Consider the following 230,686-nt stretch of genomic DNA (forward strand, 5'->3'; position numbering starts at 1 on the left):
TCTACGCTTTAGCCGTAGCGAGTTGCAACAAGAATGGAGTCAGGTCAGCTATCAAATCGCGCGTCGCCGTGACAACCCAGCTTGCGTGCAACAAGAGTATGACTTGATTGCTGATGCGAGCCATCAAGGTCTTATCGCTGCACCAAACTTTGACCTCAATCAGAAAGTTGAAGAACCGTATCTAAACAGCCGTGAAAACAAACCAAGAGTCGCTATCCTGCGTGAGCAAGGCGTCAACGGTCAGTCAGAGATGGCAGCAGGCTTTACGCAAGCTGGCTTTGAAGCAGTTGACGTGCACATGAGCGATTTGCTTGAAGGTCGCATCAATCTACGTGACTTCGACGGTCTGGTCGCTTGTGGTGGCTTTAGCTACGGTGACGTACTGGGCGCAGGCTCTGGCTGGGCGAACTCTATTTTGTTCCATGACGAGTTGCGCATGCAGTTTGTGCGCTTCTTTGCCCGTCCTGACACCTTCTCACTCGGTGTCTGTAACGGTTGTCAGATGATGGCGCAATTAAAGGACCTCATCCCAGGCGCGGACAACTTCCCACGCTTTATCGCCAATCAGTCGGCTCGTTTTGAAGCGCGCACGGTCAACGTAAAAGTCGAGCGTACCAAGTCCATCCTGTTCAAAGGCATGCAAGACAGTATCTTGCCGATTGCAGTGGCGCACGGTGAAGGCTATGCCACGCTGGACAACACCGAGATCGACGGTATGGCAAAACACGGTCAGCTCGCCATGCGTTATGTCGATAGCCAAGGTCATCCAACCGAGACTTATCCGCTCAATCCAAACGGTTCGCTCGGCGGTGTCACGGGTCTGTGTAGCACCGACGGTCGCGTCACCATCATGATGCCGCACCCTGAGCGTACGCTACGTGCCTACAATCACAGCTGGAAACCAGAAGAATGGGACGAGGACGGCGCGTGGATGCGTATGTTCCGTAATGCGCGGGCTTGGATTCGTTAAGATATAGGTTAAGCTGTTTTAAATCATTGTTTTAAACATAAAAAAAGGTGGGCTTAGGCTCACCTTTTTTGTGTTTGGGATTTGGGTGTTTCAAATATTGACTTAACTTTGATATCAAGTGATGCGGAGTAGGTTGGTGTGGAGCTTGCGACACCCAACGATTTGATGGAGCCAATCCTGCTTTTCGCTACTATCTTGGCTAGCACAGGGGCAGTCGCTAAGGCTATGGTCGTTCCTGACTCAGCGATAACGCCCCTAACCAAGCGTCTGCAACCCTGTGCTGCACCAAGTATATCCGCTTCAATCAGGGCTAAACCGTGTCTCAATGCAACTAGTATATTTTTCCAAAAGTTATAGGTACTCAATTTTCTTTTTCAATGAAGCTAAATTTAGTCTATGAGGTAGATTAAAGTCACTTATAGTCTTCTTACATATAAGATATAGCTTTTTGGACAAAATCTGTCTCAATATCTGTTAAAAAATATAATGAACTATTATTAATCTTAGTTAGTTTCTCTATAACTGAGTCGATGTTTTCAACATCCTCAAATTCAATATTACTTAATAGCTTCTTGGATATTTGGCTAGGAATACCAAATTCTTCTAACGAGTTTATAGCTGAAGGTTGGTAGAAGTTTTCTAGTTTCGATGCGAAAAGCTTATAGTCTCCAAACTTAAATCCATATCTTTTAAAAACTTCTTCCTGTATATCACTAATTGCATATATAATTTTAGGTAAATTATAATTAACTACATTTTTTTTAAAGTTAAATATCCGATGTACAGAATCGTCAGCAGGATAATCTGGATTACGGCTATACCAGTATTTAAAATCTGAATGAATTAAATCTTTATCACTTTCCTGATGAATAATTTGATTTAATTTTACATGTAACTGTTCTTTAGATACAACACTCCCTCCTCCCATTCTTGATATAGTAAAATACTCAAAAAGTATTTTTACTAAATGTCTTAATTCAGGGCTTGAAGGGTATGCACCATCCCACTTCATTATAGGATTCCACTTTAGTCTATTTATAACTAAGTCTTTAGCAAATTCTATTAGTTTATTGGGATCTATACCTTGGTGCTTCATTATCAAAGTAGTTGAAATAGTATCTTGATCATAAAACTTTTTAACCCTAGCCTTATTCATTTCATTTATTTCATCACCCATGTGAAGTAAGAGTGATTCTGAAGCATTCTCGCTTTGAGTGATCACTGGTATATCAACTAAAGGTAACTCTTCCTGAGGGCTTCCTCCTAATATGAATACTTCACCAACAAAGTGTTCAAACATTCTCCCTGAACGACCAGCGATATTATTAAAGGTAAACATATCTAATTTTGTTCTACCTGTAATACAATCATCGTATATGATTATATTCTTAGCATTCGTATTAACGCCTTCAATTAGCGTCGAAGTGCAGACTAATATATTAATTTTAGATTTATTAAAAAGTTCAATAATCTTGGCACCTATAGCTCTTGGTATTTGTCCATGATGATAAGCTATGCCATGTTTTAAACCGTCCACTAATGACCATTCAGAATGAAAGTTTTCAGATAACCAAGTAGATAGACTATCGTTACTATGAATACGAGATAATAAACTTGAATCTAATAATTTACGCATTAGTAGACTTGTTCTTTTAGGTGACTTACAGTAAATAACTGTTTGTTCATTAGGATCTAATGACTCTATTATTTTATATAAAATAGCATCTCTTTCAACATCTTTAACTGTGTCATTTCCACTCAAAGTTAAAGGATAGTACCTCTTATTAGTTGCAACAGTTATATAAGAGTCAAATTTTAAGAAACTACACCTTAGCTCATCTACTATTCCTGAAGTTAAGTCATTAATGTTTGGTCCAAGCATATAGAATCTATTACATTTTGAATATAACTTTTTTAAAGCTAGGTTCAACCGATCACAACGCTCATCGTTATTACTATTTGGTGCTAGCTTATAAAACTCATCAATAATAAAGAAGTCAACCGATAGGTCTTCTGCATACTCTAAAACTCGTTCTTGTGTGAATATATAAATATTTCTTTCATTAGAACTCTGGTTGACTTGAGTAATTATTTTATAGAAATCATTATATTTAAATAGTTTTTTCTTTAACTCATCTATTAAGGCTATTGTAGGCACGACAATAACTATATTATTGAAAACCTTACTAGAAACTAAGGCTTCAATAATTAAGCTTTTCCCAAAACTAGTAGGAGCACTTAGAATAATATTTTCACCATTCATTATTCTATGAAAAACTTCTGCTTGGCGAATATGAAAAACCATATCTTCATCTTGAGGAGTAGTAAATATGACACGTCTTAATTTATCTTTAGAACTTAGGTCAGTTGTAATATATGGAAATAATCCTAGTTCACCAAGTAAATGATCTAAAATAAAATCCTTGCTTATTTCATCTCTTCTTTCCAGTGCACGGATCACAATGTCTTGAACTAAAGGATTATTGGTATGACTATTAAATTTATCTATTAATGATACTAAGAAAGTATCCCAATCTTTAAAGTGCTGGTCACTGACTTGCCTAGTAGCATTTTTATACCAAGTATTACCAAGCTCTTCATGTGTCATATTCCCATAACTCATGAGTATAGTTCCTCTAGTAAAGCGCTATTTAGCTCTTCGATATCAGAGACTGGAAAGTAAAATACACGTAGGTTAACAAATTCAACTGAACCATCTTTGAGGTCTGTTTTTAGAAGTTCCCTGCATGATTGAGCATGTTCGTTGAATAGTTTCATAAAATTTTCTTTATCATAACTCGATATTAATTCGCTATTATGCATAATAAAAATTGGAATTATGATTTTATCAAATCTTTTGTCTAAATCTAAAGTTGAATTAGATAATCTTTCTAACTTATCCTTGTGAGGCCATGATTTATCAATTTCTGAATTGAGCATAAAAAGTCTATTCTTCAGTGACTGTATTTCATTAATGTAGCGAATGCTTGTAATAGCTGACTGAATTCCTTCTTCTAAGCTTACACTAACTGAAGATGCTCCAATCCATAACTCCAAACTATCAAAATTCAATACTGCATGTGTGCATGAGAATGTCTTATTATTCATATCGAATACTTTGTTAATTATAGGTATAGTTTTATAAGACTCTCGAATAGCCATATGTAGACATAGATCACCCAGTGCATCTAAATTATTATCAGGATAGTTTGATCTAGCATACTTAAAAAGACTTCTTGGACCACCTTTAAAGTTTGCTTGTTCTTTTTGTGTAAGACAGTAATCAATAATCCAATCATGCACTGTTTCTGTGAAAGAACCAATATTCCATTGTTGGAATGCGAATCCAATATCAATACCTTTTATACTTGGATGCTCTGCATGACAACTTAAACAGTATTTGAATGGTGATTTTGGATGTTTTGGAGGTTGGTAATCGATACCTTCTTGAATGTTTACAATAATTTGGTTTTTTTGAAAAATATTGATCAGTACAGGATCACTTAATAAATCTTTTATAGATATTGCGTACAAAGTATTTTTGCCCTGTTGTATTCTTAGTACTCCGATACAGTTGTTATTATAGATTATTGGAGATCCAGACATCCCAGCATACTTACTGATAGTGTTTGATTGTGATATTTCAAAACTATACTCTCGACTATTAATTCTTTCAAAATTATTAGTTACTTTTGCATTCATTGGTGCATGATAATGTTGTTTTTCGACAGGATAACCACATACCTGAACATCACTATCTAAACCTACACTCGTAGAATAAAGTGTTATGAAATTATCTAAGCGTTCATCTAATATCTCTAAAATAGCTATATCATATTCTTCATTAAAATATATGCAGTTAGCAATAATGTGTTCCTCATCTATATAGGAGTCACTGGATAGGTATATCCTTAAGTCATTTGAACCTTTTATCACATGATATGCCGTAAGCAATAATTTCTTAGAAATCGAAAAGCAAGTACCTCTTTTACTTGCCGTGCTTTCATCTTCAAAAAAGGATTCTATGATATGTATAGAGTCGAGTTTGTATTCTTCATCCAGCTGCAGTTCAATCACAGTTCAACCTCATCGACATTCATACATAGATTAATGTTTTTATAATTTTTGCAAAGTTCATCTGTAAACCAAGTTGGTATGTTTTTCAAATCGTAATTAAAATAGATATTAGTTTTAGCATCTTGATTAATTAAAGCAATTCTCGCAAGTGTTTCTAGATGGGGATGACCATGAGATTTGCCGTTTGTACTAATAAGATATTTCTGGCAGTCAATTCTTTCTAATAACTCTAAACTAGTATTATTTTTACTACCATGATGGGATACTTTAACGGCATCAACTTTTATCTTCTGTACTCCGTTCCCATCAAGCCAAGATACAACTGTTTCGGCATGGCAGTCCCCAAGATAAAGTATTTTCTTATGATTATGTTCAATTAAAAAAGAGAAACTACTTTTATTAGTTAAAGAGCTATCAGGTATAAAATTTTCATTAGCCAACGATTCAATACTCTTAGTACTGTTCGAAGATATGAGGGTTATATCTGCTGTTAAGTTTTCAAAACTTTGAATATATGCTTCAAAGCTATTAGCGAAGGATTTATTTATAATTTTAGGTTTTATACCTCTCTCGTCAAGCTTATACTGCCATTTATTCTTGAGTTCAGACAATGTTGCCGAGTCTGGGCCGATAACCTCAAACTTTAGAGCACCAATATCAAATTTCTTAGTGTTTTCTATAAATATAGCTTGGCCTGAAACAAGTTCGTTGCATCTTAGTAATTGCTTATTAAGAATGTATGACAATGAAGTACCTTCGGAATAACCTATATCTTCTTTATCATTTGAAGGTATACATTCACTAGCTAGAGCATTGAGCTTTGTATCGATACGCCTATCAGATTTATTCGCATCATCTAAGTTACTAAATAGTTGTTCAACCCCATTAAAATATACTTGTTTGATTTCAGGGCGTCCTTCTGCGTTAAGTAACTTAATAATCCCATTAGTATGATCATTATCGATATGTGTGATGATTAGCAAGTCGATCTTTTCAAGTTGACCAACAAGTTTGTATTTCCAGCTCTCAAAGGATTGAGCTGTGCCACCATCAATTAGGATAAAATCTGTTTTTGTTTGAATTGAAATGCAATCACCGTTTCCAGCGTTGTACATTGTTATCTTGAACATGTTTATACACAAAATAAAAGGTTAACTAATGTTAACACCAATCCTTTATTAAGGTATTGATATTATTAAGTACGCTACTATTTCTATTTTACAAACTTACTCATCCTCTAAACCCTTTTTACCTTCCTTCTGCGCCTCAGCAATCAACTCATGAATTCTAGCGCTTTCTTTTAGTACACAAGCTTCATACGCAGAGAGCTGCTCAGGTTCTTGTTCTTTCTGCTTTTCCTGCTCCTGCTCCTGTTTGGCTTTTTCTTCTAGATATTTCTGTAGCTCATCTTGCTCGTTGTATTGTGAGTTACTCATGGCTTATGTCTCCTAATATTTTTATCACTTAATAAAAGTCATCACGACCAGCATACTTCTTATTGAGTGCCTTTAAAATAGCATAAGTTTCTATATCTAGCTCACCCGTTGGACGCTGCGGTCTGAAATGCAATTGAAACGCATAAACTACATCACGACTGGCTTTATCCCATTCATCGCTATCATTGATTTGATAGCCGTAATCGCGAAAGGCTTGCTTAATCTCAGGTATCGTTGCCGCTGCAAACTCGTCTGGATGCATAAAGAATTGCTTATCAAATTCATCATACCAAGCACCAATGCCGTAATCGACATACAGTCGCTCCCAAGGGAACTTGGCACCGGGGTCGATTTTGCGTGACGGCGCTATATCAGAGTGACCAACAATGTTTTTTGGAGAGATGTCGTATCTTTTTACCAAATCTTGCACCAGCTGCGCGACCTTTTTAATCTGCAACTCATCAAATTCCACGTAGTGCTCATAAGGACGGTATTCTAGCTCGCTATTCCTGAGCGCGTCTCGATATTCAGGTTTAATGCCAGCATTGACAATTTCGATGCCGATAGAGGTGTCGTTGAGGATGGTTCTACCTGCAAACCCACTGTTACCCGCATGCCAAGCGCGTTCGCTTTCTGGCACCAAGTTATAAATCTTATCGTCGTCGTTGGATAAGATTAGGTAGTGCGAGCTGACCTGACCAGTGGTTAATGTTTTTATCGATCGGTCATTATCTGAGACCGTATAGTGCAGGACAATGGTTTTGATGCGCTCACTTTTGCCTTGGGCTTGATAAGTTTCACTGTCGATAATATAACGCGGTTCTGAGGTGGCGACGCAGCCGATTAATGGCAATGTCATGAACGATGTTAATACTGATGCTAATGCTAAAGGGGTAATATTTTTTGCCATGAAATGCTCTGTATTGAAGGGAGTACTATTAAATAAATGGGAAAAATTATAACAGTCGTGCGTTTTAATCTTTATATCTGTTTAATTTTAAACCGCCTATATTATTACTCATAACGGCCGCTATTTTTAACCAAGACTGACGCTACTAATAGGAATTATCCTCTTATAACCAATCGCACCTAAAACGATAAACACCGCCAATAATATATAAGCATTCAACGATAAAGCAGCAGGCGAGAAGGGTAGCAGTAGCAGCGATATAAAGATGATGCTGACTAAGACTGAGAGATAATTTAACAGACCAGCCTGATTTTTTCTGCGCTCATTAATCAAATCTGCGGACGTCACATAAGCGAAGCCGACGGTAATACCCAGCGATGCCATACTGACGATATCAAGTAGATAGTTTCTGCCCAGCCAAGGAGAAAACAGGCAAACCAAACATATTAATATGACGGTTTTTTTCTTACTAAAGAGATGGTGTTCATCGGTAAAAATACTGGGTAATAAAGACGAGTCGCCCATAGATTCTAACAGTTTGACTGAGGATAATATAAAGCCATTGATACCGCTAAGGATGGAGCCAATCATAGCGATGGACAGTAACCAAATGCCAATGCTACCAATACGATTATCTATCCCCTCACCAGTAGCCCAATTGCTATCTTTGATCGCTTGATAATCAAAATTCATATTTAAGGCAGTAAAATAATTGATCAAAAAATAGAATAAAACACCAGCGATAAGCGAGATTAAGATGATGCTTTTGGTCTTGGTTTTCGAATCACTAATAGATTTGGAAATCTGCGGCGTGGTCTCGAATCCGACGTATGCCCAAGGCATGACGGCAAGAATAGGTAACCATGCCAAACTGGTGATGGAGCTACTTTGCATATCAGTGGGCAAAAAGGTTTGGGTCGCCGGAGTCGCCCAAAGCGAGCCGAAAAACAGCGCGGTAACTGACACAATCATAAACAGGGCAATATACAATTGGATTTTGGCGCCGACCTGTACCCCGCGCAAATTGATATAGCTAAATAAAATGATGGCAGCACTACATAAGAACACTTCACTGGCGTAGACCTCCCAACCAGCAATCGTGTACAGATAGCCTATCTGTAAGCTACTGGGCAATAAATACCTTAGTAGCAATGCGACGGCTGATATGTTGAGCGCCACGATAGAGATATAACCTATCGCCACGCCCCAACCATAAATATATGCGTGTTTTCTACTGATGTATTTTTCAATCCAATAGATACCGCCTGATTCGTTTTCTGGCGTTTGGGTCAATAAATTAATATAGGCTTGCGCGACCATATAGATGGCTAAAGTACCAATAATGATGGCGACAGAAGAGCCTAATAGCTGCGACTGCGGCAAAAATAAATCGCCAGGCATCACATAAGCACCCCATCCTATAATCGCCCCTACGCTAATCGCTATCGCTTGCAGGTAGCTGATGCTCTCAGTTTTTTCGCTCATACAATCCTCTTTGAGAGCCAAATATTTAATGCGCAAACATACTCACTATGCAGTCAGTTTTACGCAAAAAAGACTTTTAACTATTGTTATAACTTATTTGAAATCACTATTATAAATGTTAAGAGATTAATCAAATTTTTAGCTTTAATTTGGGAAATGATATTAAAGGTTTCTTCTCAGAAAATCTGTTTAATCCTTCCGGATCTTTTTAGCCAAAACGGTTTTCCAACTATCCTCCAAACACTCAATCGCTAACCAAGGTTCAATGACCTCGAGAGCAAATTTTTCTTTTGAGTTTGACAGTTGCCACAGCTTTTCAAGGGTAGCAAACGGATAGGGACGCTCGATTAAATACACCGGCAAGTCGGTGTCAATCATGCCATCACTCACTACCTGAAAGTACCAACCAGCGATACCTTGTTTACTCACCCATGCAGCGATATTTGGGACTTTGGTGAACTGTCCGATTTGGTCATTAATTTTATAGCAGGGGCGACGCGGTTGCACGATGCGTAATTGCACATTATTATTTTTATCATCGTTACTACCATTGACTTCATCTTCACCGTACTGCTTACCGTATTCAAAGACATCACCAATACAAACGGTGGACTCGTCCATCTCTGGTAAACCATTCACCGCTTCGGTAGTGAGATTCTCGCCGAGTGTGCCGATGCGCACCTTTAAGCCAAATTCTGCATTAATCTTTTCATAAGTAGCAGGTGGCAGTTGATGTACAGCTTTTAGCGGGCCACCATGATGACGTCGATCAGCTTGTTCGTCGGTGGTCAAACCCATAAAGTTGACAGCGACAGGGGCTTTAATCGGCGCTTTATCAATAGCGCTCATCTGCTCACGCGCGAATGGCATGGCTTTGCCAGCACGCACGCAGGTTAAGTTGGCGATATGTAGGGGCAGATCTTGGTTAAAGTCAGCTTTGTTGTTTTGGGTAGAAGATTCTATCGATTGTATGCTCATGAATTTTCCTAATCTATAGGGAGTTATTAGGCGAGTGGTTATGTCATTGCTGTCATTAATGCTGGGTATTATCTTAGCTTAATCATTTATCTGATTATACGGTCTTAGCATTTTAAAATTTATCAACATCTTAAAATTTAAACAAAAAAAGACCAGAATAGATATCTGGTCTTTTTAATAGTAGTTTTTTCAATGTTTGACGATTATCGCCATTAACAATCTTATTTATTTTTATTGCGGCGACCGGCTGTTTTCTTCTCACGTGGGGTAGCGACCAGTTCAGCCAATTGCTCAGGTGATGACCATAGACCTTCTAGGTCATAGAACTCACGCGCTTGCGGGGTCATCATGTGTACGACGACAGAGCCCAGATCAATCAAAGTCCAGTCAGAGTCCGTACCGCCTTCACGACCAAGTGGCATAAAGTCGGCTTGCTTAGCTTCAGCACCGACGCTATCAGCCATCGCGCGGACATGACGCTTAGACGTACCTTCAGCGATCACGATGCGTTCCATTACGTCAGTCAACTCTTCTACATTCATTACGGTGATGTTCTTAGCTTTCATATCTTCTAAAGCGCTTTCGACAACGGTTAAGCACTCTTTTAAGCGTTCATCAGTCATGGTGTTGATCATAAATTTTAATCTCTTGAATCGTAAATATTAAAAATAAAGTGGTAAATCGTCAGTTTGCAGCCGCTAACTGGTCATATATAGCCAGTCGTAAATAGAGATAGGATATGCAAAATGACAAAGATAAGATGATTTTAACGGAATTGAGCAGCAGAATATAGCTGATGGGCGATAATATATTGATAAACAGCAGGATTTAGCCATTTAGCTAATGGATTGGATTCAGTATTGCTCATGATATCATTTATTGGCTGTACAGATGTGATTTGCGTTTCGGCTATGGGCATTATATTTAATCGATTTTTCGTGTTTTGTAATTTCTGGTGCGGTAGTTGCTGGCGAATTTGCGTGCTCGATACTGCCGCTACAGGGCGCGGGTCTATGTAAATGCGTCCTTGATTGCTGTTTTTCAAGACAGCGTTATTCGAAAGTGTTTGCGCAGTTGGCATTATTAATTCAGCAGGTGAATTGGTGATTAAATCTTGAAGTTGAGAGGGGAGTTGGGCCACTAGCTGAGATTGTAGGACAGTGGCGTTCTGCGCTATTGAATTTTTATCAATGAGATTTTCATTTTCGTCAGTGCTGTTTGTTTCAGCAATGCTAAAACGGTTAAAAATCCAAAGGTTTACATAATCTGTCAGTTGTAAACCATCTTTCCATTTATCCAAACTACGCGCGCTGTCCATACCCATGATAAATATCAAGCAGTCATTGGGGTAGCGCTCACGTAATGTCTGCACACTATTGATTGTATAGACGGGCGGCGTTTGCCATAGCTCAAGCTCACTAATCTTTAGCGGTGTATTTTGCGTAGCCAGTTTTAACATGGTTAAGCGATGCTCAGGATTAGTGCTTTCGTCTTTAAAAGGCGAGCGCGCATTGGGTAGCAATGATACATGCAGTTTGCGCTGTTGCTCCTCAGCTATCGGTAATAAATCCTGATAGACATGCATCGCCATTTGCAAATGACCCTCATGTACCGGATCAAATGAGCCACCCAGATAAGCACGAATAGCAGATGCGGCCTCTTTATCAGCTGAGCTAACATCATTTTTTAAATCAGAGTTTATATAAGTGGCTTGAGCTGAGTGCGGCATAATAATTGAGACTGCTACCTGTAGATAAGTTTGTATTGATTCAGCATATTAAAGCACGATTGTAATGGGCAGGTGCGTACTTGTCATTAAAAGCAATAAAAAAACCGACCATCATGACGATAGTCGGTTGAATAAAAATAGTCGGTTGAATAAAATAAGGCTTTTAAGCGTGTGTTTAGATAATTAAATCAGGTCGCTATGTGCTTGAATAGCGGTCAGAGCGATGGTGTAGACGATATCATCGATCAGCGCGCCACGGGATAGATCGTTGACAGGCTTGTTTAGACCTTGGAGCATCGGACCCACACTAATGACATTGGCGCTACGTTGTACCGCTTTATAAGTAGTGTTGCCTGTATTTAAGTCTGGGAAGATAAACACGTTAGCTTGTCCAGCGACTGGCGAGTCTGGGGCTTTTTGCTTACCAACGCTCATGACCGAAGCAGCGTCATATTGCAATGGGCCATCAACAGCGAGATTGGGGGCGCGTTCGCGAACGATCTCCGTGGCGCGAGTGACTTTTTCAACATCAGCACCCGTACCCGATGCACCGGTTGAATAGCTAATCATAGCAACTTTTGGCTCGATACCGAATGCTGCGGCAGATTGCGCAGACTGGATAGCAATCTCAGCCAATTCCTCAGCGGTTGGGTCTGGGTTAATGGCACAGTCACCATAGACAACGACTTGCTCAGGCAATAGCATAAAGAAGATCGACGATACTAATGAGTACTGCGGTGCCGTCTTAATCAGCTGAAATGCAGGGCGTACCGTGTTGGCAGTAGTATGAATCGCACCAGAGACTAGACCATCGACTTCATCCATCTGCAGCATGATCGTGCCTAAATAAACTGTATCTTGCAGATATTCAGCAGCCACGTCTGCGGTGGTTTTACCTTTACGGCGTTCAACGACCGCCGCGATATATTTACTCATATCGAGCGTATTAGGATCGATAATTTCAAGCCCTTCTGGCAAGATTAAATTTCGATTTTTGGCAACTTGTTCGACATCTTCGCGCTTAGCCAATAGCACACAGTTTGCGATACCGCGGCTTTGGCAGATACATGCTGCCTCTACGGTACGTGGTTCCGAGCCTTCTGGCAGTACCACACGCTTTTTAGCATTTTGTGCTTTTAAGACAACTTGATGACGGAAAGCTGCTGGCGATAAACGCGGTTTGTGATCACCACTGAACTGCTCTTTAATCCAGCTTAAGTCCAAATGCGCCGCTACATAACGGGTAACGTCTAACGCGCGCTCGGTATCATCACTTGGAATCTCAGCGCTCATATGCATGAGGTTCTGTACTGTCTCGTAGCTATCCGTCTCGACACTCATAACTGGAATGCCCGTCTTGAGTGCAGATTGCCATAATTCAGTGACGGTCTCGTTCGGCATGACGCCGCCCGTTAATACTAGACCTGCTAATGGAACGCCATTAATACAGGCCAAAGCCGCCGCCAATAATAAGTCATCACGGTCGCCTGGTACGACAATCAAAGTGCCACGATTGAAGACTTCATCGATACGTGCAATCGAGCGAGCCGTTAAACTAATATGATTAATTCGGCGCGATTTTGCTTCGCCAACGTTCAACCAAGTGGCATCAAGCTCAGCGGCGATATCCCAAGTACGAGGGACGGATAGCGAATCGCTAAATGGCACGACGCCAATTAAGCGAAATTGCTTAGTATCAAAATGCGGTGACAAACGCTGCACTTCTTGAATGAAGCTCTTATCAAGGGTAAAGACAGCTTCACCAGGAGCAACTGGTTGGTTCTCAAAGGTGTTCGGCACATCGACGCGCATCAAGATACACCCTAAGGTACGCTCGCTTGCGATACCGCCAAACTCACGCGCATGCATATCAAGCTTATCAGCAAGATGGACAGGGTTTTTGGTATCAGCCGTACTGACGAAGATGATTTTGGCATCAAGTGCATGGGCGATAGCACGGTTAATTTGCGCGGCATAAGAGGCTTCAGTCGTCGAGACCAAGCCTTCGCAGATGACAACATCCTGATCACCGCCAATAGTGTGATAATTAATGACCACTTCTTCCATCAAGTCATCAAGGTTACCATCACCAATCATACGCTCAACGCGCTGACGGTTGATAGACTTAGGCGGGGTTAGGCCAAACGCATGCATGGTCAATGCGCTTGAGCTGTCCAAGCTATTTTGTTTATCGAGCGTATCATCTTGCAAAAAAGGCTTCATAAAGCCAGCTTTGATACCGTTATAATCTAATGCGCGGATCAGGCCTAGTGCCGCTGATGTCACACCGATACCGCGACTGATAGGAACAAGTAATATGGTTTGCATAGCGTATCCTACTATTTATTTATTATATCCTTAAGGAGGTTTATTAAATCCTTTAGGAAGTCATAAAAAGCGCTTACTTCTCGTAGAAGCAGTCTCCTTTTTAAGCAAGGCCTAGCGCTAGGCGGGTCTCTTGCGCAATACGGCACTCTTCATCGGTTGGCACAACCCAAAGCTCAATGCTGCTATCATCGCTATGGAAGCTACCTTCGCTACCACCGACTAGGCTTGCGTTTTTGTCGGCATCAAACTTAATACCGAAATGACGCATGACATCTAAGATGCGTGCACGAGTAGTTTTTGAGTTTTCACCAATACCACCAGTGAAGACAATACCAGTAAAGTCAGGTAGCGCACAGCTTAGGCTGGCTAGATATTTACCAACGCGATAACAGAACATCTCAATGGCAAGCTGCGCATCTTTATGGCCTTCGTTGGCCGCTTCCTCGATGGTACGTAAGTCATTAGATAATCCTGAGATACCGAGCAGACCACTTTCGCTGTTGAGCATCTTATCAATCTCTTCTAAGCTCAAACCAAGCTGACGCTTTAGATGAATATGTAAGCTTGGATCAACATCACCGCTACGCGTACCCATCATCAGGCCTTCAAGCGGTGTTAGTCCCATACTGGTATCCAAGCTTTTGCCATCATAGACGGCGGTCGCAGAGCAACCATTGCCTAAGTGTGCGGTTAACCAACCATGAGGGCCTTTGGCATCTGTAATCTGGCTTGCACGTTCTGAGACGTAAGCATGCGAAGTACCATGGAAGCCATAACGACGAATTTTGTGGTCTTCATATAATGATTTCGGCAGCGGATAACGGAAGGCAACTGGCGGCATAGTTTGGTGAAAGGCGGTGTCAAATACGACGACTTGTGGAATTTCAGGATAGATAGCTTGCACAGCTTCAATGCCAAGCGCGTTGGCAGGATTATGTAGCGGTGCTAATACTTTTAGGCGTTTTACTTCTGATAGCACATGCTCGTTCACACGAACAGCTTCTGAATATTCACGGCCACCATGAACCACGCGATGACCGACTGCAATGAAGTGATACTGCTCAAGTAGCTCAAGGATTTTTTGTAAGGCTAATTCATGACGACCACCTGCAATGGCAATTTCAAGCTTTTTGCCATCTAACGTATTGTGTTTAATACGGGCAGTATCCAGACCTAGGTTTTCGGCCAGACCAGTGATACGGGTTGATTCATCTTCGCTGATTAATGCATATTTGATAGAAGACGAACCACAGTTAAGTACCAAGGTGGGGTTAGTCAATGTTGATGTCGTAGTGTTTTCATCGTTAAAAGCGGGATTAATGGCGCTGTCGCTCATGCTCTATCCTTAGATTATTTTTAATGAGGAGGTGTTGCTATGTTTACCAAGCAAGTAGTGAATCAATAAGATTACCACTCGTTAAATAAACACAAACTAGCTACACCTATGTTGACACCTGTCAAACAAGAAGGTCGCTGATTTGCTGATCATCTTGGGCTATAATTTTCTGTGTTTCGCATGCTAGCGTATCTGTGAGCTACACGCTAAAGCATTATTACAGCCATACGGTCTGAATATAATGTAACACATTCTTAGTACTACACCACGATAACTATAAGGTTAAAGATTGGCGCTCGTCAAGGCACTACAACAACTGTTCACCGAGTACAGTTATAGGGCTTCAGTTGCTATAGCAAGTGCTATAAAGGCAGGTTTAGTAGTAATCAAAATTGTAAGAAAGTTTGTCAACGCAACTCTAAACGTCTCTTTTAACCACTTTTTAAATATTAAAGCTGAGAATAACTAACGTGGTACAAACTAGAAATAATCGAAAAAATAGATGTAAATTAAGCTTATATTTTAGGTTGATTTGGACAAAAAATAGATAAAATTGTCAGTCAATAAAACTCAAGGCGAGCACAGCTTTACTGAATAATGCTATGATTGGAGCGTGCTGAATTTCAACGAATTTTAGTCATCAGTAGTTAGCCGCTTTTTACTTATAATTCTTCGTTTATAACGAGTCACTTATAGCTATCCTTTGTATAGCATCTTCACCGTTGCAAGGTCATCTGCCATATGTTTACTATACGCCGCTCTTTAAATATTAAACGCATTCAAAATTTATCTACCAACTCTAGTCGTCATGTTATCTGGACTTTGATGATTGGCAGCGCTGTTATGCTTGGATTGTCGGGTTGCGGACAAAAAGGGGATCTTTATATAGCAGCGCCGAGTAGTCAGACGGTTGCAGGCAATGCAGAGTTGCCAACCTCAGATCAACTAGATAGCACCAGCCACCCACAAGATGCTGCCTTTGCTACTATCGATGATGACAACTATGACAAGAGTCGTTATTTAGAGCAGCAGCAAGTGCTGCCCGCTGCCAGTGACGATCCCAACGATTACTAGTTTTATTTTTTCCAATGACTCATTTTCCAATGACGACTTTAATAGTGAAGTTCTATTCCTTTTGAACTTAAGTCTTTTGAAATTAACACTTTTAAGCTTAAATCTTTTAAATTAATGCTTTCAAAATTGATAACCTGATTAGATTAGAGAACCCGATATGAGCGATTCTGAATTACAAGCCGACTGCGTAACTATCCATACTGAGCAAGGAATGTATGTTGATCCTACTGCCTTAACCGTCCATCTACCTGAACTGCACTATAACCAAGATGAGTTATGGATGGAGAAGGTAAGTATTAATGAGTTGGTAGAGCGCTACGATACGCCATGCTACGTATACTCACAGCAGGCAATACTTGATGTGTATCAGGCCTATAGCGACAGCTTTGCGGCGATTGATCATCAGATTTGCTATGCGGTAAAAGCAAACTCAAACCTTGCGGTGTTAGGTGTGCTCGCGGCAGCAGGCGCGGGATTTGATATTGTCTCGCGTGGTGAGCTTATGCGCGTGTTGGCAGCAGGCGGACAAGCCAGCAAAGTCGTGTTTTCAGGAGTGGGCAAAACGAAAAGCGATATTGAATATGCATTAACCCAAGGTATTGGCTGCTTCAACGTTGAGTCTATTAGTGAATTAACATTAATTAATGAGGTAGCGCAGCAACTTGATAAGCGTGCACCGATATCGCTACGGGTCAATCCTGATGTCGATGCCAAGACCCATCCTTATATTTCAACCGGTCTAAAAGACAATAAGTTTGGCATTGCCCATGAGCAAGCGGTAGCGGTGTATGAGCAGGCTACTGGTTTATCGCATATCGATATCGTTGGAATTGACTGCCATATTGGCTCACAATTAACGGAAGTCGAACCCTTTATTGCTGCTTTAGATAAAGTCATTGAGCTGGTTCATAGCTTGCGCGAAAAAGGTATTGAGCTGCGTCATATTGATTTGGGCGGTGGCTTAGGAGTGCGTTATATTGATGAATCGCCAGTTTCTATCCATGACTTTGCACAAGCCTTATTACCAAAACTAATTGAGCTTGGCAAGACAGTGTTCTTTGAGCCGGGTCGCAGTATGGTTGCCAATGCGGGTATTTTGCTTACCCGTGTTGATGTGCTAAAGCCTACGGAGCATAAGAACTTTGCCATTGTTGATGCCGCGATGAATGATTTGATTCGTCCAGCGCTGTATCAAGCTGAAATGGCCGTCATTCCCAACGTATTACCTAATAAAGGTATCGATACGGATGGCACCCAGCCTTGGGATATCGTGGGTGCAATTTGTGAGACTGGAGATTTCTTAGCAAAAGACCGTCTACTGTCACTCGCAACTGGCGACATTTTAGCAATTACGGGGGTAGGGGCTTATGGCTTTACCATGAGCAGCAACTATAATTCACGTCCGCGTGCAAGTGAAGTCATGGTTGCAGGGGATAGCCATCAGCTGATTCGCAAACGTGAAACTGCTGAGGCACTATATGCAGATGAAATGCTTTGGCAAAATGAACAATAATATAAATGCGCTTTAAAAAGAATATCCTACTGCTGGAACCAATTTTTTGAAGCAATAGAACTGGTTTAATGGAACTGGCTTTTTGCATAGGTAATACTGACTGTTAAATAACAACCCATTGTTGTCATGACAATGGGTTTTTTATGGCAATAGTTATAGTGACTATTATAGTAATTATTATAGGAGCTATTAGATTGATTATCATAGTATGGTCAGTCCTAAATAAAAGAAGTACATAAATTATAATGCACTACTGGAATAAATTTTCCTTGCTTGCTGTGCCTACGCAGACAGAGGCTGCGCAAAATTTATCTCAGTAGTGCTGTATTTATTTTATAGTGGATCTACTATAGTCGCCATAGTATCTATAATTAACGGTTTTAGTAGGATTCATACAGTCTCTGGCTCGCTGATAGTTATCATTGTATCTGACAGCATGCTAATATAACGGATACATAAAAATAGAATAGGACACAAGGATATGCTAATAGAATTTACCAAGATGCATGGTCTGGGCAATGATTTTATGGTCATCGATTTGGTGACCCAGCGCTTAGAGTTGACCAAAGAATTGGTACAGTTATTGGGTGACCGTCATTTAGGTATCGGCTTTGATCAGTTGCTTGTCGTCGAGCCGCCGATGCGTCCGGATGTTGATTTTAGCTATCGTATTTTTAATACCGATGGTACAGAGGTTGAGCAGTGCGGTAATGGAGCGCGCTGTTTTGCCCGTTTTGTCCAAGCGCGTAAGCTATCATTTAAGCAGCGCCTGCGGGTCGAGACAGCCAGTGGTATTATTTCTTTGACGACGGACCGTTATGGCTGGGTAGAAGTCGATATGGGTAAGCCCAAGTTTGCGCCGGATGAGATTCCATTTACCCCTAGAGCGACGACCAAGATTCAAAATGCCTATCATTTAGATGTAAATGGTACGCCTGTGCAGCTTTACGTGGCCAATATGGGCAACCCGCATGCTGTCATCAAAGTCGACGATGTACTTGACGCTGAAGTCGAAACCTTAGGCAAGGCCATTGAATCGCATCCGGCATTCCCAGATAGAGTCAATGTAGGCTTTATGCAAATCATGAATCAGCGTCATATTCGCTTGCGTGTCTATGAGCGCGGCGTCGGTGAGACCCAAGCATGTGGCACTGGAGCGTGTGCAGCGGTGGCGATTGGCATACGCGAAGGCTGGCTTGATGAAGGCGAAGATGTGCGCGCGCAGCTATATGGCGGTAGCATGATTATCCGCTGGCAGCCCGGTTACTCAGTCATGATGACGGGTCCAACCGCCTTTGTTTATGAGGGCGTATTTAGTCCAGATGGCTTAATGGCGCAAGCAGGTATCAAGCCCAGCCCTGCCAATTAAACAAGCTGTATTTTTAGCGTTAAGGGCAACGCATGTCTCGCATGGATAGTCATACTTATAAGCAGGCGCAGTCTATAGAGTTGGATGAACCATTACGTGAGCTGTTGTCACCTGTCCACCGATGGCTAAATACTTTGGCTGTGCGCAATCACTCTGTGCATACCTTGACGGCTTATTTTGCTGGATTAAATCAGTTGGCGTTATTCTTACGTGGTAAGAAGCTGACGTGGACACGTTGCGACAAACGCCAGTTGGCTCAGCATATTAGTCAACGTCTTGATGAAGACAAGCTTGCGCTTGCTAGCGTGCAGCAAGAGCTATCTGCTATTCGGCATTTTTATGGCTGGATGATTGAAGAGGATTTGGCACGTATCAATCCAACCACTGGCTATCAATTAAAGCGCAGTCCTAGACCATTGCCATCTATTGCTGATGTGGATTTACTTACCCAATTGCTCGATCAAGAGATGCCTGATACACCTGAGCAGGCACGCCTGTGGTTGCGTGATAAAGCGATGTTTGAATTGCTATACAGCAGTGGGCTGCGGGTAGGTGAGTTGGTGGCGCTTGATGTCACCAACGTAGATTTGTCCGATTTGCGTGTGCGTGTGACGGGTAAAGGTAATAAAACACGCATAGTGCCGATAGGCGCTAAAGCTGCTGCTGCTATCAATCGTTATTTGCCGCATCGAAATCTGTGGGTGGAGCACCAAGACAGCGCTCTATTTATCAGTGAGAAACTGGGCACTCGACTATCAACGCGTGCCGTACAGCAGCGTCTAAAAGTAGCAGCAACGCGGGCTGGCATCGCCCAAAATCTGTATCCGCATCTATTACGCCATTGTTTTGCTTCACATATGCTCTCAGGTAGTGGCGACTTGCGCGCCGTACAAGAGATGCTAGGCCATAGTGATATCAGTACCACGCAGATCTATACACATGTGGATTTTGCTAAGTTAACCCAAGTCTATGACCGTGCCCATCCGCGCGCCACACACAGTCAAAATGAGAAAGATTAGCAGTGGTGTTAAGCCAGACGTTAACTTATGCTAAACGATGACGTTAATTATGCTAAGCGATGGCACTGAAAAATAGGTAGTTTTTGCCGTGCTTGCTCTTGAACATGCTTGTCTAAGTCAGCGAATACTAACGCATAGTTTTTATCTTGGGTTTGAGTAGTTAGATTGCTGTCATCATAGCTATCCTTGACGGTACCATCAAAAGCAGCAATGGCTGCATGTCCCCACGTCTGGCGGATACTACCATTTTTATAAGTATGATCACCGCCTTGCGCCGCTCCAACCACCATACATTGACTGTCCAAGGCGCGAGCTTGCAACAGTAGCGACCAATGCGCTTGTCCCGTTAAATACGTAAAAGCAGAAGGAGCGCTTAATATATCTGCTCCAGCTTGACGCAGACGCTGAGCTAGCGCTGGAAAACGTAAATCAAAACATACCATCATTCCTAGTTGATAAACCGAATTATCTGCTTCAATTGGAGCGACTACCGTCTGTGTCCCTGGCTCAAATGTCGCTGCTTCATTATAGCTGCCTTGCTTATCGGCGACGGTTGCGGTAAACAGGTGAATCTTGTCATAGCGTGCGACCTGCGTCCCATCAGGGCCAAACAGCTGACTGACTTGGCGCAAACGTCCATCAGGTACGATAACCCCATCTGGACGATAAGAGCAGGGTAGAGAGCCTGCTAGTAAGTGGACATTATTTGCACGCGCATAATCTGCTAAGGTGGCAGATAGGGACTCAAAGCGCTCAGCGGTTGCAAACTGCTGCCCCATGCTACAGCAGTTCTCAGGTAACACCACAAGCTGTGCTCCTTGCGCACTGGCGTCACTAATAGCAAATTTTATAGTAGCAAGGTTGGCATCGATGTCTTGCTGGCTATTCATTTGTACGCCAGCGACGGTAAGTTTATGATTTTGTGTGCTGTTATTCATATATTTATTCTCAGTTATTGTTTTAAGGTATAAATTATCATAGCAAAATTGCTGCAAAAAATGCTATCGTCATTATTCAAGTAGTTGTACTGCAAGTTACTACGAACAAGAAAGATAATTTAATCTTATTCAACTCGCTCAGATTAATGCTCTTAGTGCTTGTATTTGTTTTGCCAGCTATTTTAATTTTTGCAAATAGTATAAGCTTATAGAAACACTACTAGTTCTCAGTGAACAGTTAACCCATATAACCAAAGCAATATCATTGGAGTGTAATACACCAGCTATGAGTATGTCGTTTGGATTGGCGACCGCGCTAACTACCTCACAAAAGCTAACCCCGCAGATGCAGCAAGCTATCAAATTGTTGCAGCTCTCTAGTCTTGAGCTTGCACAAGAGGTTCAGGCTAAGCTGGATAGTAATCCATTACTCGAGCGCGTCGAGGAAGATGAGTATGGAGATAGTGGTGATGAACTCGCCGACGATCTAGATGAACCTTTAACGCTTGAGATGTGGAACGGCGATAGCGAAATTGGTGTATCTACTGATCTATCTGATTCATCAGCTACCGATGATGCTTTTGATTATGACACTGCCGAATATGACGACACATTCAACGATAGCTTAGATAAATTGCAACAGGCAAATATTGATGGCAGTGCTATGGATAATACTGCGATAGACAATGACTATCAAAGCAATGATTATCAAGGTACAGATAGCGATGAAAGCTATAGCAGCTATGATCTTGGTAGCTTTAGTGGCAGTAGCGCAGCAGTAAGCGCAGATTATGATGAACTTGACGATTATCAAGGGAGCACCAGTACTAGTATTCAAGACTATGTACGCTGGCAGCTTAATTTTAAACGTCTTTCAGAGACAGATACCTTGATCGCAGAGTATCTCATGGATTCAATGGATGACATGGGTTTTGTGCAGTTAGATATCGACGAGTTGCTAAAAAGTCTAGAGACAATGGCAAGTTTTTATCAATGGGATGACCATATAGAGCGCGATGAGATAGAAGTGGTACTGCGCATTATCCAATCTTGTGATCCATTAGGCGTAGGCGCACGTAATTTAAGCGAATGTCTCGCTATTCAATTGGCTAAGCTTGACCCTGACACTGCATACCTCCAGCATGCACAAGCCTTGCTGTCTGCTAGCGAGCATTTGGTTAGCAATAATATTAAAGCATTAACCGATACTACTGGCTTGTTATCTGCACACATTACCCCCGCACTTAGCCTATTACGCACATTAAACCCTGCGCCAGGCCTATCATTTCAAAGCAGTCAGCCTGATTACACTCAGCCGCCTGCAAGCTACGATATCCCTGATGTATTAGTAACCCCAATACGTCGCACCTCTAACGGTAAAACACCAGATGGTGGCTGGCATGTACGTCTCAATCCAGCTACATTGCCGAAACTACGAGTTAACCAAGAGTATGCAAACTTAGTCAAGCGTGGCGATGATAGCTCCGACAATCAGTATTTACGTGAAAACCTTACAGACGCACGACTATTTATTCGTAGTATCGAGGAGCGTAATCAAAACCTGCTTAAAGTTGCGACCAGTATCGTACGCCGTCAAGATGAGTTTTTGCAATATGGTGCTACAGCTATGCAACCTTTAATACTAAAGGATGTCGCTGCTGAAGTTGACCTACACGAATCTACAGTGTCGCGTTTGACCACCAGTAAGACGATTCTAACTCCGCAGGGACTGTTTTCGCTCAAGCATTTCTTTTCGTCACACGTTAGCAGTAGTGATGGGGATATTTCTTCGACCGCTATCAGTGCCATGATTAAGCAGCTTATCAATGACGAGAATCCAAAAAAGCCTCTGTCCGATAGCCGTATCCAAACCCAGCTACTCACTGACGGTATAGATATCGCGCGACGTACCGTTGCCAAATATCGAGAAGCGATGAATATTAGCTCCTCCACGCAGCGCAAGCAAAAATACTAGCCGCTAATACTAGGGTATGTCCTCAATCTGCACGAGTGAAGCTCTAATGGGCTAAAAATGGCTATATTTTCGTCACTCTTTGAAAATTTCTAGACAATATGTTCATATTCTCTGCAAAACTTCCTTTGATTGACAAAAATTTATCTCATTTTTATTACCATTATCAAAATGAGGACACGCCCTAAAAGTCGTAATATTACACATTACAATACTAACAATCACCATGCCCAAGACCATTTAAAATTTACAGATAGTCTTTGCTGAAATTGTGGCCAGATTCTGTCGCCCAAGCTTTATATAATACTAATTAGCCAAAAATACCAGCAGCCTGTAGAAACAATTGGCATCTACTAGAAAGATAACTATATTCGTTTATATAAATAAAAAATAAAAAGTCCCAATTATATATAATTAAGAAAAGAACAACAGCTATGATTACATTTAGTTACAATATAGTGTCTTGCTACTCATCAGCTTTCATGACAAATTAGAGGTATATCAATAATAAATATTAAGAGGTTTATCTATATTATTAATATGTGGTGACAAACGGATATGCCACAGAATATATGAAGAATCAATTGGTGTTATTGATGAGGCAAGGTGGCAAAGGCAGGAGTGCCGACCCATCTGTTGACTATAAGTAATAAATATAAGGATCAGCATATGAATATTTCTATCAGTGGTCACCATATCAGCGTAACCGATGCAATGAACACAGCTGTACGCGATAAGCTTGAGAAAGTAGAGCGTCACTTCGATCAGATCCAAAGTATTCAAGTGATACTGTCACTAGATAATAGTGGAGCGAACGATGGTGGTAAAAAGAGCCATAAGGCTGAAGCCATCATACGTGTATCAGGGAAAGAGATGTTTGTTCAAGCTTGCGATGATGATATGTATAAAGCCATTAATGAGATGGCAGACAAGCTCGATAGACAAGTGCGTAAATATAAAACTCGTCAAGAAGCTAAGAAGACTCAAGGCGCTGGGCGTGATGGACGTTATGAAGACATACTAGGGGCTGAAGCTGCTCCAGCTATTTAGAAAAACTGGTATTCAACAAAGAAAATATAAATAAAACGTTAATAATAAAAAGACCTCAACATGTTATGTGTTGAGGTCTTTTTAGGTTTGAGATATTTGATATAAAAGTTAGCCACCACCGACTGCTTGTACTACTTCAATACTCATACCTTCAACAATACGTAACTGTCCAAGTTCACTTTTTGGGATTAGCTCACCATCGACTTCAACTGCATAGCGACCAGTACTCAATCCCAGTTCATTAACGACTAACTGTACGGTCTGATGAGTAGTTTGTAAAGTTCTGCCATTAACATGAATAGTGCTCATAACATTTGCTCCCTCAAAAATGATGATTTGTATCAATAGCTATTCAGCTTATCGTTTTAAGACAATGCTTTAGAGCTAAGCTTCAAGACTAGGTTTTAAGAAAGTAACGTTGTTTTAAGAAAGTATCGCTATTTGTCCATGCGAAACGCAGTCACTGCCAGCCATAACCAACCCGCTATCAATAATACGCCACCAATAGGCGTAATAGCGCCAAACCAGCGCGGTGCCCCTAGAGTCATCGCAAACAAGCTACCAGCAAAAATAACAATACCAATTTGCAGTAACCAAGCGGTGGTTTGAGTCGCATAATTCAAGCGAATCAGGAGTCCAACGAGTAATAGACCTAGTGCATGAATAAATAGATACAACGTTGCCGTATGCCACCATGCCAGCTCTTGAGCATTGACCATATTTTTGATGGCATGAGCTCCAAAAGCACCTAAGGCGACAGCGATAGCAAGGTTAATCGCTGCAATACCTATCCAGTTTAACATTACACAACTCTTATTATAGATTATCTATCAATGTTGCTAATGGCACGTCCGGCTATTTACTGAACATCATCAGGCAAAATTACACTCTCAATAGTCATTGCATCGCGGATTTTATCCATTGCATTTTTCTCAATTTGGCGCACTCGTTCTGCTGAAATAGAGTAGACAGCTGCTAATTCGTGCAAGGTAGACTTCTGTTCTGTCAACCAGCGCTGCTCGACGATATCACGTGAGCGATCATCTAAGGTATCCATCGCCGCAATCAGTGCTGATGAGTTGTTCTCTTCCCAATCAGATTCTTCTACCATCTCGGCAGGGTCGATACCATCTTCTAAGAATAACTGCGGAGCATAGCGTCCATCATCATCGTCACTCGATTGAGTCTCAAACGATGCATCGTATGAAGTCAGTCGTGACTCCATCTCCAAGACCTGCTTACGCGTGACATTCAGATCATTGGCGATAGCATCTGCTTCTTCTAACGTTAGCTGGTTATTGGTCTTTTTTAGACTACGCAAATTAAAGAACAATTTACGATGGGCTTTAGTCGTCGCAACTTTGACAATACGCCAGTTACGAATCACAAATTCATGAATCTCAGCTTTTATCCAATGGACAGCAAAGGATACCAAACGTACGCCTTTATTTGGGTCGAAGCGCTTAACTGCTTTCATCAACCCCAAGTTACCTTCTTGAATTAAATCAGCCTGTGGTAACCCATAACCCGAATAGCTACGGGCAATATGAATGACAAAACGTAGGTGCGACATAACGAGCAAGCGTGCAGCCTCGACATCACCTTCATCATAATAGCGATGGGCAAGCTCTTGCTCTTGAGTAGGCGTCAAAATTGGAATTTGATGTACAGTATTAATATACGCACCCAAATTCACTCCAGGTGCAGACAGGTGAGTGGGCATCGCGGGTACTAAATCACGTGTGCTGGTATCTTCTAAGGCACTAGCATCGTAAGGAGGGCGCTGTGCGGCAGCATTAAGTGCTGCTTCACGTGCGGCGTTTTTTTCAGTACCAGCACTGTTTTGCGTCTTTTTCGTTGTCGACGATTCAGTAGAAGGAGTAGCCATATTCTTGACCTTGATTAAATAGGTAAGCAAATATTAAATGAGCAAATATTCAGATAAAAATCTTTATTGTCTTAATTGTAAAGGATAGCGACGCTTAGTTGCTATCGGTTTTGGTAATGATGAAGTGAAATATTGTATCGGACGGCTCTGATAAGGTGTTGTCAGCAGTTTGCGGCTTGGTCATCTGGTTAATTGTCAACAGTAACTGATTATCGCCATCCATTTGGTGAGTTTGCTGACAGAAAGCAGTAATATCTGCTTGAGAGTTAGGATCAGTTGCCACAACATACAATGACTCACCACTCGCCACATTACGCAGTGCTACTTTAGTTTTTAGTAGCGGCATTGGACAAGCAAGACCGCGTCCATCTACCATGTTTTTTATCCTAACAATCGGTTGAACATCGTCTATAACATCTGTCATCTGAATGTCACTAATACAGTCCGTCGGTAATAAACGTAGTAAGGACGCAATCGTATGCTGCTCAGTATTAGATAAGGTTTGCTGTAAATATACATGATAAGGTGTATACAAATGGCTTTCAGCGGACATAGACGAAACCCTTAAACTCTTAGTTATTGATAGTTAGGTTTTAAGACTTAACGTATAAAGATGACGTGAGATCATGGATATATTATAACAAATAGCTGCTTAGCAAATGCAGTTGAATATAGTCATCGTCATGATTGGCCTACTAGAATTACCATGATGGATTCATTAGAGTGACATAATCATGTTGCACAATGGTGACGCTCGCCTAGATATTGGTAGCCAATACCACGCTAGAATTGACGTTATGCAGACAACCTCGTATAGTCAAAAAACAATGATATGGCCGATAGCATAGGATGCGCATTTGAACTATTTACATAGCTCTTTGATCACTGACTTCCCAACAACCAACTATGCAAATAACAAACAGCATACTAGGGTTTGGCCTCAATCACATCAGCGTTCAACGTTTCGATATGTAGGTCTGTTTGTACTGTTAGCAATTGCCAGTAACCATAGCTATGCTGCGCCTACTGCTATGCAACAATCGGCAACACCATTGGCATTGGTGACTAATCCGGTCTATGGCTCATGGCAGACTTCAAAATCTGATGAACTAGAGTTGCCAAACTTGCAAGGTCAGGGGTTAAGCTTTGCAGATCAATATCAAAATAAAATAATAGGTGAGTGGTCACTTCAGAATATCAATGGCCGCGTCAAGATGGAGCATGATCCTTGGATTCAAGAAACCGTCAAAAACATGACATGGCGGCTCAATGCACAAGCGCGGCAGCAAGCACCATTAGCCTTAGTCATTATTGATAATCCTAGCATCAACGCCTTTGCTGCACCCGGCGGAGTCATTGGCTTGAACACAGGTACTATCTTGGCGGCAAGTAGTATGGATGAGCTAGCAAGCGTAGTGGCTCATGAAGTCGCCCATGTTAGCCAAAGGCATTATGAAAATAGTGCAGATGAGAAGAGAAAAGCCATGCTGATGCAGATAGGTGGCATGTTAGCAGCCATTGCTGCTTCAACTGCTGATGGTGATGCGGCGGCCGCTGTAATGATGGGTAGTCAGACCGCTGCTATGAATAGCAGCATGGCTTTTAGTCGTAATAATGAACGCGAAGCTGATCGGGTAGGGATGCAAATTATGACCCAAGCTGGCTATGACCCACGAGCGATGCCAAGATTCTTCGGTACGATGAATCAGCAAAGCCAGCTCAATCAAGTTGCCAATCGCTTCTTACCAAGCTTTGTACGCTCACATCCACTTAGTAACGAACGTCTAAGTGAGTCGCAAAGTCGTGCTCAGCGTTATCCCTCGTTATCATTAACTCAGCAGCAGCGCCATCAAGCACTATTTGATCTCCTTTACTGGCGAGTAAAAACCACTGGTAAGCATGCCTCTGAGACAGAGTTAACGACTGCTGCTAAGAACAGCGTGGGAGCAAAATTGGCTTTAATGCATTGGTACGGCGAACATCAGCGTTTTGATGAGGCTAATGACATAATGGCGCAGCTTACGGCATTACCCGCAGACCAGCGGCAAACGTTGGAGCCCTTATTGTCTATTACTCATAGCCAAGTGCTCACTGAGCAGAATAAATGGGCGCAGGCAGCTGAAGTACTGGCAGCTCAGCAACGTCTCTATCCTGAGCGCCGCGATTTGCGTCTATATTTAGCAGAAGCGCTAACCAATAGTAATCAGCCGACCCAAGCACAAGCGCTACTCAAACCTCTTACCCAGCAGCAGCCAAGTGATCGCTATGCATGGCAAAGTTTACAACTGGCCAATGAAAAGCTAGCCAAAACCACTGCATCACCGCAGGTTGCACGTATAGCCACGATTAATGCACTGCGTTATCGCAGTCATGACCAGCTGTGGAATGGGCGTTACGACTCAGCGCTCACTTCATTAACGCAGGCGAAACAGCTAACCAAGCAGCTGCAAGCTAGTGCACAAAGCAGTAGTACTCGTCCATTACTAGCAAGTATCGAGCAGGAAATTAAAAACGTAAAAACCGCCAAAGACTATAAGCCTTAGGCGGTATGTTTATACGTTTTGAGCGTTGCAGTTTTTGATATGAAATCTACTACGATGCTTTAGTTGCGATCCTCTAGTTACGATGCTTTAATTGCAATATTTTAACTGGCAATTAACCTTGTAGCGCATCTTTTACTAGCTTTGAGATGAGTGCAGGATCAGCACGGCCAGCAGTTTTATTCTTAAGTACGCCCATTACACTACCCATATCGCGCATAGATGTTGCACCTTGTGCCGCGATTTCTGCATTCACTAAGGCAGCAAGTTCGGCATCATCCATCTGCTTAGGCATGAATTCATTAATAATATCAATCTCGAACTGCTCTTTGGTAGCTAGGTCATCACGGTTATTTTCAGTAAAAATAGTCAATGACTCTTGGCGCTGTTTTAATTGCTTTTGTAATACTTCTAGAACGCCTGCATCATCAAGCTCAGTCTGACGATCAATCTCGATTTGCTTGATAACTGCTTGTACGTTACGTAAGACTTTAACGCGCTCAATCTCACGCGCTTTCATTGATGTTTTAATATCGTCTGATAAAGTCTGTTTAAGTTGGCTCATTGTTATTATTCCTTGTTCGTTAAATTTTAGGCTGATGAGATTTTTACTTCAAGTCTGTATCGTTAGCAGCAATAACAAAAATTGTAGCATAAAAAACGCCACTGATATCAATGGATAACAGTGGCGTTAGTGTAGCGCTGGTACTTAACTAATCGTATTATTGATTAGTACATACGAGTGGTACGAATAGTTTCGCGTTGTAACTTTTTCTTATAACGCTTTACAGCAGCAGCTTTTTTGCGCTTGCGTACTTGCGTTGGTTTTTCATAAAACTCACGCTTACGTACGTCTGACAATACACCAGCTTTTTCACAAGCGCGCTTGAAACGACGGATAGCGATATCAACTGGTTCGTTTTCTTTAACCTTAACTGCAGGCATGAAGACTCCTTGATTAGGATGAGATATAAAGGCATTAGTTTGGCTGTATATTAGTATTTAGCCGTAATATCTCAAGATTACAGGCATCAGCTCAAACTAGGATAATCTTGCGCATTAACACAAGGGCAGGTATTTTAATAAAAAATGGCTGTAAAGTCAATGCTTTTAGTGCATCTGCGTATGTCTATTATTAGGCGAGATAAGCCATGAATGCAGCTTCTATACGTGTTTTACATCCTCATAAATGTGTTTAGAGCTGAATAAACATATAGAAAGTAAATGAATAAAAACCCCTACTGTCTATAACGGTTTGGTTTGAGTTTATGCTATGATAATTTCCATATAGTAGTAAGCATATTCAAGTCGATGTGTCCATTTTATTAAGGGTGTTGGAATGAAGAAAACAGTACTAAATACAGCTTTAAGCACAGCATTTATTGTCACTCTTGGGTTTGGCATTACTGCCTGTAGTAGTGATAAAGAAGGTGAGTCACATGAAGTGATGGCAGTAGATCGCGTTGATGAAGCCGCTGAGCTTGCGCGCAAAAATGCTCCTGAAGCTGAAGATATGGAATTTCCAGAAACAGCTCCAATGCCAGTAACTGGAGTAGATGGTGCGGAAACAGAAGGCGCTGCAACTGCTGAAGCAGCAACGACTGATACTGCTATGGCAGAGACTACGGCTACTGACAGTGCTAATACAGATGCGGCAGTCGCTGATAGTGCAGGTATGCCAGCTGCTGATACGACTGCAACCACTACCCCAGCCGAACCAGCTACGAATTAATAGCGGTTAAGCTTCCCATCAGTCTGAAGTTTATGCGCTGTAATTGGCAGCCACTAACCTGAAATATCGAGTAGAGGTGTGATCATGATTAATAAAAAACAGCGTATGAATAAATTAGCCTTATCTGCAATCAGTTTGAGTGCGTTACTGACACTTAGCGCTTGTAGCGGTGATAATACGCCTACCAAAGAGCCTGCTGCTGTCAATGAACCTGCCGATACAACCGTAGTGGTAGATGAAGCGCCTATAGTAGAGCCTGAAGTGATTACGCCTGAACCTGTTGTAGAGCCTACCGATACAGTAGTTGAAGAAGTCGCACAAGAGGTTGCTGCAGAGCCTGAGGTGTTGGCTGCTGATGCAGGTGCTAAGTTATATGAGACCAATTGCAAAGTCTGTCATGAGAGCGGCTTACTTGATGCGCCCAAATATGGCGATAAGGCTGCATGGGCACCGCGTCTTACTAAAGGTACAGAGACGCTACACATGCACTCAGCCAAAGGCTTTAATAAAATGCCAGCTCAAGCCACTGATAAGGTGAGCGAAGCCCAAGTCTATGCGGCTGTTGATTATATGATCGCAGCAGTGAGCTGATATTGGTTATTAGAATATATTAGCTATTGAAATTTGCTAAACTGACCGTCATTGTGACTGACAATGGCGGTTTTTTTATGCATATTTTTTCTAGATGCTAAATAATAAAAAGCATCGCAAAAAACGATATGAAGACAAAAGTATAAAGGCAAAAGTATGAAGGTATTGGGTTTAGAGACTTCTTGTGATGAGACGGGTCTGGCGATTTTTGATAGTGAGCAGATGGATAGTGACAATCAAGGTCTGGTCGGACAAGTATTGTATTCACAGATAGAGCTGCATGCACTCTATGGCGGCGTGGTGCCTGAGCTTGCCAGTCGCGATCATATTCGCAAGCTGGTACCTTTGCTTAATGAGCTCTTAGAGCAGTGCGACGTCAAGAAAAGCGAGATTGACGCTATTGCCTATACCAAAGGTCCAGGACTGATTGGCGCTTTGATGACCGGTGCATTATTTGGGCGCAGTTTGGCGTACGGCTTAGACATTCCAGCGATTGGTATTCATCATATGGAAGGGCACTTATTAGCACCATTAATGGGCGCAAATCCGCCAGCGTTTCCTTTTGTATCATTATTAGTGTCCGGCGGTCATACTTTACTGATTGCCGCACATGGTATTGGGCAGTATGAGATATTGGGTGAATCGATAGATGATGCAGCGGGTGAGTGCTTTGATAAAGCCGCCAAGATGCTAGGCTTGCCTTATCCTGGTGGTCCTAATATTGCTAAATTGGCTGAAACAGGTGATCAAAATGCTTACAGTCTACCAAGACCGATGTTACATCGCGGTTTAGATTTTTCTTTTAGCGGTATGAAAACAGCAGTGCATAACCTTATCAAAGACACAGATGGCTCAGGTCATGGATCAGAAAATGGCTCTAATAGCGACCCACAAGTTCGCGCTGACATTGCCGCAACCTTTCAACATGCCATGGTTGATACGTTGGTGAAGAAGAGCGTTAAAGCACTTAAGCAAGCAGATATGAGCCGTTTAGTGATTGCAGGCGGCGTCAGTGCCAATACTCATTTACGTGAAACGTTAGAGGCTGAGTTGGCTAAAATAAATGCGACCGTCCATTATGCCCCGCCTGCGTTATGTACAGATAACGGGGCAATGATTGCTTATGCCGGTTACGAGCGCTTGCAAGCAGGGCAGTCCGATGATTTAGCGGTGAGCTGTGTGCCACGTTGGCCGATGACAGAATTGCCTGCGGTATGAGGTTTAAAAGCCATACAAATTAAGGATAACATATGCAGTGGCTCGCCATTGGTTTAGGAGCAGCGCTTGGAGCTTGCTTGCGGGCGTGGTTAACACGTTTTAATCTGCTGCACAGCTGGATACCTTTGGGCACATTAGGCGCAAATGTCTTAGGCGGGCTGCTGATTGGTCTGGCATTGGTATGGTTTGAGCGGATGGGTAGCGGACTGTCAGATAATGTCCGAGTGTTTGTCATGACTGGTTTTTTGGGCGGGCTGACCACCTTTAGCACTTTTAGCGCTGAGGTATTTAGTTTTATGCATGATGGACGGCTGCTGGCAGGTCTAGCACTGATAGGTCTGCACGTCGGACTGACATTACTGGCAACTGCGTTGGGATTTTACTTTTTTAAGTTGGTTTTATAACCGTTGATAGATATTACTCGTTTAATGGTCAGATATAAGTAGTTCCTTTATTGCAGTCTGTTTTAGGTGGTCTATTAATATGTTTAAAGGGTGAAATAGTCGGTTCTGTTGGGGTATACTTTAGATATTATGATTTCTGATATAGCTGAGACTTTTATTGCTTATTTTAACGAGTTGAATACAAAGTCTATTCTTTATTCATGATTAAGCTCAAGATGATTTGGCCATGGCAAATCGCCCCTGCCGTATTCCCAGCCTTGGCTAGCATAATAAACAAGGCATCTATTGTGAGGTAAAAGAACTTCAAAGGTATCTTCTTCTTCGCTACAAGCTAAAAACTCTATGCGAATGTCATTATCAAGTATCATAGCTATATTAAGAGTATTTATGACTGTGACTTCTATCAATCTCCCAAAAGCAATTTGCTGCAGTATGCTATCTGTCTCTTCGTAATTGACAAAGTCATTCTGACCTTCAAGAATTATTTTATTACCTTTCAAAATCCGCCACAGTTTATGATAGCAACTAAAACTCCATTCACCATAGAAAGGATCTGCCATTTTGGATTTATTATGAGATACTTTATTTCCAAAATCTATACTCACGCTATTACCAAAACGTACTCGCTTTCGACAACATACTTCTCCAAAACTCTTTTCAATCAAAGGTAGTATTTCTTCAAATTTATACATGACCAAAACCTTTATTATGAAACTCTGTCTATTTAAGCCAACTAGGTAAGGGGACGCCCTTTCTGTCGTATGGATCACGAGCATACTCTCTGAGCTCCTCTTTGGTTCTATTTTCTCTTAGCTTTAAACAGTCTTAAATCAATCAATATGTACACCATGAAGTACACTGTGACTATCTCATCCATTTAACACTTTGATACCATTAGCCTACAGCCAAGGTTTCAAGTCCTCACTAGGGGACCATGCTTATTCCCATAACAGTGATTATGGTAAATAAAACCTACAACGGCTTCACAATCCCTTCCAACAAACTCGCAAACCCCTGCATATACGCGGTATCTTGACTTGAGGTACGCGTCGCTGCATACAACTGACAATGCACGCCACTACCTAGCGGACGCGAGACAACCCAGCCTTTTTTCTCATATTCTGCAACCACCCAGTCAGGTAATGCCGCTACGCCGCGCTCACTGGCGACCAACTGAATAAGCATTGCCGTCAGCTCTGTGGTACGAATGCTCGCAAAGCTCACTTCTGCAGGCGTCATAAAGTTGGCAATAATATCAAGGCGCTTGGCTTCCACCGGATACGCGATTAAAGTCTCGTCAGTCAAATCACTGGGCTCAATAAACTCTTGCGCGGCCAAATCATGCGTTGGTGAAAGGACTAGGCGACTCTCATACTCGAATAGGGGCTGATAGCTGATACCATCTATCGGTAAATCACTGGTAGTAATGAGCAAATCAATATCACCTTCCATCAACAGATGATGCGGTTCAGGCTCAAAGCCAGTTGCAAAGTCCAGCTCCACATCTGACCATTCACGACGGTAATGATTGAGTATCGGCATCAGCCAATCAAAGCAACTATGACATTCAGAGGCTAGGCGTAACCTGCCTGCTTGACCATGTGCTAAGCGTTTAAGGTTAGATTTGGTGCGAGTCACTTGCGGCATGATGCTGTCTGCTAATGCCAGTACTGCTTTGCCCGCAGGCGTAAAAGTGAGCGGGCGAGTGCGACGATTGACCAAGCTGATATCGTAGTAATTCTCTAGCTCTTTTAGCTGATGCGAGACCGCAGACGCTGTGACATGCAGCTCATCAGCAGCCGCAGCCAATGAGCCATGCGCTCGTAATGCCGTTAAAGTATTGAGATGACGAAGCTCTAACATAAGACAACCTGATCGCTGAGGTGAGAAAAATTCATTATAACTAATGTAGCAATGAATTCCACTCAAATACTATTATTAAATTTTTCTTACCTAGAGATAGTTAATAACTAGCGCCGACGTAACAACAGCTGCGAGATAATGACTAAGATAAGCGAGGCGGCTAATAGCAATGTACCAATGGCGTTGACTTCCGGCTTAAGTCCTACGCGCACCATAGAATAAATACGTAGCGGTAAAATCTCATAGCTAGGCCCTGTGACAAAGGTTGAAACCACTACGTCATCTAGCGACAGGGTAAAGGCGAGCAACCAACCTGCCATTACTGCGGGCAGAATCACGGGAATCAGTACTGTACGCACCATCGTTGATTCATTAGCGCCCAAGTCACGTGCGGCTTCCATCAAACGCTCATCCAAGCTGCTTAAGCGCGCAAACACAGTGATGACTACAAACGGCAGACAAAAGGTAATGTGCGCGAGTAACAGCGATACAAAACCTAATTGCAGACCAATCAATAAAAACAATGCGAGCAATGAGATAGCCAATACAATCTCAGGCGACATCATCAGTACAAACAACAGCCCATTTAGTAAGCCTTTGCCGCGAAAGTTGTAGCGATGTAAGGCAAGGGCAGTCAGTGTACCTATCAAGGTTGAGACGGTCGCAGCGACCAAACCCAAAACGATAGAATGCCAAAAAGCATCGAGCATCGCCTGATTATTAAACAGTGACTCATACCACTTTAAGCTAAAGCCGCCCCAGTTATAGCCAATCTTCGACTTATTAAATGACATCACCACCAAGACGATGATGGGCAAATACAGTAGGGCATAAATCAGGCCAAGATAGCCTTTAGCCGCTATGCTGCCGATGCTAGGTTGCTTGATGTGACGTTTGTTCTTAACGGGTGAGTTGTTTAATGAGCGATTAGACATTAAGCCACCTCATTAAAGTCGGTCTTGCCAATGCGGCGGCTACTGGCACGATAGGCGAGTAATAGTACGGCCATCGCAAGGGTCAATAATACGCTGGCTGCTGCACCGAATGGCCAATCACGCGCATCCAAAAATTGGTTTTTGATGATATTACCAACCAATAAATTGCGCGAGCCACCCAAAATATCTGCCACATAGAACATGCCCATCGCTGGCAATAACACTAATAGCACCCCTGAGATAATCCCAGGTGTGGTCAATGGTAGTACCACGTGCCAAAAGGTCTGTGTCTTAGAAGCGCCCAAATCCTGCGAAGCAAGTAGCATGTCATTGCGTAAATCAGTAAATACCGCATATAACGGTAATACCATAAACGGGAATAACAAATAAGTTAAACCGGCTATTACTGCACCTTGCGTGTACAAAATATCGATAGGGGTATCGATCACGCCTATCGCTAGTAGTGATTTATTGATCAAACCGTTATTGGCAAATAGCAATTTGAGCGCATAAGTCCGCACTAAAGAGTTGGTCCAAAACGGCAATATCAATAACATCATCAGCAAGGGCTGCCAGCGTACTTTCGCTTTAGATATCAGCCATGCAAAAGGGTAACCAAGCAATAAGCAGATGACCGTTGTAATGCCTGCCATCCATAAAGAATGGACAAACACCTCAAAATACAACGGGTCAATTATGCGTATATAGCTGTCGATACTGACAGGTAGGCTAATAAAAGCGCTGCTATCGCGGGTCAAAAAACTAACAGCAATGACCAAGATATTTGGTAATAACGCAAATATCAGTAGCCAACCCCAGATCAGCCATAGCGTTGCGGTACGAAAAGGACTTTTGCTGCCCAAATTGAAACGGCTATTACCTGCCATCAGCTGCCATCCTTTTGTGCAATTTCATTTTGCGCCAATACGTTTTGCCCAGCTTCATTTTGTTCAGGTGCATTCCGCTCCGTCAGATGGTCTTCTGGCAATACCCATTCCCAACCGTCCACCCATGAGACTTTAACGCCTTCATTAAGCTTATAATCAAAGCTGGGATCATCTTCATCAAAGAATTCAGAGGCTTTAATAATATGGCCGTTTGCTAACTCAATAATCGAATCTAAGGTGCTACCTTTATAGTTACTCTCAATGACACGGCCGAGTAGTCCAGCTTGCATACTATCATTAGGGTCATAAATCCGTAGATCTTCAGGTCGGAGTAGTAAATTTACGATATCACCCACTTGCACGTCATTAGCAAAATCAGGACGACGCAGGTTACGTAACGCTGTCGGTCCATCTTGCACTTGCGCTTCACAAACCTCGACTTCGATGCGTCCATTGGTTACTTGTCCATCACGATCTGGCTGGTCAGGATAGACACCTTTGACCTCTGCTTTAAATAGATTGGTCTCACCGATGAATTTGGCCGTAAATAAGTTGGCAGGGGTTTCATAAATCTCAATCGGCGTACCAATTTGTTGAAACGTGCCGTCTTTCATCACTGCAATACGGTCTGACATTGACAGCGCTTCTTCTTGATCATGGGTAACAAAAACAAAGGTAATGCCAAGCTCTCTTTGCAGGCGCTTAAGCTCAGATTGCATTTGCAAACGCAGCTTGTGATCGAGCGCAGATAGCGGTTCATCAAGTAATAATAGTTTAGGGCGATTAATCACCGCGCGTGCAATGGCAACGCGTTGCTGCTGACCACCAGATAAATCTTGCGGTTTACGGTTAGCTAAATGATCGAGTTGTACCATGGTTAGTATCTCGCGCACGCGCGTTTGAATCTCATCTTTGGGCACTTTTTTGAGCTTAAGCCCATAAGCGACATTTTGGGCGACAGTCATATGTGGAAATAATGCATACTGCTGAAACACGGTATTGACCGGACGCTTATCGGCTGGCAAGCCTGCCATCTGCACACCATCTAAATATATTGCCCCAGCATTAGGTTGTTCAAAACCAGCAATTAAGCGCAGCAGGGTCGTCTTGCCGCAGCCCGATGGGCCAAGCAAGGTTAAAAATTCACCATGCTTGATATCGAGGTTTATATCTTTTAATACTTCCGTTTGATCATAGGTTTTTTTTAGACCAGTCAGTTGCAGCAGTACAGTGTCAGGTGACGCCGAGGTTTTATGCGTGTTTGAAGTCGATTCGGTCATAAGATTTGTTCCTAAGCGTCCAACGTGTCAGTACAGCTATTAATATAAGACACTGTAAACAAGATGGTTTGGCATGAGCGTAAGCATAGTCGTCTGGTTGCTGCGTATTATAACAAACCCTTGATATAAATCATTGCAAGTTCGTTATAAGTGACGCGCGTTATATGGGCATAGTGATAAAAGCTTCTTTCATCTATTCTCTCGAGTGTTTTACTATTGTATTTCTATAAGATTTGAGTGGTTGTTAATCCTCTTAATATTAAGTGTCTTAAACACTCGCAACAGCTACCGTCTTAATAAAACGCCACTAGCGCAAATTTTTTATCATTTTTTTCGCTTTATTCCTATACAATCATTTGATGGCTGAAAAATATAATGAGCCTCGTAGCTTGATAATTATTAACCAACCATTGAGCTAATTAATATCTAAAAAAATAAATTTAAAGTAATCCGCAATTCTAATAGTGATTAATAATCAAGGACCACTTATGCCCAACGATACACGCCCACAGACAGGTCAAGAAGCACTTGAGCTTTTAAAAGAAGGTAACGCCCGCTATGTTGATAGCCTTACCAGCACGGATCCATGTATGCAACGCCGTCCAGAGCTAGTCAGTGATCAAGACCCTCTAGCTATTATTTTGGGTTGCTCAGATGCACGTGTACCGGTTGAGATTGTGTTTGATCAAGGTTTAGGTGATTTATTTGTCATTCGCGTGGCAGGTAACGTGGTTGCCCCTTCACAGATTGGCTCAGTTGAATTCGCTGCCGAAAAGTTCGGTACCAAGCTGGTTGTGGTGCTGGGACATTCACATTGCGGTGCGGTCACAGCCTGCGTAGAAGCGCTTATCAATCCTGAACAGAACTATTCGCCTAACTTGCAATCTATCGTCGACCGTATTCGTCCAAGCGTTTATAACTTGCATGAACTTGCGACTGCCAACGGTCAAGATGTAGATGCGGACGAGCTAGTCGATCGCTCTATAAGTGCCAACGTGCGTATGTCGGTCAGTCAGCTCAAGCATGGTTCGCGAGCGTTAGAGGACTTAGCTAACAGTAATCAATTACTTATCGTTGGTGCAGAGTATGATTTAGAAACAGGGAAGGTGCGGTTTTTAGACAGCTAATCAATATGCTTGATTGAGCATATTAAAGGTATGCTCTTACAAAACCCTATCAATAATTCCGCCGTTTTTTATTATGATGAGATGGTCATGCAAGTTATTGTCACAGTGATTTGCTATCTTTTAGATTTTACATTTTGTTAAATATTAGGATAATTATGTCTACTCTAGCGTCTACTTCATCTGTTAACTCAGCAACTGATAATAATGCATCAACCGTCGCTCAGCCAGCTAGCAGCGTAACTACAGCTGGCGTTCAGCCTATCTCCGCGCAGACTTCAGGCTTTACTTTTAACCATACTATGCTGCGGGTAAAAGACCCTGCTAAGTCGTTAGCGTTTTATACTGGCGTACTCGGTATGACTTTGCTGGCGGTAAAGAAATTCCCTGATATGGGATTTGATTTATATTTCTTAGCCAAGCTTACCGATAGCGAGCGTGAGAATTTGCCTGCTGGTAATGATTTGGAAATCTTTGCGTTCCGTCAGCGCGGTATTTTAGAGTTGACCCATAACTACGGTACCGAAACGAAAGCTGACTTTAGTTATCACGATGGCAATGGTGAGCCACAAGGTTTTGGACATATTTGCTTTAGCGTGCCTAGTCTTGATGAAGCGGTAGCTTGGTTTGATAAAAATAATGTCGAATTTAAAAAACGCCCAGAAGATGGCAGTATGAAAAATATCGCCTTTATCAAAGACGTTGACGGCTATTGGATTGAGATTGTACAAGCCGATTTGATGGGCTAGATTTCAGACATGTGAAAAATACATATGAAAAATAAAGGTGCTGATGGATATAAAGGTACTGATGAACATAAAAGTTAAATAACTTAAGGAGTGACACCTGAATGCCTACTTCTGAGGCAGACCCTACGTTGAGTGCTGAGGCTGCTGCTACAACGGCTGATGCGCTGACGTATCAAAGCATTATCGATTCCGCAAATGGCATCCTGATTGGCTTTGTTGAGCGTATACCGTATTTTGTGGCTTCGATTATCGTTATCCTAATTTTTTGGTTTCTATCGATTGTCTTCAAAAAAATCGTCTATAAATTATTAGGAAGTCGTAGTCGCCATCAGAACTTAGTTAAAGTGTTTCAGCGGGTAGGCGGTGCACTGATTATTTTCATTGGTTTAATGATTGCGATGGTTATAGCTGTGCCAGGATTTACGCCTACCAAGCTGATTGGTGCACTCGGTATTGGTTCGGTCGCCATTGGTTTTGCTTTTAAAGATATTTTTCAAAACTTACTATCTGGTATTTTGCTGCTCATCTCAGAGCCATTTCGTATCGGCGATCAGATTGTCTCAGGCGATTATGAAGGCACAGTTGAAGATATCAAAATCCGCGCAACTACCATTAAGACTTATGATGGTCGGCAAGTGGTCATTCCAAACTCGGATTTGTATACTTCAGCATTGACTGTCAATACTGCCTATAAGCAGCGTCGTTTACAGCTTGCGGTAGGGATAGGATATGCAGATGATATCAATGAAGCCAAAGCTGAGATTATGCAAGCATTGAGCCGAGCTGATACGGTGTCCAAAGAGGCGACACCAACTATTATCGCAGTCAACTTAGGCGATTCAACTATTGATCTAATTGTGCGCTGGTTCATTGATGATGGCACTCAAGCTAATAAAGTGTCCTCAATAGACCAAGTTTTAATTGAAGTCAAGACCGCACTAGATGCAGCTGGTATCGATATGCCGTTCCCTGTACGTACTTTGGATATGAGTGATCCATCGGTAAAAGCAATGGTAAAATCGCTGAATAAGCAGAATGATGCAAGTAAAGATCAAACCGAGACTACAAGCCTTATTACGGAATAGCTGGCCTCACAGATTTCAAATTTAAGCCAATAAAAAACCACCATTATCATCGTGATATGGTGGTTTTTTTATTTCTCTACTAATCAAGAAGATGATTAATCTTCTTTCACTCTAAAGTCTGTATGACAGGATTTGCAGCTGTCGCCAACTTGTCCAATGGCAGGCATCACATCCTCGACACTAGTCGCTGTTTGTGCGGCAGCACTTAATTCAGAGGTTACTTGTTGAAAGTTGTCTGCTTCAGCACGAAAACCATCAACGTCGCTCCAAACGGCTTCAGTTGCGTTACCAGCGGCTTCTGCATTTGCAAAATGGCTCCAAGGGTTTTTAGCTTCCTCTGCTAAGAAGGTAGCTTGCTCTTTAAATACGTCAGCATCAAAAGTGTCTGGTTCTTTAGCCATACCACCTATGACTTTCATTGAATCGCCATAGTTTTTCATAATATCTTGGCGTGCTTTAACATCAGGGTCAGCTGGCGTGCTACAGGCTGTTAGACCGAGGGCAGCTGCCATCAATGTAATGCCGAAGATAGATTTTAATGATTTGTTAGTATGAACCTGTGCCATGTAAATTACTCCTTTAAAATTGGCTAATAAAACAGATAGGCGCGTTAGCAAACGCTGACCTCGAATTGAAATGGTACTTTGTAATTTATAAGCTCAACTGCTGCCTATGAGCAGTCGTTTATGAAATGCAAATCTTGATATTGTTTTAGTTCCCAATATCTTAATTTTCAATATCAGTATTTATTGTTACCTTACTCTCTCAATGTAACCGTGATAAGAGAAAGCCTTGTAGGTTACTTCAGTGCAATTTTGTAAACACATGTAACTCTAAGACTAGGCTCATTATAGCTGATAAGCCAGCGAGTAAAAATTATAAGTGATAAACAATGCTTAAAATGCTTGAATAGGAAAGACTTAAACAATAAAGGCCAGCTATAAAAGCTGACCTGTTTTAATATTAGAAAAGACTAGGAAGTTAACCAATCTCGTGGTTTTAAGTAAAACTCAGTCAATTCAAACTCAGGAGTACCTTCCATCGGCTCGAAGCGGTAATGCCAGCTAGCAAGCGGTGGCATACTAACTAAGATAGACTCAATGCGCCCATTACTTTGTAGACCGAACAGCGTACCGCGATCGTAGACCAGATTGTACTCGACATAGCGTCCACGGCGATACAGCTGGAATTCACGTTGTTCGTCAGTATAGGGTGTTTCTTTACGCTGCTCAAAAATAGGCATAATACCGTCAAGATAGCCGTTGCCTACGGCCTTCATAAAGTCAAAGCAGGTCTCAAAGTCCCAGCCACGGCTCTCTGTATTGACATCATCATAAAACAAACCGCCGATGCCGCGTTGTTCATCGCGGTGACGCAGATGGAAGTACTCATCACACCATTGTTTAAAGTCAGGATAGACGCTATCACCAAAAGGCGCGCATAAGTCATGACAGACTTGATGCCAATGGACGCAGTCGGCCAGTACAGGATAGAACGGCGTTAAATCAAAGCCACCACCAAACCACCAAATAGGGTCTTCGCCCTCGGCTTCGGCGACAAACAGACGCACGTTAGCATGGCTGGTCGGGACGTTTGGGTTTTTGGGATGTACGACCAGTGACACGCCCATGGCTTGAGCTTTACGACCAGCAATATCAGGATGACGGGCAGTGGCTGAAGCTGGCAGGTTATGGACGTGAATATGACTAAACATCACGCCAGCTTTTTCGATGACTTTGCCATCTGCTAAGACGCACGAGCGCCCGCCACCACCTTCAGGGCGCTCCCAATCATCAGGGACAAAAGTCGCATCACCACCGCCGTCACGCTCTTGCGCTTCTAATGCTTGGCAGATACGCGCTTGCAAATCGACTAAAAACTCACGTACGCACGTGATGTCACTAGTAGATGGAAAGATTTGACTGTCTTTAGCGTCAGTTGTCGTTGTACTATTTATACTAGGAATGCTCATAAAAACATCTATAATTGTGGGGTGTGTTGGTAACTCTCAGTATGTTTCTTAAGGATTTTTGCTGTTAGTAATTTTATCTATGCTGATAGTAAATTTATCCATTCAGGGGCAGTTTATTCAGATTTATGCAATCTACTCAGGTATATCTTATTTATTGAGATGAGCCTCAGTATAGAATTCTTTATCAAAAAGATGACCCATGCGGTCACGTTTGGTCGCTAGATAGTCAGCATTGCTATCATTAACGCCAACGACCAACGGTACACGTTCGACCACATTGACACCATTTTCGCTTAGATAGGCCACCTTATCAGGGTTATTGGTGATAAGGCGAACCTCATCAACCCCTACATGGGCAAGCATAGGACTACACATATCATAGATACGGGCATCGGCGGGTAGACCTAACATGAGATTGGCATCTAGGGTATCATGGCCTTGATCTTGTAAGGCATATGCGCGGATTTTATTGGTTAGACCAATACCGCGACCTTCTTGACGCAGATATAAGATAGCACCGCAGCCAGTTGCTTGTATTGCTTGCATGGCGGTATTGAGCTGTGCACCGCAGTCGCATTTTAACGAGCCAAAAGCATCGCCTGTCAAGCACTCAGAGTGAATACGGACTAACGGGATGGGATGATCTGCTAATTTATGCTGCTCATTTGTAGGAGTTGTTGGCGCGGCGTTCTCTTCTAACAATGGGTTTACCACTGGTAGGCCGACGGTAAGCATTACATGCTCTTGACCGTCTTCATTTTCAAATACATGAAGATCAAACTCGCCATGACGAGTAGGTAGTTTTGCGCTGGTAATAAATTGATATGACATTGATGTCCTGCATAGGCCGATCATCGTGGCGGTAGATAGTGTAGTGGTCATAGCCATGTCGTAATGACTATGTTGTAATAACTATATCCTAATAAATATATCGTAATAACTACGTTTTTCAAAAACTATGTGCTGTAGCAACTTGATGTTTGATTAGGTGTATTGATAATTAGATGCTTAATCACTAAGTAAATAATCTATGTGTTTGTAACATCTATGTTCATGATAACCATCTGGTTATCGTTTTATAAGGCTAACAATGATAGCATCCTAATCGCGTTTATAAGAAAAACACACAAAGTTCACAGACTACGCACGATGATTAAAGCGACAGTTTAAAAAAAATGCTATTATGCCATACTATTTTAACGGATACAGTGACAAGTCTTTGCCCTTACATTACTGTATCGTCACTCCTACATAGTAGGCAGTACATTATTATTAACATGGTCATTAGAGTTACTATTATATAGCGCCTCTAATAACGGTGTATTTAACAAAGCATGTAAATACTTTCATGCAAATACTAATAAACAGTGGCGACGCGCTAAGCATATCGTAATCTATAACCAATGCCAGCACATATTGTTTTGCTGTTAGCGTTGTAGATGGTTTCATAATACCGTATTAATATGATGACGGTGTATGGCGATATAGTAAGATAGCGCCTTGTCAGCAGATTGGTAGGTATCGTACGATTTATGCAGCAGTCACCTTATTTTTCACAGTCTCAGTCAGCATCTGTGTCACCCCATACGTCGCTATCTACGCCATTAGCTACTGACTCTGCTGCACACCTATCAGGCTTGCAACAGACGTTCACGCAGATACCGCGTATGCGTCCTAATACACCGTTGCTTGATGCCATTGATGCACCTTCAGATATTAAGAAACTCACTACTGAGCAATTAATAGTGCTGGCTGATGAGCTGCGCTTGTTTTTATTATATTCAGCTGGTCAAAGTGGTGGACATTTTGGGGCAAATTTAGGCGTGGTTGAGTTGACCATTGCATTGCATTATCTGTTAGATACGCCTCAAGATCAGATCGTTTGGGATGTAGGGCATCAAGCTTATGCCCATAAAGTACTTACTGGTCGCCGCGATAAGCTAAGTAGTATTCGCTCTAAAGACGGCTTGACTGCTTTTCCTGAACGCGCAGAATCTGTCTATGATACCTTTGGTGTTGGCCACTCATCTACCTCTATCTCAGCAGGTTTAGGCATGAGTTTGGCGCTGCGCTATCAAGGTCGTCCGCAGACGGTCGCTTGTGTGATTGGTGATGGGGCGATGACTGGCGGCATGGCTTTTGAGGCTATGAATGATGCAGTACAGCAAGACGCTGATTTACTAGTCATTCTAAATGATAATGACATGTCAATATCATGCTCTATTGGCGGATTTTCACGGCATTTAGCGATGCTATGGGAGTCGGGCTATCAAGTTGATATCTCAGATTCAGGTGTGCCTGTATTACGTCATCGTCCAAATATGCAGGCATTTGACCGACGTAAGCGTCACAGCGAACAGCGTGATGTGCCGCAGCTAGAAGATAATCTATTTAAAGCGATTGGTTTTACTTATTTTGGGCCATTTGATGGTCATAATATTCCTGAGCTACTGCGTGTGTTGTCACTTGCTAAGCAGGTAAAGGGCCCAGTATTAGTACATATCTATACGACTAAAGGTAAAGGCTTTGCACCTGCTGAGGCCGACCCAGTCGGTTATCATGCAATTAGCAAACTACCTGCTGAAGATATCATTGCCTGTGACTTTGATAAAGATAAAGCTCCTGTTAAAAGCAAAGCTTCTGAGAGTAAGGTTCCTGGGTTAAAATACTCGCAGGTATTTGGCCAGTTCTTATGTGATAAAGCAGCACAAGATGATAAATTATTAGCGATTACCCCAGCCATGGAAGAAGGCTCAGGGATGATTGACTTTGCTCGTCAGTTCCCAAAGCGTTTCTTTGATGTGGCAATTGCTGAGCAGCATGCAGTCACCTTAGCGGGCGGCATGGCAACCCAAGGCGTCAAGCCAATAGTCGCTATATACTCAACCTTTTTGCAACGTGGTTATGATCAGCTTATTCATGATATTGCCTTACAAAATCTTGATGTAACGTTTGCGATTGATCGGGCTGGTCTTGTTGGTGAAGATGGCGCAACGCATGCTGGCGTGTTTGACTTGGCTTTTTTGCGCTGTGTCCCTCACATGCTTATTGCCGCGCCAAAAGATGAAAACGAGTGCTATCATTTGCTGAATACTTGTTATGAGTATCAAGGCAGCACGGCGGTACGCTATCCACGCGGAACCGGAACTGGCGTGATGATAAGTCGTCCAGCGCAGAATTATAAGATAGGTCAAGCCATTGTAGAGTCAGTATTAGGCGCTAGTAATGCCCCTAAAAAGCTCGCGTTATTGGCCTTCGGTACGATGGTTGCCACTGCTGAGCAAGCTGCCAAGATACTAACGTCTGACAGTGCTAATAGCGATTGCCAAGTACAAGTCGTTAATATGCGTTGGGTAAAGCCATTAGATACCAATTTGCTTGAGACCTTAATTGAGCAAGGCGTGACTCATATTGCGACACTAGAAGAGCATATGATTATGGGCGGTGCAGGCAGTGCCGTAAATGAATACTTGCTCAATGCTTCTGCTGCGTTTGCCACTAAGCGTCCAGCTATCTGCAATATTGGTATTCCTGATCGCTTTATCGCCCATGGTTCCCAAGCAGAGCAATTAGCTGATTGTGGTTTGGATACAGATGGTGTGGTTATGCAGTTACAGCGTTTATTGTCTTAAGCGAAAGTAAAAAACTCTGGATTAATTCTTTAAGAGATGTACATTAAGAAATATTGAAACTGAAGTAACGCCTACTTGCCGTAGGTGCTCATTGTTTTACAGCTTGCGTAATTTGTGATGGCAGCCATTAAAGATGGTAAGCTTCGTATTTATGGTCGTTTTTATTTTTTTATAACGCTTTTAGTATGATACGGTCAGTCTTTTTAAGGTCGTATAGGTGTAGCGTAATATGGCAGACAATTGGTGTGCCGTTTACGTATGTAAGTGCAATATTAGTAGTATCTAGTAGTAGTATTCATTCATTTTATTCATTCATCAAGTAGATAGGTTATTTATGGAACCCATGGTTGTCATCGCAGCGCGTACTGCCGAAAAAGTTGGTGCAGAAATTTTATACGCGCACCAAAACCGCCACAAAGTCGAATTCGAGACTGAGTCAAAAGGTCTCGATGGCTTGGTGACACGCATCGACCGCTATAGTGAAGAGCTGACCATTGCGACGCTAAAGAACAGCTATCCGAATCATTCGTTCTTGGGTGAAGAGTTTGGTATGCAAGAAGGTCGCGGTGAAGATGCTGATTGGTGCTGGATTATTGATCCGCTAGATGGCACCAAGAATTTTGTGCACGGTATACCGCAGTTTTGCGTATCGATTGCTGTACAGCATAAAGGTGTCACCCAACATGGTGTGGTCTATGATCCTGTCCGTGATGAGATGTTCTCTGCCAGTCGTGGTAAAGGTGCGCGTTTAAACCAGCGCCGTATCAGTGTTAGTGAACGCAAAACCATCGATGGTGGTTTATTTGCAATTGGTCATCCTCTTGAGCGTAAGCGTAATGGTGAAGTCATCTCTTATGCCAAAGAGCACTTTGAAAGCCTACAAAAAGTATCTGAAGCAGGCGGTCAAGTGCGCCGTTTAGGTTCAGCAGCGCTTGACTTGTGTTATGTGGCTGCAGGCCGTTTCGATGGTTACTTTGAGATGTCTATCAAGCCATGGGATATCGCAGCGGGTGAATTGATTGTATCAGAGGCACGCGGTGTAGTGGTTGATCATACAGGCGCACATAACTCTATGAAGTCAGGATCTATCTTTGCTTGTAACATAAAACTATTAAAACCATTGATGCAAGTAGTCGTGCCATCATGGGGTGATGCAGTATAGTTTTTTTGAGCGTTGATGTTTAAGTATTTTGATATTAAAAAGCTGATTCCATAAATGGAGTCAGCTTTTTTATTGCTTCTTAATAAGAAGGCAATGCTAACTTTATTCGCGCAAGCCTAAGTGTTTCTCTTTGCTAATGTTTTCTAATACATCGATTTCTTCTTCAATCAAGCATAGCATATCTTGTACATGTGGTAGCAGCTTGCTACAGGCGGTAATACAAAACTCTACTTTATCTAAATAGCTGGCAAGGGTGATATTCATAGCCTGACCATCTAATATAATAGATGCTGGATACAACGCTTTGAGCGGTGCTCCATTCCAGTACAAGGGCTTTTTGGCACCAGGTACGTTAGAAATAATAAGATTAAAGGCTTGTTTTTTGGGGAATAACCCTGTCAATAGATTAATACCTTCCCACGCATAGGCGATCGCGCTGTAGTTAATTACCTGCGCCTGATTCATACGTCGAAACCGACGTTTACCACTGTTCATACTACCGTGAATCAACTGCAACCTACGTACAGGGTTGTCTAAATGAGTTCCTAGGTTCGCCAATACAAACGAAATTTGATTGCCCGTTGCACTATCATCACTGCGTAGTGACATCGGCACAAAAGCAATCAGTGGTTTGCTGGGTAGGGCATCGAGTTTTAATAGATAACGTCGAATTGCGCCAGAGCAGACGGCAAGAATGACATCGTTCATACTGACATCGAGCTTATCAGCAATATCGTCAAAGCGCTGCATGTCATAAGATTGTGCCGCTATTCGCCGCGATGCAGAGATACGCTGGTTCAAAATACTCATCGGAGCATCAAAGGTACCAACGTAATCATCTTTGCCATGATGTTTAAAATTGTCCATCAGTTCGGTAAATACTGGCTTAATAGTAGACAGCTGCTCCTTTATAATGCGAGTTGCAGAGCGACCAGCTGGTATCAGAGCGTCAACTTGATTACGATGGCGCGCCATCAATGACCATACTGGTAACGTCATTGGTTCAGTAGGTGACTGCGAAAGCGACTTTTGAACAAGGCGCATAGCAGCAATGCCGTCAACCAACGAATGATGAATCTTAAAATATAGTGCAAAGCGCTCAGGACTGTTTTCAGTCTCTGGTTGAATACCTTCGATAACATGGCATTCCCACAACGGCATAGCGCGATCTAGCAAACGCCCATGTTCTTTTGAGACATACATAAGTAGCTCACGGACGCGTGCAGGTCTTGGCAAGGCGACATGGCGAAAGTGATGTTCAACATCGAAATCCTCATCTTGCTTCCAAAATAATAAACGCTCAAGTACCTGATTAAATGGAAAGCTTGGTGGTACTTTTGATGTTTGCATTTGTTGTACCAGCTGATACACAAAATCGCTATCTGCACCTTGGGTATCGGCTGGTAATTCAAACAAAAATAAGCCACCCACGTGCATGGGCTGCTTACGTGACTCCAGAAGCAAAAATAATTGATCAACTGCTGTTAACAATCGCATGGCGTGTCCTCTAAGGTCAATGGGCTGCGTGTTATAAGTGGCCTGACGGCGCATCGATATGAACAGCGGTTAAATTAGATATAGAGCCAATTATATTTTAAAACACTTTATTAAAAAGCACCTTATTGAATAACGTTTTACTAAAAGGCATCTTACTGAAAAAAGTACCCAGTTTGCGGTGAGCTGGCAGTCGCCATCTTACGCATCGGCATCCTTCCTGCTAAAAATGCCTCGCGACCTGCCCAAACTGCATGTTTCATGGCGTGTGCCATCATGACTGGATTCTGTGCATTAGCAATCGCTGAATTCATTAAGACTCCATCACAACCAAGCTCCATCGCGATAGCTGCATCAGAGGCAGTACCAACGCCAGCATCGACTAATACGGGCACTTTAGCGTTTTCGATAATTAGGCTGAGTGTATGGCGATTAAGTAGCCCAAGACCAGAACCAATAAGGCTACCAAGCGGCATAATCGCCACACAGCCCATACTTTCTAACTCTTGCGCGACGATAGGGTCGTCTGATGTGTATACCATTACTTCAAAGCCATCATCAATCAGTACTTTTGCCGCTTTTAAAGTTTCCATAATATTAGGGTATAAGCTATTTTCATCACCTAATACTTCAAGCTTTACTAGATTATGACCACCTAATAGCTCACGAGCAAGCTTACAAGTACGAATCGCGGTTTCAGCATCAAAGCAACCGGCAGTATTGGGTAAAATTGTATATTTATCAGGCGAAATCACATCGAGTAAGTTAGGCTCGTTACTGTTTTGGCCAATATTAGTACGGCGAATAGCGACAGTAACAATTTCAGCCGCTGATGCTGCAATAGCTATCCCTGTCTCATTCATATCTTTATATTTGCCAGTACCTACCAGCAGCCGTGACGAAAACGTACGACTACCAACGGTAAAAGTATCTTGAACAAGGGCTGGGTTTTCAATAGCAGTTTGAGTCGTAGCTTGGGACATATCTGAAATCCTAATAACAGGCGGACTATAAAAGATGAAAAACGTAGGTAACAATAATAACAATAAGGTGAGCAGTACAAAGTTAGCACGCAGAGACGATGATAATATATGCTCATCGAATTGTGACACAGCGTAAAAGCTTTGTTAATGATATAAAACAAAGTGTTATTATAACAAAATCATAAGCGCTTACTGACAATCTTTACCCAGATTGCTCATTTAGGTGCCAGACATTTATGTTAAACATTCGCTACTTATTGTAGATGCTTATGTTTAGTTTAAACGTTGATCCTTACTTAAGACACTAGGCGCTTATTATTTGTTTATCACATAGATTATCAAATTTTTTACCACTCATTCTATCTTTATCAGGTCGTTTTTATGATGCAACTGCCATACAGTTTTGCGAAACGCCATCAGCTCTTAGTTATTTTAGCTATTGACCCTGAGCTGCCACCGACGCTGGTATTAACCAAGGCCACACCACTATCTGCTATCAATGAAGCAGTGCGGTTTTTGCAGCAGCAAGGGGTGCGCGGTGTGCCAGCTTATGACAGTGTTAGCGCGGATGAATTTGAAAAACGTATGAATGTCGCCTACGCTGGTAATACAGGCGAATCACAACATATCGCTGCTGGCCTCGAGGATCATCCTGATCTAGACAGTTTAGCAGATAGTGTTCCTGAGACCGAAGATTTGATGGATCAGCAAGACGATGCACCTATTATTCGTCTGATTAATGCGCTGTTGTCTGAAGCTATCCGTCTCAATGCCTCAGATATCCATATCGAAACTTTTGAGAAGCGTTTGGTCGTGCGCTTTCGTGTCGATGGTGAGCTCAAAGAAATCATCACGCCTAAACGTCAATTAGCGCCACTACTGGTTTCACGTATTAAAGTAATGGCCAAACTCGATATTGCTGAAAAACGCGTGCCGCAAGATGGACGTATTAGCTTGCGATTGGCAGGACGCGAAGTCGATGTGCGGGTATCCACGTTGCCTTCAAGCTTTGGCGAACGAGTCGTGATGCGACTGTTGGATAAACAAGCAGGTCGTCTGAATATGACTTATTTAGGGCTTTCGGATAACGACTATACCGAGCTCAAGCGCTTAATTCATCGTCCGCATGGCATTATTTTGGTGACGGGTCCTACGGGTTCGGGTAAAACGACCACCCTTTATGCCGCATTGACTGATTTGAATGATCAAACTCGTAATATCTTAACTGCTGAGGATCCAATTGAATTTCAGCTTGATGGCATTGGGCAGACGCAAGTTAATAATAAAGTCGATATGACCTTTGCCAAAAGCTTACGGGCGATGTTACGTCAAGATCCAGACGTGGTAATGGTAGGGGAAATACGAGACATTGAAACCGCTGAGATTGCCGTACAAGCATCACTGACAGGGCATTTGGTACTATCAACCTTGCATACCAATACCGCTATCGGCGCAGTGACACGTTTGCAAGATATGGGAGTAGAGCCGTTCTTATTATCGTCCTCGCTCATTGGCGTAGTCGCGCAGCGCTTAGTGCGTACGCTTTGCGCGCATTGTCATACGTGGCAGCTGGCTGATTCTGAACAAGCCAAATTATTTACAGAAATTGGTATTGAGATAGATTCTAAAACGTCGGTAGAGACAGCGATTAAATTACCCAAACCAGTAGGTTGTGATAAGTGTAATCAGTCTGGGTTTAAAGGGAGGACAGCGATATATGAAGTCGTACCGGTGGATGATACTTTGAGACGGATGATTCATAGTAATACTGCAGAATATGAGCTGGAGTCCTATGCACGGCAAAAGACTCCATCGATTCGTGCTGATGGATTACGTAAAGTTATAGCGGGGCAGACGACATTAGAGGAAGTATTGCGCGTAACCAAAGAAAGCGCCCTAACAGATGACGCTATCTTGATTTAAATTGTCGGTTAAATTGCCAGCTTAACCTTTGGTTTCATGGTCGGCTGACAATATTTTGTGAAACATTAACTGTTAAATATAGGTTGCTCAAGTGAACCGGCTAAAGTAATTAGCTTAGTTGCTTGTTTATTTGTTTATATAAGCATTGATATTATTTAGCTGCCATACATTCTACTTCAACACTAGCGCCGGCGGCCAAGTCTTTGACACCAAAGGCTGAGCGTACAGGATAAGGCTTGGCAAGCTCAGTTTTATAGACTTCATTAAACGCGCCAAAATCATTCATATCGGTCAGCATCGCCATACATTTGACAATATCTGACTTCTGGTAGCCGTATTTTAGTAATACTTCGTTGATATTATCTAATGTTTGCTTGGTTTCTGCTTTGATACCGCCTTCAACCAACTTGCCATCTTTAAAGCCAATTTGTCCTGACATATATAAAGTGTCACCAACACGTACTGCGCTAGAGAAAGGGTAATCGCCGCCATCACCCAAAAAAACAGGTTTGGATTTGGTCATAGTAGCTGTGCTAGTAGACGTGGCTGGAGCAGCGTTTGCGGTGACAGTCAGTCCAAGTGCACAGGCTACCACTAGTAAAGACTTAGATAGGTTAACAGTAAATTTATTGCTGAATTTAGACATTTTTTTCTCCTTGTTATTGACCAATTAACTATTAAATACACTGTACAAAGTTTATTAAGGTAAATAGCGCATTATAAAGTTATAGAGCTGTTATTTACTTCATTATTGATGGTTAGCAGTTTCAGTCTCGTTTTCAGTTTTATCTTCAGTAACAGTCACTTTTTTTTGCGACTTACCTTGGCGGCGTGCTTCTAATTCAGATTTCGGTACCCATGCCCATGTCATCTCAACGGTGATAGGCTCACGTACGCTATCAGACTCGCGATCATTGATGACGCATGGTATAACCATCTCACCTTTGGGCGTATTTATAATATCTAAGCGTTGTTCATCACTTAAAGTAGCAATCGCAGCAATTTGACCTTTTTTGAGCGGGCGATAAAAATTTACAGAGTAAGACTTAATCAGTAACACCCGATCAGCAGGTAGGTTTAATCCCAAAATAAAACCGGTGGCAGTCTCGGCAAGTAGAGTGACGGCAACCGCATGGATTGAGCCAATATGGTTCTGTACAGCTTTGTTGTTATTTAAACTCACAATCACTTGATTGGGTTCTACAGTTTCGTAGTAGACACCCGTTGTGCCCACATAAGGTACGACTTTGCCAAAGGCTTTAGATAGAATGGTCGAGCGTGCGCCAGCAGGTAAATACTTGGTAATAGCTAAAAGCTTAGTAAACTGATTGCTTATAGGTTTGAGTTTACTAGGATTCATCGGGACATTTGCTTGAGGGGTTAAGGCATCGGATATCTTTTCAGGTAACTTAGCTGGTATCTTGGTCGGTAGTTTAATAGGTAGCTTATTTAATAATCCTGACATACAAAGTTCCTCAAATTAATCTGTTTGGGCATTTTTGAATAATGGATAAAGCAGGGCAAGCATAATCATAACAATAGTATAAACTTGCATCTGGCTATCATTAGTACCATAAACGACCACGCTCACAAAATAGTAGTAACGTAACCAATGGAGCGTTGTACACCTTACCTATCTGGTTCTTTATCAATCGCTTTGAACGCTGAGTTAAGCTATGAATGACGTATCAATTAACAGCCCTACCAATATTATATACACCGGTGTAGCAGGCACAGGGAAGACTTATCGATTGCTACAAATCGCCAAACAGTATACTTATCATTTGCCGATGATAGACAGCAACGAGCTATTGTCGCAATTATTATATGAGCTTAGTTGGCGTGATGTGGTGTGCTTAATCTTTTTAAACTTTAAGACTCAGCACAAAGATTTAGTAAAGGTACCTGAAATCGTCAATCACGAGTTTTTTATTGCAAAAGCCGCGCAAAATGAGCGTGAAAAAAACTTAAGCAATACCGCATGGTCGGTGCTGCAAATGCATAGTCCAGCCAGCTCAAAGACAGTCACTTATAAAAACCGCGCAAATCAAGCGTACTTCGATAAAGACGAAAGCGGGGCATGGCATTTACTACCAGACAGCGTGTCGCTATTAATAGGATTATCACAGCAGCTGGCCGAGTTTCGACAGGCACAACGAGAAAATCAGGCTGTACAAAAGCAGTGCTATAGCATGGTCAGCTTTCATCAAGCATATGGCTATGAAGAGTTTGTCGAAGGTATTCGCCCAGTTATTAGCGCCAATGAATACAGTGGGCAGGGTGCTCAAAACAGCCATCAAGAAGTTAGTAACCAAATGCGTTACGAAATCCAAGACGGCGCTTTCTTAAAGCTTTGTCAACGCGCCGCCAATGATCCTGAACATCGTTATGCGATGCTGATTGATGAGATTAACCGCGCCAACGTGTCGCGAGTATTTGGGGAATTACTTAGCCTGATTGAGGCGGATAAACGCAATGGACAAGCGAACGCGATGCAAGTCAATCTAGCGTATTCTGGAAGGTCGTTTAGTGTGCCTGCCAATGTTGATATTTATGCAACGATGAATACGCAAGACCACTCTTTAGCACCGCTCGATATGGCGTTACGTCGGCGCTTTCGCTTTATAGACTGTTCCCCACAGCCTGAGTTATTACAAGTTATCAATGTTTCTAACCACAGCTCTAAAAGTTTAGAAGATGATAAGTCATCAGAAACGATAGATTTAGCTAAGCTGTTGTCGGGCTTAAACTATCGTATCATTCAAACGTTGGGACAAGAGGTGCAGTTGGGTCACGCATTTTTATTTTCGGTAAGTAATTTGGCACAGCTGCAAACAGTATTGGTGGAGCAAATCATCCCGCAATTGGCTCAAGCGACTGGCGGACAAGTAGCTTTATTGCAATATTTGTTTAATGATGAGCAACAGCCAACTACCGTACAATTTATTCATGATAGTCGAAGCAATCTATATCCACAGCCAGATATGGCTAATCAAAGCTCTATGTTTGCTGGTCAAAATGCATTTGTAGGCTCAACGATGGGAAATGCTGGCTATATCATAAACCCAGATCTTCTCGCACAGACTGGCGAGTTTGCTAAGCCCCATGTCTATCAGCGTTTGTATTGATTTTAATGAACAGTATCCTAATGAACAATAACGGCAACAGAGCTGTTTATTCCACCTCAAAATCGTTTCCTGACTTAAAAACGTCGGGTAACGCTATTATGAGCGTGTTCGAACATCAGCGTTTAGTTTCAGCAGACTTTTTTGTGGTAGCTGATTTTGCTTGGCTATTGGCGCAAGAGTTTACGGTATTTACTATTCAGCGTCAGCGTGGACAATGGCAGCTTAAAATAGGTCACTATATTGGCGTCATTATGCTACCAAGTGGCATCACGCTTGAGATATTGCCCAAAGCGGTTGCAGGAGCGCGGGAAAATAATCTCACGCAAAACGATGAAGTCATGCAGGCACGTCAGTGGGTACAACTGATGTTGTCTGACTTGACCGCTGGATCTAACACAAATAATAAATTGCCGCACACAAAAAACTTAGGACAACTGAGCCACCATCTCGCTCCCTTATCTACACAAACGCCGCCGCTATCGCAATGGTTAGTCACGCAGTTTTTACAGTTACTGTCCGATTATCAGCCTACCAAGCATTATCAGACCCAAATTCATAATCAAACAATGCTACAGGGTAAGCTGCTCATCAAAGAACAGCTCAAGCGTAATAGCCATCAACCTCATAAGTTTGCCTGTGAAGTAAATCATTTAAGTACGGATATGCTCGCCAATCGCCTAATCAAAAGCGCTTTGGTTTTTCTTAAGCAGCTGGCAGGCTCACGTCAGGGTTATAATTCGCAATCAATATCGCTGTCTGCGATACTAATGTCTAAGTTGGTGTCTTGGCGACAGATCACTGCGTTTAGTGATTATGAGCTACAAAGGTTGGATTCTCTATATCAGATGGCAAAGCAGCAGATAAGGTTACAGCCGTTGACTAGGTTGCAGCTGCAGTCTGCGCATAAACTATTAGATTTAGCTTATTGGCTACTCCAGATGCAGCATTCAAGCATGCCCGCAGGCAATGGCATCAGCCATCAAAGCAGCCAATTGCAATTATGTTTATTGATTAATATGAATCAAGCGTTTGAGCAGTGGGCAGGCCAGCGCGTTGCTGAACTGTTTAATCAGTCTGGTGGTATTAACCAACCTCTGTATCAGACATTTCATCAGCAAAGAGGGGTTTGGCTTAGTGACCCTACAGGACAGACTTGTCTGTCTATGCAGCCGGATTTACTGGTTTATGACATGTCCGCCCATCAGAGTAGTGAAAAAATACATCTGAGTAAAGATGACAACGCACGTTGTTGTAGTCATGTCATCGATATTAAATGGAAGCATCTATCTCATACACGCGACATCAGTGCCAACGATGCTTATCAGCTGACCAGCTATGCGCAAGCTTACCAAGCAGAGCAGGTTTGGCTCGTCTATCCGGTCACAGATGATGCTCGGCAACCAGTCGTACTGCGGCAGTCTGCAAATTCTATAGACTTAGAGCAGGCGACATTATGGCTGATGCCCTTTAATGTCACTACTGGCTCGCTTAATAGCGGGCCTGTATAAAGTTACTCAAAATTTACTTAAAGAGGTATAAACAATAAAAACAAGTATTTAGCTAAAATTATGCAGATTTATTAAAATAACTAGAAATAGGTGTTGACACAAAGGTCTATAAGCCTTAATATGTGCACCTCGATAGCGAGGAACATTAACCAGTTAGTGGCATTGCCAATAACGAGTTAACTAACAAAACTATCGTGATAATAGAGAGTTTCGGAGTGTGGCGCAGTTTGGTAGCGCATCTGGTTTGGGACCAGAGGGTCGTAGGTTCGAATCCTATCACTCCGACCATCTATTTTAAGAGCCTTACAGGCTTTTTTTTATGTATAATGGTTTAGTTTCTGATATTATAAATTTACCAAAATATGTAAAAGTCCTCTAAGAGCGCCTGTAGCTCAGCTGGATAGAGCATCTCCCTTCTAAGGAGGTGGCCGCAGGTTCGAATCCTGCCAGGCGCACCATTTAGCCTGCAAATTTTGCCTTTTTGGCAATAGTTATGGCGGTTGTAGCTCAGTTGGTAGAGCCCCGGGTTGTGATCTCGGTTGTCGTGGGTTCGAGTCCCATCAGTCGCCCCAATTTTTATTTGATACCCTTCTGTTTATATCTTTTCTTACAAACTAATTGCCCTCGTTGGCATTTTTTTTCGTCTGCGTTTTTTGTATCTTTACATTCCCTTCTATTTTTGGGCTATTTTTTGATAGCTTAATGATATTATTTCGCCTATTGTTTGATGATAATCCTCATTTTTTTCTTAAGGCAGTTAACTGTTTATCAACGCTTAATTTCTTCTTAGATTTTTTCTTAATATGCTCGTTGAATAGTATTCATCGAGAACTGTTGAGTATTTAAACTAATTTAAAATTTATTTAGCTGTATATATCTATTTTTTTTCATGTAAGCTATTAATTATTAAGTATTTATAAATAATATATTAGGTTTTCTTTGATAGTTTTTAATAAGATGATGTTGATTCCATAATTGCATTATTAATTTGGATTGGATGAATGCGATTAATGCCGCCAATATTGGATATATCTATAGTTCATATGAAGCAGATTGTTTGACCAATCTAAGTTCAAGATGTGCTTAGCGTACGTATAACTTTAATGACAGTCCACGATAAGCGATTTTTCTTGTGTAAAGTCTCTTATGTGGTTTATTTTGCAGAGTTCGGCTCAACTGCCGTAAATTGCCATATATTATTGAGGAAGTTGTTAATGGACGCACTTAGTATGTTATTACAGAACGTGCATTTGTCTGAGACAAAATATTATCGTTTGAATGGTAAGGGTAATTGGTCTTATTCAATCGATAGAAAAGATACGATTTTATTTTATTTAGTATTATCCGGCAGCTTTTGTATCAATGTAGGGAGTGAGATACGAGAAGCAAATGCTGGCGATACAATTATGATCTCGAATGCCTATAAGCATGTCAGCTATGCACTTAACCATAATGGTGATGATGCCAAACCTTTAGATGGGCTGCTTAATAATTCTGAAGATCATGTTGTTGATCTTAACGGTGATGGTGAAATCAATGCGTGTTTGATACTAATCGAATGTCAATACGAGAAAGAGATGATGCAGCCGCTATTATCGGTGCTACCATCGGTATTGCCTGAGCTCACTGAAGCATCTGATGGGCGATTTGGTGTTATTGATGTAGAGGTTAAGCTGCTAACCTTGGAGTCTGAGCACGAGCGTATGGGTAAGACTGCCGTCATTAACCATTGGGCAGGTATTATGATGATTGAGTGTTTGCGCACTTACATTGAAGGTTTACCGGAGGCGACAGACAGCTGGTTACAAGCTTTACGAGACCCTTATTTAACCAAAGCATTAGTCGCGATGCATTATACTCCGAGCCGAGACTGGACAATTCATAAGCTTGCTGAAGTAGCAGGTATGTCACGCTCAAGCTTTGCACAGCGGTTTAAAGATATCGTTGGCATGCCGCCATTAACTTATTTAATCGATTATCGGTTACGTTTGGCAGCACGTTATTTACGCTTGCAGCAGAATAGCATCAGTCGGATTAGTGAGCTGGTGGGTTATGCATCAGACTCCACTTTTAGCCAAGCGTTCAAGCGCGTTTATGGCATATCACCAAAAGCGTATCGTCAGCAGTATCAAAGTAAGTTGATGGCATAAATAGATTTATGGTAAAGCATTAAGGTCGATAATCGGGCTTTAGTGCTTTTTTTGTAATGGTATTTTATAAACACCGATATGATTAAAGACTAGATAGAGGGATGTAGTAAAACTGACAATCAAAGTGCGTTCAGGTACTATATAATAGTAAGTTGTCTAAGCGCAATCACCATAATATTTGGCTATGTGTTGTATTTAGTCATGACATTTAGATGAATAGCTTTAATATGTGGTTGCAATGCCTGAGACAACGTTTATTTTTTGCTGGTGATGGTACTTTATGACCCAACCGATTTTTGAGAGCAGCTTTCAATCTGCCACTATAAATGGCGATAATAGCGCTAACGATGACAAAAGCACCTATAAGCAGGTAGCGTCGACGCAAAACTCGTTAGCGATTGATAAAGCCGCTTTGCTTGCACTCTTTACTACGCCGCCCTCTGAAGCAAACTCTATTCAAACCATTCAAAATGCTGACACATCAGAGTCTAGCGTTGCTGAACAGCGTGTGGCACTTTATCAGGCACAGCATGAGCGTACACGTCTGCTCTATTTGGCACCTGCGAGCACGCGTCCTACGTATTTGGTACAGACCCTAAAGCCGCAGTTTGCAGAATATCAGCAGTATAAGCTTGCGCAGCAGCTCGATAAGCGTGGCCTACTTGATATTGATACGATTGAGCGCTTATGGCAGCAACTGCACGTGGTTGACGATATCATCGCTGACATTGTGCGTCATATGCCAGCCCAGCAACCTGCTGGGTGGCAACTAACGGCTCAAGACGGTCATAATCCGCTAAGACTTGCGACCGTCGGTAAGCTTAAACATCCCAAACCTATTAGCGATCAAGCCAGCCTAAATAGCTATGTACTTGGTCATTTTGGGGTGAGTAGCTTTACTTATGATCGTGGCTATTATATTGGTCATGTGATTGGTTATTTGTTCAGCTGTTATTTTTGTGCGCATTTATCTATTAGCTATGGGGTCACGGCACTTGGCGAGCAGGTCATTGAAGATTATGACTATGCTAGCCTTGAGACGCCTTATATGGTGCGCTTGCTACAAGGCTTAGACAGTTATTGTAAAAAGCGTATCTATCAGCTCGCCGTCATCTGCGCACGACTCAGCGTCTATGCATCTGATAAACGTATTGAAAAAATGCTTATCGCTGAGGTTAATGATTTTGATAAAAAACTTCAGCAACAGCATTTAGATGTTTTATTATTACAAGGAATGATGCCTGAGAGTAACGACTCTACACCGCTCTTTTAAATATATTATCGACTTCTTTTGTAATCCATGACCCTAGGATATTCGCTGCTATGCCTGCTTATCATTATAAAGCGCTTGATGACCAAGGCGGTGTCCAAAAGGGGCTACTCGAAGGTGATTCTGCACGGCAAATACGCCAGCAACTCCGCGATAAGCAATGGACGCCAGTAGAAGTCAATGCAGTCAACGACCAACAAGGGCGACAGCGTAGTCGCTACAAAAAACCCTCTGCTTACGAGCTGGCATTATTGACTCGCCAGCTTTCCGTACTCCTTGCAGCAGGTATTCCGCTCGAAGAAACACTGGCAGCCGTCGCCAAGCAATCACCCAAAACTCATATCAAGTCTCTGATGTTGGCAGTACGCTCGCATGTCTTAGAAGGTTTAAGCTTTGCCCGTGCACTACAGCAAGCAGCTAGCTTCCCACCGTTATATATTGCTACTATCGCTGCTGGTGAAAAGTCCGGTCACCTTGATCTTATTCTTAATCAGCTGGCCGATTACACTGAAAACCGCTTTGCCTTACAAAAGAAAATCCAAGGCGCGATGGTATATCCCATTGTATTGATGGTCATGGCAATCAGCGTCATTATGGGCCTGATGAGCTTTGTCGTACCCAAAATTGTCAAAGTGTTTGAGCAGTCTGAGCAGGCACTACCACTGATTACTCAAGTGGTGCTTGCGATGTCCAATGCCATTACCCAATGGTGGTGGCTGATGTTACTGGTATTAGTGGGTACAGCACTGTTGTTTTATCGGTTTGCACAAACGCAGGCAGGTAAGCTTACTATTGATAGTATCGTGCTTAGATTGCCGATATTGGCGCGGCTCTCTAAAGGTCTGAATGCTGCACGCTTTGCCAGTACGCTTGCAATCTTGGTACGTTCGGGTGTACCACTAATTGAAGCGCTGCATATTGGCGCTGCGGTCACCACCAATCTACATATTAAACAAACCATTATTACCGCTGCAGATCGGGTAACAGAAGGCGCCAGTCTGTCAAGCCAGCTTGAAAGAACGCCTTATTTTCCACCGATGATGGTACAGATGATCAAAAGTGGTGAAAACTCAGGCGAGCTTGAAAGTATGCTTAGCCGTGCTGCCACTATGCAAGAGGCGGAAGCGACTAACTTTATTAGTACTTTGCTATCGTTATTAGAGCCGCTAATGCTAGTACTGATGGGAGTTGTAGTGATGATTATTGTGATGGCGGTCATGCTACCAATTGTAAATATGAATGATTTAGCTGGTTAGCACTGGCTGTTTTCTGTGCTCTTATGTTCGTTTGTTTCTGCTTTATACCACTTTTTATTCCTAATTTTTATTCTTTTGATTTATATCAACCTTACTGTAGGTTTCTTAAATTTTTCTTACTGTTGTATATTGATGAATGGAAGAGAAATGTACTGTCGTCCATCAAATAGTTGGGCTATAGTGGCTCTCATAAATACAAGTAGCTCTTGTAATCATTAGCGTAGCTGCTTTGGCTACAAGTAACTATAGTAATAATCTAAATGCGATGGTAGATAAATATAAAATCATAGTTTATAGTGATAATCGTCTTGATATTTGTGTATAACCGTAATAATAAAAGCGATGACTATGATTGATAAAACCCAAACAAATGCGACAAAGCAGTATTTTATGAAAAGCATACAATCCCATTTAAATACCAACGACTCCACTATTGTTAATTCAAATGCTATTAGCAGTCGAGCAAGAGTGCGCCACCGTCAGGTTGGCTTTAGCCAGTCAGGCTTTACGCTTATCGAGATTATGGTTGTGATTGTTATCCTAGCTATTTTGGCAGGATTGGTTGTACCAAAAGTGGTAGGACAAAGCGATAAAGCGCGTGTTAAAACGACAGAAACGGCACTGTCGACCGTGTCCAATACGCTTGATATGTATAAGGTAGATAACTCACGCTATCCAACGACAGCACAAGGTTTAGAGGCGTTAAGTACGCCACCTGCCGAGGCGAAGAATTATCCTGAAGGTGGTTATATCAAAGGTGGTTATCCGACCGATGGTTGGGAAAATGAGCTACAGTACGTCTCTCCAGGTAGCGAAGGTCGTCCTTATGATTTATTTTCTTTAGGAGCTGATGGGCAACAAGGTGGCGAAGGTCAAGATGCTGATATCTATGCAAAGCTATAGGTATAGTCATAAACATACTGAGTAACAAGCTACTGAGTCATAAGCTACTACTAGTAACGGATAACTAGGTCGTAACCAATATCAACCAATAAGGCATTATTGGTTGATATTTTTTATCAACACGAAAATCAGCCCTTCGTATATAGGATGTCATAGTAAACGTTTTGGCATTAAAGCCCTTTTCGTTTGATGTTTGATGTTTGATGTTTGATGATAATACTATCGTCAGAATGGTTAGGTTTTCACTATCAGTTATTTAAAGCAGCAATCAAAGGTAATTATTCATGTCAATTAAAACGCCAATAACAAAAACAGTCGCAATGCACAAGCGTACTTCTAAAAAGTCTAATGCGCTTGCACTTGCCATCATAAGCACCTCGTTGATGATGAGTTTATCGATGGTTTCTATGAGCGCTCAGGCTGCAGGTCTGGGCGAGCTGTTTGGTAACAATAGTGCTGCAAAATCAAAATTTTTGCCAGTTGATAAAGCCTTTCAAGTTGACAGCATTACCAATGCGACCTCTAAGGGCACGCGTTTATCCATTACCTTTGATATCACGCCAGGTCATTACGTCTATAAAAATCAGCTTACTTTAAGTTTCCCTAAGGGTGTGAGTGCAACCCCGTTTACTTTTAGTCAGACCCCAGTCTCAATTGATGATCCAACCTTTGGTAAAGTGCCCGTATTTACGCAAAAAAATGTGATAGCAACCACGACGCTGACGACCAATAATGGTAAAGGGGCAAAGAATGCACCGCTCGTGATTGGTTGGCAAGGCTGTGCCAAAGCTGGGTTATGTTATCCGCCAGAGAAAATCAAAACCACAGTTGATATCGCAGCAAAACGTAAGTAAATATCGATTAAGTCGATTTAAGTATTAGTAATAAATAGGCAGTCCTTTATGTCCATTAAGACACCAGAAAAACCTCCATCGCTCACTGCAAATCGTTGTTCCAAAAAGTCTTATCTGTTGGCATTTGCTTTAACCAGTAGCTCATTGCTGACTGGATTGGTCGCTACTGGACTGACCGCCACATCCATGACAGCTCAGGCTGCTAGTTTGGGTGATTTATTTGGTAGTAATAAAAGCTCATCGAAGCCAAAATTTTTGCCAGTCGATCAAGCGTTTCAGGTTGGTAGTGTCAGTAAGCCTGTCGATACAGGGACGCAGTTGTCGATTAACTTTGATATCACTCCTGAACACTATGTCTATAAAAACCAAATAAAATTAACCTTGCCTGCTGGTGTGACTGCTGCGCCATTTACTTTTAGTCAGACGCCGTACTTAATTGATGATCCAACCTTTGGTCGTGTGCCAGTATTTGATCAAGCTAACTTGGTTGCGACTACGGTATTAAGCAGTACGAGTGGCAAAAGTGTAGATAATGCAGCCGTGGTTATTGGCTGGCAAGGTTGTGCTAAAGCAGGGCTTTGTTACCCACCCGAAAAGATTAATACTACTGTCAATATCGCTGCGACTTCGCAACAAACTGCGGCAAGTAGTGCTGGTACTTCTGCCCAAAACCTTACAACTAAAACCTCGACAACGAACGATAATCTTACCGATAATTCTCAGTTGGCTGCGAGTACCACAACGACAGCAGAAGCGATAAATGTAGCTGGTGCCGACAGTCTTACGTCTACAGCAGAGCAAGCGGAGACAGACGACGAGGTTATTGATTATGCTTTGCTAGATGACAGTTCTTTAGATGAAGAGCTTGCAGCTACCAATACTATTTCTGGCGCAGATACTAACGTCATAGGCAGTGATACGGTCAACAGCAATGATATAAATGCTAATAGCTTAGTTGATGGTGACCCATTTGGGCTAGCATCGCATCCCTGGTTGGCATTAGGTTTATTGTTTTTAGCAGGTTTAGGCTTAGCGCTAACCCCGTGCGTACTGCCAATGCTGCCTATTGTTGCCAATATTGTGGCGCGTCAAAAGAACCCCACAGTCAAAAAAGGCGTGATTTTGACCACCAGTTATGCCATTGGAGTCGCTACAGCCTATGGTATTTTGGGCGCAGTAATCGCAGTATTTGGTGAGTCATTAGGAATTATTGGCTGGCTACAAAACCCAATTATCTTGATTAGCTTTGCTATTATCTTTGTATTGCTCGCACTATATATGCTGGGCTTATTTACTATTCGTCTGCCACGAGCAGTCAGTAGTAAAATGCAAAGCTTGAGTCAAGCGGGCGATAGTAAGCTTGGTAGTACGGGAGGCAGCTGGGTTGCTGGGTTTTTATCAGCATTGGTCGTATCGCCTTGTGTGTCCGCGCCACTATTTGGCGCATTGCTGGCAGTTTCGACCATCGGTAGTCCGCTGCTTGGTTTTGTCGCCTTATTCATGCTTGGTTTTGGTCTATCAGCGCCGCTGATTTTGATTGGTGCAACTCAAGGTAAAATCATACCAAAGGCTGGCGAGTGGATGAACTGGGTCAAGCAAGGTTTTGCTTTATTGTTATTTGCAGTAGCGTTGCTATTAGTTGAGCGCGTGTTTGTATCCCCTGTAATGCTATTAGTATGGGCATTATGGTTCATGGTAGTGGCGACATGGGCATGGAGCTGGCTGGGTCGTGGTCGAATGCTTACTCAAGCACTTGGTTTAGTGACTGGTATTTGGGCAGCTTGTTTGATTATTGGCGCGGCACTAGGTAATGATGATAGTTTACATCCGTTAGCGTCACTGAGCGCTGCACCGATGATGCTACAGTCGGCTAATGGTCAAGCGGTTGGTAATAGTAGTGCGAATGATGAGCACGTTACGACGCTTGCGCAATTAGATGCAATTATTGCCGCAAATCCCAAGGTCATCGTTGATGTGACTGCTGATTGGTGTATCGAATGCCGAATTATGGATAAAAATTTATTCCGTAGTCGTCCAGCACAGATGCAAGATTGGCAACTGGTCAGACTTGATATCACTGAAACCTCGGCAGACTCCAAAGCAATCTTAGCACGCTACAAGTTATTTGGGCCGCCAGCATTATTATATTATCAAGATAGCCAATTAGTGAATCAGCAAGTTGGTGAAATTGGACGTTCAGAGTTTGAAGAGACATTAACTATGCTCAATAAGTAACGCAGCACCAGTAACACTTAGCATCATATATGAGTCAGCATACTGTTATTACACAGTTGCTGGCTCTTTTTTTAGCTGTCAAATACCTGAATATATATTGCAGAAATGTCACATGGTACGTTACCAATACTAAGCAATGTAGGCTGGTAAATTGTAGAGGTGAGCTTGTTAATGAGTAGTGTCATGATTGAACGGTATATCATTCAGACAGCTTGATTGATAAGAATGGCTTAAATTATCAATAAGTTAGAACGATGGTTTTTTTACTTTAAAGTAGGTTTGGGAATCTAATAAAGAGCAATGTTAGCAATTTAAGATTGTACTAAGTACGGATAATTCTAGTATAATGCGCGTATCTTTATTACACTAAAGCAACAATACTAAAGTTGTACTAGCAAAACGTAGTGACTGTAATCTATATATTATGCTTGTTCTTTAGTTTTAGTAACTTTTGCTCTTTAGTTTCAGTAACTTTAATAATTTGAGTAACTTCAGATAATCTGTCGGCGATAATGCCAATTAAGACCAAGGACACCTATGTTTGTTCATACTATCTCGCAGCGTCAGGCCGTAAGCCCTATTACTGTTTACCAAGCTACCGCTTATGTAGGGTCTAAAACCCGTTTGAGTCTCGCCGTCGGTATAGCACTAACTTGCTTCACCATGCAGGTACATGCTGCAGATAGCAGTCCGGTCTATAATGAAATATTTGTAAAAGATGCAGCTGTTGAATATGAGGATAGGAATGCGTCACAAGCTATCTACAAGCAAGCCGAGAATTCAAATAAGCCTGTTAATGCATCTGTCAAAGAAAGTACTTATAAAGAAAGTGATTATAAAAATAGCGACTATGTTGCAAGGCAATCAGAGCTATTTATTGAATGTACGCAAGTACAGACTAGTGCAGCACGCTTGGCCTGCTTTGATAAGGTAGCAGAAATAGGACAAGTCCCTAGCTATACAATGACTAAACAACCGCTAGATCTGGCAAAGACTTTTAGAACGACCATAACAGGTAATCCGCAAGTAGTATTTGCAGAAGAAGAAACCGCTACCAACGGTAATAACGGAGAGCTTAATAGTCAGTCAACCTCTAACGAAAGCCTAGATACGGTCGGACTGACGAGAGGAGAAGCACAAATCCTAGAGGACGCAGGCGTCACTCAAACAGATATTGAGAGATATACACCATTAAGTCTAGCCTATGATCTTGATAAAAACAGTGAGCGCGGTACGTGGACGGCAAGACCACATAATCCTAACTATGTACTGCCTATATTTTATACCGCTGATCCTAATCTTAACCCAACGTCAAGTAATGTAGAAGAACCAGGAAAAGAGTACTCTTCTAACGATATACGTAATACAGAATTGAAGTTTCAGTTATCTCTAAAAACCAAAGTGGCTGAAGATTTGTTCGATACTAGCGCTGACTTATGGTTTGGCTATACTCAGCAGTCGCATTGGCAGGTTTATAACGAAGACGATTCAAGAGCATTTCGTGCGACCGATTATCAGCCAGAGATTTTCTTGACCCAACCAGTGACAGCCAACCTACCATTTGGTGGACGCTTGCGCATGTTAGGGGTAGGGGCTGTGCATCATTCAAATGGTCAGTCTGATCCTATATCACGCTCATGGAACCGCGCTTATCTAATAGGTGCTGCTGAATGGGGCAAGCTCTCAGTTATTCCGCGTATATGGGCGCGAGTAAATAACGAAGATGATGATAGCGACGATAATCCAGATATCACAGATTATATGGGTCATGGTGATTTAACTTTGTTATATGACTTGCCTAATCAGCAAAGTATCAGTACTACTTTACGCTATAACACTGATACTAATAAAGGCGCTGCGCAGATTGACTACGTTTATCCATTAACAAAAGACGTAAATGGCTTTGTGCAGCTGTTCCAAGGTTATGGCGAATCAATTATTGATTATAACCATGAAAACACGTCTGTTGGTGTTGGGATAGTGCTCAACGATTGGAAAGGGTTTTAATAAAAACCAATCTAATGATGCAGCGCTTAGCTCCATATCAAATTGGCCTATGGCTGGCAGAGTATATCAATCTACGCTGTCAGTTATGTCATATCCATCGTAGCGCATCGCAAGTATCTAGCGTTACCGCGCCCTCACATCATAATCATATATATCAGCGATTGAGCACAGGTCTTTTGTGCCCCCTCTGCCAAGACAATATAGCGTGGCTACCTGCAGTCTTTAATGTGGATATTGCCGCAAGCATCTCTTTGCCCGTCCAAGCAGCGACTTATTACGACTATCCAATTCGACAAGCCATTCGCGCTTTTAAACATCATGAAGACATGACCAAATTACCTCTATTGGTACATGTATTACGCCAGCTACCAAGACCAATGGGCTGTCATAGCAGTAATAGCGTAATCTTACCGATGCCTACCACACCCAGTCGCCTAGCTGAGCGCGGTTTTGATCCAGTGACCATCCTGTCTGCCTATTTATCCAAACATTGGGATATTCCCATTTGGCGCGGTGTTCAGCGTATCGATCACACTCTCAGTCAGCAAGGCTTGACGCGTGCAGAACGCCTAACCAACTTGAACGATGCTTTTTTGCTTAATGAGCTACCACCTGTCAAACGCGTATTACTATTCGATGACGTAGCGACTACCGGTGCAAGTCTACAAGCATTAGCTCGGACGCTATATGGCGAATCCTCCTTTCATGATCAAAACTCCCTTCATAACAAAATCAGTGCTCCTGCCTCTTATCCTTATCATCTATCTGCCTATGCACTTGCACATGGTAGCAATAACAAATAACCATTGATGTTAATGAATAATCTACGATAAATATTTTTATGTAAAATAATGATACTGTATTGTTTCTATGTTACATTAACTTTTCTCAATTCTCATGTTTTATATATTTTATCCCATTAAAAACTCCCTACAAGACGTATCGTCTATAGGGACACGCTGAATATTGTTTAATAAATGCAATGGAATGAATATTGCAACAAATCTCTGAAGAATCAGCAAAAGATGAGATACATTTATGCTCGTTTCTTATGCCTTGATAAATTTTTAGCTGTTATTAATAGGATATTGATGTGAACGCATCTTTGTATAGCTCATCATGCCAACGACCAGCAACCAGCGCAGGGTTTACTCTGATTGAGCTAATGGTGACTATCGCTGTGCTTGCCATTATCGTCAGTATCGCTGCCCCTAACATCAGTAATCAGTTAGCCAACCAACGGGTGAAGTCGACAGCTTCAACGATAGAAAATGCGTTAAAAGAAGCGAAAGCTGAAAGTATCATACGTCGTCAAAATATTACCGTTCTATATAACGCTAATGCCAACCCTAAGACAGTTACTGTATTGGATGGTAGTAATCCTCTTTCTACTTATAACGTTCATAGTCAAAGTATTGTCAATCAAATCATTGTGCCTGCTAGTGTCACTGCTGTTACCTTTCAACCCAACAAAGTAATGTTCGGCGGTGCCAATGTTACCTATACCATTTGTGACAGCGCTTCTACTAATGAAACTCCTAGACAGGTAAGTCTTAGTAGTATCGCTAATATCAATACTACAAATACTGGGAGTTGTTGATGAAAACACAAGTGTCTCAGAAAGGTGTTGGATTAATCGAAGTTATGGTGGCGTTGTTGTTATTGACAGTGGCTGTACTAGGATTCAGTGCTATGCAAATGAATGCCATAAAAGCTACTGATGAAAGCCTTATGCGTACTCGATCAATATCTACAATGAAAGCTTTATCGGAAAGTATGCGGATATTACCCAATAGCGGTCCGATTTATAGAGAGCAAGTAAACAAGGTTTATAAGGTTAGTAAAAAAGCTGATAGTGATTATGTTATAAGCGCCTACTGCGAAGATGTTAAAGCTTATAGTGCTGCCGCACCCGATTGCAATGCAGGCAACTGTAGTATAGATGAAGCGGTCAACCACAATGTTGGGATGATTCTTAACTCAGCTTGTGAAAAAGATATTGCGTTGAATATGGAGGTCTGTACAGACACCAGCGATATGAATGAACGTCAGTGTATCATTGCTGCGTGGAGTCAGACTAAACCAACTATGAATGACGAGAAATACTCCTGTACAGATGCCAATGGAACTTATAAACCAGGTGCCTCATGTTTTATCATGGAGGCTTATTAATGTTTATTTTACATGGCCCCTCATCTCAAAAGCCTATTAAACGGCTACTCATGACACAACAAGGTTTTACCTTGATAGAGTTGATGATCTCATTAGTTTTGGGATTATTAATATCAGCAGCAGTGATGCAAGTCTATATAGCTAACGTCAGATCAGTAACGCTGCAAGAAGCAGGTTCAAGCATTATAGATTCCAATGTATTTGGCATACCTGTATTAGAAGATCATGTTCGACTTGCAAATTTGGGTCTTGCAGACACTATTAATGATACCAACGAGGGAGCAGGAATAGTTTTGACTCAAACAGGTAATTTAAAGAATATAAAATTGAATGGCAATAAAGATATCCCTCTTGCATTACTGACTAATACAGGTGATGTGACAACGAACAGGGGTGCAGGTAATCAATGGTCAGCTATGACAGCGACAAACCAACCAAGCGGACAGTTGACTATACAGTTCAGAGCACCGCAGGACATGTTTGACTGCGAAGGTAATCCGGCTTTGGGTCCAAGACAGGTAAATATTAACAAAGTCAAAAAAATCATTGGCGGTCAAATTATTATAGAGCGTTACTATTTAAATGCTCAAAACACCTCTAAACCCAATCAGCTATCCCTATATTGCGATGCTGGCAGATATATCACTGAAGATATGGATGATTATGTAGAGCAAGGTAAAGCGGACAAGCCCTCTACAGTACTAACAGCTAAGAACCTGATAAGAGACTTTGGAGAAAAAGGTGGAGTAGTGATTCAAAATATGGACTACTTTGATGTTTTGCTAGGAACAAACGAGGCTGACGAAATTCGTTATTACACTGTCAAGCAATACACTGAATCGGTAGACAAACCTGATGTTATCTCAGTAAAGGTGGGTGGAATCATACGTTCTAATAACATAGTTCAGACATCAGAGCTGTCTAATGAGTTTTCTGTTTTGGATAAAGACATCGAACTTAAAACTGATGCAACAGATGTAGAAAAAAAGTACTTACGCTTCGTTTTCCAAAATGAAATTGCTTTACGAAATGCAAGACAAAAAAACTCATAACAAGGTGGAATATTATGAAAAATCTCTCATCTATGCCCACCGGACAGCAAGGCGCTGCCTTGATCGTCGTGTTGTTATTTTTAGTCTTAATTATTTCAGCAGGCTCAATAGCGGTTAGAAACAGTACTACAGACTTAAAACTTGCGACGAGTGAACAAGCAGAAACTTTACTGCTTACTACAGCAGATAATACCAATAAAAGTATTGAGCAGCTTGTCAATATAGACATAACCGACAATGAGGCAGTGATCCAAAAGAATCTTGCGCTTAGCTCAGCTGGTATGTTTGGCTATTTTATGAATATAGGTGCAGAGGAAAATCGCGGTGATCAAATTGTTTTTTGCTATCGTCCACGTGCCTCCTATTTTTTTAGAATGAATGAAGCCACTGTAATTGACCCAAGTGGCGGTAGCAAGCTGACAACAGGTGCTTCAAGCTCAGGAGGCTTCTGTCGTGTCAGTAAAGCGGAAGATTTTAGTAGTGCTCGCAACAATGTCATGACTCAAGTGGCTATTACTAGGCCTAGTAGCGGCATGGTAACGGCACAACCTTTCGAATTTGTACCGTTAGAGGTATCAATACAAACTAATAACACCAACAGTAGTTCACCTAATTTTCGTCTATTTAGTACCTCGTTTTTGCCAGGACTGACTCAAGCAAAAGAAAGCGAAATCTTGAAGTGTCTGAAAAAACCGAATCAAAACGCTGCTGACTTCGGCTACGCGGCAAAAGATGAAGACGATAACGATATTATAAAATATTATGATGAGACATTAAACCAGTGCTTAGCACGTATCGGCGCCCCTGCAACAACACTAGTAGAAGATGTGAAGCTCGAGAATATATTGACATCCGAAAAATGCTTAGACTATGGCAAAGGTGCTGCTAGCAACGCATTCAGCACAGCTTGTCAAAAAATGTTGAGCGTGACAGCATCTGGCGCACCTAAAGCAGCCAGCGCATCAAGTTCAAAAGATTGAGTAGATTAAACATAATGCTGTCTTGTATTAATATTTACACTCCAAGGAGTACAACATGAAAAAGCTTAACTTATTATTAGTGCAGCAATGTACTCCTCAGGCAATGTTCAAAGTCTCTACGCTAGCGCTCGCATTATCTGCAATTAGTATGTCAGTCACGACTACTACTGATGCAGCGGTTAGTTACGATACCAGAGGTGTTGCAAGTTATAACACCTTGGGAGATTTATCAATCTATCAGCCGCCTACTGGTGAGATTCAGCCCACGGTTATGCTAATGCTAGATAAGTCGGGTAGTATGGGTAACTTTACCCAAGGCAGAACACGTATTGATAGCTTGTGGGAGGATTATGGTAGCCTTGATTATAAACGAGGGAATTACGTTGTAGTAGAAAATAGAGAAGTAACAAGGACAGAGGTTGTTTGTACTAGATACAACAACAAGGGTAAATGTACTAAAGAGGAAGAGGTCAAAACTACTGTCATTGAGCCCACGAACGTAACTTATTCCTACCATACGCCTAATCTAACGGGCAAAAACGGTAAGGCTTGTTATTATAGTAATGACAGCAAAGATACTGTACAAAGTGCACTAAATAGAGGGTCTTACCCTACAGATTTTAAAGAGAATTTTATTAGTCAGACCCGTCTTGACGATGGTGAAAGATATGATATTACTTATTGTATAGACACCAGCGTTCTAGATGCTCGTACGGTGCTTGAAACCGCTGCAGGCGATGTGCCAACCAACTGGCGACTAGATAGAATGAGTGCGCTAAAAGCCGCTGTATTTAAACTGCTACGCAACCCAAAAATGGGTGACAATATCAGTGCTGGCGCGGGATCTTATGGTCATAATAATGGGAGGTATGGAAAGATCGGTGTCGCTGCCAAACCTTTAAAAGATGGGCAAAAAGACAATATAAGAAAGTATGTTGCTGGTTTAGACCCCTATGGGGGCACACCTATTGCGAGAGCTCTTGCAGAAGCTGGCGCTTATGTATTGGGTAGCTCTACAGCTGCTGGCACTTCAACTTATAGTGGTTTTTTAGATACTGCCAATGATGGCGTTATCCGTAATGATACCAACTATATCAAGCCTGAAAGCTCACAATGTGCCGGCACTGGTATATACATGTTAACAGATGGTGAGCCTAACAATGGCGCATCTTACACCCAGTATATAATGCAATCAACACTAAATGATAACAGCTTTCAATGTAGTGGTTTAATGAACAATACAGATACTGCTAGTGGGGGTGAGGCAAGGTGGGACTGTATTGGGGATTATGCCAAGAAATTAGATACTAAAGGTATCAAAACCGCTATGGTAGGTTTTGGTAGTAGTTTCAATGTCTTTAACAATGCTAGTAACTATCAATCAATACAATCAACCTTATCCGATGGTACACCTTATGAGAAAAAGTACTATCGCTGTGACCTACTAACGAATAAAGACGCACAGAACTCATGTAATCTAGGTATGGAGTCAAGTGACGATAAGACAGGTTTTGCAGGATATCCTGGCGTAGGCGGTTTTGGTGAGGGCGGCTTTTATTATGCCAAAGACTCCAAAGATATTGTCAATAGCGTGTTGTCTTTCGTTACCAAACTTGACAACGAGTTAGCCAGTATACCTTCTGGGACGATTACCATTCCTCAAGATCCACTAAGCACGCAAAATATCCAACCCTATGCTTATTTACCGATGCTTGAGCCAAAAGTAGGGAGTAATTCGCTAGTATGGCCTGGTAATTTAAAAAAGTACGAGGTCAATCAAGGTACACTGTACGGTAAGTCAGCGACAGGAACCACTGCTAACACGCGCTTATACGTCAATATTGATCAAAATAAAAAGAATAAAGAAAATAGGGATAAAGATGGTATAGATACGACAGGAAAGAGATTTCCTACAGATCTAAACCCAAACGTTCGAGATCTATGGAGTACTAAAAACTATCAAGGCGTTGATGAAAATGGTAACACGATTAATATCAATAATCGTATTACCGCAGGTGGCTTTTATGCGCGTCTTAAGTCACCAACAGCAGCTAGTAATACCACTCGTGCCGTCTATGTCGAGAATAACGCTGGTTTAAAGAAAGTAGCGGTGACCGCTGGTAAGTTAGTAGGATTTGAAGACTTAGATAGCAGTTATGGTGCTGAAGAAAAATTATATCTATTAAGCTTTTTAGGCTACGATATAAATATCGACGCAAACCTAATTAAGAAAGTAAAGGATGCAAGTGACCAAGAAGTTGAGCTTGCAAAACTTATCACTACTCCCAGTGGTGATGTCAAAGTATTGGGCGGTGTACTGCATTCACAACCTACCCTAGTGAGCTATGGGGGCGATATTAACTCACCTGAAAAAGACTCTGACGGTGATGGCACTATAGACGCTGATGCTGGTCAAATCTCCACCGACGCTAGTGACCGTGATGATTATGTCATGTTTGGCTCTATGGAAGGCGCATTGCATTTAGCAAAATCCGAAACAGGTGAAGAGGACCTTGCTTTTGTCCCAAAAGCTCTGATAAAAAGCCAAGCAAAAGCCCTCAAAGATGCGGCTGTAAATACGGATGCGACGATACGGCCACCAGTATTTGGTGTTGATGCACCGTGGACATCTGCAGGCGAGTACAAATATACGTTTGCTACTGATGGTAGTGGTGAAGTATCAGCAAGTAGCATGAAAGTATATGGCGGATTGAGCAAAGGTGGGGTAGGTCTATACGGATTGGACGTGAGTACTATCACTGATCCAACAAAACTATTTACCATTAATGAGACAACAAGTGGTTATAGCCGTATAGGTATGACGATGGCAAAGCCTGTCGTCGGTAAGATTAAAGTCGGCACTGGTAGCGATGCGATCAAAAACGTCATTATCTTTGGTGGTGGTTATGATAAGTGCTATGAAGACCCTACCTTTAGACTGAATTCAACCATAAACAATATCAGTGGCTGTAGCAGTATTGCTCAAGCAAAAGGCAACGCGGTATATATTGCCGATGCGGATACAGGAGTGCTGATTGCCTCTATTTCAGGAGCAACTGCAGGCGGCAAAAACGTCAGTGTGTCATCCATGAAGCATAGTATCGTAAGTGAGATTACGACGCTAGATCGTGACAACGATGGATTAATTGACCATTTATATTTTGGTGATTTAGGTGGACAAGTGTACCGCGTAGACTTGCAGAATGGTCAAAGCTTGAGCTCAACCGCAGGTCTCAATACCTTTGTGCGCCGCGTTACTAGAGTGCTCAATACTAGCGGAGATAGTACCAGTGACGCTACATCAAAGCTTTTGGCTACCAAAGGCTTGCAGTATCGATTCTATGTTCAACCTTCAGTGAGCTTCTTTCAGCCTGATGGTACTAATGGACAGCGAATCGCCGTTGTAAATATCGCCTCAGGTGATCGTAGCAGTCCATTATCACGACATCGCAATAGCTTATTAGAAGCTAACCGAGTCTTTGGCATTTTAGACAGAGATATCGTCGATCAAAACTTGTATGGCGACAAGATTACCTTAGTAGCGAATGAGTTGACGCTAGATAAATTAGCGTCACTACCTTTTGACAAGGTAACAACACCTATTGGTGTGACTCCAGGAGTAGCAAAGACTAAGTCTGGCGTGATAGCAGCAATGCAAAGTGGGGTGTTTCAAGGATGGAGCTACCCATTGACCTATTTTGACGGTTATTCAAATATCAAGCATGTCAAAAGTATGGGTACAGGCTTAGCAATGGGTGGTGTCTACTATATGACCGCTTATAGCCCTGAGATGCAGTATGACACTACCGTCAATACCTGTTCTGCTCAAGTAGTCGGCGGCTCAGAGCGTCAACTGTATTGTCTCCCGTGGGGGATCTGTGAGGCAGATACCTCTAAAAACGGTACAGGTGGGTTTGTACGGGCCGGTAAAGGGATACAAGAGCTGTCGTTGGGCGCTTTTAGTAAAGACTTTACCAATGTTCAAGTGCTAATAGGCAACCAGACATTCTCAGAACAGGTTGTTGATCAAAACCGTAGTGGCTACGGTGATAGAAGTTTTATAGATACAGTACCTGACGTTTTACCTCATAGTGTCAATGGAAGTGGCAGACCTTCTGATACAGGTGGTATGGGATCGGCAGGCATATTTGGTAATACAAGTGGCTATGTACTAGATACTCAGAGTTGGTATCGAAAGTCTTCTGACTAGGATAAAACGATTATGAATAATAAGTATATCCTACCTGTTGATAGTCGCACTCGCAGCTCTCATAATCAAGGCTTTACGCTGATTGAGTTGATGATAGTCGTGATGATTATTGCTATATTAGCAGCGATTGCCATGCCCTCTTATCGTCAATATGTCATACGCAATGCAGAGCTAGAAGCGCAGTCTCAAATGAAGCGGCTAGAGATAGAGCTTAGCCGCTGGCGAGCCTCCGCTCTGACCTATAAAGGCTTTGTACCCAAAAAAAGCGTAAATAAGGATGGAGATATGACATATGGGTTTGATGAAACTGACAACACAACCATTTATCTGCCAAAGAATAGTAATGCCAGCAACTATCGTTACAAGATTAGTCTAGTTGATGGAACAGATACCACCAAAAGTCTTGTGAATGTAGAGACTGGTGGTAACGTGAGTAATGTCGTTGGTCGATCTTGGAAAATGATGGCAGTGCCTAGTAGTAACTACGCTACCGCCAGCAAAATATTATTAAGTAGCAGTGGCTTGCAATGTAAAACCAAGAATAGCGATACTAGCGTGAAGTTAGCATCTAGCAGTTGTGGCTCCTATTCGGAGAGCTGGTAATGCAAAGTAAAATGAAACGCGATAAAGGCTTTACCCTTATGGAGCTGATGGTCGTCGTCGCTATCATCGGTATATTGGCTGCTATTGCTTATCCTAGCTATCAGCAATATGTAATAAAGACCAAGCGTGTGGATATGATGACTGAAATGCAAAATATTGCTTCACAGATTGAAAGTCGTAAGCTGGCACAAGGCAAGTATAGTAATACCTTGACAGCAGGTTTAGGCGGTAGTTATCCTATCCAGGGTGCTCTGTATACAGTTACTTTTACACCTAATCCGCTCACTGAAAAATGGACTATTACAGCAACGCCGATGGCAGGTCAACAAATGGTAAGCGATGGCGTACTTACTCTCAATCATCAAGGGGTCAAATGTCGAGCAACAACATGTGGCATTGGCAAAGAATGGAACTAGAGCTTAATTGCATTGTCTAAGCCATTCTCGCAACACCCCTTCAAACAATGCTGACGAAAAATGTCAGCCTTCAAAATCAGCAATTTCTACGCTTTATTTAGAGTGACAATTTTCAGTAATAATGTAGCAACAATAGCGTTATGACGAAAATTGTTATCGTTAGTTAATTGCTATAAATCAACCATTCATACTTCACATCGGCATACCATTTATTTTTTTAAAATTACTTCTTGTTTATATTTCATCCAATTTAGAAATAAAATGAATGGTTTATACCGTTCATCTGCTAAATATAACCGTTCGTTATGTATGTAGATATGACAAATCTAAGACACTCAATTTAATAATCTATTCCTTTAAAAAGTTGGCACAGTACCTGCAACAATCTTATCAAGACGATAAGCGCTATATCCTAGCGTTCATTTTGTATCACTAACGGCAGGTATCTACGCCTAACTAAGAATTGGCTTTGCTGTCATTATATTATCTAAAGGAGTTCTTATGAACGCTACTACACAGAAAGGTTTTACCCTAATCGAGCTAATGATCGTTGTTGCAATCATCGGTATTCTAGCAGCGATTGCTATTCCTCAGTATCAGAATTATGTAGGCCGTTCAAACGTAGCAGCGGCAGTAGCAACTATATCATCAAACAAAACTGGTTTAGAAGATTATGTTTTAAGTAATGGTGCATTTCCAGATGGTACAACTGAAGAAGATCTAGATGCAGATCCAGTAGTTGCTGGTCAAACTCCAGCAGATTTAGGTATTGTAACTTCTACTATTGGTACAACTAAAATTGCAAAAGATGCTACTGATGCTGGTGCTGGTAAGATACAGCTTAAGTTTGCTAATGGTAACCCAGGTATTAAGGACAAGATAGTACAATTATCACGTGATGCTGATGGTACTTGGACATGTTTAACAGATGCAGAAGCTAAGTTTGTAGGAAAAGCTTGTTCAATAAGTACTACAGCAATAACTGCAATTTCATAAAACATTATATGAGTAAGCTGATTCAGCTTGACTCATAATAAAAAAAGCCAAACGTCATGTTTGGCTTTTTTTATTCCCAAAAGTCTTAATGATATGAAGTATGCATTAGTAGCCTATTATATGAAGGTCTTACTACCAATATGCTGTCGAATCCAAATCGAAATGTTACTACCCAATCTGGATTTACTCTAATAGAGTTAGTGTTCGTCATTGCTATAATTGGTATTTTGACAGCGATAGCTACTACTGGCTATCAGATAAGAGTTAGACAAACACAACTAATCTCTATCTATCAGGAGCTGAGTCATTTCAAGCTACCATACCAGATATTATTGAATGAAGGCGCAGGAGTAACAGGCTTTTCTCCAAGCGGTCTTAACATGCCAGCACAAACTAAGTATTGTCAGTTTGGCGTGACAGCACCAAACATAAACGCAACTACGCCTAACGCAGTCATTTGCCATATTCAAAATCTAAACTATTTATCTAATCAGAGCCTTAGTCTTGATCGTAGTGCTGATGGTTCGTGGCAATGCACGCCATCAGCAGGGATACCTAAAGCTTATTTACCACAGGCCTGTCAGTGAATTCAGACAATAAGAAACCACCTAATAGCATATTGCCATTAAGCGGTTTTTCGTTAGATAATACAAAATTCTTTTAGTCAGTTACTTCTCTAAATACTGAATCTTACCTTCTACACCATCCCACTTTTTAGCGTCTGGTAACGGGCCTTTCATCTCAGTGATGTTCGGCCATTTTTGTGACAGATCTTCATTTAGCGGCGTGAAAATCTCTTGCCCCTTTGGTACTTCATCTTCCGAGAAGATTGCATTGGCAGGGCATTCAGGCTCGCATAGTGCGCAGTCAATGCACTCATCGGGATCGATGACGAGGAAGTTTGGCCCTTCGTAGAAGCAGTCTACAGGGCAGACCTCCACACAGTCGGTGTATTTACAAAGAATGCAATTATCTGTAACGACAAAGGTCATATTGAGATCTACCTGTGATTAGAAGGCTGATAAATGGTGCGCGGGGCGCACTCTATAACGGCAGAAATTGAAACAATAAAAAACCATCTAACCGTATGATACCGTTAAATGGTTTTAAGTGTTTACTATCCTAATAAAGCCTACTAAATATCAGCAAAAGCCAATTTTTCTACTACGTGTGGCATATAAGCCGTCAATACGGGTTGATCTTTCAGCCCAAGTAGCTCATAAACCTGCCCGCCGATACCGGGTATAACTTCTCCTGTATTATCGCGCTTTTCGTCTATAGCAAAACATATAAACTTAAATTTCTGAGATATGCTCAAAGGAAATTCAGCTCTTAGCTTTTCTTCTGATTGTTGATGAGCAACAGGTGCCAATATAAATATATTATCGATATTTTGTATATTGTCTAACATCTCAATCAAATTAGTACGCACCACACAACTACCTGACATGATGGATTTAACAATGATGATGTCCGTCGCAGACTCATATCCTGATTGAATGAATTTATGGACAATTGGCGCCACACTAGAATGATCTGTAAGCTGGTAATGATGGTTCCAAAATACCGCAAGCTTACTGCTCAACCCTCGATTGTATAACTCTTTGGAAACACCACACTGCAAAAAGTCAGCATCTTCAGCGGTAGAGATAATAAGAGTATCAGCATTATCCTTTTGAGACAGTGAAAGGGTAACAGTAGCTGCCAACAGTTTACCCAACGCTACCATATGCTCGCGGTAAGCAGTAGTGTCATTAACGCTATCCAGCAAACCTTGCAAATGACGTTTGGCCTGTGGCGTCGCTAAGCTAGTATACGTACGATTATTTAGAGTCATCTTATACCTCTCCACCATTAGAAGAGCTTAATTTTTTTTCAAGGTCTTGAGCAGCAATAGTCATAAATAGCCTTACCAAATCTTGCACACTTTTTATTTTACCTGCTTGCTCAAGGGATACTTCGTTGATTGAATCAATATTAACACTGACAACAAAATCATGTCTTAACGTTATCGTCAGTTTGTTATATTCTAAACGATACGCGAGATGATGAGAAGAATTTGTTAGAATTTGTTGTAGCCATAGCGGAATACTATCTATCTTAGGCGCAGAGCGAAATTTAATAAATGGATTTGGGTAAGCATCTGACTGAGCTTGAGAAAATATATCTGCTACAGATTTATATTTATTGGCTTGCAAGACACCTAAGATCAGTTTTGCAGCGTAGTCTACATCGGAGTTACTATTGCTATTGATAAGCTTTTTTATGTAACCTGACAACGGAGTCTTAAGAATAAGCTCAACTAGTGTCATATGGTATTCAAAATAATAACAAGTATCTAAATCTTTCAAATCATCAGGTATCTTTTTTAAGTTTTCTATTACTTTATTTTCTTTAGAGACAAGTAAGTAATTTTTAGTTTTTTTGATTTTAAAGCAATTGTAATCAATTAATCTCTGCTTCCTACATCGGTCACTGAAATCCACAGTCCAGTCAGCAGCAGAGCCGGATGAGTTTTTGGCTTGATAGTTATATTTAACTTGTTGATTAGCATCAATATGGCAAATATCATCAACAAAGCCAATGACTTGCATACCTAGTATTTGCTTATCGAAATCGCAGTCATCAAGAGCAGCTATTTCAAAAGCTTTATGGAGCTGAAAATAGTTTTCATAATCACGACCTTTAGTATTATTTAAACCACCTTGGTGAATATTCTGCAAAGTTTTACTGTCAGCTATGCTAAATTCAACTGAGACATAATCAATAATATGCTGCTTATCGACAAGTTGCATTTAATTACTCACTTAAAAGCTTTTAAATAATAAATAAAAAGGCTGGGCAAAAAGCCACAGCCTCTATTATCGTTAAGAGTAATTATCTAGTAAAGCGATTTACTTCTCTAAATACTGAATCTTACCTTCTACACCATCCCACTTTTCAGCGTCTGGCAAACTGTCTTTCATCTCAGTAATGTTGGGCCATTTTTGTGCCAGCTCTTCATTCAGCTGCGTGAAAATCTCTTGCCCTTTCGGTACTTCATCTTCAGAGAAGATCGCATTGGCAGGGCATTCAGGCTCACATAGCGCGCAGTCAATGCATTCATCGGGATCGATGACGAGGAAGTTTGGCCCTTCGTAGAAGCAGTCCACAGGGCAGACTTCCACACAGTCGGTGTGTTTGCAAAGGATGCAGTTATCTGTAACGACAAAGGTCATAGTGCTGTCTACCTGTTTATGGCTAAATAGAATAAGTGAAAAATAAGGCGTATTTTAACGCTTTTAGGCTTATTTAACAATTCCCTTTAACAACTAATGAGTTGTTTAAGATTATAGAGCAAATCGTGTGCTTGCTTGGGTGTTAGACTGTCAGGATCAATATTCATAAGTTTATCATGTAAGCTAAGCATTTGTTTTTGTTGTGTATTATCGGTTGAGTAGCTTGCTTGAGCATTGGCTTTTACATTCGTCTCCGTTATATGACTGCTATCGACTGGCTGGCCTTTATCGTTTGCCGACTTAGCTAATTCATTTTTGTCATCAATGGTTTTTGTCTGCTCAGTGGTTAAATTGTCAATAAGATAGCGTTTGGCATCGTTAAGCACTTGGGTTGGAATGCCTGCCATTTTGGCAACGTGCAGTCCAAAGCTAGAGCTTGCTGCACCTTCGCGTATTTGATGTAGCAATAGCAGTTGCCCATCGACATCGCTTGCCGCGACATGGACGTTACGAATACCATTCTGTTTATTTTGGCGTTTTCTATCATAGTTGTCCGCTAACTGGTTATTTGCTAGCTGAGTCAGCTCAAAATAATGAGTGGCAAATAAAGTCAGGCAGCCAATCTCTAGCAGTCGATTGACACAGGCGTGCGCAATAGCAAGTCCATCCGTGGTAGCTGTACCGCGTCCAACTTCATCCATGAGCACTAAGGATTTATTGGTAGCCAAGTTCAAAATATTGGCGGTCTCAATCATCTCCACCATAAAGGTTGATTTACCACCAGCCAAATCATCGGCTGAGCCAATACGGGTAAAAATACGGTCGATATCACCGATATAGGCGTGTTCAGCTGGCACAAAGCTACCGCAATGAGCAAGTAGAACAATCAACGCAGTCTGGCGCATATAGGTAGATTTGCCACCCATATTAGGGCCAGTAATGATTAATAATCGTTCAGGATGCTCAGAGCTGCCAAGCTCGCAGTTATTGGCAACGAAGTGGCTAAGATGCTCAGTATTAACGTTTCTGTTATTACTATGACTGTTACTATTTCTATTATTAGCATTGACCGGATTTAAGGCAGCTTCAACAACGACATGACGACCTTTTTTGATATCAATACTGGTCTGGTTTTGCGCTTGATTTGACAGTTGGCTTTGAGGCTGGTTTTCAGAGTAGCTTTGAACAGGGCTTTCAAAATTAAGTTGATTCTGCTGGACGTCATTATTTTTTCCCCCATCTGTATTATTTATATCGTTATTTGCTAAGCCATTATGCATGACTGGACGTTGCCAATGATGCGTAACGGCTAGCTGTGCCCAATTGCTAAGGACATCTATTTGGGCGATAGCCGCACTCAACTGTTGTAGCGCAGTCAAGTGAGTTCCGAGAGTGGTAAGTAATTGCTGATAAAGCTGCTTTTCTCGTGCCAGTGCTAACGTTTGCGCGCTAAGATATTCGGTTTCGACTTCTTTTAATTCATCAGTGATAAAGCGCTCAGCATTTTTGAGCGTTTGGCGACGGATAAAGTGACTGGGCGCATTTTTAGCCTGCATCTTAGGAAGCTCAAAATAGAAACCACTGACTTTATTAAAGCCGACTTTTAAACTTGGCAGTTGATGCGCTTGCCGCGTACGCTCCGCCATCTCGTCAAGCGTCGCTTGGATATTGTCATGCAGATGGGTTAAGCGATCGAGGTCTTCATCATAACCAGCGGCGAGCATACCACCGTCACGGATATGGGCAGGAGGCTCTAAGATAATGGCGCGCTCAATAAGGTCGGCGACCGCTTGTACCGCCGGTAACTGGGCAGGCAAGTGCTGCATAAGCATCGGTAGTAAACCAGCGTGCTCAGAATTGATACCAGACTCGGTCAATAGGGTAGTCAACTGATTGCTACTAGCAATACCGTCAGCAAGCTTGCGCAAGTCACGAGGCTTGGCGCTCATCAGCCCGATACGACTACTAATACGCTCAATATCACCAATGGCGTTTAGAGTGTCACGTAAATGGGTGATGAAGGTAGCGTGTATATCAGATGAATTGTTTTGTTCCTTATTTACCGCTAGCAGACTAGCTATCGCATCCAAACGCTGATTGATACGCACATGCTGGCGTAATGGACGCTTCATTTGCTGTACTAATAAGCGTCGACCCATTGGGGTTTTGCAATGATTAAGGACCGATATCAGTGACGTTCCATTAGCACTAACAGGGCTAAATAGCTCTAGATTCTGCTGGCTATTAGCATCTATAATTAGATAGTCGTCACTGTATTCAACGATAAGTTGGTTAACTTGTGGCACATGACGTTGCTGCGTCTGCCTTGCGTAATGAATCAGCGCCGCACAGCTAGACTGACTCAGTGGCGCATCGCTGATACCCAAACCGTCAAGGCGTTGTACTTCAAACTGCTGGCAAAGGGTTGCAGCTGCATGCTCACGGTGAAAGTCATTGGCCGCTACTTCTATAATAGGGCAGTCCAGATGGCGACGTAACCATAGTAGCCAATCCTCACTGATAGCTTCACTGACGATACATTCACTAGGCGCAAAGCGTGCCAAAACGGTCAGCATTTGCGCTTGCAAGTTTTCTACATCGCTATTTGTACTCTCAGAGCTTTTATTTTCAGAGCTTATACTGCTATCTACGTTTAGCGTTTGTGTGGTAAGTGTACCTGCCGCTAAGTCCATTTGACTAACTGCCGCTTGTAACGGCTGCTTGCTGTTGTTTTTCGCTCTTGAGGTGGGAATAGCGATGTCGATAGCGACAACAGTAGGCGTATGATTGGGCGCGATTAATGCATCATCGGTTATCGTCCCAGCGGTCAGGGTCTTAACCACTTCGCGGCGCATGATAGTGGGCGGCTTAGCTTTAGTACCTGTTTTAGTATTGGTTTTACTAATGCCTTTAGCGCTACCTTGCAGCGAGTGATCTTTTTTACTTTTTTCACCGATGCTTGGATAATTATTACTATCGGCTGATTCATCAATTTGTTCACAAACCACTACCGTTTGCCCAGTCGCAATCAGCCGTGCCATATAGCTATCAGCGGCATGAAACGGTACGCCTGCCATCGCAATAGTATTGCCTGCTTTATCGTTACCACGGCGGGTAAGGGTAATATCCAATATCTGCGCCGCCCGCTTGGCATCATCAAAAAACAGCTCATAAAAGTCGCCCATCCGATATAGCAATAATGCGTTTGGATAGCGTGCCTTCATGGTCAGGTATTGCACCATCATCGGCGTATGATGGGCCAAATCGTAGACAGCGTCGCCTATGGTCAAGATTTCAGTAGAAGCGTGGTTTACATCAGACGGTTTAACAGTCATGCATGATCTCTTATATGGTTTGGCTTAAATATTGCTGATAAAACTAACAGATATGTTTTCATAGCATTTGGGTAAAGAACGCTAGACTCTATTTTTACAACTTTTCAAATCTAGTCTTTGATGTTTATACAAAATTGAGAATAGTAATTCACTATATATAGCTTTGAGTTCATCATAAGTGTAGTAGATTCAACTTAAAAAAAGCGCAGTGCTGCTGGAATGCTTGCTTTCAAAATATAGGTTACGAAGCCTATGTCTGGCAAAGCGCACAGCAAGCGAGGAAAATTGATACCAGCAGTATAGATACCTCTTTTATTTTGCACTGACTATAGTATCTAAATAGCGAGAGGTGATGGAAAATAAACCCTATTTTAACATGACCTGTCGCGTTTCGGCGTAGGCAAATATCTGCCTATTGCCCTTGTATCCATCAGCGTCATAACCATATATAATGACGACACACTTTATTGGGTGATACTTAGTTAGGGAGTGATGTCAGGTGATGATAGGGCTCAGGCTGGGCTTTAACTCTCCGTGCTATCCGTGCTAATTATCGAATATTTCCATAGGTTAAAAAATTATGTTATCAAAGATTGTAGGCAGTGTAGTTGGCACCAAAAACGACCGTGAACTTAAGCGTATGCGCAAAGTGGTCACCAAGATTAATGCCCAAGAGGCTGGCGTGCAAGCCCTGTCTGATGAACAACTACAACAAAAAACAGAAGAGTTCAAAGCGCGCTTTCAAAAAGGCGAAAGCTTAGAGGCGCTATTGCCAGAAGCGTTTGCCGTCTGCCGCGAAGCCTCCTTACGTATCACAGGCATGCGTCACTATGATGTGCAGCTAATCGGTGGTATCACCTTGCACGAAGGCAAAATCGCTGAGATGAAGACCGGCGAGGGTAAAACCTTGATGGCGACCTTGGCTATTTATCTGAATGCGGTTAGCAGTAAAGGCGTCCACGTGGTCACGGTCAACGATTATTTGGCCGCTCGTGATGCGGACTTAAACCGTCCACTATTTAACTTCTTGGGATTGACGGTTGGGGTGATTTACTCGCAGCAGCCAGCACAAGAAAAAGTTGATGCTTATCAAGCGGATATTACCTACGGTACCAACAACGAATACGGCTTTGATTATCTACGCGATAACATGGTCTTTAGCCTAGCTGAAAAAAAGCAGCGTCCGCTAAACTTCTGTATTATTGATGAAATTGACTCTATTTTAATCGATGAGGCACGTACGCCATTGATCATTTCGGGTCAAGCCGAAGATTCATCGCGGATGTATGCACTGATTAATACCATTATTCCAGTGCTAATACGCTCAAAAGATGAAGAAGCCAATAAGAATAACGAAGAAGAAGATTTTTGGATTGATGAGAAAAACCGTCAAATCGAAATCAGTGAAAAAGGCTACGAGAAAATCGAAAGCTTCTTAATTGAAGTAGGCGAGCTTGGTGAAAATGAAAGCCTATATAGCCCAAGTCGTTTGCCATTATTAGCTCACGTACAAGCGGCTATTCGTGCCCACCATATTTTTGTCAAAAACGTTCATTATATCGTCGATGATGGCGAAGTGGTCATCGTTGATGAAAATACGGGTCGTACGATGCCAGGTCGTCGTTGGTCAGAAGGCTTGCATCAAGCGGTAGAAGCCAAAGAAAACGTTGAGATTCAAGCAGAAAACCAAACGCTTGCGACCACCACTTTCCAGAACTTCTTCCGTCTGTACGATAAGCTGTCAGGTATGACTGGTACTGCTGATACTGAAGCGGCAGAGTTTAAGTCGACTTACGATTTAGATGTGATTGTGATTCCGACCCATAAGCCCATTGCACGGGTTGATATGGATGATCAGATTTTCTTAACCAAATTAGGCAAATATAAAGGCATTATTCGCGAAATTAAAGAGATTCAAGAAAAAGGCGCTCCAGTTCTAGTGGGTACCGCGACGATTGAAGCTAGTGAAGAATTGTCTTATTTGCTGGATCAAGAAGGTGTTAAGCATAACGTCCTAAACGCTAAGCAGCATGAGCGTGAAGCCGAAATCATCGCGCAGGCGGGTAGTCCAAAAGCCGTTACTATCGCGACGAACATGGCAGGCCGTGGTACCGATATTATCTTGGGCGGTAACTGGCAGTCATTTATTGAAGATATTGACTCGGTTAGTCCGGAAGAAATGCAGCGTCTAAAAGCGCAATGGCAAGTCAAGCACGATCAAGTGGTGGCGGCTGGTGGTTTGCATATCGTTGGCTCTGAGCGCCATGAATCCCGCCGTATTGATAACCAGCTCCGTGGTCGTGCAGGTCGTCAAGGTGACCCTGGGATGTCGCGCTTTTTCTTATCGCTCGAAGATGATCTTATGCGTATTTTCGCAGGTGATCGCGTGGTTAATATGATGCGCGCTATGGGTCTTAAAGAAGACGAAGCTATCGAGCACAAGATGGTATCAAAATCGATTGAAAACGCGCAAGGTAAAGTTGAGAGTCGCGATTTTGATGCTCGTAAAAACCTGCTGAAGTATGATGACGTGGCCAATGAGCAGCGTAAAGTTATCTATGGTCAGCGTGATGATTTACTTGCTGATATGGACTTGTTAGAGGCCATCGAAGTGATGCATCATGAAGTCTATAATGCCATGATTAGTCAGTTTATCCCGCCAGGTTCTGTTGATGATCAATGGAATATTGATGGGTTAGAAGATGAGCTCGAAGAAGAGTTCAAGCTCTATATGCCACTCAATGATTGGCTCGATGAAGACCGTCGCCTTGATGAAGAAGGCTTACGTGCAAAAATTATTGAGACTGCGCTTGCGCATTATCATGGTCGCCGTGAGCAGATGGGCGAGCAAAGCGCCGCGCAGCTTGAACGTCATTTTATGCTCCAAAGTCTCGATAAGCATTGGAAAGAGCATTTAACACAGATGGATCAGCTACGTAAAGGTATTCATTTGCGCGGCTATGCACAGAAGAACCCTGAGCAAGAATATAAGCGTGAGTCGTTTGAATTATTCCAAATGATGCTAGGTGCTATTAAGTCAGAGACAGTACAAGATTTATCGCGCGTGCATATCCCGACCAAAGAAGAGTTAGAGGCCCTAGAAGCACAGCAACGTGCAGATGCTGAACGTATGCAAATGCAGTTCGAGCATAGTGATGTCGATAACTTGTCAGGTGAGCCACAACCAGCACCGCGTCCTCAAAATCAAAGCGAACGCAGCAGTAATAACCAGAGTCAGATGCGTGTGAATCTTGGTAGTGGCGTAGCGGCTGCAGGCGCTAATGTGAGTGTTAATGGCGATGATAATACTGCTATTGATGCTGAGCCGAACCCTTATGCAGGTATGAATATCAGTCGTAATGCGCCTTGTCCTTGTGGTTCTAGTTTAAAATACAAACAATGTCACGGTAAAATCTAACACTTATATTTTTTAGGTGAATGATTACCTCAAATACCTATAGCTGTTAGCAGCTATAGGTATTTTTACGAATATTGATTGGCTACATAGCTAAAACTTTAGTATTTTGCCGTTATTGTTTACAAATTCAGCATAGGCGCGCATATACGGACACGGTATAGTATTTAACATATAAATCTGGGAGATAATAATGAATCTAGGACAATTAAAACAATTGCGTACTACCGCATTTATGACTGGTTTACTTGCCAGTGCCATTACTATCAGTGCTTGCCAGCAGCAGCAAGAGCCAGAGCCGAGCCTAGAGGACAGTATCAATGCTGAAGAGTCAGTGCCGATGTCAGCTGATCCAGCTGATCCTAGTGATACCGTGGTAGAAACTGATGATGCATCGCTCAATGAAGTAGAGGATGATACGGTTGCCAATGTTAATACTGGTTTGACGCAGATGACTTACTTATGCTCACCTGAGCTAAAAGTCGAAGCGACTTATAAAGACGAAACTAACCAAGTAGTCATTGGTACAGATAAGGGTACAGTCACATTGGCGCAAACCAATGAAGGCAGCAACCCTGAAGTATTCGAAGTCGCCTCAGCTATGGATGGTGGTGAAGGCTTTACCCAGTGGCGCGTCGCTCATGAAGAGCGTGAAACAGGTGTAATACGTACAGCAGGCGCGGACGAATCTAAGGTGAACACTTACGAGTGTAAGACGAATAAATAAATGAGATTAAATAGGTTAAGATTGATACCAAGTCATTTCTTCAGCCACAAAAAAAGCAACGTTCGCGTTGCTTTTTTTGTGGCTATCTTTTGCTAAAAACGAGCTTATTTCTTATGGACACGTGATGCTTCATGTTCCAAAAACCCTTCTTCTATTACGTCTAGCTCTTCATGTTTTAACTCAACCTGAATGCTATCTGTATGCGTATGCGTGGTTTTATTGACTTCAATTTCTTGAATAGCATAAGTATCTTTAGTAATAGTCGCAACTTGGCGTGACAAAACGATTTCAACAGGCTCATCGCCCACTTCTATTTGCTTACCATTAATAGTGACTACTGCTTTACTGTCTAATGATGGCTCAACATGACGTAAGATGTCTTTCTCATCGTAACTACCTGAGAGCAGATCTTGGCTTTCTGCGTCATTATATTCGGTACGAATAGTGACGTACTCTTCTACTAGCTCAATTGGTACTTCAATCGTCTTAGTACGAGTATGCTTAGTCACTGTTACTTTACCAACATCCAAGCGTTCCTTATTAACGACAGGACGCTCTTCTAGCAGCTCTAGATGATGATTAACGGCATTTTGGTTGTTAATATCTAAGTTATTAGCATTTAGGTTATCAGTATCTAGGTGATTAGTATCTAAGTTATTAATAGAATTATCTGAAGTAGCATTTAGCATGGTAACGCTATCTACTGAGTCATGAGGTGCTGGTAATTTATTTTCAGCAGCATGGTCTTCTATTTTTGCTGTAGTTGCTGATGGCGATGCTGCATCCAGCTTTTGACTGGCATTCTCATTCATACTATCTATATTGTAGCCCGCTTTATTGTAGTCAGCATTCATAGTTATCTCCCTTATTATTTAAAATCGTTTTGTTGAGTAGAATGAAGCTATTGATAACTAATGTACAACTTGTAGCTAATGTAGAACAGAATATCTGTCTTACATTATCTTTATCATAGCCTTTTCAATAACTAAATCTATAAATTTATCTTAAATAGGATTTATATCAAGATAATCTTTTGACGTAAAAAGCAAAAAAGGCCAGAGACAAACTCTGACCTTAATCTGCTAAGTTTTTACCCTTAGCTATGCTATATATTCACGCTACCTTATCGTAGCTATCCTATATCATATTAAGATAAACGATAGAGCAGAATATTACATGCCACGTGCGCTACGTACGTCTTCAGCAGTGATACCATCACGGTCTACGATATTGCCTTCACGGTCAACCACGTTGCCATCGTTGTCAATATCTAGCTCTTCACGTTGGATAGTCTCAACGATAGTTTCAGTACGATGTTGAGTCGTTTTACCCACGTTTACTTCCTCTGTAACGTAAGTTTCTTTACTGACGCGAGCACGTTCAGCTTCTAGCTCAACTTCGATAGTTTCATTACCGTTGACATCACCGATACGGCGTTCTGTTGGACGATCCACGTTGGTACGTTGGATATTGGCGTGTTCTTCTTCGAGATCTACTTCAACGTTACGCTCTTCAGTCACAACATGCTTACCGACTCTTACTAGACCTGCGACGATACGGTCTTTATTTACCGATAGACGCTCTTCTAGTAGCTCTAAAGTATTCGGTGCGTTGTAAGCGTGATCGGCAACTTCCATACGCTCTTCAGCAGGAATGGAGTCAGCGACAAATGCTTGACGATCTCTTTCATACTGCTCTTTGTAGCTATACTGATAGTCATGGTCATACTCTTCCATGGCATCAACTTGTGACTTAGTTAGACTATCAAAGAAAACGTCATCACCAACGATACGCGCTAAACCTGCTGGTACTAAAACTTCTTTTGAGCTAAACCAGCCGCCTGCATCGACTATTAGATAACGGATACGACCAGTAGTATCTTCTACTAATGCACCGTCAATTTTACCGATTTTTTCTTCGTTGACGCCATAGGCAGTTTTGCCTGTTGGGTCATAATAGTCATCACCAATAAGGTCACGGTGAGTAGCTTGGATGTCTTGTAAGCGAATTAGTTGGCTCATTATTGTCTTCCTTTTTTATGAGTAAATAGTTATTTGTAATTAGAATAAAATATAAAACAATGGCGTTAACAAATAACGCCGATTATAAATCTGTCGTTGAAGTATTAATAATGAACTGGCTTTTACCTTGTTTCATTATTTGCAGCAAATTACTGTAAGGAGGCAATGATTTTCTATTGCGCAGTTGCTCAATCAACTTGTAATTATCGTAACACCGTGATTTTCTTTGAGATATATGAACAAGGTAGCAAAGTGTTCGACTGACGTAATTGCGTGTAATAGGCTGTAAGTGCCATAACATCGATTGGGTATAAGTTAACGCGTTTTTACACTGATAAGTATTTGCTACACGTTTGCTAGTTTTTAGGCACAAAAAAACCGCACTGTGCGCTGACAATGCGGTGATTTGGACGTTAAAGCTAAAATATATAACTTATATAAGTTGTTAAAGTTATTTATTAAAATTATCTGACATTTCTAATTTAAACTCTCTAACAATCTTATGAGTTGAGCGACTAACGATTTAAGCTAATGACTAAGCCAATTCGATAGCTACAGCTACTGCTTCACCGCCACCGATACATAAGGTTGCAATGCCTTTCTTGCCGCCAGTACGCTGTAACGAGTTGATAAGCGTTACTAAAATACGCGCGCCTGAACACCCTACAGGGTGACCTAGTGCACAAGCACCACCTTCGATATTGACTTTAGCATGATCGATATTTAACGCATCCATAGTCGCCATCGTGACCATAGCAAAAGCTTCGTTGATTTCCCAAAGATCGACATCTTCTACTGTCCAATCTGCATTAGCCAATACTTTTTCGATAGCACCAATCGGGGCAATCGTAAATTCACTTGGATGACGTGAGTTAGAAGCAGTAGCAATGATACGAGCTTGGTAATCTAAACCTTCAGACTTCGCTTGTGACTCTTTCATCATAACGACTGCAGCTGCACCGTCTGAGATTGAGCTGGCATTAGCGGCAGTGATAGTACCTTCTTTAGCAAAGGCAGGACGTAACGTAGGAATACGCTCAGCGTTTGCAAGACCTGGTTCTTCGTCATTCTCAACCGTCTGTTCGCCTTTACGAGTCTCAAAAGTGACCGGCTCAATCTCGTTTTTGAAATGCCCGTCTTTGATAGCAGTCAATGCACGGTTTAGTGATTCGATAGCAAACTCGTCCATTTGCTCACGCGTATAGCCTTTTTCGTCAGCCATTTCTTGTGCAAACTGACCCATTAGGCGACCAGTTTCTGCATCTTCTAAGCCGTCTAAAAACATATGGTCTTTAACTTCTTTGTGACCCATACGGTATCCGCCACGTGATCCTGGCATGATATAAGGTGCATTGGTCATCGACTCCATACCACCAGCGACAGCGACATTGAAGCTGCCAGCTTTAATACCATCATGCGCTTGCATAACGGCTTTTAGACCTGAACCACAAAGCTTATTAATTGTGACTGCACCAGTCGCATCAGGCAAGCCTGCTTTACGCATCGCTTGACGAGCAGGGCCTTGACCTAAACCAGCGGTCAAGATACAACCCATAATGACTTCGTCAACACTATCAGTGCTCACGCCTGAACGCTCAACAGCCGCTTTGATTGCAGCAGCGCCTAAATCTGTAGCACTAACGTCTTTTAGAGCGCCTTGAAAGCTACCCATTGGCGTACGAGCACCGTTGATAATTACAATTGCATCGTTAGACATCGTTATTCTACCTTGTTTGCTTATTTTGAATTAAAACTCAGCGTTTTAGATTAACACTGTGCCTCACTAATTGTTAATGAAGAATCATTGTTATAATGCGTACTAATAAATCAAAATTCAAGTGGTGGCTTTAATTAACAATCAACTATACAGGTTTATTGTGCCAGTTCATCTAAACGAATACGCACAACCTTGTCAGTGACCGCAGCAAGCTTTTCAATCTTGGCAATGGCTAGATTCATTTGGCTTTCAACTACTGGTAGCGTCAAGATAATGACAGGTACTTGGCCGAGTTTGTGCGCAGGCTTTTGTAAAATAGCATCAATGTTGATACCAGCATCACTCAAGATACGTGTGATATCTGCTAACACGCCTGGATTATCATAAGCATGCACACGCAAATAGTAGCCAGTCGTCATCTGTTCTGCACGTAATATTGGCGTGTCAGAGAGTTGCTCAGGCATAAAGGCTAAGTGTGGTACATGATGACTACGTTGGCTATGATCGTTTGTACCCAACACGCGTACAAGATCCATAACATCTGCCATCACTGCTGAGGCAGTTGCGCCTGCACCTGCGCCATCACCGCAATAAAGCGTTTGCCCAAGTGGATGCGAATTAACCAATACAGCGTTCTTTACGCCATTGACATTGGCAAGTAAAGCGTCTTGCGGGATAAGCGTCGGATGTACACGCAGCTCAATACCAGCACTGCCTTGTTGCCCATCTTCATTATTTCTACGAACGGCAAAGCCTAAATGCTTGATACGATAACCTAGCTCTTCAGCATAGTTTACGTCTTGTAAGGTGATACCAGTAATACCTTCACAATATACCTTGTCAAACTGTAGCGGAATACCAAAAGCGATAGAGGCGAGTAGTGCAAGCTTGTGCGCAGCATCAATACCTTCGACATCAAATGTCGGGTCAGCTTCTGCATAACCAAGCTCTTGTGCTTCTACTAAGACGTCTTCAAATGGACGGCCTTTATCACGCATTTCAGTCATGATAAAGTTGCCCGTACCATTAATAATGCCAGCCAGCCAATCGATTTTATTGGCTGCAAGCGCTTCACGCATGACTTTAATAATAGGAATACCACCTGCCACTGCTGCTTCATAAGCCACATGCACATCATGTGCTTCGGCTAAAGCGAATATCTCATTACCATGTTCAGCAAGTAAGGCTTTATTGGCGGTCACTACATGCTTACCATTTTTGATAGCATGCATAATAATGTCTTTGGCCAAAGTTGTGCCACCAATCACTTCGATGACAATATCAACGTTATCACTAGCCGCTATCGCCATTAAGTCGTCATTTTGGATAATGCTAGGATCAATATCATCACGCTGACGTCGCGTACCGACTTCAGTAATAATAATTTCGCGTCCGCTGCGACGCTTAAGCTCGGCTAAATTGTCATTAATTAGATTGACCACGCCAGTACCGACGGTACCTAGGCCAAGTATCGCTAGTTTGATGGATTTACTCACAGTATCCTCAGAAAATTAGATGATTGAATAGAAAATAGATGTCGTTTCGCTGGTGTTAGCTTTAGTGATATCGCCATATGTATGTGGCGCTTCACCGTATCATACCGACAAGCAGTTGCTGCGTCTACCCAAACTGACTGCCACCAAAGTCAACAATATCAGGGCAAACGACTAGCTTGCATCAATCGCTGTTTGTGCCAATTGCGCGGCTGGTAAATAACCACCGATTTGTTGTCCAGACTCGGTAAAGATGGCAGGCGTACCGCGTACGCCAAGACGTGCCCCAAGTGCTATTTGCTCTTGTACTGGACTGTCACAGCTAGGGCCTGATAAATTGGCGCCTGACTTAGCCTGATTCATCGCGGCAACACGATCTTCGCTACACCAGATTGCTTCCATTTTTGGAATACTTCCTTCACTACGAGGCCATGCTAAATAGCGTACTTCAATCCCTAAGGCATTAATCTCGTCCATTTCTGAATGTAGCTTGGTGCAATAAGGGCAGTCAGCATCGGTAAAGGAGTAGACAATTGATTTAGTTTCGCCTTTCGCAGGATAAATAATCATGTCTTTTTTATCGACAGCTTTAAGAGCATCTTGCGCTGTGCGAGCAACTAATGTGCCACTAATATCAACAGGCTCTCCTTGGCCAACAGAGATGATTTGCCCTTGGATAATGTGCTTGCCTGATTTATCAGTAAAAAATGCTGGCAATCCTTCAGCGGTCACCCAGTAAATACCCTCCATATCTGTCGCTACTGCTGAGATAATTTTTTCTTCAATACCAGACGCTTTTAGGTTTGCTTGTAATGATTTGACGACCGACTGGTCACTATTGGCATCAGCAGCAGGTTTAGAAGAGCTGGTAGCACTACTTGCTTTGGTACTACTTACCGCAGTAGTTTTGCTAGTTGCATCAGCAGTGTTGTTTGAGCAACCTGTCGCGACAACTACCAATAGTGCACTTATTATGGCTTGTGACAGCTTGTGACGAGCAAGAGTATTCGCAGGTTTTGCAATGGTAGATATAAAGGGTAAGGACATACGGCATTTCCTATAGGCAGGCGCGCTTAATCACGATTTGAGCATTAAAGTTTATATTAAAAAGGGCGTTATGAGATGTTTAATACATGAGAAATTAAGTATATAACCTCTAAGATATAACACGCTAATCATTACAATGGATTATTATCATTTTGATTATAAAGTAAAAATAAGTCATAACATCAATAGTAATAAAGTGCCATATACTAACATATTTTTATAAATGACAGCCAAAACCAAAATTCAGCTAACTAATAATTTGGTTAGAGATAAACAAAAAAGTAATATAAGCTACATTCCTACTATTTCATATATCGCAGTAGCTAAGTAGGCTACAGTAAATATTATTAACTAATATTAGCAATTACCTTAGTTGCTACTTATCATTGTTATTTATCACTTATTTATTAGTGTTGATGACTATTATAAGAAGCAACTTTCATACCCATTCAATATTTAAGCGATTTTACGCTAAGGAGAGAGCATGGCAGGTGCCAGTTTATTAACCCTACTCGATGATATCAGTGTGATATTAGATGATGTTTCAGTTATGACCAAGGTGGCAGCCAAAAAAACTGCTGGCGTGTTGGGTGATGACCTCGCGCTTAACGCTGAACAAGTCACAGGTGTCAAAGCAAATCGAGAACTACCAGTCGTTTGGGCAGTAGCGAAAGGTTCATTTGTTAATAAACTTATTTTAGTACCAGCTGCGCTACTTATTAGTGCTGTCTATCCGCCGTTAATCACATTTCTATTGATGTGTGGCGGGTTATTTTTGGTTTATGAAGGTGCTGAGAAAGTTATACATCGGTTTTGGCCGCATGCCTTGCCGCATGATGAGGAACAGAATGCGCGCCGGCAGGCCAATGCTGATGAAACAGTGGATTTGGTAGCGTTTGAAAAAGAAAAAATCAAAGGCGCTATACGTACTGATTTTATTTTGTCAGCAGAGATTATTGTGATTGCACTAGGCTCGACGGCGAGCGCCACACTATTAGAACGTAGTCTTGTGCTTTCTATTCTAGCGATTGGTATTACCGTCGGTATTTACGGCTTAGTTGCTGGTATTGTCAAAATAGATGATGCAGGTTTACATTTAATGGAACAAGAAAGTAGTTTTAAACAAAAACTAGGTAAAGTGATGTTTGCTGCTGCGCCTAAACTGATGAAATTCTTATCTATCGCTGGCACGTTAGCGATGTTCTTAGTCGGTGGTGGCATCTTAGTTCATGGCATTAGCTTTTTGCAACATGGAGTAGAGGACTTAGCAGATTTAACAGGTATCTTTGAAAGTGTGACTACTACGCTATTAAATGGTTTGATTGGCTTCATCATTGGTGCTGTCGTTGTTGGTATTTTTACTATCGTTGGTAAATTACGCGGTAACAACGGAGCTTCGGCCCATTAATAATATTTATCTACTACAGTGCCAGAATTTATCATGTTGTAGGGTTCATAATCTTTTGACTTATTCCTTAATACTTTATTAAATGAGTCGGAAAAGCGTTAGATATAGGTTATAAAAATCTAAAAAAAAGCCCCAAAGTTATGAGTAACTTTGGGGCTTTTTCTATGGTTAAGTATAAGATGGCTATGAAAGTCATCTTATATTAATGCTAATAATTAACTTTCGCTATCTGAATTATCATTTTCTGATTTCTCAGCTTGTGTTGGCTTCACGTGGTCAGTCTTTGGTTTACGACTGCGTGCTTTTGGAACCTTTGGCGTGGTCAAATTAAACATGCCAGTTTGTGGCAGCAGCTGCTCAGCGACACTTTCAATCATATTTTTATAACTGGCAATAGTCGTCTTAGATTTACCGGCTTGACTGTCCTCTTTGATAGAGTCAGTAAGCTCAACAGCCTTGTTTTCTTCTAGCATTTGATCAGCTTTTAGTAATTGCTCACTTTCAGTACTGATATCGTCTGCTTGTACCTCACTGGTCAATGCTGCTGCTTCAGTTTCATGAGCATCAATTTGACCATTGTCAGCTTGAATAGCCTCATTCTCAGTTTCAGCAGTTTCAGCAGTTTCAGCAGTTTCAGATGGAGCATCGTTGACAGTCTCAGCCATTTCAGACGTCTCAGCAGCATTAATCTCTACTATCTCTTGAGATTGAGTATCTGATTTTGGCTCCACAAGCGACTCATCAGGAACGTTCAATGTCGCCTGCTTTGGTTCGTCAGCATGATAATCAGGATGCTGTCCACGTGGGTCATTGCTAGCACGCTTGCCAATAGCACGTGGTGCAACCTCTGTTTTACCTTGCGCTGCTGCAAACTGACTGACTGCTTGGGTCATCGCATCAAAGCGAGTCAAGTAATCAGCATCTAGAGGCTGATAACCATAGTTGCTAAAGTCAAAAGTTTTATCATTAACACTATCAACGTCACCAACTTCAACAGCAGCAGGTTTGGCTTGCTGAGTATGCGCCTCAATAGCATCAATGAAGCAACTAATCACCCCATTATCCGCTAAGCGGCTTTGTGCATCTGCTAACGTCGCATGAATGAACTCACCAACAGTACCGCGAATAGTAGTCGGTACGGTGCTTGCTACAGTGCTTGCTTTAGCATCTGACTCAGCTACTGGTGCTGACTGCTGACGACGTACTACACGAGGATCATTGCTTGCTTGCCCGAATTTCTGAGCGGCCACATAACGTGTAGCAAATAATGCATCATGAGTAAGCGTGAGTACAGCGCCATTCTTTGTCTTGCTGTTGTCTACCTCACTATTACTGTTTACATCACTATTAGTGTCTGCATTGCTATTATTTGCAGTGCTACTTTTAGTGCTGCTAGTTGCTTCAACTTCACTATTATCGTCAGATTGCTGAGCATCGACTGACGCTTTTGTCGTATCTGCTTTAGCCGTTTCTGACGCTTGTGCTGACTCTTTCACCGATTCTGTAGCGATTGTTTTAGCATCAGAGACTTTTTCACTCTGCTCAACCGATGATTTATTGTCCTCAGTTGGCTTTGCTTTGTGCTCGTTACTCTGTTGTTTTTCGTCGGCTAAGCGTTCAGTCGATTCGGTTTTAACCGTGTCGGTATCTGTGCTCTCAACCTTTTTGGTTACTGTCTCTTTCGACTTATCGTCATTACGTGGTGTAGCCGTTAGGTCTTTATCATCGACAGCTACATTAGGCTCAGCTTCTTGCATATCCGTAGGTTTATGCGCCGTTTGTCCAGACTTGCTATCATCTAAAGACAGATGTACCACTTCTGATGCTTTAAGCTTAGTCGGCGCTTCGTTGACCTGTAATATGACTTCGTTAGGATCTTGGTTGCGTCGAGCACTTGCCTGCGACTTACCGTTCGTAGCTGATTGTTGATTGCTTTGCTTCGCATTATTGTCAGCTGTTAAGGTCTCGCCACGTTCAAGCTTACCACGTGAGTTACGCTGACTATGTGGTTTGCGCTTCGTACGAGATTGCTCTTCAGTGGCAGTATCGTCCTGACTTTCGCTATCATTCCGATTATGCTGGCGATTGTCCTGACGGTTGTCTTGGCGATTACGATTACGATCGTTACCGCGTTTATTGTCGTGCTCACGCTTATTTTGTGTATCAGACTGAGTGCTGTCATTTGTACTGTCTGTGCTGTTATCTACACTATCATTGTCATCGCGTTGTTCTTTTCTTTGACGCGGCTTAGATGATCTTGATTTGCGTGGCTTACGCTTTCTTCTGTCGTCGCCATTGCTGTCTTTATTATCGTCGCCATTATCACTGTCATTGTCAGCACTGCCTCTTGACTGCTGAGTTACAGCTTGAGCATGGTTGTCGTCTTGTGGGCGTACGTTTTGCTGATGACTATCCTGCGTTGATGATGGACGTTGGTTATTATCCAATGCCGTATTATCAACTTGACCGAACGAACCTAAGCTCTGGGCACCAGTATTAACTAACGCTTCAATAGCTTCCGCTGCATCACGACTACTAATACTATTTGCAGTTTGTGCTTGTGGCGCTTGGGCAAACAGATTAGATAACCAAGCGACAGCTTTTGGCTGCGCAGCAGGTACAGACTGAGTGGCTACAGAAGTAGGGGTCGTTTGGTTTTTTAGCGGAACGTTATTTGTAGCAGCACGCGTTGAAGAGACTTGGGTGCTTTCATTGTTGCTTTGGCTATTATTGTTATTTTGATTACGATTATTACTATGGCTAGCTGCGCTCTTTGTTTCAGTGCTTGAGCTAGAGTTTTGGTTGTTACTCTGGCCACTAGCTGCTGGCTGTGAGCGGCCGCTATTTTGATTGTTTGAGCGATCGTCTGTTTGACTGCCTTGATTGTCAGCTGTCTTACGTGGCTGACGAGTAGGTTGCTGCTCAGGACGTTCTTTTTCCGCAGTCTGCCAATCGACATCGTAACCAAGGTCGCTATGCTCTTGTTGCTGAGTATCTGTAATACGCTCATAGCTTGTCGGTGCAAAACCATCACGGTTGAAGTGTAGTTTAAAGTTAGGCGATTCTAGATGAGCATGCGGCAGGATAGTAATACGTGTGCCGCTGTCTTGTTCGAGATAAACCAAGCTGTCGCGTTTTTCATTCAATAAGAACGCAGCGATATCAGTAGGTACTTCCGCTTGCACTTCGCCTTGACGCTCTTTAAGAGCGATTTGCTCAATTTGACGCATGATAGATAGCGATAGTGAGCGCAGATCACGAATCATACCATTGCCGTGGCAACGTGGGCAGATGTAACCGGTAGACTCTTCTAATGATGGGCGCAGACGTTGACGACTCATCTCCATCAAACCAAATTTGGATATCTCACCAAATTGGACACGAGCACGGTCATATTTGGTCGCATCAACTAGACGCTTTTCGACTTCTTTTTGATGCTTATTGTCATTCATGTCAATAAAATCAATGACAATCAAGCCACCCATATCACGTAGGCGTAACTGACGCGCAATCTCATCGGCTGCTTCTAAATTGGTATGATACGCGGTCTCAGCGACGTCTGAACCTTTAGTAGACTTAGCGGAGTTAATGTCAATTGAAACTAAGGCCTCAGTTTGGTCGATGACAATAGAGCCGCCAGATGGCAAACGTACTTCACGCTGATAGGCTGTCTCAATCTGCTTTTCAATATTAAAACGCGCAAACATAGGCTCGTAGTCCGTATATTTACGGAGTTTGTCTGCTTGTGTTGGCATGACTGCATCAATAAATCCTGCCGCTTCAATGTAAGCGTTTTCGTTATCGATCCAAATCTCAGCGATATCATCACGTAGATAATCACGTACTGCACGTGTGACAACGCCTGCTTCTTGATGAACTAAGCGCGGTGAAGGGTACTTTTGGTTTTGTTCTTGGATAGCTTGCCAGATGTTAAGCAAATGGTTGAGATCGTGTTGCAAATCTTCCTGGGTCTTGCCAATACCTGCAGTACGAATGATAACACTCATGCCTTTAGGTAAATCAAGATTGCTCAGCATACGCTTCATATCTTCGCGTAGTTTGCCAGAGATTTGACGTGAGATACCACCACCACGAGGGTTATTTGGCATCAATACAAGATAGCGACCAGCCAATGATACATAAGTCGATAGGGCAGCGCCTTTATTGCCGCGCTCTTCTTTTTCGACTTGGACTATTAGCTCATCGCCTTCTTTGATAAGTTTTTTGATGTTTTCATCACGTGGATTGCCGCTAAGGTATTCGGCAGAAATCTCACGAATAGGCAAAAACCCTTGACGCTGTGAACCGTATTCAACGAATACTGCTTCAAGCGACGGCTCGACACGGGTCACATGACCTTTATAAATGTTGGATTTTTTTTGCTCGCGGGTACGGTTTTCTAAATCGAAATCGTAAAGATGGTTGCCTTTACATAAGGCGACACGAATTTCTTCGTTTTGAGTGGCGTTAATCAGAATGCGTTTCATACTATTATCCTATGAGTACACAGGACAACGACAAGAAAGACATTATATTGAATGATTCTGAACTGAAAACTCTGATGTTAAGCGGCTTTTATGATGAAAAGCATTAACGGTTTATCCAGACTGTCAATTGGACAGCAATCAATATAAAAATAATCAAAGTAAAGTAGCAGTGGCAAGTGACGCTAATATTGAGATTAGCTGAAAATACAAGATATCAGTTGAGCACAAAGCTCGGATAATATTGAATAAATAAAAGGATTGAATTAAGTGGCGGTCAAATGACAGACTATCTATCAATTGCTTGCGACTGACTCAAAACTTACTAACTGTGTTTAAGCATACTAAAATGATTGTTCTAAATAATCTGGATACAGAGTGTAAGGCTGTAACGTTATCTACTGTAATACTTTAACTGCTATCAATGATTGCGCCTAAAGTATTAACCCCTAATGCTAATTGTTTTGTATAGGCTCAGAGGACTGACTATTAACACATTGTCATCGTAAGCTTTATAAAAGTTATTAACATCTAAAGTGGTGAAGTGCGTTTAATATACTTTGTAAGGGTTTATTAAAGCGCCTGCCACGTGGTCACAATTAATTCGCCATTCTGTTTATTTTCTAAACTTTAAATTCGGCAAACCTCTTAATATTAGCTCAAATCAATTCAATTATTTTATCTATTATTTTATAACATCTATGTATTTTGGTGTCTTAGGTTATGAGTGCCACTGCGCTGTTATTCAGCGGGGCGTACTTGGCAAACAGAATAGGTAACCGGCTCATCAGCTCGGTAGGGTATACATTCTATGTGATATCTATTATATCTGTTTGACCGCCAATATTCAGGCAGCTCTAAACTCTTAACTTTGGACTACCATCACTTACTCAGCTGCGCTTGCCTACATGATTACAAATCAAGTCGTGGTCGTGCGCTAAATGAGTAGTTGTGTGTTGCTATCGCTTGATAAATGGACATGTTTGTCAGTATTATCAATACGATTATGTTTGGTATAAATACCATTTATTGGGCACTATGCTATGTATTACTAGGCATGTTGCTCTAAAAATTAGATGATGCGTGCAAAATTAGCGTGATTGACAACGGGTGCCTCGTTACTAGCAAGTAATAAAGATGGCGATAAGTTGTTCAGGACAATGGTTATTATTGCCACAGCCTCTGCTTAATTGGCGCTCAACATGCTAAACTATAACAAATCTTTCTGTAAATACCTAACTAAAAATGACAAATTCAAAAATGACTGACGACGCGCCCATCCATGAAGCCCCTGCTATCTTTAATAGCAAAACTCGTCCGCAAAGCGCTGATGATGAGATTAGTAACTTCGGAAAGGTTAATTACCTTGAAGTAACACGCCATCAGCACGACCAACGCTTGGATAATTTTTTGTTAAACCGCCTAAAGGGTTTGCCAAAATCTCATATCTACAAAATGATTCGCTCAGATGAAGTTCGAGTGAACAATAAGCGTTGTAAAGCGCATGATAGAGTGGAGCGTGATGATGTAGTACGCATTGCACCTGTACAGCTAGCGACTCGTGAGAAACCGATTATCAGTGCTGAGTTTGCTAAAAGCCTGCTAGAACGTGTAGTTTACGAAGACGATGGATTGCTAGTGCTCAATAAGCCGTCTGGCATCGCGGTGCATGGTGGTAGCGGTCTTGATTTTGGTGTTATTGAAGCCATGCGTGAAGTGACTGGTAAAAAATATCTAGAGCTGATCCATCGTATCGATAAAGATACTTCAGGGCTGCTAATGATTTCTAAAAAGCGCTCAGCACTGAAAGTATTACAGCAGCATCTAGTAGATAAGACCATCCAAAAGCACTATCTATGTCTCGCTAAAGGGCAGCCTACGCTCAATGAGCAGCGCATTGATGCAGCATTACTACGTTATACACTTACTAGCGGTGAGCGCCGCGTCAAAGTGGATGCCCAAGATCCACAAGCTAAAGAAAGCCAAACTGATATTGTTGTACATAGCCGTTTTATGCTTGCCGGTCAGCCGGTGAGCTTGATTGAAGCTAAGCCATTAACAGGGCGCACGCATCAAATTCGGGTACATTTAGCTCATATCGGTCATGCTATCTTGGGTGATGATAAGTATCATGTACATGACAAATCAGGCGTTCATCGTCTGTGTCTACATGCGTGGCGCTTAGATATTCCGGGTTATAAAACCATTACCGCACCGCTACCAGACGATATGGCAGATTGGTTGCCAGAGGATACCAAATTACCTGAATAATATTCAAGCGTTCGCCTTTAAGTTCAATTTAATTATTAAACGCTAAAAAACGTCACAATAACTTATTTATTTTCATCAAATAAGCTAGCGTGACGTTTTAGTATCTGTAACTCAGTATGTCCAATAGTTATTGCCATTCGCTAAGGTAAAGTCATGAGTAAAAAATTTAATCACAACTTGGCAGATAAGAGCCTAGTTATTTTTGATTGGGACGGGACCTTGATGGACTCAATTGGTTTAATCGTTGAGTCTATGCATGTGGCTGGAGAGGCACATGGTTTTCAGACGAATGATAAAGATGTGAAGGATATTATCGGTCTTAGCTTAATGAATGGTATTGAAATTTTATACCCGCAGGCAAACGATGTGCAAAGGCTGGCCATTCAACAGAGTTATGCTGATTATTATATTCCTAATAGTCATCGCACACCGTTTTTCACCCCTATAGAAGACATGTTGCAAACGTTGCAACAGCAGGGTCGTAAGCTTGCTGTAGCAACTGGTAAGAAAAGACGAGGGCTTGATAGAGTACTAGACGCCTCTGATAGTCATCGTTATTTTGAAATAACCCGCTGCGCTGACGAATCTGGCTCTAAGCCTGATCCGAAAATGCTTACTGATATCTTAAACCACACACAGCAGCAAATATCTGAAGCGGTATTTATTGGTGATAGTATTTATGATATTCAAATGGCAAGTAGCCTAGGGATGACTAGTATCGCCGTAAATTATGGTACCGCGACCAGCGTGGAGCTTGCCGCACAGCAGCCCACGTATCAGGTCGATACGCCAGAAGCATTGGTTGAGCTATTATGTGCTTAAGTAAAAACCAGCTTAAATAATAAAAAATGATAATAAAAAAAGGGCTAACCTGAACTGACCCCCATAAGTTGGACACAAATTATGGGGGTCGGTTCAACGAGGTTAGCCCTTTTTTTATTAAATACTATGAGATTTATTTGCTTTCTTCTTTAGAGCTATCTCTTTGCTGGACAGCATCTTTTTCGATTGCGTCTTCTAGCTCAGCGCCTTCTAGTAACGCAAAAGAGGACTCGATAATTTTGTCGGCTTCAAGCTGATACTCATACCAGTTGCCCATAACGCCTGCTAATTCATCAAGGCCTTCTTTTCTTAAAGCTGAAAATAACTGGATCGTACAGTTCAAACCCAGTTGTTTCAGTCTTTTACGTGTATTAAGCAAAGCATTTTTAGAGGCACCATACTTCAGCTTATCTGCTTTCGTTAATAAGATATGAACGGGCAGCTCACCCTCTTTTGCCCAACGTAGCATTTGCTCATCAAAGAATTTGAGTGGATGGCGAATGTCGGTCATCAGCACCAGACCTGCAAGGCTTGAGCGCGATACTAAATATTCTTCCAGTTCCACTTGCCATTCTTTTTTCATCTCAAGTGGTACGGCTGCATAGCCATAACCTGGCAAATCGACCAAACGCCTATCGGCATCACCAATATTAAAAAAGTTAATCATCTGCGTACGACCAGGCGTTTTTGATGAGCGTGCAAGTTGGCGCTGATTGGTTAACGCATTGATAGCGGAAGATTTACCCGCATTTGAGCGTCCTGCAAAAGCGACCTCTAACCCGATATCAGGCGGGCAAAGGCGAAAAGTAGGCGCTGACGTCATAAACTCAGTTTGCTGAATGCGATGACGGGCTTTGGTATTAAACGCCGCATGTTCAGCGGCAACATCTTTAAACGGGGTACTCATAAATGACTCATTAACAATCAAAAAGTTTAAAACGGAATTTGGGGTAGTAATGCAAAACAGGCTAAAGAAAAATAAATGATAAGTTGTAAAGGTAATTATATAGGCTTTGGAGTATTTTTTAATATAAATAAGTATCTAAATAAGCTAGTAGCGATACGATGACTTATTCATTGCCTTACTTAGTACTGTCGTTATATTTATAACAGCATAACACTAAAGTGAATTATGGCTTAGCAAAAATTATTGACACGGTCGTCAAGCGTTACTAATGCTAAACGCGATGACACTATTTTAACTCGACATATATCGTTACAATATAAGATGTAATAGAAGTGCATGATAATGGCAAGAAAAATAAGCGTTCTATTGCAGCTTCCATTAATAAGTTTTTTCATCAAACAATTGTAAAAATGAGTATTCCGTAGTTATTTAGCCAAAGGGGATATCGTATGCGGTTATTAAATATTAATCTTACTCAAATAGGGCGAGCCTTAGGCGGTAGTGTGGCTGCACTTGTATTAAGTATGGCTATGACAAGTAGTAATGCGGCAGCTGATATTCCGTCAACTTACAAAGACTCATGTGCGGCTTGTCATGACAGTGGCGCATTGAATGCTATCAAGAAAGGCGATAGCGCTCAATGGCAGCAGTTAATCAAGAAAAAAGGTATGCCCGCCCTGATTGACTCTGTAAAAGGGGGCATGATTCAGATGCCAGCAGGCGGATTATGTGATAGCTGTAGTGATGATGATTATCGCAAACTTATTGAATATATGAGTAAGTAAATAAGAGCCCCAGTTAGTCATACGCACGTAAAAAATAGAGCGCACGTTAGGATAACGGATAGCGCTTTTTGTTTTACTAGATATATAGTGAGGTTGTGCTGAGATAAAAACAGTTAGATGCTGTGATTAAGTAGGCAAATCATCTAAAGTCTTGCTATAATAATTGCAAATAAACCCTGATGTTAGTAAGTACTTTCAGGCTGCTTGTTATTAAGACCTCAAATCGTATGAGTTACCTTATCGAACTGTAGGTGTGCTCTTACGATTTTTTGAGTGTCCTGTTAATACAATCAATCTAGATAATGCTTACGGCGAGTTAGTAGGATCTGTATCAATGAAAAAGTTAATCGCTGCCGCCAGCTTATGTGTTGCAAGTTTCAGCGTACAAGCTGTTATCACTGTTCCTGAATATGACGCTAATGCAGGTAAACAAATTGCAGAAACGGTATGTGCTGCCTGTCACGGTGTTGACGGTGTGAGTGCCATTCCAGCCCAGCCTAATCTTGGCGGTCAAAATGTAAAGTACTTATATAAGCAATTGGTCAACTTCAAGTCAGGGTATCGTAAAAACGGTATTATGCAGTCACAGGTTGCCAATTTGTCCCAGCAAGACCTTGCTAACGTGGCAGGATATTATTCTAGCCAAGCACCTTGGGGTGTAGGTTTTGGTAATCCTGCGACTAACCAAGAAGCGACTAAGCTGTACTTGGGCGGCGACAAATCACGCGGTGTGATTGGCTGTGCTGGTTGTCATGGTCCCGATGCTGCTGGTAATGAGTTTGCCGCTTTTCCACGTTTGGGTGGACAGCATGCTGAATATATCGCTACTCAACTGAAATTGTTCCGCGCTGCTGGCCGTGTAGATGATATTGCAAGCGATGACCAAAAACGTGTCAATGATGGAGCGAAAGAAGGCGAAATGGGTATGATGCAGACGGTAGCAGCAAGACTGTCAGATCGTGATATCCGTATTTTGTCAGACTATGTTAGCGCCATTCACTAAGTAGCTTTCATTTAGTTATTAAACCCCGTTTTCGGGGTTTTTTTATAGGTGCATATCCCCTATATTATAGAAAATCATACAGCGTCTTATAATTGGCCTGTACTATTACATTTTATTATTATTCACTTTAGATCGTTTGGATTGAGATTATGATGATCCGCTATGCCTCTTATTTTATGGCAGCATTGTTGCCGCTATTGCTATTTCGTTGGTTTGCACCAGCTTCAATTGGTGAGATAGACTTTTGGCTACTCTGGTTATTTGCGATGGTGCTGGTATCATTGCCAGTCATTTATGCAGAGATAGCTTTAGCCTATCGTAGCGTTGAGGCACCCTTAGCGGGCATGCAGAAACTCACTCGTGAGGCTGATGCTAGTCCGTTATGGCGTAGTTTTGGCTGGTTAGCAGCGATAGTAGCGATTATTATTGCCGCCCTCGTTATATCAGGAGCGAGCAGCGCTATATTAGCCGCTTTAATTGATCTTAATAGTGCACCTAACTTACCGAGCTTTGCAGTCGCTGGTGGCTTAATGGTCATTGCATTATTGCTCAGCTTACTCGGTGTCGCACCTTTACCAATAGGTTTGGGTTTGATGGTTGTAGGTTTGATGATGGGATTGGCAGGTGGTCTACCGCAAGTTGAATTTGCTATGACTAATATCAGCCTGACTGAATGGGCGCGTGCTGTTGCACTTGCTTTGGTAAGTGTAGGGGCAGGTACGGGGCTGTATTGGTTTGGTCAGCATTTGGTCGCCAAGCAGACGATAACGGCAGTAGAGTCCGGCAATCTAAACGCAGCTAGTTCGAATTCTCCTAAAGCTGCTAACGTTTACCGAGCTACTAAACTGGTGCTACCGATTTGGATACTACAGCTGGTTGTTGGGGTTGTAGCATTATTAAGTAGTGGCTTGGCGTTGCCACCCATTGGACAATTATTATACTGGGCTGGAGTATTGTTCGTAGCAAGCTATCTGTTGCATTACAGTGCTCAGCAACTGGCGCATAAATTTGGATTATTGGTCAGCTTGCTTATTACGTTGGCGGTAGGTTTGCTGTTAGTGATAGTGGTACCGACGTCTTGGTTGGTTGGTCTACTGGTTGTGATTAGTAGCGTAGCAGTATTATTGCTATCTGTATTTGCTGGTTGGCGTATGAAGATCAGTCATCTGCGTAAATCTTTAAACTTTGGCAATGAAGCCCTATACAATTTATGGCGAGTAGCTATTCGCCTTGTTGTACCGTTAGCATTGATTTTAGCATTGATAGGTTGGATGATACTGTGGTTGAGTTAACGGAGGCAATATCTAAAATACCACTCATGATAACAGTGCATTTGGCCTATGCTGAGGATATACAACAGCAACATTATATGACGTTGCAAGTGGTTGAAGGTACGACGTTATATGAAGCACTGGAACAGGCTGGCTGGCTGGCTCAGTTTCCTAAGTTGGCGTTGTGGTGTCAGCAGGTGGTAGATATCAAAACACCTGCTGCTAAGCTCTGGCATGTTGGTATTTATGCACAGAAGCAACCCATAAGCTACATACTACAACCATTGGATCGAATTGAGGTATATCGTAGCTTAAGCGCTGATCCCATGTCTCAGCGCAAAAGTAGAGGCAAGAAAAAGTAGCAGCGACCAGTTAAGACTGAGGTAGAGTTTCCATACCTTCAATACGGTTGACAATACCGTTTGCATCAAAGTAAATAATCAAATGCTGGCTGGCGTTTTTAACATTTGCTATACCTTTACGCTCACCTTCTGTGCCCGCTTGATAGTCATAAATATAATCCCAGCGATTGGGCGCTAATGTATCTTTGATAGCTGGGCTGCCAAGTATATACAACACTTGGTTTTGATTCATTCCTACTTTTAACTTTTGCGCTTGAGTCTGTGTAATTGGCGTACCTTGCGGCAAATCAATTTTATAAACGCTAAACAATGAGCAACCAGATAGGGCGACAGTGGCGCCAAGAGTTGCTGTAATCATAAGTTTGCGCAGGCTACTGGAGTAGCTAAACGATTGGTGGCGAAGCGGAAGACGGTTTGATAGCTTTATCATGGTAAGATGACTCACAAAAATGGGTTAGGCGCGGCTAGGTGCATTTGGTGCAAGACTTGCCGGCAATCTTGGACAAATGATACGTCATTTACTTGCAATTGCCTACCACTTACGACATTATTTACCAAATGCTACCTGATATACTTAATGATTTATAGTGTTAATTCATAAGCTTATGGTCATACTATCAAGTGACGACAACCTATAATTTAGGTATGTTAGGTTAAATTATCAATATTATTATTTCAAATAGTTGGCAGCTGCTAACCTATCACAATTATTTATAATCTATTTTTGAGTTTTTATTTGCTAAGACTTTAATAGTCAGAAGGGACATTATGGCTTCTTTTACCAATCAAGATTTACGTAAAGCAGGATTAAAAGTAACTTTACCACGTATCAAAATTTTAGAGCTGCTTGAGCGCGCAGAGCTACATCATATGAGTGCAGAAGAGGTGTATAAGGCACTAATTGAGCAAGGCGAAGATGTAGGGTTGGCAACAGTATATCGGGTGCTAACACAGTTCGAACAAGCTGGCATCGTTGAGCGTCATAATTTTGAAAATAACTTGTCAGTATTTGAGATTACTCAAGAAGAGCATCATGACCATCTGGTTTGTGATGTTTGTGGCAAGATTATCGAGTTTCATAATGAAGTCATTGAAGAAGAGCAGCTAAAAGTAGCGGCAGAACACGGCTTCAAACTATCTGGGCATTCGCTAGTGCTATACGGTATTTGTAATAATCAAGAATGTAAAGACAGCGCGAAGTAGTAAATAGCATTAACTATAATAAAAACAGCCCTCAATTTGAGGGCTGTTTTTGGTTTAAGCATTTAGATTTTTAAGCGTTTAGGCTTCTTTAATAAACAACCACTAGCCAATATTTAAAGACAAACCACTAGCATTTTCATCAATATCTTTACTACCGTTTTTACTATTTAATTTGATTTTTAGGCGTAAGTCATTCGGTGAGTCAGCGTGTTTAATCGCATCTTGGTAGGTAATATCACCATTTTCGTACAGATCAAACAGCGCTTGATCAAATGTTTGCATACCACTATCACGTGAGCGCGTCATGACTTCTTTAATTTCATGTAGCTCACCCTTACGGATATAGTCACTAATTAGCTGCGAGTTCAGTAGAACTTCAATGGCGGCGCGGTAGCCTTTACCATCTGGGGTTGGAATAAGTTGTTGAGCAACAATGGCCTGTAAGTTAAGTGATAAATCCATGAATAACTGATTATGACGATCAGCCTCAAAGAAATGAATGATGCGATCAATAGCTTGGTTGGCATTATTTGCATGTAACGTTGCAAAAACTAAATGCCCTGTTTCAGCATATTGAATAGCATAATCCATAACTTCTCGGTTACGAATCTCGCCGATTAGAATAACGTCAGGGGCTTGGCGCAGAGTGTTTTTTAGACCTGCTTCAAACGATAAAGTATCGACACCAACTTCACGTTGCGTAATAATACAGCCTTTGTGCTCATGTACGAACTCTATCGGATCTTCGATGGTAATAATATGACCATGGGAGTTTTGGTTACGATGACCTATCATTGAAGCAAGCGTTGTCGATTTGCCAGTACCTGTTGCACCTACCAATAAAATAATACCACGCTTTCTCATTGCCAACTCTTTTAGAGAGGGCGGCAAGCGCAGCTCTTCAACCGTTGGTATTTTATTTTCAATCTTTCTTAGAACCATCCCTGCCATATCACGCTGCATAAAAGCACTAACACGAAAGCGTGCTAGCTGCGATTTATCTGAGATGGCAAATTGACATTCGTTAGTGTCTTCAAACTCTTTTTGCTGATTGTAGGTCATAAGGCTTTTGACCAAAAGTAGCGTTTGCTCACCAGTCAATGGCGCCTGTCCCACAGGGCAGATAGTGCCATTTATTTTCATAGAAGGGGCTACGCCAGCTGTGATAAATAGATCAGAGCCGTTCTTTTTAACCATGAGTTGTAGTAGTTTGTCGAAGTCCATATCATATCCAAATTAAAAGTGTGTTATAAGAGAATAAAGTGAAAATGTTAACAATATTGTAAAACATATTTGGGTGCCATCAGCACTATATAAACGCTTCAGGCTGCTTAGCATAAGGTCGGGCAACCTCTTTACTAATAGTACCTTTAGTCACTAAATTTTTGAGCGTTTGATCGAGGGTAATCATGCCGTCACCAGCACCAGTCTGGATAGCGGAATACATCTGGGCAATTTTGTTTTCGCGTATTAAGTTACGAATAGCTGGTGTACCTAACATAATTTCGTGAGCAGCAACACGTCCGCCGGTTTGTTTTGGTAATAACGTCTGTGAAATAACGGCCTGTAGAGATTCAGATAACATTGCGCGAATCATGTCTTTTTCAGCAGCAGGAAAAACATCAATCACACGGTCAATCGTCTTGGCAGCGGAGCTGGTGTGCAAGGTGCCAAATACTAAGTGACCAGTTTCAGCAGCGGTTAAGGCCAAACGAATAGTTTCAAGGTCACGTAGCTCACCAACCAAGATAACATCTGGATCTTCACGTAGCGCTGAGCGCAATGCAGGCTCAAAACCTAAGGTATCACGGTGAACTTCACGCTGGTTAATAAGGCTTTTTTTGGATTGATGGACAAATTCGATAGGATCTTCAATGGTCAAAATATGTTCTTTACGCGTATCATTGATATAGTCGATCATCGCAGCAAGTGTCGTAGATTTACCAGAACCAGTAGGACCAGTGACAAGAACCACACCGCGTTTGAAGTTCGATACACGCTTAAATACCTCTCCCATGCCTAGATCTTCTAAGGTTAGAACTTCTGATGGAATAGTACGAAATACAGCACCTGCACCGCGATTTTGGTTAAAAGCGTTTACCCGAAAGCGAGCTAGATTTGGAATCTCAAAAGAAAAATCCGTCTCAAAGAATTCCTCAAAATCTGCACGCTGTTTATCATTCATGATGTCATAAATTAACTGATGTACTGCTTGATGACTCATCACTGGCATGTTAATACGGGTAATCTCACCATCGGCTCGAATAACGGCCGGCATTCCAGCTGAGAGATGTAAATCTGACGCTTTATGTTTAACAGTGAATCGCAACAGATCTTCGATGCTTAAATTGCCTTTTTCAGCCATGGTCAAACATTCCTATCAATCAATACAGTAAGTAAAACGAGTAACAAAGTAGCTCTATATCAAAATTATTTTGGCGCTTCCACAACCGTATCAACGTAAAAGTGCTAAGTGGCCGCATTTAATAGAATAAGAATATCGAAGTTACTCTTTTTACAATCAATGCTAATTTTAGCAGCATAAGCTAGGTAAAGTAACAATATAATAACAATAATAGTCAAATTTAATCATAAAAGAAACAGATTAAATGTAAATATAGGCGACCAACGGTTCACTTTCCTAAATTTTTTGATAATTGTGCAGTTTAAGCACTATTTAGTGGATAATATTTTTAATAAAGATGAGAATAATATGAATGACGATATTTTGATTGCCAATTGGCAACAGGTGAATAAACAAGTTAGCGATGCTTGTGTACAAGCAGATAATTTAACAGCAGATCATGAATCATTTGATAAGCTAGAGTCTAGTAGAGTCATATCCAGCAAGGTAAAATTGCTCGCAGTCTCAAAAACCAAACCTGCAAGCATGATTGCGACATTAGCTAAGCGAGGTCAGCGTGACTTTGGTGAAAATTATCTTCAAGAAGCCATTGAAAAGATTAAAGCGTTGCAACAGCAACCCGAAACTGAGCAGATCGTATGGCATTATATTGGGCATATTCAACGTAATAAGACTCGTGATATCGCTGAAAATTTTGATTGGGTACAAACGCTTGAGCGCGACATCATTGCTAAGCGTTTGAACGATCAACGTCCAGAAGGTATGGCGCCACTCAACGTGTTAATTCAGCTAAATATAGATGACGAGGACAGTAAATCAGGTTGTCGTCCTGAGGATTTGCCAGACTTAATAGCGGCTATCAAAGAATACGAACGTCTGCAATTGCGAGGCTTAATGATTATTCCTGCCAAAGCTGACACCAATGCCTTTGAGCGCACTAAACAGTTATTTGAAGAGGTAAAGCAAAGACATCCTGACTTACATTCGTGGGATACCCTAAGTATGGGTATGAGTAATGATATGGTTGCCGCCATTGCTAGTGGCTCTACTATGGTACGAGTTGGCACAGCAATATTTGGCGAACGTGAATGAATTAAAGTATCTGCTCATTAGCAATCAGTATGTTAGGCCATTTAGTCCTATATTAGCGAAAGAAGGTTTCATGCCCCTTACACAGTTTCTTCAAGTTTGGTCACTAACATTTGATTGATTTTTAACTTATCAGTATCTAATATTTCGAAGCGATAATTGGCATATTCGATAGTGTCAGTTTTCTTAGGGATTTTACGTAGCATGTACATCATAAAGCCGCTAATGGTTTCATAGTTTTGGTTACGAGGTAGGTTAACAATGTCTAAAGCACGAATCACGTCTTCAATTGGTGTCATACCATCGATTAACCAAGAGTTATCAGTTCGTTGGACAATAGGCTGATCTTCTAGAGTGACAAGCTCGCCCATGACGATACTCATGACATCCTTGAGAGTGATGACACCAACCACCATGGCATATTCATTGACGATGACAGCAAAGTCAGCACCAGTAGATTTAAACATCTCTAATACTTCAAATAACGACAAAGTATCAGGAACAAAGAGCGCCGGTTTCAGTAATGCTTTGTCTGTTAAGCTGACCTCTTGCTGATTAAGCACTAAAGCTAAAAAACTACGTGACTCTACATAACCAACAATATGTTCTAAATCATCATCGCTGCAAACCAAAAACTTATTATGTGGTTGCTCAATCATGACCTCGACTACTTTTTCAGTGCTTGTGTTGGTATCAAAATAAACGATATGTTCGCGTGGATTCATAACTGAGGTTACGGTACGCTCTTGCATCTCAAAGATATTTTCTATTAGGTGATGCTCTTGCTTCTTAAGGACACCAGCTTCGGCTCCAGCATCCATCATTGCATAGATATCTTCTGGCGTCATATCGTCTTGACGTGTGGTTGATATGCCCAGCATCTCAAAAATGATATTTGCTGCGCCATCAAATATCCAGATAATTGGTTTGAATATAAAAATTAAAAGCATCATTGGTCGTACGAGCCGTACAGCTATAATCTCAGTGTTAGACATCGCTAAGCGTCTAGGCATCAAATCAGCGAGCAGAGAGAACAAACTCGTGATTAGTACGAACGATATAATGGAAGCCGCTGCTTCATTATTGAATAAAAGCTGTAGATAAGGACTGATTGCTGACTCACCCACCGCACCAGCTGAAATAGCAACTGCGTTTAGAACGACTTGCACCACAGTGATAAAGCTACCAGGGTTTTCCTGCATATGAAGAACGTCAAGTGCACGGACTTCTCCTTCTTTTGCCATGATTTGCAGTTTAATTTTGCGACCAGCTGCGATTGCAATTTCGGCAGCAGAAACAAAGGCGCTCAAAGCAAGCAATAAAAGAAGAAAAATACTAGCGGTTAGCAGACTCATGAAGTACTCAAAGGAAGGAAGGTTTGAAAATAAATGAAGGTATAGCATAATAAGTAATACTAAGCACAGTCATAGTTTATACATTGATAGATGCTATGCCAGATAGCCTTACTCAAATAAAGTCTTTAAAAAAAATACTTAAACTTAGTGTACTGCTACTAAAAAAGCTGAGCAAGTGCCCAGCTAATAATAAAAAGTGATGTCAATAATATAGTTTTACTAAAGCTTTAAGTACTTAGCCATTGACTGACCATTTATTAACCAATGGATAGCGACGCTCACGTCCAAAAGCTCTCTGGCTAATTTTAGTACCAATCGGTGCTTGACGACGTTTATGTTCGCTATTGTCTACCATCTTAATCACTTTGGCGACCATATCGGCATCAAAACCCTTATCGACAATCGCTTGATAACCCATATCTTCATCGACATACAAGGTTAAAATGCCATCTAATACGTCATAATCAGGTAAGCTATCTTGATCTTTTTGATCAGGACGCAGCTCAGCTGACGGCGGGCGAGTAATGACGCGCTCAGGAATCACTGGCGTATCTTCTAAGCGGTTACGGTAGCTTGCTAAGTTATAAACTTGCGATTTGTAAACGTCTTTTAGGACATCAAAGCCGCCAGCCATATCGCCATACAACGTCGAGTAGCCCACTGCCATCTCAGACTTGTTGCCCGTCGTGATGACTAAATGTCCAAACTTATTAGACAATGCCATTAAGATGACACCGCGCGCACGTGCTTGAATGTTTTCTTCAGTAGTATCAGCAGGTGACTTGTTAAATAGCGGCGCTAGCGTATGACGAATACCTTCAACTGCATCAAAAATAGGGCAAACCGTATAAGAGACATTTAAGCGGCGAGCTTGTGCTTGGGCGTCCTCTAAACTAATCTTTGAGGTAAACTCGTAAGGCATCATAACGGCATAGACCTTGTCCGCACCTAGTGCATCCACTGCAATACATAAGGTTAAGGCTGAATCAATACCGCCTGACAAACCAACGAGAACTCCGGTAAATCCTGAGTGATTAACGTAATCACGTAATCCAACGACTAAAGCTTGATACATCTCCGACTCACGGCTAAGTGTCAGCGGTGCTTTGGATTGAGTGTCAAACTTGCAAGTGTCAACGTTCAAGGTAGCGAGCATTAACTGATCCATAAAGCGCGATGCTTCGTGAGCGATAGAGCCATCGGCTTGCGTAACGATAGAACCACCATCGAATACTAAATCGTCTTGACCGCCAACGGCATTAACATAAACAATCGGCATTTTATGCTCGCGGCTACGCTTAGTCAGCATGGCTTTACGTACATTTTGCTTATCCACTTCGAATGGTGAAGCATTTAGACTAACAATAAGGTCTACGCCTTGCTGCTTAAGATCAGCAATGGGGGTTTTTTCCCATAAATCTTCGCAGATAAGTAACCCGATAGTAATGCCTTTATAATCAAATAAAACTTGATTACGCCCTTTATCAAAATAACGGCGCTCATCAAACACACCATAGTTTGGCAAAAACTGCTTATGATAAAAGCCTTTTTGATGGCCATTATGTAAGATAGCTGCTGAGTTAAAGGTGCCATGGTGATCAACATGTGGATAGCCAACAATCATTACAATATCTTGGATATCACTCAAAGTCGATAAGGCGCTTTTAATACGTCCAGATAGGCTTGGGCGCAATAGCAAATCCTGAGGGGGATAGCCTAATAAGGCTAGTTCTGGAAAGATAATAACGTCAGCGCCTTGGTCACGCGCTTGAATAGCAAGTTGACGCATTTTGTCAGCATTGGCAGTAATATCACCTACTAAGAAATGTGATTGAGCTAAAGCAAAGGTGACAGCGTTGGACGGTATATTGGTCGTATTAGCAGAATTTTCTGCCGTAAGGTTAGAGTTATCAGTGTCTTTTGACATTGTTATTGTTCCTGTAGATATATCAATGAAAATTTGGAGGACTATTATTAGCCCAAAACAAGATATCTGTAGAATTGTGCTAGCAGTTATGCCCTGCCTAAGCACTTTGCCTTAAATGTTAGGCTGTATTCTAAGAGTTTTCCGTAGAATGGTGGTAATTAATCAATACTAATAGCATGTTTGTAACCTACAATGCTGGCATTTGCGCAGGATATTGTACGAAAAATTTGCATAGTATTATAAAAAATAAAGTAATAGCTTTAGTATAACATCAATTTTATAGCCTACGAGAACGTAGCGGTGATTTACCTTTACAGATGACGCATCAGTTGTTTTAGCCTAGAGTATTTAACAGTAATCTTTATAAACCATCTAAACGTTCGTTTTTAATTGATAAAAACGAAATTGTAAGTAAAAATTACAACACATCATTGTTTATTTGCAGGACGCTATTGCATAATAGGTGCTCATAATTAAGTTTTTTTACTAACTTAGCACAGTTGAGTAGATAATTTTAGTTAGCAAATTATTTGTCATCGTATGTGAGTTATTACGCCGTTAATAAGATATAGTTGACGGTATTAATCACAAAAATCGATGTTTGAGTACCTTTAAATTTATTGAACAACGTCCTCGTATATGGATATAGTTTATAGACGTCATCTATAGGCTGATGCCTACACATTTATAAATTTTGCAGTAAAAGCGTGCTAAGTTTTTGCTGTCAGTTCTTGGTTCAAAAGCTATGATTGAAAACTGGACAAAAGAAGTTGTAATTCAACGCCTGCTCGCTATTACACTATTAGTAATGCTATTTATTTTGTGCTTTCAAGTGGTGCAGTTTTTTATTGTACCTGCATTATGGGCAGCGATTTTGGCCTACGTTACGTTTCCAATTTATAAGTTTTTTCATGAGAAAGTCAGGTTAAGTCCAGATTTCAGTGCTGCCATCATGACGATAAGTATCTCTTTGATTATTGGGGTGCCATTAGTAATAGGGGTGTTTATTTTGCAACAAGAGGCGCTTAGTCTCTACAGTAACTTAATTTACCGTGTCAAAGTTGGCTACCTCGATGTACCAGATTATTTCAAAGAGCTACCGGTAATCGGTCAGCAGGTCAAAGATATATTATGGCAAATTAATAAAAACCCTGAAGGTACGCTTGAAGCATTCCGCGCGTGGATTCAGTCGCATTTGTACTATGGTAAGGTAGCACTGGACGTGGTGCTCAGCACTTTAGCTAAACTTGGCATGGCGCTAATGACCTTGTTTTTCTTTTATCGTGATGGTACCAGCCTAGTTCGTCAGATTCGTCAGGCTCTGCGCAATATCATTGGCAATCGAATTGATGGTTATATTGATTCGGTTGGTACGACCACCCGCGCGGTAGTTTACGGTATCGGTCTAACAGCATTGGCACAAGCACTGCTTGCGGGCATTGGTTATTATTTTTCAGGATCACCAAGTCCTATTCTATTGACGATTGTGACCTTCATGGTAGCGCTAATACCTTTTGGTACGCCATTTGCGTGGGGTGCGGTAGCGCTTTGGCTGCTGAGTCAAGGTCATACAACAGAAGGTATCGGTTTAGCATTGTGGGGAATCTTAGTCATTAGCTGGGTGGACAATTTGATTCGTCCTATCGTTATTAGTGGCGCGACTAAAATTCCTTTTATTATTATTTTCATTGGTGTGTTAGGTGGTCTTACGGCTTTTGGTTTTGTAGGTTTGTTTATCGGACCAGTAGTGCTAGCTATCGGGCTTGCTGTATGGCGTGAATGGATATCTCAGCATAGAGACGAGATTTTTGCGCCAAAAGAGATGGTACTGACAGACAATCAGATGCTGTTAGACTTTGATGATCAAGTGAAGAATAAGAAAGTAAATAAGAATAGTTAAATCTATACCTAGCAGTATTACAGGCTATTTACTATTTTCCCCCATTGCGTATGCTAAGGTGGGTGTTGTAATTAGGCCTTGTTGGCAGCTCGGCAGTAAATATCACTACCTATCTATCAAAAGCATATATTAATATTATCTATCCACAATCAAAAGAGGCGCTCATCTATGCCTAATGTTATAAGCTCTGGCTCTGTTACACCTACCACTCTCTCATCTGACGAGTTAGCTCATAAACCATCTAAAGCTGCCAACAAGCTCACTATCATTGCTGATAGCAACATCGCTGGTCTTGAAGATTTTTTTAATGAGCAAACGCTAGGTCAAGATATTTATCAGACGGTCAATATTATCAAAGTTGCTGGACGAGATATCAACGCCCAGTTAGTTGACGAGCTGCAACCAGATGTTTTATTAATCCGTTCTGTGACAACAGTAGCCAAGCAGTTATTAGCAAATAATCACAGTGTTAAGTTTATCGGCTCAGCAACGATTGGCACCGATCATGTAGACCAAGGCTACTTAGCAGAGCGCAATATAACCTTTGCTAATGCGGCTGGTTGTAGCAAGCATTCGGTCGCGCAATATGTATTGACGGCTATCTTAACCTTACGTCCAGAGTATTGGCAGCAGACATTGACGCCACCAACATTGGGTATTATCGGACTGGGTAATATTGGTAGCGTACTTGCGCAATACGCTACTGATCTTGGCTGGCAAGTATTGAGTTATGATCCGCTACTACCTGCATCGAATATTAATAATGCTAGCTTTGAGCAGGTCATTAGCCAAAGTAACGTTATCAGCTTACATGTACCGCTCACGGATAAAAAAGACAATAATAACCCTACTGGTAGCGATTATCCAACGCGGCACTTAATTAATAAAACCGCGTTAGATGCTATGCCGTCAGAAACTTTGCTGATTAATAGTGCACGCGGTCCAGTTATCGATGCAGCAGCATTACAAGCTGACATTGAGGAAAATAAGCGCCAAGTAGTGCTCGATGTATTTGAGCACGAACCACAAGTATCGGAGCAGCTATTATCAAAGCTGGCTATCGCCACACCGCATATCGCTGGTTATACCTTAGAAGGTAAGCTGCGCGGTACGCAAATGGTCTATGATGCATTATGTGAAGAATTTGCGGTCACACCTACACAATCTATGCAGCAGCTATTACCAGTCAATATGTATTTATGGTCTGAGCTTAAAACCTATCCAGATAGGCTGATAAAGTTTTATGACATTATGCGAGATGATAGAGATCTGCGCAAAAAAGTAACTGATGGTCAAGTAAGTGGCGCTGATTTTGATCAGTTGCGTCGTGATTATCATCTGCGCCGTGAGTGGCAGTTTTAAATCTTAAAAATGCTAATTTCAAAAATACATTGTTCATAAACCATGTTGGATAGTAATGAATCAGTCAAGCAATACCTCTACTCATACTTCTAAGCCTACCTACGCCCCAACTATGACGCTTGCAATGGCACAAAAGCGCGCAAAACTGCTTAGTGATATTCGCCAATTTTTTGCAACGCGTCAAGTGCTCGAGGTGCAGACACCATTGCTATCGCAAGCAGGTAATACCGATACCTTTTTGCAATCAGTGGCTGCGCGAGTAACTTACCAAGATAAGCCACGTACTTATTATCTACATACTTCGCCTGAGTTTGCGATGAAGCGTCTTCTTGCCAGCTGGCAGGTGCCTATTTATCAGATTTGCTCTGTATTTCGCGATAATGAGATAGGGACACGGCATAATATTGAATTTACCATGCTTGAATGGTATCAGCCGTACTATAGTTTGACGGAGCTAGCTGACGAACTGGGTCAATTGTTAGAGGCGTTATATGGCTATCCGGTGGTCATGAATCATTATCGTTATGTCGATGCGTTTATGGACTTTGTGGGAATCCATCCTTTGACGGCCAGTATAGAAGCACTGAGAGCGGTAGCAGAAGACAAAGGTTTGGCAGGTTTTGATTTCAGTACTGATATAGATAACAAAGAGCACAGTCGGCAAGGGTGGTTGGATTTACTATTCAGTCATGCTGTTGAGCCAAATCTAGGGCACGAGTTACCGACGTTAATTATCGACTATCCGCCTGCAACGGCGGCACTCGCAAAAACCGACCTAGACAAGGATGGCAACCTAGTCGCTAAACGATTTGAGCTATATATCAATGGGATTGAGATTGCCAATGCCTATGATGAACTGGCAGACGGTACAGCATTAAAGCAGCGTTTTGAACAAGACAATCTATTGCGTCAACGTCATGGCTTACCGCCAATGCCTATAGATGAGCATCTGCTTACTGCTTGTGATGATTTGCCAACTTGTAGCGGTATTGCGTTAGGTCTAGATAGACTACTAATGGTAATAACAGGAGCAACTTGCTTAGAAGAAGTTATTACTTTTCCAAGCGACTTAGCCTAGCACTAATTTGTCTAGCCACCAATTTTCCTTGCAACAATTCTCTCCGTTACTCTAGCTTTTAAGAATAAAATTACTTTACAAAACATTCCAAAATTAAAGCGAGCAAACCTTTCGGCTTACTCGCTTTTCTATTGCTTTAACTATTATAGCGCTACGCTTTATTATAGTTTTTCAATAGCGTCACTAATAGCGGTGTCACCATTCTGCATACTAAAGACTTGCTTGCTTGTATTATCTGCATTTAATACTGCAACTAACGTAGCAGCAACGTCTTCAATGGTATTTTCACCAGCTTCATTACTATTTACAGCGATTTTACCAGTACCAGCACGCTCTTTTAGAGCACCTGCCTGCACGATAGTGTAGTCAAGCGTACTATTATTGACTAACCACTGATCCGCATAATGCTTAGCAATATAGTAGTCTTTTAAATCAGTGATGGCAGGGCTATCCCATTTGCTAGTATCCAGTGAAAACACTGTGCTCAGCATAATATAACGCTTAATACCTTTGTCTTGCGCCGCTTGCATGGTCTTGACTGCACCATGCAAATCAACTTCTAACACACCTTTACCGCCAGAACCTGCTACAAAATATATCGCCTCGATATCATCAGTAATTTGGCTTTGGATAGCGTCTTTATCTGCAGTAATATCCAAATCCAACTGTGTGTAATTATCATCATTAAATAATTTTTCATCTTGACGGGTAGTGCCAACTACTTGATGATTATCAGCTAATAACTGTTCAACCATATCACTACCAACGCGACCACTTGCACCTATGACTAAAATTTTCATAATCTTCCCTATTCTTGTTCATATTATCGTTATGCTATATATCTTTATAACAAAAGTACTTTTTATTCGAAGACTTCATATTAAATATAAGTACTAAAAGTAAGTACTAAAAACTGTATATACAGTAACAAGAATAGATAGCACACTTCGTTATGAAGCGTGCCAGTTGCATAGTGTTTAGTTATAGAGTGTATAAGGTTTGCAAGGTAAATGGGATTAAGAACTAAAAAGTTAACGCACTAGTTTATTTAATCCATCGGCGAAAGCTTTTTTGTCACGGTCGCCATAAGGTTTTTGTCCGCTCATTTCTTGTAGCTCTAACACGCCAGTGCCGCGCATAGTATCCATAAAGTCCCGCATATTGAGCTTTTGCTTGATATTGTTTTTATCGTAAATCATACCGCGTGTTGTCAAAACCATACCGCCTTTATCCAAAATATCATTGGCCAAAGGGATATCGCTAGTAATAGCCAAATCGCCTGGTTGTATTTGTTCTACGATATAATCATCGGCCTTATCAAACCCCGATGGCACTACTGTCATGACGAGCAGCGGTGACTTGCGCAGTTTGATTGGCTGATTGGCAACAAATATCGCCATCGTTTGCGTACGCTCGGCAGTCTTTACGATTAAATCTTTAGCAATTAATGGTACCGAATCAGCATCCACCCAAATTTGCATTATTTTTTAGCCTTATCTTTCTTTGCCTTAACGTCTACCGCACTATCCATTTTACTGTCTTTATTTGCTAAGTCAGTGTTTGCGCTTGCTGTTTCATTTTCGCCACCAAGCTCTGGGACATCTTGATTGTCTGGCTCAGATGGCTGTTTTTGACTTTCTTGGATAGGCGTATATTCTTTATCTAAGCCAACCTTGTTGGGTAAAACGGCCACCAATTTAGCCATTGAAGATTCCAAGTCGGTCACGTCATTAGGCATCAGGGTAATGTGGGCAATTTTACGATCTTCCCGTTCAGCTTTGTGATAGCTATGATAGTGAGCACCATCGATAGCCAGTACGGCATTGATATCAGGATATTGTCCCAGCACGTTGATCATAATCGAAGGATGGACGTTATCTGTATCGCCTAAAGGTAAGTTAACTACTGCGCGGATATGGTTTTCGAATTGACTGGTAATCGCGCCTTCAATGCTCCAGTGTCCAGAGTTATGCACACGCGGTGCAATCTCATTGGCAAGCAGATAGTCATGACCGCGAGTGTCTTTAGTAACGAACAATTCTAGTGCCATAACACCTACATAATCTAAATGGTTCATGACAGTAGTGATGGCTTCTTTCGCTTGCTTAAATATGTGGCTAGTGCCAACGGCAGGTGCTTGGGTCTTGGCCAAAATACCATGATGGTGATGGTTTTCGACCAAATCGTAACAGCGTACGCTACCGTCTTGGGCGCGTGCTGCAATGATAGAGACTTCACGGCTAAAGTTAACAAAGCCTTCTGCAATGAGTGGTGCAGGGGTTGGCGTTAAGCTGCCTTCACCGCTGACCGCATCTTTAAGATCTTGCCAAGCGGCTTTGATATCGCTGTCTTGCTTGATGACATACTGACCTTTGCCGTCATAACCACCGCGACTGGTTTTAAGAACGATAGGCAAACCTAATTGTTCGCAAGCTTGTTGTAATTCAGCCTGAGTGCTGACCGCCATAAAAGGTACGGTAGCAATATCCAGCTCATTAAACATCTGTTTTTCTTTCAGACGATCTTGAGCGATATCAAGGGCAATCGGCGGCGGAAACATGCCTTGTTTTTTACCAGTTACTGCTAAGTTTGCCAGCTGCTCGACAATCGCTGTTGGGGTATTTTCAAACTCTAAAGTAAACACATCAGCTGCAGCAATAAAACTATCCAACTGCTCATTACTATATACCTGTCCATAAAGACTGGCAGGACAATCAGGGTTGTCTTCTAAAAATACACATTGATAGCCGAGTGGCATAGCAGCTTGTGCAAGCATCATACCGAGCTGACCACCGCCTAAGATACCGATGGTATGGATAGTTTGAGTAACAGGATAAGCATTGGCTGTGGTCATGAGGGACTCTTTGGATTAAAAATGAATTAAAACTAACGGTTTAAAATAGGAAAAGGTGCAACATATGCACCTTGTATTCAGTAGAACCTATCTAAAATTAAATATCAAGTGAAGAACAATTAAATTCAATTTATCTCAACGAAAAATTCAGAATGGTTAGAGGTTTTCGTATTCAGTAACCAGTTCGATATCTAGTAGTTGATAATACCAGGCGTTGGACTGGCTAAGATAGTTTCGGTTTGCGTTTGACGCAGGCTGTCCAGCTTAGTAGCAATTGACTCATCATGCAAGGCTAGCACTTGAATCGCAAGTAGGGCTGCATTATAAGCACCAGCAGTACCAATGGCTAATGTACCGACGGCCACACCTTTGGGCATCTGCACGATAGAAAGCAAGCTGTCCCAACCGCTAAGCATCGAGGACTTAACTGGTACACCGAATACAGGAAGTGGCGTTTGACTGGCACACATACCTGGTAGATGGGCTGCGCCACCTGCACCAGCAATGATTACTTGAAGGCCTTTGCCTTTAGCCCCTTTCGCATAATCAAATAATCTATCGGGCGTGCGATGGGCAGAGACTACTTCGCAATCAAAGGCAATATCAAAATCTGCCAATAGCTGCGCTGCACAGCTCATGGTTGCCCAATCAGACTGTGAGCCCATGATAATACCAACTTTTGGTTGGCCAGCAGGAGAGGAGATAGAATTAGGGTTTTCGGTAGCCGATCCAGTACTCATGATGAGATATCCTCAAAACGACCATCATACAAAAATTATGGCATAGCCGTAAAGCCAAGTTTTAGCATTAGTTTAAAAGCTAGCTTAATCTTTGTGTCAATACAGGCTCAATTTGGTCTTAATGTCCAATTGATACGCAGCAATTAATCGTTGAGATATTGCACAAAATTCGCAGGACTTAGAGGTAACGGCTGGGTAGTATCAAGCTGATAACAAGTCAAATAGCCACTATCGACAGCCGCTGAATAATCCGTACAAACGACCTGTGAGCTAAGTGGTTCAGGCTTGCCTGTCAACCAATAATGTCCGACGAACACTGGCTTGTAAGTCTTTATAGCGAAGTCTATATTCTCAGCTAGGGCATCGATTGGAATCTGAGCAAGCGCAGATGTGGGCGCGCGAGCAATCTCATGAAGCGTACGTGACCTCAGTTCATCGAGCCACCAACGTACCCGCACGCGCGAGCGTTTAGTACCTTCTTTATCTACCATTACTATGCCGTCAGGTAGCGGTGTCTCCACACCCTTCAACACACGCTCTAGCGCATCAAACGGTTCGGTAAATTCTTCTGAAGTCGTTTGGAGGGCCTGAGCAGTCAGGCAATTATCAGCTGTGAGTAATGGCTTAAGCAGCGCCATACTGTCTACATCCCAGCAAGCATGGACAAAACAGGCGTAATCGGTCTCAATCCACAATGGAATCTCATAAAAACGCTGTAGCCAATATCGATGCGACTCTGAACCAAATGGTATTTCAGCTAAAAAAGCTTCATGTTGGCGTGTATGTACGTCATTATGGGAGCGTAGATAACGTTCAGGATTGTTTGAATCACGCGTTGCAAAAGCAATCGCATTATATTCATGATTACCCATCACTATATCAGCGACGCCAGCATCTAGCATGGCAAAGGCAATCTCAAGCGTGGCTACTTGCTGGGAGCCGCGATCAATTAAGTCACCAATGAACAGCGCACGATGACCGTCTGGCGGTACAAAGTACTGACCATTATGGACATAACCTAATTGCCCAAGCAGGCCAGTCAGCTTGTCTGCATAACCATGAACATCACCAATAATATCTATAATCATAAATCGTTGTCAAAACCTAAAAACAAATTGAACTAAAAGCTAGGAGAGAGTAGTGCATTAATAAAATGTGGTAGTACTTGTGGTTCGAGAATGATTGTCGCTATTACACCAAACGCACCGCCCCACATGTGTGCCATATGATTGATATTAGAGCCGCCACGCTTATCCGCATAGATGCTATAGGCGACATAAGCGACTGCAAATAGTATCGCAGGAATAGGAACAATGGCAAAAAGATAAATGGTTTCCCAAGGCGCTAATAGTATAAAAGCAAACAATACCGCCGATACTCCGCCCGATGCACCTAAGCTTAAATAACTGGCATTTTTCTTATTCTTAATATAGCTTGGTATCATCGCAATAATGATGGCCAATAAATAAAAGACAATGAAACCATAACCACCCAAGAATGGCTGATACAGCCCTTCTATAGCGCGACCAAAAAAGTATAAAGTAAACATATTGAATAGCAGGTGCATGCTATCAGCATGAATAAAACCATGACTGACAAAGCGATACCATTGACCATCGCTCACTGCTGGCGGGTAGAATATCAGTCGGTTAAATAGCACTTTGTTTTGCCATGCTAACAAGCTCACGATGACCGTGACTATGATGATAAGAGTAGTGTGGTTAAACAAAGATTAATCCTTAGGTCAAGCCTGGTAAACAAAGACGTTACAAGCCTAGTCAATAAAGCTTCACAACATTGTTAGAGCTTACCATGCGTCGAAAATTATAGTTTTAATTTTATAGTGAGTAATAAGTACCTGCTACTTACTCTCTGTTAGATATCTGATGTACAGATATATATAGTTGGGTCATTTTAAAACCGATACAGTTCTGCTGGGGTAAATTTTTTGCAGCCTCTGTCAAGCTTGCGAACAGCACGCAATAAAAATTTATACCAGTAGCACGTGACTATTAACGTATCGATTTTATTTCGAACTAACTATATTGGTAACTATTATAAGAGTTACCAATGGAGCGGATTATAAAATCAAATCACAATCATAGGTTGAACAAATTTACATACGTATACAAATTATACTTAATAAGTGGTTAACTTAACGCACAAACATTATATCTTTTAAGTCTTGTAGGTATGACTGGTAGCTTTTAAAACTGATATTATATTTTAATATGCATAACCATATTACAGTTGCTTAATTGGATAGCAATATATAAATTTGTGCTAAATCAGATAATCAAATAAAATCGCTGACTAAATGTATAGTTATTGCACCTTGTACTTAAAATTCCAACAACTACAAAGCAAAACCAGTATTTTTATAATTAATAAATAACGATTAAATAATGACCGCTTTTTAAAAATTTCTATTAATTTACTATCCACGCCGCCAAAGGCAGTATTTATGACTATCATTGACCAACTTGACCAGACTGTTACCACAGCCGTTTTAGGCGATGATAATAGCGTGGCGCACATCAGTTTGCTTGAACAGTTTTATGCTATTTTAATTACCCGTTTAGCTCAGCCAGCTGTGTATTCACAATTGCTACGTGCTGATCAAGACCTACCAATACAGTCAACTACAAGCTCTACCTTATTCGAGCAGCTTTGGGCGATAGTCAGCCTGCGTCAATTGTTGATTGATGAGTTGGCAGCGACTCATCATGTTGATCCGCAGGCCACTGAGAGTCTTCTGATAAACGCGGCGCCTTTAGCCTATCAAGAGCTCAAAATTTTAGCTAATGGTCAGTTTTTACCTGCATTTTTACAAGCACAGCAACTGTCAGTAAGATCTTATTTGCCAGTATGGGCAGAAGAGGTGATACTACCAATAAATGCAGTCAGTAATGAGATGGGTTTAAACAAAGATACGCTCATTAATAATATTGAAGTAACCGATGCCAATGCCAACGCCAATGTGATGTCAGAATCTGTTCGTGAGACACAAACAATACCCGAACAAGCATTTGTAACGGATAAATTGTCTATTGATCCGCTAGAAAGTACTGAAGTCAAAAATGATAAATTACTATTAGATGAAGAGCCGCTCTTGACTGATACCATAGATGCTCTTCATGCCAACCCATCAGATTATTATGATGCAGGTATCTCTGAGAGTCGGTTAAATGTACGCACTCGTAACCGAAGAAATGATCTAATGGTCCGAGTTTTGATACTAGCAGGTGCGCTAGCAGCAATCGGTCTAGTATGGGCGTTAGTTATTCAACCTAATTATATGACGCCTACAGCACCCGTTGTAACCTCGCCTGTTGTCATTACACCGGTAAGTGAGCCAGTCGCTAAGGTGTCGATACCAGCGGAGTTAGTGGTTGGAGTAGACGACAGTGGCAGTCTATATAGTTGTACCGCGACTGTTGGCGATACAGAATTCCAAAATGCGCTTAAGCAAGCGTTGAGTATGAGCTTTGGAGAACAAGTAAGTATTTGTGAGCTGAGAGTGCGACAAGGTGTTGCCAATAGCTTATCTAGTATTAATGTAGAAACTCTGCCTAGTATATTTACTCTACTGCGTTCAGTGCCCTTCGCGCGATTACAGTTGCAGCAGGACACTCTTAATCTAGAGGCACCCGATGATACGTTGCTCCAGCGCTTATTGATTGATATGCGAACATTAGTACCTGCTATAGCTATTACGAGTGCGGCGCCTTTACCACTAGATAACAGCAATGGGCTATCTGATGATGCTAACAACGATATGAGCATGATGAACGGTCGTAATAATGAATTCACAAATGAAAAAATACCGTTAGACAATACTTATGACAGCACCTATCCCAACAATAACAACTTGAGTCGTAATCAGAACTATCAACCCTCAGATGACAATACGAACGACATCATAGAAGTAGCGCCGCCTCGTAATAATTCTGACAATAGCTTTAATAGCAATGCCAACAATAACCGTGCATTCACTACCCCAGCAGGCTCTATGTCAGCATCAGAAGTTAATGACTTGGCAAACACTACTATTGTCGCTGAAAAGTTGCGTAATGAAAGACCTGTTGATAAAAATCTAATCCAAGACAGATAGATGTACTATAAAAAATAGAGAAAAACGTTATTAGAGTTAGCTTTTTGGCATTTATTTTTAATATATAGTAGGTTTTGCCTCCAAAGAAGACAGTGCAATTTGACATAAATTTGTTGATTTAAGTATAAATGGATGATGTGAATTAGTAGAGCCCTCTAAAATCATATTCAAAACTTGGCAACTTGGTAATCTAATACCTAACCATAAGCAGTTGCAAATGTTTGATTTCTTACACCATTTCTCGTATTTATGTTAGTAATTCGTACTTTATTATCAATATAGTTACGTGCTGCATCTGAAAAATTACCTAATGTATCATTTGCACAACAGCGCGTTTGTAGAGATGACTTATTCATTACTCTTATAATACTCATTAGCTGAAGATAATAAATGGTTAAGTGGATTTAAAAATTGACTTGTCAAAAGTGAATAATTCGAAATTAACTAATGTAAAAGTCAGTAACTAAAAAGTAAGTAAGTAAAAATATTTAGTAAATAGCAGATAAAACACTTAAATTTTCACTTTATGCAGTTTGGTTTTATTTATCCATTTATAAGTAAGCGCATAATAGCTAGTTTTTATATTTAATTGATTTAGATATACGTAGTCCACCCAATGTAGCATCAATAAAAAAACTGATACCAAGTAATGTCTTAATATGACTAGCGCGGTTGAAGTTGCAATGGTTTTACAGCGGGAAGGCTATACAAAACAACAGTAATTGGAGGGGATATACTATGGATATTATTAGTCATTTGACACGCACTGTTAGCCCAGCAGTCTTAGGAGATGATCGATCTCCAGCTAAGAAAAACTTACTTGAACAGTTTTATGCCATTTTTGCTGCGCGTTTAGCAGACAAAGATACTTATGGTCGTTTCTCTAATGAAACCATTGCTCGTGACGACCAAGGTTTTTATGATCGCGTCTGGACTGATGGCTCGCACCGTGACAATATTTCACGTGAGCTTGCTGGTGCTCATAATGTCGATGCAACTGCGTCGCGTGGTCTAGTAGCTATGGCAGCACCACTTGCTTATCATGAAATTAAAAGTTTAGCAGGTACGACGCCAGTACCGCAGTTCTTGAGTGACAATTTCGCTGATTATCAGCACCATATTCCTGCATGGGCCAGTGCTGTGATACCTGCTGGTATGCTTGCTGCTGTTCCTGCTGGTACACGTATCTCTGATACTACAAGCATGGCCCCGCTACAGCACAAAGAAGAAGAGTCAGGCAGTTTTATGAAAGCGTTACTACCTATTATAGGTCTGATTATATTAGGCGCTTTAGCCTGGGCATTGTTGAGAGGATGTCAGGATAATCCCGAGCCTGTCGCAACGCCAGTTGTCACTGAGCAATCAGCTGCCACTGATGAACAAACCGTAGTAGCAGCCGATGTTGAGCCAGCCGCGCTGCATATCTCTACTGGTGAAGCAAATACCTTATATGCTTGCCGTATGAATGTCGGTGATGAAGCGTTACAAACAACAGTTATGAATGCGATGAGTAGCACTTTTGGGAATGAAGCTGATAAGTGCCGAGCGGATGTAGATGATGGCTTTGCAACTGATATGCCAGCTGCTGCTCAATTGGCTTCTATCTTACCAATCATTAAAAGTGTACCAAACGCTAGTATGATTATTAAAGGTAATGAGATTGTTGTTAACTCTGCTGATGCAAGCATACTCGATAAGCTAGTTGCTGACTTGCAAGCCGCTGCTCCAGCGATGACAGTAAGAGCCGAAGGACCGTTAGATTTACAAGGTGAGGTTGATGACAGCCTAGTGGCAGCAGATGCCGCCATTGACAACCTTGGTGAAAATCCAAATCCCCGCGACGTTGCTCGTGCTTTGAGTATACAGGTGGTTAATTTTGAGCTTGATGCGGCACTTATTCCAGAAGCAAATAAACCATTCCTTGATCGTGCCGCCACTCTTATCCAAGAAGTACCTGATATGGAGCTGATGATTATCGGCCATACGGATAATCAGGCTTCTAACGCTTATAACATGAAATTGTCTCGTGATCGTGCTGAAGCGGTAAAAGAATATCTTATATCTAAAGGTGTTGATGCGACCAAGCTTACGACTAAAGGTATGGGTGAGAGCGATCCTATCGCTGATAACTCAACCGAACAAGGGCGCTTCCGCAACCGTCGCATTGAGTTTACTGTGTACGATGAAGCTGCCTTAAATAATAATGGAACCAATGGGGCAATCACTAATAATTCTATCGATCCAGATTTGAATCCATTAGATAGTAACAACGATGATTTATTACCTGATGGTGATGATCCAAGTAAAGGTACTGCATTAGATCCAAATGCTCAGTAAAACTAACTACGTCATTAAATTTTAAGAAAGAAAAACCGCACTTATAATTAAGATGCGGTTTTTTATGCGGTTTATAATAGGGTTATCATGGGCAAAAAGCCGATTATCTATAAGCCGTCGGATCTAGAGTTTCGCTATTCTCAGTTTCAAACAGTGAACTGTCAGACTGAGCATTAAAGAACGTGTTCAGCACATTGTCTTTAGCTTGCTGCCAGTATTCAAATTGGCGACAAGTAGACTCAAGATCACCTTGCCATGAAGGCACCTGCCCGCACATGGTTTTGATTCGGCTTTGATTAGGATAGGGCAGCTCTTGAGCAGCTTTGGCCGCTTCATGGGCTGCAACACGATCATTACATACGAGTGCAATATCACAGCCTGCTTCAATAGCTGCACGCACACGTGCACTGATATCACCAGCTGCTTGCGCTCCTGCCATACATAAGTCATCAGAGAATAAAACGCCATCGAACTTAAGTTGATCGCGAATAATGTCTTTTAGCCAAATTTTCGAAAACCCTGCTGGCTTGTCATCTACCTGCGAAAATATCACGTGTGCTGGCATCAACGCATCGAGCCACGGTAGGGTCTGAGCAAAAGGCTGCATATCACTGGCTAAAATTTCATCAAGGCTACGGTTATCAATGGCTTCTGCTACATGAGAATCAGGAGCGATAGCGCCATGTCCAGGGAAATGCTTACCCGTAGTCGCCATACCAGCCGCCCTCATACCACGCATAAACTGAGTCGCTAAGGCAACGATTACCTGTGGATCTTCATGAAAACTGCGATCACCGATTACTTGGCTAATACCGTCTCTATCAAGCACAGGAGCAAAGCTTAAATCGATACCTACCGCCAATACCTCAGCTGCCATCAGATAACCACAATCATAGGCGCAACTTAAGGCTTGAGTAGGATTGTGATCGAATAACTCGCCAAGCTTACCCATAGCCGGTAGCGGTGTGAACCCATCACGTAATCGTGCGACGCGTCCGCCTTCTTGATCGACCCCGATTAGAATGTCAGGATTATGACAACGAATATTATCACAAAGCGTGCGAACTTGAGCCGCATTTGCTACATTGCGAGCGAACAATATTACTCCGCCAACTTGTGCTTGTTTGAGCAAACTGACGTCTTCATTCGTCAGTGCGGTGCTATCGATATCGATCATTAATACACCATACATTGCAAAATCCTTAGAGTGCTGTGCACTTATATTGTTAGTTTTTAATGCTAATTTCTGTTGTTGTCTGATACTAGTTTCTGTTATTGATTGTGTTATTGAGTCAATTGATCAAAATGAATAAGCACTACTCTTTAGTTATCAACATATTATGCCAGTTATCAATCCTAAGACCTATCTTGATCTTGCAGGTAGTGTTTGAGGTAGCCAATAGATTTAACTTGATTACCGTTCAAGTATTGAACCTTGGCTACACAGTACCTTAGGTGACTATAATAAATATGATGGCAAGCACAATAAAGATGACAGAAAGTTTGGTATGTGCAGGCGTAGCGTGTAAGATTGTTTATACAGTTTGAGACAGTTGTAAACTAATGACCATGATAATATTAAATGCTTTTTAATTAGGCGTTGTTAGTAAATTATACTGGCTCGTACAGAAAAAATAAAAACAACGGTAGTGCGTTTGCTAGCTTTTAATGCTAGCTTGATTGATATTACAATCTTAAAAATATGATGAAATTCGTTTTTATTATTGTTCAATTGTATTGGATGCGAATTGGCTTCAATGCTCTCTACTAATAAGCTAAATCAAGAAAAGATATACTTTAGGTATTTTATCACTTAAGACAACTAGGTACATATAATGAAAAAACAACCAGCACAGTGGTTACTCAGCGTAGCGTCAGTTGGCGTCGCGGGTCTTATTTTGACGCAAAGCTATGGCACAGCAGTGGCAAACACTGATACCGCAGGCTTTGCCCAAACTCCTGAACAGAAAATTACAACTAGACAAGTCGCTGCACTACTAGATCGCAGTCATTATCTGAACCAGCCGCTTGATAGCAAGATGGGCAGTGAAATTTTATCTATGTATATTGATAATCTTGATCCCAACCATACGTTGTTTTTGCAGTCTGATGTTGATGAATTTAAAGAAAAATATGCTAGTGAATTTGGTAATCGGCTCAAGCGTGGTGATTTATCTGCCGGCGTAGATATCTTTGAACGCTATCGCAAACGCTCAAATGAGTATTTTGAGATGGCCACAAGAATGCTCAAAACCGACCTTGATTTGACCAGTGATGAAACCATTATTCTCGACCGTGAAAAGCTTAGTCATTTTAAAACCAAAAAAGACCAACGCGATTATTGGGCGCGTCAGCTAAAATTCCAGTTGATGAGTATTACGTTGGGTCAAGAAAGCGAAAAAGGTAAAGAGCAAATATTCTTAGATAATCCAGACATTACGCGTGGTCAAGATTTAGTTCGTGATGATCAGCGTACGCCAAGCGAGATTTTACTGAACCGCTTGTCACGTCAGCAAGGGCAGATGAAACGTCTTAAAGATAACGAAATCATGGAAACGGTACTAAATACCGCTATGCTTACCTATGATCCACATAGTAATTATTATGCACCCATTCAAGCAACCGAACTACAGATTCAATCGAGCTTGCAGTTAGAAGGCATCGGTGTTTCTATTCGTCCAGATCGCAAAAATCCAGACTATACGCGTATCGTTACTTTAGTCGATGGCGGACCTGCAGCCAAAACTGGGCAAATAAAGCCTAACGATTTGATTGTTGGTATTGCTGAAGATGGCAAGACCATGACCGATGTGGTCGGCTGGTCGACACGTGAGATTGTAGGCTTGATTCGCGGTAAGCGTGGAACGTCAGTAACGCTCAAGTTGCGTCAACCTAGTGCGCCGGAGGCAAGCGCCCGTACCGTCACTGTGGTTCGCGATATTATTCAGCAAGAAGAATCGGGCGTAACCCAGCGTGTCGTAGAAGTACAGAGTCCTAATATTGATGCGACACCAAAACGTATTGGTGTGCTTGAAATACCAAGTTTTTATCTAAATTATCGTGCCCGTCGTAATGGTGAAGATTATCGCAGTGTCAGTGTCGATACTGAAAAGGCTTTAAAAGAATTAAACAAAGAAAATATCGATGGCCTCGTAGTCGACCTACGTAATAACCCTGGCGGCTCATTGGATGAAGTTGCGAAGATGTTAGGGCTATTTATTAAGAGTGGGCCATTAGTACAGATTCGTGATAACCGTGGCAATATTCAAGTGTATCGCGATGACGATGGTGGCAAACAGCTATATGATGGCAAGATAGTTGTCCTTACTAACTTAGCCTCGGCTTCTGCTAGTGAGATATTTGCCGCAGCGATTCAAGATTATGGCCGAGGCCTAGTTGTTGGTAGTACCACAACTGGTAAAGGTTCCGCACAAATTCAGCTAGATAATTTAGCTTTGGGTTCTGCGACTTTGACCCAGCGTAAGTTCTACCGTATCACTGGTGGTAGTACACAAAATAAGGGTGTCGTACCTGACATAGAATTGGTCAATATCTATGATGATGCTACCTTTGGTGAGCGCGCACAGAAAAAAGCATTGCCATGGGATACTATCAGAACGGCTGCATACAAGCCTGAGGGTAAGTTCAGCTCAAACACGCTTGCAACATTAAATCAGCAATCTAAAATTCGTCAGCAACAAAATCCGCAGTTTGTCTATCTATCGACCTTGAACGACATTCGTGATATGGAAGATGAGAAAAAACCTATTGAACTTGATATCGACAGTCGCCGTGCGAAAATGAGACTAATCGAAGAGCGCTCACTACAAGCTGAAAACAAGCGTTTAAAAGCTACTGGTGAGCGTCCGTATGCCAATTGGAATACTTATCAGGCAGCAATGGATGCAAAATTTGAAGAACGTAGTCAGATGAAAGCTGATAAACGTCCGCAATTACCTGAGGATGAAGCTTTCATCAATGAAGCGGCTTATTTGATGCTTAGTGCTGATCCTAAACTGACAGCTAGCCCTGAAGAGAAGCTGCAAACGGCTATAAAACCTTAAATAAAAAGTAGTGTAAGTATATGCTTACACGCAATGACGCTATAGCCTCTTACCACAGATAGGGTAATCTGCGATTATAGACCTACTGCACAGTTTGACGATACTATTTTTGATACTAGGGATTGGTATTTATAGGTTGTCTATAAATTGTTTCAGGGATGGTTTGCTGATTACGGATGATAAGGCTGGATGCCTGTCAGTTATACTGTATCTTGGGATTGGATATGGCATAGCATTAACAAGGATGGTTAGTAACAGAAACCGCGTAGCGCTTGCCGTTATGCGGTTTTATTACGTTTAAGAAAGCATAATCTAGGTGAAACAAACGTTTTCAATTATTGTAGTTGAGTCTTACTAAAAGTTTTTTATTTAGTAAAATGAGCCCATTAAAAAAGCCAGTAGCAATATCTACTGGCTTTTCTCATTTAAACAACAAGTAAATTAATTTACCCGTCGTTTAATTCTCTATACAACTTACGATAGATTAATGCTCAACGCCACCTGCACCATGTACATGGCCGTGGTTTAGCTCATCTTCAGTTGCTGCACGTACTTCTTGAATTTCTACATCAAAAGTTAGACGCTTGCCAGCTAGTGGATGATTAGCATCAACAGTAACTTCGTCATCAGTAACTTCAGTAACCGTCACTAGCATTACTTGGCCGCCAGCTTCTGACTGGAACTGCATACCAGGCTGAATATCATCAACGCCTTGGAAGTTATCACGTGGCACATGCTGCACTGCTTGTTCTTGATACTCACCATAGCCATCAGCAGGCTCAACAACTGCATTGACTCGTTCGCCAGCAGATTTACCTTCTAGCTGTTGCTCAAGGCCTGGAATAATGTTGCTATGGCCATGCAAATAAGCAAGTGGTTGACCTTCTGGAGATTGGTCAAGAATGTTGCCTTCGTCGTCTTTTAGGGTGTAATTGAATTTGACGGCAGTGTCTTTTGCGATAGTAGTCATAAATTATCCTAAATATATCTATATAAAAAATTAAATGCGGTTGCAATAAACCTAAAAAAGCCAATCAGCAAGCTCAAAGCCATATCATTAGTCAATTATCATCAGTTTATTTTAGTTTATCAAAGTAACTTTAGCAGTTAGCATCTTTAATAGAGATGGTCGTAATAACTTTCAAGGCAAAAAACATAAAAAATATAAATATTAATGAAATTAATCCAATTATTACTATATAAGTTACTTATAGGCAGTTCGGAATAATATAAATACGGCTCTGTTAACTTGTTACTGGTATAAATTTTCCTCGCTTGCTGTGCGCTTTGCCAGACAGAGGCTTGAAAAAATTTATCCCAATAACTCTGTATTCTTTTCAAAGTGTATTGACTATATGACTCTTTTCTTATCAGTTGCGTTTTCTTCTCGAGGCTTCTACCATAACCTTAAACACCATAATAAGAATTTACTATGACTTCAATATCTAGTTCTTCAGACAACCAATCAAATCAGCATGATTCGCGTAAATCGGCAGCTGACATCAGTTATCGACTCGATTTCACTCGCTTTTCTGAGCATTTAGTCGATATTACGCTCAGCTTTATCGCAGAGACGACATTGCCATGTTTATGGCTGCCAGCATGGATACCCGGCAGTTATTTGATGCGTGAATTCGCTCGCAATATTACGGCAGTTCATTATCAAATAGAAAACGTAGCTAATAGTAATGATAGTCATCCTAAACATCGCGCCCATAAAATTGATAAAAACACTTGGCAATTACCACAGGTTGAAGTAGGGCAGACGTTGAGCGTACATTATGAAGTCTACTGCTACGACTTATCGGTACGCACCGCTTATGTCGATCAGCAGCGTTTGTATGGTAACTTTACCTCTCTCGCGTTAGCCGTTGAAGGTCAGGAGCTTAAACCAGTACAAGTTAGTCTTATTGTGCCCACAGCATTTACAGCTGGTCAACAGGTAACAGACAATAATTTGAAAGGCAAGGATAATAGTGATGTGGTGCTGGCATGTGGTCTTGAAGCCACTCATCTACACATTGATGCGCAGGATGGGAGTAGTAAGCATGGCTACAGTCTACAGGCAGATAGCTACCATGAGCTAATAGATCATCCGTTTGAGATTGCAGCTCAAGAGTCGTTTAGTTTTATTATTCAGGATGATGGGCATCAGACATTGAGTCATCGCTTTTTTATCTCTGGCAAACACCATGCAAACATGGGCCGGTTGCAGCAAGATGTGACCCAGATTTGTCAGGCTTATGTGAATTGGCTAGGCGATGCGCCATTTGACGACTATACCTTTATGACTTATGCCAGTGGTCAAGATTATGGTGGTCTTGAGCATATTAATTCAACTAGCCTAATTACGCCGCGTCGTGACTTGCCAAGTATTAACGAGCCTAAAATACCAAGTAACGACTATCAGCGCTTTTTAGGCTTATGTAGTCATGAATACTTTCATTCGTGGTGGGTCAAGACCGTACGTCCAGATGTCATGCTAGATGTAGATCTTCGTAAGGAAGCCTTTACGCCACTACTATGGGTATTTGAAGGTTTTACCTCTTACATTGACGATTTTATGTTGCAAGCCTCAGGGGTAATTGATAAAGCAAGTTATCTCAAACTATTGGCTGAACAAATTAATCGCTACTATCAGACAGATGGACGAGCGCACCAAAGTGTCGCAGAATCGAGTTTTGACGCATGGATTAAGCTTTATCGTAGCGATGAAAATACCGGTAACGCTGGTATCAGTTATTACAATAAAGGTGCATTGGTCGCGCTATGCTTAGATTTAACGCTGCAACAAAAAAGCGCCGGTCGCTATCGCCTCTTTGATGTGGTGAAGGCGTTTTATAATCAAGCAAAGAAAAACGACAATAAGCGTATTGGTATCAGCAGTGCCGATATGAGTACGGTGATTGGTCAGTTTATGCCAGTAGCAGATTGGGAAGATTTTGAGCACCGCTATGTCAATGGCGTAGAAGAGTTACCTCTTGAGCAACTACTGACAGCCAATGGCATTAAAATCCATGTTGACATCAAAGATACCGCAGATAAAAAAGTACCTTGGGGCATGCGCTGTAGCGAGACGCCAGCCGGTCTAAAAGTCAATCGAGTACAACGCGGTAGTGCCGCTGCAAAGTCTGGAATATCTGCTCATGATGTTATTGTCGCTATTGATGGTATCAAGGCTGATAACAAGCAATTAGTGTCTTTAAGCAACGCTCAGCATGAGGTTCGCTGTCATTTGTTTCGCCGTGATGAGCTGATGCGTGTCTCCGTATTACCTAAAGCTGCTGTGCAAGCGCAAGATAATATAGAAAAAGCGTTGCCACATAAAATAAATCTGAGTTTGGCAAGAATGGATAAGTTTTTAGAAGAGAGCGTAGACAGTACTGACATCGCTCCAGCTTGGCAAGGATGGCTTGACGGGATGAAGCGCTATCAGCAATAAACCTACTAAGCTGATAGCGATTAATAAAATAGCAATTATCTATCTATGGTAATGAGAGGAATTAAAAAACCCTTGCTAAGCAACGATGCCTAGCAAGGGTTTATATTAGTAGATGTTTAAACAAAGTAACGAAACATATTATTAAACCTTCAATGAGTTTAATGGGCTTTAGCTAGTAGGTTGCTTAACTTGTTCTTGCGTATCAGCTTTATCATCTATAGTGCCATCCTTAACAAGAACATCGTTGGTATCATGCTTAGCAATCCAGTCTTGCATGATTTCAATCTCAGGCTGCTGTTCATCAATAATCTGCTGTGCCAGCTTACGCATTTCTGCATCAGTACCGTATTTTAGCTGAACCATTGCCATATCTACTGCGCCTATATGATGTGGTAACATGCCGCGAGCGAACGCCATATCAGGTACAGGGTTTGCGATACCCAGTGTCATCTCGCCATGCATTGCATCCATACCCTTGGCATACGCTTGCTGCATTGCCTGAGTATCAGGTTTAGGTTTAGCCGCATCAGGGTGGCTGGCAAGCCATTTGTTCATGATATCGATTTCAGTTTGCTGCGAATCAATGATTTCTTGCGCCAGCTTACGCATCGCCTGATTAGTACCGTATTTCAGCTCAATTTTTGCCATTTCCACCGCACCACGATGATGTCCCAGCATTCCCTTAGCAAATGCAGTATCTGGATCGTTATAGTTCATCCCAATCATCATCTCATCATGCATTCTAGTCATCGACTTGGTGTAGTCTTTGAGCATATCGCTCATTTGTATATCATCAGCGCTCATGTCGACATTTGACATGTCATGGCCTGCATGTGCCTCTATCGTTTGAGCGTCGTCTGTTTTAGATGTCTCGATTGAGGGTGCTACCACCTCTTCTATTTTGGTAGATTCAGTATTTTCAGTCGCTGGCTGACAGGCACTCAGCGCGAGTACCGATGCTACGCTAGCAGCGAGAATAGCGAAACGATAGTGATAAGAAGAGGTCATGACATATCCTTAACATAAACAAGCAAGTCAAACAGTCAAACAGATTAACAGTTTGACGAATTATAGAGCTGAAACACAACAAATAATGAATCTTAGCAGATTAACCTTACCAATTCGAGACGCTACCGTTTTAAATGTCGTTGCCAAATTTGCGCTAATATACATTCGGTTACATCATAATACCCAGTTGTTGGCAACGCTCGCTATTTAGGTGAATACGTACAAATTCACCAACTTCTAGATCGCCTAATTCAAATCCTGCTACAGACCAGCGAATGAGGCGTAAGCAAGGTAAGCCAACATGCGCCGACATTCGTCTTACTTGACGGTTTTTACCTTCATAGATAGTCAGCATCAGCCATGAGTCTGGCACGCTTTTACGCTCGCGTATCGGTGGGTCACGTTGCCATAGGGACATTGGTAACTCATCTTCACTCAACTGTTTGACTTTGGCAGGTAGGGTTTTTCCATCTTTAAGAACAACGCCTTTTTCAAGCTGACTTAGTTGCTGAGGAGTAGGGATACCCTCAACTTGCACTAAATAAGTTTTACCTTGTTTGTGTCCATCATTGGCTTTTGGCGGGTGCGTAATGGCTTTATTTACCCGACCATCACTTGTCAAAATCAGTAAACCTTCTGAGGTCGCATCAAGTCGACCGGCGACTCTTAAGGACTTGTCAGTGAAGTATTGCGATAAAGTGGTATGGTCGTTATTACTATCGTCCCGAAACTGACTTTGCACCCCGTAAGGCTTATTGAATAAAATGAGGCTTGATGTCGACATAGAGCAGATATATCCAAACAGAAGAGTAAATTAAGAAAGTTTAATAAAATAAAAAAGGAGAACAGATGAGAAAGAGAAACAGGGGTAAATACTATTGTCTGACATTTTGAAACCAAGCAATCAAACGATAGGTGTTAGGGTGTACTTAATTAGGTATTTAATACTTACAGACTGTGTTAATTAATCTATTACTATCATACAATAAAGAGGTAAGATTAAAACCATACTAAAATAGTGGTGTTTGCAATATTGATATTCGTATATGGCCTATGTATCAGAGAAATTATCATCTAGCACCTTATTTTAGTACTATGATCCTGATGATTTATAACATTTTTTACAGATTTTTATATAACTCACAACTAAAAAAACCAACCATTGTTAAATTTGTGCAGTAGGAAATTAGCTAGCATAACAGAGTGATAAGCGTGCTTGCGACCTATAACATACAACCAAGGAGTTTTATTCATGTCCTATGATAAGGTTATCGTACCAAGAGACGGAGAAAAAATCACCGTAAACGCTGATTTGTCGTTGAATGTCCCTAATAATCCAATCATCCCATTCGTTGAAGGTGATGGTATCGGTGTAGATATCACTCCTGTCATGATAAAAGTGGTTAATGCTGCAGTGGATAAGGCATATCATGGCAAAAAATCAATCATCTGGATGGAGGCTTACTTAGGTGAAAAAGCAGCCAAAATTTACGATGGTGATTACCTGCCAAGTGAAACGCTAGAGATTTTAAAAGACTATGTTATCAGTATTAAAGGCCCATTGACTACGCCTGTTGGCGGCGGCTTTCGCTCGTTGAACGTGGCGGTACGTCAAGAGCTTGATTTATATGTCTGTCAGCGTCCAGTACGTTGGTTTGAAGGCGTACCAAGCCCAGTTCACCATCCGGAGCTAACTGATATGGTTATTTTTCGCGAAAACTCAGAAGATATCTATGCAGGTATTGAGTGGAAAGCGGGCAGTGATGAAGCCAAGAAAATCATCAAATTCTTAAAAGAAGAAATGGGTGTCACGAAGATTCGCTTCTCTGATGACTGTGGTATCGGTATCAAGCCAGTATCAAAAGAAGGCTCTCAGCGCCTAGTGCGTAAGGCCATTCAACATGCTATCGATAATGATTTGCCAAGTGTGACGCTGGTTCACAAAGGTAATATTATGAAGTTCACCGAAGGTGCGTTTAAAGAGTGGGGCTATGAGATAGCCGCAGAGCGTTTCGGTGCTGAGCTATTAGATGGTGGTCCTTGGATGACGATGAAAAACCCAAAAACGGGTAATGATATTATCATCAAAGACGTGATTGCTGATGCGTTCTTACAACAGATTTTGATGCGCCCTGCTGATTACTCAGTAGTCGCAACACTGAACCTGAACGGTGACTATATCTCGGATGCACTAGCAGCTGAGGTTGGTGGTATTGGTATCGCACCGGGAGCTAATAAAGGTGGAGCTGTCTCTGTCTATGAAGCGACTCATGGTACTGCGCCTAAATATGCTGGTCAGAACAAAGTAAACCCAGGGTCACTGATTCTATCGGCTGAGATGATGTTACGTGATATGGGCTGGGTCGAAGCAGCAGACCTCATTATCGAAGGCATTCAAGGTGCTATCGCTAATAAGACGGTCACTTACGACTTTGAACGCTTGATGCCAGATGCTATCTTGCTTAGTACTTCTGAGTTTGGTAAGGCGATAATTAAGCACATGGATGCATAGTCATCGCTTCATCATGAGCTAAAAGCAATTTAATATCAGCTGTTAAAAAAGCCATCTATAATAATGTAGGTGGCTTTTTTTATCGTCGTTTTTAGTGGTGTTTTTTCACAGTTAGCTTTTACAAAAATTTTATAACTAGTACAAAAAAACGCCCCAAAGATCTAAGACCTTTGGGGCGTTCTACAGGCTTGATAAGTTAAGGTGCAAATCCACCTAACCTTACCTACACAAGACTAATAACTCTAGCAATCAATTATAACGATGCTAAAGTGTCATTAAATAAAGCACTTGGACGCATTACTTGCTTAGCCAATTCTTCATCTGCATAGTAGTAGCCTTTGATGTCTACAGACTTGCCTTGAACCTTACTAAGCTCTTTAACAATTGCGTCTTCATTGTCTTTCAGCTTTTGCGCAAATGGCGTAAACTGCGCTTTTAGTTCGCTATCTTGCTCTTGTGCCGCTAGCTCTTCGGCCCAGTACATGGCTAGATAGAAATGGCTGCCACGGTTATCTATTTCACCAGTTTTACGTGATGGTGACTTGTCATTTAGCAACAGTTTTTCTGTCGCTTTATCTAGCGTATCTGCCAATACTTTAGCTTTAGCATTGTCATCGTTGCTAGCCAAGTGTTCTAAAGATACCGTCAAGGCTAAAAACTCACCTAGTGAATCCCAACGTAAGTGGTTTTCTTCTACTAGCTGCTCAACGTGCTTCGGAGCAGAACCGCCTGCGCCCGTTTCAAACAAACCACCACCTTTCATTAACGGTACGACGGATAACATCTTGGCACTGGTTCCCAACTCTAAAATTGGGAATAAATCAGTTAGATAGTCACGTAAAATGTTACCTGTCGCAGAGATAGTATCAAGACCACGAGCGACGCGCTCTAAGGTATAACGCATGGCGCGAACCTGTGACATAATTTCAATATGCAGGCCGTCAGTGTCATGATCTTTCAAGTAAGTGTTAACTTTTTTGATCAGCTCATTTTCATGTGGACGGTATGGGTCTAACCAGAAGATGACAGGGGTGTCTGACTCACGTGCGCGGCGTACGGCAAGTTTAACCCAATCTTGGATAGGTAAGTCTTTAACTTGACACATGCGCCAGATATCGCCTTTTTCAACACGCTTTTCAAGCAATACTTCATCGGTATCAACGTCAACAATACGTGCAATACCTGCATCGCTAGATTCAAAGGTCTTATCGTGCGAGCCATACTCTTCGGCTTTTTGTGCCATGAGGCCAACATTAGGGACAGTACCCATAGTGGTTGGATCAAAGTTACCATGCCATTTACAGAAGTTGATCATCTCTTGATAAATACGGGCAAAGGTAGACTCAGGCATGACGGCTTTACAATCATATAGTTTGCCATCAGCGCCCCACATTTTACCGCCATTGCGAATCATAGCAGGCATCGATGCATCGACAATAATGTCGCTTGGTGAATGGAAGTTGGTGATACCTTTTGCAGAATCAACCATGGCCAGACGTGGGCGATGCTCTTGACAAGCATGCAAATCTTGCTCAATCTCTTCACGCTTTGATGCCGGTAGTGTTGAGATTTTGTCGTATAGGTCAGCCATACCGTTGTTGACGTTAATGCCTAACTCATCGAAGAAAGCACCATGCTTGTCAAATGCATCTTTATAATAAATTCTGACGGCATGTCCAAACACGATAGGGTGTGACACTTTCATCATAGTTGCTTTTACGTGCAGTGAAAACAAGATGCCAGCTTCGCGGCAATCTTCCATTTCTTGCTCATAAAACTCTAATAATGATTTTTTGCTCATGACCATCAAATCAATGACTTCTTTATCTTGTAGCGCAATTTTAGGCTTCAAGACCTTACTGGTGCCATCATCAAGTAACAAGTCCATACGTACATTACGGGCTTTGTCTAAGGTCATCGATTGTTCGCCATCATAGAAGTCGCCGCCATGCATGTGTGACACGTGCGTGCTTGACCACTGTTTCCATTCACCCATAGAATGCGGATGTTTGCGAGCATAGTTCTTGACGGCTTTAGGAGCGCGGCGGTCTGAGTTACCCTCACGCAATACGGGGTTAACCGAACTGCCTAGGCTTTTACCATAACGCTTACGTAGCTCTTTTTCTTCGTCAGATTGTGGATCTTCAGGAAAATCAGGTAACGCGAAGCCTTTGCTTTGCAGCTCTTTGATAGCAGCTTTAAGCTGCTGCACAGAAGCACTGATGTTTGGCAGCTTGATAATATTGGTGTTAGGGTCTTGTGTTAGACGACCAAGCTCAGCTAAATTATCTGGAACGCGTTGTTCTTCTGTTAGGTATTCAGGGAATTCAGCCAATACTCGCGCGGCAACAGAGATATCACTGGTTTCAACAGCAATCCCTGCTGTTTTTGTAAAAGCTTCAACAATAGGTAAGAAGGATAGGGTTGCTAGAGCAGGGGCCTCATCAGTTTTGGTATAAATAATCTTTGACATTTATAATTGTTCCTCTAGTCTGTAGTGAATAATAGAGCTTAAATATGACTTAACAAGTCTATGCAATAATGATTATGCGGTTAATTTGAACAAATCGTAGGTAGTCTTAAAACACTTGGAAACTTCTGAAAATCTTTAGTCGCTAACATTCACTAAAATAAGACTTAGAACATACGCTCTAAACTGTTTGAAAGTGAACTGTTGACGGCATATCATAGTGAATCCACTATAAATACGATACGATGTCAATCTTATATAATGAACTAAGTGTACCGTTTTCGCTCATATCCTATGTATCGGAATTATATTAAGCTAATAACAACGTTATTCTACCAGTCATCAGCCTCGATATCATCTTTTCCATTCAAGTACCGCTCTTTAACCCCGTTTTTTAAAGTAAAAGCGATAAAACCAGTATATACATACACATTGCAAATACAATTGACAGACAAACAGCACTTAATATTGTTATTAAATAATAAAACGTCAAGTAAAGTCATCTGCATTTTTGTAGGTGGCTTTTTTATGCTTGGTTGGAAACCATTATGATAATCTCTCTATTTGCGATGTTTATTTTATCTGCATTTTTTGCAAATTGTGACAGCAAAATATCTGACGTTTGGTAGGCTAAACGATAAAGAAAAAACAGTGTGAGTCTTATGAATCTACAGTATGCGCTACTTAACGATACCAGTTGGCAGAGTCGAGCCGATTGGCAACTGCCTGATACCCCTTTTATGTCGTTTGCCTTTTGGCAGGCATTGATAGATACCGGTGCGATTGGTGAGCGGGCAGGATGGTTGCCTATCTTCATTTTGGTCTATCGTACAGATGGTGCTGAGAGTGAAGCGTTAGATGATCCAACCACAGCACCAGTGGACATCTCTCAGCCTGTCGCTGTCATGCCAGTCTTTGTAAAAGACCATCATCGTGGCGAATTCGTCTTTGATCACGCATGGGCACAGGCTTATGCGCATTACGGCATCGATTATTACCCACGTCTGGTGACAAGCTCGCCTTATACACCGATTACCGGTCAGCGTTTGTGGTTGGCAGCTGGTGAAACGCTTAACGCCGATATTGTAAAAACTGCGATAGCAGGAGTGGATGATATCGCGCAGCAAGTAGGAGCATCAGGCTGGCATGGGTTGTTTGTGACGCCAGAATTAGCCAAACTTGCGACGTCATCAATGCCTGCCAATAATATGGTTGATCCAGCACAGGTGACCAATACTGAAATAGTAGAGCTTACTGCAAACAATCCTATCCTTGAGCGCCAAGGCTGTCAGTTCCTATGGCAGAATGAGGACTTACTGCAAGATGGTCAGCCCTTTGCGGACTTCGATGCGTTCTTAATGACATTGACTGCTAAAAAACGTAAAAATATTCGCGCTGAGCGTAGGAAGGTTGCTGCACAAGAAGTTTACTGTGTTCGTAAGTGCGGAGATGAGATTACTGATGCGGATTGGAAGGCGTTTTATCATTGCTATGTGATGACCTATGCCGTTCGCGGACAGCAGCCATATCTAAAAGAAGCGTTTTTTATGGCATTAGCAAAAGAGATGTCTGAGTATCTTTTTTTGGCGCAAGCTTATGATAGTAATGATAAGATTATTGCCAGTAGCTTGTTTTTATATGATAAACCTCATAGCGAAAATGCGACTTTATATGGTCGTTATTGGGGAGCGCTTGGTGAGTATGACAGCTTGCATTTTGAGCTGTGCTATTATCAAGGCATTGAGTTTGCCATTGAGCAGGGTCTGAAAAATTTTGATCCAGGTACTCAAGGCGAGCACAAATTAATACGGGGTTTTATTCCAACCAAAACGCATTCTTTGCACCGTATTTATGATCCGCGTTTTGTACCAGCGATTGCAGACTTCTGTACAAAAGATCGACTACAAATGACGCGATATCGCCAGCAAGCACATGATGCATTACCATTTAATATTGATAATATGCCCAAGTTTATTGATCATGATGAATAAGGTTTAATAGTCATGATTAATATCGGCTTTTCTTTTCTAACCTCTCACATTTAGTCACTTATGCCCAGTCACTCCTTTGATTATTCCAATACTTCGATACCACCAATTGAGCTACTATCGTGGCTCAATGCCGAAGGCTCTTTGACTGCAATGCTCGAAGAAAGGGCAGGACAGCCATTACGCGTAGAGCGTAGTTTTGAAGGCTATCGTCAGCTTACGTTACGTCAAAAGCAGCAACTAGGTCTACATCGCTCAGCACTTAATCGTCCGATGCTAGCATGGGTACGTGAAGTTCAGCTGTATGGTAATGATGACAGGCCTTGGGTACAGGCGCAAAGTGTCTTTCCTTTATCAAGTCTAAAAGGACGCGCGCGCCGTCTACAGCAACTAAAAGGCACTCCTATCGGCTACGTCTTATTTAAATGCAGCCGCACCTTACCTAATAAGCGTTCTGTTTGCTTAACTGACGATGGTTGGCAACGCCAAACACGTTATGATTGGTATGGACGCAAATTACTTATCAGCGAGACCTTTTTATCAGCATTTTTGTCCGGCAATGCTTGAGGATTTTTAATAAATATACGTCTTATAGATAAACGTTGCTAAATATGACGTATCTAACATGTGCTGGCATGTATTAAAAATAAGTAAGCTATTTATTTTATTGGCTATTTATTTACGTTATAGGGGCATTTAATTAACGCATCTTAAGGTGAGGTTTTTTTGCGTTCGTAACATAAAGTTTCATGTTACACTTGAGTGCAGCGATACCCTAAATGCAGGAGCGCATCGAAAATATTGCTGAGAGCGAGATGTCAATTCTAGACTTCTTCCTTCTAATAGCTCCCTTCTAATAATAGTCAATATATAGGACATTAATATGTTTAAAGATATATCTATCAAAGAGTTTGATCCAGTACTTTCTGAAGCTATGGAAGCTGAAAGTGTACGTCAAGAAAACCACATTGAGCTTATTGCATCAGAAAACTATTGCTCGCAAGCAGTGATGGAAGCGCAAGGAACAGATCTAACCAACAAATATGCTGAAGGCTATCCAGGTAAGCGTTATTATGGTGGCTGCGAGCATGTTGATGTTGTTGAGCAATTGGCTATTGATCGCGCAAAAGAATTGTTCGGTGCCGAGTATGTAAACGTACAGCCGCATTCAGGTAGCCAAGCAAACTCAGCAGTATTTTTAGCATTGCTTGAGCCTAATGACACGGTACTAGGCATGAGCCTAGACGCGGGTGGTCACTTGACTCATGGCGCGCATATTAACTTCTCAGGCCTTAACTACAATGCGGTACAGTACGGCTTGGTTGAGGGCACTGGCCTTATCGATTATGACGAAGTTGAGCGTTTGGCAAAAGAGCATAAGCCTAAAATGATTATTGCTGGTTTTTCAGCCTATTCACAAGTGGTCGATTGGGCGCGTTTCCGTGAAATCGCCGACGAAGTAGGTGCGTACTTACTGGTAGATATGGCACACGTTGCTGGTCTTATCGCTGGTGGCGTTTACCCAAGCCCAGTACCTTTCGCTGATGTAGTGACTACTACGACGCACAAAACCTTACGTGGCCCGCGCTCAGGTATGATCTTGGCACGTGATGAGAAGCTTGCGAAAAAGCTCAATTCTGCGGTATTCCCAGGCAACCAAGGTGGCCCGTTGATGCACGTAATTGCTGCTAAAGCGATTTGCTTCAAAGAAGCCTTAGAAGATAACTTCAAAACCTATCAGCAGCAAGTCGTTAAAAACGCGCAAGCAATGGCTAAAGTCATCCAAGAACGTGGTTATGAAATCATCTCTGGTGGTACTGAAAACCATCTCATGCTTATCAGCTTAGTCAAGCAAGAAATGACTGGTAAAGAAGCGGACAAATGGCTTGGCGATGCACATATCACTGTGAATAAAAACGCAGTACCAAATGATCCAAAATCTCCGTTCGTCACTTCTGGTATCCGTATTGGTACTCCAGCGATTACTACTCGTGGCTTTAACGAAGCGCAAGCTAGTGATTTAGCTGGCTGGATCTGCGATGTCCTAGACAGCCGTGGTGATGAAAAAGTCCTTGCTGAAATACGTGGCAAAGTAGAAGCTATCTGTAAAGAGCTGCCAGTTTACGAAAAAAACCAGTAAACTTTAAATAAATAAAATCAGATAATATAAAAACCGCTTAGCTTTTGCTAGGCGGTTTTTTTGTTTTCTTAAGCAATTAGATCTGATGCTATTACACTCTTAACTTACATAAACGGCAACTTCGTAAATATCTGTAATATCGTGGCGTTGACGATATCAACGAAGAAAGCACCAACCATCGGCACAATCAAAAACGCTTTAGGTGATGGCAAGTAGCGATCGGTTACCGCCTGCATGTTAGCAATTGCAGTCGGCGTTGCGCCCATACCAAAACCACAATGTCCTGCTGATAACACAGCTGCATCATAGTTTTTTCCCATTACTTTGAACGTTATAAAGTAGACATACACAATCATAATCGCTGTCTGCACCAGCAAGATAATTAATACAGGACCCGCTAAATCAGTCAACTGCCAAAGTTTTAATGACAGCAATGCCATCGCTAAGAATAGACTCAAAGAAGCGTTACCAAACACATCAATGGAGCGGTCGAACATATCAAAATCAAACACCATAGTTAATACATTACGGATAATGACACCGCCTGCCAGTGCCCAAACGAAGGTGGGTAACTCAAACCAAGTATCTGCTGCAACGAGTGTCATGGCATCTGCAAATGCCAATGCACCAGCAAATAGCGCCAAGGTCTCAATGGTAGAGGAGGCAGTGATAAAGCGCATACTGTCAGGTCTTTCAAAGATTTCTTTATTGCTATGCGCTGAATCTTCATCATGTTTGGTACTGTACAATGACTGCGCACCAGCGACCTTTTCGATGTCACTAGGATTTGGATTGGCTGGTGTCGGTTTTAGACCAAGCCTTTGAATCAAGCGCCGCGCAACAGGACCACCAACGATACCACCTGCTACCAAACCATAGGTTGCAACCGCGATACCAAGCGTCGTCGCTCCAACCACGCCATAATCTTCTTCTAAAGTAATGCCCCAAGCACCTGCTGTGCCGTGTCCTCCGGTAAGAGCAATAGAACCTGTTACTAATCCGAGTAGAGGATCAAGTCCCAATGCGCTTGCCATGGCCACGCCAACGACATCTTGCAAGACAATAAAAACTGATACCACAATAGTGAAAATTAATAACGGCGAACCACCCGCTTTAAGCCTACCAAAGTCAGCACTGAGTCCAATAGAGGCAAAGAACATGAGCATAGTTGCCGTCTGCAAACCTTGATGAAAGTTGAAGGTATAACCCCAAAAGATATTTAAAATATAGACAACAATTGCAGCAACCAAGCCACCAGCAACTGGCTCTGGAATGTTAAAGTCTTCTAAAAACTTAATTCTCTTAACCAAAAAGCGTCCCAGCAGTAGCACTAAGGTGGCTAATATCAATGTGTAATAGCCGTTTAAAGTAATTTCCATACGTTAATCCTTTCTCTAAATATTAATTAACCTGAATCCGGGATAAATATGGCTTTATCTCGAAATCAGGTTTTTGTGATAATTAGCGACTAGTCCTTATCTTCGGACGACACAATTTCGGACGAAACAATCACCCACAATTGCGGCTTACCAAAATCTTTGTAGGCGTCTTCAATAATGCTTTTAAAAACGTTAAAGTCTTCAGTATTGATGGTTTCTGTCTTAGTTAAACTGAGCTGTAAATGAGTGACATCACTATCCGTCAAGCAGTCCCAAGCACTGTCCCAATTATGGACAAAGTAGCTAGGAAAATCGCACGCTTTGGCTAAGCTGGTTAAAAGATTTTCTTTATCAAGCACTTTACCGATGGGGATGTTAACAGCCTGCTCAGGAATGCTGTCACTAAGTGTTGTACCGTTTTGGTTAATGCTGTTTTGGTTAATGCTGTTTTGGTTAATGCCGTTTTGATTAATATAATAAATGGCTTGGCTCATATTAATTTACCTCCAATTTTCGAAAGCTATCGTAGTGGTCGACTGTCAAATAATATATGGTTGGAGGATTACCACCAGTGACAATGCGCCGCGCCCCGCGATGAGAAACCCCAGGCGTAGGTACGGTATATTCACGGTAGTAGCCTTGGGACTGCGCGGGTAGTCTGCCTTCTCGATTATAAAAAGTAGTACCGTCTTTATTAGGATATGGAAAAGGTCCACCTTGTTGAATAAGCGCGATGGTTTGGTCTATCTGAGGGTCGCCAGTTATGCCACGTGCCTTTGATTGGCTCGTTTCCGATGAGGTTTGTGATATAGAGGTCGGTTGGACGCTATCTGTAAAGAAAGTAGACTTTAAATCTGCAAAGAAATAAACAGCGATTGCAATGATAGTTATCAAACTAAATAGGGTAGATAGCGAGCTTTTCTTATCTTGGCTACTACGATGGTGGTTGCGATTGCTATGATTGTTTCGATTATTCTGACTATTGTGAAAGCCATTATTTTGACCGATATTACTTGACGAGCGCGTGGGGTAATCTGAATCTGCGCTTTCTTGAAGGCTTAATGAAACATCAGTGACTTCAGTGGCACGCAATTGATTTTTATCGTTACGTTCACTATTGAAATAGACTCTTTGACCTACGGTGATTGGTTGCGACAACTTCACTTTACTGACATGAAAAAACACGTCTTCACTTTGATTATCTACGTCGATAAAGCCATAGCCTTTATCTTGTTTCCAGTGTTTGATTTCGCCACTTTGCATGCGTATGTCGTCCTGTAAGCTTCCTGTTTTTATAACTAATAAAAAACGCCAGCAATTAGGCTGACGTTTTTTGTGGATTATACTTTAGGTTAAGCTACAAATGGTAGGTTAAAGCATAATAAGTTAGGCGCGGGTCTCACCATGTCCATAGACGATCCATTTTTGTGAGGTCAAACCTTCAAGACCTACAGGACCACGCGCATGAATCTTGTCGGTTGAGATGCCAATCTCTGCACCCAAACCATATTCAAAGCCATCAGCAAATCGGCTAGAGGCATTAATCATCACGCTAGCTGAGTCTACTTCACGGATAAAGCGCTGCGACTTAGTATAGTTATCAGTGATAATGACATCGGTATGATGGCTGCCATGGGTGTTGATATGCTCAATCGCTTCATCAAGGCCTGCCACGATTTTAATCGCTAAAATAGGTGCTAGATATTCGGTATCCCAATCCTCATCTGTCGCTGCTGATAAATGCCCATCAAGCTTAGCGTTGTCATTTAAGATAGATTGCGACTTATCATCAAGACGCAGTTGCATAGCGTCATCAGCTTGGATAATAGCTTCAGCGATCTGCGGTAGTAGCTCATCTGCAACTGCTTCATCGATCAGCAGTGTCTCCATCGTGTTGCAAGTACCGTAACGATGGGTTTTAGCGTTGACGCTGACTTCGATGGCGATATTAGGCTTGGCATCGCTATCAATAAAGGTATGACAGTTACCGTCTAAATGTTTGATAACTGGAACTTTAGCGTCATTACTGATACGTGCAATCAAACTTTTACCACCACGCGGTACAATCACATCAACATACTCTGTCATGGTGATAAGCTCGCCAACCGCTGCACGATCTCTCGTTTGTAGTACTTGGACGCTATGTTCAGATAGACCTACATTTTTTAGGCCTTGGTAAATACACTTAGCAATTGCTTGATTAGATTCGAATGCCTCTGAGCCACCACGCAAAATAATAGCGTTGCCAGATTTTAGGGCAAGAGATGCCGCTTCTAAAGTAACGTTCGGACGTGATTCATAGATCATACCAACGACGCCAAGTGGCACGCGCATTTTACCTAAGTGAATACCTGATGGACGAAAGGTCATGTCAGTCACTTCGCCAATAGGGTCAGGTAGGGTAGAGACGTCTTTTAAGCCTTGTAGCATACCCTCAAACCGAGCGTCGTTTAGCTCTAAACGATCCAGTAGGGCAGCATCAAGGTCATTTTTTTGACCATTGTCCATATCAATTTGATTGGCGGATAAAATATCTTGTTTGGCATCAACTAATACATCATGAATCGCCATAAGTGCTGAGTTTTTATCGCCAGTATTAGCAGCGGCAAGAGCACGAGATGCTGCACGGGCTTGTTTGCCAACTTGTTGCATGTAAGCGGCGATATCTGTGGTGTTTGGTTGACTCATAGATCATTTTCCTTATATCTGTGGATAGAAGTTATTGTTCGTCATAATAATAGGTTATACAAAATAAACATGCCAAAGAAGGCAAAAGTGCACAAAGAAGCGCTAATAATGGGTGAAAAGGTAAGTTTTATCCCTGTTACAGCGTTATGCTATTTAACATAGAGGAGTTACAGTCGATAGTAAAGACGAATTTGTGAACAATATCTGCTTCTAACCTATAGTTACTGGCTTTTAAAGGCATGTATTTAGCTTTGTATTGAAGTTGGGTTATAAAGTGCTTTTATTAAAGAGGCCCTTATCAAAGAAAGTTTCATTAATGATATTTTATGATAAACATTTGATACTTATACAGTTACGCATTTTTAACACAACTATGCTGTAACTACTAATGTAGTAATCGGAAGTTGTCAGTATAGTTGAACACTAAATCGTTAAGTATGCACTAGGCTCAATATTGATTGGGTGTGTTTATAAAACTTTTAAATCCCATTATTGCTGATTGAGCGACGGAGAGTTGAAATGAATACCACTAAAAACATGAAAATGATAGAGAAGACCACTCATAAATCTATGCATAAAAAATGGTTGTATGCATCACTAGCAGCAGCGGCTTTAACATTGAGTGCTTGTGCAGATAAAGAAGCACCTATGAGTGAAGACGAAACCGCTATGGATGCTCAGGCAGAAGTAGAGCAGGGTGCAACTGGTGTGGCTAATGATAATCATATGGCAAATGAAGATGTTGCAGTAGCCTCTGAAGATATAGATATGGCTAGTGATGCCAATACCGATATGATGAACGACGATGTCGCGGTTGCCGAAGCTAATGATGGCGTAGCAGTAGGTGTTGATGACTCCGAGATGCTAGATGGTAGCGAATCAGAAGAGCATGTTTCTACCTATTAATATTTTTCATAAAATAAAGCTGATAATATAAAAAAAGCTCAGACACGTTAATGCGATCTGAGCTATTTTTATGGATGACGTAATTGGAGATATTAAGCACGAAAAAAGATAGAAAGTTTGCCTTTTAGCCCTGTTTTAAGCGACAATGTGGCGCAAACGACTGATGAGACTTGTCATTATATTGATACGCTACCAGTCCCTATTTTTTTAAGTTATCATAACTTTGTTATTACGCTTCTCTTTTTAATCATTTTTAATGGAAATCCGCTAACCCATGCTTGAGACTGCCGCAAACTCGACTCGCCCTATCGCCTTAGAGTTACAAGATCTTCATAAAAGCTTCGGCTCATTGGCTGTGCTCAAAGGTGTATCACTGACTGCCTATGATGGTGATGTGATCTCTATCTTGGGGTCTTCTGGCTCTGGAAAATCTACTTTATTACGTTGTGTTAATTTGCTCGAAAAGCCAAATCAAGGCCGTATTATTATCGGCAATGATGAGCTCATGCTAAAGCCAACAAAGTCCGGTGAGATGCAAGCAGTAGACAACAAACAGCTTGAGAGTTTACGTGCACGCGTGGGTTTTGTATTTCAAAACTTCAATCTATGGCCGCATAAAACCATCCTTCAAAACATTATTGAAGGGCCAACGCAGGTCTTAAAAATTAAAAAAGATCAGGCCATCAGTGATGCTGAAAAGCTACTAGATAAAGTCGGCTTACTGGACAAAAAAGACGCTTATCCTGCCAACTTATCAGGCGGTCAACGTCAGCGTGTTGCTATCGCTCGTGCGCTAGCTATGCAGCCGCGTGTATTATTATTTGATGAGCCAACTTCTGCGCTCGATCCTGAGCTGGTTAATGAGGTACTCGCTGTCATGCGAGATTTGGCAGAAGAGGGACGTACGATGCTAATTGTCACCCATGAAATGCGCTTTGCCCGTGAAGTGTCAAGCAAAGTGGTGTTTTTGCATCAAGGCGTTATTGAAGAGATTGGCACGCCTGAGCAAGTCTTTGACAATCCAACCTCAGAGCGAGTTAAAGAGTTTATGGCATCGCATAGTCAAAACCAATCATAATAATTTGTTCAATACTTAACACCTTCAAGCATTAAATCATTAAATAACTATTTGATATCGCCAAATATCGATGGTATCAAATAGTTATTCATCATGCTATCCGTCCTTGCTTAATACTTTATTACTCAATAATGACAGTCAATATGCAAAACGTTTGTTTTTGATATTTTAGTCAGGTATTATCGAGTAGTCTATAAAATGTCAATATTTGTTATTACATTTATTATTTGGCAAGGATGTCAAAAGTTAAAACAACATAATTATCTATCAGAAACCCTATTAAAAAATGAGGAACGTATGATGTCGAACTCTCGTCTATTGTGGTCGTCAATGACCATCACTGCAGCCATTGCGCTTAGTGCTTGTAGCCAACCTGCTAATGAAGCCACTGATACTAATGCTGATGCACCTGCGGCGGACGCGGCCGGTAAGACCATTCGCATCGCGACTGAGGGTGCTTATCCTCCTTTTAACTATACTAATGCTGATGGTAGCTTGGCAGGCTTTGATATCGATGTTGCTAATGCTTTATGTGCGCAAATGCAAGCAAAGTGTGAGATTGTCGCTCAAGATTGGGACGGTATTATTCCAGGTCTACTAGCACAAAAATACGATGCCGTAGTCGCTGGTATGTCAATTACTCCTGAACGTCAAGAAAAAGTCGATTTTACTGAACCTTACTTTGCTAATACGATGGTATGGCTGACCGATACTAACAGTAGCTTTAATCCAGTGGCTATGAAAAACCTGACTTTAGGTGGCCAGCGTTCAACGACTCCAGGCGCTTATCTGCAAGAGAATTACGAAGGTAAAGATGGTAATACCGTTCAGTTATACGACAACTATGACAACGCCTACTTAGATTTAAAATCAGGCCGTAGCGATGCAGTATTGGCTGAAAAAGTCTCTGCCAAATCTTGGTTAGCGGATAATACTGAAGGCTTTGGTATTGTTGGTGATGAAATAGACAATGATGACAATATTGCTATTGCTGTGCGTAAAAATGACTCTCTCAGAGATGACTTCAATAAGGCATTAAGCGAAATACGTAGTAACGGTGAGCTTGCCCGTCTTGAGCAAGAGAATTTTGGTCAATAATCTTCTGATTTAGAAATAAGAGAATAGCAATTATGACAATATCTATGACATCATCATTCGTAAATAGAGCCAAATGGTTGGCACCGCTTAGTGCAGCGATGCTAATGCTGGCTGGCTGTAATAATAGCTCTGCACCAGAGGAAAGTACCGCATCTGATACAGCGACTACTGACACTCCTATCAATATAAAAATTGCTACGGAATCAAGCTACAAGCCATTTAGTTATACTGACGCTGATGGCAAGCTTATCGGTTATGAGGTAGAACTGGTCGATGCGCTATGTGCGCAAATGAAAGCAGAATGTGAGCTAATATCACAAGACTGGGATGGCCTCATTCCTGGTCTCAACGCACAAAAATTCGATGCCATTATTGCTGGTATGTCGATTACGCCTGAACGTAAAGAAGTGGTGGAATTTACTGATCCGTACTTTCATACTGGTATTATTTTGATCGGTAAAAAAGGTGACGCTATTAGTGTTGCAGATCTAAAAGGGCAGCCTGTTGCTTCACAGCGCTCAACGGTTTCATCACAGTACTTGCAAGATGAATATCCAGACGCTGATATCAAGCTTTATGATACCCAAGATAATGCTTATTTAGATCTAACTTCAGGTCGCGTACGTGCGATGATGTCAGATAAAGTGACGGGTATTGATTGGCTAAAGACAGAAGCTGGCAAGGACTATGAAGTCAAAGGGCAAGAGATCAGTACTGAAGAAGACGCAATGGGTATTGCCTTTCGTAAAGGTGATCCTTTAGTTGCTAAATTCAATCAGGCTTTGACTGAGTTGAAAGCTAATGGCGTCTATGATCAAATCACTGGTAGCTACTTTGGTACTAGCACTACAGCTGCTGCCCAGAAAGCAGTTACAACTGGTGGTGTTGAGAAAGTAGTTGTCGTCGATGATGGTGATGTCGATGCTAATGCCATGATTGCTAAAGAAGAACAGACAGAAGCGGCGACCAACTAATACAGCGTCTACCTTATAAAGGTAGATATTGTTTTTTACTAAGTAAACATCAAGGATGATTATGAGCAACTATTTTGTCCCAGTCATCGTCATGACTCGTGCATCAGTCATCAAATCGGTTAGGATGAGTCGTTTTTCAGCATCTTTGCTGGCCATGGCTGCTGTCTTTACATTAGCTGGTTGCAGCAACAGCCAAGATAGCACTGATGATGTTAATCAGAGCGCTACTGAGACGACGACAGTTTCTGAAACAGGTGATGTGCTACGGATTGGTACCGAAGGTGCCTATGCGCCTTTTAACTATACCAATGCAGATGGGACACTTGGCGGCTTCGATGTCGATATGGCCAACGCTATCTGTGCCGATATGCAAGTCACTTGTGAGATTACGGCGCAAGATTGGGATGGTATCATTCCTGGACTTAAAGCTGGCAAGTATGATGCGATTGTAGCTGCGATGTCTATAACACCAGAACGTGCACAACAAGTCAGCTTTACCGATCCCTATTTTAGTAATACTTTGGTGTTTTTAGCTAAAAAAGAGAGTAGCTTTGATCCAAGTAAAAGTAGCGATATTGATGCCCATTCTATCGCCGCCCAACGCTCAACAATCTCCTCACAGTGGTTAGAAGGCGAATATCCAAAAGCCAACATGAAGTTATATGATACGTTGAGCAATGCGTTTCTGGATTTAGGATCCGGTCGCGTTGATGCGATGATCTCTGACAAAGTACCAGCGCTGGAATGGTTAAGCTCACCATCAGGTAGTCCTTATATGATTAAAGGTGATGAGATTGATATTAATGATAACTTCGCAATAGCTGTTCGTCCTGGTGATGCTTTGCAAGCTAAGATTAATCAATCATTGGCTAATATAAAAGCTAATGGGACTTATGATGAACTTAATCAAAAATACTTCGCGATGCCAGCGACCGAAACAACGGTAGCTGCTGAGCCCGCAACGGATACCGCTGGTCAGTAGTAATTTACTAGCTAGTCACGAAATACTTATTTTATTAGTCAGAAGGATATTGCCATATTGGTGATATCCTTTTTTATTTATGAATTTTTTGTTTTTATCTATAAAGAGCAACTGCTCTGATAAAACTGACTGCACAGTATCGCTAGATTGGTCTTAGCAGTGTCGTTTTGGCACGATTAGCATCCGTCTAGATACAGGTTTTGCGTATGAGCAGTAACATAGAGCTTGCCGATTATGATAAAATCACGGCTCATTTTTGCCGAGTCAATTAATCATAGTCTATACGCGAGCTCAAACGCGGTGTTGCCATACATGGTGCAAGGCTATTGGTACTGATTCGTTCAACTAATATTCTGCTAATTTGCTGATATAAAGAGACTGAGTGGACAACTGTGTTTGACTTACAAGGATTTGGCGCGCTATTACTGAGCGGCGCAACCGTCACTATCAAGCTTGCTATGACCAGCTTAATTATAGGTATGGTCTTAGGGCTTTTAGGTGCCACAGCCAAGCTGTCCAATGTCTGGATACTACGTAAAATTGCGACTGTTTATACAGCGACAATGCGTGGTATTCCTGAGTTGCTATTGGTACTGTTCATTTATTATGGCGGCTCTATTCTGCTGATGAGCATCCTCAAAAAATTCGGTTACAACGACTATGTCGAGATTAGTGCGTTTTGGGGTGGGGTCATGGCGCTATCCATTGCCTTTGGCGCTTATGCGACCGAAATCTTTCGGATGTCCATTCAAGAGATTCCTATAGGGCAGAGTGAGGCCGCGCAAGCGATTGGCATGCGTCCTTTTCAGACCTTTTACCGCATTACTTTACCGCAAGTATGGCAAATTGCCTTACCTGGTCTAGGTAACTTGTTTTTGGTATTGCTAAAAGATACTGCGCTAGTATCGGTCATCGGTCTTAAAGATATTATGTATCAGTCATCGCGCGCCGCCCAGTCAACGCAGCAGCCTTTCACCTTTTATATGGCAGCAGCGATTATTTATTTAGGGCTGACGATGCTCATTACAGGCTTTATGATGTGGCTTGAATGGCGTGCTAATCCAGCAGCGCGCTATGCCAAAAAGCTTAGCCGTCAACCGAATCCCCGTCAATCGACCACAGGGTAGAGGAGAGATACTCATGGATTGGAATTGGCAGGTTATTTTTGATCATATCCCAGATTTATTAGGCGGCGCAGTATTAACTGTACAGCTAGTCGTAATATCAGGCATTATTGGGCTATTTTTTGGTTTGGTTTTGGCGTTATTGCGACTGTCCAAAAGCTGGGTAGTACAAATAATACCTTTTCTTTATATCTTCTTCTTCCGTGGCACACCGCTGCTGGTACAGATATTTTTGATTTATTATGGTCTTGGGCAGTTTGAAGCGGTACGTGATTCGTTCTTATGGGAGCCAGTACTCAGCCAAGCTTATTGGTGCGCTATTATTGCCTTTACGATGAATACTAGCGCCTATCTCGCTGAAATTATTCGCGGGGCTATTCAGACTATCCCAGTTGGCGAGCTTGAAGCTGCCGATGCTGTCGGTATGTCAAAATGGCAGAAGCTTACCCGTATCACCTTACCGCGAGCATTTGGTATTGTGATTCCAGCTTATAGTAACGAAGTTATCTTTATGCTCAAAGGCAGTGCCTTGGCATCAACCATTGCACTGATGGATATCACTGGAGTGGCACGTACGATCAGCGCGCGTACCTATACCTTGATGGAGCTGTTTTTTGCTGCCGGTATCGTCTACTTGCTATTGTCGTGGGTTATTTTATTCACTTTTGGCATGTTTGAAAAAAGAATGAACCGCCATGCCAGTTATGTACCGCCAGATGTCGTGACGCGTACTATTCCATAGTCAGAAAATACATTTCTGCTAAATGTATCAGTACGAGCTATGATGATTGTGAATTATGATAAGTTTATCAAGTAGTCGCAATCGAAGCGGTAAAAGATAGCGTACTATAAATGACCCTATGACTTCCCCTGTTTGTGAGAACCTACTATGAGTGAATCACCCCATGTGTCTTTGATTAATGACGTTTTCGCTCATGCTGACGAGGGAGATGTTAAAGTCAAAACTGGCCGTATCTCGATTGGTAAAGTTGTCTGCGTCGGTCGTAACTATGCTGCCCATGCGCAGGAGTTAGGCAACGAGATACCAAAGTCGCCAATTTTATTTATGAAGCCTGCATCATCAGTGGCTTTTATGCGCAACGATATCATACGACCAGATTCAGATCGCTATGGTGATACTCATTATGAAGCAGAGCTTTGTATTCAGTTATCTGCTGACTTGAGCAATGCAACGGTAGCGCAAGCACAGCAAGCAATCGGTAGCGTCACTATAGGGCTTGACTTGACCTTACGCGATTTACAGACTGAGCTTAAACAAAAAGGTCATCCTTGGGAGCGTGCGAAGTGCTTTGATGGCGCGTGCGTACTCGCTGATTGGGTTGACCCACAAGCATTTGGTGATTTTAGCAATGTGCATTATCAGCTTTATATTAATGATGAGCTTAAGCAAGATGGTGACAGTACGTTGATGCTTTTTCCTGTGTATGAATTACTTGCTGAGATTAGTCATGCTTTTAGTTTGCAAGCAGGTGATGTGATTATGACTGGCACCCCAAGCGGCGTTGGTATACTGCATGCAGGCGATGAGTTAAAGTTGGTATTGGGCGCGCACGAGTGGCAGACGCGGGTGCAATAGCGTTACTTTAAATATAGGCTTAAATAAAAATTTGCTGTCTGAAAATACAAAATCCTGAGCCAATGCTTGGGATTTTTTTTGTTTAAATAAAGCCTGTTATTTAAATGTCATCTTATCGTCATGAAAGTTCAATAGACTCAAGCGTAATCCGCATTTTCGTAGTGGTAATTACAAAGCTGCGACTGAACCCTTTATGCTAATCTAGCCTAACAGCAAGGTGATTGACTATGACATTATTGAATAAAATGACATTACTGAATGATAAGCAAAATCTTGCCCACGAAGTTGTTGAAGACTCCAATCCTACTCATAATACTGACTTTCAAAGCATTATCAATCGTCGTCTGAACCGCCGTAGTATTCTAAAAGGTGGTACAGGATTGACAGCTGCTGCTTTCTTTGGCGCACTTCCTTTAGTCGGATGTGCTGACAATGATGAAAGTAGTGCTGGAAGCCCCCTTGTCAATAATGATAATGATGCTGCTATTCCTGCACAAGGTGATTTAAAGCGTCCTGAGACTTTAAAGTTTAAAGCAGTCGCGCACTCCACTGCCGAAACAATAAGCGTGGCAGAAGGTTATCAGGCTGAGATTATATTACCACTCGGTACGCCATTAATTTCTGGTATTGATGATTGGAAAGACAATCGTGAGCAGTCTGCTGAGTCGTTTGATTGGCGTATGGGTGACAACCATGATGGCATGTGGTTCTTTGGCAAAAAGGGCCATGCATACGATGCTAAAGCGTCAGAGAATGGTCTGCTGGTCATGAACCATGAGTACGTGAATAGTAGCGAGCTAAGCCCGTTTGGCTACCATGTAATACAAAATAATAATGCTGCATCTATATTTAAAAATCGTCGCCTCGCCAGTGATGTGCGCCGTGAAGCCAATTGTCATGGAGTGGCTGTGGTTGAGATGACTCGCCGCGCCGATGGTATAGGTTATGAGGTGGTGCTCAATTCAAAATACAATCGCCGCATTACTAGCAGTACTCAATCACAGTTGGCAGGGCCAGTTGCTGGCTCTGATTTGGTCAAGACCAAGTTTGATCCGACAGGCTTTCAGACTCGTGGAATCAATAATAATTGCGGTGCAGGACTATCGCCTTGGGGCACGTATTTGACGACCGAAGAGAATTTTTTAGGAGTTTTTGCCCGTGGTCAAGATGCCAGTCAATTAACTGTCGCACAGAATTACGGTCGTGAGCGTTATGGTGCAACAGAAAATTTTGCCAGCTCAGGGTACTTATGGCATACCCCAGAAGCCAAAGACGCCAAAATCTCTGATGAATTTTCCCGCTGGGACATGACTGCTGTCGGTGCAACCGCGACTGACGATTACCGCAATGGTTTTAACACCTTTGGTTATATCACCGAAATTGACCCTTTTGACCAACATTCTATGCCAAAAAAACGGACAGCGTTGGGTCGTTTTGCTCACGAAAACTGTGCCTATGCACCTGTTGAGCAAGGCAAACCAGTGGTTTTTTATATGGGTGATGATGCTCGTGGTGAATATATTTATAAGTTTGTCTCCAAAGCCCTGTGGTCAAATAAAGATATAGGGGCGGGCTTAAAAGCTGGTGACAAGTATATGAATGAGGGCACGCTATACGTTGCAATCTTTCATGACGATGGTAGTGGTGAGTGGCAGCCGCTGGTTCATGGTCAAAACGGACTAGATGCCACTAACAGCGTGCTGCCTTTTAATGGACAGGATGACGTTTTAGTGTTTGCGCGTGCTGCTGCTGACACGTTAGGGGCAACCAAGATGGATCGTCCTGAATGGGTATCGGTCAGTCCCATTACTGGTGAAGTTTATGTGACTTTGACCAATAATAAATATCGCGGTGAACGTGATGATCAACCAGTGTCTGCAACCAACCCGCGCAGTTATCAGGCTCGTGGTAAAGCGCGCGGCAATGACAATGGTCATATTATTCGCTGGGCAGAAGCAGGAGGCGAGCATGCGGCAACGAGCTTTGAGTGGGATATTTATCTATTTGCTGCACCGAGTGCTTTGTCAGCAGAAAACTTATCGCAATTAAATGATAATAACGATTTTTCTTCGCCAGATGGTTTGTATTTCGACCCACGTGGGGTATTGTGGATTCAGACTGATGACGGCGCTTATACCGATACCAGCAGTTGCATGTTGCTCGCAGCACTACCGGGTAATGTCAGCGATGGCACGCTCAAAACTACTTCGGCAGGACAGCAAACTCGTGTCGGTATGAAAGCAAATAATGACAATATTAAACGATTTTTTGTCGGTCCTGAAGGCTGTGAGGTGACCGGTATTACCATGACCCCAGACTTTAAAACGTTATTCCTTAACATTCAGCATCCTGGTAATAATTGGGGCGCAGTCGCTGGTGGCAGTACTCCGCGCTCAGCTACAGTCATGATTACTCGCGAGGATGGAGATGTCATACTAGCAGAATCGTTTGCAACGGATATAAAAACGACATAGAAGTTAAGCTGTTCGTATTTAGTAAATACCTAATAAATAATCTCAAGCCATGACTTGGGATTTTTTATTAGGTATTTTCACTAAGCGATATTTTAGAAAGCTAGCGTGACAGTATAAATGTTTTGTTTACCGCATTTACAGGATAATATGTAAGAGTATCCTTATCACTAAATACATCAAAACTATGAACAATCCAGATTCTATCGATAGCATTCACGATTTATTTGCTAAAAATCAGCCTAAGTTTAATGTTAATGCTAATTCTGACTCTGAAGCTAGCGCGAAATTTCAGGGTGACGTGTATGAAGAGTTGGCACAGCTTGAATATATCTATGTCGATGATGAAATTGGATTAAATACCGAAGACAGTAAAACCATGACCTCGCACAAACCTATCTCTTTGAGTGATTTCTTTGAAGGATTGGCACAGCTTGCGACAATGGGTGTGGTTGAGGTTACTGACATTGTAGAAGCCATCCATCGTGAGATTATTCTACGTCCTTTGGGACGTTTTAACGAAGGCAATGTCAGCAAATGGCAACGTGGTCTTACCGGGCGAATCTATGGGGCAGTACGCCAAGTAACACGGCTAGTAGGCAACAATCTAGCCTCAGCGCTGCGAATATATAAAAGCCTGCTCAATCAAAAAGACTCGCGCCCGCTACCTGAAACACTAAAACAGCTTATCAACGTTCTAAATGGCGTAATGGGCGACCATCTTGTCACACATAATAACCCTCTCGCTATCCCGATGATTTTATACGACAGCTCTTTACGCCCAAGATATGGACATCTAAAAAACAAAGAGATATCAGGGCGCGTTATTGTTTTATGCCATGGTCTTTGTATGAGTCACTTGAGCTGGCAACCAACTGCAGGTAATAGTCTTGGCGCGTGTATTAGTCGCAGTCTGCCAAAATCTACCGTTCTATACCTTGATTACAATACTGGACGGCGCATCTCACTCAATGGTCGCAACTTCTCTAAAGTGCTACAACAGTTAGTAGATAATAACCCAAATATCAGTCAGATAGATTTGGTTGGGCATAGCATGGGTGGATTGGTCGCTCGTAGTGCGCTGTTCTATGGCAAACAACAAGGTTTTAACTGGGTGAAACGAGTTAGTAACCTCATTACTCTTGGCTCACCGCATCATGGTGCAAGCCTAGAGCGTATCGGTTATTTTGTGCAAGATATGATCGCCAAGCTGCCTTTTGCAGGGTCGCTTGCCAAACTGGGTGATTTACGTAGTACAGGCATTATCGATTTGCGACATGGTAGTATTCGTGACGATGATTGGAAGTCTTTAGAAGGCCGCAGTGTGCTACCGCAAGACTTTCATCATCCTGCTCGTCTGCCGCTACATGTGAATACTTACTTTATCGCGGCCACGCTGGTTGAGGCTCATTACGACTCCAAAGCCACAAGCTTATTGGGCGACGGTCTGGTAACAATAGAATCTGCGCTAGGGGAGTATGATGGCGAGCATGCTTTGTCGGTACCTGAAGGGCACAAGGCCATTTTTTATGGCGTAAGTCATTACAATTTACTTTACAACGATAGGGTACATAAGCAAGTCGTTGCATGGCTGTTGGACAATGGGCAAAGTAGCTCTAATCAAGAAGGTGATGCATTTGGTGCTTGCATACATTCTTATCCTGAAAATGTTGAGGTGGTGGTCTAGTTTTTTAGCCTTACTTTCTTATTTAGATTTATCCAGTAAAACAAAAACCCTCAAGCATCACACTTGAGGGTTCTAATTATCATTACAAATTAAACAAATCAATTCAATAAAAACTACTCAGCAAATATCGTTGCGACATCGTCTTTATTAAATTTATAGACTTCACCACAAAATCCGCAATCCATCTCGAATGTACCGCCTTGTTCCTCGATGATATCCAACGCTTCCGCTTCGCCGATTTGTTCAATTGCCATTTCGCATTTTTCACGTGAGCATGTACAGCCAAATGATAAGGCAACAGGGTCGGGTGCAACGACATTTTCTTCGTTATATAAGCGATACAAAATTTCATTAGTATCAAGTGTGGTTAGCTCTTCGGCTTTGACAGTACGAGTCAAAACGCTTAAACGCGTCCACAAGTCGTCATCGATACCCGCATCTTCGTTTTGCTCTACCTCATAGGTTTCCTCAGCGGTACGAGGCAGCATCTGTACCAATATACCACCTGCTTGCAAGCCGTCAGAAGCCAAATTAATTAGCGTTGGAATCTGTGCAGATTGCTTTTGATAATGTGCTAAGCAGTCAGCTAAATTGTCATGGCTACGCTCAACGATACCTTGGTATGCTTCACCGCCATTAGGCTGAATATTAATAAATAACACGCCTTGACCCATAGCGCCAAGCTCAGCAAAAGCTTCATTAGCACTGGTCATATCTTCCCATGCTTGTACTTGCTCATCAGTATCCGCTTTCCAGCTGGCAAGGGCGCGAATAATACCGTCTTGATCGCATTCAGCCATTGCCCAATTCAGTAAGCTGTCACTGTCTGACGACTGCAATTGAATGGACAGGTGGCCATCAATTTTAACAGTACCGATAAGTAAGCTGGCAGCCGTCAACATTTCACCCAATAAGCGTTTGATGGCTTCAGGGTAGGGCTTTTGAGCGATAGTGCTGGCGTAACTACGTGATAGGCGTACGACGTCGCCACGCACAGGCGAATCTTGAATAAAAAAGCGCTGACGCACATCATTATCGGTAGATACGGTGTCAGTTTTTGCTATCTGAGAGTTTTGATTGGCTTGAGTCATAAGTCATTAGTATGGTTAAGAAGTTGCTAGCTTTATGGGGATTATCCATAATTTATCAACGATAGAGAAAGCGCTAATATTGATTCGAAGCTCTAGAGTTGATAGTAGTTCACCCATTCCATTTAAATTTTCTTATTGAATATGAGATATTATGGATATATGTAAGAAAGTTTACTAAGGTCGGTAAAAGTGTTGTACAGTAACATTAAGTTGCTCTATGATAACTGAAAGTAACAGCAAGGATGCTGGGCAGTGATGTAGAAAATGTCCAAGCTTTTCACCGATTTGTAATAGTTTGATAAAAGGATGTATCTTATGGCTTATTCAATCTCAAAACCTCTAACGTTAGCTGCTTTTATGGCACTTGGCTTGGCTGGCTGTAATAACAGTAACCAAACTGCTGATGATGCTGCTCCAGCAGACGATGCAGCGACTACAGAGGCCGCAGCAAATCCTAACGGCACCCTACAAAAAATAAAAGATTCGGGCACTATTGTCGTCGGTTATCGTGACTCCTCTATTCCATTTTCTTACATCGCAGATGACCCTAACCAGCCGATGGGTTATGCGCATGATTTAGAGATGAAAGTGGTCGAAGCAGTTAAGCAAAAGCTAAACATGCCAGACCTAAACATTCGCTATAACCTAATTACCTCGCAGACTCGTATTCCATTAGTACAAAACGGTACGGTAGATTTTGAGTGTGGCTCAACGACTAATAATGAAGAGCGCCAAAAACAAGTGGCTTTCTCTAATGGCTTCTTTGAGATTGGGACGCGCTTATTAACCAAGACCGACTCTGGCATTCAAGACTTTGAAGACTTAAAAGGTAAAACGCTCGTCACGACTGCAGGTACGACCTCAGAGCGTTATATTCGCCAATATAACGACGAGAAGAAGATGGATACCGATATCATCTCTGCCAAAGATCATGGCGAAGGCTTCTTGATGTTAGAGAATGGTCGTGCTGATGCGTTTATGATGGATGATGTACTGCTTGCAGGCGAAAAAGCCAAAGCAAAAAATCCTGATGAATGGGTAATCGTTGGTACGCCGCAATCGTTTGAAATCTATGGTTGTATGATGCGTAAAGACGATCCTGAGTTTAAAGCTGTGGTCGATGAAGCATTGGCTAACACCTTTAGTTCAGGTGAGATTAATAGCATTTATGACAAGTGGTTCTTAAACCCTATCCCACCGAAGAACGTCAATCTAAACTTTGAGATGTCAGACAACTTAAAAGCTTTAATTGCTAATCCACATGATAGTGCCCAGCCAAAAGACGCTGCACAATAATGACATTTTGTCCCTCAATATAGCCGACTCATGCGCTTAGGTATTAGGTAGTCATTAAGTTCAACCTAGCGCATGAGTCTATCTTCCGTTGCTCGGAGAGACAAAAATGAATTATAGCTGGAACTGGGGTGTGCTCTTTGAGCATACTGGTATTGGTAATGAGCTGTACATACATTGGATGATTACCGGCCTTGGCTGGTTGTTATTAATTGGTAGTATTGCATGGGCGATTGCCATGGTCATTGGTACCATTTTTGGTATCATGCGCACTTTGCCAAGCAAGACAGCTCGCAGTATCGGCACCGCCTATGTGACTTTTTTTCGTAATATCCCTCTATTAGTTCAATTATTCTTTTGGTTTTATGTTGCCCCTGGCTGGCTAACACCTGCCTTACAAGAATGGTGGTATAAAGACTTATCTCCAAATACCTCAGCTATGCTCTCAGCGAGTATTGGTCTTGGCTTATTTACCGCTGCGCGAATTGTTGAGCAAGTGCGTACGGGTATCCAGTCATTGCCACAAGGTCAAATCAATGCTGCCTACGCGCTAGGGTTTAGTATCCCGCAAGCTTATAAGGAAGTTCTGTTACCACAGGCATTTCGCGTCATTCTACCGCCACTTAGCTCTGAGCTGACCAACTGCTTCAAGAATGCTTCAGTGGCATCTTTGGTTGGCGTAATGGAGCTGATTAGCCAGACCAAAACCATTAGCGAATATACGCAAAATAACCTTGAAATTTATACTTACGCGACCGTGATTTATTTGGTGTTTAACCTGTCTTTGATAGCTATCATGGGTTTGATTGAGCGCAAACTGCGTGTACCAGGGCTTATTGCAGGGAGTCAGAAATGAGTATGATGACCGAACTTGCAACGGCCTATCCAGGTCTAATGGGTGGAATGCTGACCACCTTAAAAGTATTATTCTTAGCCATCATCGGTGGTATCAGTTTAGGAACGGTACTCGCTTTGATGCGGCTATCTGGTATTAAGATATTAGAAGTACCAGCCAAGCTGTACGTCAATTACTTTCGTTCTGTACCGTTGCTATTAGTATTGCTATGGTTTTATTTTGCCGTACCGATGATCTACTTTTGGGTAGCTGGTAAATACTTACAACTTGATGCAGCCTTTGCCTCGTGCGTCGTTGCCTTTATGATGTTCGAAGCCGCCTATTTTTCAGAAGTGGTGCGTGCGGGTATTCAGTCTATCGGTAGTGGGCAAGTAAATGCCGCAAAAGCTTTGGGTATGACTTATGGGCAGACCATGCGCTTAGTCGTGCTACCACAAGCCTTTCGGAAGATGCTGCCACTTATTTTGCAGCAATGTATTATTTTATTCCAAGATACGACATTGGTATTTGCTATCGGTTTGACAGACTTTTTCCGTGCAGCCTACGTACGTGGTGAGCTGATGGGCTTATTAACGCCTTATATTTTAGGGGCAGGAGCGGTGTATTTTATCATCAGCTTAAGCGCTTCTATTGGCGTACAACAAGTGCAAAAACGTTTGAGGTTCTAATAACTGAAATTTAAATGTTTGAAATTTTTATCCTATGTTCTAGTAATAGCCAATTATTAATAAATTTTGGCAAATAAGAAGCTATCGCCTAGAATTTATAAGAACAATAAAATTATCCAAAATACGACGGTTAGGAGCCAGTGATGAGTAGTGCTGATACGTATACAAATGACTTTGGCGGACTGGTTACCAATAACGGCCATGCTAGTGATGAGATGGTCATTCAAATGACTGACGTCAGCAAATGGTATGGTGACTTTCAAGTTTTGAGCGACTGTTCTGCCCACGTGCACAAAGGTGACGTGGTGGTGGTCTGTGGGCCATCGGGTAGTGGTAAATCTACTTTGATTAAGACCGTCAATGGACTTGAGCCTTTTCAAAAAGGTCAGATTATGGTCAATGGCATCTCAGTCGGTGCGCCAAAGACCGATTTACCTAAGCTGCGCAGTAGCGTTGGCATGGTGTTTCAACATTTTGAATTGTTCCCGCATTTGACTATTATTGATAACTTAATGGTCGCGCAGATTAAAGTATTAGGCCGTAAAGAAAGTGAGGCTAAACAAAAAGCGATGGCGTATCTGGATCGCGTAGGACTGACCGTACAAGCAGCGAAGTATCCGGCCGAATTGTCCGGTGGTCAGCAGCAGCGGGTAGCGATTGCACGTGCGCTGGCGATGGATCCAGTTGCAATGCTGTTTGATGAGCCAACCTCAGCACTTGATCCGGAGATGATTCAAGAGGTGCTGGATGTCATGGTAGAGCTGACCCGCGATGGTATGACGATGATGTGTGTCACTCATGAGATGGGCTTTGCTAGTCAGGTAGCTAATCGTATTATCTTTATGGATGAAGGCTATATCGTTGAAAACTGTAGTAAAGATGAATTCTTTGAAGGTGCGAAAAGTGAGCGCGCGCAAATGTTCTTATCGAAGATTCTTAATCATTAGCATGTAGCCCTGTGAGTCATTTTTAAAGCGTCTATAAATAGGCGCTTTTTTGTGGGGGTAGGTTTATATCTTCAATATTAATATTGATATGAGTAACTACATCGTGAGCGACGTGGGAGAATAGATGAGTGAATGGCTGTTTACTGATACAATAAGGGCAATTATATTTGGCAAAATCTGATACACACAGTAATTAAGTTAATAGGAGCTTGTATGAGTGCAGAACGTTCATCTACATCGAAAGGTGTGGTCATTATTGGTGCAGGATTGGCCGGCTGGCATGTCATCGATGCGATTCGGGCGAAAGATAAAGACATTCCAATTACCTTGATTACCGCTGATAGTGGCGATCGTTATCATAAGCCAATGCTAACAATGGCAATTAGCCAAAACAAAAGCGCATCAGATTTAGTGAGAGCTACGGGTAATGATGCAGCAGAGGCTGCGAATATCAATTTACTTGCCAATACGCAAGTTAGTGATATTGATGCTGCCAGTCAGCAGTTATATCTTGTCTCTGCTAATCGCTCAGATCCAGCCAACACGAGTTACGCAACGATCAGCTATGACAAGCTAGTGCTAGCAATGGGTGCTCACCCTATCTTTCCGCAAAGCTTGCCAGAGGATTTGGTTTGGCATGTCAATCATATTGAGCGCTTTGGTCAACTGCAAGAGAAGCTGGCAACCGGTAGTCAGCATGTTGCCATTGTTGGGGCTGGCATGGTTGGGACAGAAATAGCAGAGGACTTGCTGAAGGCTGGTCATGAAGTGACGCTGATCGATTTAAATGATGCACCACTTTCACAAATGCTACCGCCAAAAGCCACGGCTCGTATTGCTCAAGCGGTCAAATCACAAGGGATTAATTTTTTGGGCAGTTGCCAAGTGTCTGATGTTACTCGTAAAGATAATGGTAAATTGCAGGTCAGTTATGAGCCACTAGCGTCAGCCGCTGACAGTGCTACTGCTCAGCAACTCGAGCCGCTCATTGTCGATCATGTGATTGCCAGTACAGGCTTGCTCGTTGATGATAAATTGCCTGCTGCTGCTGGTGTTGAATTCAATCGACGTACCGGTATCGTGGTCGATGCGACAACGTTGCGTACTAATGCTTCTAGTATTTATGCCATTGGCGATTGTATGTCTATCAATGGGGTTGCCTGTCGTTATGTTGCACCGCTGCGTGCGCAAGCTGCGACCATTGCTGATGATATTTTAGGTCATGAGCATGATGGCTATGAACATAAGCCGCCGATGATTCGTCTAAAAAATAAAGCCATTTCTGTGATGGTTACTGGGGTTCCGCAAGCTGCTGGCAATTGGAAGGTAAAGACTGAGACTGATGAAGAGTTAATCATGGATTTGCTAGATGATAACAACGAAGTCAGTGCGACAGTGACTATTAAAGCGCCTGTCATGCCTAAAGCTTAATTATTAAAAAATCTCTACACCATAGCCAGTGCTGCAATTCTAATGCAGCATTGGCTTTTTTATGTCTATCGCATCTTTTATATCACTCGCTAACATGATAATACGTCGCATCAATCCTAATCGATACGTGCTGTATCAGTTATGATTGACAGTCTTTCGTTTAAGGCGCTATATTGGTTAGGGCATGATTTAACTATACTGTCTAGTTATAAAGAATATTCAAGGAGGAATATTGTACTTACCTTAGCAGCGCATTAAATGCTCATAAGGCAATAATAAAACTAACAGCAAAACGAAAGGACTCGTTATGACTCAGCTCACCAATTTCGACAATATTCTTAATGACAATACTCTTAATGACAGTATTCTTAACAATGTTCCCAAAGTCAATATAGGCGCACGCTCGGCAAATGCGCCACTGTCCCAAAGCCATGATAAAGGACTTGATGTGCCGCTGATTGAAGCGACTATCGGTGATTTTTTTGATGCCATTGTCAATAAATATCCTGAACGTGAAGCCTTGGTTTCTCGCCATCAAAATATCCGTTGGACTTATCTTGAGCTACAGGAGAAAGTCAATCAGTTAGCCAGTGCCATGATTGAGATGGGGCTTGAGATAGGTGATCGTATCGCTATTTGGTCGCATAACAATGCGGAATGGCTGCTGATGCAATTAGCAACAGCAAAAATCGGCGTCATCTTAGTCAATATCAATCCTGCTTATCGAACTTTTGAGCTGCAATATGCGCTGAATAAACTGGGCTGCTCGGCCTTGGTATTGATGCGTCATTTTAAAACCAGTGATTATACGCAAATGATTCGCGAGCTATGTCCTGAAATTTATCATAAAAGCTATAATCAGCTTGATTTGGTCGAAATTCCAACGATTGAGCGCATTATTTGGATTGATGAACCAGAGAGCGATGAGGATTTTAATTTTATGCAAAAGTTCTCTACGTGGATGGTAGAGGGTGATGCAAACGACCCTCGCGTAGCGGAACGCCAAGCTCAGCTTAAGAATACTGACGCTATTAGTGTGCAGTTTACCAGTGGCACGACCGGCACACCGAAAGGCGCTACCTTAACGCATCGCAATATCCTAAATAACGGCTATTTTATGGGCGAAGGAATGAGGCTGACAGAGGAGGATAGGCTATGTATTCCATTGCCGCTTTATCACTGCTTTGGCATGGTGGGTGGCAATTTAGCCATTTTAACCCATGGTGGTTGCGCGGTGTATCCCAATGATGGTTTTGATCCGCTAACGGTATTGCAAACAGTGGAAGAAGAAAAATGTACTGCTCTACTTGGCGTCCCGACGATGTTTATCGCGGAACTTGATCAACCAGAATTTGATAGCTTTGATTTGTCCAGTTTGCGCACGGGTATCATGGGCGGCTCAAGCTGTCCTATTGAGGTCATGCGCCGTGTCATGGATAAGATGCACATGAGCGAGGTGACCATTGCTTATGGCATGACCGAGACCAGTCCAGCTTCTTGTCAGACCAGCTCGCAAACGCCACTTGAAAAGAGAGTGTCCACAGTGGGGATGGTGCTACCAGCGCTTGAGGTCAAAATCGTCGATACCGAAACTGGTGAGGTCGTCCCGATTGGAGAGACGGGCGAGCTACTGACATATGGCTATGCGGTCATGAAAGGCTATTGGGGTAGCCGTTTTAAAACACGTGCGGCAATCACTGATGGCTGGATGCATACGGGTGATTTGGCAACGATGGACGAAGATGGTTATATCACGGTGGTTGGGCGTAGTAAAGATATGATCATTCGTGGCGGCGAAAACATCTATCCAGTAGAAGTCGAAAACTATCTCTATCGTCATCCTAAAATCCGTGATGTACAAATCGTCGGGGTTCCTGATAAAAAGTATGGCGAAGTGCTGGCTGCTTGGATTATTCCAAAAGAGCCAGGAAGTTTGACCGAAGATGAGGTAAGGCAGTTCTGTCGTGACCACATTGCACATTATAAAGTGCCGACTTACTTTCGCTTCGTGACTGAATATCCAATGACCGTGACTGGTAAAATTCAGAAATATAAAATCGTTGAGCAAATGATAGAGGAATTGAGCTTGGATTAGGCTGTAGTAGATAGACGCTAACAAACATAAGTCATTAATTTATAATCGCTAGTATTATAAAGACTTACAACTGAATGCTAAAGGCCTAAAGACAGAAGTGTTAAACACTGATAAAGTCAGTTTTATACTACTATACTATAAAGCTGGCTTTTGTATTTTAGGTTATATTAAATATTCATTATTTATCTATGAAAAATTTATTTAACTTATGCTATGCTTTTAAATGATACATATTGTATCGCTATCATTGACAGTCTTTCATTTGAAGCGGTATAGTAGATAATAATATATGATATATATTCAAGGACGAAAAATTAGCTTACGGGCTGTTTTTATATAGAATAAAAAAGTAAAACGAAAGGACTCGTTATGACTCAAAATATTGATTTAGATACTATCTTAGCTAACATTCCCAGCATCAATATGGGTGCACGCTCAGCAAATGCGCCACTTTCTCAAAGTTATGATAAAGGCCCCGATGTGCCGCTGATTGAAGCGACTATCGGCGACTTTTTTGACGCCATTGTCGCAAGATGTCCAGAGCGCGAAGCGCTGGTTTCATGTCACCAAAATATCCGCTGGACTTATAAACAGCTACAAGAAAAGGTCAATCAACTGGCGAGCAGTATGATTGAGATGGGACTTGAGATTGGTGATCGCGTCGGTATCTGGTCGCATAACAATGCCGAATGGTTGCTAATGCAATTAGCGACTGCTAAAGTCGGCGTTATCCTCGTCAATATCAATCCTGCCTATCGTACCTTTGAGTTGCAGTATGCCTTGAATAAACTTGGCTGCTCGGCTTTGGTGTTAATGCGCCACTTCAAGACCAGCGATTATACGCAAATGGTGCGTGAGCTGTGTCCAGAGATTTATCATAAAACTTATAATCAGTTGGATTTGGTCGAAATACCGACGATTGAGCGTATTATTTGGATTGATGAACCAGGTAATGATGAAACCTTTAGTTATATGCAAAAGTTCTCTGACTGGATAAGTGAGGGTGACCCGAACGACCCACGCGTTGCTGAACGGCAAGCACAACTCAAAAACACTGACGCTATTAATGTGCAGTTCACTAGCGGTACGACTGGCACGCCAAAAGGTGCCACGTTAAGCCATCGTAATATCCTCAATAATGGCTACTTCATTGGTGAGGCCATGAATCTCACTGAAGAAGACATATTGTGTATTCCTGTGCCGCTTTATCACTGTTTTGGTATGGTACTCGGGAATTTAGCCATTTTGACCCATGGCGGTTGTATCGTATATCCCAACGATGGTTTTGAGCCATTAAGTGTCCTGCAAGCGGTCGAAGAAGAAAAATGTACTGGTTTGCATGGCGTGCCAACGATGTTTATCGCGATGCTTGATCATCCAGACTTTGACCAATACGATTTATCCACTTTGCGCACTGGTATTATGGCAGGCTCTAGCTGTCCGATTGAAGTCATGCGCCGCGTCATTGATGAGATGCACATGAGTGAAGTCACCATTGCTTATGGCATGACCGAGACCAGTCCAGTATCTTGTCAGACGAACAAGCATACACCGCTTGAAAAGCAGGTTTCCACTGTAGGACTGGTGCAGCCAGCGCTTGAAGTCAAAATTATCGATACAGAAACGGGCGAGACTGTACCGCTAGGAGAAAAAGGCGAGCTACTCACGCGCGGCTATTCGGTGATGAAAGGCTATTGGGGCGACCGCTTCAAAACCCGCGCGTCCATTCAAGATAATTGGATGCATACAGGCGACTTGGCAACCATGGATGAAGATGGGTACGTCAAAGTGGTCGGTCGTAGCAAAGACATGGTCATTCGCGGTGGCGAGAATATCTACCCAGTAGAGATTGAAAACTATCTGTATCGCCATCCCAAGATTCGCGATGTACAAATCGTTGGCATACCTGACGCTAAGTACGGTGAAGTATTAGCGGCTTGGATTATTCCCAAAGAGCCTGATTGCTTAAGCGAAGAAGAGGTTAAGGAGTTCTGCCGCAATAACATTGCCCATTATAAAATACCAACTCACTATCGTTTCGTCGAAGAATACCCGATGACCATTACGGGCAAAATTCAAAAATATAAAATTGTTGAGATGATGAAAGATGAGCTGGGCTTATAGTAAGCTTGCTGCTTAGGTCTGAAACATTTAGGTTTTAAACATCACGGATTAATCATGTGAGTAACGCTTAAAATAAATAGCAGTTAGAATAACTCGCATAAAAAAGCTACTCGCATTTACGCATTAAAGAAAAGGGATATCATGAGCGCTATCATAACCAGTAAATTGAGTCCAAACGCTGCTGAATTTCAGCAAAACAGTGCCGCTATGCAAGAGGTGGTCGATGACTTATATGTGCACTTGCGTAAAGTCGTCCAAGGTGGTTCAGAGCGGGCGCGTGCTAAGCATCTAGCGCGTGGCAAGCTGCTGCCTCGTGAGCGCGTCGAGCGTTTGCTTGATGTAGGTACGCCATTTTTAGAAGTGGCTCCGATGGCAGCGCACGATATGTATGGCGAAGATATTCCAGCTGCTGGCGTGATTGCTGGTATCGGTCGCATTAACGGCACTGAATGTATGATTGTCTGTAATGATGCCACGGTAAAAGGCGGAACTTATTACCCATTGACGGTAAAAAAACATCTACGTGCGCAAGAAATCGCCCAAGAAAACAACTTGCCTTGCGTATATTTGGTGGATTCAGGCGGCGCTAACTTACCCAACCAAGATGACGTATTCCCTGACAAAGAGCACTTCGGGCGCATCTTTTTTAATCAGGCCAACATGAGTGCTGCAGGCATTCCACAGATTGCCGTAGTCATGGGTAGCTGTACGGCGGGCGGTGCTTATGTACCAGCTATGAGTGATGAATCTATTATTGTTAAGGACCAAGGAACCATCTTTTTGGGTGGTCCGCCACTCGTGAAAGCAGCAACGGGCGAAGAGGTCACCGCTGAAGATTTGGGCGGCGGCGATGTGCATACCCGTCTGTCAGGGGTCGTCGACCATTTAGCACAGAACGATACTCACGCGCTATCGATTGCGCGTAATATCGTCAGCCATCTCAACCGTCCTGCCAAGCAAGTTCCGAATCAAATTAAACCACGCCCACCGCGCTACGATGCCAAAGAGCTATACGGCGTCATCCCAACGGACAAACGTAAGCCATTTGATATTAAAGAAATTATCGCTCGTATCGTCGATGACAGTGCCTTTGATGAATTTAAGGCGCGCTTTGGTACCACGCTGGTTTGCGGTTTTGCCCATATCGAAGGTATGCCAGTCGGTATTATCGCCAACAACGGCATCTTGTTTAGTGAGTCGGCGCAAAAAGGCACACACTTTATTGAGCTATGTTGTAAGCGTAAAATCCCATTGATATTCCTGCAAAACATCACCGGCTTTATGGTTGGTCGTAAATATGAAAACGAAGGTATTGCTCGTCATGGTGCCAAGATGGTGATGGCAGTGGCCAACGCGAAAGTGCCAAAATTTACCGTCATCGTTGGCGGCTCATTCGGCGCTGGTAACTACGGCATGTGTGGCCGTGCTTATAGTCCACGCTTCTTATGGATGTGGCCAAATGCGCGCATCTCTGTGATGGGCGGCGAGCAAGCAGCATCGGTATTGGCAACGGTCAAGCGTGACAATTTTGACCGTAAAGGCGAGGAGTGGAGTGCGGAAGATGAAGCCGCATTTAAAGCGCCGATTCTCGATATGTACGAAGAGCAAGGTCATCCATATTATGCAACGGCGCGTCTCTGGGATGATGGGGTGATTGATCCTGCCGATACTCGTAACGTACTGGCGTTAGGTTTGAGCGCTGCCTATAACGCACCGATTGAAGAAACTACTTATGGTGTCTTTAGAATGTAGATTGGTATTCTACTTTTGATGAGTGAGTGCTTTAGTTTACAAAATAGACTGTGTTACTAAGGTCAGTACGTGACTGGTAAAAATTTTCTTGCGTGCTGTGCCTACGCCGACAGAGGCTGCGGAAATTTCTACCAGTCACCCATTTCTTTTCAAAGATAGAATGACGGTGTTAGAAGTAAAAAAGAACGTGACGCAAAATTATCCGTAAAAAAAGACATGCAAAAGTTACTACAAAACATTGAGATAACTCTATATGAATAATTATAAAAGCCTATTGGTCGATATTGAGCAGCACGTGGCTACGGTAACATTAAACCGCCCTGAAATACGTAATGCTTTTAATGATGAAATGATTGCCGAATTAACGGATGTATTCAACAAGCTTGGCACTGATGATAATGTCCGAGTCATTGTGCTAGCGGCTGCTGGTAAAGCGTTTTGTGCTGGTGCGGATCTTAACTGGATGCGTGCGATGGCAGATTATAGCTATGAAGAGAACCTAGCAGACGCTGATAAACTCGCGCAAATGCTTAAGACCATTTATGAATGCCCCAAACCAACGGTTGCCGCTATTCAAGGGGATGTCTATGCAGGTGGTATGGGTTTAATAGCCGTTTGCGATGTAGCCATCGCGGTTAAAATTGCGAACTTTTGCCTAAGCGAAGTGCGTTTGGGATTGGCTCCTGCAACGATTAGCCCTTATGTTATCAAAGCGCTAGGTGCTCGCGCATCACAGCGCTATTTCTTAAGTGCAGAAGTTTTTGATGCCAAAAAAGCTCAGCAACTGGGCTTGATCCATGAGCGCGTCAGCGAAGAAGCGCTTAATGATGAGGTAGCCACGTTCTGCGCCAAAGTGGTCAAAAACAGCCCGGATGCGGTTAAGACTTGCAAACGTTTATTGCATGAAGTGGCGGGCGCACCCATTACCAATGAATTGATTGCCGATACGGTAAAAGGCATCGCTGATATTCGTTCATCAGAGCAAGGTAAAGAAGGCGTACAAGCGTTTCTGCAAAAAAGGAAGCCTGATTGGCTGACAGCAGATTAATAATAGAAGAGATATTTGGTAAATTGACGATAAATTAACAGCAGATGCTATTTTTTTAAAACAGTCACACGTGAACATCAACCTATATTTTATTATTTATTAATGTCACAAACGAATGTTAAAAACGATAAAAACGACAAGACACAGGGATAGTTATGTTTTCTAAAATTCTAATCGCCAACCGTGGTGAAATTGCCTGCCGTGTTGCAGCGACTGCAAAGCGTCTGGGTGTAAATACCGTCGCTGTTTATTCTGATGCCGACCGTGAAGCTAAGCATGTCGCTGTCTGTGATGAAGCCGTTTATTTGGGCGGATCGTCTCCCAAAGACAGCTATCTTAAAGGCGATGCTATCATTGCGATTGCTCAAGAGACTGGTGCAGAAGCGATTCACCCAGGTTATGGGTTTTTAAGTGAAAATGCTGACTTTGCTCAAGCCTGTCAGGATGCAGGTTTGGTCTTTATTGGTCCATCAGCTGATGCTATTCGCGCGATGGGCGGCAAATCTGAATCCAAGCGTTTGATGGAAGCGGCTGGCGTGCCATTGATACCGGGTTATCATGGTGATAATCAAGATGCAGAGTTTTTAAAACAGCAAGCAGATAGCATTGGCTATCCGGTACTGATTAAAGCCAGTGCTGGCGGTGGCGGTAAAGGTATGCGTATCGTTGAGCAGAGCAGCGATTTTATTGACCTGTTAGACTCCTGTCGTCGTGAAGCGATTACCAGCTTTGGTAATGATCAGGTATTGGTCGAAAAATATGCCCTAAAACCACGCCATATCGAAATCCAAGTATTTGGTGATACGCATGGCAACTATGTGCATCTGTTTGAGCGTGATTGCTCGGTACAACGTCGCCATCAAAAGGTATTAGAGGAAGCGCCAGCTCCAGGTGTTGACGCTACCATGCGTGAAGCGATGGGAACAGCGGCAATCGAAGCCGCACGTGCGGTTAGTTATTTTGGTGCAGGCACGGTTGAATTTATCGTTGAACAGCGCGAAGGTTCTATGAATTTTTATTTCATGGAGATGAATACCCGTTTGCAAGTTGAGCATCCAGTCAGTGAAGCTATCACTGGCGTTGATTTGGTCGAGTGGCAACTCTTGGTCGCCGCGGGTAAGCCATTACCTAAGCAGCAAGATGAGCTGGCGATTAATGGTCATGCGATTGAAGCGCGTATCTGTGCAGAAAACCCTGACAATGGTTTTTTGCCAGCGACAGGTACTTTATTTACTTATCAAAAACCTGAGCATAGCACCTTTGTTATTAATAACGACAGCGCAGGCGTGCGTATCGATGATGGGGTGCGCGAGGGCGATGTGATTAGCCCGTTCTACGACTCTATGATTGCCAAGCTTATCGTTCATGCGCCCACTCGCGAGCAAGCATTGGCTAAACTCGATCGAGCACTCGGACAAACACGCATCGTTGGCTTGCCGACTAACGTGGCATTTTTGCGCTACATTCTCAATACTGAGTCATTTAGTCAAGCCAACCTCGATACTGCACTGATAGAGCGTGAGGCGGACGAGCTGTTTAATCAGCATCCGCTTCAGTTATCGACGCTTGCTGTTACTGCTATCGCGCAGCAGCTTGCCAGTGAAGGGATTGCACAAGACGCAGATGCAGATCCGTTTAGTAAGCCTACTGGTTTCCGTGCTTATAACGCTTATGCAAGATCGTTTAGCTTGGTTTATGATGAGCAAGCTTATAGCGCCCGTATTAGCAATTGGCACAACGCACATTATTCTGACAGTAAAAAGGGTGCTGAAAATACCAGCAGCTTTACGTTGGTCATTGAAAAAGAGGTCGCTAACACTCAGGATAATAGCAATATCAATGTAGCTGCTGAGTTGGAAACTGTTTATCAAGGTGAAGTTAGCTACGCCAGCAGTGACGCACACAATCATACTTTATGGTTAGAAGGCGCACGTACTAACGCCCAGAGCTGGGTACATAATGAGATAGTCTATGTGTTCACTGATAGAGGGCGTGATGAGATTACGCTGATTGATATCATGGCGCATGTGGGAGAAGAGTCTGCGGCGGTCGGTAGTTTGAAGTCACCAATGCCAGGGCAGGTCGTTGCCTTTAAAGTGGCTGTCGGCGATAGCGTGAAAAAAGGTGAGCCACTTGCCGTTATCGAAGCGATGAAAATTGAACATACCATTACCGCACCAACTGACGGCGTGGTGGCAGAATTGTTATTTGCGGCGGGTGACTCGGTTGCTGATGGTGATGAGCTGCTGCGTATTGACACGGAAGCTAGCGAAGCTTAAGAGCCGAAGTATAAGAACTGAAGTATAAGAACTGAAGTATAAGAACAATGAAAGGATAATAACCATGAGCCATTCGTATCCAGAGCACGTCACCATCGTGGATGTCAGCCCACGTGATGGCTTACAAAATGAATCGATGACGGTACCGACTGCCGTTAAGCAAACGCTTATCAACGATTTAATCGCGGCAGGCGTCAAAAAGCTTGAGGCGACCAGCTTTGTCTCGCCAAAGTGGGTGCCGCAAATGGGCGACAACAGTGAGCTGATGACCGTGCTTGCAGATAATAGGCGTGATGACATTATTTATTCAGTACTCGTGCCCAATATGCGCGGTTTTGAAAATGCTATTGTGCATCGTCCTGATGAAATAGTAATTTTTGGCTCAGCCAGTGAAACCTTTAGTCAAAAAAACATCAATTGCAGTATTGATGAAAGTATTGAACGTTTTGCACCCGTTGCCGCTGCTGCAAAAGAGCAGGGCATCAAGGTACGCGGTGTTATCTCTTGCACGGTCGGTTGCCCTTATGAAGGCGAGATTGACCCTAGCCAAGTGGCTTATGTGACTAAGCGCTTGGTTGAGATTGGTTCAGAACAGATTGGTATTGCTGATACGATTGGTGTTGGTACTCCGCTGAAAGTACAGCGCGCGTTACAAGCCGCACTAGAATATGCCGACATCACTATGCTATCAGGACATTTCCATGATACTTATGGTCAAGCCGTCAGTAATACCTTAGCCGCACTACAGATGGGCGTCAGCGAATTCGATACCTCAGTGGCTGGGCTTGGTGGCTGCCCGTATGCCAAAGGCGCAACGGGTAATGTCGCAACCGAAGATGTAGTCTATATGCTGCACGGTATGGGTATTAGCACTGGCATTGACTTAGATAAATTAGTCGTGGCAGGTGAGCGTATCAGTGATTTTTTAGGTCGTCGTAATGGGTCAAGCGTGGCGCGTGCGTTGATTAATAAGCGTCAGTCCTAATTAAATGCGCTGAAAATATAATGGCTTTAAAGACAAATTAACATTTAATATTTAAAACATCAAAATACAAGGAATAGTTATGAGTTTACCTGGATTGAATTTTCAGCTTGGCGAAGATATCGACGCGTTACGTGATGTGGTACAGCAGTTTGCAGCGAAAGAAATTGCCCCGCGTGCGGCTGAGATTGACAGCAGCGATGAATTCCCAATGGATTTGTGGCAAAAGATGGGTGATTTAGGTCTACATGGTATCACTGTTCCTGAAGAGTACGGTGGTGCTGATATGGGCTACGTCGCTCATATGGTCGCAATGGAAGAAATCAGTCGTGCTTCAGCCTCCGTGGCGCTGAGCTACGGTGCGCACTCTAATCTATGTATCAACCAAATTAAACGCAATGGTTCAGAGGAACAAAAGCAAAAATATCTGCCGAAACTCATTAGCGGAGAATTCATTGGTGCTCTCGCGATGAGTGAAACGGGCGCTGGCTCAGATGTGGTCAGTATGAAGCTAAAAGCCGAAGAAAAAGACGGCGGCTACCTTTTAAACGGTAGCAAAATGTGGATTACCAATGGTCCTGATGCTGACGTAATGGTGGTTTATGCCAAAACTAATCCAGAGATGGGTGCTAAAGGCATGACGGCATTTATCGTTGAAAAAGGTATGGAAGGTTTTGGTACAGCGCAAAAGCTCGATAAATTAGGCATGCGCGGCAGTCATACAGGTGAGATGATCTTTAATAATGTTGAAGTCCCTAAAGAGAATATCTTAGGCGGCCTCAACGAAGGCGTTAAGGTACTGATGAGTGGTCTAGATTACGAGCGCGCGGTATTAGCCGCAGGTCCTATCGGTATCATGCAAGCAGTGATGGATAATGTCGTTCCTTATATCCATGATCGCAAGCAATTTGGTCAAGCGATTGGTGAGTTTCAGCTTATCCAAGGTAAAGTCGCGGACATGTATACCATCCTGCAAGCAGGACGTAGCTTCTTATATACTGTTGGTAAAAATCTCGATATGCTAGATCAGCGCGGTGCTGGTCATAGTCGAGAAGTGCGTAAAGATTGCGCCAGTGTGATTTTATGGTGCGCCGAAAAAGCCACTTGGATGGCAGGCGAAGGTATCCAAATCTTTGGCGGTAATGGCTATACCAATGAGTATCCGCTAGGTCGTTTCTGGCGTGATGCTAAGCTCTATGAAATCGGCGCGGGTACCAGCGAGATTCGCCGTATGCTAGTTGGTCGTGAGCTGTTTAACGAGACCAAGTAAAAATTATTGAATGTTCGTTAGATATTAATTTCAGAATAAAATCGATACATTAATATCCTCGTGCTAATGAGCTAAATTTTTCTTGCTTGCTGTTCGCAGGCGTGACAGAGGCTACGAAAAACTCATCCCATTAGCACTCTGTATGGGTTTGAAATCGAACAGGCTATAACAAAAAAGCAGTACGCTTAAAACGTACTGCTTTTTTTATGTTTATTTTATATCTTATAAAAATCTTAGATTAAAATTACTATGACAGTTTACTATGGTCAAAATAACGTGCCAGACCATTTAACAGTAAATCATCGCGCAGGCGTACAGGGCGATTGACATGTTGCGCAATAATGGCGGCATCACCACCCGTCATAATGACTTCAAAGTTGGGATGACGATGGCTAATCTCATTGATCGCACCAACGATGGATAATAATATCCCGCGATGTACTGCATCTTGCGTGGTGGTGCCCTGACTGACACTATCAAAAGTACCGTTAGAGATGGTGATTTGCTTGGTACCTGAGAACAGTGACTCGCGTTGCAGATAGATGCTTGGGAAAATATAACCGCCTAAATGCTCAGCATGGTCAATCAAATCAATCGTTACCGCTGTACCGCAGCCAATCACGCATTGACGCTTTTTCTTATCAACTGCGCCCAGCATCTGTAGCCAACGATCGCAGCCGAGCTGCTCGTCATTGTAGGCGCTACGCATCAATGGGTGTTCAGCATCAACATGGACAAACTCAAACGGAATATCTAGACGACTCAAAGTCTCTGATACTTTTACGTTCAGCTCGTCACCCAGTACTGACGAGATACCGATAAAGTCGGGCGCATAACGCTCAAAGCGATCGGTTAGACCCATGAGTAATTCGGCAGGCGCTTGTAAATGCTGCTTGGCATCGTGCGCGACTATCTGCCCAATATCATCAGTGAGCCAGTATTTAAGACGAGTATTTCCAAGATCTAACCAGAGCATAAAAATCCCTTTATATAGTGCTCGTTAAGTAGGCGGTCTAAGCCTCATGAATCACATCAATACGACCGGTAAAAAGCGCAGAAATCTTACCGTTATCTTGACGCAATTGCAAACAGCCGTTTGTATCAATACTGCAGGCGTCACCAGTGATTACATGCGAATTATCATCATGGTCTTGGGTGACACGTAATCGCAGACCTGCCAGTGCGTCCATCGTCGCAAATTCTTGCAAAAAACTGTCCAGATAGTAAGTATGTCCAGTTGGCCTTTCGATATCAAAGTGCTCAAAGCGGGTCATAGCCGCCAGTAACGCTTCACTAATTTGCTGATAAAGCGTTTGTAAGGTTGGTAGACTGTTCGCGTTATCTGACGCCAGCATTCCATAAATATCTTGCAAGCTAACTGCTTGATAGCTCATGCCTTCACAAGTTTGCGCGGTTAGCTTTGGCGCAGCTTGTACATTAAGTCCAACGCCCATGACTACACCAACCAATTTTCCTGCCTTCCATACTGGTTCAATTAAAATACCAGCAAGCTTATTAAATTGAATAATTTGCGTGTCTAGTTCAGCTTTAACTGATTCGGGTGAGTTTTGATAAAAGCCTAAATCATTGGCCCATTTTACGCCAATAGGGGTTAAACTTTGCGCGCGTAATTGCTCATTCAATGTTTGGATAACAGGCGTTTTTGCCAGCTCAACGCCGATGATTAACGATAACAAACCGCTAATAGGCATGTGTACTGGATGGTATAACGACAGATAAACATTACCGCGCGGTGATTGCCATGAGCGTCCTCGCTGTCCGCGCCCTGCACTCTGGGTCTCAGCCGTTAGTAGATGTAACTCAGTAGCATCCAGCGTACCATCTTGCACAGCGTCTATCAGCTCACTATTGGTAGAGGCACTGCTGGTCACATGACGATGCGTAACCTCAGCTAAATGGACGGAAGGATTGGCTGGTGACGGCATAGATATAGATAACGGCATAAATTTAGTCGCTGTAGTTCATATAATGTTTGATAGAGTCTTTGAGATAGCATTTGATATACTAAGGCCATTGTTAAGAATGACAGCCATCGGCAGAATTGTCACGACTTAGATGCTAATGACGCGCAGGCGCTGGTTATTATCAACTAAAAATAACCATAATAAAAGGTAGAGCTATAATGTTATATGTGTGGTTTGTCATTGCAGGGGCATTTGCTGGGGTCAGCGCAGGTTTGTTTGGTGTCGGTGGCGGCATGATTATCGTACCAGCATTGGTATGGATTTTTACTGCGTATCATTTTCCTCCTGAAGTGGTCACCCATTTGGCAGTTGGTACCTCACTTGCGACCATTGTAGTGACTTCTATTAGCTCACTCACGGCGCATAATAAGCGCGGCGGTGTACGCTGGGAAGTGTGGCGAAAAATGGCGTTGGGCTTGGTCATCGGTAGCCTCGTTGGAGCAGGCGTTGCTGACATGATTGACGGTAAGGTATTGCAAGCCATCATCGGTGTCGGCGCGTTATTGGTTGCTTTAAAGATGTTGTTCTTTTCTAACAAAGAGCAGCTAGGTAAGCCGTTACCGTCCGCTGGTGTGCAGTTTGGTGCGGGTACAGGGATTGGTATGGCATCGTCTATTTTTGGAATTGGCGGTGGTAGTTTGACCGTACCGTTTTTAAATTGGGCGGGACTACCGATGAAGCAAGCAGTCGGCACTTCAGCGGCTTGTGGCCTGCCGATTGCATTGGCTGGCGCAGCAGGATTTGCATGGTTCGGTCAAGATGTGGTCAACCTGCCTGAAGGTACAATAGGCTTTGTACATATTAGTGGGTTTTTATGTATTTCCGTTGTCAGCTTCGCTATGGCAAAAGTCGGTGCCAAGCTTGCCCATGTATTACCTGCGCTAACACTTAAGCGTGCTTTTGGGGTGTTGTTATTATTTGCAGGTGGGCAGTTATTGTTAAGTGGGATTGGGGTGATTTAAGTTATTTCTTATCAATCGCATCCAGCCCCAAACGCATCCACTTTCTTGCTAACTCATCATGGTCGCTGAGCATACTCCATAGCGCATCTTCACTAAAGATAGAGTGCTCTTTACCTGAGTATTCAATTGGCATATCCGCTTCACGATCCGTCATCCATTGCGGATTTAAATAGTAGTCTTTTAATTCGTTTTGCAATGCTTCAGCTTTTAAGAACTGCTGTTGCGCTTCAAGCTGTCTACGATGTAGCTCACACCATTCTTCATATTTTTGTTGTAGTTCTTGTGGATTATATTTAGTCATTTTAACTCTCTTATTTTTTGATGCTTAGATTAATCATTGTTATTTTAAGCCCTATTATAGCATTCCTCACAAACTCTAAAAACTCGTCACAATTTCAGGTAGAATAGCCGCCTGTTTTCGCTAAGTTTATTGATTATTCATGCGTTTAAAATCTTTAAAGCTGGCAGGCTTTAAATCCTTTGCCAATCTAACGACTTTTACCTTCCGTCATGGTATCACCGCCATTGTCGGGCCAAACGGCTGTGGCAAATCCAACGTGATTGATGCCATTCGTTGGGTGCTGGGTGAGACCTCTGCCAAGCAGTTACGTGGCGGAGCTATGAGTGATGTCATCTTTGCCGGCACGCAAGATAAATCTGCCAAAAGTGTCGCCAGTGTCGAGCTGACTTTTGAGCATACGCAAGACGAGCAGACGGGTATTCGCCATGAGTTTAATCTCTATCAAGAGCTGTCAGTACGCCGACAGGTAAACAAAGAAGGACGCTCAGACTACTTTATCAATGGCACGCGCTGTCGTCGCCGTGATGTGGTCGATGTATTCTTGGGAACGGGGCTTGGTGCACGCAGTTATGCAGTCATCGAGCAGGGTATGATTGGGCGTATTGTTGAATCTAGCCCCATGCAGCTGCGTGAATTTATCGAAGAGGCGGCTGGGGTTTCGCGTTATCAAGCGCGCCGCGAAGAAACGCAAAAAAAGTTAGAGAAAACTAAAGATAATTTAGCACGCCTGCACGACATGCAAAGCGAGCTGGTCACCCAACAAAAACGGTTATCTAAGCAAGCAGAAAGCGCTCAGCGTTACGAAAAGCTAGCGTTAACACTTGCTGATATCAAGCAGCAACTTGCCATTCAGCAACTGTATCAAGCCAAGCATAATCAGCAGCAGCAAAAAATAGCTCATGAGCGTAGCGCTAATGAGGTCGCCACATTACAAGCCAGCTATGAGACTCTAAAAGCCAAACAAGATAAGCTTGCTGCCCATATCAATCAAGAACAGTGGCTAAAAGACGATGCCCAAAGCAGCCATTATCAGCAGCAGCTAAGCTATCAACAAGCTGAGCACCAGCTAAGTGATGCCAAATCACAGCTAACCGTTATTGAACAGCAACTAGCCAGTTTAGAGCAGCAGCGTGAGCAAGCAGTCGATGAGATTGAGCGTTTAGAAGCTGAGCAAGCCACGCAGCAAAATGTGCTAGAAGAATTGCGTCCGCAGCTAATTGAACTGACAAATAAACGTGAAGCGTATAAACGCAATGAGCAACCGTTGCAGCGCGCATGGCATGAAGCGCAAAACAAGCTGTCACGCCTGCAAGATAATGCGCGTGCGCTTGAGCAGCAGCAAGCGATTAATAGCCAAGCGCAAAAACGGCATCAGCAAAACCATGAGAAATGGCAGCGTCGCCAGCAAAACTGGCAGAGTCTATGGCAGCAACTACAACAGTCACTAGCACCAGCTGCCAATACTGACGGGGCTGATGGTGATGGGCAAGAGCAGGCTGACGCGAACAATTTGCAGCGCACATTAGAGACGCAAGTTGCTGAGCTAAATAAACAGTTGCAGCAGATTGAGCGTCAGCAAGATAGTATCGATGAGCGACTGTCTGAGCTACAACCGCAAGCGCATGATTTACAGCAGCGCTTGAATATGCAGCAACGCGAGTTGAGTGAGGATGAAAAACGTCTCGCAGTTTTAGCAGGTGAGTACGATACTCTACACCAGATATTGCATCCTAAAACTACGGCAAAACTTCAACAGCAATTATCTATTTCAGGAAATGACAATTTAAAAACTGATTTAGAAAATGAAATAGCCAACGACTATAAAGACTTGGCTATCACGACCTTGCGTGAGCAGATTGAGTTAAGCACCAAAGGGCAACAGCACGCAGAGCTACTCGATAGCGTATTGGCGTTATGGCTGGATAGTCATGTGCTGGTTTCTAAACAATCAAGTAATGAAAAAATTAACGGCGACGTTCAAAAAGCGAATAGCTTATGGCAAGCGCTTGAGCATAACTTAACCGATTTTTTTACTTATCAGACTGCACAAAATGAGCATAGTAATAGAGAAGAGAGTTCTTCAATAGAAACTGGTCATAGCCTTTGGCTATCTGCTAAGCAAAGTGAAATTAGAGACAGTTCATTTGTTAGCCCATTGCCTGATAGCTTGGTTGATAAAGTACTGCCTTTATCACAGCTAATTATTGCACCTAACTTAGCGCTTTGGCAGCACTGTTATTTATATATCGCGAAGCTTGAAACGAATAATCAGCAGACACTTGAAGCGCTTGCCGATATCCTAAAAATATTACCATCATCAGCCATCCTGCTAACCTCGGATGGCTGGCTTATCAGTCGTCAGGGTACGATTAATCTCAGTAAGTTTATTGGTGTGCAAGATGGTCAAAACGATAGCAATAACCAATTCTTAACGCAGCGCTTACAGCAACGTAGCCGTCTGCAAGCGTTAGAAGATTTGCTTAATGAGTTTGAAACCAAAATACAAGAGCAGCAAAAGACCATCGCTAATAACCAGCGTAACTATGATGCACTGACGATCAGCTTAGAAGAAACTCGCGCGCAAGCTGAGCAATTAACCCGCGATAAGCATCAATACCAGCAGCAGCTTACCACTCAGCGCGCCAACGCTGAACGTCTACAAGCAGACAGCCAGCGTCTAAATACTGATAAAGTTGCCCTTGAGCAAGAGCAACAAGAGCTTGTGCAAGAGCAGCAAACACTTAATCATGAACAGCAGCATATCCAAAGTGAGATAGCGGCGTTGACGCCACAAATAGCGGATGCTCGGACATTGAGTCAGCAGTTGCAGTCCGAACGTAGTGAGCTTACCCGCACACGTCAGGCAGATGATGACGCTTGGCAAGCATTGCAGCTTCGTATTCAACAAAGCGAGATGCGTTTAGAGCATAGCGTTAGTAGTCTTACCCGTGCGAGTGAGCAATATGATAAGTCACTACAAAACGAGCAAAGTCTAAAGGTACGTCATGAGCAGCAGCAAAACAAACTGCCAGCACTGCAAGCAGCATTACAAACTGCGCAGACAGCACGCGATGAACAACAGGCAGTATTAGCAGAGCGTGAAACGGCATTAACGGCGCTTAAAGAGGAATATAGTCAGCAGCAGGCAGCGCTAGATACGCTACAACAGTCATTGCAGACTCAGCAAAGCGAGCTTGCACATCACGCCACCGAGCTGGCATTAAGCGCGGCACGTCTAGAAGATGCCAGTACTCATACGCAAGAGGCTTTAGAAGCTTACTATAGTATTAGGCATAGATATAAAACTGATGAAGAGTTACCACAGCAACCGATTAGTGTCTCAAATTTATTAGCGGATTTTATCGCCCATGATCGCCGCGTACGTCCAGACAAAATCGCTGAGCTTGAGTCCGAACGTGCTAAGCTTGACCAGCAGCTAAGTAAAATTGGCGCGGTCAATCTAGCGGCGGTGGCAGAGCTGGCTGAGGTCAATGAACGCTTAGAGCCGCTGGCGCAGCAGACAGAAGATATTGCTGCCAGTATGCAGACGTTGACCGAGGCGATTGCTTCTATTGATGAGACCACCAAGACGCTATTTATGCAGACACTTGAGGCGGTCAATGATGAGCTTGCCAATTTATTTGCCAAAGTCTTTGGCGGTGGACAAGCTAGCTTAACGCTCAACACTGACGACATGCCTGCTAATGCATCAAAATCAGAACAGTGGCGGGCAGGGCTAACCTTAATGGCGCAGCCGAAAGGCAAGCGTAATAGTCGCTTGGCCGTACTCTCAGGCGGTGAAAAAACGCTTACTGCACTTAGCTTAATTTTTGCGATATTTAAGCAGCATCCTGCCCCATTTTGTGTGCTTGATGAAGTCGATGCACCCCTTGATGATGCCAACGTTGCCCGCTTTACCAGTCTGATTCATGAGTTGGCAGACGATTTGCAGTTTATATTTATCAGTCATAATAAGCTGACAATGCAGATTGCCGATGAGCTTAAGGGTATTACGATGCCTAACGCAGGCATTTCTACTTTAGTCAGTGTCTCACTCGATGAAGCTGCAAGCTATATTGATAGTTAGTATTAATGACTAGTATTAAGAATTGATAACTGATATTAAAAATTGATAACTGGTATCGAATTCTATACAGTCCCTAGTGTTATAGTCGATGCTAGGACTGTAACGTAACGCAACTATGTCAGGCTGACTATAAACGATTACTATATGGTGACGAGGTTAGTCAGCCATGCTAGACTATTGCCATTTATTCCCTCTTATGTATTCCCTTTTATCATAGTTATTAGGATATATTTCTCATGACCGCTATTCAGTTTGTATTAATTGCCATTGCTGCATTTATCGTGCTTGCAGGCCTGTTTATGGTCATTCGTAGCTTTAAGCGTCGTAATAGCGCGGAGATTGCGGCAGTCAATTATGATAAAAATGGTATCCCAATTATACCGCGCCACGAGCGTAATATTGTCGACCAGCCAGACTTGGACGATACGGTCGCTGGTGAAACCACCATTGCTCCTGATCGTGATTATCTAAATGCGGTGATCGAAGATGAACCTTTAACTGAGACTCATACCAATGTCGATGCACAATTGACACAGGGTCGTGGTGATACCGCAATTGATGAAAGCGCAGAAAACAACGAGGACTATGTACGCTGGCAGGACGAGCAACAGCGCGCTGACAATGCTGAGTTTGTAGAAGTTGCTAGTGAAATGCAAGGTGATAACGAGTATGAGCCAGATGCGTTTTCTAGCCTTATGTCAGCGACGGATAGCTTGATGCCAGTGATTGATACGGCCGAAGAGCCAAGCTTTGATGACAACAGCCCGATACTTGATCAGCACCTCTTAGAGCCAGTTGACCAAGCGCAAAACGGTCCACTCATCAATGCTAAAGACAATATCAATATTACTATCTTGCCGCGCCAGTATCGTGATCGTCCTGTAGAAATTATTCGTGGTCGTGATTTATTGGCTTTAATTGATAAATATGGTTTGCGCTTTGGGGCGATGAATATGTTCCATCGCTATGAGCAAAAAGACGGCACTGGTATGCTTTGGTTTAGCATGATGGGTATTACAGATAGTGGTATCGCGCCTTTCGATCCGCATAGCGTGGCGACCAATACTTACAACGGTGTGGTGGTGTTTTTATCTCTGCCGCATCCACAAGCGCTACGCAGCTTCGATAGTATGATGAGTATTGCTTATATGATGGCCGATGACTTAAATGCGATGATGCTTGATGAAAGTAATGAGCCGATTACACCTGAATATAAACAGCAGCTACGCAATCAAGTACGCGACTATGAAGTTTAATAAAGACGAAATTTAAAATCAATTCTAGCAGAATCTTAAAAGGCAAATAATGTCGCGCAATTAATATTGCCATAGATGTTATTTGCCTTTTTCAATTGTTCTGATTTTCTATAAAATGATATCCGAGTATCCTGCAAACTTGTTATCATATCGGCATCTTGAATTGCAAAGACGCTGACTATGACTGACCCTATCTTACCAACCGCTGCCCCTACCGAAACCAATCAAAAAACGACTTCGCAAAACCTTACTTTGTCTGATGAAAATACTGATACTATCGCGCAGATGCGCTCGCTTATTGACGCCATCAAGAAACATAATTATGCTTATTATGTGCTCGACAATCCTATTTTAGAGGACAGCGAATACGATCAATTGCGTCGCTCTTTGCTTGAGCTTGAGGAAGAATATCCAGATTTGGTACAGCCGGACAGCCCCATCAATCAAGTCGGTGATACGCCGCTATCCGCTTTTACCCAAGTGACCCATGACATTCCTATGTTATCGCTTGGTAATGTGTTCGAATATGATGGGTTGCGCGATTTTATGCGCCGCGTTAATGATCGTCTCAATGACGCGCAGCAAAACCCTGAATATGAGATGGAGCTAAAGCTTGATGGACTGGCGGTCTCAATAAAATATGCGTATGGCAAATTTGTCCAAGCGGTCACACGCGGTGATGGTCAAACAGGGGAGGATATTACTCAAAATGCTAAAACCATTCGCAATCTACCATTATGGTTAGCTGATGCCGCTGATATCGAGCTGTTAGAAGTACGCGGTGAAGTGCTGATGCCCAAGGCAGGCTTTGAGCGTCTAAACCGCCTAGCAGAAGAGAAAGAAGAAAAGACCTTTGCCAATCCTCGTAATGCCGCTGCTGGTAGCTTGCGTCAGCTTGACCCAAGTATAGCAGCCAGCCGTCCGCTCGCATTTTATTGCTATTCAGTCAATCAAGGTCTACCTGAAAATATCAACACTCAGTCAGCCGCATTAGCATGGTTAAAAGACATTGGCTTTACGGTCAGCGCGGTTGAGGTCGTGCAAAATCCACGCGAGGCACAAGCCTACTATGAATCGGTGATTGAAACGCGTGATGATCTACCGTTTGAAATTGACGGTATGGTGATTAAGGTCAATAGCTTAGCGTTACAGCAGCAGCTTGGCTTTTTATCGCGTGAGCCACGCTGGGCAACCGCTTATAAATTCCCTGCCCAAACCGTTATGACCCGTTTGCACGCTATCGAATGGCAAGTCGGACGTACTGGACAAATCACGCCAGTCGGCAAGCTTGAGCCGGTAAAAGTCGGTGGCGTCACCGTCAGCAATGTCACCTTGCATAATTTTGGTGAGATTCAGCGCTTGGACGTGCGTGCAGGCGATATGGTCAGCGTGCATCGCGCTGGCGATGTTATCCCAAAAGTCACGCGCGTCTGGCATGATCAGCGTCCAGAGGACTCTGAGCCCGTTAAGCTACCGTCTACCTGTCCAGTATGCGACTCTCCTGTATTACTGCCCGAAGATGAAGCGTTGGCGCGTTGTACTGGCGGTCTATTTTGTCCAGCGCAGCAGCAAGAAGCGCTCATTCATTTTGTCTCGCGTCGGGCGATGGATATCGATGGCTTAGGCGCAAGCTGGCTTGTCAGCTTCTTTAAGCATGGACTCGTCAAAACGGTCGCTGATATTTATCAATTGCATAACCATCAAGAAGAGCTTATCACCCTTGAAAAGTTGGGCGAAAAATCTGTACAAAACATCATCAGTGCTATCGAAGCCAGCAAACATACCACGCTAGCACGCTTTATCTATGCACTCGGTATTCGTGGTGTAGGTGAAGGCACGGCACAAAATCTCGCCCAGCAGTTTGGTGATCTAGATAGTTTAATGGCAGCAGATATTGATACGCTACTACAAACGCCTGATGTGGGTGCTATCACCGCGGAGCTGGCGCATGAGTTCTTCCGCGCACCGCATAATATCGAAGTCATCACTGCATTGACGGAGGCAGGCGTACATTGGGATAAGGTCGAGCAAACTGTCTCTGCTGACCAGCCGCTTGATGGGCAGACATGGGTCATCACTGGCGTACTCGATAGCATGGCACGTGATGAAGCGAAGGCGAAATTGCAAGCACTTGGGGCAAAAGTCTCAGGGAGCATTTCTGCAAAAACCACCGCCCTGCTGGCAGGTGATAAGGCTGGCTCGAAGCTGACCAAAGCAGAAAAATTGGGCGTTAAGATAGTGGGTGAGGAAGAGTTTTTGGCGTTGGTTGGGGAGTAGTTTATGAATCTTGATGACTTGGAAGGTTTGGATGAAGCGACTCGGGAAGAGATTGAAGAGTTGCAGAAAGTAACACGTGGGAAAGATAAGAATAACAAATTTTTCGAAGCTCAATACGATATAGCTCAACTTTTAAGAGGAAATGAACTATTCAAAAATGCGCATAGTATTCTAAGGAAATTGAAAAAGGATGCAGAGGATGTTAGTAATTTTAGATGGCAACATGCTGCCCAGTTTGATATTGGAGCTATATTTTTAGAAGTAGGCGATACTGAAAAGGCTATATGGACTTGGCAGAGAACAAAAGATATAGAAGGAAAGAGCGAAGATCCTTTATCTCAAGTACTAGTTGGAAAAATACTAAGAGATCAAGAGGATCTAGAAGGTGCCGAAAAAGCATGGGAAATAGCAAAAAAACTAGGTAAATCGAATAGGCCTAAATTTAATAGTGAAATTAGGCTGCTTTTAGGGCAGATTTTTGAAGAAAGAGGAGATAGCGAAAAAGCTTTAAAAGAGTGGTCTGAAATAAAGTATGAGAATGATAAAAGCAGATATGCTAAGGCACAATTTAATATTGGCAATATGTTCTTTAAACAAGATGCTAAAGAAGATGCTTTAATATCATGGCGCAAGGTCAAATGTGAAGATAATCCTGAAGTTTATATCAAAGCTCAATTTAATATTGACAAGATTATAGAAAATATGGATATCCATAAAAGAGTGTTTAAAAAATTAGAGTTAAAACGTAAGTGGATATTGAGTAATAAAGATGAAATTAAAAAAGCTTTCTCGGAATGGGATGTTGTTAATAGTCCAAAAGATTATGCATATTCAAAACTTAAATTTGGAGAAAAAAATCTTAATTCTAGTGAAGATCGAGATATTAAGAACGCAATAGCTTCTTTTGAGAAAGCAAAAGAATGCTACGCTTATGAATCATATACTTATCTTCTTATCTGCGAACTCTTGTCACATTCGAAATCAGAACAACTAGGGAAACTAACTTTAGAGATATTCAATAAAGTTCAAGAAATTATTGACATTTTATCTATAAATTTTAGTAGTTCGTCTATTGAAAATATAATACCTGAAAGAAAATTAGCTCATTATACCAGCACTGATACCGTAGATAAGTTACTGAACACAGAAGACGGAAAGAAATCAAGCAGTTTTCGACTTAATACTATAAATAATGTTAATGATCCTAGTGAGGGACAATTACTCCTAAATCACTTAAAAAATATAAAAGATACATCATCTTACACACCAGAATTCGATGAAAAATACCATGCGTTTCTTAGTTGCTTTACTTTTAATCATGATAGCCTTAATCAGTTTAGATTGTATGGTAAAAAAGATAATAAAGAAGCTTCAGGAGTTAGTATTGTATTTAAAAAAGATTTTTTCGAGTTTGATAGTTCAATATTAAACTTGCCTTTTCCATTATTTGAAAGTGGTATTAAATCTAGTGACGATTTGCATGAATTTAGAGATATGCAGAAAAAACCATCTGTCATAACTGAAAATATTGATTTTAAAGATTCTGATTTTTTTAATACCAAAAAAAATAATGAAGGTTATTTCAAAATAAGAAAACAGCCAGTGATGAGATGTGTCTATCTTGATCCTAGTTCTAGCTACATTCATTTAGCTCAGCGTAATCGTTTAACATTTTTTAGAGAGTTTAACGATGAAACTGTACAAGTGAAAAGTGAACAGATAAGTAAAGCTGAAAACGAGTGGAAGAACTATCAAAGCTTTATTGATAAAGAGACTGAAGCTTTCAGAAGTGCCTTTACAGATATTAAAAGTGTTTATAGAGCTATTGTTAAAGAAATAACTAAGATTGAGGAAAAAAATGCAAAGTTGTCAGATGAAATAGAAGTTTTATTAAGCGAAATTCTTTTACCTCTAAAATACCTCATCAAACATTCTGCGTTCCAAGAAGAACAAGAGTGTCGAATGGTATATATTACTCACTTAGATAGACCTGAGATAAAGATGGATTTTGGTAAGTTTCTATATGTAGAGTACGAACCAGAGGTAAAAGCGCATTTAGACAAAATTTACATCGCTCCTGCTGCCAGTCACTATGAGCCTTATTTTGCTAAGCTATTATGCGGTAAGAATGGTATGGGTAAAAAGATTAAAATCGAATCCTCAAATAATCCTTACCGTCAAACTTAATATTTCCTCGTAGCGTGTGTCATATAAATCAAAACACACGCTATTAACTTCTACTCCACCTCACCATGCACCTCAACCTCACCCTTCACCCCATCCGGCTGAATCACGATAGGCAACACCAGCCCTTTAGCAAAGTCATCAGCTAACACATAATCATAGCTGCTGGCAGCGACATCGGGCGTAGTATGAATAATAAGCTTCATATCTTTGCCATCGGTTAGCTCATGAGAAGTATAGCTATCACTGAGCTGATCGAGCACCTTTGACAGTGCTTCGTTACTTGCCATACTTATTGTCAAATTATGCTGGGCAGTGGCATTATCTACTTTGAAGTAATTAGCATATGACTGTACAGATTGGCTATCGAGCTCAAACGGATAGTTGTAGTCAGCGAGGTTAGCAGCTGATTCGCCACTTGACATTACTGACCAGTCGATGGTTTTTGCTGTCGTCGATGAGCCTGATGTTGTTACCGCATCTTCAGAGACTTTACTAGCAGTATCAGCACTGTTGTCGCAGCCTGTTAGCGCCCACATACTTGCAGTAGCAATTATCATCATACTCATTAGACGCTTCGTCATCGACATATCCTCTTTATTATTAATCATAAATTTTTATATAAGCGCTATTTTGACAGCTTTCGTTATGCTTCTCTAGCAAAATGCAGCAAACGAGCGATTGTTATAGAAATATCGGTAAGACAGGTATAGTTGGTTCACTTTAAAACTGATACAGTGCTGCTGGGGTAAATTTTTTGCAGCCTCTGTCACGCTTGCGAACAGCACGCAAGAAAAATTTACCCCAGTAGCACATCGCTATTAACGTATCGATTTTATTTCGAACTGACTATATGTTTTATGGACTACATGCATAAAAAAAACAGCCATCTTTCGATGACTGTTTACACTAATGCTAAGGTTAACAAGTATAGATTTATCATTATTAATGAATGATTAAAATGGAGTTACTATCTACCCACTTGGCAGTTTACTTGGTATTCTTTACCATCAGCCCATTTCATCGCTAAGATACCTTTATCGCCTTTCATATGCCATGCATAGACAACTTCTGGGTTTGACTCATTTACATAGCTTGCCGTATCGCCTTCTACGCCGCCATTCAAGATAATTGGTTGTTGTGACCAGTTTACTTTAGGTAACGTAGCAGTCAACATTACTTGTTTTTTATTAATAGATTGTTTTGCAAGGATTTGGCTGTCATCAGTACAAGTATAAGGAGCTGGCGCCATGCGATCATAGGCAGCATTGGTTACGCTTTCTGAAGCAGGAGTAGTAGTACTTGGCGTTGTTGGAGTCGTAGGAGTGTTTGGCGCAGTAGGCGTTGGCGCGGTAGTAGCACAAGCACTAAGTAGAGCAAGGGCAGGTAAGGCAGTAGCAATCTTAGTTAAGGTATTCATGGTTCTCTCCAAAAGCATCAAGTCATATCGTTTATTTGTATTTAACAATGCGTTAAGCATATGACGCATATAGTAACGAAAACGAAGCCTGAGAAATGTTAGAAATTGTTTGCTAGCTGTGAGTTTCGTTACGTAACAGCTGACTAATGTAATTCTTAATTTAGAGAGTTTGCAAAAGCATAAATTTGAATAATATGTGAGTTCAAATAACTATAGATTGTACTAAATTGAAGTGTCATATATTTGATCTACATGCGCGGCTGCAAAAATTTCTATCAGCCGCACCATGCCATTTTTAGAGTGAATCGACTATATCGATAGTTCTCAAATTAAATAAGCCAGTTCAAATAAAAAAGCGCACATCGACTTGGGAGCCAATGTGCGCTTTTTATTGTCTTACTTAGATGGGCTGATAAGGTTCAGCCCATCGTTTTATGTTACTTAAACGACTTATCAATATTACTTAGTTTTGCGCGGTGGTAAACCAGTATGCTGCGTTTGGAAATTACCTTTGCTCACACTTTTTTTGTTGTTCTTACTAGCTGCATTGTTATTGGCTGAGCCATTGCTACGCTTCACTGAGTCATTACCAAGGCGGCTGTTCTTTTTACGTGCCGATTGATAGCTGTCTTGCGCGGCATCGCGGCCCTCCAAACTGGCATTAAATGGCGGAATTAGGCAGCCACGGTTTTTACCAATCAAATCACTACGACCCATATCTTGTAATGCTTTACGTAAAAGTACCCAGTTTTTTGGATCATGGAAGCGCAAGAAGGCTTTGTGCAATTTACGCTGCTTGCCAGACTTGACGATATCCATGTCACCCTCAGTACGACTGATCTTATGTAGCGGGTCTTTATGGGTATGATACATGGTGGTCGCCGTTGCCATCGGGCTCGGATAAAATGCCTGCACTTGGTCAGCGCGGTAGCCGTGACTTTTTAGCCAAAGCGCAAGGTTCATCATGTCTTCATCTTTAGTACCCGGATGCGCGGCGATAAAGTAAGGAATCAGATATTGCTCTTTGCCAGCCTCTTGGCTGTACTGCTCAAACATGGCTTTGAACTTATCGTAGCTGCCCATGCCGGGCTTCATCATCTTCGACAGCACGCCTTCTTCTGAATGCTCAGGGGCGATTTTTAGATAGCCACCGACATGATGGCTGACCAATTCTTTAACATATTCAGGGTCTTTAACCGCCAAGTCATAACGTAGGCCAGAAGCGATTAATATCTTCTTCACGCCTTTGATATCACGTGCTTTACGATATAGCTTAGTCAAATTACTGTGATCAGTAATCAAGTTTTCACAGACATCAGGATAGACGCATGACGGCTTACGGCAATGCTTTTCAATCGTTTCATCTTTACAGTTTAGACGATACATATTGGCAGTCGGGCCACCAAGGTCAGATATCACCCCAGTAAAGTTCGGCGCGGTATCACGAATCGCCTCTACTTCACGTAGGATAGACTCTTCTGAGCGGTTTTGAATAATACGGCCTTCGTGCTCAGTAATCGAGCAAAAAGTACAACCACCGAAACAGCCACGCATGATATTGACCGAAAACTTAATCATGTCATAAGCAGGGATGCGTGCATCGCCATAACTTGGGTGTGGCAGGCGCGCATACGGCAAGTCAAAGACGTAATCCATCTCTTCGGTCGATAGCGGAATCGGTGGTGGATTGAGCCAAACGTCAATTGAGGTGTGTGAATTACCAGCACCGCTACTATGACGTTGCACCAGCGCACGAGCGTTTCCTGGGTTGGTCTCCAGATGCAAAATACGGCTGGCATGCGCATACAAGACTGGGTCAGATTTGACATGCTCATAATCAGGCAGGCGAATGACGGTTTGCTCACGTGGCGGCATTTTGATCTTATACTTACGCGCCGTCATCGGCTTGTCATTAAGGGTAGTATCAAAGCCGCGCATCTGCACTACTTGAGTCTCTTCGTCAACTTGATCGGCATTGATGATTTTATTGGTGACTGGCTCTGCGACGAAACCCTGATACTGTGCCGACATGCCTGTCATGGCTTGCCCAACTGGTGAGTCGCTAGGCTTTTCTTGCTCAATTGAGCATTGATCCACGTCTTCGGTCATCACATACGGATTGATAATTGGATCAACACGGCCGACGGTATCGACATCGTTACTGGCGACTTCGGTCATGTCCGCTTGCCAATGACGACGTGTCGGCGTCAATAAATACGACGTACCGCGCAATTTACTCATTTGCTCAAAAGTGTAACCTTTCGATAGACCATGTACTACATCGACGATGGCGCGTTCAGCATTACCATACAATAAAACGTCAGCACGGGCATCCAGCAAAATACTACGACGAACTTTATCTGACCAATAGTCATAGTGGGCGATACGGCGTAGGCTACCTTCGATACCGCCTAAGATAATTGGCACATCAGGATAAGCTTCACGGCAGCGCTGGCTATAAACGATAGCGGCGCGGTCAGGACGTTTGTTCGCGACATTACCTGGAGAGTAAGCGTCATCGCTACGAATCTTACGATCAGCGGTATAACGGTTAATCATGCTGTCCATGTTGCCAGCAGTCACGCCATAAGCGTAGACCGGTTTACCAAGCTCCATAAAGGCATCTTTGCTCTTCCAATCTGGCTGGGCAATAATGCCGACACGAAAGCCTTGTGCTTCTAATAGACGACCGATAATCGCCATACCAAAGCTTGGATGATCGACATACGCATCACCTGAAATGATAATGACATCACAGGCATCCCAGCCCAAATCGTCCATCTCTTTGCGGCTCATGGGTAGATAAGGCGCAGGCTCGTAGCAGCTCGCCCAGTGTTTGTCGTAGTCGTAAAGAGGTTTGGTGCCTTGCTTAAAGGCGGTGCGGGCGATGGTATCGGCAGACATGAGCGGACCTGTTGGCTAAGAATGTGGCTGTGTATCGTTAAGAGTTTTTGAAGATAAATAGAGGGATTTTCCCATACCTTCGAAAACCGCTCATCTTAACATGAATTCGCCTCAGGTAGGGATAAGTTATTGATAGCGTGAGATAATCTATTGATATAAAAGAAAGTACAAAGGAAAGTTCACAACTTGCCGACTTTCAGGCATGTTAAAAATCAAAGGGCTACTAGAAATTTTATAAATACAATAATCTCATTCGCGCTAATCCAACAAAATTTTCGTCCCACTCTTCGTAAAATTCATCACAAACTGGCTTTTAAAGTTGCGCACATTATTCTCATAAGTGAGCAAACCAGTTGTAAACTGATGATAGTCTTGCATGTTTCTGGCATTGACCATCAGCATAAAATCCGCATCGCCCGATACTTCATAGCAGCTCATGACTTGTGGCTGCGTATTCATCAAGCGCTCAAACCGATGTTGCATAGAGGTGTTAGAGCGCGCCATCTCTATCATTACTACCGCGGTAAGCCCGTAACCGACTTTATTGGGATCGACGATAGCAACTTGCTTGGTAATAACACCATTATTTATCAATGCTTGAATACGGCGTTGAGCAGTAGCGATAGACACATGGACACGTTCTGAAACAGCTTTTAATGGTAGCGTCGCATCGTCCTGTAGCAAGTTTAAAATGGCTTTATCAATATCATCTAAAGTTTCACTCATCGTATTAACTCTTATAGAAATTAATATCACTATAGATTAAAAATTGATAAATAATCCAATTTTAAAGCGGATTTTTGATATATAAATTCAAAATTAAATTTATATAGAGATAATATTTCGCAGTGTCTTAGTAAAATAGATGGTATCGAACAGAGCTTAGCAGTGAAAAACAAAAGCTAATAGCTGACTTCTCAAACGTCTATTCAAATTTACGGTGCTGACTATGTCTATCTCAATGCTATCTAACGTATTCGCAAATACACTCACAACCACTGTTTCGCGCTTGCCATTGGCTACGATGTGGACAGCGGGAAGCGTTCAGCAACGTACATTAATAATGGGTGTGGCGCTGGCTGTATTATCAAACCTTTTATTTGGCGTGCTTTATGCGTATAGCAGTTTTTTAGCACCGTTATCAGGTACGCAAGTATTTATGTGGCGTATGCTGGCAATGTGGGGCGCATTAATAGGGTATCTCCTCATTAGCGGTCGCTTAGGTTCACATTTTGATAAATTAAAGACACTTAGAACCGTAAAGCAATGGGCGTGGTTACTATTGCCAACACCGATATTTTTGAGTCAGTTTTGGCTATTTATGTGGGCACCGGTTAATGGGCAGGGCGTACAAACCGCGATGGGCTATTTCTTATTTCCACTGATGATGGTGATATTTGGTTGCGTCTTATTTGGCGAAAAGCTCAGCCGTTTACAGTGGTTAGCCGTTGCCTTTGCTGCATTAGGCGTGGGAAGTGAGATTGTACGAACCCAAAGCGTTTCTTGGGCAACGCTTTGGGTCTGTGGCACTTATCCTATCTATTATATTTTACGTCGCATGCAGGGCATTGGCGCAGTCACTGGACTACTAGTTGATTTAACCATTTTTGCTCCATTTGCCATGGCTTACTTATTCTTTATTGCACCGAGTAGTCTAATGCTCGTTAGCGGGTCTGGATTTTTTATCATGATGCTAGTAGGGTTGGGCGTACTTAGCGTCTTAGCGATGAAAACCAACGTTGATGCCAGCCAAATGCTGCCAGTGAATGTCTATGGCATGATGAGTTACTTAGAACCTGCGCTATTGTTTATTTTAGCGGTCACAGTATTGGGCAATCCATTTGAATCAGCGATGATCTATAGCTACGGTTTGATTTGGTTAGGGATTGCTTGTTTGATTGTTCATGGTATTCGCCAGCTGTACCGAGCTCGTAAAAATATGCAATCTTCGATAACAGAGCAAGTAGCGTAAGAATGATAATCAATAATATTCTTGTAAAATAATAGATAAATAAAAAACGGACGACTCAGCTTAATATTGAGTCGTCCGTTTTTGTTATAGACTAAAATAATGGCTTTAACTGCTTAGTTCTAATCCGATTAGATTTAGTCTAAATGCTGCTTAAAGCCGCGTTGCTTATCACGTTCCCAATCGCGGTCTTTTAGGGTTTTACGTTTATCATGCTGTTTTTTACCTAAAGCAAGTGCAATCTGGCATTTCACTAGTGAGTTTTTCCAGTAGCAAGATAATGGCACGCAAGCATAGCCTTTTTGATTGACCGCGCCCATGAGCTTTTCGATTTCGCGGCGATTGAGCAGCAGCTTACGGGTACGTATGCTATCAGGGCTGACATGCGTTGAGCTTGAAAGCAGCGGCTGAATATGCGCGCCAAAAATAAACGCCTCATTATTACGAAAGATAATATAAGCTTCGGTAATGGTCATTTTACCGGCACGAATAGCCTTAACTTCCCAGCCTTGTAATGCTAATCCTGCTTCAAATGTCTCTTCAATAAAATACTCATGCCGAGCCTTTTTATTGCTGGCAATTTGATTGTCAGGTTTTCTTGATTTTTTTGACATAATTTCTCCATAAGGACTTCTATATGCATAGTTTGTATATATTGTCCTTGTCTAACTATTCCTCATCCTACCCCTTTAATAGAAGTTGTCTTTTTTGTCATGCTGGTTTGTTATACTAGGCATGCTAGAAGGGATGAGTCGAACCGACTATTGTAGCAAAGCGCCTAACAAAAATGTAAGTCAACTGTTAGGACAAATGTAGCAGATAAGTATTAAGTTTGGACAAAATTTGCTAGCATATAGCGTAACATTACCGACTATATTAGCCATGCTATGAGCCATCCTGCTACTTCTTCAAAATTGCATACCAAAATTCTATACCCAGGTACCTTTGATCCCATTACCAATGGTCATGTGGACTTAGTGACGCGAGCAACTAAGCTGTTCGATGAAGTGGTGATTGCGGTGGCCTCAGGACATCATAAAAAGCCTTTATTTGATTTTGAGGAACGCGTAGCGTTGGTCGAAACAGTATTTGCTGATTTACCGCAAGTATCGGTGATTGGCTTTGAAGGTTTACTCGTAGACTTTATGCGTGAAAAAAACGCTACTGCCGTATTGCGTGGCCTGCGCGCGATGTCAGATTTTGAATATGAGTTTCAATTGGCTAATATGAATCGTGAGCTCGATGAAAACTTTGAAGCAGTATTTTTGACCCCATCTCAGAACTATTCGTTTATCTCATCGACGATGATTCGTGAAATTGCCAAACTTGGCGGTGATGTCACCAAATTCGTTCCCCCTTGCGTCTCGCAAGCCTTTACGCAAAAGTTAAACGTTAAATAAAATAAGCACTCACTGACACCGCCGAACAATATCGGCTGCCAGTAGAGCGAGGAGCAGATCATGGCATTATTAATCACTGATGAATGTATCAATTGTGACGTATGTGAGCCTGCCTGCCCGAACGAGGCTATCTCAGAAGGGGACGATATTTATGTTATCGACCCTGATTTGTGCACTGAATGTGTTGGTCATTTTGATGAACCACAATGCGTGGTAATTTGTCCTGTTGACTGTATTCCTCATGACCCTAACCATGTCGAAACTGAAAGCGATTTATTGTCCAAATACAAACGTATTACCGGTCAATAATACGTTGCAGATTATGCTATCAATGGATAAAAATTCTAAAAACTAGGAATAATATGACGAATACGGATATTCAACTTGTAATATGTTTTTTTGAAAGCAAATTCCTGTCGTTTGAGAGCGTACTATGACTGTCAATACTGCTACCAGCGACTTTGATCAGCAGCACCTCTGGCACCCATATGCCAGCCTGCCACCTACTTATCCGAATATCATTATTGATCGTGCCGAGGGTATTTATATCATTACCGAAGATGGCACGCGCCTTATCGATGGCATGTCATCATGGTGGGCAAGCGTTCATGGCTACAATCACCCTAAACTGAATGAAGCACTTACCAAGCAATTGGGTAAAATGGCGCATGTAATGTTTGGAGGTTTGACCCACCAGCCAGCGATAGACTTAGGCAAAAAACTTCTCTCTATCGTCCCTGCTGGGCTGGATGCTATCTTCTACGCTGATAGTGGTAGCATCGCAGTAGAAGTCGCGCTTAAAATGACCCTGCAATATCAGATTGCTGCAAAACGCCCAACCAAGCAACAATTTGCCTCAACCCATTCTGGTTATTATGGTGATACTTGGCATGCGATGAGTGTCTGTGATCCGGTAGCAGGGATGCACAGCTTGTATGGAAAGCAACTGCCGATGCAGCACTTTGTACCTGCGCCGCCTTTAGGGTTTGGACGAGCGTTAACAGAGTCTGAGCGCGCAGTATTGACCACATTTTTTGTAGAGTATGGTTCAAAGTTAGCAGGTTTTATTATTGAGCCCATTATTCAAGGCGCAGGTGGTATGCGCTTTTATAGTCCTGAGTATTTGCAACTGTTGCGTCAGCTTTGCGATGAGCATGATGTGGTGCTGATAGCAGATGAGATTGCGACCGGTTTTGGCCGTAGCGGCAAATTATTTGCCTGTGAGCATGCTGATATTAGCCCTGATATTATGACAATTGGCAAAGCGCTTACAGGCGGCTACATGACTTTTGCCGCTACCTTATGTACACGAAAAATTGCTGATACCATTCATCATAGTGATTATCCAGCACTGATGCATGGTCCTACTTTTATGGGGAACCCGCTAGCCTGTGCAGTTGCCTGTGCTTCGATTGACTTGATATTGTCTTACGACATTCCTCATCGTACCGTAGAGATGCAAACGATGATGGAGCAACAGCTTGCCCCGTCCGCAAGGTTAGACGGTGTCAAAGAAGTGCGCTGTTTGGGAGCGGTAGCAGTCATTGAGCTGTATGAGGCCGTTGACATGCCTATCTTTCAAACGCTGCTATTAGCTCAAGGTATTTGGGTCAGACCCTTTGGTAAATTGGTCTATATCATGCCCCCTTATATTATCACTGATAGTGAACTTGAGATCTTATGCCAAGCATTGTTAAAGGTAGTGACAAGCTATCTTGAAACCTCAAAACTGGCGCAATAAAAATTAAGCATATGCAAAAACCAAGTTATAAAATTAAGCTATTTTTATAAGGTAAACGATGAGTGTTCTATTTGTGTCTGGCATTGATACCGATATTGGTAAAACTTATGCTACCGGAATGATTGCTAAAGCGCTAATGCAGCAAGGCATCAGTGTCATGACCCAAAAGCTTGTGCAAACGGGGGTGGCAATAAATTCAAACAATGGTGAAATGAGTGTTGCTGACGATATTATTATTCATCGTCAATTAATGGCTATTCCACTACAGCCATGCGATTTGGATTTTACAACTTGCCCTTATCGTTATCCAAAACCTGCTTCACCGCATTTAGCTAGCAGATTAGCAGGGCAAACGCTCAATCCTGATGTTATTACTGGTGCTACAAAAAGCCTGCAAGCAGATTATGAGGTAGTGCTATTAGAAGGGGCTGGCGGGTTATTAGTGCCAGTAACTGAGCAATTATTAACCTTAGATTATATTGCAGCTCAAGGCTATCCTATTGTTTTAGTGACTTCGGGACGGCTTGGTAGTATCAATCATACTTTACTTAGTTTGGAAGCAATAAAATCGCGTGGTCTACAAATTCATAGCGTCATTTATAATCATATTCATGACGTTACTGATAATACGGATACCGAGATTGCGAACAGCACCATTGATTTTCTACAACAGCATCTCAGTCAAAGGTATCCAACCACGCATTGGCTACAGTTGCCTTACTTAAGAAACATAGCAGTGTCTGATACTAAAATATCACTGAGAGATAATGATTGGACTTTACCACAGGGCTTTATTTGAGTGATTTTTTGACAGTATTATTATAAAAGTGCAAATAAACCCAAAAGACATTCCTATATTGTCATTAGATTTGCTATACTAGCGCGCTTGGTAGACTAGGCAATCGCCGCTGCACACTGGCAACAGATGAGCAGGGGAGGAAAGTCCGGGCTACATAGGGCAGCGTGCCAGCTAACGGCTGGGCAGGGTAACTTGACGACCAGTGCAGCAGAGAGTAGACCGCCTTTGGTATCCTAGATATCATCGGTAAGGGTGAAAGGGTGCGGTAAGAGCGCACCGCGTGGCTGGCAACAGTTCACGGCATGGTAAACTCCACGCGTAGCAAGACCAAATAGGCATCGGCATGGCGCGGCCCGCGTTCGATGCGGGTAGGTTGCTTGAGCGTACGAGCGATTGTACGCCTAGAGGAATGATTGTCCACGACAGAACCCGGCTTATCGGTTTACCAACATTTTTATTGTTCGTTTTTTGGTAGTAGTATTAATAATTGCAGTTAATTTGAATAAAATTCATATTTTTTGCAAAAAAATGCTGTTTAGGGGTTGACGTTAGTCACCTGTATCGGCATAATACCGAGCCTAAAATGGCGATGTAGCTCAGCTGGTTAGAGCGCATGACTCATAATCGTGAGGTCAAGAGTTCAAGTCTCTTCATCGCCACCATTTATATTGCAGTAGCTCGTTTTATTAAAAACTCCAATCCTTTGTGGTTGGTTTTTTTTTGCCTAAAATAAACTGCTAGATAACGTGCATAGCAATGATATAAGACTGACAAACGATTTCTACCTATTCCGTTTACCTGCCTATTTCTTGCTAAATCATAGCTTTATCTGCTTACTCACAGATTAATTCTTGTAACTTAAGTCCCTCTTACTTATCATAGGGGCTGTTTTTAGTGAAGTCCTGTAACGCCATGTCCGTACAATTGCCTCCTTATCGTCCTATTAAGCATCGCAGTGGCCTGAAAGTCATGGGTGCTGCATTCCACGCCTTGCTCATGCGTGAGCTACAAACGCGCTTTGGTGGTTATCGATTAGGTTATCTATGGGCACCCTTAGAAATTATCTTCCAAGTTGCTATTTATTTAATAATATTTGGCGCTATTATGACACGTGTGCTCCCAGGGATGGACTATATGCTGTTTTTGGTAGCAGGCTTGGTACCGTTTCGTATGATGAGTACGATAGCAACACGATCATTAGGAGCAGTAGAGGCCAATCAAGGTCTCTTAATGTACCGCTCAGTCCGTCATATTGACGTTATTATTGCGCGCTCATTCTTAGAGTTAGTAATTTACTTTTTTACCTTTGTACTTCTGTTGCTCGTACTGGCATTTATTGGTATTCCTATTAGCCTTGCGCATTTAGACGTGGTGTTATTTTGCTGGCTGACCTTATTTTTATTTGGTTTTGGTCTAGCGATGATAATGATGGTTGTCGGCTATTATGGTGGTGAGATTAGCAAAATTATTAGTCTGATTTTTACTATCTTATATTTCGTTTCTGGAATTATGTATTCTATTCATATTATTCCTGAGCCCTATCTCAGTTATTTACTATATATACCATTTGTCCATAATATTGAGCTAATGAGGAATGCACTAGCTCCTACTTATCCTGCGTATCATGTCGATATAGGTTATTTTTTAAAGTGGACAGTAGGTGTTAATTTCCTAGGTCTATTAATGTATAAAGCAGTGGAAAGAGATTTAATACGTTCAAAATAGAAGGCTTGAAGTACTACCAATCCATTTATAGTGATTAGTTTTCAGATATATTAAATAACAAGGTATGGTAAGTAAAAGTATGGTAAGTAAATGATTGAAATTAAGAACGTTTCTAAATCGTTTATGACCAAGCAAGGTCGGCATTATTTATTTAAAGATCTAAATCTGACCATTGGTGATAAACAAAGTGTCGGTTTGCTAGGCCGTAATGGTGCTGGTAAATCAACGCTGCTACGTATTATATGCGGACTTGATGAGCCAGATCATGGCGAAATTATCACCAACTCAACGATCTCGTGGCCAGTTGGCGTGGCAGGTGGCTTTCAGGGTAGCTTGACGGGACGGCAAAATGTACGTTTTGTCTGTCGTCTGTACTCAAGCGGACCTTATATTGATGAAAAGATTCGTTTCGTTGAAGAGTTTGCTGATATCGGTAATTACTTTGATATGCCGGTCAAAAGCTACTCATCGGGCATGAAATCTCGCCTCACTTTTGGTTTAAGCCTAGCGTTTGATTTTGATTATTATATGCTTGATGAAGCGGGCGCTGTTGGTGATGCCGCTTTTCGTAAACGTAGTGAAGATATTTTAGCGGCTCGCCGTGCGCAAGCAGGATTTCTAATAGTGTCACATAATATTGGTGATATTAAGCGAAACTGTGATATTGGTATTGTGTTAATGGATCAAACAGCACACGTGTTTGAGGATACAAAAGAAGCGATTGAGGTATATGAAGAGCATGTCCACAAAGCGAAAAAATAAGATTATTGACTTCTTGCTGTTTATCGGCTTGGTGATCCTCCCTTGGGTGCTGGTGATTTATTATGTCATGACACTTGCTCATCCGCGCTTTATTTCAACTGCTGACGTGGTGGTAAAGCAAGTCAGTGATGCTAGTGTGCCTTCTGGTGGTGGTTTATCGGCATTGTTAGGGGTAAACAGCACCAGTAAAGAAGATGCCACTTATTTGACTGAATATATCTTGTCAAATGATATGGTCAAACGTCTTGATAATAAGTTTAAGTTCCGTGAAGCTTATTATGTAGATGGCTCAGATCCTATCTATGAGATAGACCCTGACGCCTCGCAAGAGGATTTACTAGAATACTTTAAGAAACGTGTGCATATCGATCTCGATGAGCAAAGCTATGTACTCTCAGTATCGACAGAAGCTTTTGATTCAGATTATGCTTTTGAGCTTAACAAAGCTATCTTGGGTGAGTCTGAGCAGTTCGTTAACCGTATCTCACAAGAAGTCGCTCGTGATCAGCTAATATTTGCTGAAACTCAATTGGATGAATCACAAGATCGTTTAAATGAAGCGAAAGAACAATTACTTAACTACCAAAATGAAAATGAGATTTACGATCCGCAAGCCAATGCGCAAATTGTTAACCAGCTGATCGGTAGTTTGCAAGGGCAACTTAGTTCACTACGGACTGAAGAGCGCCAATTGCTTAGCTATCTAAATCCTGATGCGCCGCAAGTAGTGTCGTTAAGAAGCCAAATCAAAGCGGTTGAAGAACAAATCAGTCAAGAGCAAACCAAGCTAACTTCACCAAATACGACCAAATTGAACCGTCAAGCTGTACAGTTTGAGAGTATAAAAGCTGATGTTGAGTTCGCTACTGAGCTATATAAGTTGTCACTGTCTTCACTTGAAAAGTCGCGCTTAGAAGCCTTTAGAAAAATGAAAAATTTGATTGTGATTTCGACTCCTTATGAAGCTGAAGAAGCGTTATATCCACGCCGTCTTTATATCATCTGGACATCGCTGGCACTACTATTAATGTTTTATGGCTTCGTGCGTTTAGTAATGGCCGTTGTGCGTGACCATCGCAGCTAGTTTGATTATGACTTCTTTATAATCACATCTATTGGTTATTTACACTGTAGAGTGTTAAAAGCTTAATACACTTGATAATCGTGAACGATTGGATAAACCAGATATTAGTAATGATCGACAGATCAGCAAAGGAATACAGCTCATGAACATGAAACCACGTCCTATCGTGACGATGATTAAAGTATTAAGTTTAACGATGGCTGCAACCAGCGTTCCAGCGCTAGCAGCGAACAGTTACGCAGATCAAATAGCAGGTTCTAGCTTTGGTACCAGTGCTAATAATGCGAGCCAAGATCAAAATCGCAATAATATTAATGTCTCAACGCAAGCTTTTGCTGGTGGTGTTCTAGGGCAAGGAGCGACGCAAGAGGCGGTTAACTCAGCAAGCTTGCCTAGTCAGTCGGTTATCAATACGACGCGCCCTTATCAAGATATCAATACTAAAGACTTAATGTTTGGTGAGCAGCTGTTCCGTGGTGCATTTTCAACGACTTCGGGCTCTACCTTCAACGACAGCTATTCGATTAATCCTGGTGATAATGTACAGGTACGCATGTGGGGTGCCTATCAATACGCCTCAACGATGACAGTCGATCCACAAGGCAATATCTTCTTACCTAATATCGGTCCAGTTCGTGTCTCCGGTGTACAGAACGGCAACCTACAAAACGTAGTTAAAAGTGCTGTCAGTCGTATTTATCGCTCAAACGTTGGTGTCTATGCCTCATTAGAGCAAGCGCAACCGGTTAAAGTATTTGTGACAGGTTTCGTCAAGCAACCCGGTTATTATGGCGGGCTTGCGGCAGATTCAGTATTGTCATATTTAGATCGGGCAGGCGGTGTTGATCCGACTCGTGGTAGCTATATCGATATTCAAATAAAACGTAATGGTCAGTTGCTACAGCAAGTTAACCTGTATGATTTTCTATTAGCAGGTAAGCTACAGTCATTCGCATTTCGAGATGGTGATGTGATTACTGTTGCACCGCAGAAAAAGACGTTTGTAGTTGGCGGGCAAGTTCAGAACGAATATACTTTTGAGTTTGATGTCAATGACTTGACCATTGGTGACGTATTGCAAGTTGCCAGTCCCGCAGCGAATGCCACCAACGTTAGTATTACTCGTAGTGCAGGACGCGCGCAGACGGCAGAGTATTATTCACTTGCTGACGCCCAAAACGTTCCTGTCTATAATGGCGATCAGATGGTAGTGACCTCAGACCGTTATGCAGGTACTATCGCGGTACAAGTCAAAGGCGCTCATACTGGTAATGGTGCAATGGTCGTACCTTACGGCGCACGCCTGAAAGATATCGTGCCAAAATTACAACCGAGCCCGTTAGCGAAGCTGACCCATTTGACTATTTACCGTCAATCAGTGGCTGAGCAGCAAAAACGCATGATTAATGAGTCGCTTGATCGCTTAGAAGAATTAACGCTGGCTACTCAATCAACGACGCGTGAAGAGGCAGCGTTACGCCAAGATGATGCCAATTTAGTTAAACAATTCGTGGCTAAAGCACGTAGTGTAAAGACTGATGGTCGAATAGTGGTCGTACCAAACTCTTGGCAGGATATTATTCTCCAGCAGGGCGATATCATTGAAATACCTGCGCAAACGTCAGTGATTACCGTCAACGGTCAAGTGCGAGCACAAGGTGCGTTGACCTTTAATCCAGACTTTACGGTTGGCGATTATATTGCTAATTCAGGTGGCTTTGGGGATAATGCCGATACTAAAGAGATTCTGATTATTCATCAAAATGGTGCAAACGAAGTGGTCAATACTGCTTATCTTATTCAGCAAGGTGATGAAATTATGGTCTTACCAAAGGTCAAAACCAAACGCGTAGAAATTACACGCGGAATCTCACAGATTGTTTATCAATTGGCAGTAGCGGCTAAAGTTATTTTAGACTTATAACTATTGATGCTAGATTTATGAGTTGAGGCAGAAATAATCAAAAAGGACATCAAAAATGGCAAAAAACGTAGCATGTGAAGGCAAGTTGGTGGTAACTTCTACCTCTAATGATGCGCTACGTTTTTTGCCCGCTCAAAACCAGCTACCGAATAATCTAGCAGTAATTGGCAAAGGCATGCGTCGCAACAACGTACTGTTATCTCAGGTGCTACAAGCGAACATTCAGCGCTGGTATCCATGGTCAGGTTTACAGCAGCAGCTTAATTCGGATCTTGAGACACCTGATGCTTTTATTGGATGGGGTCATAAAAAGAGCTATCAACGAGCCAAAAAGTCTGCTGATCGTCAACAGCTGACGACTTTAAGTATCGAAGATGGCTTTTTACGCTCATTAGATTCTGGTATTAGCAGTCGTCATGGATTAAGCGTAGTTGTCGATGATGTGGGTATTTACTTTGATTTAATGCAAACCTCACGCCTTGAGCAATTAATCGTTGCGCGTGCCAAAGAATGCTCTAACGCTGATAGCAATGTCTTAGATAAAAAACATGCTCTGCAGTTGATGACACGTATTTGCGAAGAGAAACTAAGTAAATATAATGCTGTGATTACTTGTCCGTCATTAGATAAACTGATTGCTGAAGAAAACGGTCACATAGAACAAGACTCGTTAAAATCGCATGTGTTATTGATTGATCAAGTCGCTGGCGATGCCTCCATCAAAGGTGCTGGTGCGGATAAAAACCAGTTTAAGCGAATGCTAAAGGCTGCTTGTCGCAATCATCCCGATGCTCACATTTGGATAAAGGCTCATCCTGCCGCAAAGTCAGGATATCTTACCAGCCTAAAATTACCCAAAAACGTCCGACTATTGACTCAAGCATTTAATCCTATTGGATTGCTTGCGCAAGTCAGTGATGTCTATACGGTCAGCTCACATATGGGCTTTGAAGCATTAATGCTAGGCAAAACAGTGCATTGCTTTGGGGTTAATTGGTATAGTGGTTGGGGGCTTACCGATGATAGTGGTGCGCCGAAAAATTTACTTAAATCAGTCAAACAACGTCGTCAAACATTCGCAGCCACATTGCCGGCGGTTGAAGAGTCATTAAAACCATCAAAATCAGCATCATTATCTAAGCAATCTACTAAACGATTGAAAATCACTCAGCGACTGCGTAACTTGCGTAAAAAACAATCTTCTATAGCAGCTAATAGTACATTCAATGCGACGTTAGAGGCATTATTCTATAGCGCCTATATTGACTATAGTCATTATGTAGATCCAGCAACCAAGCAGGCTTGTGATATTGATACCGCGATTGAATGGTTAGTGACCAATCGATATTGGCAAGCACGCCTCGAAGGCAATTTAACGGTATATGAGTTCAGTCGCTGGAAGCTACCTTTTGTGAAGGCCTTTGTTAATCTACCGCGCACGACATTATTCATTAAACCCAAACCGCGTCTAAAAAACTTGCTACATCCGGATCATTTTACAGTCAGTTACCAGCAGCCACTATTAGTCTGGGGCTTAGCTAAACGCCAGCAAATCCAAAAAAAGTTACAGAGCAAACTTACGAAACAGCCAATGTCGGACATGCCAACTATTTATTGTATGGAAGATGGTTTTATCCGTTCAAATGGCTTGGGTGCTACATTACTAGCACCCTTGTCGGTTGTGATAGATAAGCAAGGTATCTACTATGATGCGACTCAGCCATCGGATTTAGAGACATTATTACGTAACTGTGAGGCGTTAAGTCCACAGCAAAGTGCACGAGTACGGGAGCTTCAAGCCAAACTGCTTACTCAGCGAGTTAGTAAGTATAATGTTGGTACTGAGGTTGATGCTGACATTGCTAATAAGGTTGGTTCTGATAATAAATTGAACGCTGTCAGTCAAAAAATGCAATGGATGCAGGATGCAAAGGTATCTGGTAAACCGCGCTTACTTATCGTTGGACAAGTAGAGGATGATTTATCGGTTCAGTATTGTGGTTCAGACATTAAAACCAATCGAGATTTGATTAAGCGTGTACGACGAGACAATTCTGATGCTTATTTAATTTACAAACCCCATCCAGATGTGGAAGCAGGACTGCGTACAGGCAGAGTCGAGGCAGAATGCTTACGGCAGGTGCAAGCGGTCGCTTATGATACAGCGATGCCTGATTGTTTAGAGTGTATTGATGAGGTACATACGATCAGTTCATTAACGGGCTTTGAGGCATTATTGCGTGGTTTAAAAGTCACTTGTTACGGTTTGCCGTTTTATGCAGGTTGGGGCTTAACGACCGATATTGATGCACAGTTATCGCCAAAATCTGACTATCTACATAGGCGCAAACGAGACACTACGTTATCACTTGAGCAACTGCTGCATTGTGCACTCATACGTTATCCACTATATCGCCTGCCTAAAGGCTATGGGCTTGCTCAAGTAGAACAAGTGATTGACTACTTATATCCGCCTAATAAGAATGCGAAGACTTTGCAAATTAAACAACATAGTAGTATAGCCAGTGCAACCAATAGTTCATCAGCGAAATTGTCCGAACTATCAGAAGTAACTGCTCATCTTAAACGTCGTACTGCCACGCGTTTTATGCAGCAGCGTCATAAATGGCAACAGCGCCTACGCAATATTTATCATTAATTTATGTCAAAATAAATCCATTACGACAAGTATGATTTTTTTCGGTATAATTTATGTACAATCTGGTTATTATCAGAAATTTTTCCGTTCAACCTAGTCTCATCCTTTATTCATTAATTAATGGTACATACTCTTATGGCAGCTTCGATGCATCAATTGCTTACTCATCGACACGTCTTGCTGCTACAAGGAAAGATGGGCGGGTTTTTTAGCCGTTTTGCTACGTTTTTGCAAACTCAAGATATTGAAGTGAGTAAAATTAACTTTAATGCTGGTGATGCATTTTTTTATCGCCATTCTAATGCTCATGAATATACAGGTACTTTGGCGCAGTTCTCATCTTGGCTACAAGCCTTTATTGTCGAACATGGTATTGATGCGATTGTCTGTTTTGGTGATTGTCGTCCTCATCATACACAGGCTGCCTGCTTAAGTGAAAAATTAGGCATATCCTTTTTTGTATTTGAAGAAGGCTATTTACGCCCTGATTATATTACCCTGCAAGAGCATGGCATCAATGGTTATTCGCGCTTAAATATAGCGGATATTAAGGCACTCAAAAAAGCCAATGATAAACCACTGTATACGCATAATCGCTTTTATCGATTGAGTATCGCCGCCATTGTTTATTACGTTATTACTAGACTATATAAATCGCGCTATCCGCATTATTCCCATTATCGCGGGATGACAGCATGGCAAGAAGCGATAGCTTGGCTAAAAGCACCTTGGCGTAAGCTATGTGGTTATCTACCCGATAAAAAGCTACAAAAGCAGCTAATCTCCCAGGCGGACAACAACTATTTCTTGGTTAGCTTGCAGGTACATAATGACTCGCAAATTACTCATCATAGTGGTTACCGTGATGTGGTGCAGTTCATTGACGAGGTGATCGCTAGTTTTTCAGAATATGCTGACACAACGCAGATACTGGTATTTAAGCATCATCCGTTAGATCGTGGTCACCGTGATTATCGTGAGTTGGTGGCAAGCCTAGCAGCACGTTATCAAGTTAAATCAAGAGTGTTTTATGGTTGTGATATGCACTTGCCAACACTTATGAAGCATAGTATCGGTATGGTGACTATCAATAGTACAACGGGTCTGCAGTCGGTGTACCATAAAAAACCTACCAAAGTGATGGGACGAGCCATCTACGATACCCCTAAGCTCACAGATCCTAAGACACTTGCGCAATTTTGGCAGCAGCCTACACATCCAGATAATGAGTTCTATCTAAGATTCCGTGAGTATCTGATTGAGCAAACTCAAATCAACGGGGCGTTTTACGGTAAATCGCCATGGATGTATAAGTACTTACCGCAGTCAGAGACCACAGGCATAATGTCTGATACTGCTAAATAGTTCAGCAGCCATAGTCAGTAAATATCTGTCGATATCTTGCAGTAACTATTTTAGAGTTATAAATCTTTGAGTTATAAACCTTTAATTTAAAGCTTTCTATAACTATTAGCTCCATTCAGTCGTCAATTTTAGCTACGAATCAAATCCTTACCAATAAAATCGCCTTACTTTACAGTGGAAAACTGCTAGAATACGCTCACATGTCTGTGTATATCATCAAGCGTCATGAACAGCGGCTTTAATAATAAATGTTATTAACTTAGCTCTTTTTAAATACGCTTTAGTTACCACAATTGACACCACTAGTTTTTATTTTTTAAATCTTATTTCCAAAATTATTATCGCAATAATATCTAATAACCGTTATTTTTCCACTGTTGTTCAAGTACCGTTTGTTCAAGTATTTTTGTTCAGTAGCGGTTATCCAATCACCTTTTATTTAGTAGGCGCTTTGTGACTGCATTAGCCAATATTCGTAACTTTTCTATCATTGCCCACATTGATCACGGCAAGTCGACGCTTGCCGATCGCTTTATTCAGATGTGCGGTGCCTTGCAAGATCGTGAAATGCAGGCGCAAGTACTCGACTCCATGGATATTGAGCGCGAGCGTGGGATTACTATCAAAGCACAATCGGTCACCTTATTTTATGACCATCCAAATGGTGAGCGCTATCAGCTTAACTTTATTGATACCCCCGGCCACGTTGATTTTTCATACGAAGTTTCGCGTTCATTAGCTGCCTGTGAAGGTGCGTTATTGGTTGTAGATGCGGCGCAGGGCGTGGAAGCCCAGTCTGTTGCCAACTGCTATACTGCCGTTGATCAAGGCTTGGAAGTGATGGCAGTCTTGAATAAGATTGACTTACCACAAGTTGAGCCTGAGCGCGTTATCCAAGAGATTGAAGATATTATTGGTATTGACGCGGTAGATGCGCCGCGAGTATCAGCAAAATCTGGTCTTGGTGTTGATAAACTACTTGAAGCGTTGGTTGAGTTTATTCCACCGCCAACAGGTGATCGTGAAGCACCATTACAAGCATTAATTATTGATTCATGGTTTGATAGCTATTTAGGCGTTGTCTCGTTAGTACGTGTCCGTCAAGGTACTGTTAAAAAAGGCGATAAAATTTATATTAAATCGACCAAAGAGGCTCATCCAGTCAGCTCTATTGGCGTGTTTACGCCTAAACCTTTAGATACAGGGATTTTAGAAGCTGGTGAAGTAGGCTTTATTATCGCTGGTATCAAGGATATTGCTGGTGCACCAGTCGGTGATACCATTACGCATTCTAAGACACCTGACGTTGATCGTATCCCTGGATTTAAACAGATTACGCCGCAAGTCTATGCTGGTATGTTCCCTGTTGAATCTACTGACTTTGAAAAGTTTCGTGAAGCACTACAGAAGTTGCAAATTAATGATGCGTCGCTATTTTTTGAGCCAGATACTTCTGATGCGTTGGGCTTTGGTTTCCGTTGTGGCTTCTTAGGTATGCTGCATATGGAGATTATCCAAGAGCGCCTAGAGCGTGAGTATGACTTGGATCTTATCACCACTGCGCCGTCAGTTATCTATGAGATTGTAAAAAAAGATGGCAGCATCATCTATGTTGATAATCCATCAAGATTGCCTGAACCGAATAATATCGAAGAGTTCCGTGAGCCGATTGCCCGTTGTCAGATTTTAGTGCCGCAGGATTATCTCGGTAACGTTATGACTTTGTGTATTGAGCGCCGCGGTGTACAGGTTGATATGCGCTTTATGGGCAGACAAGTTCAGCTGATATTTGATATTCCGATGGGTGAGGTGGTGATGGATTTCTTTGATCGCCTAAAGTCAGTCTCGCGCGGATTTGCGTCACTTGATTATAACTTTGAACGTTATCAAGTCGATAAATTGGTTAAAGTTGACGTACTTATCAACGGTGAAAAAGTTGATGCTTTAGCCATGATTGTGCACGAAACACAATCTCGTTATCGCGGTAATGCGCTGGTTACCAAGATGAAAGAGCTTATTCCACGGCAGATGTTTGACGTGGCCATTCAAGCCGCTATCGGCGGCCAAATAATTGGACGTAGTACGGTTAAAGCCATGCGTAAAGATGTATTAGCCAAATGTTATGGCGGTGATGTCTCGCGTAAGAAAAAGCTGCTATCTAAGCAAAAAGCTGGTAAAAAACGTATGAAGCAAGTTGGTAATGTGGAGATTCCACAAGAAGCCTTCTTAGCGGTATTGCAGGTAGATTAAATAATCTGATAGCTGAGTTAGTAAGTAATCACTGCATGTAAGTCACTGTTTAAAACTCTAAATGACCATGACTGGCATGACAAATTGACATGGTCATAGAAGCAGATCTTTAATAGGCAAATTAGCATGGATTTTGATTTCAATTTGATTTTGGTGCCGTTAACTATAGCCTTAGGTTTTATATGGTTACTAGACAAGTTAACACTAAAACAGCGTAAAACACGTGGCCGCGGTAAAGAGAGCTTGCTAGTGCGCTGGGCCTATGACTTTTTCCCTGTATTGGCAGTAGTGCTGGTTGTGCGCTCATTTTTGATTGAACCTTTTAATATTCCATCATCGTCTATGGTGCCAACTCTATATACTGGTGACTTTATTGCCGTCAATAAATATGCTTATGGCGTACGCTTACCGCTCACCTATAATAAAGTACTAGATACTGGCTCACCAGAGCATGGTGATGTCATAGTATTTCGCTATCCTGAAAACCCTAGCATCTATTATATCAAGCGGGTAATAGGTCTACCGGGAGATACGGTCAGCTATAATCAGGGACAAATTGCGATTAATGATGTGCCAGTAGATACTAAGTCAGTGAATTTCGATGCTAACACTGATCTAACGGCGCAACTTTACCCAGCTGGTCAAGTGATGCCAGGTCAGGTACTGACTGAGAATGAAGCGACACAGATGGGGCAGCAAGAAGAAGACCAAGCACAATATTTTCAAGAAACTCAAGGTGAGAATAAGCATTTAGTGCGCTATCTTTCAGATATGAATAGTTCGCAATATGCACCGTTCTTACAGCAGCAATCGCCAGAAGTAGTCAGTTCAGCGGGGACAGAGTGGCAGGTTACTGTGCCTGATGGTGAGTATTTCGTCATGGGTGATAACCGAGATCGTAGTGCTGATGGACGCTTTTGGGGCTTCGTACCCGATGAAAATTTAGCGGGTAAAGCCGTCTATATTTGGATGCATAAGCCACCAGGACTTAATCTTCCAACTTTCTCTCGTAATGGTTCAATTGATTGATTATTGTTTCTAATCAGTAACTGTTTTGTTTATTAGATATTATGCTAGTATTCATACTGACCCTAATCAAAATAAAATTTATACTATATTTGACATATTAATCGTAGTGGATATGAAGGTACACAAACGGATAATAAAAAAATGAGATATAAAAATAGATAGGGCGGATGAAACAACTGGTTAGAATACATTAAATTAAATCATTAGAGGGGGCCTCATGGCGCACCAGTTAACGAGTTTGACGTCTCAGCGTGGGTCTAGTGTGACTAGTATTGTCTTGCTGCTAATTATTATTGTTATTGCTGGCAAATTGATTATTGCGATCATGCCTGCACAAGTTGGTGATTACCAACTAAGCAAAACGTTAGGTGCGCAGTTAAAAGAAGCTAATAATAATGGTGAGACTGCAAAACAGTTCGTTGAACGTGTTAACCGTCAACTCTCTATTAATGCTGATTATGATACGACCGCTGAAGAAGTATTTACTTTTACCAATAACAAGACAGGTCAACTGGCCATTTATAAAGACTATGATAAAACCAGTAACTTTTTCGGTAATGTCGATATCGTTAATCGTTTTGAAGGTGAAATAAATGCTGCCTCGGTAGAGTAGGCATTCTCATAAGATTTTTACCAATTAAAAATAATTCATAAGGGTCAGACGACTCTTGTGAAATAATTCTATCAATTATTTAAACGTTTAAATTACTAACATTAAAGGATAGCCAAAAGCCACGCATGAAATCAACTCCACAACAGTACCAAGCGCTGCCTGCCGCCAAAAAAAATAGCGCAACTATGGAGACTTTGCCAATCAGCTCAGATTTTATTCAGCGTCTGGAAGTATTGACACGCAAATTAGGCTACGTCTTTAATGATTTAAATCTACCAAAGTTAGCCTTAACGCATCGCTCGTTCGATAGCAAAAAAAACTATGAGCGCTTAGAGTTTTTAGGTGATGCACTTCTTGGAATGATTGTTGGCGAGGCACTATATCATCGCTATCCTAGTCAGAATGAAGGGCGTTTGACTCGTATGCGTGCCACATTGGTACGCCAAGAGTCCCTAGTCACTATCGCTCAGAACTTAGAGCTATCCAACCATCTGATCTTGGGTATTGGTGAACGTAAAGGTGGTGGACGTAATCGCGCTTCGATATTGGCTGATGCGGTAGAATCGTTGATTGGGGCTATTTATCTAGACAGCCAAGATATGGAAATCACTCGTAATTGTGTGCTGTCATGGTATGGTGACTTAATCGACAACGTTAATGACCAAAAAGCACTAAAAGACGCCAAAAGTCGTCTGCAAGAATGGCTACAATCCAAACAGTTTGATTTGCCACACTATGAGTTGGTCGAAACCCGTGGCAATGCGCCTTATCAGATATTTGTTGTACGCTGTCAGGTGAATATTAGCAGTTGCCCTGATATCACTGAGTCTGGTGAGAGTCGCCGGATTGCTGAGCAAAAAGCCGCTGAACTAATGATCAATCAATTGCACAAGTTACCTGGCGCGCTTAAAAAACGTTAATAACTTAATTCCTAACGTTGATAACTTGTTCACCTGACTCGATTAAATATTAGATACTTGTTAAAGACTAACCTAATGGTTATCAACAACTTAATAAACAATACAGACCTTCAAATTTCTTTATTTCTAAATTGAAATTAGCCTAGTAAGTATTATTAACAGATTAAATATACTGCTAGGCCTATCATCAAAACTCCACAGGATTACCCTATGAGCAATCATACTGACTTGCCATCTACCCCCGAAGATAATGCCAATAATATGACAGAGAACACTGATACAAACCAAGCTACCACTGTAGAACAAGTAGAAAACATACAAGAAAGTAGAAAAATAGGCGAATCGTTAACAGCTACTCAGCAGCAAGATAATGACGATGCTGACGAATCTGATAGCGATACTGATCTTGAAAATAACGATGCGATTGATGGGTTCTTTGCGCCAAGTAATAATGATGGCGTTGCTGAAGACTTTAAAGCAGGCTACGTAGCGATCATTGGTCGTCCAAACGTTGGCAAGTCGACTTTAATGAACCATTTACTAGGACAAAAGCTGTCGATTACCTCACGTAAGCCCCAAACGACTCGTCACCGCATTCATGGCATTTTGAGCACTCATGAAATGCAGGCAGTATTTGTAGATACGCCTGGTATTCATCGTAATGAAGTACGTGCTATCAATGAGCGTATGAATAAAGCTGCTGTATCAGCGCTGGTAGATGTAGATTTGGTACTGTTTGTGGTTGACTCAGACCAGTGGCGTGATGATGATTTATTGACCTTACAGAAGCTTGGTGATACTAACTTAACTGTCGTATTGGTCATTAATAAAGCAGATACGTTAAAAGATAAAGGGTCTATTCTGCCACTGATTGAAACTTTCAGTGACAGCTTTGACTTTGCCGACATCGTACCGGTCTCAGCTCTAAAGAACCAAAACCTAGATCGTCTTGAGGAAGTTATTGCTTCGCACCTACCGAAGGCGACGCCAATTTATGACACTGAACAAATCACTGACCGCTCAGAGAGATTTTTAGCCAGTGAGATTATCCGCGAAAAAATTATGCGTAGCGCTGGTGATGAAGTGCCTTATGATTTAACTGTACAGATTGACGAGTTCAAAGATGAAGCGGCTCATATGGATCCTAAAACAGGTCGTCCACGTAAAGCATGTACTTTCATCGATGCAACAATATATGTAGAACGTAATGGCCAAAAAGCCATCGTGATTGGTGAAAAAGGTCAGCGTATCAAGCAAGTTGGTATGGACGCCCGTAAAGATATGGAAAAGTTATTTGATAAAAAAGTAATGTTAACTCTATGGGTAAAAGTCAAGCGTGGTTGGTCTGATGATGAGCGTGCATTAACAAGCTTGGGTTATTGATTAAACTAAACATCAAGTCTGGACATGATGTTGAGGTAACAGACAATGCGCAATGAAGCATTAATAGGTTATTTATTACATCAGCGAGCTTATCAAGAAAAACGTGCACTTTACTATTTGTTTTCCGAGCAACATGGTGTAGTGCACGGTATTGGTAAAAAGGGTGCGCCTCTCTTTGAGCCGTTACAACTGTTTGCAACGGGCAAGCGTGATTTAAAAACCTTTAGTCAGATTAATTTGATGCCAGCAGAGGATGACTCTACAGAGTCTGCTACGGCTACTAAGCCATCACGTTATCAACAAATAAGCGGTCAGCAACAGTACGCCGCATTATATTTAAATGAGATATTGTGGAAGTTGTTGCCTAGCGAAGATCCGATGCCAGTATTATGGCAACATTATCAAAACAGCTTATTACAGCTAAAGCAGCCGTTAGCAGCGGATGCGTTGAGATTATGCTTACGCCAATTTGAATCTCATTTATTCGAAGAGATAGGCTTTTCTTTAACGTTAACGCATGACAACATACTAGCACCTATTGAGCCTGATACTGATTATCGGTTTTTGTCTGATGTAGGTTTTGTTGCTACTTTTCAACCTGATAAAACGACAATTAATGCGTTACAAACAGTTTTCAGTGGGGCTGATATTATAAAAATGGCACAACTGGGCATTACTGACGCGACGCTAAGCAATTGGTCAAGGCTACATAGACATCTGATTGATCATCTGCTTGACTATCAGCCATTACAAAGTCGCTTACTATGGCAACAGCAGCAGCGTTACCAATAATAAAGCAGTCATTTGGTTAACATATAGCTGTTTAAATCAATATTAAATGTGACGCTATTTTAGCATTATCATCTATACGTCAATCAGATTTCGTTTTTAAAAGGATTTCTTATGGTCACCTCTTCACAAAACTCAGTAAACAGACCGCTATTAGGTGTCAACGTTGATCATGTAGCAACCTTACGTCAAGCGCGTGGTGTCAACTATCCTAGCCCTTTAGAGGCAGTATTATTATGCGAGCAAGCAGGCGCAGATGGCATTACTATACATTTACGTGAAGATCGTCGTCATATCCAAGACTCAGATGTGTATGAGATAGCGAGACAATTGACTACTAGGTTGAATCTGGAGATGGCAGCAACTTCTGAAATGCTATCTATTGCTTGCGAAGTTAAACCATTTTGGGTTTGCTTAGTACCTGAAAAGCGTGCGGAGCTAACTACTGAGGGAGGGTTGGACGTTGCAGGGCAAATCACTCATCTGAAAAAATACATCAATGAGTTACATGCAGCAGGTATTAAGGTCTCTTTATTTATCGATCCAGATGAGGTTCAAATTGCTGCAGCAGTTGCTTGTCATGCTGATGCTATTGAGCTGCATACCGGTACTTATGCCGAGGTAGGTTTGGCTGGAGATTTTGATGCGCAGAATGTTGAGCTACAACGTATTAAACAAGCAGTGATTGTCACAAAAAATTTAGATGATAAATTGCTAATTAATGCAGGTCATGGTCTAACTCGTGACAATGTTAAGGCGATTGCACAAATTGACGATATTTATGAGCTGAACATTGGGCATGCATTGATTGCCGATGCAATATTTGTAGGATTGTCGCAAGCAGTGACTATGATGAAAACTGCGATGTATGAGTGATTTTCTATATAGGGTTTAGGCTGATAGCTGACTGACTAATATTGTTATGATAGATGTTGTGTTTATAAACAGTCAGTAGGATGTATATCATTAGGCTTGTATCTAATGATACCACCTTGATTAAATGAGATCTGATACATAGCTTGACCATAAGTTGAGCTTGGACAGTATTTTATATGACCAAAATGTCCACGTGGTTTACCGCTATCTCCCCAAAACTTAGTATAATGGCGCTTATTTCCTACTCGCAAACTTAGGGTGCTGTATTTAGGGTTCAAAGATTCCTCTTTTAATAGCACATCAACCTGAACATCAAAATGCTTATTATTATTATTGTCTACAAATAATAGAAGCTTTTTATAGCTATCTCGGTGGCAACGCCCTCCTGAATTAGATAGGCAAACCAACAAATTCTGTCTTCTTATAAAGCTCTCAGCTTTTGCTATCTTAAGCGTGGTCTCTAATTGATTTTTAATACGTTTAGCTTCCATACTTGCCAGTTGGGTTAAAATGGCTGGAGCTGCTATTGTGGCGATGATGGCTAAAATTGCTATTGTTACTATGAGTTCTATGAGATTAAATCCTTTTTGATTATAGTGGTTAGAAAGGTTTTTGATAGCTTTTAAATGGTCAACGACAATGAAGTTAAACAAGTCAGGATTTGATATCTGCTGAGTAGGGCATGGCGTATTACGTCGCTTAGTCATATATAGTCATTACCTATAATGATGGGTTTATTGTATGAGCTAACTTGATTGGACTTATAATTTTAAATAAATATTCGTTCTTCTGTTTTGCCTTATATAAAGCATCAGATTTTTAGAACATACTGACTTCTCTACACTTACAAATTTTTTACATCGTTATCTTGGTTATTGAATCAAATAATGTTCATTGTTTTAATATAAACAAAATATAGTACAACTGTCAAAAAATGTTTCAATTAGTGAAAACACATCTTTTGTAATAGAGAAAAAAATACAATTGTATTAAACTGATGACAGACAATAGATACAACCAGAGTTACTTCTATTGCGAATTAGCATTCAAAAGACTAAAATTGCAACGTGTGTTAGTTCTTAGTAAAATAAGCAGGCTATTGTGTTTTAGTTGCAACACTATCGTGTAATAATGTGTAGCTGCCTAACGAAAAAAGTTGTAAACTTAATTGATAGTCGATAAGCTACTTCCTAATTAGTTTTGTTGTATAATTATGCATTCGTAAAAGATGTCTACTTTTATTACATCTTAGGAAGCGGTTTTGCTTAACGCATCACTCAAATCATCCTTTGGAGGAAGTCCATGAAATTGAATAAAATTGCTCTAGCTCTAGTTGCCGTAGCAGCTGCGCCTTTAGCAGCTAATGCTGGCGTTACTATTAGCCCATTACTACTTGGTTATCACATGACTGAAGAGTTCAGTGATACTAGTGAGAAACAACGCGAAATCTTACGTACAGGTAAGAACCTATACGAAAATGCTAACGGCGATGTTATCGGTGATGGTACTCGTGGTAACGGCAATGGCGGCGTAGCTAAAGAAAGCAGCCTTTACACTGGTGCTGCTCTAGGTATCGAGCTTACTCCTTCTACTCAGTTTCAAGTAGAGTATGGCGTATCAAGTGCTAACGGTGAAGCTTCTGAAGATTCTGCAGATGCTGGTGTTAACCGTTTCGATATCGAACAAACTATGATTTCTGGTAACTTCTTGATTGGTACTGAAGAATTTACTGGTTATACTGATAGTGCGTTCAAACCATATGTTCTAGTTGGTGCTGGTCAATCTAAGATTGAAGTTGAAAACCAAGAAACTTATACCAATACGGATGGTGATACTGTCCAAGCTGGTACTGAAGTTTCATCATCTAAAGACACTATCGGTAACCTAGGTCTAGGTGCTATGTATCGCATCAACGACGCTTTAAGCCTACGTGGTGAAGCTCGTGCGATTCATAACTTTGATAACAACTGGTGGGAAGGCATGGCTTTGGCCGGTCTAGAAGTTGTACTTGGTGGCCACTTATCACCAACAGTAGCAGTACCACCACAAGTAGAGCCTGAAGTTTCTGTTCCACCAGTAGTAATCGTTGAGCAAGACGTTGATTCAGACGGCGATGGCGTACCTGATAGCATCGATGAATGCCCAGGCACTCCAATGAACGTAGTAGTCGATGAGCGCGGTTGCCCAGTAGCAGTAGATATTACTGACGAGCTGAAAATGGAACTACGTGTATTCTTTGATAATGATAAATCAGCTATCAAAGACCAGTACAAAACTGAAATCTCTAAAGTAGCAGAGAAGATGCGTGAGTATCCTAACTCTAGCGCTCGTGTAGAAGGTCATGCTTCTAAAACTGGTCCTTCAGCACGTTATAACCAACGTCTATCTGAAGCCCGTGCAGTTGCTGTGAAATCTATGTTGACTAACGAATTTGGTATTGCTCCAAACCGTCTATCAACAGTTGGTTACGGTTATGACCGTCCAATCGCTCCAAACGATACTGAAGAAGGTCGTGCTATGAACCGTCGTGTTTATGCCATCATTACTGGTGACAAAACAATGACTGTTGAGCAAACTAAAGACATGGTTATTCAATAATATATAACCAGTTAGTTATGTTCTAAATCATAAAGTTACAAAAAAAGCTGCCTATTAGGTGGCTTTTTTTTGTTTAAGTACTCAGATAAATAACTTATTGCATAAATTTATAATGTAATAATGTTATACTAGCCGCCCAAACACTTTGTAGATTGACAAAGTGTACATTAGCATAGCTATCTGTACGATGGATTTATCAGTATAGAAATTCTACTTTGCCAGCATTTCTTATCCCACTACTCCTATTGCGTAGTCATTTGATAGTAAAGTAAAAATATCTATCTGCTTTATGATAAAAGTTTCTCCAGCGGCGCTTACTGCTACTGCATTTTATTAAGACAAAACGAGCATTTTATATGGCGAACGATATCAAACACCTGCGTAACATTGCAATTATTGCCCACGTTGATCACGGTAAAACAACGCTAGTTGATAAATTATTACATCAATCTGGCACTTTTGGCGATCGTGCAAACATTGCTGAACGTGCAATGGATTCAGGTGATATTGAGCAAGAACGTGGTATTACCATTTTGGCTAAAAATACAGCCATTCGTTGGACAGACAGCACTGACGATACTGAATATCGTATTAACATTGTTGACACTCCAGGTCACGCCGATTTCGGTGGTGAAGTTGAGCGTGTAATGTCAATGGTTGACTGTGTACTTCTAGTCGTTGATGCTGTTGATGGACCAATGCCTCAAACCCGTTTCGTGACTCAAAAAGCGTTTGAGCAAGGCTTGAAACCAATTGTTGTTATCAACAAAATTGATCGTCCTGGTGCACGTCCTGATTGGGTAATGGATCAGATTTTTGATTTATTTGACAACTTAGGTGCAACTGATGAGCAATTAGATTTTCCAGTTGTTTATGCATCAGCGCTGAATGGTATTGCAGGTCTAGAAGCAGATAATTTAGCTGATGACATGACGCCGTTATTTAAAACTATCGTTGATGTTGTACAGCCACCACAGGTTGATGCAGATGCGCCATTCCGCATGCAAATCTCAAGCCTTGATTTTAATAGCTTCGTTGGTGTTATCGGTATTGGCCGTATCCAGCGTGGTAAAGTTAAAACCAACACGCAAGTGACTGTAATCGACAAGAATGGCAACACTCGTAACGGCCGTATCCTAAAGATTATGGGTTACCACGGTTTGGATCGTATCGAAGTAGAAGATGCACAAGCGGGTGATATCATCTGTATTACAGGTATTGATGCGCTTAATATTTCAGATACTATTTGCGATCCTAACCACGTTGAAGCATTGCCAGCATTGACCGTTGACGAACCAACCGTATCGATGAACTTCCAAGTGAATAACTCACCGTTCGCTGGTCGTGACGGCAAGTTTGTGACCTCACGTAATATTCGTGAGCGTCTTGAGCGTGAATTGATTCATAACGTAGCATTACGTGTAGAAGATACAGAGTCTCCTGATAAATTCAAAGTATCAGGTCGAGGTGAGCTTCATCTATCTGTACTTATCGAAAACATGCGCCGTGAAGGTTTTGAGATGGGTGTTTCAGGCCCAGAAGTTATCGTTAAAGAAGTTGATGGTAAGTTACAAGAGCCGTATGAAAACGTTGTCTTCGATATCGAAGATGAGCATCAAGGTTCTATCATGGAGCAGGTCGGCTTGCGTAAAGGCGAGATGACCAATATGGAGCTTGATGGTAAAGGTCGTATGCGTATCGAAGCGACTATGCCTGCACGTGGTTTGATTGGTTTCCGCTCTGAATTCTTAACCTTGACTTCAGGTACCGGTATCATGACGTCAAGCTTCTCACATTACGGTCCACAAAAGATCGGTGATGTTGGTGGTCGCTCGAATGGCGTCTTAGTTTCTATGGCGAAGGGTGTTTGCTTAGGTTTTGCTCTATTTAACCTACAAAAACGCGGTAAATTATTTGCTGAGCCACAGCTTGAAGTTTACGAAGGTATGATCGTTGGTCTTAACTCACGTAACGATGATATGGCCGTTAACCCAACGACTGCTAAGCAGTTAACCAACGTTCGTGCCAGTGGTACTGATGAAGCGCTAACGCTAACGCCAGCGGTTAAGTTTACGCTTGAGCAAGCACTTGAATTCATTCAAGATGATGAATTAGTAGAAGTCACGCCAAAAGCGATTCGTCTACGTAAGCGTTATTTGACTGAAAGTGAGCGTAAGCGTTATGGTCGTAAGAAAGGTGCTTAATATCAATCTTCATTGATAAAATAGTTAAATAATAAAAAGGGCTAACTCAATGAGTTAGCCCTTTTTGTTGGTTTTGTTTTTATTCTATTTTGCTTTAATCCGAGCTAAAATATTTAAAGTGAGAAGTTAGGTTTTAAGGTTGATTAACGATCACATAATCATTGGTATTAATCAAAATCTCTGATGGACGATCAACAACGATACGTACGACATTATCGTTAACACTTTGTGATTTATAAAAATTATCTTCAGCAACCGTACAACCTAAGCAGCGCGCCATAGCATCCCAAGGTTCAACGAATAGTTTTTGCTGAGCTTGATCAGCATTACCACCGATAAGGGAGAAGGGCAGGCTCACAAGATAAGCGGCGGTACCAGCGACTGCGGTGACTAGCTGTAAGGGCTTACCAACGACTGTATCGACTATCATCGTATCATAAGATGGGCCAAAGTCGCCCTCATCTATCTCTATCGCGGCCGAGGCAGGCTGTGTGAACGCTACAATGAAGCTTACGCTTAGAATAGCGGTAAGAAGCTTACTCTTAACAATGCGTTGGGTATTGGCATTAACAGTCATCATGATTTCCTAAAACGTGTAAGCGGTATGAATAATGAGCACTGCTGGTTAAAAGTAATCATAAAACAGCATTGCTTACTTATTAAAGCAAGATGCGTGCCGATAAGCAACATAAAAGCACGTTACACTGTTTTTTGCCCTATATATTATGATAGGACTTTGTTTATTAAACCCGCTGACAACTTGGACAAAATACACTAGCGCGCCCATTAATTTTAATATTATCAAGCGCAGTATCACAATGCGGACATGATTCGCCTTGTTTACCATAGACGTTTAAAGTTTGCTGAAAGTAGCCAGTTTGACCACTTGCTACTGTGAAATCACGTAATGTTGAACCACCAAGCTCAATGGCTCGTTGTAGTATGATCTTAATATGATCAACCAAAATTACTATTTGATTGTAAGATACGTTGTGCGCTGGGGTAGCAGGATGTATGGCTGCCAAATATAGACTTTCTGTCGCATAGATATTTCCGACGCCAACGACAACTTGCTGTTCCATAATTACTGATTTGATAGCACGGGTGATAGGGCGTTTCTTAGTTTTCTTGTCCGTCGTTTCATCACCATTACTACGTTGAATCAGCTGGTATAAATAGTCAGCAGTGAAATCGGCTGATAACGGCTCAGGACCTAGATGATCTAAAAGCTTGGCACTATAATCCTTATACCATAACACAGCTCCAAAACGTCTGGGATCATGGTAATGCAATTGCGACTGTATGCCGTTAGCATTGTCAAAAGTGATTACTAAATGATCATGCTTACGTTTATCAGTACCAACGAGATGTTGTTGCAAACTTCCTGACATTCCTAAGTGTATTATCAGCTTACGTTGACGTAAAGAGTTGCTCTCAGTCATAGTTTGACTGTTTTCTACAAGCTCTGCGTTCGGTATAAAGGTAAGGATTAGATATTTTGCGCGGCGCTCTACGTTTTGCAAAGTGTAATCAATCAGAGCGTCTAAGTCGGCAGGCATAAGCCAACGCAATTTTGGCTGAAACACTTCTACAGCGGTTAGTCTTTGTTCCAATAGAGGCGCAAGACTGGTTTTAGTGGTTTCAACTTCAGGTAATTCAGGCATAGTAATTTTCTATAAAAATTTGGAAAGCATTAATTAAAAGTTAAGTTATTAGCTGCATATAACAATATTATTTAAAATAGAAGTTCAGTCATGCAGGAGATATATTCATGATTAATGCATATATCTCCTGCATGACTACTGTTGATTATTTACCACTAGGCAACAGAACGACGGGCGTGCAGAATTCCCGGTTGCTGCTCAAGTTTGGCAAGTAGTTTGGATAAATGGGCTAAACCTGACACTTCAATATGGAACTTTAAAGAAGCGATATTGTCATCAGTGCTTAGAGTCTCAACCTTACGTATGTTGACACTCTCTTTATCAATAACTTGAGTCAAATCACGTAACAGTCCACGTCTATCATAGGCTTCAATATGAATATCAACGGGTTGATAACGACCGGATTTAGACTTCCAAGCGGCACTTATTTCTCGTTCAGGATCACGTTCGATCAAGCGTATATATTCAGGGCAACCGCGATTATGAACGCTAACGCCACGAGATAAAGTAATGTAACCAGAGATTGGCTCACCGTGCACAGGATGACAGCAACCTGCCAGATTTATCTCAATATTATCAAGACCATCAATACAGATTTTATACGCGTCAAGCTTCCCTGTAGCTTTTGGGTCAACACTAGGTGCATATTCTTCTTTTTCTTTTTCAGGCTCAAGATGCAGCTGACGAGAAATATGTCCGGTCAGTTGATGCAGGCCTATATCTCCTGTGACTAGGCCTACGATAATATCGTCAGTGGTGTTGACGTGAAAGAACTGGGTGTAGTCATTCAAATCAATACTATTAGGATGTACTGACAGGCGCTCAAGCTCCTTACTAAGCATTTGCTTGCCAATTTCAATATTTTTATCACGGTCTTGCTTATTGAACCATTGGCGTAATTTAGAGCGTGCACGATTGGTATGGATATAACCGAGTGCAGCCACTAGCCAATCACGATTGGGCTCGCGTGATGCTTTAGTAATAATCTCAACTTGCTCGCCAGTTTTTAGCTGATAAGTGAGTGGCACATAGCGCTGGTTTACCCGAGCAGCTTGGGCGCGATTGCCTACTTGTGTGTGAACGTAATAGGCAAAATCGAGCACGGTAGCGCCTTTTGGTAGCTCAGTGATGTCGCCGTCTCGGCTAAAAATATAGATTCTTTCAAGCTCATCGAAATCGACGATTGGCTCTTCATCTTCAAATTCGTTTAAACCATGATCATTAAAGTCACCATCTGTTTCTAGACCTGAGCGTGTTTGATTGCGTGTCTCATTATTAACAGATAGTAAATGACGTAGGGAGCTGATTCTTTGAGTTAAATAGCTATCTTTTTTCTTTTTTAGGCCTTCCTTATAATTGACATGTGCGCACATGCCAAGCTCGGCTTCAAAGTGCATGCCTTGTGTACGAATTTGTACTTCGAGTGATTTATTTTCAGCGATGACAGCCGTATGTAAAGAGCGGTAGCCATTCGGTTTTGGGTTAGTAATATAGTCATCGAACTGCTCAGGGATATAACGCCACAAGCCGTGTACCAATCCTAAAACATGATAACAATCTGATGGGTTTTCAACCAATACTCGCAGTGCTCGAATATCATAAAGCTGATCAAAAGATAAGCGCTTTAATTTCATTTTGCGGTAAATGGAGTAGATGTGCTTGACTCGTCCTGAAACATCAGCAGTAATATCAGATTCTGCTAAAGCCTCGTTGAGCTTGTCCTGTACTCGCTGAATATAATCCTCACGTTCGCTACGTTTTTCGGATAATAGCTTGGCAATCTCTTTATAACGCTCAGGAGCAAGGTAGCGAAAAGCTAAGTCTTCAAGCTCCCATTTTAGCTGAGCAATACCTAAACGGTGGGCCAGCGGGGCATAAATGGTCATTACTTCACGAGCTACACGTTGCTGGCGTTCCGGATTGGAAAATGACAACTCACGCATGGCAAAGGTACGTTCAGCAAGCTTAATAAGCACGACGCGCACATCGTTAGTCACTGAAATAAGCATACTGTAGATATTCGATAACTGGTCACGCTGGTTATTAACGAAGTGATCTTCCAAGCGTTTGTTGCTCTCTATAATGGCAGATAGTTTTCCCATCGCCAAAGCATCTT

At 42.0% G+C, this 230,686-nt stretch carries 182 protein-coding genes, 4 tRNA genes and 1 other RNA gene (2 of these 187 only partly in view); 111 read left to right on the forward strand and 76 right to left on the reverse strand.

Annotation, left to right across the window (positions count from 1 at the left end; genetic code table 11):
* Positions 1 to 970, forward strand: partial view of a phosphoribosylformylglycinamidine synthase gene (gene purL, locus AK825_RS01235; protein ID WP_068034034.1) — the final stretch only. Its footprint begins 3,044 nt before the window's first position; only the last 970 of its 4,014 coding nucleotides appear in the window; its start codon lies off the left edge, out of view; the stop codon is at positions 968 to 970.
* A 59-nt stretch (positions 971 to 1,029) separates the two neighbouring features.
* Here the strand turns inward: purL and AK825_RS01240 are convergent, their stop codons facing one another.
* The 12 genes from AK825_RS01240 to AK825_RS01295 all read right to left on the reverse strand — a co-directional run bounded on the left by AK825_RS01240 (position 1,030) and on the right by AK825_RS01295 (position 15,249).
* A complete protein-coding gene (locus AK825_RS01240) occupies positions 1,030 to 1,335 on the reverse strand; it encodes a hypothetical protein (protein WP_068034036.1) in 306 nt (101 codons plus the stop codon).
* A 62-nt stretch (positions 1,336 to 1,397) separates the two neighbouring features.
* Positions 1,398 to 3,593 (reverse strand): DEAD/DEAH box helicase, encoded by a 2,196-nt coding sequence (locus AK825_RS01245; RefSeq protein WP_068034038.1) that lies wholly within the window; start codon positions 3,591 to 3,593, stop codon positions 1,398 to 1,400.
* Positions 3,590 to 5,047: a Hachiman antiphage defense system protein HamA gene (locus AK825_RS01250; RefSeq protein ID WP_068034040.1), complete on the reverse strand. Its 1,458-nt coding sequence runs from the start codon at positions 5,045 to 5,047 to the stop codon at positions 3,590 to 3,592. Before AK825_RS01250 ends, AK825_RS01245 begins: the two co-directional genes overlap by 4 nt.
* Positions 5,044 to 6,162, reverse strand: a complete 1,119-nt coding sequence (locus AK825_RS01255; protein WP_068034043.1) for an MBL fold metallo-hydrolase — start codon at positions 6,160 to 6,162, stop codon at positions 5,044 to 5,046. Before AK825_RS01255 ends, AK825_RS01250 begins: the two co-directional genes overlap by 4 nt.
* Positions 6,163 to 6,273: 111 nt before the next feature.
* A complete protein-coding gene (locus tag AK825_RS01260) occupies positions 6,274 to 6,483 on the reverse strand; it encodes a hypothetical protein (RefSeq protein WP_068034045.1) in 210 nt (69 codons plus the stop codon).
* Positions 6,484 to 6,511: 28 nt separating this feature from the next.
* Positions 6,512 to 7,393, reverse strand: a complete 882-nt coding sequence (locus AK825_RS01265; RefSeq protein WP_068034047.1) for an N-acetylmuramoyl-L-alanine amidase — start codon at positions 7,391 to 7,393, stop codon at positions 6,512 to 6,514.
* Positions 7,394 to 7,519: 126 nt separating this feature from the next.
* Entirely contained in the window at positions 7,520 to 8,878 is a 1,359-nt protein-coding gene (locus AK825_RS01270; protein WP_068034049.1) for an APC family permease, read from the reverse strand.
* A gap of 189 nt (positions 8,879 to 9,067) precedes the next feature.
* Entirely contained in the window at positions 9,068 to 9,856 is a 789-nt protein-coding gene (locus AK825_RS01275; RefSeq protein ID WP_068034051.1) for an MOSC domain-containing protein, read from the reverse strand.
* Positions 9,857 to 10,077: 221 nt separating this feature from the next.
* Positions 10,078 to 10,491: a ribosome silencing factor gene (gene rsfS / locus AK825_RS01280; RefSeq protein ID WP_068034054.1), complete on the reverse strand. Its 414-nt coding sequence runs from the start codon at positions 10,489 to 10,491 to the stop codon at positions 10,078 to 10,080.
* Positions 10,492 to 10,622: 131 nt separating this feature from the next.
* Positions 10,623 to 11,585 (reverse strand): nicotinate-nicotinamide nucleotide adenylyltransferase, encoded by a 963-nt coding sequence (locus AK825_RS01285; RefSeq protein WP_082787131.1) that lies wholly within the window; start codon positions 11,583 to 11,585, stop codon positions 10,623 to 10,625.
* A gap of 183 nt (positions 11,586 to 11,768) precedes the next feature.
* On the reverse strand, positions 11,769 to 13,913 hold the full coding sequence (pta, locus tag AK825_RS01290; protein ID WP_068034056.1) for a phosphate acetyltransferase: 2,145 nt from the start codon (positions 13,911 to 13,913) through the stop codon (positions 11,769 to 11,771).
* Between the two features lie 100 nt (positions 13,914 to 14,013).
* Complete coding sequence (locus tag AK825_RS01295) at positions 14,014 to 15,249, reverse strand: acetate kinase (RefSeq protein WP_068034058.1); 1,236 nt, start codon at positions 15,247 to 15,249, stop codon at positions 14,014 to 14,016.
* A gap of 741 nt (positions 15,250 to 15,990) precedes the next feature.
* On the opposite strand from AK825_RS01295, the gene AK825_RS01305 reads away from it, so the two are divergent.
* From AK825_RS01305 to AK825_RS01320, 4 genes are all read left to right on the forward strand, one after another.
* Positions 15,991 to 16,323 carry a lipoprotein gene (locus AK825_RS01305; RefSeq protein WP_068034062.1) on the forward strand — a complete coding sequence of 111 codons (333 nt, stop codon included), beginning with the start codon at positions 15,991 to 15,993 and terminating at the stop codon, positions 16,321 to 16,323.
* Between the two features lie 157 nt (positions 16,324 to 16,480).
* Positions 16,481 to 17,836 carry a diaminopimelate decarboxylase gene (gene lysA, locus AK825_RS01310; RefSeq protein WP_068034064.1) on the forward strand — a complete coding sequence of 452 codons (1,356 nt, stop codon included), beginning with the start codon at positions 16,481 to 16,483 and terminating at the stop codon, positions 17,834 to 17,836.
* 481 nt (positions 17,837 to 18,317) lie between these two features.
* A complete protein-coding gene (dapF, locus tag AK825_RS01315) occupies positions 18,318 to 19,205 on the forward strand; it encodes a diaminopimelate epimerase (protein ID WP_068034066.1) in 888 nt (295 codons plus the stop codon).
* A gap of 41 nt (positions 19,206 to 19,246) precedes the next feature.
* A complete protein-coding gene (locus AK825_RS01320; RefSeq protein ID WP_149038773.1) occupies positions 19,247 to 20,224 on the forward strand; it encodes a tyrosine recombinase XerC in 978 nt (325 codons plus the stop codon).
* Positions 20,225 to 20,271: 47 nt separating this feature from the next.
* On the opposite strand, the gene AK825_RS01325 is transcribed toward AK825_RS01320, so the two are convergent.
* Positions 20,272 to 21,162, reverse strand: a complete 891-nt coding sequence (locus AK825_RS01325) for a nitrilase-related carbon-nitrogen hydrolase (RefSeq protein ID WP_068034069.1) — start codon at positions 21,160 to 21,162, stop codon at positions 20,272 to 20,274.
* A gap of 286 nt (positions 21,163 to 21,448) precedes the next feature.
* Here AK825_RS01325 and rpoN point away from each other — a divergent pair, with 286 nt between their 5' ends.
* Both rpoN and raiA read left to right on the forward strand, forming a co-directional pair.
* Positions 21,449 to 23,137 carry an RNA polymerase factor sigma-54 gene (rpoN, locus tag AK825_RS01330; protein WP_068034071.1) on the forward strand — a complete coding sequence of 563 codons (1,689 nt, stop codon included), beginning with the start codon at positions 21,449 to 21,451 and terminating at the stop codon, positions 23,135 to 23,137.
* Between the two features lie 666 nt (positions 23,138 to 23,803).
* Positions 23,804 to 24,184 (forward strand): ribosome-associated translation inhibitor RaiA, encoded by a 381-nt coding sequence (raiA, locus tag AK825_RS01335; protein WP_068034073.1) that lies wholly within the window; start codon positions 23,804 to 23,806, stop codon positions 24,182 to 24,184.
* A 108-nt stretch (positions 24,185 to 24,292) separates the two neighbouring features.
* On the opposite strand, the gene thiS is transcribed toward raiA, so the two are convergent.
* From thiS to AK825_RS01355, 4 genes are all read right to left on the reverse strand, one after another.
* Positions 24,293 to 24,493, reverse strand: a complete 201-nt coding sequence (thiS, locus tag AK825_RS01340) for a sulfur carrier protein ThiS (RefSeq protein WP_068034075.1) — start codon at positions 24,491 to 24,493, stop codon at positions 24,293 to 24,295.
* Between the two features lie 128 nt (positions 24,494 to 24,621).
* Positions 24,622 to 24,987, reverse strand: coding sequence for a DUF423 domain-containing protein (locus AK825_RS01345; protein WP_068034077.1), 366 nt, complete (start codon positions 24,985 to 24,987; stop codon positions 24,622 to 24,624).
* Positions 24,988 to 25,043: 56 nt separating this feature from the next.
* Positions 25,044 to 25,907, reverse strand: a complete 864-nt coding sequence (rpoH, locus tag AK825_RS01350) for an RNA polymerase sigma factor RpoH (RefSeq protein WP_203226502.1) — start codon at positions 25,905 to 25,907, stop codon at positions 25,044 to 25,046.
* 259 nt (positions 25,908 to 26,166) lie between these two features.
* Positions 26,167 to 26,625 carry a sulfurtransferase TusA family protein gene (locus AK825_RS01355; RefSeq protein WP_068034081.1) on the reverse strand — a complete coding sequence of 153 codons (459 nt, stop codon included), beginning with the start codon at positions 26,623 to 26,625 and terminating at the stop codon, positions 26,167 to 26,169.
* A 304-nt stretch (positions 26,626 to 26,929) separates the two neighbouring features.
* Here AK825_RS01355 and AK825_RS01360 point away from each other — a divergent pair, with 304 nt between their 5' ends.
* The gene (locus AK825_RS01360; RefSeq protein WP_082787132.1) at positions 26,930 to 28,615 is read left to right on the forward strand and encodes a M48 family metalloprotease; all 1,686 of its coding nucleotides are present in this window, start codon (positions 26,930 to 26,932) and stop codon (positions 28,613 to 28,615) included.
* A 112-nt stretch (positions 28,616 to 28,727) separates the two neighbouring features.
* Here AK825_RS01360 and AK825_RS01365 read toward each other — a convergent pair whose 3' ends face one another.
* Both AK825_RS01365 and rpsU read right to left on the reverse strand, forming a co-directional pair.
* Entirely contained in the window at positions 28,728 to 29,177 is a 450-nt protein-coding gene (locus AK825_RS01365; protein ID WP_068034083.1) for a GatB/YqeY domain-containing protein, read from the reverse strand.
* 164 nt (positions 29,178 to 29,341) lie between these two features.
* Positions 29,342 to 29,557, reverse strand: coding sequence for a 30S ribosomal protein S21 (rpsU, locus tag AK825_RS01370; RefSeq protein WP_010195908.1), 216 nt, complete (start codon positions 29,555 to 29,557; stop codon positions 29,342 to 29,344).
* A gap of 394 nt (positions 29,558 to 29,951) precedes the next feature.
* Between rpsU and AK825_RS01375 the strand changes: the two genes are divergently transcribed.
* The 4 genes from AK825_RS01375 (at position 29,952) to AK825_RS01390 (ending at position 32,557) form a co-directional block, all read left to right on the forward strand.
* Positions 29,952 to 30,344: a hypothetical protein gene (locus AK825_RS01375; protein WP_068034085.1), complete on the forward strand. Its 393-nt coding sequence runs from the start codon at positions 29,952 to 29,954 to the stop codon at positions 30,342 to 30,344.
* Positions 30,345 to 30,428: 84 nt separating this feature from the next.
* A complete protein-coding gene (locus AK825_RS01380; RefSeq protein WP_203226482.1) occupies positions 30,429 to 30,935 on the forward strand; it encodes a c-type cytochrome in 507 nt (168 codons plus the stop codon).
* Between the two features lie 156 nt (positions 30,936 to 31,091).
* Positions 31,092 to 32,153, forward strand: a complete 1,062-nt coding sequence (gene tsaD / locus AK825_RS01385) for a tRNA (adenosine(37)-N6)-threonylcarbamoyltransferase complex transferase subunit TsaD (protein WP_068034089.1) — start codon at positions 31,092 to 31,094, stop codon at positions 32,151 to 32,153.
* A 32-nt stretch (positions 32,154 to 32,185) separates the two neighbouring features.
* Complete coding sequence (locus tag AK825_RS01390; protein ID WP_068034091.1) at positions 32,186 to 32,557, forward strand: CrcB family protein; 372 nt, start codon at positions 32,186 to 32,188, stop codon at positions 32,555 to 32,557.
* A gap of 194 nt (positions 32,558 to 32,751) precedes the next feature.
* On the opposite strand, the gene AK825_RS01395 is transcribed toward AK825_RS01390, so the two are convergent.
* From AK825_RS01395 to potA, 5 genes are all read right to left on the reverse strand, one after another.
* A complete protein-coding gene (locus tag AK825_RS01395; RefSeq protein WP_149038740.1) occupies positions 32,752 to 33,249 on the reverse strand; it encodes a hypothetical protein in 498 nt (165 codons plus the stop codon).
* A 280-nt stretch (positions 33,250 to 33,529) separates the two neighbouring features.
* Entirely contained in the window at positions 33,530 to 34,420 is an 891-nt protein-coding gene (locus AK825_RS01400; RefSeq protein WP_068034096.1) for a LysR family transcriptional regulator, read from the reverse strand.
* A 107-nt stretch (positions 34,421 to 34,527) separates the two neighbouring features.
* A complete protein-coding gene (gene potC, locus AK825_RS01405) occupies positions 34,528 to 35,355 on the reverse strand; it encodes a spermidine/putrescine ABC transporter permease PotC (protein WP_082787133.1) in 828 nt (275 codons plus the stop codon).
* Entirely contained in the window at positions 35,355 to 36,242 is an 888-nt protein-coding gene (gene potB, locus AK825_RS01410) for a spermidine/putrescine ABC transporter permease PotB (RefSeq protein ID WP_068034098.1), read from the reverse strand. Before potB ends, potC begins: the two co-directional genes overlap by 1 nt.
* Entirely contained in the window at positions 36,242 to 37,522 is a 1,281-nt protein-coding gene (gene potA, locus AK825_RS01415; protein WP_227514094.1) for a spermidine/putrescine ABC transporter ATP-binding protein PotA, read from the reverse strand. Before potA ends, potB begins: the two co-directional genes overlap by 1 nt.
* Positions 37,523 to 38,010: 488 nt before the next feature.
* On the opposite strand from potA, the gene AK825_RS01420 reads away from it, so the two are divergent.
* The 3 genes from AK825_RS01420 to AK825_RS01430 all read left to right on the forward strand — a co-directional run bounded on the left by AK825_RS01420 (position 38,011) and on the right by AK825_RS01430 (position 40,480).
* A complete protein-coding gene (locus AK825_RS01420; protein ID WP_068034100.1) occupies positions 38,011 to 38,649 on the forward strand; it encodes a carbonic anhydrase in 639 nt (212 codons plus the stop codon).
* 155 nt (positions 38,650 to 38,804) lie between these two features.
* Complete coding sequence (gene gloA, locus AK825_RS01425) at positions 38,805 to 39,395, forward strand: lactoylglutathione lyase (RefSeq protein WP_068034101.1); 591 nt, start codon at positions 38,805 to 38,807, stop codon at positions 39,393 to 39,395.
* 101 nt (positions 39,396 to 39,496) lie between these two features.
* Positions 39,497 to 40,480 (forward strand): mechanosensitive ion channel domain-containing protein, encoded by a 984-nt coding sequence (locus AK825_RS01430; protein WP_068034103.1) that lies wholly within the window; start codon positions 39,497 to 39,499, stop codon positions 40,478 to 40,480.
* A gap of 95 nt (positions 40,481 to 40,575) precedes the next feature.
* Here AK825_RS01430 and AK825_RS01435 read toward each other — a convergent pair whose 3' ends face one another.
* From AK825_RS01435 to ribA, 3 genes are all read right to left on the reverse strand, one after another.
* Positions 40,576 to 41,046 (reverse strand): cytochrome c, encoded by a 471-nt coding sequence (locus AK825_RS01435; RefSeq protein WP_068034106.1) that lies wholly within the window; start codon positions 41,044 to 41,046, stop codon positions 40,576 to 40,578.
* 407 nt (positions 41,047 to 41,453) lie between these two features.
* Complete coding sequence (hemF, locus tag AK825_RS01440) at positions 41,454 to 42,452, reverse strand: oxygen-dependent coproporphyrinogen oxidase (RefSeq protein ID WP_068034108.1); 999 nt, start codon at positions 42,450 to 42,452, stop codon at positions 41,454 to 41,456.
* Between the two features lie 147 nt (positions 42,453 to 42,599).
* On the reverse strand, positions 42,600 to 43,283 hold the full coding sequence (gene ribA / locus AK825_RS01445; protein ID WP_068034111.1) for a GTP cyclohydrolase II: 684 nt from the start codon (positions 43,281 to 43,283) through the stop codon (positions 42,600 to 42,602).
* A 701-nt stretch (positions 43,284 to 43,984) separates the two neighbouring features.
* Here ribA and dxs point away from each other — a divergent pair.
* Together dxs and AK825_RS01455 are read left to right on the forward strand one after the other, a co-directional pair.
* A complete protein-coding gene (dxs, locus tag AK825_RS01450) occupies positions 43,985 to 46,084 on the forward strand; it encodes a 1-deoxy-D-xylulose-5-phosphate synthase (protein ID WP_082787134.1) in 2,100 nt (699 codons plus the stop codon).
* Between the two features lie 334 nt (positions 46,085 to 46,418).
* Positions 46,419 to 47,246: an inositol monophosphatase family protein gene (locus tag AK825_RS01455; protein WP_068034112.1), complete on the forward strand. Its 828-nt coding sequence runs from the start codon at positions 46,419 to 46,421 to the stop codon at positions 47,244 to 47,246.
* A 102-nt stretch (positions 47,247 to 47,348) separates the two neighbouring features.
* Here the strand turns inward: AK825_RS01455 and AK825_RS01460 are convergent, their stop codons facing one another.
* A complete protein-coding gene (locus AK825_RS01460; RefSeq protein WP_068034115.1) occupies positions 47,349 to 48,743 on the reverse strand; it encodes a wax ester/triacylglycerol synthase family O-acyltransferase in 1,395 nt (464 codons plus the stop codon).
* A 152-nt stretch (positions 48,744 to 48,895) separates the two neighbouring features.
* Entirely contained in the window at positions 48,896 to 49,723 is an 828-nt protein-coding gene (locus AK825_RS01465) for a thiazole synthase (RefSeq protein ID WP_068034116.1), read from the reverse strand.
* A 381-nt stretch (positions 49,724 to 50,104) separates the two neighbouring features.
* Here AK825_RS01465 and gspE point away from each other — a divergent pair, with 381 nt between their 5' ends.
* Positions 50,105 to 51,646, forward strand: coding sequence for a type II secretion system ATPase GspE (gene gspE / locus AK825_RS01470; protein WP_068034118.1), 1,542 nt, complete (start codon positions 50,105 to 50,107; stop codon positions 51,644 to 51,646).
* Positions 51,647 to 51,797: 151 nt separating this feature from the next.
* Here gspE and AK825_RS01475 read toward each other — a convergent pair whose 3' ends face one another.
* Together AK825_RS01475 and AK825_RS01480 are read right to left on the reverse strand one after the other, a co-directional pair.
* Positions 51,798 to 52,292, reverse strand: a complete 495-nt coding sequence (locus tag AK825_RS01475; protein WP_068034120.1) for a RidA family protein — start codon at positions 52,290 to 52,292, stop codon at positions 51,798 to 51,800.
* 102 nt (positions 52,293 to 52,394) lie between these two features.
* Complete coding sequence (locus tag AK825_RS01480; RefSeq protein WP_068034122.1) at positions 52,395 to 53,111, reverse strand: DUF4442 domain-containing protein; 717 nt, start codon at positions 53,109 to 53,111, stop codon at positions 52,395 to 52,397.
* A 211-nt stretch (positions 53,112 to 53,322) separates the two neighbouring features.
* On the opposite strand from AK825_RS01480, the gene AK825_RS01485 reads away from it, so the two are divergent.
* The 22 genes from AK825_RS01485 (at position 53,323) to AK825_RS01590 (ending at position 77,973) form a co-directional block, all read left to right on the forward strand.
* Positions 53,323 to 54,774 carry an AAA family ATPase gene (locus AK825_RS01485; RefSeq protein ID WP_068034124.1) on the forward strand — a complete coding sequence of 484 codons (1,452 nt, stop codon included), beginning with the start codon at positions 53,323 to 53,325 and terminating at the stop codon, positions 54,772 to 54,774.
* 98 nt (positions 54,775 to 54,872) lie between these two features.
* Entirely contained in the window at positions 54,873 to 56,282 is a 1,410-nt protein-coding gene (locus tag AK825_RS01490) for an McrC family protein (RefSeq protein ID WP_227514095.1), read from the forward strand.
* A 211-nt stretch (positions 56,283 to 56,493) separates the two neighbouring features.
* Positions 56,494 to 56,570: transfer RNA gene (locus AK825_RS01495), tRNA-Pro, on the forward strand.
* A gap of 93 nt (positions 56,571 to 56,663) precedes the next feature.
* A tRNA-Arg gene (locus tag AK825_RS01500) sits at positions 56,664 to 56,740 on the forward strand.
* Between the two features lie 38 nt (positions 56,741 to 56,778).
* Positions 56,779 to 56,854 (forward strand) — tRNA-His (locus AK825_RS01505).
* A gap of 642 nt (positions 56,855 to 57,496) precedes the next feature.
* Positions 57,497 to 58,432: an AraC family transcriptional regulator gene (locus AK825_RS01510; protein WP_068034128.1), complete on the forward strand. Its 936-nt coding sequence runs from the start codon at positions 57,497 to 57,499 to the stop codon at positions 58,430 to 58,432.
* A 280-nt stretch (positions 58,433 to 58,712) separates the two neighbouring features.
* Complete coding sequence (locus AK825_RS01515; RefSeq protein ID WP_068034130.1) at positions 58,713 to 59,705, forward strand: hypothetical protein; 993 nt, start codon at positions 58,713 to 58,715, stop codon at positions 59,703 to 59,705.
* Positions 59,706 to 59,755: 50 nt separating this feature from the next.
* Positions 59,756 to 60,958 carry a type II secretion system inner membrane protein GspF gene (gene gspF / locus AK825_RS01520; protein ID WP_068034132.1) on the forward strand — a complete coding sequence of 401 codons (1,203 nt, stop codon included), beginning with the start codon at positions 59,756 to 59,758 and terminating at the stop codon, positions 60,956 to 60,958.
* Positions 60,959 to 61,348: 390 nt separating this feature from the next.
* Positions 61,349 to 61,861 carry a type II secretion system major pseudopilin GspG gene (gspG, locus tag AK825_RS01525; RefSeq protein ID WP_082787264.1) on the forward strand — a complete coding sequence of 171 codons (513 nt, stop codon included), beginning with the start codon at positions 61,349 to 61,351 and terminating at the stop codon, positions 61,859 to 61,861.
* A 284-nt stretch (positions 61,862 to 62,145) separates the two neighbouring features.
* Positions 62,146 to 62,715, forward strand: coding sequence for a protein-disulfide reductase DsbD domain-containing protein (locus AK825_RS01530; protein ID WP_068034135.1), 570 nt, complete (start codon positions 62,146 to 62,148; stop codon positions 62,713 to 62,715).
* A 48-nt stretch (positions 62,716 to 62,763) separates the two neighbouring features.
* Positions 62,764 to 64,950: a protein-disulfide reductase DsbD domain-containing protein gene (locus AK825_RS01535; RefSeq protein ID WP_068034137.1), complete on the forward strand. Its 2,187-nt coding sequence runs from the start codon at positions 62,764 to 62,766 to the stop codon at positions 64,948 to 64,950.
* A 537-nt stretch (positions 64,951 to 65,487) separates the two neighbouring features.
* Positions 65,488 to 66,957 carry a phospholipase A gene (locus AK825_RS01540; protein WP_068034139.1) on the forward strand — a complete coding sequence of 490 codons (1,470 nt, stop codon included), beginning with the start codon at positions 65,488 to 65,490 and terminating at the stop codon, positions 66,955 to 66,957.
* Positions 66,958 to 66,971: 14 nt separating this feature from the next.
* Positions 66,972 to 67,760 carry a ComF family protein gene (locus AK825_RS01545; protein ID WP_227514096.1) on the forward strand — a complete coding sequence of 263 codons (789 nt, stop codon included), beginning with the start codon at positions 66,972 to 66,974 and terminating at the stop codon, positions 67,758 to 67,760.
* A 290-nt stretch (positions 67,761 to 68,050) separates the two neighbouring features.
* A complete protein-coding gene (locus tag AK825_RS01550; protein WP_227514097.1) occupies positions 68,051 to 68,557 on the forward strand; it encodes a GspH/FimT family pseudopilin in 507 nt (168 codons plus the stop codon).
* The gene (locus tag AK825_RS01555) at positions 68,557 to 69,129 is read left to right on the forward strand and encodes a hypothetical protein (protein ID WP_068034141.1); all 573 of its coding nucleotides are present in this window, start codon (positions 68,557 to 68,559) and stop codon (positions 69,127 to 69,129) included. Before AK825_RS01550 ends, AK825_RS01555 begins: the two co-directional genes overlap by 1 nt.
* Entirely contained in the window at positions 69,129 to 70,181 is a 1,053-nt protein-coding gene (locus AK825_RS01560; RefSeq protein WP_068034143.1) for a PilW family protein, read from the forward strand. Before AK825_RS01555 ends, AK825_RS01560 begins: the two co-directional genes overlap by 1 nt.
* A 14-nt stretch (positions 70,182 to 70,195) precedes the next feature.
* Positions 70,196 to 71,161, forward strand: coding sequence for a hypothetical protein (locus AK825_RS01565; protein WP_068034145.1), 966 nt, complete (start codon positions 70,196 to 70,198; stop codon positions 71,159 to 71,161).
* Between the two features lie 55 nt (positions 71,162 to 71,216).
* Positions 71,217 to 75,371 carry a PilC/PilY family type IV pilus protein gene (locus tag AK825_RS01570; RefSeq protein ID WP_068034147.1) on the forward strand — a complete coding sequence of 1,385 codons (4,155 nt, stop codon included), beginning with the start codon at positions 71,217 to 71,219 and terminating at the stop codon, positions 75,369 to 75,371.
* A gap of 12 nt (positions 75,372 to 75,383) precedes the next feature.
* A complete protein-coding gene (locus AK825_RS15005; RefSeq protein WP_068034149.1) occupies positions 75,384 to 75,974 on the forward strand; it encodes a prepilin-type N-terminal cleavage/methylation domain-containing protein in 591 nt (196 codons plus the stop codon).
* Positions 75,974 to 76,390, forward strand: coding sequence for a type IV pilin protein (locus AK825_RS01580; protein WP_068034151.1), 417 nt, complete (start codon positions 75,974 to 75,976; stop codon positions 76,388 to 76,390). Before AK825_RS15005 ends, AK825_RS01580 begins: the two co-directional genes overlap by 1 nt.
* Positions 76,391 to 76,891: 501 nt before the next feature.
* Positions 76,892 to 77,386, forward strand: coding sequence for a pilin (locus AK825_RS01585; RefSeq protein ID WP_068034153.1), 495 nt, complete (start codon positions 76,892 to 76,894; stop codon positions 77,384 to 77,386).
* A gap of 140 nt (positions 77,387 to 77,526) precedes the next feature.
* Complete coding sequence (locus AK825_RS01590; protein ID WP_068034155.1) at positions 77,527 to 77,973, forward strand: pilin; 447 nt, start codon at positions 77,527 to 77,529, stop codon at positions 77,971 to 77,973.
* Positions 77,974 to 78,054: 81 nt separating this feature from the next.
* Here the strand turns inward: AK825_RS01590 and fdxA (AK825_RS01595) are convergent, their stop codons facing one another.
* The 5 genes from fdxA (AK825_RS01595) to mutS form a co-directional block, all read right to left on the reverse strand.
* Positions 78,055 to 78,378 (reverse strand): ferredoxin FdxA, encoded by a 324-nt coding sequence (gene fdxA, locus AK825_RS01595; protein ID WP_068034157.1) that lies wholly within the window; start codon positions 78,376 to 78,378, stop codon positions 78,055 to 78,057.
* Positions 78,379 to 78,521: 143 nt separating this feature from the next.
* A complete protein-coding gene (locus AK825_RS01600; RefSeq protein ID WP_068034159.1) occupies positions 78,522 to 79,223 on the reverse strand; it encodes a hypothetical protein in 702 nt (233 codons plus the stop codon).
* A 1-nt stretch (position 79,224) separates the two neighbouring features.
* Positions 79,225 to 80,181 (reverse strand): hypothetical protein, encoded by a 957-nt coding sequence (locus tag AK825_RS01605; protein WP_068034161.1) that lies wholly within the window; start codon positions 80,179 to 80,181, stop codon positions 79,225 to 79,227.
* Between the two features lie 99 nt (positions 80,182 to 80,280).
* Positions 80,281 to 80,604, reverse strand: a complete 324-nt coding sequence (gene fdxA / locus AK825_RS01610; RefSeq protein WP_068034163.1) for a ferredoxin FdxA — start codon at positions 80,602 to 80,604, stop codon at positions 80,281 to 80,283.
* A gap of 86 nt (positions 80,605 to 80,690) precedes the next feature.
* The gene (gene mutS, locus AK825_RS01615; RefSeq protein ID WP_068034165.1) at positions 80,691 to 83,939 is read right to left on the reverse strand and encodes a DNA mismatch repair protein MutS; all 3,249 of its coding nucleotides are present in this window, start codon (positions 83,937 to 83,939) and stop codon (positions 80,691 to 80,693) included.
* 580 nt (positions 83,940 to 84,519) lie between these two features.
* Here mutS and secA point away from each other — a divergent pair.
* Positions 84,520 to 87,357, forward strand: coding sequence for a preprotein translocase subunit SecA (gene secA, locus AK825_RS01620; protein ID WP_068034167.1), 2,838 nt, complete (start codon positions 84,520 to 84,522; stop codon positions 87,355 to 87,357).
* Positions 87,358 to 87,547: 190 nt separating this feature from the next.
* A complete protein-coding gene (locus AK825_RS01625; RefSeq protein WP_068034169.1) occupies positions 87,548 to 88,081 on the forward strand; it encodes a hypothetical protein in 534 nt (177 codons plus the stop codon).
* A gap of 104 nt (positions 88,082 to 88,185) precedes the next feature.
* On the opposite strand, the gene AK825_RS01630 is transcribed toward AK825_RS01625, so the two are convergent.
* The 5 genes from AK825_RS01630 to AK825_RS01650 all read right to left on the reverse strand — a co-directional run bounded on the left by AK825_RS01630 (position 88,186) and on the right by AK825_RS01650 (position 94,359).
* A complete protein-coding gene (locus AK825_RS01630; protein ID WP_227514098.1) occupies positions 88,186 to 88,935 on the reverse strand; it encodes a YsnF/AvaK domain-containing protein in 750 nt (249 codons plus the stop codon).
* A 318-nt stretch (positions 88,936 to 89,253) separates the two neighbouring features.
* Complete coding sequence (locus AK825_RS01635) at positions 89,254 to 90,102, reverse strand: PRC and DUF2382 domain-containing protein (protein WP_068034172.1); 849 nt, start codon at positions 90,100 to 90,102, stop codon at positions 89,254 to 89,256.
* Positions 90,103 to 90,637: 535 nt separating this feature from the next.
* Entirely contained in the window at positions 90,638 to 91,819 is a 1,182-nt protein-coding gene (locus AK825_RS01640) for a thiolase family protein (RefSeq protein WP_068034174.1), read from the reverse strand.
* A gap of 155 nt (positions 91,820 to 91,974) precedes the next feature.
* Positions 91,975 to 93,315, reverse strand: a complete 1,341-nt coding sequence (locus AK825_RS01645) for a homoserine dehydrogenase (RefSeq protein ID WP_068034176.1) — start codon at positions 93,313 to 93,315, stop codon at positions 91,975 to 91,977.
* 171 nt (positions 93,316 to 93,486) lie between these two features.
* A complete protein-coding gene (locus AK825_RS01650) occupies positions 93,487 to 94,359 on the reverse strand; it encodes a DsbC family protein (protein WP_068034179.1) in 873 nt (290 codons plus the stop codon).
* 484 nt (positions 94,360 to 94,843) lie between these two features.
* Here AK825_RS01650 and AK825_RS01655 point away from each other — a divergent pair, with 484 nt between their 5' ends.
* Positions 94,844 to 95,767 (forward strand): DUF808 domain-containing protein, encoded by a 924-nt coding sequence (locus AK825_RS01655; protein ID WP_068034182.1) that lies wholly within the window; start codon positions 94,844 to 94,846, stop codon positions 95,765 to 95,767.
* 215 nt (positions 95,768 to 95,982) lie between these two features.
* On the opposite strand, the gene AK825_RS01660 is transcribed toward AK825_RS01655, so the two are convergent.
* Positions 95,983 to 100,254, reverse strand: coding sequence for an Rne/Rng family ribonuclease (locus AK825_RS01660; RefSeq protein WP_068034185.1), 4,272 nt, complete (start codon positions 100,252 to 100,254; stop codon positions 95,983 to 95,985).
* A 1,257-nt stretch (positions 100,255 to 101,511) separates the two neighbouring features.
* Here AK825_RS01660 and AK825_RS01665 point away from each other — a divergent pair.
* Positions 101,512 to 102,522 carry an RluA family pseudouridine synthase gene (locus tag AK825_RS01665; protein ID WP_068034187.1) on the forward strand — a complete coding sequence of 337 codons (1,011 nt, stop codon included), beginning with the start codon at positions 101,512 to 101,514 and terminating at the stop codon, positions 102,520 to 102,522.
* A 153-nt stretch (positions 102,523 to 102,675) separates the two neighbouring features.
* The gene (locus AK825_RS01670) at positions 102,676 to 103,344 is read left to right on the forward strand and encodes an HAD-IA family hydrolase (protein ID WP_068034190.1); all 669 of its coding nucleotides are present in this window, start codon (positions 102,676 to 102,678) and stop codon (positions 103,342 to 103,344) included.
* Between the two features lie 133 nt (positions 103,345 to 103,477).
* Here the strand turns inward: AK825_RS01670 and yihA are convergent, their stop codons facing one another.
* Positions 103,478 to 104,251, reverse strand: coding sequence for a ribosome biogenesis GTP-binding protein YihA/YsxC (yihA, locus tag AK825_RS01675; RefSeq protein ID WP_068034192.1), 774 nt, complete (start codon positions 104,249 to 104,251; stop codon positions 103,478 to 103,480).
* Between the two features lie 449 nt (positions 104,252 to 104,700).
* On the opposite strand from yihA, the gene AK825_RS01680 reads away from it, so the two are divergent.
* The 4 genes from AK825_RS01680 (at position 104,701) to AK825_RS01695 (ending at position 107,672) form a co-directional block, all read left to right on the forward strand.
* Positions 104,701 to 105,036 carry a c-type cytochrome gene (locus tag AK825_RS01680; RefSeq protein WP_068034194.1) on the forward strand — a complete coding sequence of 112 codons (336 nt, stop codon included), beginning with the start codon at positions 104,701 to 104,703 and terminating at the stop codon, positions 105,034 to 105,036.
* A gap of 334 nt (positions 105,037 to 105,370) precedes the next feature.
* Complete coding sequence (locus tag AK825_RS01685; protein WP_068034196.1) at positions 105,371 to 106,039, forward strand: c-type cytochrome; 669 nt, start codon at positions 105,371 to 105,373, stop codon at positions 106,037 to 106,039.
* A 149-nt stretch (positions 106,040 to 106,188) separates the two neighbouring features.
* Positions 106,189 to 107,331, forward strand: a complete 1,143-nt coding sequence (locus tag AK825_RS01690; protein WP_068034198.1) for a hypothetical protein — start codon at positions 106,189 to 106,191, stop codon at positions 107,329 to 107,331.
* On the forward strand, positions 107,319 to 107,672 hold the full coding sequence (locus AK825_RS01695) for an RnfH family protein (RefSeq protein WP_227514099.1): 354 nt from the start codon (positions 107,319 to 107,321) through the stop codon (positions 107,670 to 107,672). Before AK825_RS01690 ends, AK825_RS01695 begins: the two co-directional genes overlap by 13 nt.
* A gap of 10 nt (positions 107,673 to 107,682) precedes the next feature.
* Here the strand turns inward: AK825_RS01695 and bamE are convergent, their stop codons facing one another.
* Positions 107,683 to 108,117, reverse strand: a complete 435-nt coding sequence (gene bamE / locus AK825_RS01700; protein WP_082787136.1) for an outer membrane protein assembly factor BamE — start codon at positions 108,115 to 108,117, stop codon at positions 107,683 to 107,685.
* Between the two features lie 323 nt (positions 108,118 to 108,440).
* Here bamE and fur point away from each other — a divergent pair, with 323 nt between their 5' ends.
* Positions 108,441 to 108,875, forward strand: coding sequence for a ferric iron uptake transcriptional regulator (fur, locus tag AK825_RS01705; RefSeq protein ID WP_068034202.1), 435 nt, complete (start codon positions 108,441 to 108,443; stop codon positions 108,873 to 108,875).
* Positions 108,876 to 108,977: 102 nt separating this feature from the next.
* Here fur and AK825_RS01710 read toward each other — a convergent pair whose 3' ends face one another.
* Both AK825_RS01710 and AK825_RS01715 read right to left on the reverse strand, forming a co-directional pair.
* On the reverse strand, positions 108,978 to 110,099 hold the full coding sequence (locus AK825_RS01710) for a PilT/PilU family type 4a pilus ATPase (RefSeq protein WP_068034204.1): 1,122 nt from the start codon (positions 110,097 to 110,099) through the stop codon (positions 108,978 to 108,980).
* 85 nt (positions 110,100 to 110,184) lie between these two features.
* Positions 110,185 to 111,240: a type IV pilus twitching motility protein PilT gene (locus AK825_RS01715; protein WP_068034206.1), complete on the reverse strand. Its 1,056-nt coding sequence runs from the start codon at positions 111,238 to 111,240 to the stop codon at positions 110,185 to 110,187.
* Between the two features lie 348 nt (positions 111,241 to 111,588).
* Here AK825_RS01715 and AK825_RS01720 point away from each other — a divergent pair, with 348 nt between their 5' ends.
* Positions 111,589 to 112,332 (forward strand): YggS family pyridoxal phosphate-dependent enzyme, encoded by a 744-nt coding sequence (locus AK825_RS01720; protein ID WP_068038889.1) that lies wholly within the window; start codon positions 111,589 to 111,591, stop codon positions 112,330 to 112,332.
* Positions 112,333 to 112,409: 77 nt separating this feature from the next.
* On the opposite strand, the gene AK825_RS01725 is transcribed toward AK825_RS01720, so the two are convergent.
* Entirely contained in the window at positions 112,410 to 113,684 is a 1,275-nt protein-coding gene (locus tag AK825_RS01725) for a hemolysin family protein (RefSeq protein ID WP_068034208.1), read from the reverse strand.
* Between the two features lie 235 nt (positions 113,685 to 113,919).
* Positions 113,920 to 115,611 carry an NAD+ synthase gene (locus AK825_RS01730; RefSeq protein ID WP_068034210.1) on the reverse strand — a complete coding sequence of 564 codons (1,692 nt, stop codon included), beginning with the start codon at positions 115,609 to 115,611 and terminating at the stop codon, positions 113,920 to 113,922.
* 745 nt (positions 115,612 to 116,356) lie between these two features.
* Here AK825_RS01730 and AK825_RS01735 point away from each other — a divergent pair.
* The 3 genes from AK825_RS01735 to epmA all read left to right on the forward strand — a co-directional run bounded on the left by AK825_RS01735 (position 116,357) and on the right by epmA (position 119,951).
* On the forward strand, positions 116,357 to 117,511 hold the full coding sequence (locus tag AK825_RS01735) for an AI-2E family transporter (RefSeq protein WP_068034212.1): 1,155 nt from the start codon (positions 116,357 to 116,359) through the stop codon (positions 117,509 to 117,511).
* A gap of 168 nt (positions 117,512 to 117,679) precedes the next feature.
* The gene (locus AK825_RS01740; protein WP_082787137.1) at positions 117,680 to 118,873 is read left to right on the forward strand and encodes a 4-phosphoerythronate dehydrogenase; all 1,194 of its coding nucleotides are present in this window, start codon (positions 117,680 to 117,682) and stop codon (positions 118,871 to 118,873) included.
* A 55-nt stretch (positions 118,874 to 118,928) separates the two neighbouring features.
* Entirely contained in the window at positions 118,929 to 119,951 is a 1,023-nt protein-coding gene (epmA, locus tag AK825_RS01745) for an EF-P lysine aminoacylase EpmA (protein ID WP_068034213.1), read from the forward strand.
* 161 nt (positions 119,952 to 120,112) lie between these two features.
* Here the strand turns inward: epmA and AK825_RS01750 are convergent, their stop codons facing one another.
* The 6 genes from AK825_RS01750 to AK825_RS01775 form a co-directional block, all read right to left on the reverse strand.
* Positions 120,113 to 120,751, reverse strand: a complete 639-nt coding sequence (locus AK825_RS01750; RefSeq protein ID WP_068034215.1) for an NAD(P)H-binding protein — start codon at positions 120,749 to 120,751, stop codon at positions 120,113 to 120,115.
* 231 nt (positions 120,752 to 120,982) lie between these two features.
* Positions 120,983 to 121,432: a YaiI/YqxD family protein gene (locus tag AK825_RS01755; protein WP_068034217.1), complete on the reverse strand. Its 450-nt coding sequence runs from the start codon at positions 121,430 to 121,432 to the stop codon at positions 120,983 to 120,985.
* Positions 121,432 to 122,805 (reverse strand): 5-(carboxyamino)imidazole ribonucleotide synthase, encoded by a 1,374-nt coding sequence (locus tag AK825_RS01760; protein WP_068034219.1) that lies wholly within the window; start codon positions 122,803 to 122,805, stop codon positions 121,432 to 121,434. Before AK825_RS01760 ends, AK825_RS01755 begins: the two co-directional genes overlap by 1 nt.
* A 191-nt stretch (positions 122,806 to 122,996) precedes the next feature.
* Positions 122,997 to 123,545: a 5-(carboxyamino)imidazole ribonucleotide mutase gene (gene purE / locus AK825_RS01765; protein WP_082785600.1), complete on the reverse strand. Its 549-nt coding sequence runs from the start codon at positions 123,543 to 123,545 to the stop codon at positions 122,997 to 122,999.
* A gap of 143 nt (positions 123,546 to 123,688) precedes the next feature.
* Entirely contained in the window at positions 123,689 to 124,633 is a 945-nt protein-coding gene (locus tag AK825_RS01770; RefSeq protein ID WP_068034221.1) for a metallophosphoesterase, read from the reverse strand.
* Between the two features lie 32 nt (positions 124,634 to 124,665).
* A complete protein-coding gene (locus AK825_RS01775; RefSeq protein WP_068034222.1) occupies positions 124,666 to 125,274 on the reverse strand; it encodes a rhomboid family intramembrane serine protease in 609 nt (202 codons plus the stop codon).
* 735 nt (positions 125,275 to 126,009) lie between these two features.
* On the opposite strand from AK825_RS01775, the gene AK825_RS01780 reads away from it, so the two are divergent.
* Both AK825_RS01780 and AK825_RS01785 read left to right on the forward strand, forming a co-directional pair.
* Positions 126,010 to 127,659, forward strand: a complete 1,650-nt coding sequence (locus AK825_RS01780; protein WP_068034224.1) for a hypothetical protein — start codon at positions 126,010 to 126,012, stop codon at positions 127,657 to 127,659.
* A 738-nt stretch (positions 127,660 to 128,397) separates the two neighbouring features.
* Positions 128,398 to 129,996: an OmpA family protein gene (locus AK825_RS01785; protein WP_068034226.1), complete on the forward strand. Its 1,599-nt coding sequence runs from the start codon at positions 128,398 to 128,400 to the stop codon at positions 129,994 to 129,996.
* Between the two features lie 103 nt (positions 129,997 to 130,099).
* On the opposite strand, the gene nagZ is transcribed toward AK825_RS01785, so the two are convergent.
* Positions 130,100 to 131,188, reverse strand: coding sequence for a beta-N-acetylhexosaminidase (gene nagZ / locus AK825_RS01790; RefSeq protein WP_068034228.1), 1,089 nt, complete (start codon positions 131,186 to 131,188; stop codon positions 130,100 to 130,102).
* Positions 131,189 to 131,831: 643 nt separating this feature from the next.
* Here nagZ and AK825_RS01795 point away from each other — a divergent pair.
* Positions 131,832 to 134,060, forward strand: a complete 2,229-nt coding sequence (locus tag AK825_RS01795) for a carboxy terminal-processing peptidase (protein WP_068034230.1) — start codon at positions 131,832 to 131,834, stop codon at positions 134,058 to 134,060.
* Between the two features lie 484 nt (positions 134,061 to 134,544).
* Here the strand turns inward: AK825_RS01795 and AK825_RS01800 are convergent, their stop codons facing one another.
* Positions 134,545 to 135,030 (reverse strand): peptidylprolyl isomerase, encoded by a 486-nt coding sequence (locus AK825_RS01800; RefSeq protein WP_068034232.1) that lies wholly within the window; start codon positions 135,028 to 135,030, stop codon positions 134,545 to 134,547.
* A gap of 462 nt (positions 135,031 to 135,492) precedes the next feature.
* Here AK825_RS01800 and AK825_RS01805 point away from each other — a divergent pair, with 462 nt between their 5' ends.
* Positions 135,493 to 137,502 (forward strand): PDZ domain-containing protein, encoded by a 2,010-nt coding sequence (locus tag AK825_RS01805; RefSeq protein WP_068034235.1) that lies wholly within the window; start codon positions 135,493 to 135,495, stop codon positions 137,500 to 137,502.
* Positions 137,503 to 137,670: 168 nt separating this feature from the next.
* Here the strand turns inward: AK825_RS01805 and AK825_RS01810 are convergent, their stop codons facing one another.
* Positions 137,671 to 138,510, reverse strand: a complete 840-nt coding sequence (locus AK825_RS01810) for a DUF305 domain-containing protein (protein ID WP_082787138.1) — start codon at positions 138,508 to 138,510, stop codon at positions 137,671 to 137,673.
* Between the two features lie 169 nt (positions 138,511 to 138,679).
* Complete coding sequence (locus AK825_RS01815; RefSeq protein WP_068034237.1) at positions 138,680 to 139,294, reverse strand: pseudouridine synthase; 615 nt, start codon at positions 139,292 to 139,294, stop codon at positions 138,680 to 138,682.
* Between the two features lie 468 nt (positions 139,295 to 139,762).
* Between AK825_RS01815 and icd the strand changes: the two genes are divergently transcribed.
* Positions 139,763 to 141,022 (forward strand): NADP-dependent isocitrate dehydrogenase, encoded by a 1,260-nt coding sequence (gene icd, locus AK825_RS01820; protein WP_068034238.1) that lies wholly within the window; start codon positions 139,763 to 139,765, stop codon positions 141,020 to 141,022.
* Positions 141,023 to 141,275: 253 nt separating this feature from the next.
* On the opposite strand, the gene AK825_RS01825 is transcribed toward icd, so the two are convergent.
* Positions 141,276 to 143,495, reverse strand: a complete 2,220-nt coding sequence (locus AK825_RS01825) for an NADP-dependent isocitrate dehydrogenase (RefSeq protein ID WP_068034240.1) — start codon at positions 143,493 to 143,495, stop codon at positions 141,276 to 141,278.
* Positions 143,496 to 144,154: 659 nt separating this feature from the next.
* On the opposite strand from AK825_RS01825, the gene AK825_RS01830 reads away from it, so the two are divergent.
* The 3 genes from AK825_RS01830 (at position 144,155) to glyA (ending at position 147,620) form a co-directional block, all read left to right on the forward strand.
* On the forward strand, positions 144,155 to 145,483 hold the full coding sequence (locus AK825_RS01830; RefSeq protein ID WP_068034242.1) for a GNAT family N-acetyltransferase: 1,329 nt from the start codon (positions 144,155 to 144,157) through the stop codon (positions 145,481 to 145,483).
* Positions 145,484 to 145,543: 60 nt separating this feature from the next.
* A complete protein-coding gene (locus AK825_RS01835; protein ID WP_068034243.1) occupies positions 145,544 to 146,047 on the forward strand; it encodes a chorismate lyase in 504 nt (167 codons plus the stop codon).
* Between the two features lie 316 nt (positions 146,048 to 146,363).
* Positions 146,364 to 147,620, forward strand: a complete 1,257-nt coding sequence (gene glyA / locus AK825_RS01840; protein ID WP_068034245.1) for a serine hydroxymethyltransferase — start codon at positions 146,364 to 146,366, stop codon at positions 147,618 to 147,620.
* Positions 147,621 to 147,724: 104 nt separating this feature from the next.
* Here glyA and gltS read toward each other — a convergent pair whose 3' ends face one another.
* The 4 genes from gltS to AK825_RS01860 all read right to left on the reverse strand — a co-directional run bounded on the left by gltS (position 147,725) and on the right by AK825_RS01860 (position 151,687).
* Entirely contained in the window at positions 147,725 to 148,999 is a 1,275-nt protein-coding gene (gene gltS, locus AK825_RS01845; RefSeq protein WP_068034247.1) for a sodium/glutamate symporter, read from the reverse strand.
* Positions 149,000 to 149,088: 89 nt separating this feature from the next.
* Complete coding sequence (locus AK825_RS01850; protein WP_068034249.1) at positions 149,089 to 149,493, reverse strand: barstar family protein; 405 nt, start codon at positions 149,491 to 149,493, stop codon at positions 149,089 to 149,091.
* 1 nt (position 149,494) lies between these two features.
* The gene (locus AK825_RS14945) at positions 149,495 to 150,262 is read right to left on the reverse strand and encodes a ribonuclease domain-containing protein (RefSeq protein ID WP_082787139.1); all 768 of its coding nucleotides are present in this window, start codon (positions 150,260 to 150,262) and stop codon (positions 149,495 to 149,497) included.
* Positions 150,263 to 150,385: 123 nt separating this feature from the next.
* The gene (locus AK825_RS01860; protein WP_068034254.1) at positions 150,386 to 151,687 is read right to left on the reverse strand and encodes a glutamate-5-semialdehyde dehydrogenase; all 1,302 of its coding nucleotides are present in this window, start codon (positions 151,685 to 151,687) and stop codon (positions 150,386 to 150,388) included.
* 519 nt (positions 151,688 to 152,206) lie between these two features.
* Here AK825_RS01860 and AK825_RS01865 point away from each other — a divergent pair.
* From AK825_RS01865 to AK825_RS01910, 10 genes are all read left to right on the forward strand, one after another.
* On the forward strand, positions 152,207 to 152,593 hold the full coding sequence (locus AK825_RS01865; protein ID WP_068034256.1) for a hypothetical protein: 387 nt from the start codon (positions 152,207 to 152,209) through the stop codon (positions 152,591 to 152,593).
* Between the two features lie 274 nt (positions 152,594 to 152,867).
* On the forward strand, positions 152,868 to 153,671 hold the full coding sequence (locus tag AK825_RS01870; RefSeq protein ID WP_068034258.1) for an ATP-binding cassette domain-containing protein: 804 nt from the start codon (positions 152,868 to 152,870) through the stop codon (positions 153,669 to 153,671).
* 297 nt (positions 153,672 to 153,968) lie between these two features.
* On the forward strand, positions 153,969 to 154,769 hold the full coding sequence (locus AK825_RS01875; protein ID WP_203226483.1) for a transporter substrate-binding domain-containing protein: 801 nt from the start codon (positions 153,969 to 153,971) through the stop codon (positions 154,767 to 154,769).
* Positions 154,770 to 154,801: 32 nt separating this feature from the next.
* Positions 154,802 to 155,743, forward strand: a complete 942-nt coding sequence (locus AK825_RS01880; protein ID WP_068034262.1) for a transporter substrate-binding domain-containing protein — start codon at positions 154,802 to 154,804, stop codon at positions 155,741 to 155,743.
* 61 nt (positions 155,744 to 155,804) lie between these two features.
* A complete protein-coding gene (locus AK825_RS01885) occupies positions 155,805 to 156,725 on the forward strand; it encodes an ABC transporter substrate-binding protein (RefSeq protein ID WP_227514100.1) in 921 nt (306 codons plus the stop codon).
* 392 nt (positions 156,726 to 157,117) lie between these two features.
* Positions 157,118 to 157,852: an ABC transporter permease gene (locus AK825_RS01890; RefSeq protein ID WP_068034264.1), complete on the forward strand. Its 735-nt coding sequence runs from the start codon at positions 157,118 to 157,120 to the stop codon at positions 157,850 to 157,852.
* A gap of 13 nt (positions 157,853 to 157,865) precedes the next feature.
* On the forward strand, positions 157,866 to 158,591 hold the full coding sequence (locus tag AK825_RS01895) for an ABC transporter permease (protein ID WP_068034266.1): 726 nt from the start codon (positions 157,866 to 157,868) through the stop codon (positions 158,589 to 158,591).
* Between the two features lie 147 nt (positions 158,592 to 158,738).
* Positions 158,739 to 159,446 carry a fumarylacetoacetate hydrolase family protein gene (locus AK825_RS01900; protein WP_082785603.1) on the forward strand — a complete coding sequence of 236 codons (708 nt, stop codon included), beginning with the start codon at positions 158,739 to 158,741 and terminating at the stop codon, positions 159,444 to 159,446.
* Between the two features lie 245 nt (positions 159,447 to 159,691).
* A complete protein-coding gene (locus AK825_RS01905; protein ID WP_068038906.1) occupies positions 159,692 to 161,920 on the forward strand; it encodes a PhoX family phosphatase in 2,229 nt (742 codons plus the stop codon).
* Positions 161,921 to 162,104: 184 nt separating this feature from the next.
* Complete coding sequence (locus tag AK825_RS01910) at positions 162,105 to 163,604, forward strand: alpha/beta fold hydrolase (RefSeq protein ID WP_068034268.1); 1,500 nt, start codon at positions 162,105 to 162,107, stop codon at positions 163,602 to 163,604.
* Between the two features lie 113 nt (positions 163,605 to 163,717).
* On the opposite strand, the gene AK825_RS01915 is transcribed toward AK825_RS01910, so the two are convergent.
* Entirely contained in the window at positions 163,718 to 164,695 is a 978-nt protein-coding gene (locus tag AK825_RS01915) for an Hsp33 family molecular chaperone HslO (protein ID WP_068034270.1), read from the reverse strand.
* A 315-nt stretch (positions 164,696 to 165,010) separates the two neighbouring features.
* Between AK825_RS01915 and AK825_RS01920 the strand changes: the two genes are divergently transcribed.
* The 12 genes from AK825_RS01920 (at position 165,011) to AK825_RS01975 (ending at position 181,440) form a co-directional block, all read left to right on the forward strand.
* Positions 165,011 to 165,991, forward strand: coding sequence for a glutamate/aspartate ABC transporter substrate-binding protein (locus tag AK825_RS01920; protein ID WP_203226484.1), 981 nt, complete (start codon positions 165,011 to 165,013; stop codon positions 165,989 to 165,991).
* A gap of 106 nt (positions 165,992 to 166,097) precedes the next feature.
* Positions 166,098 to 166,844, forward strand: a complete 747-nt coding sequence (locus AK825_RS01925; protein WP_068034274.1) for an amino acid ABC transporter permease — start codon at positions 166,098 to 166,100, stop codon at positions 166,842 to 166,844.
* Complete coding sequence (locus AK825_RS01930; protein WP_068034276.1) at positions 166,841 to 167,512, forward strand: ABC transporter permease subunit; 672 nt, start codon at positions 166,841 to 166,843, stop codon at positions 167,510 to 167,512. Before AK825_RS01925 ends, AK825_RS01930 begins: the two co-directional genes overlap by 4 nt.
* A 215-nt stretch (positions 167,513 to 167,727) precedes the next feature.
* Positions 167,728 to 168,459: an amino acid ABC transporter ATP-binding protein gene (locus AK825_RS01935; protein WP_068038908.1), complete on the forward strand. Its 732-nt coding sequence runs from the start codon at positions 167,728 to 167,730 to the stop codon at positions 168,457 to 168,459.
* A 213-nt stretch (positions 168,460 to 168,672) separates the two neighbouring features.
* The gene (locus tag AK825_RS01940; RefSeq protein ID WP_068034278.1) at positions 168,673 to 169,890 is read left to right on the forward strand and encodes an FAD-dependent oxidoreductase; all 1,218 of its coding nucleotides are present in this window, start codon (positions 168,673 to 168,675) and stop codon (positions 169,888 to 169,890) included.
* Positions 169,891 to 170,197: 307 nt separating this feature from the next.
* Positions 170,198 to 171,985 carry an AMP-binding protein gene (locus AK825_RS01945; RefSeq protein WP_068034281.1) on the forward strand — a complete coding sequence of 596 codons (1,788 nt, stop codon included), beginning with the start codon at positions 170,198 to 170,200 and terminating at the stop codon, positions 171,983 to 171,985.
* A gap of 369 nt (positions 171,986 to 172,354) precedes the next feature.
* Entirely contained in the window at positions 172,355 to 174,109 is a 1,755-nt protein-coding gene (locus AK825_RS01950; protein WP_068034283.1) for an AMP-binding protein, read from the forward strand.
* Between the two features lie 141 nt (positions 174,110 to 174,250).
* The gene (locus tag AK825_RS01955) at positions 174,251 to 175,861 is read left to right on the forward strand and encodes a carboxyl transferase domain-containing protein (RefSeq protein WP_068034285.1); all 1,611 of its coding nucleotides are present in this window, start codon (positions 174,251 to 174,253) and stop codon (positions 175,859 to 175,861) included.
* A 253-nt stretch (positions 175,862 to 176,114) separates the two neighbouring features.
* Entirely contained in the window at positions 176,115 to 176,909 is a 795-nt protein-coding gene (locus AK825_RS01960; protein ID WP_068034287.1) for an enoyl-CoA hydratase/isomerase family protein, read from the forward strand.
* A gap of 155 nt (positions 176,910 to 177,064) precedes the next feature.
* Positions 177,065 to 179,188, forward strand: coding sequence for an acetyl/propionyl/methylcrotonyl-CoA carboxylase subunit alpha (locus tag AK825_RS01965; RefSeq protein WP_068034290.1), 2,124 nt, complete (start codon positions 177,065 to 177,067; stop codon positions 179,186 to 179,188).
* 64 nt (positions 179,189 to 179,252) lie between these two features.
* The gene (locus AK825_RS01970) at positions 179,253 to 180,173 is read left to right on the forward strand and encodes a hydroxymethylglutaryl-CoA lyase (RefSeq protein ID WP_068034292.1); all 921 of its coding nucleotides are present in this window, start codon (positions 179,253 to 179,255) and stop codon (positions 180,171 to 180,173) included.
* A gap of 79 nt (positions 180,174 to 180,252) precedes the next feature.
* A complete protein-coding gene (locus AK825_RS01975; protein ID WP_068034294.1) occupies positions 180,253 to 181,440 on the forward strand; it encodes an isovaleryl-CoA dehydrogenase in 1,188 nt (395 codons plus the stop codon).
* A gap of 247 nt (positions 181,441 to 181,687) precedes the next feature.
* Here the strand turns inward: AK825_RS01975 and AK825_RS01980 are convergent, their stop codons facing one another.
* Together AK825_RS01980 and AK825_RS01985 are read right to left on the reverse strand one after the other, a co-directional pair.
* On the reverse strand, positions 181,688 to 182,416 hold the full coding sequence (locus AK825_RS01980; protein WP_068034296.1) for a pantothenate kinase: 729 nt from the start codon (positions 182,414 to 182,416) through the stop codon (positions 181,688 to 181,690).
* A 37-nt stretch (positions 182,417 to 182,453) separates the two neighbouring features.
* On the reverse strand, positions 182,454 to 183,404 hold the full coding sequence (locus AK825_RS01985) for a biotin--[acetyl-CoA-carboxylase] ligase (RefSeq protein WP_068034299.1): 951 nt from the start codon (positions 183,402 to 183,404) through the stop codon (positions 182,454 to 182,456).
* A gap of 179 nt (positions 183,405 to 183,583) precedes the next feature.
* Between AK825_RS01985 and AK825_RS01990 the strand changes: the two genes are divergently transcribed.
* Complete coding sequence (locus AK825_RS01990) at positions 183,584 to 184,387, forward strand: sulfite exporter TauE/SafE family protein (protein WP_068034301.1); 804 nt, start codon at positions 183,584 to 183,586, stop codon at positions 184,385 to 184,387.
* 1 nt (position 184,388) lies between these two features.
* Here the strand turns inward: AK825_RS01990 and AK825_RS01995 are convergent, their stop codons facing one another.
* A complete protein-coding gene (locus AK825_RS01995) occupies positions 184,389 to 184,688 on the reverse strand; it encodes a DUF4298 domain-containing protein (protein ID WP_068034303.1) in 300 nt (99 codons plus the stop codon).
* 139 nt (positions 184,689 to 184,827) lie between these two features.
* Here AK825_RS01995 and AK825_RS02000 point away from each other — a divergent pair, with 139 nt between their 5' ends.
* From AK825_RS02000 to AK825_RS02015, 4 genes are all read left to right on the forward strand, one after another.
* Positions 184,828 to 188,775, forward strand: coding sequence for an AAA family ATPase (locus tag AK825_RS02000; RefSeq protein ID WP_068034305.1), 3,948 nt, complete (start codon positions 184,828 to 184,830; stop codon positions 188,773 to 188,775).
* 236 nt (positions 188,776 to 189,011) lie between these two features.
* Entirely contained in the window at positions 189,012 to 190,031 is a 1,020-nt protein-coding gene (locus tag AK825_RS02005) for a cell division protein ZipA C-terminal FtsZ-binding domain-containing protein (RefSeq protein ID WP_068034307.1), read from the forward strand.
* Between the two features lie 285 nt (positions 190,032 to 190,316).
* Positions 190,317 to 192,308 (forward strand): NAD-dependent DNA ligase LigA, encoded by a 1,992-nt coding sequence (gene ligA, locus AK825_RS02010; protein ID WP_203226505.1) that lies wholly within the window; start codon positions 190,317 to 190,319, stop codon positions 192,306 to 192,308.
* A 3-nt stretch (positions 192,309 to 192,311) separates the two neighbouring features.
* Positions 192,312 to 194,495, forward strand: coding sequence for a tetratricopeptide repeat protein (locus AK825_RS02015; RefSeq protein WP_068034311.1), 2,184 nt, complete (start codon positions 192,312 to 192,314; stop codon positions 194,493 to 194,495).
* Between the two features lie 50 nt (positions 194,496 to 194,545).
* Here the strand turns inward: AK825_RS02015 and AK825_RS02020 are convergent, their stop codons facing one another.
* The 4 genes from AK825_RS02020 to AK825_RS02035 all read right to left on the reverse strand — a co-directional run bounded on the left by AK825_RS02020 (position 194,546) and on the right by AK825_RS02035 (position 199,542).
* Positions 194,546 to 195,076: a hypothetical protein gene (locus AK825_RS02020; RefSeq protein WP_068034312.1), complete on the reverse strand. Its 531-nt coding sequence runs from the start codon at positions 195,074 to 195,076 to the stop codon at positions 194,546 to 194,548.
* A 386-nt stretch (positions 195,077 to 195,462) separates the two neighbouring features.
* Positions 195,463 to 195,912 carry a hypothetical protein gene (locus tag AK825_RS02025; protein ID WP_068034314.1) on the reverse strand — a complete coding sequence of 150 codons (450 nt, stop codon included), beginning with the start codon at positions 195,910 to 195,912 and terminating at the stop codon, positions 195,463 to 195,465.
* A 459-nt stretch (positions 195,913 to 196,371) separates the two neighbouring features.
* Entirely contained in the window at positions 196,372 to 198,816 is a 2,445-nt protein-coding gene (locus AK825_RS02030) for a YgiQ family radical SAM protein (protein WP_068034317.1), read from the reverse strand.
* Positions 198,817 to 199,074: 258 nt separating this feature from the next.
* Positions 199,075 to 199,542, reverse strand: coding sequence for an Lrp/AsnC family transcriptional regulator (locus AK825_RS02035; protein WP_068034319.1), 468 nt, complete (start codon positions 199,540 to 199,542; stop codon positions 199,075 to 199,077).
* Between the two features lie 235 nt (positions 199,543 to 199,777).
* Here AK825_RS02035 and rarD point away from each other — a divergent pair, with 235 nt between their 5' ends.
* Positions 199,778 to 200,788, forward strand: a complete 1,011-nt coding sequence (gene rarD / locus AK825_RS02040; protein ID WP_068038910.1) for an EamA family transporter RarD — start codon at positions 199,778 to 199,780, stop codon at positions 200,786 to 200,788.
* Between the two features lie 134 nt (positions 200,789 to 200,922).
* On the opposite strand, the gene smpB is transcribed toward rarD, so the two are convergent.
* Positions 200,923 to 201,399 carry an SsrA-binding protein SmpB gene (gene smpB / locus AK825_RS02045; RefSeq protein ID WP_068034322.1) on the reverse strand — a complete coding sequence of 159 codons (477 nt, stop codon included), beginning with the start codon at positions 201,397 to 201,399 and terminating at the stop codon, positions 200,923 to 200,925.
* A gap of 273 nt (positions 201,400 to 201,672) precedes the next feature.
* On the opposite strand from smpB, the gene coaD reads away from it, so the two are divergent.
* The 19 genes from coaD to AK825_RS02140 all read left to right on the forward strand — a co-directional run bounded on the left by coaD (position 201,673) and on the right by AK825_RS02140 (position 222,104).
* A complete protein-coding gene (gene coaD / locus AK825_RS02050) occupies positions 201,673 to 202,185 on the forward strand; it encodes a pantetheine-phosphate adenylyltransferase (RefSeq protein ID WP_068034323.1) in 513 nt (170 codons plus the stop codon).
* 60 nt (positions 202,186 to 202,245) lie between these two features.
* Positions 202,246 to 202,494, forward strand: coding sequence for a YfhL family 4Fe-4S dicluster ferredoxin (locus AK825_RS02055; RefSeq protein ID WP_021814308.1), 249 nt, complete (start codon positions 202,246 to 202,248; stop codon positions 202,492 to 202,494).
* Positions 202,495 to 202,618: 124 nt separating this feature from the next.
* Positions 202,619 to 203,926, forward strand: a complete 1,308-nt coding sequence (gene bioA, locus AK825_RS02060; protein WP_068034325.1) for an adenosylmethionine--8-amino-7-oxononanoate transaminase — start codon at positions 202,619 to 202,621, stop codon at positions 203,924 to 203,926.
* Between the two features lie 58 nt (positions 203,927 to 203,984).
* On the forward strand, positions 203,985 to 204,725 hold the full coding sequence (gene bioD, locus AK825_RS02065) for a dethiobiotin synthase (RefSeq protein ID WP_068034327.1): 741 nt from the start codon (positions 203,985 to 203,987) through the stop codon (positions 204,723 to 204,725).
* A gap of 87 nt (positions 204,726 to 204,812) precedes the next feature.
* An RNA gene (gene rnpB / locus AK825_RS02070) (RNase P RNA component class A) lies at positions 204,813 to 205,178 on the forward strand.
* Positions 205,179 to 205,310: 132 nt separating this feature from the next.
* A tRNA-Met gene (locus tag AK825_RS02075) sits at positions 205,311 to 205,387 on the forward strand.
* 250 nt (positions 205,388 to 205,637) lie between these two features.
* The gene (locus AK825_RS02080; RefSeq protein ID WP_068034329.1) at positions 205,638 to 206,450 is read left to right on the forward strand and encodes an ABC transporter permease; all 813 of its coding nucleotides are present in this window, start codon (positions 205,638 to 205,640) and stop codon (positions 206,448 to 206,450) included.
* Between the two features lie 90 nt (positions 206,451 to 206,540).
* Positions 206,541 to 207,212, forward strand: coding sequence for an ABC transporter ATP-binding protein (locus AK825_RS02085; RefSeq protein ID WP_068034331.1), 672 nt, complete (start codon positions 206,541 to 206,543; stop codon positions 207,210 to 207,212).
* Complete coding sequence (locus AK825_RS02090) at positions 207,190 to 208,296, forward strand: capsule biosynthesis protein (RefSeq protein WP_227514101.1); 1,107 nt, start codon at positions 207,190 to 207,192, stop codon at positions 208,294 to 208,296. The genes AK825_RS02085 and AK825_RS02090 overlap by 23 nt, the downstream gene beginning before the upstream one ends.
* A gap of 142 nt (positions 208,297 to 208,438) precedes the next feature.
* Entirely contained in the window at positions 208,439 to 210,220 is a 1,782-nt protein-coding gene (locus AK825_RS02095; protein WP_068034335.1) for a polysaccharide biosynthesis/export family protein, read from the forward strand.
* Between the two features lie 55 nt (positions 210,221 to 210,275).
* Positions 210,276 to 212,879 (forward strand): capsular polysaccharide biosynthesis protein, encoded by a 2,604-nt coding sequence (locus AK825_RS02100; protein ID WP_068034338.1) that lies wholly within the window; start codon positions 210,276 to 210,278, stop codon positions 212,877 to 212,879.
* 135 nt (positions 212,880 to 213,014) lie between these two features.
* Positions 213,015 to 214,244 carry a capsular biosynthesis protein gene (locus tag AK825_RS02105; RefSeq protein WP_068034340.1) on the forward strand — a complete coding sequence of 410 codons (1,230 nt, stop codon included), beginning with the start codon at positions 213,015 to 213,017 and terminating at the stop codon, positions 214,242 to 214,244.
* Positions 214,245 to 214,697: 453 nt separating this feature from the next.
* On the forward strand, positions 214,698 to 216,494 hold the full coding sequence (gene lepA, locus AK825_RS02110) for a translation elongation factor 4 (RefSeq protein WP_068034341.1): 1,797 nt from the start codon (positions 214,698 to 214,700) through the stop codon (positions 216,492 to 216,494).
* Between the two features lie 126 nt (positions 216,495 to 216,620).
* A complete protein-coding gene (gene lepB / locus AK825_RS02115; RefSeq protein WP_068034343.1) occupies positions 216,621 to 217,523 on the forward strand; it encodes a signal peptidase I in 903 nt (300 codons plus the stop codon).
* Between the two features lie 217 nt (positions 217,524 to 217,740).
* Complete coding sequence (locus AK825_RS02120; RefSeq protein ID WP_068034346.1) at positions 217,741 to 218,136, forward strand: DUF4845 domain-containing protein; 396 nt, start codon at positions 217,741 to 217,743, stop codon at positions 218,134 to 218,136.
* A gap of 125 nt (positions 218,137 to 218,261) precedes the next feature.
* Positions 218,262 to 219,056, forward strand: a complete 795-nt coding sequence (gene rnc / locus AK825_RS02125) for a ribonuclease III (RefSeq protein ID WP_068034348.1) — start codon at positions 218,262 to 218,264, stop codon at positions 219,054 to 219,056.
* 210 nt (positions 219,057 to 219,266) lie between these two features.
* Positions 219,267 to 220,439 carry a GTPase Era gene (era, locus tag AK825_RS02130; RefSeq protein WP_227514102.1) on the forward strand — a complete coding sequence of 391 codons (1,173 nt, stop codon included), beginning with the start codon at positions 219,267 to 219,269 and terminating at the stop codon, positions 220,437 to 220,439.
* A gap of 45 nt (positions 220,440 to 220,484) precedes the next feature.
* Entirely contained in the window at positions 220,485 to 221,231 is a 747-nt protein-coding gene (locus AK825_RS02135) for a DNA repair protein RecO C-terminal domain-containing protein (protein WP_068034351.1), read from the forward strand.
* Positions 221,232 to 221,342: 111 nt separating this feature from the next.
* The gene (locus AK825_RS02140) at positions 221,343 to 222,104 is read left to right on the forward strand and encodes a pyridoxine 5'-phosphate synthase (protein WP_068034353.1); all 762 of its coding nucleotides are present in this window, start codon (positions 221,343 to 221,345) and stop codon (positions 222,102 to 222,104) included.
* 62 nt (positions 222,105 to 222,166) lie between these two features.
* Here AK825_RS02140 and AK825_RS02145 read toward each other — a convergent pair whose 3' ends face one another.
* Positions 222,167 to 222,757 carry a GspH/FimT family pseudopilin gene (locus AK825_RS02145; protein WP_227514103.1) on the reverse strand — a complete coding sequence of 197 codons (591 nt, stop codon included), beginning with the start codon at positions 222,755 to 222,757 and terminating at the stop codon, positions 222,167 to 222,169.
* 649 nt (positions 222,758 to 223,406) lie between these two features.
* On the opposite strand from AK825_RS02145, the gene AK825_RS02150 reads away from it, so the two are divergent.
* Both AK825_RS02150 and typA read left to right on the forward strand, forming a co-directional pair.
* The gene (locus AK825_RS02150; RefSeq protein ID WP_068034355.1) at positions 223,407 to 224,702 is read left to right on the forward strand and encodes an OmpA family protein; all 1,296 of its coding nucleotides are present in this window, start codon (positions 223,407 to 223,409) and stop codon (positions 224,700 to 224,702) included.
* A 356-nt stretch (positions 224,703 to 225,058) separates the two neighbouring features.
* Positions 225,059 to 226,906: a translational GTPase TypA gene (gene typA, locus AK825_RS02155; protein ID WP_068034356.1), complete on the forward strand. Its 1,848-nt coding sequence runs from the start codon at positions 225,059 to 225,061 to the stop codon at positions 226,904 to 226,906.
* A 133-nt stretch (positions 226,907 to 227,039) separates the two neighbouring features.
* Here typA and AK825_RS02160 read toward each other — a convergent pair whose 3' ends face one another.
* From AK825_RS02160 to AK825_RS02170, 3 genes are all read right to left on the reverse strand, one after another.
* Positions 227,040 to 227,486, reverse strand: a complete 447-nt coding sequence (locus AK825_RS02160; RefSeq protein WP_228138900.1) for a hypothetical protein — start codon at positions 227,484 to 227,486, stop codon at positions 227,040 to 227,042.
* Between the two features lie 163 nt (positions 227,487 to 227,649).
* Positions 227,650 to 228,570: a bifunctional DNA-formamidopyrimidine glycosylase/DNA-(apurinic or apyrimidinic site) lyase gene (mutM, locus tag AK825_RS02165; protein ID WP_068034359.1), complete on the reverse strand. Its 921-nt coding sequence runs from the start codon at positions 228,568 to 228,570 to the stop codon at positions 227,650 to 227,652.
* Positions 228,571 to 228,725: 155 nt separating this feature from the next.
* On the reverse strand, positions 228,726 to 230,686 hold the 3' portion of the coding sequence (locus AK825_RS02170) for a bifunctional (p)ppGpp synthetase/guanosine-3',5'-bis(diphosphate) 3'-pyrophosphohydrolase (RefSeq protein WP_068034361.1). 598 nt of this gene lie beyond the right edge of the window; 1,961 of the gene's 2,559 nt are visible here — the last part of the coding sequence; its start codon lies beyond the right edge, outside the window — the gene reads right to left on this strand; it ends in the stop codon at positions 228,726 to 228,728.

It is taken from the genome of Psychrobacter sp. P11G5, from assembly GCF_001593305.1.
Lineage (GTDB): Bacteria > Pseudomonadota > Gammaproteobacteria > Pseudomonadales > Moraxellaceae > Psychrobacter.

Coding starts and splice junctions, on each gene's coding strand:
- AK825_RS01355 (WP_068034081.1), bottom strand. CDS start 26,625: ATGTCCGCTGAAAGCCATTTGTATACACCTTATCATGTATATTTACAG.
- AK825_RS01665 (WP_068034187.1), top strand. CDS start 101,512: ATGACTGACGACGCGCCCATCCATGAAGCCCCTGCTATCTTTAATAGC.
- potB (WP_068034098.1), bottom strand. CDS start 36,242: ATGGCAGGTAATAGCCGTTTCAATTTGGGCAGCAAAAGTCCTTTTCGT.
- AK825_RS01485 (WP_068034124.1), top strand. CDS start 53,323: ATGAATGACGTATCAATTAACAGCCCTACCAATATTATATACACCGGT.
- AK825_RS01585 (WP_068034153.1), top strand. CDS start 76,892: ATGAACGCTACTACACAGAAAGGTTTTACCCTAATCGAGCTAATGATC.
- AK825_RS01750 (WP_068034215.1), bottom strand. CDS start 120,751: ATGAAAATTTTAGTCATAGGTGCAAGTGGTCGCGTTGGTAGTGATATG.
- epmA (WP_068034213.1), top strand. CDS start 118,929: ATGAATCAGTCAAGCAATACCTCTACTCATACTTCTAAGCCTACCTAC.
- AK825_RS01950 (WP_068034283.1), top strand. CDS start 172,355: ATGACTCAAAATATTGATTTAGATACTATCTTAGCTAACATTCCCAGC.
- rpsU (WP_010195908.1), bottom strand. CDS start 29,557: ATGCCTGCAGTTAAGGTTAAAGAAAACGAACCAGTTGATATCGCTATC.
- rpoN (WP_068034071.1), top strand. CDS start 21,449: ATGAGTATGTCGTTTGGATTGGCGACCGCGCTAACTACCTCACAAAAG.
- AK825_RS01660 (WP_068034185.1), bottom strand. CDS start 100,254: ATGAAACGCATTCTGATTAACGCCACTCAAAACGAAGAAATTCGTGTC.
- AK825_RS01265 (WP_068034047.1), bottom strand. CDS start 7,393: ATGGCAAAAAATATTACCCCTTTAGCATTAGCATCAGTATTAACATCG.
- AK825_RS01850 (WP_068034249.1), bottom strand. CDS start 149,493: ATGAGCCAAGCCATTTATTATATTAATCAAAACGGCATTAACCAAAAC.
- AK825_RS02030 (WP_068034317.1), bottom strand. CDS start 198,816: ATGTCTGCCGATACCATCGCCCGCACCGCCTTTAAGCAAGGCACCAAA.
- AK825_RS01995 (WP_068034303.1), bottom strand. CDS start 184,688: ATGACTAAATATAATCCACAAGAACTACAACAAAAATATGAAGAATGG.
- lysA (WP_068034064.1), top strand. CDS start 16,481: ATGAGCGATTCTGAATTACAAGCCGACTGCGTAACTATCCATACTGAG.
- AK825_RS01345 (WP_068034077.1), bottom strand. CDS start 24,987: ATGTTAAACTGGATAGGTATTGCAGCGATTAACCTTGCTATCGCTGTC.
- AK825_RS01970 (WP_068034292.1), top strand. CDS start 179,253: ATGAGCCATTCGTATCCAGAGCACGTCACCATCGTGGATGTCAGCCCA.
- AK825_RS01380 (WP_203226482.1), top strand. CDS start 30,429: ATGATTAATAAAAAACAGCGTATGAATAAATTAGCCTTATCTGCAATC.
- AK825_RS01860 (WP_068034254.1), bottom strand. CDS start 151,687: ATGAGTCAACCAAACACCACAGATATCGCCGCTTACATGCAACAAGTT.
- smpB (WP_068034322.1), bottom strand. CDS start 201,399: ATGTCAAAAAAATCAAGAAAACCTGACAATCAAATTGCCAGCAATAAA.
- AK825_RS01465 (WP_068034116.1), bottom strand. CDS start 49,723: ATGTCCCAAGCTACGACTCAAACTGCTATTGAAAACCCAGCCCTTGTT.
- AK825_RS01455 (WP_068034112.1), top strand. CDS start 46,419: ATGGAACCCATGGTTGTCATCGCAGCGCGTACTGCCGAAAAAGTTGGT.
- AK825_RS01655 (WP_068034182.1), top strand. CDS start 94,844: ATGGCAGGTGCCAGTTTATTAACCCTACTCGATGATATCAGTGTGATA.
- AK825_RS01580 (WP_068034151.1), top strand. CDS start 75,974: ATGCAAAGTAAAATGAAACGCGATAAAGGCTTTACCCTTATGGAGCTG.
- AK825_RS01390 (WP_068034091.1), top strand. CDS start 32,186: ATGCAGTGGCTCGCCATTGGTTTAGGAGCAGCGCTTGGAGCTTGCTTG.
- AK825_RS01960 (WP_068034287.1), top strand. CDS start 176,115: ATGAATAATTATAAAAGCCTATTGGTCGATATTGAGCAGCACGTGGCT.
- AK825_RS01815 (WP_068034237.1), bottom strand. CDS start 139,294: ATGTCGACATCAAGCCTCATTTTATTCAATAAGCCTTACGGGGTGCAA.
- AK825_RS01670 (WP_068034190.1), top strand. CDS start 102,676: ATGAGTAAAAAATTTAATCACAACTTGGCAGATAAGAGCCTAGTTATT.
- AK825_RS01430 (WP_068034103.1), top strand. CDS start 39,497: ATGCCTACTTCTGAGGCAGACCCTACGTTGAGTGCTGAGGCTGCTGCT.
- AK825_RS01685 (WP_068034196.1), top strand. CDS start 105,371: ATGAAAAAGTTAATCGCTGCCGCCAGCTTATGTGTTGCAAGTTTCAGC.
- AK825_RS01245 (WP_068034038.1), bottom strand. CDS start 3,593: ATGAGTTATGGGAATATGACACATGAAGAGCTTGGTAATACTTGGTAT.
- AK825_RS02080 (WP_068034329.1), top strand. CDS start 205,638: ATGTCCGTACAATTGCCTCCTTATCGTCCTATTAAGCATCGCAGTGGC.
- AK825_RS02100 (WP_068034338.1), top strand. CDS start 210,276: ATGGCAAAAAACGTAGCATGTGAAGGCAAGTTGGTGGTAACTTCTACC.
- pta (WP_068034056.1), bottom strand. CDS start 13,913: ATGCAAACCATATTACTTGTTCCTATCAGTCGCGGTATCGGTGTGACA.
- era (WP_227514102.1), top strand. CDS start 219,267: ATGAGCAATCATACTGACTTGCCATCTACCCCCGAAGATAATGCCAAT.
- gspE (WP_068034118.1), top strand. CDS start 50,105: ATGATGCAACTGCCATACAGTTTTGCGAAACGCCATCAGCTCTTAGTT.
- rpoH (WP_203226502.1), bottom strand. CDS start 25,907: ATGCCCACTCACCTGTCTGCACCTGGAGTGAATTTGGGTGCGTATATT.
- icd (WP_068034238.1), top strand. CDS start 139,763: ATGTCCTATGATAAGGTTATCGTACCAAGAGACGGAGAAAAAATCACC.
- AK825_RS01565 (WP_068034145.1), top strand. CDS start 70,196: ATGAAAAATCTCTCATCTATGCCCACCGGACAGCAAGGCGCTGCCTTG.
- AK825_RS01795 (WP_068034230.1), top strand. CDS start 131,832: ATGAAAAAACAACCAGCACAGTGGTTACTCAGCGTAGCGTCAGTTGGC.
- glyA (WP_068034245.1), top strand. CDS start 146,364: ATGTTTAAAGATATATCTATCAAAGAGTTTGATCCAGTACTTTCTGAA.
- AK825_RS01515 (WP_068034130.1), top strand. CDS start 58,713: ATGACCCAACCGATTTTTGAGAGCAGCTTTCAATCTGCCACTATAAAT.
- AK825_RS02015 (WP_068034311.1), top strand. CDS start 192,312: ATGAATCTTGATGACTTGGAAGGTTTGGATGAAGCGACTCGGGAAGAG.
- AK825_RS01990 (WP_068034301.1), top strand. CDS start 183,584: ATGTTATATGTGTGGTTTGTCATTGCAGGGGCATTTGCTGGGGTCAGC.
- purE (WP_082785600.1), bottom strand. CDS start 123,545: ATGAGTACTGGATCGGCTACCGAAAACCCTAATTCTATCTCCTCTCCT.
- AK825_RS01885 (WP_227514100.1), top strand. CDS start 155,805: ATGAGCAACTATTTTGTCCCAGTCATCGTCATGACTCGTGCATCAGTC.
- AK825_RS01560 (WP_068034143.1), top strand. CDS start 69,129: ATGTTTATTTTACATGGCCCCTCATCTCAAAAGCCTATTAAACGGCTA.
- AK825_RS02105 (WP_068034340.1), top strand. CDS start 213,015: ATGGCAGCTTCGATGCATCAATTGCTTACTCATCGACACGTCTTGCTG.
- AK825_RS01980 (WP_068034296.1), bottom strand. CDS start 182,416: ATGCTCTGGTTAGATCTTGGAAATACTCGTCTTAAATACTGGCTCACT.
- AK825_RS01910 (WP_068034268.1), top strand. CDS start 162,105: ATGAACAATCCAGATTCTATCGATAGCATTCACGATTTATTTGCTAAA.
- tsaD (WP_068034089.1), top strand. CDS start 31,092: ATGAAGGTATTGGGTTTAGAGACTTCTTGTGATGAGACGGGTCTGGCG.
- hemF (WP_068034108.1), bottom strand. CDS start 42,452: ATGAGCATTCCTAGTATAAATAGTACAACGACAACTGACGCTAAAGAC.
- AK825_RS01785 (WP_068034226.1), top strand. CDS start 128,398: ATGGATATTATTAGTCATTTGACACGCACTGTTAGCCCAGCAGTCTTA.
- AK825_RS01895 (WP_068034266.1), top strand. CDS start 157,866: ATGGATTGGAATTGGCAGGTTATTTTTGATCATATCCCAGATTTATTA.
- AK825_RS01825 (WP_068034240.1), bottom strand. CDS start 143,495: ATGTCAAAGATTATTTATACCAAAACTGATGAGGCCCCTGCTCTAGCA.
- AK825_RS01555 (WP_068034141.1), top strand. CDS start 68,557: ATGAAAACACAAGTGTCTCAGAAAGGTGTTGGATTAATCGAAGTTATG.
- AK825_RS01420 (WP_068034100.1), top strand. CDS start 38,011: ATGCCCAACGATACACGCCCACAGACAGGTCAAGAAGCACTTGAGCTT.
- AK825_RS01365 (WP_068034083.1), bottom strand. CDS start 29,177: ATGAGCCAACTTAAACAGACTTTATCAGACGATATTAAAACATCAATG.
- AK825_RS01375 (WP_068034085.1), top strand. CDS start 29,952: ATGAAGAAAACAGTACTAAATACAGCTTTAAGCACAGCATTTATTGTC.
- AK825_RS01940 (WP_068034278.1), top strand. CDS start 168,673: ATGAGTGCAGAACGTTCATCTACATCGAAAGGTGTGGTCATTATTGGT.
- AK825_RS01605 (WP_068034161.1), bottom strand. CDS start 80,181: ATGCAACTTGTCGATAAGCAGCATATTATTGATTATGTCTCAGTTGAA.
- AK825_RS15005 (WP_068034149.1), top strand. CDS start 75,384: ATGAATAATAAGTATATCCTACCTGTTGATAGTCGCACTCGCAGCTCT.
- AK825_RS01540 (WP_068034139.1), top strand. CDS start 65,488: ATGTTTGTTCATACTATCTCGCAGCGTCAGGCCGTAAGCCCTATTACT.
- AK825_RS01945 (WP_068034281.1), top strand. CDS start 170,198: ATGACTCAGCTCACCAATTTCGACAATATTCTTAATGACAATACTCTT.
- AK825_RS01975 (WP_068034294.1), top strand. CDS start 180,253: ATGAGTTTACCTGGATTGAATTTTCAGCTTGGCGAAGATATCGACGCG.
- AK825_RS01985 (WP_068034299.1), bottom strand. CDS start 183,404: ATGCCGTTATCTATATCTATGCCGTCACCAGCCAATCCTTCCGTCCAT.
- AK825_RS01285 (WP_082787131.1), bottom strand. CDS start 11,585: ATGCCGCACTCAGCTCAAGCCACTTATATAAACTCTGATTTAAAAAAT.
- AK825_RS01715 (WP_068034206.1), bottom strand. CDS start 111,240: ATGGCTGAAAAAGGCAATTTAAGCATCGAAGATCTGTTGCGATTCACT.
- AK825_RS01600 (WP_068034159.1), bottom strand. CDS start 79,223: ATGACTCTAAATAATCGTACGTATACTAGCTTAGCGACGCCACAGGCC.
- gltS (WP_068034247.1), bottom strand. CDS start 148,999: ATGGAAATTACTTTAAACGGCTATTACACATTGATATTAGCCACCTTA.
- AK825_RS02135 (WP_068034351.1), top strand. CDS start 220,485: ATGCGCAATGAAGCATTAATAGGTTATTTATTACATCAGCGAGCTTAT.
- AK825_RS01625 (WP_068034169.1), top strand. CDS start 87,548: ATGAATCTAGGACAATTAAAACAATTGCGTACTACCGCATTTATGACT.
- AK825_RS01400 (WP_068034096.1), bottom strand. CDS start 34,420: ATGTTAGAGCTTCGTCATCTCAATACTTTAACGGCATTACGAGCGCAT.
- AK825_RS02095 (WP_068034335.1), top strand. CDS start 208,439: ATGAACATGAAACCACGTCCTATCGTGACGATGATTAAAGTATTAAGT.
- AK825_RS01835 (WP_068034243.1), top strand. CDS start 145,544: ATGCCCAGTCACTCCTTTGATTATTCCAATACTTCGATACCACCAATT.
- fur (WP_068034202.1), top strand. CDS start 108,441: ATGGCTTCTTTTACCAATCAAGATTTACGTAAAGCAGGATTAAAAGTA.
- raiA (WP_068034073.1), top strand. CDS start 23,804: ATGAATATTTCTATCAGTGGTCACCATATCAGCGTAACCGATGCAATG.
- AK825_RS01935 (WP_068038908.1), top strand. CDS start 167,728: ATGGTCATTCAAATGACTGACGTCAGCAAATGGTATGGTGACTTTCAA.
- AK825_RS01630 (WP_227514098.1), bottom strand. CDS start 88,935: ATGAATGCTGACTACAATAAAGCGGGCTACAATATAGATAGTATGAAT.
- yihA (WP_068034192.1), bottom strand. CDS start 104,251: ATGAGTACCCCGTTTAAAGATGTTGCCGCTGAACATGCGGCGTTTAAT.
- AK825_RS01730 (WP_068034210.1), bottom strand. CDS start 115,611: ATGTCAAAAGACACTGATAACTCTAACCTTACGGCAGAAAATTCTGCT.
- AK825_RS02120 (WP_068034346.1), top strand. CDS start 217,741: ATGGCGCACCAGTTAACGAGTTTGACGTCTCAGCGTGGGTCTAGTGTG.
- AK825_RS02000 (WP_068034305.1), top strand. CDS start 184,828: ATGCGTTTAAAATCTTTAAAGCTGGCAGGCTTTAAATCCTTTGCCAAT.
- AK825_RS02055 (WP_021814308.1), top strand. CDS start 202,246: ATGGCATTATTAATCACTGATGAATGTATCAATTGTGACGTATGTGAG.
- AK825_RS01905 (WP_068038906.1), top strand. CDS start 159,692: ATGACATTACTGAATGATAAGCAAAATCTTGCCCACGAAGTTGTTGAA.
- AK825_RS01720 (WP_068038889.1), top strand. CDS start 111,589: ATGAATGACGATATTTTGATTGCCAATTGGCAACAGGTGAATAAACAA.
- dxs (WP_082787134.1), top strand. CDS start 43,985: ATGCAGCAGTCACCTTATTTTTCACAGTCTCAGTCAGCATCTGTGTCA.
- AK825_RS01570 (WP_068034147.1), top strand. CDS start 71,217: ATGAAAAAGCTTAACTTATTATTAGTGCAGCAATGTACTCCTCAGGCA.
- AK825_RS01395 (WP_149038740.1), bottom strand. CDS start 33,249: ATGTATAAATTTGAAGAAATACTACCTTTGATTGAAAAGAGTTTTGGA.
- AK825_RS01530 (WP_068034135.1), top strand. CDS start 62,146: ATGTCAATTAAAACGCCAATAACAAAAACAGTCGCAATGCACAAGCGT.
- AK825_RS01710 (WP_068034204.1), bottom strand. CDS start 110,099: ATGGACTTCGACAAACTACTACAACTCATGGTTAAAAAGAACGGCTCT.
- lepB (WP_068034343.1), top strand. CDS start 216,621: ATGGATTTTGATTTCAATTTGATTTTGGTGCCGTTAACTATAGCCTTA.
- AK825_RS01870 (WP_068034258.1), top strand. CDS start 152,868: ATGCTTGAGACTGCCGCAAACTCGACTCGCCCTATCGCCTTAGAGTTA.
- mutM (WP_068034359.1), bottom strand. CDS start 228,570: ATGCCTGAATTACCTGAAGTTGAAACCACTAAAACCAGTCTTGCGCCT.
- AK825_RS01830 (WP_068034242.1), top strand. CDS start 144,155: ATGAATCTACAGTATGCGCTACTTAACGATACCAGTTGGCAGAGTCGA.
- AK825_RS01760 (WP_068034219.1), bottom strand. CDS start 122,805: ATGACCACAGCCAATGCTTATCCTGTTACTCAAACTATCCATACCATC.
- AK825_RS01295 (WP_068034058.1), bottom strand. CDS start 15,249: ATGAGCGACAGCGCCATTAATCCCGCTTTTAACGATGAAAACACTACG.
- gloA (WP_068034101.1), top strand. CDS start 38,805: ATGTCTACTCTAGCGTCTACTTCATCTGTTAACTCAGCAACTGATAAT.
- rarD (WP_068038910.1), top strand. CDS start 199,778: ATGCTATCTAACGTATTCGCAAATACACTCACAACCACTGTTTCGCGC.
- AK825_RS01475 (WP_068034120.1), bottom strand. CDS start 52,292: ATGTCTAAATTCAGCAATAAATTTACTGTTAACCTATCTAAGTCTTTA.
- AK825_RS01740 (WP_082787137.1), top strand. CDS start 117,680: ATGCCTAATGTTATAAGCTCTGGCTCTGTTACACCTACCACTCTCTCA.
- AK825_RS01880 (WP_068034262.1), top strand. CDS start 154,802: ATGACAATATCTATGACATCATCATTCGTAAATAGAGCCAAATGGTTG.
- AK825_RS01545 (WP_227514096.1), top strand. CDS start 66,972: ATGATGCAGCGCTTAGCTCCATATCAAATTGGCCTATGGCTGGCAGAG.
- AK825_RS01460 (WP_068034115.1), bottom strand. CDS start 48,743: ATGCGATTGTTAACAGCAGTTGATCAATTATTTTTGCTTCTGGAGTCA.
- AK825_RS01930 (WP_068034276.1), top strand. CDS start 166,841: ATGAGTATGATGACCGAACTTGCAACGGCCTATCCAGGTCTAATGGGT.
- AK825_RS01480 (WP_068034122.1), bottom strand. CDS start 53,111: ATGTCAGGATTATTAAATAAGCTACCTATTAAACTACCGACCAAGATA.
- typA (WP_068034356.1), top strand. CDS start 225,059: ATGGCGAACGATATCAAACACCTGCGTAACATTGCAATTATTGCCCAC.
- fdxA (WP_068034157.1), bottom strand. CDS start 78,378: ATGACCTTTGTCGTTACAGATAATTGCATTCTTTGTAAATACACCGAC.
- AK825_RS02005 (WP_068034307.1), top strand. CDS start 189,012: ATGACCGCTATTCAGTTTGTATTAATTGCCATTGCTGCATTTATCGTG.
- AK825_RS02140 (WP_068034353.1), top strand. CDS start 221,343: ATGGTCACCTCTTCACAAAACTCAGTAAACAGACCGCTATTAGGTGTC.
- gspF (WP_068034132.1), top strand. CDS start 59,756: ATGCCTGCTTATCATTATAAAGCGCTTGATGACCAAGGCGGTGTCCAA.
- AK825_RS01875 (WP_203226483.1), top strand. CDS start 153,969: ATGATGTCGAACTCTCGTCTATTGTGGTCGTCAATGACCATCACTGCA.
- mutS (WP_068034165.1), bottom strand. CDS start 83,939: ATGACTGTTAAACCGTCTGATGTAAACCACGCTTCTACTGAAATCTTG.
- AK825_RS01810 (WP_082787138.1), bottom strand. CDS start 138,510: ATGACCTCTTCTTATCACTATCGTTTCGCTATTCTCGCTGCTAGCGTA.
- rsfS (WP_068034054.1), bottom strand. CDS start 10,491: ATGATCAACACCATGACTGATGAACGCTTAAAAGAGTGCTTAACCGTT.
- AK825_RS01800 (WP_068034232.1), bottom strand. CDS start 135,030: ATGACTACTATCGCAAAAGACACTGCCGTCAAATTCAATTACACCCTA.
- AK825_RS01535 (WP_068034137.1), top strand. CDS start 62,764: ATGTCCATTAAGACACCAGAAAAACCTCCATCGCTCACTGCAAATCGT.
- AK825_RS02150 (WP_068034355.1), top strand. CDS start 223,407: ATGAAATTGAATAAAATTGCTCTAGCTCTAGTTGCCGTAGCAGCTGCG.
- AK825_RS02020 (WP_068034312.1), bottom strand. CDS start 195,076: ATGACGAAGCGTCTAATGAGTATGATGATAATTGCTACTGCAAGTATG.
- AK825_RS01255 (WP_068034043.1), bottom strand. CDS start 6,162: ATGTACAACGCTGGAAACGGTGATTGCATTTCAATTCAAACAAAAACA.
- fdxA (WP_068034163.1), bottom strand. CDS start 80,604: ATGACCTTTGTCGTTACAGATAACTGCATCCTTTGCAAACACACCGAC.
- AK825_RS01270 (WP_068034049.1), bottom strand. CDS start 8,878: ATGAGCGAAAAAACTGAGAGCATCAGCTACCTGCAAGCGATAGCGATT.
- AK825_RS01755 (WP_068034217.1), bottom strand. CDS start 121,432: ATGCAAATTTGGGTGGATGCTGATTCGGTACCATTAATTGCTAAAGAT.
- AK825_RS01510 (WP_068034128.1), top strand. CDS start 57,497: ATGGACGCACTTAGTATGTTATTACAGAACGTGCATTTGTCTGAGACA.
- AK825_RS14945 (WP_082787139.1), bottom strand. CDS start 150,262: ATGCAAAGTGGCGAAATCAAACACTGGAAACAAGATAAAGGCTATGGC.
- AK825_RS01490 (WP_227514095.1), top strand. CDS start 54,873: ATGAGCGTGTTCGAACATCAGCGTTTAGTTTCAGCAGACTTTTTTGTG.
- AK825_RS01965 (WP_068034290.1), top strand. CDS start 177,065: ATGTTTTCTAAAATTCTAATCGCCAACCGTGGTGAAATTGCCTGCCGT.
- AK825_RS01590 (WP_068034155.1), top strand. CDS start 77,527: ATGCTGTCGAATCCAAATCGAAATGTTACTACCCAATCTGGATTTACT.
- AK825_RS02085 (WP_068034331.1), top strand. CDS start 206,541: ATGATTGAAATTAAGAACGTTTCTAAATCGTTTATGACCAAGCAAGGT.
- AK825_RS02035 (WP_068034319.1), bottom strand. CDS start 199,542: ATGAGTGAAACTTTAGATGATATTGATAAAGCCATTTTAAACTTGCTA.
- AK825_RS01805 (WP_068034235.1), top strand. CDS start 135,493: ATGACTTCAATATCTAGTTCTTCAGACAACCAATCAAATCAGCATGAT.
- coaD (WP_068034323.1), top strand. CDS start 201,673: ATGAGCCATCCTGCTACTTCTTCAAAATTGCATACCAAAATTCTATAC.
- AK825_RS01320 (WP_149038773.1), top strand. CDS start 19,247: ATGGATAGTCATACTTATAAGCAGGCGCAGTCTATAGAGTTGGATGAA.
- dapF (WP_068034066.1), top strand. CDS start 18,318: ATGCTAATAGAATTTACCAAGATGCATGGTCTGGGCAATGATTTTATG.
- AK825_RS01915 (WP_068034270.1), bottom strand. CDS start 164,695: ATGACTCAAGCCAATCAAAACTCTCAGATAGCAAAAACTGACACCGTA.
- bioD (WP_068034327.1), top strand. CDS start 203,985: ATGAGTGTTCTATTTGTGTCTGGCATTGATACCGATATTGGTAAAACT.
- AK825_RS01725 (WP_068034208.1), bottom strand. CDS start 113,684: ATGAGTCTGCTAACCGCTAGTATTTTTCTTCTTTTATTGCTTGCTTTG.
- ribA (WP_068034111.1), bottom strand. CDS start 43,283: ATGTCATATCAATTTATTACCAGCGCAAAACTACCTACTCGTCATGGC.
- thiS (WP_068034075.1), bottom strand. CDS start 24,493: ATGAGCACTATTCATGTTAATGGCAGAACTTTACAAACTACTCATCAG.
- AK825_RS01435 (WP_068034106.1), bottom strand. CDS start 41,046: ATGGCACAGGTTCATACTAACAAATCATTAAAATCTATCTTCGGCATT.
- gspG (WP_082787264.1), top strand. CDS start 61,349: ATGAAAAGCATACAATCCCATTTAAATACCAACGACTCCACTATTGTT.
- AK825_RS01305 (WP_068034062.1), top strand. CDS start 15,991: ATGTTTACTATACGCCGCTCTTTAAATATTAAACGCATTCAAAATTTA.
- potA (WP_227514094.1), bottom strand. CDS start 37,522: ATGACCGAATCGACTTCAAACACGCATAAAACCTCGGCGTCACCTGAC.
- AK825_RS01650 (WP_068034179.1), bottom strand. CDS start 94,359: ATGTCCTTACCCTTTATATCTACCATTGCAAAACCTGCGAATACTCTT.
- AK825_RS01920 (WP_203226484.1), top strand. CDS start 165,011: ATGGCTTATTCAATCTCAAAACCTCTAACGTTAGCTGCTTTTATGGCA.
- AK825_RS01770 (WP_068034221.1), bottom strand. CDS start 124,633: ATGATTATAGATATTATTGGTGATGTTCATGGTTATGCAGACAAGCTG.
- AK825_RS02025 (WP_068034314.1), bottom strand. CDS start 195,912: ATGAATACCTTAACTAAGATTGCTACTGCCTTACCTGCCCTTGCTCTA.
- AK825_RS02090 (WP_227514101.1), top strand. CDS start 207,190: ATGTCCACAAAGCGAAAAAATAAGATTATTGACTTCTTGCTGTTTATC.
- AK825_RS01635 (WP_068034172.1), bottom strand. CDS start 90,102: ATGAGCCAACTAATTCGCTTACAAGACATCCAAGCTACTCACCGTGAC.
- secA (WP_068034167.1), top strand. CDS start 84,520: ATGTTATCAAAGATTGTAGGCAGTGTAGTTGGCACCAAAAACGACCGT.
- AK825_RS01275 (WP_068034051.1), bottom strand. CDS start 9,856: ATGAGCATACAATCGATAGAATCTTCTACCCAAAACAACAAAGCTGAC.
- AK825_RS01780 (WP_068034224.1), top strand. CDS start 126,010: ATGACTATCATTGACCAACTTGACCAGACTGTTACCACAGCCGTTTTA.
- AK825_RS01735 (WP_068034212.1), top strand. CDS start 116,357: ATGATTGAAAACTGGACAAAAGAAGTTGTAATTCAACGCCTGCTCGCT.
- rnc (WP_068034348.1), top strand. CDS start 218,262: ATGAAATCAACTCCACAACAGTACCAAGCGCTGCCTGCCGCCAAAAAA.
- AK825_RS02160 (WP_228138900.1), bottom strand. CDS start 227,486: ATGATGACTGTTAATGCCAATACCCAACGCATTGTTAAGAGTAAGCTT.
- AK825_RS01325 (WP_068034069.1), bottom strand. CDS start 21,162: ATGAATAACAGCACACAAAATCATAAACTTACCGTCGCTGGCGTACAA.
- AK825_RS01865 (WP_068034256.1), top strand. CDS start 152,207: ATGAATACCACTAAAAACATGAAAATGATAGAGAAGACCACTCATAAA.
- potC (WP_082787133.1), bottom strand. CDS start 35,355: ATGTCTAATCGCTCATTAAACAACTCACCCGTTAAGAACAAACGTCAC.
- nagZ (WP_068034228.1), bottom strand. CDS start 131,188: ATGTATGGTGTATTAATGATCGATATCGATAGCACCGCACTGACGAAT.
- AK825_RS01925 (WP_068034274.1), top strand. CDS start 166,098: ATGAATTATAGCTGGAACTGGGGTGTGCTCTTTGAGCATACTGGTATT.
- AK825_RS01900 (WP_082785603.1), top strand. CDS start 158,739: ATGAGTGAATCACCCCATGTGTCTTTGATTAATGACGTTTTCGCTCAT.
- AK825_RS01640 (WP_068034174.1), bottom strand. CDS start 91,819: ATGTCTAACGATGCAATTGTAATTATCAACGGTGCTCGTACGCCAATG.
- AK825_RS01680 (WP_068034194.1), top strand. CDS start 104,701: ATGCGGTTATTAAATATTAATCTTACTCAAATAGGGCGAGCCTTAGGC.
- ligA (WP_203226505.1), top strand. CDS start 190,317: ATGCGCTCGCTTATTGACGCCATCAAGAAACATAATTATGCTTATTAT.
- AK825_RS01955 (WP_068034285.1), top strand. CDS start 174,251: ATGAGCGCTATCATAACCAGTAAATTGAGTCCAAACGCTGCTGAATTT.
- AK825_RS01260 (WP_068034045.1), bottom strand. CDS start 6,483: ATGAGTAACTCACAATACAACGAGCAAGATGAGCTACAGAAATATCTA.
- bioA (WP_068034325.1), top strand. CDS start 202,619: ATGACTGTCAATACTGCTACCAGCGACTTTGATCAGCAGCACCTCTGG.
- AK825_RS01690 (WP_068034198.1), top strand. CDS start 106,189: ATGATGATCCGCTATGCCTCTTATTTTATGGCAGCATTGTTGCCGCTA.